Here is a 230686-nt window from a genome sequence, read left to right as displayed (position 1 = left end):
TTGGTCCGTCTTGTTTGTCAAGAGCTAAATTTGTTGCTTTAACATCATCTTCTAAAGAACTTAACGGGTTTTGAACAATCGTTACATTATATCCTTTTTTAGTTAAAATTTGGTATAAACCTTTCCATCCAGAACCATCGGCAAAAGCACCGTGTACCAATACTACGTTTTTAATTTGAGGAGCAGTTTGTGCGTTTACGTTTGCAGTTGTAAATACCAAACTAAAAATTATTACTGCGAATGCTAAAAAGCTTTTAAATATTGTTTTCATTTTTATAAAATTTTAGATTGTTGATTTTAATTGTTGTGTTGTTTTATTTTATTTTATTGAAATTCCAATTACACGCAATCTTTGTCATTCTGAGGAACGAAGAATCTTCGTTTGTAACTCTACAAAGATTGGTAACATTCTGTACGGAGCAACTTACGAAGATTCTTCGTTCCTCAGAATGACAAGATTGCGTTGAAATTTTATTATTTAGAAATTAGTTTAACGTTACCGCCAAAGTAATTTCAGTATTCAATAATTTTGAAATCGGACAAATTTCTTTTGCTTTTTGAGCAGTTTGTTGAAAAACTTCTTCAGAAATTCCAGGAACTTTTCCAGTCAATTCTAACTGAATTAAAGTAATTGTACCGTCTTCAAAAGTTACTTTAGCAGTTGTGTCTAAATCTTCTGGTACAAATCCTTGTTCAGAAAGTAAAAAGCTTAACTGCATTGTAAAACATCCTGAGTGTGCCGCTGCGATTAATTCTTCTGGGTTTGTTCCAACACCTTGTTCGAAACGAGTTTTAAAAGATAATTGTGCATTATCTAAAGTTGTGCTTTGAGTACTAATAGTTCCTTTTCCTTCCATTCCAGTACCTTTCCAGTTTGCGTTTGCTCTTCTTGTAAATTTCATGATTTCTATTTTTTAAAGTTATTTTTTAAGATGATCAAATCATTTCTTTGATTTTGATGAGACAAATTTATGGCGACTATGTTTATTAATCAAATTAATAATTTTTAGTACTTATAAAAATAATTTATAACTATAGATTTTAAAGGGCTGAATTGAAACTTTAGATTATAATTTTTTTTCTGATAAATTTTAAATCTAAGCAGAAAAGAGATTCTTTACTTGTTTTTTTGGTTTCAAGTTAGAATTTGAAACCAAGTAAATAGCAGAATAATAGTTTTATATGTTTTGTGGATTTAATTTTATGAAAACAATTTTTACAGGAATATCAAAAGAATAAATTTTTAATGCATAATCTAACTTTTAAATTTATGAAAAAAGCTTTTCTAATAATTGTAATTTGTTTGAGTTCAGTTTTGTTCTCCTGCAAAAAAGATAAAGAAACAGATCAATCAAATCCCGAAGCTGTAAAACCTGACGCTGTAGATTCTACATTTGCCGATAATGGCTGGCCTCGCGAAGCTGAAAACAACGGTACAAAACTCGTGTATTATCAGCCTCAGGTTGATGACTGGAAAGATTATAAAGAAATTACCGCCCGACTGGCTTTCTCTCTAACTCCAAAAGATGGCAAACAAGTTTTGGGAGTAGCTTCTTTAAAAGCCGAAACACTGGTAGATAAAGATAACCGAAGTGCTTATATTAAAAATCTTCAGGTAACCGATGTGAGATTTCCGGCTCTCGACGAAAAGAAAGTTCCCGAAATGGAAAAACTGTTTAAAGAAACACTGCCTAAAAGTGGAGATCCTGTTTCGGTAGATCGTATTCTGGCTGATTTAAGTCAAACGAAAGCTCCCGCAAAAGGAATTTCGGCTAAAAATGATCCTCCCGTAATTTTTTACAGTACAAATCCTGCTGTTTTATTGATAGTGCAGGGCGAACCGGTTTTAGTTCCTGTAGAAAAAACAGATATACAATATGTAGTCAATACAAATTGGGATTTGTTTTTTGATAAAACTTCAAAAGATTATTATCTCTTAGCGGAGAATGTCTGGCTGACTTCTAAAAATATAGAAGGAAAATGGACCAAAACCGGGAAACTGCCTTCTGGTATAATTAATCTGCCTTCGGGACAAAATTTCGATGATGTCAAAAAAATGATTCCGCCGCCGTCAACCGGAACCGTACCTGAAGTTTTCTACAGCAATAAACCAGCTGAATTAATTGCTATAAACGGAAGTCCTAAATTCATTAAAATTGACGGAACTAAATTGATGTATATTGATAATACCGAAAATGATATTTTTGCCGACGAAGCCAATGGACAATATTATGTATTATTATCCGGAAGATGGTTTAGTTCTAAAGAATTAACCGGACCCTGGAAATATGCAGGAAATAGTCTTCCTGCTGATTTTGCCAAAATTCCTAAAGATTCTCCGCGTGCCAATGTATTGTCGTCTGTTCCCGGAACGCAGGAAGCCACCGATGCCGTAATGCTATCTCAGGTTCCTACAACGGCTATTTTAAAGAAATCCGATGCTGAAGCCAAAGCCAAAGTAACATATGACGGAGGAACACCTCAGTTTAAACCAATAGAAGGCACAAAAATGCAATATGCAAGCAATACACAGGAGAAAATTATAAAAGTGGGCGATTTGTATTATTTATGTTTTCAGGCCGTTTGGTTTATGTCGACAAACCCTAACGGACCTTGGAAAACATGTGATTCTGTTCCCAAAGAAATTTATACTATTCCGCCGAGTTCTCCGGTTTATAATGTAACATACGTTACACAAACTACAACCGATACAACTGTAGAAAGCAGTACAACAGCAGGTTATTTTGGCGCTTTTATTATTGGTGCTACGGTGGGCGCTATATTAACATATGGTACGGGATGGTATTACCCGCCTTATGTGTATTATGGCGGATTATATCCAATTTACCGTCCGTGGCCGTATGCGTATGGAGGAGGAGCGGTTTATAATCCGTGGACGGGTGGTTATGCTGTCGGAAGACGGGTTTACGGACCTTATGGAGCTGCCGGAACTTCGGCCTGGTATAATCCGGCAACGGGAAGATACGGACGTTCTGCAAGTGTGCAGGGTTGGTATGGCGGTCGTACGGCTGCAAGTACTTACAATCCATGGACGGGAAATTACGCCAGAACCAATCAAGGTCATAATGCCTATGCGCAATGGGGACATTCTGCAGCTACAAATGGCAATCAATGGGCGCGGTCTGGTCATATTACTACGAGACGTGGAACTGCAGTTGCTTATCAAACTTCGGGAGGTAAGGAAGGTGTAATTACGCATCGCAGAGGTGGCGGAACGACCATTCACACCAATAATAATGTATATGCCGGACACGACGGACATGTTTATAAAAGAGATGCTAACGGAAACTGGAGTCATTATAATAACGGAAATGGCGGCTGGACTCAGGCAGGAACTTTAGGCTCATCAAAAAAATCAGGTGATGCGATTCAGAGAAATAAACCTAATCAAGGACTTGGCGCGAATGGAGCAGGAGAGAGGATTCAGCGTGATAAACCTAATCAGGGATTGGGTGCAAACGGTTCGGGTGAAAGAATCCAGCGTGATAATCTGCCGAAACCGGAACAAAACCTAGGCGGTGAAAGTAGATTAGGCGACAGAACCCAACATGATAATTTCCCAAAAGCAGATCAAACGCTCGGACAGCCGAATAAACCGCTTGGCGAAGCCGGACGTCCAGATATTACAAACGATCTCGACCGTTCTGCTTTTTCCAGAGATCGTGGAGAAACCCAAACCCGAAATTTTCAAAACTTCCAGCATCAGGGTGGTTTTGGCGGCGGCGGTTTTAGAGGCGGCGGCGGATTTAGAGGTAGAAGATAAATAAAAGTAAAAGGTTGATTATAAGAGGAAAATCAGGAATGGTAGTGATATTGCCAGACCTGATTTTTTTGTTAGAAATTCCAATATTTAGATTATGGTGTTTATGGCGAAGTAAATTTTGGAAATATTGAGCAAGATGTATTAGGACAATTTGAAAAGGTTGTGATTAGTTTTGATGGTAATTATTTGAGGTTGGAGGATTAGGTACAACTTTTATGAACCAATCAATAATTTCTTCTCCAATTTTATGATTTAAAACATCTTTATCCTTTTCGAAAATAGAAATTTTACCCAATCCACATTCATGTTGAATAATTTTTTTTTGGTCATGCATAATGTATTCGTGAACATGATGATCTTGAAATTTTATAAAACCTTCAAATTTACTTTCTCTTGATGGATATAACAACATTGCTTTTGTAGATTTCCAATAATCATTATAAGCATACATTTGTCGTAAATCATGTGTTGAAGGTTGATTGTATGAAATGTTTTTCCATTTTGTATCAATAATAAACTTCTCAGTACCATGTTCAATTACAATATCAGGTCTTATCGAGATACCATTCCAAAAATGTGTAGATTGCTGACCATATATTTTTACTTTTTTATCAGATTGTTTTAATCTTGCTAAAATATATTCTTCCCATAATGAATTCATGTCAAATAGTAACGCCAGCATATTTTCTGAACCACTAGAAATATTGGGGGCAAAATTTAAAATAATAAACCTTGAAATCCCTAAAGCAGTTTCATAAGGAGCTGTTTTTCTATTTTTAGGAACTTTAGAAAATGTTGTTTCAGTAACTAAAATATTTTTTACTTCTGGAAAATCTAATTGAACAGTTTTACATTTAGAATATAGATAATTGCCTTTAGTACATTTTTCTATTATTTCCAAAGCTTTAAATAAAATCTGATGGACCAAATGGTTTTTATCGTAAACTTGATGTGTTGTATAAAAACGCTCTTTATGGATTAGATTCTTATTAATATGTCCGGCAAAATCTAATTTTCCTTTTAAAGCTTTTACATTACTTGTTTCTTTATAATATTGTTTTATAAGACCTTGATGAATTAAGGTTTGGATTTCATTTAAAAACCACTCAAAATAAAGGTCCAATAAATGAATATTTTGTCTGCTAACATTTGCTTCGCCAACTTTTTCGATTTTGAGTTTTCGAGTTACTCGAAGCATTTCTATTAAAACATTTTGCCATACATCTTTATCTTCTCTGCATTTGTCTATTTTAGGAAGAATTTCTATTGTTAAATCACCAGCACGAATAACTCCAACAAATTGTTGAAAAGTCACTTTTTTTAAACCGATTGTAAAATATTTATTTTTATGTTGCTCATTTAATTTTACTAAAGCATTAAAGTGTAATTCTGTAAATAATATTCCATTATATTTTACTCCTTGCTGAAGAGAAGAAAATTCGAAAGTTTGTATGAAATTTTTCAACTTATTCATTATCTATTTAATAATAAAGTAATAGAGTTTTCTATGTTTTTAATATCCTTTTTTAATTTGAAACTTCTTGAAATATTTGGAATATCAATAGCTTTAGAAAATTTGGCAAAAACAACTAAATTTTCAGATGTTTCAATACATTCTACAAAACCTTCTCCTAGAATCAAAGCAATTTTTTCATAGTCATGATAAAAATATTCTTGAAGTAAAGGGATAATACAATTTTCGAAAACTTTTTGAAGATTTTCAGTCTCGCCAGATTCTACATTTAAGAAATAAGAATGCCCAATAGTATGATCTCTATCTAATAAAATTTCAATTCTTCCATTAATTGCTTCCAGAACTTCTTGTAGATTAAAGTTGGAAAATGAAATGTCTTTTAATAACTCTGCTTGAGGCATTAATTCTGTAAATGAAAAACGTCTCCTAAGCGCAGAATCTAAGGCTTCAACACTTCTGTCAGCTGTATTCATCGTGCCAATGATATATAAATTTGGTGGAACTCCAAATTGATCTTGACTGTAAGGCAAAATTATATCACTAATTTCATTTTTACTTCCTAATCGTTTGTCTTCTTCTATAATAGTAATTAATTCTCCAAAAACGCCTGAAACATTACATCGATTAATTTCATCTAAAAATAATACATGAATATCCCCCTTTAAACATGCTTCTTCAAAAGCTATTCGCCTTTCTTCTTTTGTCTTATCTAGACAATCTTTTAGATTAATAAAACCTGCTTTTTGAACTGCTTTTTCGCATGCGTTGTAAAAAATACCTTTTCTAATTTCATAGGTTAAATTTTTAGATTCCCCATCTTCAGCTTCCAATTTACTTGAATCGTCAAGATTAGGTTTTATCCCTTCTATAAAGTCTTCATAGCTCAAACTTTGATGACAAGTTGTAAATGTATAATCCTTAGTTTTGATATTATCGCTTGTCTTAAACTCTTCATAATCTTCAATAATAGAGGCAAACTCAGCTTGAAATTCACTTACATTGTCTAATCTCCACTCAGAATTTTTTTCTTTGTAAAAAACTTTATTTCCAATTCGTTTTACTAGCTTTACATTAGCACAATTATCAACTGTGTGATTTTGCAGACTACTCCATAATCTAGTGTTTAAACTTTTAATATTACTAGATCCTAATTTTGCAATAATTAAAGGATGTTTAGCTAATTCTGGCACAATAGTTTTACCTTTTTCAGTCAATACTAAAGCAATTATTTGCCACCAAGTATAGTTTTTAACAAAAGAATTATAATCTTTTTCATTCCCTGCTTTTTCATCTAACCCCCAATCTTTTATAATTTGCTGAAGTTCATAAGTTTTTCCTGTTCCCGGAGGCCCGTAGAGAATTTGATTAAGTGATACGATCTGTTTTTGATCTTCCCTTTTAGTAATTGATTGAATATCATTCTTATCATGGCCTTCCATGATAGCTAATAAAAGTTGATAATAATATGAATATCTTGGGTCGTCAGTAGAGTACCTAGTGATATCGGTCAAAGTTTTTAAAACTAAACTAAAATTTAATTTCCAGTTACCTTTTAAAGACCAATTTACCTTCCTGCAATGTTTATAATTATCTCTTTTTTCATCAAAATAATATTCTGAAGATACAATTCCGTAACCGAGTAATTCACCTCTTCCTTTTTTTACAATGATTACATCTTCTATATCAAGTTTGTTAATAAAATTATCATTTGCCGCAACATCATTTTTTTTGTCTTCATTACCGCCATATTGATTTACTAAGGCGTCATTAATTTCACGCTTGGTCTTATATTGTTCTAAAGTTCCAATATCATCCCATCCAAGTGCCATGATGCCTTCTGTATAAAATTCATCCCATTTAGTTGCATTTTCGCCAGGTGCATATAGCCAGTATTTAGGTTCTGAGTTTTCTTCAATACTCTTATCTTTATAATTGCAAAAAAATGTATCATAAAAACTCCTTAACCCAATTTGTTTATATGTTATTTCTGTTGGAAGGTTATTTACTGCATTAGAAAAAAAATCTAATACATTATCTTTCATTTTTGCTCCTTTACCTTTCTTATCTAGATTATCTATAAAGTCTTTTTTTGTTGATTCCTCAATAAAATTATTATCAACAAGTTGAAGAATCGAGTTTTCATAAATCAATTGAATATCTTCTGAATTTTCAATTACTTCCTCTTGTTTAATAATTCTGATTGATCTGTATAAATCTTGACTCTTATAAAAATCAGAATTTGATAAATCTGCTATAGAAATTTCTTTATTCAATTCTAATTTGAAGAAGGCTTTATTTCTAGCTGACCTAGATGACATTACAGCTAATGATCTCGTAAATTTGAGAAATTTTAATGCTATTAATTGTGAACCATTAATTCCTAAATCAGGATTTATAATTTCAAAAATTAAAGACTCTCTGTCATTTTTAAGTCCCCATTCTTCCGCTTTCCAAAATTGTATTTTTTCGCCTCCAATCATATAAACATAATCACCTAATTCTAGTTCACCAAACCAAGATGAATCTTTTGGTGCAGAGTAGTAACCTTCTTTTAATTGAACTGTATCAAATTTTTGTGAAATTTTGCCAAAAAATATATTCATATTTATTTTATTTATAATATTAATATGTTTGAATGACGGCTAAATCACAATTTATTGCACAAGGAACAACTGTATTATGAGCATCTAAAGTGAATGATATATTTCCATTCACTGTGTCATGTATGTTTTTCCAGTTGTTAAATAAATGTGCGTCTAAAGCGAGAGTTTTAGGATGATTGTAAGTGTTGTTCAAGCCATATGAATATGCTATTTTACCATTTTCAGAGTTTGGCACAGGAGAATTCTGATCATCAAAGTTTGCACCATGATGTGTTGCAACTAAACCATCAAATTTTATTTTTTTTATCCAAGGTATATATTTGTATGCTGCATCACCAGGATGTAAAACATTTTTAATTGAATTATTTGGTGAAGTGATTATCATTGCTAATCCTGAATGATTTTTGTCAGGCCCATTACATTTTATTAATTTACCAAACCAAAAAGACATTGAACCTTTTAGTGACGAAGGCCAAATGATTAGATTGCCAGACGCATTCATTTTTGCTGCGAGTTTAAAGTATGATGCTGTTATAACTTGTTGAGGAACAATCCATGTAATGCCATCTAGCTTTGTGGGATCATTTGTGAAGTATCTTTTTGCTGTTTCAAGATGATCATTATCCCAATGAGAAATTACTATTGTTTTTGTATAACTAAAACACAATCTTAAAGTATTTGGATATGTTGCCTTATTCCAAGCGAAACCACCACCTATATCGAAATAAAGTAGAGGGACATTTTTTTCATCTGTAATTGCGCTTAAATTTCCTTGACCAACATTATATAAGTTTACTTTATGTATATAATTCTCCCCATTTATTGAAGGTTTTATTAATTGATTTTCGATTTGTTCCTTGTTGCTTAATTCAAAAGATTCCCAAGAGAAATAGTTATTGAGTATTTTATTAATACTTGAACTAGAATGTAATTGCGTTATCTTACTAATATATCTTTCTTGTGGATTATTACCATCATTTGTATAATTATCAATTATAAAACTGACTGGCATTTCTGTTTTTCTCTCAGTAATAATTAATTTAAACCATCTACTTTTATATATTGCTTTTTCTAAAAAAAACATTATTCCTTTAAACTGTTCTTCAGTAACGATTATTGAAAATATATAAGGCGTAATTTCATTATAAGAATCTAATAAAGAACTTCCATTGAAGAAGTTTAATTTTTCAGATTGAATTCCGTCAAAAAAAATTTGAAAACTATCTTCTTTTATTTGTTCATAATTTTCGAGAGAAACGTAAAATATTTTTCTATCCCATTTTGAAGATTGTCCATAATTTAAACTTTCCATGATTTATCTATTAATTTTTTATTACTTTTCTGTATTATTTTTTTTGAAGAAACTCTTAATTTATACTTTTTTAGTGTTTCTATTTTTAAATAGAAACACTAAAAAAGTATGCAAATATGTAAAATAGAATTAAAGCTAAATTAAGGAAAACCATAATCCCATAGTTTTTTTATCTCAACAAGTATATCAATAATCCAAACCCAAAACAACGAGTATTTATACGGTATTTTCCAAACCCAATAAAAAAACAAAACCCTCAATCATAAAAAATGATCAAGGGTTTATAAAACTTTAAAAACAAAATAACTTTACTCCAAATCCAAATAAGGATTCAAAATCTCAGCCAATTCATTCAACCAATAAAAACTATTTTCAAGTTTATCGATTTCTTGTTGCAGGGTTTCGTTTTCTCTAATCAAACTTAAAGAAAGAACAAAATTTACCTGCCTTAAGGCTTTTGCGTTAAGATATTAAGCTTCAATAATACTCAAAATTGTCTTTGGAATTTCGGCGAAAGCCTCAAAAGAATACGGTTTTATAAGATAAGCTTTTACGCCCAGAACGTCGCATTTTTCTTTGTATGAGGGATTTATGCTCGTAGAATAAACAAAACACGGAATATCTTTTAAAGCAGAATTGTTTAGAATTTGCTGTAAGGCTTCGATGCCGTCGATTATAGGCATGTTGATATCGGTCAGGATTACGTCGGGATTTTCGTTTGTGGTGTCTTTTAGGTAATTGAGCAGTTCTTCGCCATTGTTTACAAGGCTTACTTTCCCGAAATTGGGATTGTTGTTGAAGGTATCGCAGATTACGTCTGCGTCATCAAAGTCATCTTCGGCGATTATGATATGTAGATTGTTTTTTTGTGGCATTTTATACAATTGGAAAGTAAAGATTAAATGTTGTGCCTTCGTTGAGTTTGCTTTCGACGGTTATGTTTCCGGAATGGTTTTCCATGATTTTTTTGCAAATAGCAAGACCAATTCCGTTTCCTGAATATTCGTTTCGGGCATGAAGGCGCTGAAAAATGGTAAAGATTTTAGACAAATGATTCTCTTCCATTCCTATACCATTGTCTTTTATTTGGATCTTTACGAATTTAGTGTTTTGATTTGGCACTTCGGAATCTCCATCTTCTGCCTGAAAAATTTCTATTATTGGATTAATTCCGGTTTTGCAATATTTAATAGAATTAGAAATAAGATTGGAGAAAAGCTGTCGCATTTGAACTCTGGAAGCTTTTATTATGGGTAAATCTCCTGTTTCAATTTTGGCTTTTTTATCAGAAATTATAATTTCAAAATCCTCAATAACTTCAGAAATGATGGTTTTTAGGTTTATTTTGGTTCGTTCTTCCTGCGCAGTGTGCGATGAATACTGAACTAAATCATCAACAAGCGAATTTAAACGCAAAGCTGACAATTTCATGACATTTATAGCTTTAGTATCAGCTTCTTTTAAATAACTTCCGTCGATTCGGCTTGTGTTCATTACAATTTTTCGGAGAGGTTCTTTTAAATCGTGCGAAATAACGTGAATAAATTCTTCGAGATTGGTATTGATTCGGTTTAATTCCTTGATTTTTTCTTCCAGTTCCTGCTGATGATGGAGCAGGGCTTCTTCGTGTTTTTTCTTTTCGGTTAAATCGGTAATTACGATTCCAATGGCTTCTACCGAAGGTTCGAGATCTGTTAAAGCGATATAAGCCGGAAAAGTTTTTTTATTATTATTTGATTTAAAAAGAATTTCATGCGTCGTAATTCCGTATCGCAAAGCCTGAATAAGCTGAACAAACTGTGTGGGATTATCGAAATATTCGTTTAAATACGTTCCCGTAATCTGTTCTGACGGAATACCAACTAATTCAGAAAAATAGTCGTTGCAGTACAATATGAGCCCGTTTCGCGAAATACTAAGCGCACCTTGTCCAAACTTTTCTATCAAAAGTCTGTACGTATAATCGGCCGTTTCAAGAGAATACAATTGAGGAACTCCATTACTGGTAACTATGAGGGCATCGACATCACCTTGTTTTATGGCATTGACAATACTATTAGCCTCAAAAAGTTCTTCTCTTAATGATTCTATTTCGGATAATAATGATTCTATATTTAATTCTTTGCTCTTCAATTATGTCCCTATGTTTAGTATGTATAAAACCTTTTCTTTATCTGATAAATCACCCAGAATTATTCGTTTTGGTTCCGGATATATTTTGATTAATGTTGGTATCGCTACAATTTGATGAATTACAGCTTGTTCCTTGTCACGGGTAATATCTATAATTTCTAATTCGTAATTATCATTGAGATAAGTGTCGCATATTTTGCGTAAATTTTCGATTGCATGTCCTGATTTAACAGACATACCTGAAACAAAAAGCAGGAACTTATGTTTGGTTGTACTTGTGCCATCAGCTGAATCTTCCATGATTACTTGTTTATAGGTTTAATATTAAGTCCTACAAGTACTCTTTCTTCGTTTGAAAGATCACCAATTATTTTGCGAATTGGTTCTGGAAATTTTCTCACCAGAGTTGGTACAGCCAAGATTTGATCGCCTTCTGCCAATTGCGGATTCTTCAGCAAATCGATAATCTCGATGCTGTATTTTCCTTTAAGATATTCTTCGGCGTACTTTTTTATGTTTTCAAGTGCCTTGATCGATTTTGGCGTTTGGCCAGCTATGTAAAGCAATAACTGCCATTCGGCTGTGACTTCTTTTTTCATGATTTTACTTTTTTTTAGAAGTCAGTTTTGCCTGTAGTTCTTCTGTTGCTTTTAATATGCTCAGTTCTTCTTCTGCCGATTCGAATTCGGTTTTTAATGCTTCTATATTCGCTTCGAGAACTTTACGTTTACGTTCAATTTCACGGTCTTTACGACTGATTTCATTTTGAAGTTTAATATCTGAAATTGTTTTTTTCAATTTTTGTGTTTGTCTCGCAGCTCCTGTCAAAATTCCCTGCGGACCTAATTCTACATCGAGTAATTCGATTCCGTTACTTGTAATCACAAATTCTCTAACTTGGTTAGAATGTCCCATTCCGCGGGCTTTTACAATAAAAATTCCACGGTTTCTTTCGCCAATTCCTTCCATATCGCGCACCGTTATCCAGGTATCAACTAATGATGAAACTGATTCTTCGGCAAGGTCTGGCCTGAAATTTTCGGTTTGTTTATTTAATGATGTAAACAAGGCCGTAATATTATTGGCTTTAAGCATATCGATTAATCGTACAAGCATAGAACGAACTTCGTGCTCGCTTCCCACAGAAATCAGATTACTAATGGGATCTATAACTATTGTAGTTGGACTAAATTCTTTGATTAATTTTCTAAGCGTAAGCAAATGCAGTTCAAGACCATTCAAAGAGGGACGTGAAGAATGAATTTGCAATAAACCCTTTTTGATGTGTTTTTCGAGATCAATTCCGATTGATTTCATGTTACGAACTAATTGATGCGGAGATTCTTCAAAAGCGAAATAAATAGTTCTTTCTTTGTTTTCGCATTGCTGATTGGCAAAATAACTGGCAATAGTCGTTTTTGCCGTTCCAGCTGTTCCGGAAATCAAGATATTGCTTCCGCGGTAAAACCCGCCGCCGAGAAACATTTCATTTAATCCGGGAACTCCGGTTGAAATTACATCTGAAGAAACCTCATTGTCTAATTTTAATGAAGTAATAGGAAGTACCGAAATTCCGTCTTCATCAATTAAAAACGGATATTCATTAGTTCCGTGTGTTGAACCTCTGTATTTTACAATTCGCAATCTTCGGGTTGAAACCTGTTCAATAACACGATGGTCGAGAACAATAACACAGTCAGAAACATATTCTTCTAAACCTTGTCGAGTAAGAGTTGCTTCTCCACGTTCGCCTGTTATAACTGCCGTTACGCCTTTTGATTTAAGCCAATGAAATAATCTTCGTAACTCGGCTCTCAAAATCGCCTGATTATCAAGACCCGAAAATAGAGATTCTATGGTGTCTAATACAACACGGGTTGCTTTTATAGAATCGATAGCGTGTCCTAAACGTATAAATAAACCATCAAGATCGTATTCTCCGGCTTCTTCAATTTCTGATCTTTCGACACGAACATGATCTACTATGAGTTTTTTATTTTTTTTAAGTTGTTCAAGGTCAAAGCCAAGAGATTTTACATTTAGAGTAAGATCATCAGAAGGCTCTTCAAAAGACATGAAAACTCCGGGTTCATCATACTCTGTAATTCCTCTAATAAGGAACTGCATTGACAATAATGTTTTTCCACATCCGGCACCGCCGCAAATTAAAGTAGGGCGTCCTTTTGGGAAACCGCCTTCTGTAATTTCGTCCAGTCCGTCGACTCCGGTTGGAGTTTTTGGAAATATAAAATGATGTGATTTTGTTTTTTCCTGCAACATAAATATAAATTCAGTAATAAATCAAATATACGTTTTCTTACAGGATTTACAACGAATTCTTGTTAAGAATTAACAGCTGTTTAATGAAGTTTTACAAGGAAATTAAGAAAATTGAGCTTCAAATGTGAAATAATCGAATTATTTTAACCAAATAAGTAATAATTTGATTTTATTTTTTAACATTAATTTTTGTGTTTTTCTTCAAATTGATTTTTGAGAACATGTAAATGTTAAAATCGTATTTCTGGTATACTGCATGATACCTTTAAAAAAGTAATGTGCTTTACAATCTAACTTTGTCCCATTAATTTTTAAACATAAAAAAATGGACAATTTAAATGATAAAGTGGCAGTAATAACAGGCGGAAACAGCGGTATTGGTTATGCCACAGCAAAACAATTAAAAGAACAGGGAGCAAAAGTTATTATTACCGGAAGAAGAAAAGAAGCAATTGAAAAAGCTGCATTAGAATTAGGCGTTACGGCAATAACAGCAGACCAGTCTAGTATTTCGGATATTGAAAGTCTGGTTTTAAAAGTTAAACAAGATTTTGGTAAAGTGGATATTCTTTTTATCAACGCTGGAATTGCCGGATTAGGAAATATCGAGCAAGCAACAGAGGAGCAATTTGACAGTATTATGAATGTGAATTTGAAAGGTGCATATTTTACATTAAGCCGTTTTATTCCAATTTTGAATGACGGAGCGTCGGTAGTATTCCTTTCTTCGAATACGGCAAGTATGCCTGGGCCGGGATCTTCGGTTTATTCGGCAAGTAAAACGGCTTTGAATTCGGTTATGAAATCGGCTGCTTTAGAATTAGCGCCTAGAAAAATCAGAGTGAATTCGGTTAGTCCGGGACCAACAGAAACTGAGGTTATGAAAAAAGTAGGTTTAGACGAAGCAACTGTAAATGGTATTATGGATATAGTTGTGGAGAAAGTACCGTTAAAACAAATGGGAAAATCTGAAGACGTTGCCAAAATGGTTGCTTATGTAAGCAGCGGAGCCGCAAAATTCATCACCGGATCTGATTTTATTATGGATGGTGGAATGGTTTTGGCTTAATTGTTAATGGTGAATTGTTAATTATTAATTGTTAATTCTGTTGATAATTTAACCGCAAAGAGCGCTAAGGTTTACGCAAAGATTCTTTTTTTATCTCGCAAAAGCGCAAAGTTTTTTGTCTCACGCAGATTCTACAGATTTAGGCAGATTTTAATAGATTTTTTATTTAAAAATTTAAAAAAATGATCTGCTCAAATCTGCGTGAAAAAATCATTTTAATCTTTATAATCTGTGGCAAAATACCATATAAAAGGTCACAAAGTTATTACCCAAATAGCTTTGCGACCTTTGCACTTTTATAAAACCAAACGAGCCAAAAAAAGCTTAGCTCCTGATAGCTATCGGGATTGCGGTTAAATCACCAGCATTCAAAACTCATAATTCAAAACTCCTAACTCCAAGACTGTCCGTTTCACCTCAAACTTTGCCCGCTTGGGCTTTTTTTTGATTTCGTAAGAAGCGTTACCGTTCTACTTTTGACACAGAAATTAACTGAAAAACAAATAATTCAAATCAAAAGTTATGGAAACTAAAAAACAAAAAACATGGGTAATTATCGTGATAATCATTTTAGGTATTATCGCATTTTTAATTCCGAATCAAATCGCAGCCCAAACCGGAATCAAACGTACTGACTTACAAAAACACGATTTAAGTATTCCGGGAAGAGAAACCGTTCAGGCCAGAATCGATTTTGACGGACATACCGCTTTCGGAAAACATTCACATCCGGGTGAAGAAATCATTTACGTACTCGAAGGTTCACTTGAATATGAAGTTGAAGGTCAGGCGCCAATAACTTTAAAAGCCGGAGAAGTACTTTTTATTCCTGCTGGAGTTATTCACTCCGCTAAAAACAATACCAACACAAAAGCATCTGAACTGGCAACATATATAGTCGAAAAAGGAAAACCGGTTTTGGTTATGGCAAAATAGTTTCAGGTTCAGGTTTCAAGTTCAAACGCAAACATTTTAACCGCAAAGCATACGCAAAGTTTTTTGTCTCTCGCAGATTTAGGAGATTAAGCAGATTTGATTAAATAATTTGCAATGAATAAAAAATAATCTGCAAAATCTGCAGAATCTGCGAGAGGAAATCATTTTAATTCTTTTAATCTGTGGCAAAAGTTTTAACTAAAGATCGCAAAGCTGTGCAAAAAAAACTTATCGAACCTTTGCGGTTAAACTTACTCGTATTTCATTCATAACTCATAACCCATAACTCATAACTAAACGATTGTCCATTTCACCTTTTACTTTGTCCACTTCGGCTTTTTTCTCCTTTTAAAACGGAGATTGCCGGGATACCTTTGACGAAGAAATTAACTGATAATCAAATAATAAAACATCAAAAATTATGAAAACGCTATCAAATATTACAAACAGTATTACATCTAAATTAAGTTTAATTGTCGTTCTTTTTATGAATGCAGCTTTAAGCTTTGCACAAGCTCCAAAAGAAACGATTGAACTAAAAAGTTCATTAGGAACTCTAAAACAAATCAATGCAGGCTTATTAAACGTAGGATATACAGAAGCCGGCCCATCAAACGGAACTCCGGTAATTTTGCTTCACGGATGGCCATATGATATTCACAGTTATAATGAAGTAGTGCCCATTTTAGTTGCAAAAGGTTATCATGTATTTACACCTTATTTAAGAGGTTTCGGAACTACAACTTTCCTTTCAAAAGATACTTTTAGAAACGGACAGCAGGCAGCATTAGCAACAGATATTATTGCTTTTATGGATGCTTTAAAAATCGACAAAGCTGTAATTGGCGGCTTCGATTGGGGTGCAAGAACAGCTGTAGTTACAGCGGCACTTTGGCCGGAACGTGTAAAAGGTCTGGTTTCGGTAAGTGGTTATTTAGTTGTGAATTTGGAAGCTAATTTAAAACCATTACCTCCAAAAGCTGAATTAGGCTGGTGGTACCAATACTACTTCGCAACCGAAAGAGGAAAATTAGGCTACAGCCAAAATACATACGATTTCAATAAACAAATCTGGCAGATCGCTTCTCCGTTATGGAATTTCGACAAAGCAACTTACGACCAAACCGCTCAGTCTTTTGATAATCCGGATCACGTGGCAATTGTAATTCATAATTACAGATGGAGACAATCTCTTGAAGCGGGAGAAGCTAAATACGATAATCTTGAAAAACGTTTAGCAGCAAAACCGGAAATTAAAGTTCCAACGATTACAATAGGAAGTGATTTTGACGGCGCTTTCGCAGATGGAAAAGCATACGCTAACAAATTCACCGGAAAATACGAACACAGAATTTTAAAAGGAATTGGACACAATGTTCCGCAGGAAGATCCAAAAGCGTTTGCGCAAGCGATAATTGACGTAGATGGCTTTAAGAATTAAAAATTGAGAATTAAAAATTAAAAATCAGAAATAATCTAAAATCAACAATCTAAAATTTTTTAAACATGAACACAAAAGTATTATACACAGGAAAAACACACACAACAGGCGGTAGAGAAGGAGCTTCTCAAAGTTCAGACGAACAATTGAATATCAAATTAAGCACACCGGGATCATCACGTCCGGGAACAAATCCGGAACAGTTATTCGCAGCGGGCTGGTCGGCATGTTTTATTGGAGCTTTAGGAATCGCAGCTTCTAAATTAGGAGTTAAACTTCCGGCAGAAACTGCTGTAGACGCAGAAGTTGATTTGTGCGTAACCGAAGGAGAATATTCTTTGCAGGCTCGCTTAAACATCAGTCTTCCGGGAATTGATCGAGAAACTGCAGAAGCTTTGGCTGCTCAGGCACATCAAACTTGTCCTTATTCTAAGGCAACAAGAGGAAATATAAACGTTGAGATTAATATTCTTTAATTATAAATTGCTTAACCTGCAAGGTTTTCAAAACCTTGCAGGTTTAGAATATAGATTTTCTAAATAAGAAACATACCTACAAGGTTTTAAAAAACCTTGCAGGAAACAAAATAGGAATCATGAAAAATATAAAAATAATAAGCGCTTTTGCAATGCTGTTTTTCTTAATTGGAAACACCATTTTCAGTCAAAGCAATCAAGATAAAAAAGGTTTTGCCCTTTTAGAGTTATATACTTCAGAAGGTTGTTCGAGCTGTCCGCCGGCTGATGAATTGCTGGGAAAAATTCAAAATGAATTAAAAGATAAAAATGTTTACGTTCTCTCATATCACGTAGATTACTGGGATAAACAAGGCTGGAAAGATATTTTTAGCAATGCCGATTTCACTAAAAGACAATACGATTATGCAAAATATATGGAGAAAGATCCAATTTACACGCCGCAGGTAATCATTAACGGAAAAATAGATTATGTGGGTTCGCAGGAAACCAGTCTTCGAAACGGAATTAAATCGGCACTTTCTAAACCAGTTTCGGCGAGTTTAAATTTAGAAACCAATCAAAATGCGAATTCTCTTGCTGTAAATTACAGTGTTGAAGGTACTTCAAAAAACAGCCGTTTATTGATTGCTGTGGTTCAAAAAGAAGCCAAAAGCAATGTAAGAAGAGGAGAGAATGCACATAGAGTTTTATCGCATTATCAAATCGTTCGCAATCTGCAGTCGGTAGATTTAAATAAAGCCAAAAAAGGAACAGCATCGGTTCATCTTCCTAAAAATTATAATGCACAGGATTTTGAAATTATTGGATTTATTCAGGATATGAATTCTGGGGCAATTTTAGGTGTAAAACGAGTGTGATTTTTTTGTTTCTCGCAGATTTAAAAAAACTTCGTAATGTTTGTCATTCTGAGGAACGAAGAATCTTCGCAAGCAACTCCATACAGAATGTCGTCAATCTTTGTAGAGCTACTTGCGAAGATTCTTCGTTCCTCAGAATGACAAAAAATGAATAAAAACTCTGCGACTGTGCGAGATTAAAAACAAACTTAAATCTGCGTGAAATCTTTTTTCAAAATAAACCTATCTTTGACCAACAGGATAACAAAAACCACTAGTATTATGGAAAAAGCAAAACGTTTTCAGGTTTCGCTCAAAGTAATTTGGGGAAGTTCGATTGCGCTGGCAGTTATGGCTTCAATACCTAAATTATTTGATGCTGATTCTACTCCTGGAGACCTTCTTATAAATTCTTCGATTACACTGCTGTTTTCCCTTTTTATATGGTATTACAACATTTACAGTTTGCCGAAATTTTCTTCACAACGAACCAATAAAAGTTTGTTTAACTGGAAACTTTTATTGAGTGTTGTTATGGGAATTTTACTGATGGTAATTCTTGTAATTGCGCATCAGGAACTTTTTCAGGTCTCGAAAATGGACGCGCCGATTATGTTTGAACTTCGAGGCGTTTTAATCAACCTGATTGTGTATATGTTTCTGCATTTACTTTTTCAGAATTATCAAACCCAGCAAATGGGAGTTGAACTGGAACGTACAAAAGCGGTACATCTTGGAGCGCAATATGAACTTTTGAAACAACAGGTAAATCCGCATTTTTTATTCAACAGTTTAAATACTTTAAAATCGATGGTCGATATGCAGGATCCGCAGAGTTCTGATTTTATATTGAAATTATCTGATTTTTATAGATTTACTCTTGAAAGCAGAAAAATGGATTTGATTCCGCTAAAAGAAGAATTGCAGATCATAGATTCATTTGTTTATTTGCTAAAAGCCCGTTTTGAAGATGGTTTTGAGTTGATAAAAGAAATTGATGAAAAACAATATGATTGTGCAATTCCGCCATTTTCTCTGCAGTTATTAATCGAAAATAGCATCAAACATAATGTAGTTTCACTAGATAAACCTTTGAGAATTAAATTGTATACCGAAAATGATTTTCTGGTAATTGAAAATCCGATTCAGCTGAAAAGAGGAATAGTATCAACTGGGGTTGGGCTGAATAATATCAATCAGCGATTCCTTCATTTGGTGAACAAGGAAATTGAAATTGACAAAACCGAAACCCATTTTAAAGTTAAAATACCACTAATTTATGACTATCATAATAATTGAAGATGAAGTAAAAACGGCCAAAGCACTTGGTCAGCTTATTTTGAGTATCAGACCCGATGCCCAAATTTTGTCGTATATACAAAGTATAGACGGCGCTGTGAGTTATCTTTTAGAAAACGATCAGCCCGATTTGATTTTTATGGATATTCAGCTGGCGGATGGTTTGAGTTTTGAAATCTTCAAAAATGTAGAGGTTTTGTCGCCTGTAATTTTCTGTACGGCTTTTGATGATTATGCGATTGAAGCTTTTAAATCAAACGGAATCGATTATGTTTTAAAACCTTTTTCAAGAGAAAGCATTTCGCAGGCGATTAAAAAAGCGGGAGAACTGAAAAACTTCTTCCAAAGAAATAAAAAAATGATGCCCGATTTCGATTATCTCTTAACAAGAACGGGAGAAAATAAAGGGAAAAGCAGTTTTTTGGTTTTCAAAAACAATAAATACCAAACGATCCAAACGGAGAATATTGCTTTTTTCTATATCAAAAATGAAACACCAACGATCGTAACTTTCGATAAAACCGAATATCAAATTACACAATCTCTGGATGAGGTTCATAAGCTTTTATCGCCAATTCAATTTTTTAGAATAAATCGACAGTATTTAGTTAATTTTTCTGCCATAAGAGAAGCAGAGCATTATTTTTCAAGAAAACTAATTCTGAAACTTACAATTCCAACAGAAGAGAAGTTATTAGTTGGAAAAGAGAAAGCAACGGCTTTTTTAAGCTGGCTGGAGAACCGCTGAGTTTTTTAACCGCAAAGTACGCTAAGTTTTTTTTTGAAGCAGTGATTCTATAAAAAACAAAGGTCGCAAAGCTATAGTGAATAAAATAGCTTTGCGACTTTTTTTTTGCCACAGATTGCATTGATTTACACAGATTGTAAAATCATTTTAATCCTTTAATCTGTGGCAAAAAAACTTTGTGAACTTTGCGTAAATCCTTACGATCTTTGCGGTTAAATAAAATCAAACCTTAGAAGGCGGCATTCCAAATTGTTTCTTAAAAGCAAATGAAAAATGCGACAAATCTTCAAAACCTACTTCTAAATAAACTTCTGAAGGTGTTTTTCCTTTTTCTTTAATTTGATAATACGCTTCCTGCAATCTTTTCTGAATGAGCCAACGGCTTGGAGATATCTCAAAAATACGTTGAAAATCCCTTTTAAAAGTCGCAAGACTTCTTCCCGTTAAATAAGCAAAACGGTCTAATTGTACGTTAAAATGAAAATTCTTTTTCATAAAAGCTTCCAGATCGATTTTTCCGGGTTCGTTAAAATCGAAAAGAATATCTTTTAATTCCGGATGGCATTGCAGTAAAATAGTAATGGCTTCATTTACTTTTAAAGCCTGAAGTTCTTCGGTTATTAGTTGATCTTCATTTATATACGGAATCAGTGAATTCATAAAGCTTTTTAATAACGGAACTTCTTTTAGCTGAAAAACCATTTCTGTTTCCGGAGTTTTAATTACACTGGTTTTCTGATTGTATTGTATAGAATAATCGCGAAGCGCTTCCTGATTCAGATAAATAGAAATAGACTGAAAAGCAGTATTTGGATCCGGTTGTTTGATGAATTTGATCAGCTGATTTCTTCTAATAAATCGAAAATCACCGGGATTAAAAATATATTCCTTAGTTCCGTTATTAAGAGTCAATACGCCCGAAATTTGAAAACTCAAAACATGCTGAGCCGCAAATTGTTCACCTTCTCTGTTTTGAGTATAATAACAAGAATAGGCAATAGGCGAGGTTTTCTGATTTATTTTAGAATCGTTCATATCACAAATTTATAAAAATTAAAGTTGGAGATTATTTTAAACACATAGAAACATAGATTATATTCTAAATAAAACAAGTTTAAAAAATCTAGATTTTTACACATAGCTTTGTGTTAAATTATTTCACGCAGATTTTAAATGATTTAAGCAGATAAACGCAGATTTTTAATTTAAATCTGCATAAATCTGCCGAATCTGCGTGAAAAAACAATAGGCTATGTTTGTTCAAACAAGTGAAACGCCTTTATAGACAAAGAAAAACTATGTTTCTATGTGTTTAAAAACTACACATTATAATGATCACATTGTCATTGATATTGCACTTTGTAATTGTTATTTTTTTCCTGCAAACCATTTTGCTTTTTCTGAATCAAGAAAACTTTCAGAATCTTCATGGTCTGTAGATAAACTTATATCCATCCATTTTTCCATTTCTTCAGTTCGTGCCTGATCTGCATTTTTTAAAATCCCAATAGCTTCACTTCCTAAAACAAGATGCATAGGAGGATTTGGGTGCGAAGCCAGATCTACCATAACTTTAGCAGCTTTTTCAGGGTCCCCAACCGGAACAAAATTTCCTGCTTTAAAGAAATCAGTACGTTGTTTTACAGCATCGTAACCTTCAATTTCTTCGGCATAAGTCATTGATGCTCCAGCCCAGTCAGTTCTAAATCCTCCTGGTTCAACGCTGGTTACTAAAATTCCAAGTGGAGCTACTTCTTTGGCTAAAGCTTCTGTAAATCCGCCCAAACCAAATTTAGCTGCCTGATACATTGTTAATCCCGGATTTCCAACACGTCCGCCTACAGAACTGATTTGCAAAATACGCCCTGATTTTTGTTTGCGCATAAAAGGCAATACCGCACGTGTAACTTCAATAGGAGCCAGTAAATTGGTTTCTAACTGACTGCGAACTTGTTCTTGCGTATAAGCTTCTGCAGCGCCAATGATTCCGAATCCGGCATTGTTAACCAATACATCAATACGGCCGAAATGGTCAACTGCTTTTTGAACTGCTTCATGAACCTGATCATAATTGTTTACATCTAAAGGTAAAGGCAAAATTTGATCTTGAAATTTTTCTTTTAAATCAGCTAACTGTTTAATGTCTCGGGCAGTTGCGGCTACTTTGTCGCCATTGTTTAATACTGCTTCGGTAAGATTACGTCCTAATCCTCGAGAACTACCTGTGATAAACCATATTTTATTCATAATAATTGTGTGTTTTAAATTCATTACAAAGTTACGTTGAGAGTATATGTTATTGTTTTGTTGAAAAGCTCAAAATTATTTGTTTAAAGGCTCAGGCATGTTTGCCACTAAGGCACAAAGGCGCTAATTTTTTTTTGCCACTGATTAAAAGGATTAATAGGATTTTTTATTTCACGCAGATTTTTAAAAAATTTAAGCAGATGTACACAGATTTTTTTAAATAATCTGTGCAATCTGCTTAATCTGCGTGAAATAAAACTTAGTGCCTTTGTGTCTTTGTGGCAAAAAAAAATTAACGTACTGTATAATTTGCACTATATAATTTTCTAAACATTGCATAAGTAACACTTACCATTACAAAAGCAATAATGGCATCTGTTGTAGCTCCAAAACCCAGAACGGCCAGTTTAGAAAAGAAAGCGAAAATTATATCGAAAAATACTCCGGCAAATACCCATTCTTTTAATCGTAATAACTTATTCGGAATTAATAAGGTTATAACTCCTGAAACTTTAAATACTCCTAAGATGTAAATAAAATGTGCCGGATAACCTAATAGCTGCGTGATTTCCCAAACCAGTTTGTTGGTTGTAAGTTCAAAAAATCCGCTGGCACCAAACCATAAAGAAGTTAAAATAATTCCTGTCCAATAAATAATTTTTGTTGTTTTTGCATTCATGATTTTAAATTTTAAGTTGTTAAACAGGACAAAATTGCGTCAACGGCAGTCTATTTCATATTGGTATTTTGGTGAAACGGACAAATTGAAATGCGAAATAGACAATCGATAAGTTCATTTGATTTTATAACTTTACAGAAGACTTTTCAAACTCAAATAGTCCCCATTTAAAATGGAAGCCAAAACACTTTTACAAGAACATATTGCCAAAACTGCTTCGCTTACACAGGAAGAATTTGATTATTTCTTTTCGCATTTTAAGCCTTTGTCTTTTAAAAAAGGACAAACGATTATCAGTGAAGGCGATAAAGTAGATTGTGAGTATTTTGTGGTTTCAGGCTGTTTAAAAGCTTTCTTTATAAATGATGAAATCAAAATGTACATTCTGCAATTTGCGATGCCAACCTGGTGGACATCTGATTATAATGCACTGTATAACCAAACTCCTGCACAAATCAATGTTGACTGTATTACAGATGCCGAAGTATTGTGTTTATCCAGTTCTGATCGCGAAAAACTCTGTGCCGAGTTTCATCAAATCGAACATTTCTTCCGATGGAGAACGAATAAAGGTTATATCGCTTCTCAAAAGCGTCTTTTATCTTTAATGAATAATAATGTAAAAACTCGTTATGAAGAACTTTTAGCTTTATATCCGCAGTTATATAATTTAGTTCCGAAGCATTTAATTGCGGCTTATTTAGGCGTTTCGAGAGAAACTCTCAGCCGACTTCATAATTCTTAGTTTTTTTTAGCCTATTGATTTTACGGATTGATTTTTTGTTTTGCGTTGGTTTTGTTTCTCGCAGATTTTGCTGATTTGGCAGATTATTCTATTTGATTACTGTATGTAAACATAGCGCGTGGTTTTAACCACGGGGATTTAGATTGTGATAATGCATTGTGTCAATAGATTGTGTCACTACGGTTGAAACCGCAGGCAATGTTTTAAATTCTATATCTATAAAAAAAAAACTTAGAACCTTAGCAGCTTAGTCTCTTAGAGCCTCAAAAAAAAGATTGTGATCTACATCACGTAACCCATTTTCATAACCGCCGTTCCTTTGTATTGTACTTTTAAATACAATAAAAATGGAAACAATAAATTTTGAAATCGTAAGCTCAAATAGCAGCGTAGAATGGACTGGTAGAAAAGTTACCGGTGCACATAATGGTACAATTGGTATCAAAAATGGAAATTTCATCTTTAATGATGGAAAAATAAAAGGAGGAAATATTGTAATCGATACAACCTCTATTAAAATTCTGGATGTAACAGATCCGGCAACGAACACACAATTTGCAGGCCATCTTGCATCTGATGATTTTTTCTCTATTGAAAAATTCCCAACAGCTTCTTTTGATATTTTAAGTGTAAAAGAAATATCAAATACAAAATATTATTTAGAAGGAAACCTGACTATAAAAGATATTACTCATCTTGTAGGTTTTGAAGCTGAAGTAAAAAACAACAACGATATTATTTCACTTTCAGGAAAATTAATTATTGATCGTACCAAATACGATATCAAATTCCGTTCAGGAAATTTCTTCAAAGATTTAGGAGATACTCTAATCTACAACGACTTTGACCTTGATTTTAAAATCACTGCCGAAGCCGTTTTTTCAGGACAATCTAAAAACTAATTATCATGCCTTACGTAAAAATCGAATTGACCCGCGAAGGAGTAACGCGTGGGCAAAAACAAGAATTAATCAGCGGCATTACCAACCTGATTACAGAAGTATTAAATAAAGATCCACATTTAACTCACGTTGTGATTCAGGAAATTGAATTAGACGATTGGGGTTATGCAGGAGAACAAGTATCAGTATTAAGAGAAAAAGGCATTACAGCCGATAAAAAATAAAAATCATGAAAAAACAAACTATAATCGTAACCGGAGCAGCTTCGGGAATTGGAAAAGGAATCGCTAAATATTTTTTAGACAGAGGCGATAATGTAGTCATCAATTCGTTGACAGAATCAGCATTAGAAAAAACATTCAACGAATTTGGAGCAGGAGATAATCTGGCAAAATTTGCAGGAGACGTAAGCGATAAAAAAACTGGAGAACAACTGGTAAAAATTGCTTTAGAAAAATTTGGTTCTGTTGATGTACTAATCAATAATGCTGGAATTTTTGCCAGTAAACCATTCTTAGAAGTAGACGAAGCCTATTTAGATACATTTTTGAAAACTAATCTAAAAGGAACTTATTTCACAACACAATCTGTGGTTCCGCAAATGCTCAAACAAAATAGCGGTGTTGTTATCAACATCGGAACTCCATTAGTAAATCACGGTTTAGGTGGATGGCCGGCTTCAGCTCCAATCTCTAGTAAAGGTGCCATTCATGCCTTGACAATACAATTAGCGGCAGAATTCGGAAAACAAAACATTCGTTTTAACACCGTTGCTCCGGGTGTAATTCGCACGCCAATGCATGGTGACAATGCCGATGCAAGTGCAGTTTTGCATTTATTAAACAGAGTAGGGGAGATCGATGATATTTCTGAAATGGTTTACACCGTTGCCAAAAGTAATTTTATTACCGGTTCTATCATTAATGTAGACGGCGGAAAAGGTGCAGGACACAATTTAAATTAAAATGAAAACTATTTTATTAACTGCTTTTATGCTCTGGAATTTTCAGGGCATAAAAGCTCAAACTAATATTAAAATGGAAAATCAAAAGGAAATTCAGGCTATTACAGATGCTATAGAAAACTATTATTTTAAAGGCATTTATGAAGGTGATGAAATACTGTTAGGGAAAATTTTTCAGCCCGGAACATTGTTATTTGGAGATGTAAAAGGCCAGCCTTATTTTAAAACTTTCGATTTGTATTTAGACGGCGTTAAAAATCGACAAAGCCCAAAAGATTCCGGCAAACCTTTTAAAGGTGAAATTCTGCATATAAGTGTTGTCAATTCTATTGCTGTAGCGGAATTAAATGTTAAAATGTACAACTTTAATTATCGGGATTTTTTATCTTTCCATAAGATTAACGGCCAATGGCTGATCGTGAATAAAATGCTGACAGACACAAGCAAATAACTTAAATTTTGAAGCTATGTGGTACAATACAAAAGCTAAAGAATTATTAGGAATTGAATATCCAATTCTGCAGGGACCTTTTGGAGGCAATCTTTCTACAGTAGAATTGGTTGCTGCGGTTTCTAACCTCGGCGGACTTGGCGGTTACGGTGCCTATACCAATACTCCGCAGGAAATTTATGAAATTGATAAACAAATAAAAGCGGCGACAAATAAACCGTATAATATAAATCTTTGGGTTTCAGATCATGATATTCCCGCGGGTGGTTTAACAGACGAACAGTTTAATAAAGCTATAGCCGTTTATAAGCCGTATTATGATGAAGTGGGAATTGCGCTGCCGGAAAAACCAGCACCATTTCAATCAAGATTTGAAAATCAATTAGAAGTAATTTTAGACATTCGTCCAAAGGTTTTCAGCTTTATGTTTGGCGTTCCTTCAGATGATGTTTTAGAACAATGCCGCCGATTAGGTATTATAACGGTTGGAGCAGCAACAACTCTTGATGAAGCTATTTTTCTGGATAGCAAAGGAGTTGATATGATTATAGCTTCTGGTTTTGAAGCCGGCGGACATCGTCCTTCTTTCCTAAAAGATGCCGAATCATCTGTAACCGGAACTTTTGTATTGCTGCAATTGATGCGTGAAAAAATAAAAACGCCAATTATTGCCGCCGGAGGTATTGCCGATGGAAAAGGAATTGCGGCCGCTTTAACTTTAGGAGCAAGTGCGGCTCAAATTGGTACGGCATTTTTAGCTGTCGACGAATCGAATGCATTACCAATTCACAGGGAAATGCTTTTTTCTGAAGCTTCAAAAAATACTACACTTTCCCGTGCCTATACCGGAAGACTCGGACGCGGAATTACAAGCCGAATTGCAAAAGATATGACAGGAAAAGAAACAGATATACTTCCGTTTCCATTACAGACTACTTTTATTGCACCATTAAGAAAAGCGGCAATTGAACAACAAAAATGGGATATGATTCTATTTTGGGGCGGACAGATTTCTCCAATTTTAAAACATACAAAAGCCAAAGATTTGATGTATTCATTAATTGAAGAAACGACAGCCTATTTTGATGGATTAAAGTTATAATGTATCGTTTTTCATTTCGACTCTTCACGCCAAACCCGACAGGTTTTAAAAACCTGTCGGGTTTAAACTGTGTGCAAATTCGAGGGCATTTACTCTAACTGTATGAATTTCCATTATAAAACAAAGAATTATTTAAATTGGAGTTATATTTTAATTCGTTAAATATCAACAGCTTGTATTGTGTGTAAAAAGTTTTTTTAAATAAAATTCAAAAAAAATAATTCTAAATACTACTAATTAGATAGAATTAATATATATTTGTATCGCAGAAAAATTAAAAATGATACTTATCCAGAAAGACTGAGGGAATAGGCCCATTGACGTCTTAGCAACCTGTTTCCGAATAAGGTGCTAAATCCTTCCGCTGCGTGTGGACAGATAAGAAAGATTCCTCAAAATCTGAATGAGATCATTAATTAAATAACTTTTATTTTTTTAAATGAAAACAGATACAATTTTATACGCCGGTTATGAGCTTATAAATTCAATTTTCGAAGAAAACAGCCTTGTTTATTTCCGAATGCGAAAGCACTAATTTTTCACCCAATTTATTTTTTAAAATATTCCTTAAGGTCAATTTTATATCGGCCTGAAAATTCTATTGTCTAATTATAAACTAAAATCAAAATCAAATGAAAAAAATACTATTAGGAGCGGCTTTGTTTCTGGGCGTAATACAAACTCAGGCGCAGGAAAATAATTTACAGTTAAAAGGAACCGTGGCAGATACAATTGTGCCATACGTTTATCTGCAGAAATTTCATAATAAGATGTTTACCACAATCGATTCGGTAAAAGTAACAGATGGAAATTTTAGTTTCAAAACTAAAGTCAAAACTCCCGAATTATACGGATTAAGCGTAAATACACAAAGTTCTCCACTATATGTTTTCCTTGAGAAAACGCCAATTATAGTAAAATTAAGTCCAAAGAAATATTATAGTACTTCCGTGGTTGAAGGTTCTGTTTCTCAGGATTTATTCGAAAAATACAAAAAATCGAATGATATAGAAATCAGCAAATTCATTACTGAGAATCCAAAATCAATTGTTTCGGCTTATGTTTTATACAGAAACTGGTCATACAGATTGTCTCCGGAACAAATTAGACAAAATATTGCCTTGCTGGATAAAAGTCTTCAAAATACCACTTACGTGAAAGAACTAAAAGATCTGGCGCTTGTTTTAGATGGATTAGCAGTTGGCAAAAAAGCACCTGATTTTACAGCCAATGATCCACAGGGAAAACCAGTTCATTTTTATGAAAATCTGAAAGGATATACTTTGGTTGATTTTTGGGCTTCATGGTGCGGGCCATGCCGAAGAGAAAATCCAAATGTCGTAGCTGCTTACAAAGAATTTCATGATAAAGGATTCAACATTGTTGGGGTTTCTCTGGATAAAAAGAAAGAAAACTGGATTAAAAGAATTCAGGATGATAATTTAAGCTGGACACATGTTTCTGATTTGCTTTTCTGGAATAGCGCTGTTGCCAAATTATATGGCGTAAGAGCTATTCCCGGAAATTATTTAGTGGATTCAAACGGAATAATTGTCGCAAAAAATCTTCAGGGAGAAGAGTTACAAGCAACATTAAAATTGCTTTTAGATAAAAAGATTTAGTTAATTAAAATGATTAGGAAATGAATGCTATTGAATCAACATCAAAACCAACTGAAGCAGAATGTTACTTTTTTAAATTTAGAGAAAACACTGTTGGTATAAACCACACTTTTGAATCGGTATACGGAGAACAAAACTTGGTATATGCTGATTGGGTTGCCAGCGGAAGATTATATACGCCCATTGAAGATATTATGCTCAATAAAATTGGTCCGATGATTGCCAATACGCATTCACTTTCTAGCCAGACAGGAAAAACTTCAACATACGCTTATCAACATGCCAGAGACATCATAAAAAAGGCTGTTAATGCCAATGAATCAGATGTTTTAGTAACTACAGGAACCGGAATGACAGCGGCTTTATCAAAATTACAGCGCTTTTTGGGGTTAAGAAAGTATGATGAAAATGATAAACCTGTCGTTTTTATTACCCACATGGAGCATCATTCGAATCAGGTTTCCTGGTATGAAACGAATGCTGAGGTTGTGATTCTGCCTCCAGATGAAAATAATTTGGTTGATCCCAAAATTCTTTCTGAAGAGATTAAAAAATATGCTCATCGAAGCTTAAAAATAGGTTCGTTTACCGCTTGTTCGAATGTTACAGGAATTATTACGCCTTATTATGAATTGGCCAAAATAATGCATCAAAACGACGGACTTTGTTTTGTTGATTTTGCAGCTTCGGCGCCTTATGTAAAAATTGATATGCATCCAAAAGATCCTGAAGAACAATTAGATGCTATTTTCTTTTCGCCACATAAATTCTTAGGCGGTCCCGGAACTTGCGGCGTTTTGGTTTTTAATGAAAAATTATACCAATCTGATTTTCCGGATAATCCGGGAGGCGGAAATGTAAAATGGACCAATCCTTTAGGAAAATATTGTTACAGCGATGTGATTGAAGTTCGCGAAGATGGCGGAACTCCGGGTTTTCTGCAGGTAATCAGAGCAGCTTTGGCTTTAGAATTAAAAGAGCAGATGGGAGTAGAGAACATCAAAAAAAGAGAAAAAGAACTGCTTAATCTCTGTTTTTCAAGACTTCAAAAAATAAAAGGTTTATCTATTTTAGGAGATTTAACGACTGAAAGAATTGGCTGTGTATCTTTTGTAATCGAAGATATTCATTATAATCTGATCGTAAGGCTTTTAAATGACCGTTTTGGAATTCAGGTTCGCGGCGGCTGGTCGTGTGCGAGTACTTATGCGCATTATCTTTTCAACATAAATGAAAAGAAATCAGCAGAAATTACAAACGAATTATTACAGCGTAATCAAACCAATAAACCGGGCTGGGTTCGTTTATCACTGCATCCAATAATGACAAACGAAGAACTTTTTTACATCTGTAATGCTGTTGAAAAAGTAGCTTTACACTATAAAAAATGGCAGAAAGATTACGAGTATAATTCTGTTTCAAATGAATTTGAAAATCCGGAAATAAAAGATTCAATTGCAAATGAAGTGAACGAATGGTTTAAGTTAAAATAAATATTCGAAGAGTATTAAACCTGACAGGTTTTTAAAACCTGTCAGGTTTCGTTATGAATTACTTTTGTATAATAGAGCAATAAAAATGAAAGCAGTAGTATTACAGCAAAATCTTGAATTTAGATTAGAAAATGTTGAAACGCCACAACCTGAGGATTCTCAAATTCAGGTCAAAATTATAGCATCGGGTTTCAATCCAATTGATTACCAAATGACAGAAAATGGATCGGAAAGAAAGCTTCTACATTCTCCTATCCTGGGACGAGAGTTTTCTGGAATTGTTTCCGCAATTGGCAAAAACGTGACCAATTTTAAAATTGGTGATTTCGTATTCTGCGGATCGGGAAGTATGGGGTCTAACGGAACTTATGCTGAATATATTTGTATTCCTGAAGCCATTGCAGAACACAAACCCGAAAACATTTCTTTTGAAGAAGCTGCAGTAATTCCGTCAGCAGGTTTAACTGCTTTGCAGGCCTTTAACAGAATGAAGGTTTCCGTAACAGATTCGATATTTATTAACGGCGCAGCTGGCGGAGTGGGAAATATTTTAATTAAGATTCTTATCGCTAAAGGTTTTACCAATTTTACGGTAACGGCTGGAAATGTAAATAGTATAAAATCTTTGATTGCAATTGGCGTAAAGCCGAAGCAGATTATCAATTATAAAAGAGAAGAAGTTTACGATACAGCATTTTCTTTAAATAAAAATAAAAAGTTTGATATAGTTGTTGATTTAGTTGGAAATGCTTCTGCTGAAACGGCAGCTAAACTATTGAAAATAAACGGAATTTATATCGATATAACTAATTTCTCAACTTCAGAATCCCGAGATGTTTTATTTTCAAAAGGAGCTACAATTCATAATATTTCCAATTATGCTTACGGACTTGAAAAAAGATATGATTATTATAAAAACGGTTTAAAAGAGTTATCTAATTTATTAGAAAATAAATTTATTACACCGCCGGCAATTGCTGTAATTGGAGATTTAAATGCAGAAACTGTAAAAAATGCGCTTACAATATTGCGGGAAAATAAAACTGAGGGCAAAAAATTAATAATGCAGACAGGCGCCAAAAACTAAGGAATCGTTATAGTAATCTATTATTTTGATAGGATAATAAAAGTTTTGTGTTTTTTGCATGAAAATTAAATTTATCTGTTTAAATTTGCATTCGAAATGAGAAACAGGAACCAGATTTTGAATTATTATTATAACACCAGTATGATGTGCTGTGTTATAGTTATGGAGTTAATTGATCTGGCTTAGATATATAATACGATTTATTTAAAAAGCCTTTCATGAAGATTTGAAAGGTTTTTTTGTTTTTAACTGAATTCGAACAAATGATTGAATTAAAAAATGTTACCAAAACTTTTCACCAGAAAGACAGAATTGTTTCTGCTCTATCTGATGTTTCGCTTACAGTTCCGCCGGGAAAAATCTTTGGTGTAATAGGAACTTCCGGAGCTGGGAAAAGTACACTTATCCGATGTGTGAATCTTTTAGAAAGACCAACTTCGGGAGAAATTATTGTTGATGGAAAAGCCTTAATGCAGCTTTCAAACGCTGAATTAGCAATTGAAAGAAGACAAATAGGAATGATTTTTCAGCATTTTAACCTGCTTTCTTCAAGAACTGTTTTTGATAATGTGGCTTTTCCGCTTGAATTGGCCGGAACGTCTAAAAACGAAATTAAAATACGCGTTTTAGAATTATTGCAATTGGTTGGTTTGTCTGAAAAAGCAAATGATTATCCTGCAAGCCTTTCGGGCGGACAGAAACAAAGAGTTGCCATTGCAAGAACTTTGGCCAATAATCCAAAAGTTTTGTTGTGTGACGAAGCTACAAGTGCGCTTGATCCGGCAACAACACGTTCTATTTTAAATCTGCTTAAAGATATTAACAGTCGTTTAAACATCACTGTTTTATTAATTACACACCAAATGGAAGTCGTAAAATCAATTTGTGATGAAGTTGCGGTTATCAGCCACGGAAAACTAATTGAGCAGGGAAGTGTAGGTGAAATTTTTGCAGACCCCAAACATGAACTAACTAAAGAATTTATTTCTTCGTCGCTTCATCTGGAAATTCCAGCCGTTTACGAAGAGAAATTGCAAAAAGAAGATAACGGGACTTTAAATCCATTATTGAAGCTTGAAATGACCGGAAAATCTGTAAATGAGCCTGTTATTTCAGAAGTATCAAGATTGTTTGATACCAATTTTAAAATCGTAAGCGCACAGATGGATCAGGCTGGAGATGTCAATTTTGGCGTTATGCTGATTGAATTATCAGGGAAACGTGAAAACTATGATGCGGCGATTCAATATTTTATTTCAAAACACATTAAAACAGAAATTATAGGTTATGTCTGATTCTATTATAGACTTATTGTTAAAAGGAACCTGGGAAACAATTGTTATGACATTTGTATCGGGATTTTTCGGTTTCTTAATCGGACTTCCAACGGGAGTTTTGCTTTTTCTAACCCGAAAAAATCAAATATTGGAGCAGCCGGTTTTAAACAAAACATTGTCCGTTTTAGTAAATGTATTTCGTTCAATTCCTTTCATTATTTTAATCGTTTGGATGATTCCGTTTACGCGTGCCATTGTAGGAACTTCGATTGGTGTTAGTGCTGCTTTGGTTCCGTTGAGTATTGGTGCGGCGCCGTTTATTGCCCGTTTAGTAGAAAACAGTTTATTGAGTCTTCCATCAGGATTAATTGAAGCTGCAAGAGCTTTAGGAGCAACACCTTTTCAGATTGTATATAAAGTATTACTTCCGGAAGCTTTGCCATCTTTAATAAATGCCGCTTCGATTACTTTAATTACACTAGTTGGTTATTCTGCAATGGGCGGTGCAGTTGGAGCAGGCGGACTGGGACAGGTTGGTTATCAATATGGTTATATTGGTTATGATGCCGTTACAATGAATTCGGTTTTGTTTTTACTGGTCGTTTTAGTATTTCTGATTCAGTTTGCCGGAGACCGATTATCAAAGCATTTCGACCACAGATAATTATCAATTAAAAATTAGGAATTAAAAATTAAAAATAGATTTGTCATGAAAATAAATTTCTTGAAAACAGCCGGAATTTTAGCTTTATCGTTGGTTTTAGCTAATTGCGGAAAAAGTAAAAATAATGATCCGCATTTTATAAAAGTTGGTGTAGCTTCTGGACCGGAATTAAAAGTGGCTGAAGCTGCCAAAAAAGTTGCCAAAGAGAAATTCGGACTTGAGGTTGAATTAGTTTCTTTTAATGATTATGTTATTCCAAATGAAGCTTTAAGTCAGGGTGATATCGATGCAAATGCTTTTCAGCATAAACCATATTTAGATGAGCAGTCTAAACAGCGTGGTTATAAATTAGCAATTATAGGGAATACATTCGTTTATCCGATTGCGGCTTATTCAAAAAAGATAAAAACACTTTCGGAATTACAAAATGAAAGCACGATTATTATTCCAAATGACCCAACAAACGGCGGACGTTCCTTATTGCTTTTGCAGAAAAATAGTTTGCTAAAATTAAAAGAAGGAGTTGGTTTATTACCTAAAGTAACAGATATTGTAAGTAACCCTAAAAACTTAAAAATATTAGAATTAGAAGCACCTCAATTGCCTCGTGCGTTAGACGACGCAAACGTTTCTATTGCTATTATTAATAATACTTTTGCTTCTGCAGCAGGTTTAGTTCCGTCTAGGGATGCGTTGTTTATTGAGGATAAAGAATCTCCTTATGTAAACTTAGTTGTAAGTAGAGAAGACAATAAAAATGAAGAAAAAGTAAAACAGTTTCTGCAGGCTTTTCAATCTCCGGAAGTAGAACAGGCTGCTATTCGTGAGTTTAAAGGCGGTGCCGTAAAAGGCTGGTAAATTAATTGTAAAATTGTTAATGGTTAATTGTGAATGAACTTTTGTAATTAATAATTAGATATATTTTAAAAGGCAGATGAATTTTTTTTTCATCTGCCTTTTTTATTTTGTGTTTTTTTGTGATTTCAAATTTATCTTTTTGAAGCTTATATAAGGCCTAATTGTCTTGCTTTATTTATAAGCTCTGTATCGCCGCCTTTTTCTAATAACAAATTACTTTTGATATTCGCTTTTCGTTTTTCAACAGAACTCATTGAAAGCGGAATGTGATTTGGAATATTAACTGTTTTTACACCTTGTGAAAGCAAAATTAAAATCTGGCTGTCGTATTCGTCCCAATTCAGGTTACGATGCGTCAGCTTTTTTTGTGATTTGATAATTTCATCGCTATAAATCACTTCGCCTTTTAGAATCTTCTTGCAAATGTCCGGGAATGATTCAAAATTAACTTCGCTTTTAGATATAAAACCATCAGGGTTAATTGATTTTATAATTCTGTTTACTATAAAAGCTTCTGTATGCATGGTTAATAATAAAACCTTACACAAAGGATGAGTTTTTCTAATCGTAAGTGCTAAATCTATACCGTCTGTAATATTTGCTTCTTCATAAGACGGAAGATTAACATCAAAAATTGCAAAATCAATTTTAGAGTTTTGTTTTTCCATCAGCAACATAGTTTTGTATGCTGTTTCGCAATTGTATTTTTTGAGGAAAGTAGGTTCGGTTGTGTCAAAACTATCATCAGACAGCAGGTTAACATAGCTGTCAACTGTCATTGGGTGATCATCAACAATCAATATAGTGAGTGACATTTTTTGTAAAATTTATCCAAATTTTACAATGTTACGGATTTCCCGTAAAATATGCAACTTTTTTAAATGTTTTTTTGCAAAAACATAAAAAAAGGCACCCATGAAAAATAAACTAAACTACATCCTTCTTACAGCAATCCTTTTATTAAATTTAGCTTGTACAAATGACGATTTTGAAAATGAAGAACTTAGTGCAGTAAGTAAAAAAGAAACAGCCGTTAATTTAAGTGAAGCTGATGCAGCCGCAAGCGCAAAAACAGCCGATACAACAAAAGTTAGTATAAATGCTCAATTAGCAGTACCAGACGGTGAACCTTTTAATCCAAAAGTTAAATAAAGTGATATTTAGTTATATTTTTTGAAGGCTATAATACTTATATTTAAATATTATAGTCTTCTTTATTTAATTTATATTTGAACTGAACAAAAAAAGTATAGTTTTGAGGTTGAAGTTTAAAATATATCTTTCAATATTTCTTTTAGCAGTAATTGCGGTTTTGTTGGTTTACAATAAAAAAGTTGAATTAAAAACCGGCAATTTAAATCAAAACATTTTTAACACAGAACGATACAATAGAATCTCAGGAACAGCAAAAGAAAGATATTTAGACTCGCTTGTGAACTTTTTAAAGAACCAAAAAAATGATTCTATGGTTCGAAATTTATACTTAAAGACAGGCGAAGAATATTACTATCTTAATAATTTAAAAAAATCACATTCTTCTAGTTTAAATGCTTTAAAGTTGTCACGAGAAGAAAATGATAGTTCCAGAATTGCAAAATCGCTGTATTTTATTGGAGATTGTTACGAGAACTCTCAAAAAGACAGTGCCTATTTCTACTATCTTCAGGCTCAAAAAATTTACTTAAAAATTCACGATTACAATAAATTAGGGCAAATGCACTTTAATAAAGCCTATGTTCTTTTTTATGACGGGAATTTTGTTGAATGCGAAGTCGAACTTACAAAAGGGCTAAGTTATTTAAAAAACTCCGATAATTTAAAGCTTTTATACTCCTGCAATACCTTAATGGGGAATTGTTTAGAGAAATTGTTTATGTACGATCAGGCTTTAAAATACCATCAGTTGGCATTGTTGAATTTGAAGATGATGAAAAAAAGCAATATTGATAGTGATGAAGTTAATAATTTTAACATCCCATCCGTGATTAATATTTGCAATCTTTATGATTTAAAAGGAGATCATGCCAAAGCTATTAATGAATTAAGGCCTCTGCTTACTAAAAATTTAAGGAAAAATTGGCCTCGCCTTTATGCTATTGTTTTAGCGAATATGGCGTATTCTAAAATGCTGAATAAAGACTATAAAAATGTAGAATCTATGTTTTTGGAATCTTTAAAAATCGTTGACAGTTTGGGATATACTTCTGATGTGATGTATAAAAAAATAAATTTAGGAGAGTTTTATTTAACCCAAAACGATTCCTTAAGATCTTTAAAAACTTTAAAAGAAGCCTATAATTTATCGATTGAATTAAAAAACAGTAAAGAAACTCTCAATACATTAAAATTACTGACGAGAGTTGATGCTAAAAAAAGACTTTTTTATGCCAATCAATATATTGCGATTAGTGACAGTATAAGCAGTGTTCAGAGCCGGACAAATAATAAATATGCCAGAATTGAATATGAAACGGTTAAAGTTGAAGATGAAAACAAAGTTTTAACCAAGAAGAATTTTTATATTCTGATTATTTCGTTTGGAGTTTTTTTAATTCTGTCAGCCATTTCGGTAGCTATTTACTTAAAATATAAAAATAAAGAATTGCGGTTTGTAAAACAACAGCAAAGCGACAGCGATGAAATTTATCAGCTTTTAAGTGAACAGCAAAACAAAATTAACGCCGCAAAAGAAGAAGAAAAAAATAAAATTGCCAGAGAACTTCATGACGGCGTAATGAATAAAGTATATGGCATAAGGATGAATTTGGGATTTTTTAATTCTAAATCAGATGAAAAAGCTGTCGAAAAAAGAAAACAATACATTTTTGAATTACAGAATATAGAAAATGAAATTAGATCGATATCTCACGATCTTAATCAGGATTCATTTTTAGCGAGCAGTGATTTTAATACGCTTTTATCTAATTTAATCAAAAGTCAGAATGATATAAGCAAAACGCATTTTAATTATTTTGTTGATGAAAAATTCGAATGGGAAAAAGTCGAAAATATTTATAAAATAAACTTTTACCGCATTATTCAGGAAGCACTTCTAAATATTCAAAAATATGCCCAGGCATCAAAAGTAGATGTAAAAATTGAACTTATAGATAAAGAGGTTTTACAATTGTCGATTATCGACGATGGTGTAGGCTTCGATATTCATACAGTAAAAAGAGGGATTGGTTTATCTAACATAAAAGAAAGAACCAATTCGTTAAAAGGTCAGTTTGAAGTAAACTCCAAAGTAGGAGCAGGTACAGAAATAATAGTAACTTTTACTATTTAGAATAAAAAATAAGCAGCTAAAAAAAAAGTCTTATTGTTTTGTTTTTCAAACTTTTAAAGGTTTTTTGAGTTTCACAGGCAAAGTAAATTTGTACTATGAATTTCAAAAAACATTTTTATGAAACTTACCACTTTAATTTTACTTTTTACTGTTAGTATTTTTGGTAATCCAAAAGAAAATAAAAACGATAATACCCCAATAAATCCTGAAATGGAAAGATTTAGTAATCAGCTTTTAGAAGTGAAAGCAATGATTGCAAAAAATGGTTCTTATAATAACAAAATTGCTTTTTTTGTTGATATGAGAATAAAATCAGGAAAAAACAGATTTTTTGTTTATGATTTAGAAAATGATACAATTTTAGAAGAAGGACTTGTTGCAAACGGTTTTGGCTCTGAAACAAATGTTAGGGGAGAATTAAAATTCAGCAACGAACCAAATTCTAAATGCACATCTTTAGGAAGATATGCTGTTGGAAAATCCTATAAAGGTATGTTTGGAAAATCTTATAAATTATATGGATTAGACGAAACAAATAGTAACGCTGTAAAAAGAGCGATTGTATTGCATTCGTATTCAGCAGTTCCAAATGAAGAACAAGATTATTATATTTCAACAAGCCACGGCTGCCCAATGGTTAGTGAGACATTTTTTAAAAAAATAGAAAAGATAATTGATGGTTCTAAATCGAATATTATTTTAAATATTTATTACTAATTAAAAGTATATATGGTTGAAAATTAGTTCATAATTGATTATATAATTGACAAAGACAGTCTTATGAGGCTGTCTTTTTTGTTGAATACTTCTTGCTTTTTTAACATTTACGCATTGTGTTTTTGAGTAATAATTGATTTTTAATAAAATATGTTAATTTTTCTGTTTATTTTCGTTTTAGTAATTCTTTTCCGATCATACGATTAAAAGTTATATATTTGTTAGAGAACAAATCCAAAACATACCCATGCAAAACAACTTACTTAGTGGCTTGAAAGAGCACGAAAACAAATTATTAACTATTTGGTCACAAATTCTATTAAACAGCGGATCTGGAGATGGAGCAGTGGAAGAAGAAGAATCTAAAGAATTTGCCTCTCTCTTTCTAAGTGCACTAGCTAAATCTAAAGGAAAATATGAAGATTCGGAAGATTTTGAAAAAGTTCAGGACCTTATCGTCGGAATATCATCTTCAAGAGGAAAACGCGGATTTTCACCCAGAGAAAATGCACAATATTTAATCTCTTTTAAAGAAGCCTCTTCACAAATTCTTTCTGAATTAATAAAAGAACCGGCACAACTTTATGATGCCAACTTACAGCTTAATGCAATTTTAGACAATATGATGATTATGACATTTGAAGCCTTTATGAAAGGCAGAGAAGATGTTATATCAAGACAAGTTGATGAAATCAGCGAAATTTCGACACCAGTAATCACGGTGTGGGATGGTATTGTTGCTTTGCCAATTATTGGAACATTAGACAGCTCAAGAACACAAGTTGTAATGGAAAATTTATTACAGCAAATTGTAGATACAGGAAGCTCAATTGCTATTCTTGATATTTCTGGTGTACCGGCTGTAGACTCTCTTGTTGCTCAGCATCTTATCAAAACTGTTAGTGCAACACGTTTAATGGGAGCAGAATGTATCATTAGCGGAATTCGTCCTGAAATTGCACAAACAGTAGTGCATTTAGGAATTGACCTTACAGGTATTATTACTAAAGCATCTCTGGCAAGTGCGCTTCAAACTGCATTTGATATGTTACAGCTGTCTGTTGTAAAAAGAAGAAAAATTGTAGAATAAGACTTTATTAATAATATGGAAAGAATTCCTATACTTAAAATGGGGGATTTTTTGCTTGTGACGATACAAGTAGATTTATACGATCAGCTGGCAGAAAATCTAGAATCAGATTTGATTAACACAATTAGTAAATATAGTTCAAAAGGTGTATTAATAGATATATCTGCCGTTTCTATTATCGATTCATTTATGGGACGAATATTAGGAAACATTGCTGTTATGTCAAAAATATTAGATGCACAAACTGTTGTTGTAGGTATGCAGCCTGCAGTTGCAATTACGTTAGTTGAATTAGGTTTATCCTTAAATGGAGTCATAAGTGCCCTTAACGTTGAAAAAGGTATGGATCTACTGCGCTCAAAAATGCACAATAGTGATAACGAAGAGCAGGAGTATGACGACGATAACGAACAATAAAGAAGAAGCCTTAATAATAAAAGAACAAGACGTGGTGCCTTTGCGTAACCGCGTGAAGGAGTATGGGGTTAAGATTGGGATGAGTATTTTAAACCAAACCAAATTAATTACTGCCACAAGCGAACTCGTTCGTAATCTTTTAAAATATGGAGGCGGAGGAAAAGTTATTATAGAATCTGTAAGTAACGGACGCGATAATGGTGTACGTGTTACATTTATTGATAATGGCCCCGGAATAGCAGATATAGATTTAGCAATGAAAGACGGATACAGTACAGGAAAAAGTTTAGGCTTAGGTTTGCCCGGAACAAAAAGACTTGTCAATGAATTTGACATTAAATCAGAACTTGGAAACGGCACTACCGTAACTATAACAAAATGGAAAAATGGATAATACATTTTTCACTTATAAGATAGATGATCGAAGCCTAATTGCCTTTATAAAAAGAGAAATACACAATCTTGTACTTCAACTCGGTTTTTCACCGCACAGAGCTGCCGAAACAGACATAATTGTTGCTGAACTTACCTCAAATCTTATTAAATATGCAAAGGGCGGCGAACTTTTGTATCGTGCTCATTTAGACGGAGAATATAATGCAATCGAAATTTACTGCCTTGATAACGGAGTAGGATTTGAAAATGTTGCCAAAATTATGAATGACGGTTATTCGTCTTCAAATACACTTGGCCACGGGTTGGGCTCAATTAAAAGACTCAGCAATGATTTTCAGATTTATTCTATGAAAGACTGGGGCTGCGTGCAATACATTAAAATTTGTGAAAAACCAGATTTTCAGGCTCCGGCTATTCAAACCGGATTAAATTATGCCGCAATAGCTGTAAATTATCCAGGTGAAAAAGATTGCGGAGATGGGTATTATATAAAACAAACCCGAAAAGGTTTTCAGATATTTGTTGGTGATGGATTAGGACATGGCCAAAATGCGCATGAAGCGGTACAAATGGCATTAAAAGCTTTTAGACAGTCTGGTGATGCGGAACCTGCAGATATTTTGAGAGACATTCATACAAAAGTAAAAAAGACCAGAGGACTTGTAGCCACAATTGTTTCAGTCGATTATAAAACAGAAGTTTGGACTATCTGCGGTATTGGCAACATCAATACCCGCATTTATAATGGTTTAGAAAATAAAACCTATACGCCCTATAATGGTATTATCGGTCATAATATTCCACGGACATTAAATAGCACAATTGTTCCTTTTAAAAAGCATCAGATTATTGTTATGCATAGTGACGGATTACGTACAAGATGGAATCTTAATGACTTAACATCTATATTAAAACAAAATCCGGGTATAATTGGAGCATCTATTTTTAAAGATAACATAAGAGGAACTGATGACGCAACAATTCTTGTAGGTAAAATAATATGAGTACCATGAAAGAGATCATAAAAATAAATCTTGACAACGAAATGGACTTGATACTGGCCCACAAACGATGCATGAAAATTGCAGAAATGTGCGGTATGGCATCATCTTTTCAAACAAGGTTTTCTACAGCAGTATCTGAAGTGGCAAGATGCTCTATTGCAAAGGGTAAAGACTCTTTGCTTGTTCTCGGTATTAATATTATTAAAGCCACTCAAAAAGAAATTGTAGCCATTATTACAGACACTATAGATTTAAAAAGCTGCAGTCCCGAAGCTTTTAATTATGCATCGAGAATTTCCGGAAATATTGAATACAGTTACTTTGACAATCAATCTACTACAAAAATAAGTCAGCAGGTTGCTTCTCCGGGACTTCTGTCAGAAACAAAAATAAAAGGTCTTATCGATTATTTTAAATTCGAGCCGCCGTTATCTCCGTATGACGAAATCAGAAAGAAAAATATCGAACTTATTGCTCTTTCTGAAAAACTGGCAGAGAGTGAAAACAAATACAAACAGCTTGCTAATACCATTCCGATTTTAATTTGTGTGGTAAACGAACGTAGTACGATTCTTTTAACCAATGAATCATTAGAAAGTTATTTAGAAGTTCCGCTGCTTGCTTTCGACAAGAAAAACCTCAGTAATTTTATTCATGCAGATGATGTAGACGGAATATTAGAAGGCTGGAAAACAGCAAAAGCAAACCGATCTGAATTTTTAGGCGAAACGAGAATCAAACATGGTTCAAGTTATATCTGGCATTTAGTTTCGATCATGCCAAATAAAGCTGAAGACGGCTCATTTAATAGCTGGTTAGTTTATTTTGTAGACATCAACGCCCAAAAAATGGTTGTTGAAACACTGAAAGATAACACGGAATTAAAAATAATTCAACGTGAATTAGAAAGTGCCAACTCAAAACTGATGTTTAAAAATAAAGAGCTGGAACAGTTTGCTTATATTGCTAGTCATGATTTGCAGGAACCGCTTCGCAAAATTATGATTATGCTGTCGCGTGCCGGAGAGCATTTAAGCGAAGACCAAAGAAAACAATATTATTTTGACCGAATCACGCTGGCGGCAGGAAGATTATCCAATTTAATTACCGATGTTCTTAATTATTCGAGAGTTGACAATAGAAACCAGGAATTAAAAGAAGTTGATCTTAATGAAATTCTTTTAGAAATTTTAGGAGATTTAAGTCTGGTTATTGAAGAAAAGAATGCCATAATTGATATTCAGCCATTGCCGAAAGTTTTAGGACTTGATACACAGCTGCGCCAGTTATTTTACAATTTGGTCAATAATGCACTTAAGTTTAATACTTCACAGCCATCAGTAACAATTTCGGCAACGATTGTTCCCGAAAATAATACCGTAGTTTCGCCAGAAAATTATCATATTATTTCGATTGCTGATAACGGAATCGGAATGGACAGCCAATATTCAGAACGAATTTTTGATATGTTTCAAAGACTGCACGAACGTGATCAATATGGCGGAAATGGTATAGGACTTGCTTTGTGTCGCCGAATTATCGAAAACCACAACGGTATTATCAATTTTACCAGCAAACCCGGAGAAGGTACAATCTTTTGGATTTATCTTCCGAAAAAATAACAGTAATAAAAAAAGGCAATCCGTAGATTGCCTTTTTTTATGAAGAGAAAATAAATTAACCGTGAGCAGCAACAGAAACGTCAGCCCATTCTTCCCATGTTTTTAGTTTTTGCTCGTAAGTTTGTTTAGCAAATGGTAAAGCGACTTTTCCTAAAAATAAACGTAATGGAGGGTTTTCAGCTTCAACCAGTTTAATAATTGCCGGAACAGTTGCTTCAACTTTTCCAAAAGTATCAGGATCGTGTCCATCTGCAATGGCTTTTTTAATTCCGTCATAAGCAGGAATACTTTCGCTATGGAAACCGTTACCCCAAATATCAGTATAATAACCATTTGGCTCAACCAAAGTAACGTTGATTCCAAATTGTTTTACTTCAGAAGCTAAAGTTTCGCTTAAACCTTCAACAGCAAATTTTGAAGCATTATAAATTCCAATAACCGGTAAAGTTGTAATTCCTAAAATAGAAGAAACCTGAATAATATGTCCGCTGTTTTGGTTTCTCATAATTGGTAAAACAGCTTGTGTTAACCATAAAGTTCCAAAGAAGTTTGTTTCAAACTGTGCTCTTGCTTCGGCTTCACTAGCTTCTTCAACTGCACCGTTTAAAGCATAACCTGCGTTATTGATTAAAATATCAATTGTTCCAAAGTGATTTTTCACTTTTTCTACAACTGCTAATGATTCCTCACGCTTGTTAACGTCAAGTTTTAACGTTAAAAGTGCATCCCCATATTTTGCTTTTAAATCATTTAATGTATCGATATTTCTGGCTGTTGCAGCTACCTTATATCCTTTTTCTAAAAATGCTTCTGTCCAGGCTTTTCCAAATCCTTTTGATGCTCCTGAAATTAAAATTGTTTTTGACATGATTTCTTAAATTTTTAATTGTGAATTTTTAATTGTGAATGTTCTTATTTAATTGGTATTGTAATTTTTATTGAAATTGATTTTTGAAATTGAAATTATTATTTATAAATATGACTGATCGGTCATATTTTTGATAAAAAAAATTAGACGCAGTTTTCGTCTATTAAATTTTTGAGGATTCGGCAAATAACTTCCATTTTATCATTATTTCCAGACATTCTCGACATTAAATGACCGCCTTCAAGCATTGCAAAAAGTGCCGTTGCAAAATCAGATGGAACAAATGTTTTTTTGAATTCTCCGTTTGCAATTCCTTTTTCAATAATCCCGGAAAGCAAAACCTGACCCGAACGTATAACTGCATTTACTTTCTCTTTTACGATTGGATTTGTGTCATCAGCTTCAGTTCCAAAATTTAAAAGCGGACATCCTCCATAAACCGGCGGCTGAAGCGGATCACTAAAAAAATCAATGTAAGCAAATAATTGCTCTCTTGAAGTTTTGTATCGACTTAAAGCAGTTTGAATTTTGGTGTTAAGCATTTTGATATTATAATCAACAGCTGCACAGGCCAAAACTTCTTTATTTTCAAAATGAACGTACATGCTTCCTTTAGACAATTTGGTAGCTTCCATAATATCGCTCATAGAAGTTGCTGCAATTCCTTTTGTATTAAAAATAGGAGCGGCTTTTTCTATAATAAATTGTTTGGTTTCTTCACCTTTTGCCATGATAGCTTTTATTTAACGAGACAAAGATATGACCGATTGGTCATATTTGCAAATAAAAGCAGATTTATTTTTCAAAAAATATTAAAATCTCCCTGTTTATGAGGGATTAGTAAGGGCTGTGATTAACTTTTTTTGTTCCGGATATTCAGCAATCAGTGTATTGCGGTCTCCTAAAAAGTAGTCTTTTGGATTAAAAGGCGGTGCCATTGACACACCCATTAAGCTCCATGAATGTTTACTTTTAATTCTGGAACCAATCCAGGTTCCGCCCGGAATTACTTTCATGGGTTTTCCGCCTTTAGTAATATCATTACTAAAAATACATACCTCAGATTTTGGAGTATGACCTTCAGGATATAATAAAAGCATTTCTACAGGTTTTCCCGCATAAAAATGATACAACATATCGCCTGTAACTTTATGCATAATAGAGCAGCGTGAATTATCCAGAAAATAATAAATGGCGCTGCAAGGTGAATTTTCTACGGGCGGAATAGGATAGGTATTTGCAAAATAACCGCCTTCGGTACTGTTTAACTGTAAATTAAGCAGTTTAATTATTTCAGATGCTGGTGACATAATTTAGATATTTAATGGTTTGTTAGAAATAGTAAATCCCCGAAGATTTATTCAAAACTTCGAGGATTTGGGTTAGTAAGTGATTAAACTCGGGTTCGGTTTATAGGACTTATATCAGTAAGTTCTTTTGTTGGATTAAAAGTTGAACCAACACTTTGCTGGAAATTAAAATAATTGTTTGGATCAACTTTCTTTTTAATTTCTAAAAGGCGTTTGTAATTACTTCCATAATATTGTTCAGCCCAATTGTGCTGCAGTGGGTCAATATAGTTTACATAGGCTCCGGTTGAATTTCCGGCATCAGATAATCTTTCGAAGAATTCATACGCCCATTCTACATTTTTCAATGTATCGCCGGGTTTGTCTAAATCCCAGATCGATTTAATTTCCGGAATAAAACGGCTGTTTCTGTGTACATACGCTGTAGCATCAGCAGCAACATTTTCGATTGCACCGCCGGCATGTGTCCAAACGGCAAAACTTTCTGCAGATGGCGCTTTGCTCATTGATTCTATAATAACCTTTGCCACTTTATTATTCATTCCGCCTTTAGGAAGTACCGTCGAACGGATATACGAACTTCTTCCGGCAACTCTTGTCGTGTAACCGTTATAGAATTCCCAATCAGGAAGCGTCATATTAAATAAATCGGCATTGATTGGTTTTAGTTTCAAAAGTCCCTGAAGCAAATCAATTCCTTCGGCACCATCACCATTAAAAACCGGAGTTAAACCCAGCACTTTTACATTCGTAGTTTTATCAATCAAATCTTTTTGATTTCCCATAAAACCATAAACAGCCATTGCATTTGGAACGGTTTCAACCCAGTCGTTGTAATAGCCCAAAACATCTTCGGCCATTTCTAACGGATAACGAATTTGTCCCACTAACATTTTTTTGCTTAATGGTTTACGAACTCGCATTTCCATTTCGACTACAATTCCAAAATTTCCACCACCGCCTCCGGAACACGCCCAGAAAAGATCAATATCTTCTGCAGAAGTACTGTGAACACCAATATGGCGTAATTCTCCGTCAGGAGTAACAATCTTTAAACTTTCAAGATTATCGATACTCATTCCGTACGAGCGTGAAACAAAACTATAGCCGCCGCCAAGCATAAATCCCGGAGGTGCAACAGTTGGGCAGCCGCCGCCAACGGGAATTAACCCCGTGTTTGTTAACTGCATAAATTTGTAAACATCGTACCAGATTACACCCATTTCTGCTGTAACCGTTTCTTTTTTAGGATTGAATGAAATTCTGTTTAAATTTTTCATGGCAATCACAACTCCGCCTTCATTAAGACAATATCCGGCAGCGCTGTGTCCGCCGCCTTTTATTGAAAATTGAAGATTGTTGGTTATGGCAAATTTTAATCCCAGTCTAACATCTTCAACTACTGCCGGAAAAATAATTAATCGCGGTCTGAACTGAATTCGCCCATTATCAATTTTTATAACGTCTTCATATTCTGAATCGCCCGGCTGAAGCACGTAACCGCTCAGTTCACGAACTAATTCCTGAATTGCTGTTTCTATCATGATTTTTAGTTTTTGGGGTTAATTGTATTTATCTGGTAAGCGAATACACTTTTGACTGATATTTTATATAAGAATCAAAAATGTATGTGTTGTCGATCATTCCGGCAGTTGCGGGGAAAAATTCGTCGTGTTTTTTGCTTTTCAGATATTCATCGTACGCCTTTTTACTTTCGTAAATAATAGAAACCGCAACATCAAAATTTCTAACAGAAACATTTCTTTTAATATCGGTCAATCCGCCAGTTGTAAATAGCTGAATTCCCGGATGCCCTGATAAATATTCTACACAGATGTCTGTAAATTTTTTAATATTTTCTGCTGATTTATCTTTTAGCGAGAAATACAGGTCGTGAAACATACTTTGCGGATAATTTCCATCGGCACCTATAGTTTGTGGTTCCGATGAATTTCCTCCAATAATAAGATTTGTAACATAAGCGTCCATAACACGTCTTGTTGTGCCCGGAACCCATCGGTTTACATCAATAACAAACTGATTGTGTGCTGAATCATTTGAATTATAAACATTAAAAGCATCTTCATTTACAAAAAGCTGATGCATCGCAATGTCGTAATTAAGATCGTTTTCAGGGCGGACCATATCGTCAGCCCTTACGCCAATCCAGAAAGAAATCATCCCGACAGATTCAGAAAGATATTGTCTGGCTTCGGCCATGTAAGCTTCTACAATGCCCGGAGTATTACTTGTCCCTAAGTTAAAGTACGTGCTGTGCAGTAACATAGGGGCTTTATTAGTATTTTCCATTTTAATCTCTTTTAAATGTTTTTAAAGACTTTCTTCAGAATTTATGATTCCTGAAGACGAAGTGTTGCTACAGAAATGTGCGGCCATTTAATTTCTACAACGCTTCCATCTGGGGCAAAAACGGGGAAATCAAGAATTACGGTTTGTGTATATTGCAATTGAAGGAAAGTCGAACCATCTGCATTTTCGACAGTTTCTATCCAGAAAATTGCAGAAAGACTATTGGCATTAGCGTTTACGTTTACAAACGGGATATTTGTAATTCCGCCCACCGGAGCTGTTGCGCCCGGAGTTGCCACGCCGTCAATTGGGTTTGCATCTAAAAAGATGACAACCGTTTTAGTAATGTTTTGTCCTTTAATGGCGTTTTCTAAAAGAATATTCGGATTCATGATTACTTCTTTCGGAATTCCCGGAGGCGGAACAGCATTTACCAATTGCGATAAATAAGTTTCGCTTGTATCGTTTACTCTTTTTCCATTTACAATAAAAAACGGAGTAGGATCAGCCACTTCAAATTGCGGCGGCCCATCTACTGTGAAAAAAGTTCCTTGCGCTAAAATTGAATCTCCGTGCGGAATTGAACCTAATCTGGCGATACTTGGCTGTACCGCCGGATCAGTGCCACTTGGAAGATTTAAGAATAATCCCGTTTCTAAATGAATTCCGTTTTGACCGCTCGGAAGATTCACATCGTCTACCTGCTGTAAATAATGAAGCCCCTGAAATGCGATATCAGCCTGTGCATTTCCGCGGTTGATAATGTCACCTCCAATAGAAGAAAATGTAAACGTTTCTGCAGTTGAATTTAAGATGATTTTGAATTTATCAGCCGGAGGCGGACCCGGTTTTGCCTGGTTCATATTTGGAACTTCAATAATATTGAATCCGGGACCAACCCAGGTTCCAACCAGTGTTTCTAATACACCAAGATTAACAGGCTCTGTTTGTACAGCCTCGGCTTTAAATTTTGATTTTAAACCTTTGTTTACTGGTTTTGCTTCTAACTTTTCTAAACCTGACAGGTTCAGGTTTGCTAACGGATTGTTTTGTTCTAATGCCATTTTATTTTTCTTTTATTTGATTGTTTTTGATGGGTTAAATTGTTTTAGGATTTAAAGCGCTTTTCGGCTGAATCCCTGTATCTGAAATAATACTTCAGTGGTCATGAAAACATTTGGCGGAGTACTAAAATCACTTAGAAATAAATCGCCGTAGTTCTTTACAAATTCTGTAAATATGGGTCCGTTTACATGTTTAAAGAATGCATCTTGGTTTTCATAAACTTCCCAGAAAATTACCTGACCTTGCGGCGGAGTTGGAAGACTTTTCTGGTTGAAATCCGGAACATGAACCATATACAATAAAGTTTCCGGTTCATTTTCCTGAACGTCTTTTGCCAGTTGTACTAAAGCTGCTTTTGCTTTGTCTTCATTTCCGGGCAGAATGGTCCATTTTGCTTCGAGTGGGTAATACATAGTTTTTTAGTTGTTAATTGTTAATGGTTTATTGTTAATGGTTTATTGTTAATCGTTAATTATTATGTGCCGTTAGGCACTTTATATCGGTAGAAAAAAAATGCGTTTAAATAATTCAAATGTGCCGTAGGTACTAAACCGCGTAGCTGCGACACGCTAATGAACTTCGGATTTCTTTTTTTTCCGATATTTTGTGTCTATTGACACATTCAAACTTTTAATTCATAACTAATAACTCATAACTCATAACTCTTGACTCTTCATTTAAACTTCAACATATTCAAATGTCGGTCCTGCGCATTCGCCATTATCAAGCGGAATGTTTAATAATTCCAATGCTTTATATTTAAGTTCATACATTACAGTAATTCCTTTGATAAGAAGTTCAGGTTCACCGCTCACCGCATCGTTAATTCCGTTTAGGAGCTGTACGTAAACTTTATTGAAGTCTTTTGCTTTTTCCAATAATTCGGGATTGTTTTCGTAATCTTTCATTTTTGGATTGGCTTTCATATTGTAAACAGAAGACCAGCTTACTGTAAATGGTTTTCCTGTCGGAATACTTTTTACAGGCATTTGAAAATTGGTGTCATTGGCGCTGTACATTCTTCCGTAACAGATTTCCTGAAACTTAAAATAGTGTGCATATTCAATATCTTCTCCAAATAAAACCTGCTCTGTAGCAATAGTTCCGTCGATACCTTCACCTTGACCTACGATTTCGCCAATTGCTTCTTCAGCATCTTCATAGTTTACGACTTTGGTGATTTTTCCACCGCTTCCGTAATAATGTTCAGGTGTAATTTGACGACTTGGGTCTCCAATGAAAATTCCTTTCTTTGTTGTTTTCTTTGCTTCTTCATTTAAACGAAGTAAACCGTAACGAATCGCTTCATAAAACTGACCAATACTATCGAAGTTTTTAGTTATTGGTGCTTTAGGATCTGATGGTCTTTCGATGGTAGAAAATTCATCCAAAGCTTCTCTTGAGAATTTTAAAAGATGAACTTCAAACGGAGGAAAACCTTTTGGAACTTCAGGAACAATGCCCCCAGGAAGCGGAGTAGGATATACCGGAATAATGTCTTTTACATTAAAAAGTTTATCACCTTTTTTGATTGTTTTTGGATCTGTAATCGCATTAAGAATGTTTGATACCAAAACCATGTGCAGCATTTCTTCTACCACAACACTTCTGATAAGAGCTGCTGCTTCGACATTGCTTCCTTCTTTAATTGTATAAAGTCCGCATAAATAAGGAGGAATTGTTGAAAGTTCTAATTTTAAAGCAGTTCTCAAGCAATCCTGAAGATGTTTCAAATCTTTGATGTAATTTTTTACATCTCTTTTTGACATTTTCAATGATGTTTTTAATGTGCTTTTTTTGGCCGCTATTGCAGGCGCATCAATATTGAATTCATTATCAGCAATAAAGGCATTATCTGTAGCAACAGAGTAAACCTCTTCGTTAATATCCAAATCAGCAATTGGTTTAATTAGTTTTTGACGATTTGGATTGTTCTTTTGAAATAATTTATTTTCCATAATAGTTATTGTTCAAGTTGTTGAAGGATGGCTTCTGCCGCTTTAAAAGTCAAAGCAGACATAGTTAGAGTTGGGTTTGAGGTGCCAAGAGTCGGCATATTTCCACAGCCAACCAGGTAAAGATTTTCGTGATCCCACGTACGCATATTAGCATCTACAACAGAATCGTCTTTAGTGAATCCCATTCTGTGAGTTCCTACAATGTGTCCTGCACCTGCAAATGTGTAGCCCTTACCTTTGTAAGTCACATAATCAGGATCAGTAGGATTGTAAGAAGTAAAATCTTCGATACCACACTGACTAAACATTTGCTCAGAAACAATTCCTGTTGCTTCAAAAGCTTTCAGCATATATTCTGTTGCTTTATAATGAATTACAGGTCTGTAATTGCCAATGTTATCTTTGTATTGAGGATCGATAGTAACACGGTTGTCAGGATCTGGAGCCTGCTCGCATTCGAAGTGAGTAAAGAATTGACGTGTTACATTGTTTTCTAATGCAGCACGAAGTTTTTTTCCGATAATACCTTCGTTTACAGCATTGATAACATTAGTTGCAGGTGCACCTGTTGGCCAAGCCCAGCCCCAGTTATCAAGTGGCAAAATCCATGCAGCGTGATCTTTACGGAATTCTCCATCTCTAAAAGTTGGAATGTTTGAAGTCGAACCCGGACCTCGATATGGATAAATAGGATCTTTTGCTAATCCCCATCTCAAAACAGTCATGTGATCCATTAAATTACGACCAACCTGATCGCTGCTGTTTGCTGCACCTGAAGCCAATAATAATTTAGCATTTTCGATAGCACTGCAGGCCATTACATACAAAGTTCCTTTAGCAGTATGTGTTTCATATTCAGAAGAACTTCCATTGATGTAGGTTTTATATTCCACACCGTTAATCCAGTTTGAAGTTTCATTAATTAACAATCGGGAAGCTACGGCTTGTGTTTTTACAACGAGATTTCCCATATCACATTTTTTGAATGTTTTTATAGCGTTGTATTTAGCCTGAACCGGACAAATTGGTACACAGCTGGCATTTCCTTCGCAGCGCTGTCCTGTATACTGATCCCAGTTTGAACCAACCGGATCGTAATTTTCAGCGTCATTTTTTATAATATCTAATGTTTTTGTGGCACGATTCCATTCGACACCGCTGATATTATATTTTAAGTTAGGGATTGAATTTCTTCCCTGTGGCGTACTGATGCAATACAGTTTATATTCTTTGTCATTAAGTATAATTTTACTGTTTTTGTCAATTACCTTTTTCATGACACCATCAAGATAGCTTGTTGGAATTTCTTTCATTGGAAATACATAATCTTTCCCAAAAATGTTTTTTTGTTCAATGGGATAATTTTGATCATCTATATTTCCGGAAACACCAATTTCGTTTTCAGCCATTTGATAATAGCGAGACATGTCTTCATACTTAATTGGCCAGTCTACACCAACTCCGTATTTAGATTTCATCACAAAATCATTTGGCAGCATTCTAAGCGTTGTTCCAAGCCAGTGCAGAGTAGTTCCTCCGGGCGCTCTTGTATTGTCACTCGCGAAAGGAATTGGTCCCATTTGTACCAAATATCCTTTTGTAGCAGGACGATTTTTAGGTATTTTCTCGATATCAAGAACATTGATTGACTGTGCATCTTTAATATTTGGATAAGGCGCATTCGGAACTTTTGCAGAAGCATTATAAAATGTATTAAGATAATCCTGATAGTTTCTATAATTAGCATCCTGATCCATTGCCATACCAGCTGAAAGACCTGCTTCCAGCATTAATACTTTCTTACCAGCATTTGTAAGTACCTTAGCTATTATTGACCCCGCGATTCCAGAACCAACAATTACTACATCATAATTATTTTCCATTTGATTATCTTTTTGATTAAGAATTTTTTACTGTCAGCGGAAGTTCAGCCCATGAGCCATAACCAGGTTGTTTCGCTCCGGGCGGATGAGTATGGGCAGCATTCCACATAAGTCCCTGAATGTATGAAGCAGATGAAATTACCTCGCTTCCCCAGTTTCCGGTATACCAAAGGATAATGATGTTTTTAGCCAGACCATTATAAGCAGAATCAGCCAGATATTGCGAAGCCAGTATATCTTCAATTTGTTCTGGTTTATAAGATTTGTCATTTAAGAGTGCATACACATCAACAAAGAAATAATCGATGTCTTGTTTGTCTGTGTTCTTTTGAATCGTGTTGTAGTAGCTTTCGAGCATTCCGGTGGCTTTGAGTTCGGTTTTAGTGAAACCGGTAAGAATAGCCGAAATCTCTAAAAAGAGCTTTGTTTGGGAAATAGGTTCCATGTTAGTTTTTTGGGAGTTAAAGGGTTAAACATTGTTTTTGTTGATTATTTTTTGATTAATGTTTAAGTCCAATATGCTAACAAGTACGATAAGTATAGATGCAGTTATTTCTCCGATAGTAAAGGCTGGATATACTATTGGCTGTTTTCTGCAAATTTTGAAGTTTAAGCAGTAGCACTTGCTTAACCTCGATACGTTAGTATTAGTTTTTATATTGAGCTTTGTTTTTTCTACTAAAATTACTTGAGATACAAAGCCGAGATTGAGAAATTGACATAAGAGTAAGATTTTATGTCATAAAAGGTTTGTTTTTTGGTACGAAAAGTTTTGAAAATTTATAAGAGGTGTTAAAACTTTGATTTAATGATTTTTATGTTTTTTATGTAAAGTGTTGAAAGTAGGGATATATATTTATTAAGTTTTAAGATATAAAAATACGAGGAGTAAAAAATGCCCCGAAGGGGTAAAATATTTATAGATTTTAATGAAAAACAAATAAAAAAGCTCCAGAGGAGCGACATATATTTATAATCTGATATATGTCGCTCCTCTGGAGCTTTATATTGTAAACGTCATTTTTTGCTATAAATATTCCGCTTCTCCGAAGCTAAAACAAAAGGGCTGTTTCGATGTATGAAACAGCCCTTTTAAAATTTGAAGAAATCCTAAGAAATCTCCATTATAATTTATTTACTTTTTGATCTACAATTTTGCTTACTCTGTAAACTAAAAATATAGTAAGCAGCATAATTCCAGAAGCTACCATTGCGAGAATATCGTAATGTTCAAGTGGTGCATAACTGTCTTTTTGATAAATGATTAATCCCGCGATTACAGCTCCAAAACCTCCGGCCATTTGCTGCAAAGAAGAGTTGATACTCATAAACGCGCCGCGATCCTGCGGATCAGGAATAGCAGATGTTAAAGTTGTCGACGGAACCATTCTGCTCATAATTGTCGCCATCATAAATACATTTATAGTCAATACAACGTAAAATGGTGTTGGGCCAAAATGCGAATAAATATTAATTAAAATCACAGCAGATACAGTAGCAAATGCAAAGATTTTGAATTTATTTACTCTGTCGCTTAATTTACCAATAAACGGCATGGTAATAAGAGTTGCAATTCCGGTAATCATAAACAATAAAGGTAGTTCTTCATTAGTTACTTTAAGATTGTTGATGGCAAACGCACTTCCAAAAGGCATCATCATAAATCCTCCAACAGAAAGCAGGGCAGTAGCTAAAAAACCAACCTGATAATTCTTTTTAGAAACAGTATGAATTAAGTGCATTATAGCAGTTTTCTCTTGTTTTAAGTGTAAATGTTCCGTAACAGGTTTCAATCTGATGTATAAAATTATCGTAATAATGGCCGCCATAGCTGCGATCCATAAAAACGGAACGTGCCAGCCCCAGGCATTGGCAATGTATAAACCAATCGGAATTCCGAGAACCTGACTTACACCAAATCCCATTTGAATAAATCCCATTACTTTTCCTCTTTGCTGTAAACTGAATAAATCTGCCACAATTGCAAGAGAAATAGAGCCAATTACACCGCCAAATAAACCGGTAAATACACGTGCCGCAACTAACAGATAAAAATTAGGCGCCAAAGCACAAAATAAAGTTCCGATTGTAAAACCGATATAAAAGAAAAGTAACAATTTTTTTCTATCAAATTTATCTGCAAATCCTGCTGTTAACAATCCCGAAATTCCGGCACTGAAAGCATAAGCAGAAACGGCTATACCAAATTGAGAAGCCGTAATTTTTAAAGTTTTCATCATAATATCTCCAAGCGGTGACATTACCATAAAATCGAGCACAACCGTAAATTGTGTCATGGCTAAAAGAAATATAACCAGTTTTTGATAGCCATTAAAACCTGGTGTCTGAGTTTGTTTTTCGTTCATAAAATTATTGTAATTCTTTGCAGTCAAAATCGTGAAAATTCAATAAATCGATTATCTGGGCTGCATTTAGTTTTTCGCTTATAACTCTCAATACGCAGTCAATATCTTCCTGATCAATAGTCCATTGCAGAATAGATTTATTGGCGTTTAAGAATGTTGCGATTTTGTTTTTACTGGATTCAGTTTTTATATTAGTTGCAAAAATCAATACATTCATAACATAAAATTTAAGGTGTTAATGCTTTTATCACGAGTCTAAAAGCTTCTTGTTGAATTTCCTTTGTTAATGTAAATGGAGTGGTACCCCCAAGTCCTTTTCCTTTTTCATGAAAACGAAGCAAGTTATATAAAGGCCCGTAGGCAATGCTCCAGAATACTTCTTTAGTTACAGGTACAATTTCCTTTCTTTCAATTGCGCCGTGTAAAAATTGCATCATGATTTCTTTTAATTCCATCAAACTCTCGTTTACGATGTGTTCACCGTAATTCGAATTTTGAAGAATTTCCCAGCAGGCAATCTTATCAGTGTTTTTCAGCATAAACTCTGATCGATTTTCCCATTGCTTGGCCAGACCTACTGCAAAAGGCATATCTGGTGAGAAATCTTTAAGCGAACTTTTAAAAAAGTAAGTTCCCATTTCAGTTCCAATTTTTTTGATCAGATCCTCCTTGTCAGCATAATAAATGTAAAGTGTCGCTACAGAAATGCCGCACTCTTTGGCGAGTTTGTTCATTGTAAAGCCTTCGATACCATACTTTACAATCATTTCTATAGTTTTCTCTTTGACTAATTCTTCTTTATTAATGTCTCGGGTTCTCAAATTGAAAAGGATTTAATAGTGAATTGACTCTGCAAAGATATAATAATAAATGAATGTTTATTTAGTTATGAATATTTTTTTTCATTTTTATTAGAAAAAGTAAGAAACCGAAAATTTAGTATGCTTGTTTATTGCCATATATTTTTACTATTTTACTTCTGACGGTTTTCATAAATAGAGAATACTCTGTAAGGCAAAACTTTAATTATTTAGTAACTTAATTATTGAAAAATGAGAAAAAACAACGATTTTGGTTTGTTAATACTTCGTATTACAATTGGACTTTTAATGCTGCTGCATGGTATTTCAAAATTCAGCGGCGGATTAGAATTTATAAGTGGAATGCTTGTTGAAAAAGGACTTCCGGCCTTTTTCGCTTATGGCGTTATAATAGGAGAGGTTTTGGCTCCCATTTTAATTGTAGTAGGTTTTAGAACCAGAATTGCGGCTTTGATTTATGCATTCAATTGTTTGGTAGCAGTTTTAATGGCGCATAGTCAGGATATTTTCAAAATAAGCGATCACGGAGGATGGGAATTAGAACTTCTGGGGTTATATTTCTTTACAGCTCTTGCTTTATTTTTTACCGGAGGAGGAAAATTTGCCCTTTCAAAAAACAATAATTGGGATTAAAAACAACAATTAAAATTAAAAATATACAGCGGCCATTGTGCCGCTTTTTTTATGATTTTATTAGTAAGAAAGTCAGTAAAATCAAGGATAGTAAATAATTTGAATTCTAATGTTATTCTAATGTTGCGATGAAAATTTAGTTTTAACTTGCACCCCGGAATTTATTTTTTTGCAATGCTCAACAGAATTAAAAATAGCCTTTTATGTAAATGCCTTCAGGCGTTACTAATCGGCTATTTTTTAATGAGCAGTATTAATATCTCCAGTACTTTTAGCCGAATTATAAAAGAGAATACTGAAACTCATTCGGTTAAAGGAATTACCTGTAATTTTTTAAAGAAGATCTTTAAGTGCGACGGAATTCCGGAAGAACTGGACGATTACGAAACAAAAGATACAAAAACTACAAAGCTGGCAAAAGGGATTCCTTTGCTGGAATATCTTGTGCCGCTTGATGCTTCTGTGCCGGGTTTTTATTTTCAAAATGATCTTAAAGGAAAAAACTATATAGACAACCCGATTTTCTCATTTGGGTTTCATGGTAAGATACATTTACCGCCTCCTCGACATGTAATATAAGTATTTAGTTTTGATTGGATTATGAAAATTTTTGTAATCCTGAATGCGATATTTTTCGTATATTAACATCTATTAATCTTGTATTTATATATAAATTCATGACACCTTTAAAACGTTTTTACAACTTACTCGCTTTAGACAAACGCGACGTATACCAAATTATATTTTACGCAGCTTTTGCGGGGTTGGTCAACCTCTCTCTGCCATTAGGAATTCAGGCAATTATTAATTTTATTCAAAGCGGACAGCTTAGTGTTTCGTGGATAGTTCTGGTTTTTCTGGTTACTATTGGAGTTGGTTTTGGCGGAGTATTGGTTATTTTACAATTGCGAATTGTGGAAAACCTGCAGCAGCGAATTTTTGTTCGTTCGTCTTTTGAATTTGCTTACAGAATGCCTTTAATTAAATTTAAAGAGATGTATTCTGAATACGCGCCTGAAAAAGCCAACCGATTTTTTGATACCCTTATGGTTCAAAAAGGGACTGCAAAACTTTTGCTGGACTTTTGTACAGCCTTTCTGCAGGTTGGTTTGGGGATTATTTTACTGGTTTTATACCATTCGTTTTTTACCGTAATCGGTCTTTTGTTTATTGTTATTCTGTATATCATTTTTAAATTTTCTTACAGAGATGGTTTAGAAACGAGTCTTAACGAATCTAAATTCAAATATAAAGTAGCGGCTTGGCTTCAGGAAATTGCTCGTAACCGCGAAAGTTTCCGCAGAAAAGGCGGTTTTGATTATGCATTAGACAGAAACGATGGTTATGTGAGTCAATATGTCAATTACCGTGAAAAGCACTTTCAGGTAATGAAAAAACAATACATTCAGCTTACGATTTTTAAAGTAATTGTTACGGCTGCTCTTTTGTCGATTGGTGGTTTTCTGGTAATTCACCATCAAATGAACATTGGGCAGTTTGTAGCAGCTGAAATTGTGATTGTACTGCTGATTAATTCTGTAGAAAAAATCATCTTTGGGTTAGAATCTTTTTATGATGTATTGACTTCTTTAGAAAAAATAGGTCAGGTTACGGATATGGAAATTTCATGCATTCCAAAAACTTCTGTCATAACTGAAACAGGAATTACAATCGAAACCGAAAGTATTGCTTACAACTATCCGGAACACAATAAAAAATCCCTTAAAAACATTAACCTGAAAATAAATCAGGGAGAAAAAATTATTTTAAGAGGAACAAACGGCGCCGGAAAAAGTACTTTATTACGATTGCTGGCAGGTTTACTTGAACCGGAAAGCGGAGCAATGTACGTGACCGATAATTTTATGAATCGTCTCGATGAAGATAGTTACAGAGCGCAGGCCGGAACTCTTTTACAGGGCGATACACTTTTTGCAGGAACGATCAAAGAAAATATTCTTTTTGGAAATGAAGCCATTAATAACGATGATTTAAAATGGGCGTTAGATAATGTCAATTTAACACCTTATATCAAAACTTTTCCGAACGGACTGGAACATCAGATTCATCCGGGCGGACGTGAACTTTCTGCTTCTGATGTTCAAAAAATCCTTTTGGCAAGAAGCATTGTAAACAAACCTAATATATTATTCCTTGAAGATCCGGTTGATAAAATGGATGAATTGACTTCGGGTAAAATTGTTGATTTTTTACTTTCTGAAGAAAATGACTGGACGGTAATTGTTACTTCGAAAAATGACATCTGGAAAGACAAATGCAGCCGTATGATAACGATCGATGATGGAAAAATTATTAATGACATAAAGCTTTAATCATGCTTAATATTTCTAAAGATAATAACGTACTTATTACGCCGGGTAAATACAAATCGATTACCAGCGTTGCCAAAAGACCTCATTATAAAATTTTAAACAGAGTTATAATTGGATTCCTGATTTTTTTAGTCGCATGTCTTTTTTTGCCATGGACACAAAATATTTCAGGAAGTGGTTCTGTAACCACTTTAAAACCAGATCAGAGACCGCAAACGGTACATAATGCCATTGCCGGACGTATCGAAAAATGGTACGTTCAGGAAGGTGATTATGTAAAAAAAGGAGATACCATTGTTTTTATATCTGAGGTGAAAGAAGATTACCTGGACCCGAATCTGGTGAATAATACAAAGCAACAGGTTGAAGCCAAAAAAATGGCGGTAGAATCGTATGGCGATAAAGTAAATTCTCTTGATGTTCAGGCACAATCTCTTAATACAGAAAGACAATTAAAATTGCAGCAGGCGCAAAATAAAATAAAACAAGCTCAGCTGAAAATTAAAAGCGACAGCATGGATCTTGAAGCGGTTAAAACACAATTAAGAATTGCTAAAACACAATTTGATCGTTCGACGGCGCTTAATAAAGAAGGTTTAAAACCGCTAACAGATGTGGAGCAAAAACGATTAAAACTTCAGGAATCTGAGGCTTATATCATTACTCAGCAAAACAAACTTTTGAGCAGTAAAAACGAGCTGATAAATGCAAGAGTTGAAATAAACCGAATCACGGCTGAATATTCTGAAAAAATATCAAAATCAAGAAGTGATAAATTTACCGCTTTAAGCACACAATATGATACTGAAGCTCAGGTGAATAAATTAGAAAATCAGTATACAAATTACAGATTGAGAAATGGTTTGTATTATATTACTGCACCGCAGAGCGGTTACGTAAACCGTGCCTTGCTGGCGGGTCTTGGAGAAACGATTAAAGAAGGAACTTCAATTGTAAGTATTATGCCGGCAAGCTACGATATTGCTGTAGAAACGTATGTTGATCCTATCGATTTGCCGTTGGTTCATCGTGGTGCAAAAGTTAGAGTTTGGTTTGACGGATGGCCAAGAATTGTTTTCTCAGGCTGGCCGGGATTATCTTATGGAACATACGGAGGAAAAGTCGTAGCAATTGAAAACTTTATTAGTGCGAATGGAAAATACAGAATACTTGTTTCTCCGGACGGTCCTGATAACAAATGGCCAAAAGAACTGAGCATTGGAGCAGGAGCGCAGAGTATTGCTTTACTTGAAACAGTTTCTGTGTGGTATGAAATATGGCGAAACCTGAATGGTTTCCCTCCAAATTATTATAAGTCAGATGAAAAGGAGGCAAAAAATGGAAAAGAGAAAAAATAAATTGAAATGGACTGTACTTTCTCTTTTGTTTTTATTCGGCTTTTCTGCGATTTATAGTCAGGATTTTAATAAAGAAGAACTGAGTTACAGCGAATATTTAGGATATGTAAAAAAATACCATCCGCTGGTAAAACAGGCCAATCTTGAGATTACAAATGCTCAGGCGGCATTGATGCTGGCGCGCGGTGGTTTTGATCCGAAAATTGAAGTGGATTACAATAAAAAAGAGTTCAAAGGAACTGAATATTATTCATTATTAAACAGCAGTTTTAAAATTCCGACCTGGTACGGAATTGAAATTAAAGCAGGTTTTGATGATACCGACGGACAATATTATAATCCGCAGAATCGTACGCCTGATAACGGATTAACTTCTTTGGGAATCAGCGTTGCGCTTGGACAGGGAATGTTCATCAACCAGCGTATGGCCGATGTTAGAGAAGGAAAACTGCAGTTAAAATTAAGCGATGCACAACGAAAACTAAAAGCAATTGAAGTTTTGTATAAAGCAAGTGAAGCTTATTTTGAATGGAGAAAAAGCTACAACGAAGCCGAACTTTATAAAAGATATTTAGGTTTTGCCAGCACACGTTTTCAAGGTGTTAAAAAACTAATTGAACTTGGCGATGCGCCTGCAATTGACAGTGTTGAAGCTGGAATCACTGTTAGAAACAGAGAATTGAACGTAGAAAACGGGAACCTGAAATTAGCAAAAGCCAAATTGTATTTGTCTAATTATTTGTGGATTGAAAATGTTCCGGTTGAATTAGGAGATATGGTTAAACCTGAAGAAAATCTAATTTTAACGCTTGAAGAAACATTAAAAACAGATGCCATGATGGTGAATGTAGAATCACTGGATTCACACCCAAAAATTCAGGCACTGGAAACTAAAATGTCGATGCTGGAAGTTAACCGGCAATTGAAGGCAAATTCACTGCTTCCGAAATTAAATGTTGGTTATAATTATATTTCTGAACCTCAATATTTTGATTCGTTTAATGCTGATGATTACAAGTTTAATATTGATTTCAGTATTCCGATTTTCCTGAGAAAGGAGAGAGGAAGCCTGAAAATGGCAAAACTTAAAATTCAGGATTTAAAGTTTGATATAGAACAGCAAAGACTAGAATTAAAAAACAAAATAAAAGCACAGCAAACTGAAATTGCTTCGCTAAAAAGGCAAAAAAACGTAATTGATAATCTGGTAAAAGATTACGTGACAATGCTGAATTCTGAAGAGAAACTGTTTTCTTTTGGCGAAAGTTCGATTTTCCTGATTAATTCCAGAGAAAATAATTTGGTTAGTGCTAAGCTTTCGCAAATTAGCATTGAAAATCAGTTTTATATTTCGAATGCTGAGTTGTATAAGATTTTGGCCAATCCAGATTAATTTGAAGCCTGTAATGCATTCCGTAGGAATGTTTGGTTGGTAGAAAAAATATTACCCAACGGCATTTACGTTCCGTAGGAACGTTTGAAATATTATGTGTTACAAATAATGAGATAATCAAACATTCCTATGGAACGTATAAATGGGTAACAATATCATTTTCTACCGACGAAATGTTCCTCTGGAACATAAATCCCATAAAATAAAAAAGGGATTGTTTCTACTTTTGAAACAGTCCCTTTTTTATTTTTTAATTAAAATTTGCCTGCAAATTCTTTAGCAAAATCCTCCAATTTTGTTTTTCCATCTATAGAAGAATTACTCGTAATGAAATGTTCAGCAATTTTTCCGGTTTTTAAACCAACTCCCATTTCAGTATAAAGCTTTGCAATTTCTTCAGGAATTCCGGCTTGTGTCATTCCTTCAAACGATTGTTCATCTGTAAATTCTACCCAAGGTAATTCTGGTTTTGCAATTGCCGCTCCAAAAACTTTTGCAGCATCTGCCGGAGTTCGAAGGTCGCTTACAATATAACGAACATTTTTTACTGATGGTGTTTTCTGTAGTTCTTCGGCGACAGCCAAAGCAATATCAGCAGGATGTACTAAAGGAATTTTTACATCAGTTGGATAATTTCCACCCATAATTCCTGCGCCTTTAATCATCGGAACATCATTATAAAAATTAGTATAAAAATAACCCGCTCTTAAAAAAGTAACAGAAGCATTAAGCTCATTATATAATTTCTCAATTTGATAAAGTCCGGCAATCGGACCAGTTCCTGATGGTAAATCGGCTCCAATACTGCTTAACATAACCACTCTTTTTACGTTTGCATTTTCGATCGCTGTTGCAAAAGATTTTCCTGCAGCAACTGTATTGGCAATTACATTAGCACCGCCTAAATTTGGTGGCGTCATCGCAAAAAGGGCATCAGCATTTTTGAATGTTTCAGTCAAAAAATCAGCATCGCTTACAGAGCCAATTGCAGCTTTTGCACCAAGATTTTCTATTTCCGCTTTTCTGTCAGCGCTGCTGCTGATAACCGTTACATCGTGTCCGGCAGCAACTAAATTGACAGTTAAAGGTTTTCCGATGTTCCCTAAAGAACCTGATAGTATAATTTTCATATATATAATTTTTTTTATTACAGTTACAAAGGTATCTTTGTACTTACTTTTATACAAGTACTTACCCTAAAGTATGTATTATGGCAGCAATTAAAGAATCATCGACAATTCAGGAAAATAAGCAATATGCATTGGAAAAATGTCCGGTTACGTTTGTAATGGAAAAAATAGGAGGTTATTGGAAACCCATTATTATTTGGCATTTATCTGGCGGTGATAAACGTTACAGTGAATTAAAAAGAGCTATTCCGGCTGTGACAGAAAAAATGCTTATTCAGCACTTAAAACAATTAGAAGCTGATGGTTTGGTTATTAGAGATGCAAAACCTGTGGTGCCTCCGTTTGTAACTTATCGTTTAAGCAATGCTGGAGAAGGTTTGCTGCCTGTTATTGAGGCAATGGCGGCGTGGGCTTTTAAGGTTAAGGATGGCGTTTTTGTATAATCTTATTTAAAATTCCGATTTCAACCAGATTGAAATCGGACTCTGCAATATGAACTGGATTGAAATCCAGCCCTACAATATAAACCGAGCCGTTGGCTCTTTATTTTGATACCGAAGAATTTAGATTCATATTGTAGGACCGGATTTCAATCCGGTTTAATTTCATCGTAACGCCGGATTTCAATCCGTTTAACTTGCAGCTTTGTCACTTTGTCACTTTGCACCTAAAATTACTTAACCACTGTCGCTTCCAATTCTACTTTAACGGTTTCAAAAAGGCTTTTTACTTCCATTAAAGTTGTGGCTTGTTGAATGTTGTGTTTTGCAATCCATTCCTGCAGAATGTTGAAGTGCGGCCAAAGCTCAGCAGTTGCCGTTGTATAGATTGTTAGTCTTACGATACCGCTGCATTCGTAACCAGCTTCGGTAATTACTTGTTCCAGATTTTGGATCGCCAGTTTTAACTGCGATTCCATGTTTTCGTTACTTGAAATTCCTTCGGCATTTATAGCAGTCTGCCCTGAAACATATAATGTTCCTGCCGGATTTTTTACTTCAACTGCCTGATTGTAGCTGCGTTCATTTTGCCATTTCCACGGATTAATAACTCTTTTTTCCATTTGATTTCCTTTTTTAGTTTGTGCCAATATTGGCATTGCTGTGATTAATAATAATCCTAAAAATTTTGTTGTTTTTTTCACGATTACAGTTTTAAATTTATACTGCAAAATTGAAAATAACTTATGGAAACAGGTCTTGACATTTGTCACGAATATGAAGTGCGAAATGTCACATTTATGAAGATAATCGGCTTAAAGTCTCCCGCGACACGCCTAAATAAGAAGCAATAAGACTTTTAGGAACACGCTGAAAAAGGGTTGGATATTGTTTTAAAAGCTGTTCGTAACGTTCTTTTGGATTAGAAGTCATCCAGGAAATAATACGACGCTGTGAGGCAAGAAAACCAAAGTTGGCTTTTTCCAGTAAAAAACGCAGCATTTTAGGGGAATTATCGCAGAGATTTTTATAATCATCGAGTGTAAAACAAAGCACTTCGGTATCTTCCAGACACTCTAAAGACATTGTCGCTTTTGTTTGAGTGAAAAAAGCATAATAATCGCTTTCCCACCAGTCTTCCATAGCAAATGAAGCAATATGCTGTTTTAGAGATTCATCGGTGTAAACCAATTTTAAAAGTCCGGAAATTATAAAATAAGCATATTTTACATCATCGCCTTCCTGAATTAAAAATTGATGTTTTTTAAATTTTTTGGTGATAAAATGCTGACTGATAAATGAAAATTCTTCATCTGTTAGTTTTATTATTTTTTCGATATGTTCCCGAAGTTTTTCCTGCATGTTAAGATCAAAGATATTTAAATTTTTGATGATCAAAAAGATTAAATATCGACATGACCGAATTCATATTAAACCGGATTGAAATCCGGCCCTACAATATAAATCGTATTAACACCCAGAATGTAAAATTCCGCAGGAATGATTTATATTGTAGGGCTGGATTTCAATCCAGTTCATATATACCGGATTTTAATCCGTTTTCAATTTATTTTTGCGGAATATAAATATTAAACGTCGCGCCTTCCATAGGTTTTGCTGTTGCGCTGATAAAACCATTATGATTTTCGACAATCTTTTTTACAATGGCAAGGCCAATTCCGGTTCCGTCATAAATATCTCTGCTGTGTAATCTTTGAAAAACGCCAAATATTTTTTCGCTGTGTTCCGGTTCAAAACCAATTCCGTTGTCCTTAAAACTTATATGGCAATAATTTTCAGTTGGTGATAATTTATCATTTTGTAATTCTTCACCTTTTACAATTCGGCTTTTAATTTCGATTTGCAGTGGAATTTCCTTCTGAGAAAACTTCAAGGCATTGTTTACCAGATTCTCAACAAGCTGAATAAATAAAAACGGAATAATATTTATTTTGCCATGAAGTTCTGTTGTTATCAAAGCATTTTTCTCCTTGATATTTTCCCGAAGTGCTTCTTTTACATCTTCGATAATGATATTAAGATCGGTATTTTCGTAAATACGATCTGTAATATTGGTTCTTGAAAAAGTCAAAAGATCATTGATTAATTCCCGCATTCGGTTTGTCGAATACAAAATACGCTCAAATTTTGCCTTTCCATCGGGACTTAAATTTGGGTATTCTTTTGCCAGAATAATGTTGGTAAAAGTCTGAATTTTTCGCAGCGGTTCCTGTAAATCATGACTCGAAATATGCGTGAAAGCATCAAGTTCAGTGTTTTTCTTTTTTAATTCAGTGGCGTATTTTTCAATCGCAATATACTGCTCGGCCAGTTCTTCATTGGCTTTTGTAATTCGGGCATTGAGTGCTGCTGTTTCTTCTTCTTTAATAATTAATTCTCTGTTTTTTTTATACAATTCTGTAAAAACCATAACCTTCGCCTGAAGTATTTCGGCAGATAATGGTTTTATCATATAATCTACAGCACCAGATTGATATCCTTTAAAAATATAATCTGAAGTATTCATATTGGCAGTTAAAAAGATGATAGGCACATGTTTGAGTTTATCGCTCTGGCGGATGAGCTCAGCAGTTTCAAAACCATCCATTAAGGGCATCTGCACATCCATAAGGATAATGGCAAAATCCTGATTTTTAAGCAGAATTCGCAATGCATCCTTACCAGAAGTCGCTTCTACAAACTCATAACCTCTATCAGCAAGTATAACCTGAAGAGAAAGCAGATTTTCCTTTTTATCATCGACTATTAGTATTTTAACCGAATGTTCTTCTTTGGGGTTTTGGCTTTTCATAATACAAAATTATTTTAACCATACTCTCATTAAAGAGGACAATTGTTCAACATTTACCGGTTTTGTGATATAATCAGATGCGCCGGATTCGATGCATCTTTGTCTGTCACCTTTCATTGCTTTTGCTGTTACGGCAATGATCGTCAGATCTTTATGTTTTACATTTTTTCTGATGATTTTCATGGTTTCATAACCGTCTAATTCCGGCATCATGATATCCATCAAAACAATATCAATTTTTATGTTTTGACTTAAAATATCGATTGCTTCATGTCCGCTTTCTGCACTAATTACTTCTAATCCAAAGCGTTCCAGAGCTGTAGTCAATGCAAATAAATTTCGGACATCGTCATCGACTAAAAGTACTTTTTTATTAATCAAAACATCTTCTTTTAGATAATATGTTTCAATTCTGTCTTTCATTGTTTCTGGAAGATCTTTATGAACACGATGCATAAAGAGCGCCGTTTGGTCGACTAATTCATCGATTGAAGAGGCACTTTTTGTAATAATGCTGTGCGCAAAACGACCTAATTTACTGCGTTGTTTTTTGTTGACATCTCCGGCCGAATGTATAATAATTGCTGTTTCTCCGCTAATATTGTTTTCTAAATCGCTGATTAAATCAAGTCCGTCAGCATCCGGAAGAACCAAATCTAAAATGATGCAGTCAAAAGATTTTTCTTTGATAAATTCTACCGCTTCTTTGGCTGTTAATGCAGTCGAAATTGAAATATCGTCTCCTTTTACAGCTTCAACGATTCGTTTTAAATCAATTTTATTATCATCGACAACCAGAAGATTTTTTTCTTTTTTGTCTTTGAAATCCTGAATGTCATTAAAAAGAGAAGTCAGTAATTCATTTTTGACCGGTTTAACAAAGAAATTTCGTGCACCGCGCTTTAAGCCTTTATTTCTTTCATCTTCGCCAGAAATGATGTAAACCGGAATATGACGAAGCGTAAAATCGGTTTTTAATCGGTCCAGAATTTTCCATCCGCTGGTATCCGGCATATTCAAATCCATAGTAATAGCGTGAGGCTGAAACTGATTGATATAATCAACAACATCATTTCCACGGGTGGTTACAATGGCCTTTATATCATGCTGATGCGCTCTTTCTAATAAAATTTTGGCAAAAGTTATATTGTCTTCGGCAATTAAAAGAATTTTGTCATCAGGTTTGATATTCGTTCGGTCGTCGCCAACTTCATCTACAAAATATAAATCAATATCTGATTTTTTGAAACTTGCTGATGGAAGCGATTTTAAACGGCTTTTTCCGGCGTGAATAACATTTGTTTCTTCGTTAACACTGATGTTTTCTAATTCCGGAATATGAACAAATTTTAAAGGCAGGAATAAGGTAAATTTACTTCCAATATTGGTGTCACTTTCTAATTCGATGCTTCCGCCTAATAAATCAGAAAGTCCTCGGCTGATGGATAATCCTAAACCGGTTCCGCCATATTTACGGCTTGTAGAACCTTCTGCTTGTTGGAAAGCTTCAAAAATGATGTTTTGTTTTTCTTTAGAAATTCCGATTCCGGTATCTGAAATTTCAAAAGCGACAACGGCTTCGGCATTATCCAGACTGCCGTTTTTGGTTTTCCAGTTGTTTTCTGCTTTGTAAATGTGCAGTTTCACTTCGCCTTTCTCAGTAAATTTAAATGAATTTGAAAGAAGGTTTTTCAAAATCTGATTTAGTCTTTGCGAATCGGTTTCCATTGCATCCGGAAGATTATCATCCATAATAATCTCAAATTGAAGATGTTTTGCCTGAGAAATAGGATTGAAGGTAGACTCAACAAATCGGCTGATTTCGGCAAAAGTAATAGGGTTATAATCAACAGAAATATAACCGGATTCAATTTTAGAAAGGTCAAGAATATCGTTAATAAGCTGAATTAAGTCATCTCCGCAGGCGTTGATCGTTTTGGCAAACTGAATTTGTTTTTCGGATAAATTCCCGTCGCGGTTGGCGATTAATTCGTTGGCTAAAATCTGTAAACTGTTTAGCGGAGTTCTAAGCTCATGCGACATATTGGCCAAAAATTCTGATTTGTATTTTGAAGTAAGTGTAAGCTGATCTGCTTTTTCTTCCAAAGCTTTACGGGCAACTTCGACTTCCTGATTTTTAAGCTCAACTTCTTCTTTTTGATTAGCCAGTAGAATAGCTTTTTCTTCCAGTTCTTCGTTGGTATTTTTTAATACTTCCTGCTGACTTTTCAGCTCGCTTGCCAGCGATTGTGATTGTACCAATAATTCTTCGGTTCTTGAATTTGATTCGATCGTGTTTAATACAATACCAATACTTTCTGTTAATCCTTCAAGGAAATCTAAATGTGTCTGGCTAAAGGTATCAAGTGAAGCTAATTCAATAACTGCTTTAAGTCTTCCTTCAAATAATACCGGAAGAATAATGACATCTTTTGGCTTCGCATCTCCCAAACCAGAATTGATTCTGATGTAATCTTTTGGAACATTACTCAATATAATTCTTTCTTTTTCAATCGCTACCTGACCAATAAGTCCTTCGCCCATAGCATATTGAGTAGGGGAGTTTTTACGTTTGATGTAAGCATACGAAGCAATTAAATTCAATTTAGAATCCATGAATTGTTCGCCTTCTTCCAAAATATAGAAAAGTCCGTGCTGTGCAGTAACCACGGCTGCCAGCTCAGATAAGATTTTCATGGTAACAGATTTTAGCTCTTTTTGTCCCTGAAGCATTTGGGTAAATTTAGCTAAGTTTGATTTCAGCCAGTCTTGTTCCTGATTACGTAAAGTAGTTGCTTTAAGATTTGAAATCATTTGATTTATAGTATCTTTAAGAGCTTCAACTTCACCTTTTGCTTCAACACCAATTGTTCGCGTTAAATCTCCCTGTGTTACCGCTGATGCTACCTCAGAAATCGCACGAACCTGAGTCGTAAGATTCGCTGCCAGCTGATTTACGTTTTCAGTTAAATTTTTCCAGGTTCCAGATGCTCCCGGAACATTTGCTTGTCCTCCCAATTTTCCTTCGGCACCTACTTCACGGGCAACTGTAGTTACCTGATCAGAGAAAGTCGCCAGAGTGTCAATCATCTCATTAATAGTATCAGTAAGCTGTGCTACTTCACCTTTTGCATCAATAGATAATTTTTGTTTTAAATTTCCTTTTGCTACAGATGTTACGACTTTTGCAATTCCACGAACTTGTCCCGTTAAGTTAGACGCCATTACGTTAACCGAGTCTGTTAAATCTTTCCAGGTTCCGGCAACCCCTTTTACTTCAGATTGTCCACCTAGTTTTCCTTCTGTACCCACTTCACGTGCCACACGCGTTACCTCCGATGCGAAAGAGTTTAGCTGTTCCACCATCGTGTTGAAAGTGTTTTTCAAATCGAGGATTTCACCTTTTACGTCAACGGTAATTTGTTTTGAAAGGTCACCATTGGCAACGGCTTTTGTTACATCGGCAATATTACGCACCTGTCCGGTTAAGTTAGAGGCCATTTGGTTCACAGAATCCGTTAAATCTTTCCAGGTTCCGGCAACTCCCGGTACGAATGCTTGTCCGCCCAGTTTTCCGTCAGTTCCCACCTCACGCGCCACACGGGTTACCTCAGAGGCAAAGGCACGAAGCTGATCCACCATTGTATTTACGGTTTCTTTTAATTGCAAAATCTCCCCACGAACGTCGGCCGTAATTTTTTTGGACATATCTCCGTTTGCAACGGCAATCGTAACCTCAGCAATATTACGTACCTGAGTCGTTAAGTTACCCGCCATTTGGTTAACAGAATCGGTCAAATCTTTCCATGTTCCGGCAACTCCTGGAACGTTTGCTTGTCCGCCCAGTTTTCCTTCGGTACCTACTTCACGTGCCACACGAGTTACCTCAGAGGCGAATTCACGAAGCTGATCCACCATCGTATTCAGGGTTTCTTTCAATTGAAGAATCTCTCCGCGAACGTCAACGGTAATTTTTCGGGACATATCTCCATTTGCCACGGCAATCGCCACATCGGCAATATTACGTACCTGAGCGGTAAGGTTTCCTGCCATTTGGTTCACCGAATCTGTTAAATCTTTCCATGTTCCGGCAACTCCGGGAACGTTAGCTTGTCCGCCCAGTTTTCCTTCAGTTCCTACTTCTCGCGAAACCCTTGTAACCTCTGATGCAAAGCCTCGAAGCTGATCCACCATCGTATTAATGGTATTTTTAAGCTCTAAGATTTCTCCTTTTACGTCAACGGTAATCTGGAGAGATAAATCTCCTTTTGCTACGGCTGTTGTAACTTCGGCAATATTACGTACCTGTCCGGTTAGGTTGGATGCCATTTGGTTAACGGAATCTGTTAAATCTTTCCATGTTCCGCCGACACCTTCAACCTGTGCTTGTCCGCCCAGTTTTCCTTCTGTACCAACCTCACGTGCCACACGCGTTACCTCAGAAGCGAAAGAGTTCAGCTGACCCACCATCGTATTAATTGTGTTTTTCAGCTCTAAGATTTCTCCTTTGGTATCAACGGTAATCTGGCGTGATAAATCTCCTTTTGCTACGGCAGTTGTTACTTCGGCAATATTACGTACCTGTCCGGTTAAGTTCGATGCCATTTGGTTAACCGAATCGGTTAAATCTTTCCATGTTCCGCCGACACCTTTTACTTTTGCCTGACCGCCGAGTTTTCCTTCGGTACCAACCTCAAGTGCCACACGCGTAACCTCAGATGAGAAAGAGTTCAGCTGATCTACCATCGTGTTAATGGTTTTCTTTAATTCGAGGATTTCTCCTTCGGCTACAGCCGTAATTTTTTTAGAAAGGTCACCATTTGCTACCGCTGTTGTAACCTCGGCGATATTACGTACTTGTCCTGTCAGGTTAGAAGCCATTTGGTTAACAGAATCGGTTAAATCTTTCCATGTTCCACCAACACCTTTTACTTTGGCCTGACCTCCCAATTTTCCTTCCGAACCAACCTCACGTGCCACACGGGTTACCTCGGCACCAAAAGAGTTCAACTGATCCACCATGGTATTGATGGTATTTTTTAATTCGAGGATTTCTCCCTCAACGTTTACAGTAATTTTTTTGGATAAATCTCCTTTTGCCACGGCTGTCGTTACCTCGGCAATATTACGCACCTGACCTGTTAAGTTGGATGCCATTTGGTTTACAGAATCAGTCAAATCTTTCCAAACTCCACCAACACCTCGTACTCTGGCTTGTCCGCCCAGTTTTCCTTCTGAACCTACCTCACGTGCCACACGCGTAACCTCTGAAGAGAAAGAGTTCAGCTGATCCACCATGGTATTAATGGTATCTTTTAACTCCAGAATTTCTCCTTTTACGTCTACGGTAATTTTTTTCGAAAGATCTCCTTTTGCCACCGCTGTTGTTACATCGGCAATATTACGTACCTGACCGGTTAGGTTAGAGGCCATTTGGTTTACCGAATCCGTTAAATCTTTCCATGTTCCACCAACTCCTTTTACCTGCGCCTGTCCGCCTAGTTTTCCTTCCGTACCTACCTCACGTGCCACACGCGTAACCTCAGAAGAGAAGGAATTCAGCTGATCTACCATGGTGTTGATGGTGTTTTTTAATTCCTGAATTTCACCTTTTACGTCTACGGTAATTTTTTTCGATAAATCTCCTTTTGCCACCGCTGTTGTTACATCGGCAATATTACGTACCTGCCCCGTAAGGTTACTTGCCATTTTATTTACAGAATCGGTCAAATCTTTCCATACACCGCCCACACCACGAACTTTTGCCTGACCGCCCAGTTTTCCGTCTGTACCAACCTCACGCGCCACACGGGTAACCTCCATCGAGAAAAGATTCAGCTGTTTTACCATTCCGTTTACCTCTTTGGCAATTCTGAGGAATTCTCCCTGAAGCGGATTTCCTTCAATAGCTAAAGGCATTTCCTGAGAAAGATTTCCTTTTGCTACTGAGGTAATTACGTGTGCTATTTCAATCGTTGGATGAACCAGGTCAGAAATTAATGTGTTGACAGAATCCACACAGGAACTCCAGGAACCACGTGCGCCATCCAGAACTACACGATTGGTTAATTTACCTTGTTTACCGATGCTTTTTCCAACTTTTTGAAACTCAAAAACCATTCTTTCGTTTAGGTCTATGATTTCATTTAAAGTATCACAAATTGATCTTTTTATTCCGTTTTGATCCGTTGGAAAACGTTGCGAAAAATTTCCATTTTTTACTTTCAGTAAAATTTTTAAAAATTCCGCATCGTTAAGAATAGATTCTTCGGTCTCAATTTTTTTTATTTTCGTTCCAGATTTTTTTTGATCTGTTATGATGGGCATTGCGATTAGTGCCTCATTTTGTGACAGCTTATCGATGTGTTTTGCTTTTTTCATAATTAGGCAGGCGAGGTTGGAAATTTTAGATTTTAGATTTTAGATTTTAGATTTTAGATTTTAGACTTTGGATTTTGGATTTTTAATTTTTAATTGATATTGCCATTGGTTTTTTTAACTGCTTTCATTCAATAAAATTTTCCTTAAATGAAACTGTACAAAGGCATCCATAGAATCAGGTCTTTTGGTATTGTCTGTATAATTCAATGGTTTTATGATATATCCTGAAATACCCAGTCCTTCGGCTGTTGTTCTGTCATTACTTTCTGACGATGTGGTCATGATAAATACCTTTAGATCTTTTAGACTTTTATCTGTCCTAAGAATTTTTAGAAATTCAATTCCATTCATTTTAGGCATGTTTATGTCCAGAAGAATAACATCAGGAACAAGCGGATTGTTTTCATTTCTAAGCAGTTTTAGAGCTTCGAGTCCGTTGTAAGCTGTATGCAGTATGTATTCTATTTCTAACTTTTTTAAAGAACGTTCTACCGAAATAGTATCCAGTTCGTCATCATCGATCAGTAAAATGTTTGGTTTTCTCATAATGCTTTATTGTTTCTCCAGGTAAAAGTAAATTCGGTTCCTTCGCCTAGTTTAGATTGAACGTTTATAGTTTCTCCCTGTTCGTCTATTATTTTTTTTACAATTGCAAGACCAATGCCCGTGCTTTCTACTTCATTTTTCTCTCTCAGGGTTTGAAATATTTCAAATATTTTTTGATGGTATTCAGGATCAATACCAATTCCGTTGTCTTTTACTGAAAATTCATAGACGTTTAATATTTTTTCGCATTTTATTTCAATGCGTGGATTTTGATTTTTAGAATATTTTACGGCATTACTAATTAAGTTAGAAAATACTTGTTCCAGTTTTAAACGTTCGGTAAAAATTTTAGGCAGATTGATTATTTCCAGTTTAAATTTTCTGGGAACAATTGACTGTGTGATTTCATGAACCATTGCGTTTGTATCTACTAATTCGGGATTGGTTTTACGGTTTATTCTTGCGTAATCTAATAGACCGTTAATAAGGTCTTCCATGCGTTGTGTTCTTTTAGGAATTATGCTGAGATAATTTTTCAGGGCAGGAGAGAGCTCATTTGATAAATCTTCTTCGATCCAGCTTATAACATTATATATTCCCCGAAGGGGCGCTTTTAAATCGTGTGAAACTACATAAGCAAATTTGTTCAGCTCAGCATTTTTGTTTTCCAGTTCCTGAATATTTTTCTCCAGTCGACGCGACATTATGTTTAAAGAAGATGACAAAGCACTCAGTTCATCATTTCTGTAATCTTCAACTATGGTAAATTTTCCTTTAGAAATAGTATCGGCAACACGAACCATTGAATTGATTCGGTTTGTAATCATTATTACAATATAGGCTGTGCTTGAAATGCCGACAAAAATGGTAAGCGATAAAAATATTAATGAATATGTTCTGGTTTTACGCAGGGATTCTAACAGCATTTGGCTGTGATGTTTTCGGGTTTTGTACTCGATTTTATCAAAACGCTTAAACTTTTTTGTAATGGCATCATTGATATTTTTCCCCACATGTTTTTTTAGTTTATTGTCTAAAAGATTTTGATAAACAACCGGATTTCCATTTCTTGACTGTATTAATTCCGAAGTATATGCGAGCCATTCATGATGAAGCTGACCGATTGAATCGATAATGGACCGCTGTGTATTATTGATTCCGATAAGTGATCGCTGTTCTTTTAAAAATTCAGGAACTTGTTTTATTCCTCTATAATATTCACCTAAAAAAGTAGTGTCGTTTGTCAGGAAATAACCTCGTACAGCACTTTGCATTTCAAGAATGGCTCTGTGTGTTTTGTTTGAATTCCTGATAACTGATTCGGATTTTGAAAGGAATTGAGAATTTAGATGTACTTTTTGAGATAAGGTATAATTGGTATATGAATCTGCAACAGAGAGTAAAATGATAAGCGTAAATGCCAAAAGTATTTGAGTAGATAATTTCATTGTCTTTCTGTTAAGAATACCAAAGGCACCATGATTTAACAATAAAAAAGCGGAAACCGAAAAAAGGCTTACAATGGTAAAAAACAACAATCATTATGACAGATAATGACCTAATATTTTTTTTAATTCATTTAAGTTGTTTGGCTTTGATATAAAATCGTCTGCACCGTAGTTTTTTGCTTTCTTTTTTATTTCTTCAAATTGTGAAGTTGAAAAAACTATAATGGGAATATTTTTAATGCTTTCCTGCTTTTTAATTTCTATTAGAAATTCAAGACCTGACATAATAGGCATATTAAGATCAAGAAAAATTACATCAGGACTAATTTTTTTATGGATTAATTTATTAAGCGCTTCGACAGGATTTTGTATTGATACATATTCTGCTGTTGAAACGGCTTGTAAAGCTTCCATAAAAAATTCGCAATCGTCAATATCATCGTCAATCTGCAATATATTTTTATAAATCATTTTATAACTTTAAGTTTAAGTAATGATGGTTATATGCTTATAACAAATTGAGTACTATATTTTTTCTACTCAAATGTAAAAAAAATATTATAAAAATAATGAGTTTTTAAGTTATAAGCTAAAAGAAATTAAATAAAACTCTTAAAATTTTAGTTAATCAATGTTGTTGTGTAAAGTGTCGACTTTGTTCAGAAAAGCTTCGTTTTGGTCATGTCTGTCACTTTCATCATCACAGGGAATAGACTCGCAGCTGTAATTCAATATAGAAATTATAAGAGCAAGTATTGAAATACGTAAAATTAGTTTCATGGTGTTTTATGTTTTGCTGGTACTTTATTTACTCGAAAAGTATGATTATGCAATAAAATCTACTTACATAATTTTTGGTTATTGTTGTATAATTCTCATGCTGAAAAAAAATGTATTTTTAAATGCTCAAAAGCCGAATACAAAAACAGAATTTCCAGATTTATGAAACATTCAAAAAAGGGAGAATTTTACGGAGATACGAATACAACTATTTATTTTGACGGCATAACTTTAACAGATACGGTTTATACACATCCAAAAGTAGACTGGCATTATCATGAACATGCTTATTTTACTTTTATTCTTCAGGGCCATGTTATTGAAGGCAATAAAAAGGAGGTTTATAACTGTAATCCCGGAAGTCTTTTGTTTCATAATTGGCAGGATGCACATTATAATATAAAACCTGACGGATTTACGAGAGGTTTTCATCTTGAAATCGAAAAGCACTGGTTTGATAATTTGAGTTTAAACAGCGAAAATCTGGAAGGAAGTTCTAAGATCTTAAATCCGGATATTAAACTTTTGATGTATAAAATTTTCAGAGCTTCAAAAATAGACGAGGCAGATTCTGATCTTTCGACACAAATTTTACTGCTTGAAATTATTTCAAAACTGCAGGATAATTTTAAATCTGCTTTTGATAAAAAGCCCAAATGGGTAACAATGATTGATGAAATTTTGCACGAACAATTTACAGAAAATCTTTCTTTAGAATATTTATCGTCTATTTTAGATATTCATCCGATACATTTATCAAGAGATTTTTCTAAATACTTTAACTGCAATCTTGGCGAATATATTCGGAAACTGAAGGTAGAAAAGGCGCTTTCGCTGATGTCATCCCAACAACAATCTTTTACAGAAATCGCGTATCAATGCGGCTTTGCAGACCAAAGTCATTTTAACAGATGTTTTAGAGAAATGAATGAAATTAATCCTTCGGAACATAAAAAACTTCTTTTCGGGAAATAATGTTCATGTTAATTCTGTACAATTTTTTATTCGTTAAGTGATTTAGCTTTGCCATTCAATCATCATAAAAATTAAAAAAATGACACGTTTATTATTGTTTCTTTTATTGACTTTGTTTGGTAAAATTACGGCTCAAAATGATTTGTATACACCAGATGCAATTGTTTATGATATTCACAAAACAAACATTGGCAGAGTGGTGTTTATGAACGGAAATATTTCACTAGATCAGTTTAAAAAATCAGACATTTTAAATTCATTTGAATTAAAACACAGAAGTGATTTGAATATCAGGGTTTTTATGAATAATTCGGTCTTGAATTATCTGCATCAACTGGCTCCGGATCTGTCGACAGAAATACTTTTAAAAACCGGAAATCTTCAGTTTTCATTTTATGTAGATGGAAAAATGATTTACAAAGAAAATATCCATCATGGCTGTAATTTTGGATCTGGAGGTAACAAAAATACGTCAACTACTTTCAGGGTTCCGCTTACCAGTTCTAAAGGCGAAGACTGGTGGGCAATGTATATGTGGGATAGATTTAAAAATAATGGAGGTGATAAAGCTTTGACTGAAGGAAATCATTTGCTTAAAATTGAAATTAGACCTTATATTAAGCTGAGTGAAAATGATGTAAAAACAGGAAATTTAATTGCGGATGGAGAATTAAAGCTGATTATAAAACCCATTGTGCTGACTAAAAAACAAATTGAAGTTCAGCAGATTCAGCCCGAAAGTGACTGGCAAATTTCGGAACAGCCTTTTGATAAAAAGAAAATAGAGTCGTTAAATACTGCTATTGGAAATTATACTTTAAAAGAGATAACAAGTATTGTGGCTGTTTATGATGGCAAATTACTAATTGAGGAATATTTTAATGATGCTGATAGAAATACGCTGCACGATACACGATCTGCGGGGAAATCTTTTACTTCTACTTTAATGGGAATGGCTATTGCGGATGGTTTTATAAAAAATGAAAATCAGACTTTAAATACGTTTTATGATTTAAAAAAGTTTGCGAATTATGAACCTAAAAAAGACAGCGTTAAAATAAGAGATCTTCTTACGATGAGTTCTGCTTTTGAAGGATCAGATATAAACGGTGATTCTCCGGGAAATGAAGATAATATGTATCCTGCAGAAAATTGGGTAAAATTTGCTCTGGATCTTCCTATGGATAAGGCGAAAACAAATGGCAGACAATGGGATTATTTTACGGCCGGAGTTGTAGTTTTGGGAGATGTTCTGGATAAATCCGTTCCTGAGGGTTTAGAAAAATATGCCGATCAAAAACTTTTTAAGCCTTTACATATTACGAAATACCAATGGCAGTACACGCCGCAAAAAGTTGTCAATACGGCGGGAAGTTTACAAATGACTTCTTTGGATTATGCAAAATATGCTCAGTTGTATAAAAATAAAGGCTCATGGAGCGGAAAACAGCTTTTAAATCCGGAATGGGTTTCTAAAACTTTTACAAAACAAATTCAAATTCCGGAGCGTGACAATGAGTTTTACGGCTTTTTGTTCTGGAACAAAACGATTTCTTTAGAAGGAAAAAATTATGAAACGTTTTATTGTGCGGGAAATGGCGGTAATCAGTTTATTGTTTTTAAAGACCTTCCGTTAGTGATTATTATTACATCAAAAGCATTTAATAAACCTTATGGTCATGCTCAGGCAGATAAAATTGTGAAGGAATATATCCTGCCGGCGATTCTCAATTATAAATCTTAAGTTTAACTAGAAACTCCCCTTTAAATGCAGGGTAAAACCATCAAAAACATATCAATTTTGGTATGTTTTTTTATTTTATAATCATTTTTAATTGTTGATAATATGTAGCTAAATAGTTGATAACTAGTGTTCTGATTTATGATTATTTCGGTTTTTGAATGTTTATATTTGATAAAGAAATAGTTAAGGAATTAATTTAAATATTAATTATATGGAAAGAGCTATCAGACTAAAAGTACGTAAAGAATTAGACGGACGTGAACAGTTTAATGTAATTAAGTTAAAAGGCAGTTTAATTTCCAAAGGGTATACTGAGATAATACACATATTAGATCAGGATGATGAATATCATATTAATTCTTTTGAAACACCTGTCGAAAACAGAAATGAGGTAAAAGATTTTATTACAGCTTTTATTTCCAGTCAAAATCTTACTGACGCTGTTACTGTTTTCAAATAATGAAAATTTAATATCATAAAAAAAGCCATCTGGTTTCAGGTGGCTTATTTCTTTTATGTTGGTTGCAATTTATAATGGTCGGTCCATACTTTCCAGACTGTCATCCTGGTAATAATCATCGTCGTCTTCGTAATCATTATCCTGATACAAACTATCATCAAACTCCTCATCATCCCATGATTTAGCACAGCTTTGACCTCTAAAATAGGGAGTAGTTTCATGTTCGCTGCATACTGTTATCGAATCATACAAAGAAAAATAATTTGATTCTTCATTTCTAAATCTTGTTTCGCCATTTTGAAAATCTTCGCCATATCGAAGGTTGTTTTCTCTTTCTTCAAAATTCATGATAGTATTTTTTTGGGTGTTACTATTCTAATTTTTTTCTTCTCCTGCATGCACCAGATTTCTGTGTTTCTTACAGTTTCATTTTTTGATTATGAGAGGATGGTAAAAATAGGACGTTTATTCTGAACAGATTTACATTTAAAAGTTTTGTAATTATATAATTCACAGGTTTTTAAGAATTAAATATTATTACATCTTCGTAATAATAAACTCGCTTCGTCTGTTTATTTGATGTTGCGCTTCGGTACACGGAACGCCGTTTGAGCAATTATTGATAAGCTCGGTTTCTCCATAACCAATAGCACTTTCGATTCTTTCGGGAGCGATTCCCTGAGAAATTATGTAATCGCGGGTGGCTTTTGCTCTTCGGTCAGAAAGTTCAAGATTATATTGATCGTTGGCACGAGAATCGGTGTGTGATTCGATTTTTATGACAACTTTTGGGTATTGACTCATTAATAAAACTACTTTGTTCAATTCTATTGCGGCATCATATCGTATTTCAGATTTATCAAGATCAAAGAAAATAATTCCGATTTTGATTTTTAATACACCCTCTTTTCGTTCTATAAGCGTTGGGTCCAGTCCAACTGGGACTTCAGTTATTCCTGAATTTTCAGATGTCGTAATAGATTTTGAATTTGTGGTAAAATTATCTTTTACAACTTCAATGGTATAGGGCGTATTGCAGGAAATGTTTTCATCAAAATCAAATTTTCCATCAATTCCTGAAACGGCCTCGTTTAGTTTTTGATTTTCATTGTTTTTAAGCGTTACAATGGCTCCTGCAATTTTATTGTTAGAAATGGCATCAAAAACATATCCGGAAATTGATTGTGTACAGCTTCTTTCAAAAGAATAAATATCATCGTCGCCTTTACCGGTTTTTCGGTTGGAGCATACAAAACCTTTGTTGGTTTCTTCATTTACGATATAACCAAAATCATCTCTATTACTGTTTAAGGGTTCACCGAGATTATTTGGAGAATCAAAAATTCCATCATATAAACGGCTTTCAAAAACATCTAATCCGCCTAAACCCAGAAACCCGTCAGAAGCAAAGTATAAAGCCTTATCAGTAATAAACGGAAACATTTCACGTCCGCTGGTATTGATTTTTTCACCTAAATTTTTGGGAGCAGAATATTGATCTTCGCCTAAAATATCGACTACAAAAATGTCTGTAGCTCCTATAGTTCCGGGCATATCAGAAACGAAATATAGTTTTTTCCCGTCTTTGCTTACAGAAGGCTGCCCAACAGAATAATTATCACTATTGAAAGGAAGTTCTTTTATATTTTCCCAACGCACTGTACCATTGCTGTTTTCTATGGCTTTTGCCGAATATATTTTTAAATTATTAACACCCTTGTCGTCTCTTTTTAGTTTTCCGTTGTAATTATTTCTTGTAAAATAAATTGTTTTTTCGTCTGGAGAAAAAGCGACGCAGGCTTCATGATATTGTGTGGTGATTTCTTTTCCAAAACGTTCTTTAAAAGTAACATTGGTTTGTGTGGGGCTAATTTTACCCAATTGCATGTTTAAATAAGGCTGATTGTTCCATCCGTATTTATTTGTTTTTATATAAGAGGAATCTGAAGTGGTTGAATAAACTAAATCGCCTTTATAAAACATAGGACCAAAATCAGAATAGGCAGAATTTATTTCAAGATTTTCTAATATAAATTGTGGTTTGATTTTTTTAATATCTTCGAGTGTAACTGTTTTAAGTGAGAAATTTTCGGCTCTGGAATCAGATGATTTTTGTTTTTCAGAAAATTTTTTCATCCATTTTTTAGCCAGATCATAATTCTGAATTCCCTGTAAAGATTGCGCGTAACGGAAATAATATTCAGCCGAAACTTCATTTGGATATTCTGCCAGAAGTTTGCCGTACCATTTGCTGGCACTTGTCATTTGAGTATTAAAATAATGTGCATCACCCACACGCTGCAGCATTTCTTTTGAAGCATCGCCGCTTTTTATTGACATTTCATACGACTTTGCGGCTTCTACATAATACATTTTATCAAATAGAGCATCGGCCGTTTTGTTCTTGGTCTGCGAGTAAACCATTTGCACGGTGAGTAATATCAATATGGTAATTCTTTTTTCCATAAAATAAAATTTAAAAGAATCTAGGTGATTTTAATCCTTTTTTGCGGGATACCAATTCAAATCGAAGCATGATTTCGTGTGTGCCGCTGTTGTAAGTCTGCAGATCAGTTGTGGAATAATCATAGGCATAACCCGCCAGAATTTGCGGCGTAATTTGTAAAGTAGCCATGGCACTTACAGAATCTCCTGTTCGATAGGATGCGCCCAGTGTTATAACATTATTAAACATAAAGTTGGCCGAAAAATCTGCAATTAAAGGAGCTCCGGCAACATATTTCACCAAAACAGCTGGTTTGAATTTTGTATGTGCCGAAAGATCAAAAACAATTCCTCCAATCAAATAAACGTGAATTCTTTCGTTTACGAGATCTTCGGCTATATCGTCATAATCATATCGTTCACGTGTCATAAAATTTGGAACAGATAATCCGATATAATCTCTTTCGCCATGCCAGTATAAACCGGCTCCCACAACGGGTAAAAATTTGTTGGTAACGTTTTCACGAAACTGAACATCCGGATCTTTGTAACTTCCTTTTGTCCAGTCTATATTGATAACTCTGCCGCCTCCTTTTATACCAAAGGATAATTTATGGGTTTCTCCGGATTGAATGGTATAAGAGAAATTAGCATCAATATATTGCTCTTCCGATGGTCCGATTTCTTCACTAACTACTGATAAACCTAAACCCACTCGTTTGCCAACAGGAGTGTCTAAAGTAAAAGATTGTGTACTTGGAGCTCCTTCAAGACCTACCCATTGCGTTCTGTATATTCCGGTAATAGTTAAATGTCCCAGCGAGCCGGCATACGCAGAGTTTACACTGAGTGTATTATACATATACTGAGTGTACTGCGGATCTTGCTGTGCCAGTGCGCCAACGACAGAGAGCATTGTAATGATCGTGAAAATCTTTTTTATATTTTGAATCATAGCCAATTGTTATTTTGGTTATTCATTTTATTTTAAATAAAGCCATCCGGAGGTTTTTGCCGAACCATTTCCGAGATCCAGAATGTAGAAATAAGTACCTTCCGGAAGTGTTTTGGCTGATCCGTTTTCTTTACCATCCCAGGTGTTGTTGTATCCTTTTTTATAATAAACCAAATTTCCCCAGCGATTAAATACCTGCAGCTGGTTGTCAGGATATTGTGTTATACAATCGATGTAGAAAGTATCATTTTGTCCGTCGTCATTTGGAGAAAACTCATTATAAATTTTCAGACAGTTTGGAGAAACTGTTGCACTGTCCTGATTGTTTGCACTATTGGTATCTATCTGATCCATTTTTACAAGATGTGCCGTATTTAGGTAATCATTAAAATCGATCACTTTTGCTGTTATGGTAAGAGTTTGTGAACTTCCTGCATTTACAGCTGGAATAGTCCAGTTTCCGGTTGTGCTGTTATACATTCCTGATGTTACCGTAAAACTATCCAGAGTATATCCTTTCGGCAGAATATCCTGAACCTCAACATTTGTAGCGGTAAGATTTCCAATATTTTCGGCAGTTATCGTAAATATTATACTGCTGCCCATCGGAACATCGGTTTTATCAACTTCTTTGGTTATTGCGATATCTGTTGAAGGAATATTGATAAATTCAGAATCTTCGTCGTCTTCGCTCTGATCGCCATTGTCGTTATTGGGTTTACTGTCCGGATCAAATTGATTACTGGCTGTTACCTGAGTAATATTAAGATAATCATCACTGTCAAGTCCATGCGGACTTGCAACTGCTGCCTGATAACTTAAGGTGATCCCTCCAACGGGCACCGTTAAATCAACCCATTTTATTTTATTATTACTGAATATTCCCCCATTGTTTATACTGTTGATGTTATAATATCCCAGAGGAATTATGTCTTCGACAGCAACACCGCTTGCTGCGCTTGGTCCGTCATTGTTAAGTTGTAAAGTGAAATTAATGACTTCTCCAACATTTGCATTTTTATTACTGACCGTTTTTTCTAAACTTAAATCAGCAATAGAAACATTGATTTGAAGGCTGTCGTAATCATCTTCAGTTTTTACGCCATTATTGGGTGTTGAATCCGGATCAGGAAGATTACTGGAAATAATTTCTGTTTCGTTTGTGTATTCGCCGGCTGTTCCCGTAGGCGGATTTACTCTTGTGTAGATATCCAACGACTGATTAGCGCCATTTTGAACAATTCCAACATTCCAAATACCCGTTGCATAATTATATAAACCACTTGTAGGGCTGCTTGTTAAATAGGTGAAACCCGGTGGAAGTAAATCTTTAACAGATACTCCGCTCGCATCTCCCGGACCGTCATTAGTTACGGTTACAGTAAAAATAACCGTTGAACCCACATCCATTGGAGTAGTACCATTTAATACTGTTTTGTTTATAGAAAGATCGGCCATAACAATAACGGGAGTAACAGAAATGCTGTCATAATCGTCTTCAGTTGCAACTCCATTGCCCGGTGTACTATCGGGATCAAACTGATCAGAAGTCATTATTTCGGCAATATTTAGATATTCATCTGCTGTACTGGTTGGTGTTTTTACGTTTGCATTAATTAATAATGTATGACTGTTTCCAGGCAAAATGATTCCAGGATTCCAGATTCCGCTTATATTATTATAACTTCCTGAAGTGGCATTATAAAACACATACTCATAACCAGATGGCAGGACATCTCTAATTGTTACACCTGTCGCAACACTTGGCCCGGAATTGGTCACAGTAATCGAGAACGAAATTTGAGAACCAACGTCGGGAGTAACATTATTGTTGACTACTAATTTTTCTATCGAAAGATCAGCAATTGCTGAAACCGGAGTAAGTGTTACCGAACTAATATCATCTTCGCCATTAACATTGTTATTTGGAGTAGAATCAGGATCTTGTTCATTTGATGCATAAATTTCGGCAGTATTTACATAATTACCTGAATTGTTAACAATGGCAGTAATTAATAACGATTCAGAATCTCCTGATGCTATTGTTCCGATAGTCCAAATTCCGGTTGTGTCAAAGTATTGTCCGGTTGTCGAACTGTAAACAACATATTGAAGACCGCCTGGCAGCTGGTCTATAACCTGAACGCCTGTAGCTGTTTGCGGCCCGCTGTTTTGTACCGTAATTTCAAAAGTAACGGTTGAACCAAAAATTGGACTTAAATTATTTCCAATTAAAGTTTTGGTCAATGATAAATCTGCTAAGGCACTTACTGGAGATGTACTGGCTTCAGCATAATCATTTTCTAAAGGAATACCGTTATTAGGTGTTGAATTTGGATCAGGTAAACTGCTCGCTGTAACTTCTGCAGAATTGGTATAATTTCCTGTTTGATTTACAACAGCTGATATTTGCAAAGTTTCAGATTTTCCATTTACTAAATTTCCAATATTCCATAATCCTGTTGAGGCATTATAAGTTCCTGTGGTAGCCGTAAAGCTATTAAAAGTATAACCCGACGTCAGTAAATCTGTAACCTGAACATTAGTATTGTCTTGCGGGCCATTATTAGTAGCTACAATTTCAAAAGTAACCTGAGAGCCTACTAATGGAGTAGGATTATTAACTGTTTTGGTTAATGATAAATCAGAAGATTGTTGTACAGGTGTTGTTGAAACAGATGCGTAGTCATCTTCTGCAGGCACTCCGTTATTAGGAGTAGAATCAGGATCTGGAAGATTAGCGGAAGATATTTCGGCAATATTCAAATAATCTCCAGCTGAGTTTACTATGGCTATTATTTGTAAAGTTTCGGATTTTCCATTTACTAAATTTCCAATATTCCATAATCCTGTTGAGGCATTATAAGTTCCAGTAGAAACCGTAAAATTATTAAAAGTATAACCTGACGGCAGTAAATCTGTAATCTGAACGTTTGTATTATCCTGCGGGCCATTATTGGTTACTACAATTTCAAAAGTAACCTGAGAACCCACGAGCGGAGTCGGATTGTTAACAGTTTTGGTTAATGATAAATCAGAAGATTGTTGAATAGGTGTCGTTGAAACCGATGCATAGTCATCTTCCGCAGGCACTGTATTATTAGGAGTAGAATCAGGATCTGTAAGATTAGCTGAAGATATTTCTGCAATATTCAAATAATCTCCGGCTGAGTTTACTATGGCTATTATTTGTAAAGTTTCGGATTTTCCATTTACTAAATTTCCAATATTCCATAATCCTGTTGAGGCACTATAAGTTCCTGTAGTAGCCGTAAAATTATTAAAAGTATAACCTGACGGCAGTAAATCTGTAACTTGAACATTTGTATTATCCTGCGGACCATTATTAGTTGCTACAATTTCAAAAGTAACCTGAGAACCCACGAGCGGAGTCGGATTGTTAACAGTTTTGGTTAATGATAAATCTGATGATAACTGAATAGGGGTTGTTGTTATTTCTGAATAATCATCTTCTGTTGTGATTCCATTATCGGGAGTTGAATCAGGATCAGGCTGACTGCTTGAACTAATTTCGGCGCTGTTTGTGTAATTTCCAGCTGCATTAACCACAGCAGTTATTTGCAAAGTATGATATGTTGCAATTGGCATGTTTCCAATTATCCAAAAACCGGTTGATGAATCATAAGTTCCTGCTGTTGTAGTGTATGATACAAATGTATATCCGGAAGGAAGTAAATCAGTTACCACAACAGCATCTGTTTCCTGTGGTCCCATATTGTATATCTGAACATTGAACGTTACTTGAGAACCAACCAGCGGAGTACTATTACTTACACTTTTTGTCAACGATAAATCAGCCGATTGGGGAATAGGTATTGTTGAAACCTCAGCATAATCATCTTCTGTTGTAACGGCATTATTTGGTGTCGAATCAGGATCAGGCTGACTGCTGGCAGTGATTTCGGCATTATTAGTGTAATTTCCAAAAGGATTAACCACAGCGGTTATCTGTAAAGTATACGAGTTGGTTACAGGAATATTTCCAACGTTCCAGATTCCGGTTACCGGATCGTAGCTTCCAGTTGTTGCACTGTATAAAACAAAACTATACCCTGATGGCAGTAAATCTTTGACTGCAACTGTGTTTGCATCTTGTGGACCTGTATTTTCTATCTGAAGACTAAATGTTACCAATGACCCAACAAGCGGAGTAGGATTGTCAACCGTTTTAGTCAATGATAAATCTGCTGATTGCGGAATCGGTGCTGTTGAAACTGCTGCATAGTCATCTTCTGTTGGAATACCGTTGTTTGGAGTAGAATCAGGATCAGGAAGAGCGCTTGATAAAATTTCAGCAATATTGGTATAGTCTCCAGTTGCATTTACTGTAGCTGTTATTTGTAAAATATGCGAATTTAAGAGTCCAATAGAACCTGTATTCCATATTCCTGTTACAGGATCATAAGCTCCCGAAGTGGTGTTATATGAAACGTAAGTGTAGCCATTTGGCAATAAATCATTTACTGTAACACCAGCTGTATTTTGAGGCCCTGCATTACTTACTTCTAAAGTAAAAGTAACTTGAGAACCAACCAGCGGAGTGTTATTATTTACGATTTTAATAAGTGATAAATCTGCTGATTGCGGAACTGGAACTGTAGTAGCTTCTGCATAATCATCTTCTGTTGTTACTCCATTATTTGGAGTCGAATCGGGATCAGGAAGTGAGCTTGCAGTTATTTCAGCAGTATTGGTATAATTTCCAGCTGTATTAACAGTTGCTAATAATTGTAATGTTTCTGAATCTCCATTAACTAAATTACCCACCGTCCAGACACCTGTAACCGAATCATAGGTTCCTGTAGAAATTCTAAACCCGTTGAAAGTATATCCTGATGGAAGTATATCGGTTACTTGTATTCCGTTATTATCCTGAGGGCCATTGTTCGTAACTACGATTTCAAAAACCACTTCAGAACCAACTATAGGTGCAGCGTTATTTACTGTTTTAGTTAATGTTAAATCTGATGATTGGGGGATAGGAATCGTTGATACCTCAGCATAATCATCTTCTATTGTGATTCCATTATTTGGAGTTGAATCAGGGTCAGGAATATCACTGCTGGTTACCTCAACTTTATTAATATAATTGCCCGCTGGGTTTACAGAAGCAATAATTTGTAAAGTTTCGGATTCGCTGCTTTCTAAAATATCCAGTGTCCATAATCCGGTTGTACTGTCATAGGTACCGCTGGTTGCATTAAAACTCACAAAAGTATATCCTGATGGCAGTAAATCTGTAACGGTTACGTGTGCAGTATCTTGCGGACCGCTGTTTGTAGTTATAACCTGAAAAGTAACTAATGATCCCACTAAAGGCGTTGTATTGCTGACTGATTTAGTTAAAGATAAATCTGCTGATTGTTGTATTGGAGTAATGACTGCATTTGCTTCATCATCTTCACTTTGATCTCCGTCATCATTATTTGGAGTACTGTCAGGATCGGGTAAATTACTGGCAGTTACTTGTGTAATATTAAAATAGTCTCCCGCAGGCAGTACTTTTACATCAAGAATAAGCGATTCTGAAACTCCGCTATCAACTGTTCCTACACTCCAAATTCCGGTTGTATTGTTATAAAGACCTGCAGAAGAGCTGTAATTTACGTATTCATAGCCCGATGGAAGTAAATCTGTTATTTGAACTCCGGTAGCATCGTTTGGTCCATCATTAGTAATAACAAGTTCAAACGAAATTACACTGCCTACAACGGGACTTGTATTTCCTGCCACTACATTTTTAACTAATGATAAATCTGCAGATGGGCCGATAAAAGTAATTTCGGCATCGTCCTGGTCATCCTCAGAAGAAATATTATTATTGGGAGTACTGTCCGGATCAGGTAAATCACTGGCTGTAACCTGAGCTGTATTATGGTAATCGCCTAAAGGATTTACAAGGGCTTTAAAACTTAAAACGAGAACCGAATTATTTCCTATAAATAAATTCTTCCATTCAAGGGTTGCTGTTGCTGACTGATAAGTTCCGTTATTCGATACTGAGCCCGGAATTAAAGTATATCCAACAGGTATTATGTCCTGTACACTAACCCCAGTTGCATTTCCGGGACCTCTATTGAATACATTTATAAAGAAATCGACTTGCTCTCCTGCAGCTGCAGCTGTGGGTGTAACTGTTTTTGTAAGTTCTAAATCAGCAAATTTCAAAATGATATTTGCACTTGCCATATCATCTTCAAGAAGTCCGTTACCGGGTGTACTATCAGGATCAAGCTGATGAGCGGTTTGTATTTCGGCAATATTAGAATAATTGGCAGATGTGGCAACATTTACTTTTGCTGTAATTTGCAAAGCTAAAGAGTTTCCGTTGTTCAGGTTGCCCACATTCCAGATACCCGTTGTGCTGTTATATTTGCCTGCACCATTATCACTAACATATGTATATCCGGGTGGAAGTTTGTCTGAAACAGTTATTCCAGTGGCATTATTAGGTCCGCTGTTAGTAACTCTAATCGTAAAAATCACATTATCATTAATACTTACATTAGTTGGCGAAACTGTTTTTTGAAGCGATAAATCGGCTACATCCAGTACTACTGCGGCATCATCCATATCATCTTCAGCGGGATTTTGATTGTTAGGCGTACTATCGGGATCAAACTGATTTGAAGCAATTATTTCGGCAGTATTTACATAAGAACCAGCAGCTATAATTGTTCCTTGAAAAGTTAAGGTCACTTTATTTCCAACCGGAATTGTAAGATTGTTCCAGGTTATGGTATTATCACCAAGATTATATTGTCCGGCGTAATTTGCAGATCCGGGAACTATATTTATTCCTGACGGAATATAATCTCTTACCGATACCCCCGTGGCAGTTACGGTTCCTCCCAATGAATTATTATTAAAAATCTGAATATTAAAAGTGACAATATTTCCGGCACTTCCCGTGGTTGGAGTTACAGTTTTGATTAACTCAAGATCAGCAACCGAAAGTATTATAATTGTTATAGTATCTGATGAAACAGTACAATTTCCGTTACTAACAGTCCATTCAAGTACATAAGTTCCGGAAACGGTTCCGGTTACGGTTGTAGTAGGAGATGTTTCATTTGTAAAACCGACTATTGTAGGACCAGAAATCTGAGTCCAGATTCCGTTACCTACACTTGGTGTTTCCGCATTCATAATTACAGGTGTAAACTGAGGTATTGTCTGATTTGGTCCCGCATCTGCTGTAGAAGGATTTTCATAAATTGTTACAAGAACAGAATCTTCAGAAATACAGCCATTTGAATTTAGTGTTGTAACTGTCCAAAGAAATTCATAAGTTCCGGGTATGAGACCAAGCATTAAAGAATTCCTTAAATTAGGTGAAGCAATATTAGCTGTATTGGGTCCTGATACCTGAGTCCACGTTCCTAGTCCTGAAGTCACCTGAGCAGCGTCCATTGTAGCAAAATTAACCCCGCATAATTCCTGATCAGGCCCAGCATCTGCAACAGAAGGAGGGACGTCATTAAATGTAATTTCTACTGTATCTGAAGAAGGCTGACATAATGATGGACTAGTAAAAGGGCCATTTGTAACAGTCCATGTTAATCGGTAAGTGCCGAGAGTAGTAATATTGGATAAGGTTGTCACGGGACTATTTGGACTGTCAATTACGACAGCTCCTCCCGAGGGATCATCCGCAGGGCTGGCAAAAGACCATGTTCCGATTCCTACTGTGGGTGGCACAGCTGCCGTTTGATACGTTGTTTGGCAGGCAACGGTATCATCAGGACCGGCATTTGCAGCGCTTGGTTCTGCATTCATTTCAATACGTACAATATCTGATAGTGTTCTGCAAGATGTACTTTCAAAAACCCATTCTAAAATATAAAGTCCCGGAACAGTTAATCCGGTAACAGTTGTTAATGGAGCGGATGGAGTAGTAATTACGGCTACACTGCCTGCAGGCTGATCAACAAAACGCCAAACTGAAACAGCAACATCAACTGGAGGTGTGTTTCCCTGCAGGGTAGTAACACCGCTGACATCAGAAATACATAAGGTTTGGTCTGGTCCGGCATCAGGATCGATACTCGCTCCGCTGAAAACCTGTATATTTACAGAATCTGATGACCCCGGACAAGTAGAACTATCGGGAAAAGTTGTTGTACTGGTCGTATACGTAAAAACATAACTATTACCGGGAACTACAGTGGCATTTGCAATATAACTATTAGGCGGAGATTGCGAAATAACCACATCTGCCGGATTTCCTGTCGTACTGGTAAGTGACCACGTTCCTGTTGAATTTTTATTTGCCATGAGGGCAACACTTGTAACATCACAATAACTTTGATCAGCGCCTGCATTAGCAGTTGGCGTAACGACTACTGTTATGTCATCAAATGTACCTGTACATAAAAACACACTTTTGGCTGTAATAGTCCATCTAAAGGTATAAGTACCGGCAACAAGCCCGTTAATTACTGTATTAGGATTTGACGGATCTACAATAGTGGGGTTATTAGGAGCTCCGGTAAGAACTGACCATTGCCCGGTTTCAAAAAAACTATCATAAGCACTTCCGGCCATTGTAACAGTGGTATTGTTACATACATTCTGATCGGGCCCTGCTAAGGCCTGATGAGGTGGAATCCCTATAGTCAAATTAATATCATCAAAAGCAGAACCACAAACAGCGGCATCTACTGTCCATCTAAAAATATAATAACCGCTATAGTTAAAAGTAAACACAGCATTTGGATCATGCTCATCACTAATCGTATAGTTTCCTAGACCTGAAATTCTGGTCCAGGTTCCCGTTGCTCCGCTGCTGCCAGATGCTGCCATAGTAATTGTTGTTCCACATATTTCCTGATCCGGTCCTGCATTTGCTGCGGGAGGAGTATCTGCAATTGTAACTGAGACACTGCTTTTATTAGGTTCACAAAGACGTGCAAAGGTTTCAATTGCCCAGGTAAAAGTATAAGTTCCGTTTCCGGGAACAGTCACTAAAGTATTAGGATCATTTACATCTGCAAAAATGACTCCACTGGCAGGAATTACAGTCCATGTTCCGGTTTCAAAATTTCCAGGGGTATTTCCGCTGAGGTTAAAAGTTGTTGTTCCCGTAGGATAACAAGCATCAGGCCCGGCATCAGAATTAGAAGCTGCACTAGAATTATTAGTTAGTATTGTAACCGTATCCGAAGCAGCCGCATTACATAATGGGCCGGGGTGCAGGTAAGAAACAGTCCATTGTAATTGATAAGATGACAAATTTGTTGCAAATCCGGTAGCTACAGCATTTGGATCATTGAGATCAGAAAAGATAATTGTATTTGGACCTGAGATTTGGCTCCATTCGCCAATTTCTCCTTCATCTACAGGAGTAGCAGCCAGATTTACCTGAGAGTTAGCGCAAACCACCTGATTAGTACCGGCTTCAACATTATTTAAATCACTGTCAGATACATATATGGTTACCGTAGCAATAGAAAAACCACAGGTTGCACCGCCGCCTTTTGTTATATATTGAAATACATAAGTTCCCGGAACAAGACCTGTTACTTGTGTATTTACAGCAAAATTATCTGCTATTGTTGCTTGATTAGGACCGCTTAGCTGGCTCCAGAAATGCATTCCGTCATCGGTTACGACTCCTGATAATGTTGTGGAAGTATCTCCACAAGGTAAACTCACATCAGATCCGGCATTTGACGGAGTAGGTGCACCTGAAACTAAAATACTCAATGTGTCAAATCCATAGTCACAGCCAACAGGTAGAGTTCCGTTTTGACTTCTGATAAATTCAACATTATAATTTCCAGATGCAGTAAGGGTTAATGTTAATGAGTTACCTACACTTTGTATTGCCGTTGGAAATGGTGCTAGAGGAGAACTGGCAGGACCGCTCACAATTCTATATTGATTAACACCAGTACCCGTTACCGTAAGCGGAATTGTAAATACAGTAGCATTACAACTCCCCACAATATCGTTGCCGTTATTAGCAGCTATAGTTCTTACAGCGCCATTATACTGAACATTATAATCTTTTGTAAAAATACAGCCAGTATTAGTATTCGTAAGTGTATATCTAAATTTATAAGGATCGCCAGAATCTGAAATATTAGTAACTAATGTGGTAGGGTTTGCAGGCGAAACAATGACAGCTCCGGTATCTCCTGAAATTTGAGTCCACTGTACCGTTTCTCCTGCATATAAAGGCGTTTGAGCTACAAGCGTAACTTCTGTAATGGTGTTGTCGCAAAAGAAAATATCTTCATCACCGCCCGGAAGAGTTGTTACATCCTGCGTTGCTGGCGGAACTGTAATTACAACCAAATCATTTCCGGAAGCACATGGACCGTTTACTGTCCATCTAAATGTATATGTTCCTTCAACAAGATTAGAAACGGGTGTAGTATTAGAACCCGGATTGCTTATCGTGGGCGTATTAGGACCGCTTACAAAAGTCCATTGACCGCTTTGACCATTTAGTCCGCAACCACCGTAAGTTCCCGTAAGATTTGTAGTTTGCGTTGTAGTATAACAATTACTCAAATTTTGATCAGGACCTGCTGAAACGGGTTTTGCGCCGCCATAATTGGTCACGGTTATTTGTGATGTTGTTCTGCATCGCTGTCCCGGAGCATACTCTTCACCTTCAATAACCCATTGCAGAGTAGTAACACCGCAGCTTTCGGCCGGTAAAGTTATAGTTGAGGTAGGCAAATCAGGAAAATTAATAATTACTCCGGCATTATTATCGCCTACAATTTCCCAATATCCGGTTTCTCCGGCATTTTGGGGAGTATTAGCCGTAATACTCAAAGTTCCTAAATTATTAGGACAGCTGGCAATGTTTCCTCCGGCATTGGCAATCGTAATAGGTTGTACGTTTACCACTTTATCCTGATGAGCAGAAACCCCGTCACCGCAGGTGGCACTGTATCTAAAAATATAAGTATTTCCTCCCGTATATCCTGAAATGGTGGTGCTTGAACTAGTAGGGGAATTAATTACAACAGCAGGTCCTGAAATTTGAGTCCATAGAACAGTTCCTATAATCGGAGAAGGATTATTTCCCGTTAAAACTAAAGCATCGTTTTCGCAAATAGTTATGTTTAAAACTCCTGCATTTACAGTACAATTTTGCCCATATAAACTTATAGAAGAAACTATAAGCAGAATGAAAATTATCTTTTTTGTAAAATTTTTTAATAGTACAGATTGTTTCATAGACATTCGGGGATTGAAAGGTGGATATGAACAATTTACCTGATCTCGTCTGGCAATAAATCAATTGGGTATAATTTAAAAAAGCAGGTGCTGAATTGTAGAATGGGAGATTATCAAAATTAAGGAATAATAATTTCGGCAGGTGAAATTATTAGGTTTCAAGTTATAATATGAAACTTCAAATTTTAAAATGAAACAAGATTCTGGCTCATTTTTTTTAAGAGATTTACAGGAAATTGTATTAATAAAACCTATTGAATTAGATTTTTATATAATTGAAGTAAAACAACTTAAAAATAGTTTTGTAAATTGGTTTTGTAAAATCGATATTTCCCTAATCTATGCCCCACAATCCATCTCCGGAAAATGTAAAGAAGATTTTTGATTCCTACTATGTTTCAGATACCAATATCTGGGATGCCTTTTCAGAAAAAATTGAAATCAGAAAATTCAAAAAATCACAAATAATTAAAGAATACAACGAGGTCGAGAAATATCTTAATATTATAATTAAAGGTTCGGCGGGATTATTTGTCTGGGACGGAAGCCGTGATATCTGTATAAATCTGCTTTACGAAAAATCATTCATAAGTGATTATTTGTCTTTTCTAAATCAGCAGCCTACTGTTATAAAAGTAGAAGCTCTGGAAGACATTACTTTATGGTCTATTACCCATAAAGATTTGAAAGAACTTTACAGTCGTTCAGAATCTGGTTTGAGAATTGGAAAAGCAGTTTCAGAAATGCTTTATATTCGAAAACAACAGCAGCAAATAGATCTTTTAACACTTTCTCCTCAGGAACGTTATATAAAACTTATAGAATCAAGTCCTGAAATATTTCAGCGTACACCTTTAAAAGTTATTGCCTCTTATTTAGGATTGACAGCAGAGAGTTTAAGCCGAATTCGAAAAAGAATTACAGAGAAGTGATTTCTTACCCAAAGTCAATTTTTTTGTTGTATTTGATTTCTAAGTTTGTCTTACTAATCAAACAAACAACTTATGAAACGTAACATTAATTATGGGGCAATTGCAGTTTATTATATCATTGCCATTATTTGCAGATTTATTGCCGTTAAAACAAATTTACTGTCTGGTGTTAGTAACGAATACCTAACAATTCTGCTTCGCGGAGTTGGTCCGGCTTTAGGCGCTTTAGTTGCAATAAAAGTTTTTTCTCTTGATACGCCTCTTTCTTTAAAAGGAATCTATAAAACATCGGCTTTGCCATTTGCTGTTTACTGGCTGCTTCCGGCATTTTTAATTTCGGGAGTTTATTATGTCTTTACAGGAAAATTTCCTTTGTTATTAATGTTTACAGTTTTGGTATATGGTCTTTTAGAAGAAATAGGGTGGCGAGGATTTTTACAAGACCAGCTAAAAAGTCTTCCAAAGTTAACTTCAATCATAATTATTGCTCTGCTTTGGTTTATCTGGCACGTAAATATTGGATTAGACACTTCTGGATTGATTTTCTTAGGAATTATCTTTTTTGGTACCTGGGGAATTGGAAAAGTATATTCAAAAACAAGTTCGCTGCTTGCTGTTGCTGGAGTGCATTCACTAAATAATTTCTTTCGCGAAGGTTTACATGAAACAGAATTGATACTAATTGCTGCTCTTTTAGTGATCTGGATTGGATTTATAATTTTGTATAACCGAAGACTTAAAACAAAATTAGCTTTAGAGAGTTAAATCGTATTTATTTTGAGATATTAAAAATGCCAATGAAAATTATCATTGGCATTTTTTGTTCAATTTATTAAACAATCATAAACAAGTAATTGAAGAATGCTGGTAAATTGATAGTAAAAAAATCTATTGAATGTAGATTTTATACTTCTGCAATTCAGATTATTTTTTGAAGTTTTAATTAAATAACTTTGCATTAGTCTTTTTATTAATGATAGTAAGGCTTCCAAAAATTTTCTATAAGCAAATGAGTTACGAAGATCAGCCAATACCACACAATGAGCTAGAGCGTTTAGCAGCATTAAAGCGTTACAATATATTAGATACACTTCCGGATCATGCTTTTGATGATGCAACAAAATTAGTTTCTTATATATGCGGGGTTCCCATTGCCCATATTTCTTTTATTGATGAAAACCGACAATGGTTTAAATCTGAAATTGGCATAGGAGTATCTGAGGTTCCAAGAGAAATTTCTTTTTGCAGATATACGATAATGGAATCAGAAATGGTCGAAATAAACGATACATTTTTGAACGAACGTTTTAAAGATGACCCTAATGTTACCGGAGGTTTTAAGGTTCGGTTTTATGCCGGAATTCCGCTTACAACACCGGATGGATTTAATATTGGTACTATCTGCGCTATTGATCATGTTGCTAAAGAACTAAATGAAAATCAGCGTAATGCACTTTCTATTGTTTCCAGACACGTGATAAACCAGCTGGAACTGAGCAATAAAAACATGCAGCTGGATGCACAGAAAAAAATTGCCGAAAGGGCAGTACTGGCAAAAGATAGTTTTCTGGCCAATATGAGCCATGAAATTCGTACGCCTTTAAATGCCATAATTGGTTTTACAGATCTTCTGGCTCAAACCAAACTAGATGTTGTTCAGCGTGATTATATTGACAGCGTACAAATTGCGGGCGAAAATTTACTGCTTATTATTAATGATATTTTGGATCTTTCTAAAATTGAATCGGGAAATTTAACAATCGAAACAGAACCATTCAATTTAAAAAATACACTTAAACATGTTTATGCTTTACTAAAAGTAAAAGTACCTAAAGATGTTGAATTCAATCTTTTTCTGGATGCCGATATGCCGGAAATGGTAATTGGAGATCAGGGAAGGTTAAATCAAATATTGGTAAACTTAATTGGAAATTCGCTAAAATTCACAAATGAAGGTGATGTTACTGTTTCTGTAAAAAAAATAGACGAAACAGAAAATCATTATTCGCTTCGATTCTCGGTTAAAGATACCGGTATTGGTATTCCTGAGAAAAAACTTAAAACTATTTTTGATCGATTTACTCAGGCGGAAGACAGTACAACAAGAAGATTTGGCGGTACAGGACTTGGTCTTAATATTGTAAAACAATTAGTTGAATTACAAAATGCCGAAATTCATGTAAAAAGTAAAGAAAACAGAGGATCTGAGTTTTATTTTGATATTAATTATAGAAAAGCAGATTATAGTGAAGAAAATGAGAAAGCGATAGTATCTGAAAATTTAGGAAAACTTAAAATATTGCTTTGCGAAGACAATGTTTTAAATCAAAAGCTGGCAAAAAATGTGATTCAGAATTTTGGTTTTGAATTGGATATTGCCGAAAATGGAGAAGAAGGAATCGAGTTTTTATCTAAAAATGAATATGACCTCGTTTTGATGGATCTTCAAATGCCTGTTAAAGATGGTTACCAAACCACAGAATATATCAGGAATGAAATGAAATCGACTATTCCGATTATTGCCATGACGGCTCATTCTTTAGTGGGAGAGCAAGAACGATGCTACAATGCCGGAATGGACGGTTATGTTCCTAAACCATTTAAACAGTCTGCTCTTTTAGAAGCTATAAAAACGGTATTAAATCCAGATAATAAACTACACCGAAAAAGAAGAGTAGACTTATCATTTATTGATGAAATGTCAGGAGGAGATCTAAACTTCAGACAGGAAATGGTAAATCTTTTTATAGAAAAAATCCCGGGAGAAGAAGCTCTGCTCGAAGAATCATTCAAAAAAAAGGATTACGACACAGTAAAAAAAATGGCTCATAATATGAGATCCAGTTTAGATATGTTTCTGCTTGATGATTTAAGTAACTGCCTTGCTGTTATTGAAGAAGAAGCCAGACATGAAAAATTTACATCTGAAACCGCTGACAGAATCCATATATTCCATTGCGGCATAATTGAAGTAGTTAAATATCTAAAGGAGCTATGATAAAAGAGAAATAAGCTTTAGCTTTACATTAAGTTCGAATATTCTATGGCATAATAGAATTTGCCCCAAAGACAAATATTATATAAAATGAGAATAGTTTTAGCCGAAGATAATGATATCCTACGCAAATCGTTATCTTTTTTCTTAGAGTCTAAAGGATTTACAGTTGACCAGTTTTCAGATGGTAAAGATGCATTAGAAGCTATTGAAAAAAATAGTTATGATCTAATCCTTACAGACATAAATATGCCGGGGATCAGCGGAATGCAGATTACGCAGCATGTTAGGCAGACCATTAATTCTGATATTCCAATAATTATACTTACCTCTTCTGGTGTAGAGCAGACAGAGCTGGATTCGTTTGACATTGGCGCAAATGAATTTATTGCAAAGCCAATAAGTCCGGCTGTGCTTTTAGTAAGAATTAATAAATTATTAAATACCCGTGTTTAATGAAATTTATATATTATTCAATCCTTCTGTTATTTATTTCTTCAGCAGCAATTGGTCAGGAAATTAATGTTGATGAAGCTATGGCAAATGCTAAGCGCGAAGTTGAGAAAGGCAATTACGATAAAGCATTGTCAATTCTGAACCCTGTGCGGGCAAAATTTCCAGAGGATGAAGATATAAAAACGTATGCTGGACGTATTTACAGCTGGAAAAAGGACTATAAAACCGCCATTGAAGTATTATCACCAATGGCAGACAGAGTAAATCCATCGCCAGATGCATTACTCGCTATCATTAATGTTTATTATTGGTCTGAGCAATTTGAGAAATGTATATTTTATTGCGATAAATATCTGGCTTTAGATCCAAATTCAATAGACGTATTAAAAATAAAAGTAACCTGTCTCGAAAAACTCGATCGCGATCAGGAAGCATTAGAAATAATTGATAAAGCCTCTGTAACAGAAAACAGTACGCAGGCCTTTAAAGGAATACGAACACTTATTGGCCATAAAACAAAAAATGCCATTTCTGCATCATACTTAAACGTATCGACCTCAAATCCCGGACAGTCGCCGCTGCATTACGGATATGTGGAATATACACATAAATTTACAAAGTCGGCACTTGTAGGCCGTGCCAATATTGGTCACGTAAACGACGATACGCAAATGCTTTTTGAAGCAGATTATTATCAAACTTTTGCCAAAAAAGATTATTTATACGTAAACGCCGGAGTTTCTACAGGCGAAACAATTTTTCCGGTTGCAAAGGTGGGTGTCGAATATTATTTTAGACCCGGAAAAAGATTTGATTACGCATTAGGAGTTCGATACATGCATTTTGAAACCGATGATGTAACCTTGCTTACGGGACAGCTTTCATATAAAACAGGAAGCAATACAATTGCATACCGACCTTATTATGACACAGGAAACGCTTTGTTCTCTCATGTTTTAAGCTTTCAGCATACCAATGAAGAAAACGAAAACCTTATTCGATTTGAGCTGCAATACGGAAACGTTCCTTATCTCTATTTATACAACAATTATACACAGCCTTTAAAAGCTTACAGAGCAGGAATACAGTATCAGCATCGTATTGGCGATTCATTTTTTGTCCGCCCGATTTTTCTTTATGAATATGAAGAATATCTGCCTGGCGAATACAGAAACAGATTTAATGCACAGATAATTATAACTAAACGTTTTTAAGATGAAGAATCTTTGGGAACTTTACAGAAGTGGTACCTGGGTCGAGCCTTTTCTTATGATCTCAATTTATCTATTTATTGGATTATCGCTTCTATTGTACCTTTTAATTGTCTGGAGCAGAAACCATAATATCAAAAAAGAAAAACTCAGAATTGAGTATACGGCTTATATTGATAAACTCCTGTTTTCGGTAGTTTTTGAAGAAACCTTGTTTTCGACCATTAATGAAAATAATGAATATAAAGTTATTTCAGATCTTGTTTTTTTTAGAGAAGTAATGACAGCATCTATTATCAATCTTCACAAAAATTATGACGGTATTTATGCAAAAAAACTAGAGCAGTTTTATAAAGATTCCGGATTAATGAAAGATTCATTAAAGAAACTCAAAAACATAAAATGGGATGTAAAGTGCAAAGGAATTACAGAACTTGCCGAAATGAACATAAACGAAGCATTTGATACTCTGGTAACTCTTTCTAAAGCCCGAAAAAAAACACTGCAGATTACAGCTATAAATGCCTGTATTAAACTGGAAGGAACAAAAGGTATTGTACATTTAACAGAACACACAAATCCTATCGACGAGTGGACTCAGGTTAATATCATACATGCTTTTAAAAAACACGATGTAGGAGATACTAAAGGCATCGAGCTTTTACTTGAATCAGAAAATAGTACAGTCGTAACACTTGGTTTAAAGCTAATAAAAGAACTTAAACTTACACAAAAACTTCGTTACGTAGAACAACTGGCTGCACGTACTCCAAACATGATAATAAAATATAAAGCACAAAATCTGTTACAGACATTAACAGTTTAACAAGAACAGAAGATGACATTTTTTAATACTGAAATAACCCTATTTACCCATATATACTTAATACTCATACTTGCTTATGCAATTTTGATTATGTCTTCGTATTTGGGTTTAGCTTATTTATCAGTAAAAGAACTTAGAAGTTATCTTAAAAAAAATAGTTTTGTAGATTACGAAGTACTCTTAACAAGCGAATTTGCACCAAAACTGTCTTTAATCGCACCCGCTTACAATGAAGGTTTTACCATTGAAGAAAATGTAAAATCTTTACTTTCATTAAATTATAACGATTATCAGGTAATTGTTGTAAACGACGGAAGTAAAGACAACTCAATGGAAATTTTAATTAAAACGTATGATCTGGTTCTCACAGAAATTGATTTTCACGCCCAGATTAAAACAAAAGAAATTAAAGGATTGTACACCTCAAAAAACGCTGCTTTTAAAAAACTTATTGTAGTTGACAAAGAAAACGGAGGTAAAGCAGATGCGCTTAATGCAGGACTAAACATTGCGCAAAATCCTTATGTGGTATGCATCGATGTAGATTGCATTCTGGATAAAGATTCATTACTAAAATTAGCAAAACCATTTCTTGAATCACACGGAGAACGCATTATTGCGACGGGTGGCGTCGTTAGAATCGCAAACCAGTGTATAATTAAAAACGGACGTTTGGTTGAAATTAATGTACCCGATGTATTACTGCCAAGAATACAGGTATTAGAATATTTAAGAGCTTTTCTGTTAGGAAGAATGGCTTGGGGAAGACTCGACGGATTGTTATTAATCAGCGGTGCTTTTGGTGCTTTTGATAAAGAAATTGCATTATTGGCGGGCGGTTACGATACCAAAACCGTTGGAGAAGATATGGAACTCGTGGTAAGAATGCGCCGTTATATGCTCGAAAACAAACTGCCCTATACAGTTCGTTATATACCAGATCCGTTATGTTGGACAGAAGCTCCGGAAGATTTTAAAATATTCAAAAAGCAGCGCAGCCGCTGGATGCGAGGAACAATTGAAACACTGAAATTTCATAAAAAAATGTTCCTTAATCCAAAGTATAAATTATTAGGAATGTTGAGTATTCCATATTGGACTTTGTTTGAATTTCTGGCTCCCGGAATAGAATTTATAGGTCTGGTTATTACAATCGTATTTCTGATTATAGGACTTCTTAACTGGCATTTCTTTCTTTTACTGCTGTTGTTTGTGTATACATTTGCCGTTTTCTTTTCGGTTATTGCTTTGTTTAGCGAAGAACGTACTTTTCATAAATATCCAAAACAAGCCGATTTTTTCAAACTGCTTTTAGCCGCTTTTATTGAGCCTTTCTATTTTCATCCGCTAACCGTTTACTCGGCTTTAATTGGTTACAAAGAAAAAATAATGGGAACCAAGGGATGGGGTGAAATGACCAGAAAAGGGTTTACGAAAAAATAACCAACCATTTTTTAATTCCATTGTTTTTACACCAAGTTTATCATTCCGTAGGAATGTTTCGTCGGTAGAAAAGAATATCATTCCGTCACATTTACGTTCCGTAGGAACGTTTGATTTTGATGTCAATTTTAACGATCACGTATATCAAACGTTCCTATGGAACGTAAAACCACAATAATTGTAATAATTTTCTACCGACGAAACATTCCTATGGAATGATAAACGATTAATTTAACCGCTCAGAACTCTCTATTCTCAAACAATGCTCGGTTCCTAAATAAAGCGGATTCCCGTGTTTTTCAGACCAAAAACCATCCAGCACATCTTTAGTAATGCATCTGTAAACGGCAACTCCTTTATAAGTTTTGTTATCGTCTCCTTTGTAGCTAAAATTGATAACCAAAATATTATCCTTAAAAAAACCGTGTCCCTTTTGCACTTGTGAGTTATTTATAATCCATTTGGCAATAATTCGGTTATTCAAATCTAAAGTTAGACTCAAAATCCCTTTATAAGTTATTTGATTGCTTTCATCCTGATTACTTCCTGAAATGGCATAATCGCCAACTAAATCTTGTATTATCATTTTGCAAATTTAAAACTGAAATAATAATTGATTCAATAAAAGCGGCATTATTTTATCTCCACCAAAAAGTTTTCAATTCTTATGTTAACCGTATGGCGAATTTCAAAACGAAATGTTAATACAATGTTTCATAATCCTATGGTTTTATTAATGTAAAGGTAACCTAAACGACCTACCCTCATTTCTAATTTTGAAGACATATTATAAAACAAACTATTGTAGTATATGTCATTTTTCAAACTAAGAATACTTCACGAAATAAATGATTTCACAACGCTCATTGATTTGACTAATAATAAGGTGAAGTATTATGTATAAAGGTTACACTGATGAACAGCTTGTCGAATTATTGAGACAGGGAAAAGATAAAGCTTTTGATGAATTGTATTTCAGATACCGTGATCCGCTTGTACGTTTTGTATATATAAGAATGAAATCGATTTCCGTTTCTGAAGAAATTGTGCAGGAAGTTTTTACCTCAATCTGGGAACGAAGAAAAAAGATTTTACTCCAAAAAAGTTTTGCGGCTTACATATACACCTCTGTGCGTTATACAACGCTGGATTATATTAAATCCCACACAATTTCAGATCAGTACATTCAGGAAGTTTTAGATAGAAATACGGTTTCTTTAAATAGCTATAATGGAACAGAAGATTCCATTTATTACGAAGAACTCCAGATTGCAGTTGACAAGGCAGCATCATTACTTCCTAAAAAATCAAAAGAAGTTTTTATTCTCAGCCGGATCAAACATTACTCCAATAAAGAAATTGCCGATGAACTAAATGTTTCTATCGAAACAGTAAAGTATCACATTACGTATGCACTGAAATTTATGCGTACCTATTTAGGCGAGTTTAACTGATAATGCAGTTTCTAAAATTAAGGCTGATGCTTTTTCTTAACAAAAGCGTAACCTTTCATGCCTACCTGAATTTTCAATTCCCAAGACATACTATTAAAGACATAAAGAAATTATAATGCCTGAAAAATTAAAACAAGAAATAAAACATTTTTTAGAAGGAAAATATTCTCCAAAAGGACAAGAAATGTGGAATAAATGGTATGACAATACCGATGAAATTTTTGAGAATACTGAAACGATTAAATCAAATCGGCTGAAACTAAAAAAAGAATTAAGACAAATTAAAAAAACAGATAAAGTTATTTTTCTTCAAACTAAATATTGGGCTGCAGCGGCTTCAATAGTATTAGTCTTGGGATTGTCATTTTTCATTTATCAAAAATCAATTGCAATTGAAACCAAACAATATACAGTAAAATTAGGCGAACACGCAAAAATTACCTTAAGCGACGGAACGCAGATTTGGCTCAATGCCGGCAGTTTTTTAAAATATCCAAAAGAATTTAAAGGAGATACGCGCGAAGTTTACCTTACCGGAGAAGCTTTTTTTGATGTGGCCAAAGACAAAAAACATCCATTTATAATTCACACTGATAAAATGGACACAAAAGTTCTGGGAACCAGCTTTAATGTTCAGGCTTATCCGGATCAAACCACACAGGAAGTTTCGGTTTTAACCGGAAGAGTAAATGTGAAATCGACTGTTACTGAAGAAAATGTGTATGTAACGCCGGGGCAAAAAGTCATTTTTAAATCTAAAAACAACAAACTGCAGGCCTTTAAAGATGTTCCTGTAAATACCATTTCGCTGTGGCGTAAAAATATAATTGTTTTTGAAGATACACCGCTTCCGGAAGTGATTTCAACTTTAAACCGAAATTTTAATGTCGCAATTGAAATTAAAAACAAAAATCTAAACTCTTTAAAAATAAACGGCTATTTCAAAGAACTCACAGCAGATCAGGTTATAGGACTGGTGTGCAATATTATAAATGCCGAATATAAAATTGAAGAAGGGGTTTATAAAATACAGTAAGAGTTATGAGTTATGAGTTATGAGTTATGAGTTATGAGTTATGAGTTATGAGTTATGAGTTATGAGTTATGAGTTATGAGTTATGAGTTATGAGTTACAATTAAATACCCAAAGTAAAAATCTAAAATCTGATTTCTAAAATCTAAAATTAAAAGCCAATCTAAAATCTAAAAACTATGAATGAAAAACAAAAGCGGTACGTCGTAAAGTTTCAAAGCATTAAAAAAGCTGTATGGGCAAAAGCAATCCTGTTTATTGCTTTGTTTTTTACCGGTTTAATAAACGCAAAAAACATTGATTTTGACAAAAAAGTAACTTTAAAAGTTGAAAATGAAAGCCTGAAAAATGTTTTTCAGAAAATTGAAAATCAGGCTAATGTACATTTTATGTACGAATCAAATCAGGTAAATACCACTCAGAAAATTAGTTTAAAACTCACTAATGTTACGCTAGAGCAGGCATTAGATAAAATATGCGGTAACTTTTTATTACGATATGAAATCATCAATAATAATGTTGTGATTAAGAAAAGTTTAAAAGTTTCTGCAGTCGATCAAAATAAAATTATAGTTTCCGGAATCGTTTACAGCAGTGATGATAATATGCCATTGCCGGGCGTTGGAATTAAAGATAAAAATTCAAACGCCACTACAGCAACAGATTTCGACGGAACTTTTAAAATGGAAATCAATGCTTCAGAAGCTGTTCTTGTTTTTTCATACGTAGGTTACGCAACGCAAGAAGTAAAAGTAACCCAATCAGGAAACATTACTGTAAAATTAGCTGCCGATATGAAACAGCTTCAGGAAGTGGTAGTTATGGGGTATGGAAGCGTAAAAAAGAATGAAGTTTTAGGAGCTGTAGGTTCTGTTTCTATGAAAGAAACTTCAAGCAGAACCTATAACAATGCCGGCGAATTATTGCAGGGAACGGTTGCAGGTGTTACGGTTATTAATGATGGAGGAGACCCAACAGCTTCACCAACAATCAATATTCGTGGAATTGGATCTTTAAATGCCGAAACGCCTTTAATTGTTTTAGACGGAATTATTTACAGTGGTTCATTAAATACCATAAATCCAAATGACATTGCTTCGATAAGTGTTTTAAAAGATGCGGCTTCGGCGGCGATTTATGGAGCGAGAGCTTCAGGAGGGGTAATTTTAATTACTTCTAAAAAAGGAATCTCAGATAAAATTAATGTAAATGTAAATTATCAGGGAGGTTTTCAAAATGTAGCAAAAAAGTTGGACGTTTTAAACGCTGCTGAATATGCTGACGCCATGAATACAGCCAGAGATAATGCAGGTTTACCAAGAATTCCGGCTTTTGATACGGCATTTGAACCAACAGCCCGAACAACAAAAACAAACTGGATGGACGAAATTTTCCGTACAGGAGAAATTCAGGATTTATCCCTTTCTATCAACGGAAAAACAGAAAAATCAAATTTCTTTCTTTCAGGAAGTTATAGAAGAAACGAAGGAATTTTGTTAAACACTTTCAGCAACCGTTATACGGTAAGAGCCAATTCTTCTTTTAAACTGGCAGATAATTTTACAATTGGAGAAAACTTATCATATTCTTTAACAGACGGGCAGACTGCTAATACAGCAAGTGCGTATACAGGAGCCATTTTAGGAGCGATTTTCTATCCGCCAAATGCTACAATTTACAGAGAAGATGGTTCGGGACAATTTGGAGGAGTTCCTGAAAAATACATCGGTTCTTATGGAGACGTAATTAATCCGGTTGCGTATTTAAAAAGATTAGACAACAGAAACCCAATTTCGACCGTTTTAATTAATCCTTATGCAGAATGGGAAATTGTTCCGGGTTTAAAAGTTAAATCAAACTGGGGTTACACAAGAATTCAGGATAATGCAACTGATTTTACAGTAAAAATTACAGAACCGGGAAAAATATTCGACTTTAACCGTTTGACTAAAAAGTCGATGACCATTACTGATTTATTGAGTGAACAGACAGTTTCTTACGAAAAGTCATTCGGAAAACACAATTTCAAAGCTTTAGCCGGATATACGTATCAGGAAACGAAAAGAGATTATTATACCATTGAAGGAACTGGTTTTGACAACGAAGATCCGTCTCAGCGTTATTTATTAAATGCAAAATTAATTCAGCAGACTGGAGCAGGTTTATCTGATGAGATTATTTCATCTTATGTTGGAAGGTTAAATTACGATTTCAATCAGAAATATTTATTATCAGGAATTGTACGTCGCGACGGAACATCAAAACTTTTACAAAATAATCGTTGGAAAGTCTATCCATCAGTTTCGGCAGGATGGTTAATTTCTGAAGAAGAATTCATGAAAAGCATCAACCCGATTGTAAGCACTTTAAAACTTCGTGCAAGCTGGGGACAAATAGGAAACTTAGGAAATCTTGGACCATATCAGTTTAGTGTGCCTCTTACTCAGACTCAGGCTTTAATTGGTGCTACTCCGGTAATCAATTACGGTTATGCCGAAAGCGAATTATCAAATCCAAATTTAAAATGGGAAAGTTCTGAGCAGACTAACATAGGTTTAGATTTTGCCATGTTCAACAATACTTTGTTAGGTTCTGTTGATGCTTATGTAAAAACAAACAAAGACATGTTAGTTCGTGACCAGTTACCGGGAGTTTCAGGAACGCCTCTTGGCCGAATTGTAAACTCTGGAGATGTTGAAAATAAAGGGATCGAAGTAAGTTTAACATACCAAAAAACTCGTGGCGAATTTAAGTTTGATGTAACAGCAAACGCAGGATTTTTGAGCAACAAAATTGTTTCTATTAAAGATGATTTAACTTCATTAGAACCATTAAACCTTAGCAGAGTTCGTAGTTTGCCTTTAGCGAATATTTATCAGGTTGGAAGTCCGGTTGGTGCTTTCTACGGATACAGAACAGACGGTTTATTTCAAAGTAATGAAGAAGCAAAAGCCTATGTAAACTCAAATGGAGTAGCATATCAGCCAAATGCTGTTGCCGGAGATTTTAAATTTAGAGATGAAAACGGAGACGGTGTAATCAACAACAGCGACAGAGTAGTATTAGGAAGTCCTTTTCCAAAAACAACTTACAGCTTAAACGCCAACTTCAAATGGAAAGGTTTTGATATGAATATCTTTTTTAACGGAGCAGCAGGAAATAGTGTTTTCAATGCCGTTAAACACACAGGTTTAAATGCTTCTTTCCCAGGATATAATTTATTGGCAGAATCTAAAAATGCATGGTCGCCAACAAACAGAGATACCGATATTCCGGTATTGTCATCAACAGACAACAATAATAATTTCGGAAGAATCTCAGACTTTTATGTTGAAGACGCTTCTTTCTTAAGATTAAAAAACCTTTCTCTAGGCTATATAGTTAAAGAAAACTGGTTAAACGGAAAAGCAAAATTAAGATTCTTTGTTTCTGGACAAAACTTGTTTACCATCACCAAATACTCAGGAATGGATCCGGAAGTTGGTCTTAAAAACTTCGGAATGGATTTAGGTAAATATCCACTTTCCCGTATTTATATGACGGGTGTAAACGCAACATTTTAAAAAAATAAAACTAACAAAATGAAAAAAATAAGCTTTTTAGTATTGAGTTTTGTGCTTTTAATAAGCACTTCGGCTTGCGAAAGTGAACTTGACGTTATTCCGCAGGGAGCACCGTCAAGCGGAAATTTCTGGAAAACTCCGGCAGATGCACAGGCGGGAGTAAATGCCATTTATGCTTTGTATTCTGATGATAATATGTACGGACGTGGTTTCTTTTGGTTAAATAATGCCAGCGATGACATCGGAACAAAACCAAGACAAAATGCAGAACGTATCAAAAATTTTATTGTCGACGGGTCAGAATCGGATACAAAAGATATCTGGAGAATACATTATGAAATTATGAAACGTTGCAACGATGTAATTCGCAATATTCCGAATATTCCTTTAGACGAAAAAACAAGAAACGGAATGTTGGGAGAAGCCTATTTTAACCACGCTGTAATGCACTTAGAATTAGCTTATCGTTATGGAGATGATCGTGCAGGAATTCCAATTCAGGACAGAGCAAACTTCACAAATGTTTACGTACCGCGTGCTAAAAATGTTGCCGAAAATTATGCGTACATCGCCGCCGATTTAATTAAAGCTGCTGATTTACTGCCTTATTTTAATGAAATGACACCAGATAATTACGGACGTGCACATAAAACGGCTGCCTGGGCTTATTTAGTACGTACGTATTTGTATGCAAAAGACTGGGACAATGCCATTAAATATGCTAATATGATTGTAGCCAGCGGAAAACACAAATTGCTTGACAATTTTGAGGATGTTTTTAAAATTAAAAACAACTGGTCATCAGAATATATCTGGTCTGTTACTTCAAGTGCTGAAAATACAGGTTTGGGTTCTATTTTTCCGGGAGTTTGTTTAGAAGATAAAGGCTGGGGAGCTTACAACGGCTGGGGAAATTTTTATCCAACAAAAGAATTGTTTGACACCTATGATCCAACAGATAAAAGGAGAAGCGCTACGATACTTCAAAAAGGAGACAAATTCGTTTATTTTGGACAGGAAGTAACTTTTAATGAAGGAAATTATATTGTAAGTTCAAGTAACAGAACAGGTTATCAGTTTAAAAAATATATGGAACCGTTTAGTTATCCAAAAACAAATTCGGGAGCAGTAGATATTCGTTATGTAAATGCTAACGGAGACAAACCTTCTACAGCTTTAAATGTTCCGCTTTTACGTTATGCTGATGTTATTTTAATGCTGGCAGAAGCTAAATTAATGAAAGGTCAAAATGCTGATACCGAAATTAATATGATTCGTCGTCGTGCTGGTCTTACCGATATTTCAGGAGCTACTTTAACTGATTTAAAAAGAGAAAGACGCTGCGAATTAGCAGGCGAATGGACAGATCGTCATTTTGATTTAGTTCGCTGGGGCGATGCAAAAGATACTTACGCAAAACCGCTTCACCATTATAACGGAACTGTAATTTATCCGGGTCGTAATTTTAATCCGGCAATTCACCACGTATGGCCAATTCCGCCAGATGAAATCGCAGTTAGCAAAGGTGCTCTAACTCAAAACCAAGGATGGTAATTATTAATTATTAATTGTTAATTATAAATTATGAGTTATGAGTTATGAGTGAACCATCAACCATTAACCATTAACAATTAATGTAGTTTGTTTGTTTTTTTACGCTGCAGGCTTGTTGTGGAGTCTGCAGGCAGTAAAAAAATAGCAGTTTAAATATTATAAAACCAGTCTTTTTTTGAAGGACTGGTTATTATTGTTTTTTTAGCCACAGATTTAAAGGATTAAAAAAGATTTTTTTTGTCACGAATTGCACAAATTTCCACAAATTTTATTCGCAGGAATTAAAAATAATTCGTAAAAATTCGTGCAATTCGTAGCAAAGCCTTCTACACAAAGTAATTCAAAAATCATTTTAATCCTTTTAATCTGTGGCAAAAAACAAACAGCATTAATAAAAAAACATTTTCTATGAAAAAAATATTTACCCTTTTTTGCCTTCAGTTTTTCCTGTTTGTGCAGGCACAGGAATACAGTTCTTCAAACATCCATTCGCATAACGATTATGCTAGTCCGCTTCCTTTTTATGGAGCTTATTCAAATGAAGCCGGTGTTATAGAAGCCGATGTTTTTCTGGTAAATAATGAGTTGTTTGTAGCGCATAATTTTAAAGATATTTCGCCAGACAACACCTTAAAAAATATGTATCTGGAACCGCTTTCTTCAAAATTAAAAAATTTAGGAAGTAAAGCTTATCCAAGTAATAAACCGCTGATTTTAATGATCGATATTAAGTCAGAAGCAAATTCGACATTAAAAGTAATTGCCGATCAGTTAAAAAACTATCTGCAAATTATATCCAATCAAAATATAAAAGTGGTCATTTCCGGAAACAGACCAAATCCAGCAGAATGGAAAAATTATCCGTTGTTTATTTATTTTGACGGAAGACTGAATGAAGAATATTCACCAGAGCAATTGGCACGCGTAGAAATGATCAGCGAAGATTTAAAAGAAATTACGGTTTGGAACGGTAAAGGAGTTTTAACTCAAACCGATCTGGAAAAAATCCAGTCTATTATTAAAAAAGTTCACAATCAAAACAAAAAAATACGATTTTGGGCAACGCAGGATAATGTAAATACATGGATGACGTTGATGAATTTAAAAGTTGATTTTATAGGAACAGATAACGTTTCGGAATTGACGCATTTTATCAAAAATATCAAATCAACATTCTATCAAAACACAGAATTTCATCAGGCGTATGTTCCTAAAAATGTTTCGGCTTTCGCCAAAAAGAAACCCAAAAATGTTATTCTGTTAATTGGTGACGGAATGGGATTAACACAGATTTATTCGGGTTATACGGTTAATAAAGGGCAGTTAAGTCTTTTCAACATTCCAACTCAGGGATTATCTATAACCAAAGCATCTGACAGTTATATTACAGATTCGGCAGCCGGTGCAACAGCAATGGCAACGGGACATAAAACCAATAACCGGTTTATAAGTGTTGACGAAAACGGAAAACCTCTGGAATTAATCACACAGCAATTAGCTAAGAAAAATTACAAAACGGCTATTATTTCTGCAGGAAATATTACAGATGCCACTCCGGCCGCTTTTTATGCACATCAACTGGAAAGAAGTTTAAGTGAACCTATTGCCAATGATTTTTTAAGCAATCTGTCGGATATTTTAATAGGAGGTGGAACTAAAGAATTTAATGCCAGAAAAGATGGAAAAGATTTATCTCAAGCATTAGTTGAAAAAGGATATACGTTTGCAGATAAATTTAGCTCTTTGGATACTATTAAAAACAACAGATTTGTAGTTTTAGATGATGCTGCGGTAGTTTCTATGAAAAATGGAAGAGGAGATTTTCTAACCAAATCTTTTATAAAAACGGTTAACACTTTTTCAAAATCTAAAAATCCGTTTTTTATTATGGCCGAAGGAGCACAAATCGATTACGGCGGACATAGTAATAATGTAGAATACGTAGTGCGAGAAATGCTTGATTTTGACAAATTAGTGGGGCAGGCAATGGAATTTGTGGATAATAATCCGGAAACCCTTTTGATTGTAACAGCCGATCACGAAACGGGCGGACTTTCATTAATTGACGGAAGTATTACAAAAGGATACGTTCAGGGAAGTTTCAGTACAAATGATCATACAGCGGTTCCAGTTCCGGTTTTTGCGTATGGAGCAGGGGCACAAAACTTTTCAGGAGTTTATCAAAATACTGAAATTTATAAAAAAATTCTGGAAGCGATTTCTAAATAGAATTTGCATCATTTTTATAAATGGCCTCTACAATATTGTAGAGGCTTTTTTTTATGAATTCACTTTTCAATTGAATTTTTTTTCTATTTGATTAAAAAAGATGGGAAACAGAGAGCCAAATGAATGAATGTAAATTATGAATAGTATAGTAAAAAAAAAGAATCCTGCTTTTTTTTACTAAAAAAAATGAAAATATTGAGATAAAAAGCCAAAACAGTATTATTATGTAGAATAAATAAAAATAATTTGGTTTAATTTAACACAACACATACATTTGCGTTATTAAAACTAATTCTAAATAACATGAAAGTAAAAATACTATTACCGTTTTTAAGCTGCTGTTTTATGCTGCTTACGGCTGCAGCTTCATTTGCACAAACAACAGGTACTATAAAAGGAACTATTACTTTGTCTAATGATGAAGCAGCAGATAATATTTCTGTAACGCTGAAAGGAACAAAAGTTGGAACTCTTACAGATGCTCAGGGAAATTATGAGATTAAAAACATTAAACCGGGTAATTATACATTAAGAACATCGGTAGTAGGATTTTCACCTAAAGAAAAATATATTACAGTTACTGCCGGACAGGATCTGGTAGAAAATTTTACATTAATTACTACCTCTGAAGCGCTTACAGAAGTATTTGTTAAAGGAAACGCTAATAAGTATACTAAGGCAGAAAGCCAGTATGTATCTAGAATGTCAATTAAAAACCTTGAAAATTCTCAGGTATATAATGTGGTAACTAAAGAATTAATTAAAGACCAGCTAGTTACAAATCAGGATGAAGCGTTGAAAAACGTTCCGGGTTTATATCAACTTTGGGCAGCTACAAACCGTGCGGGTGATGGAGCTTCCTGGTATTCTCTACGTGGATTTACAACTCAAAGTTTGGTAAGAAATGGTCTTGCAGGAAAAGTAAACAGTAATACTGATGCTGTAAACCTTGAAAGAATTGAGGTTATAAAAGGGCCATCCGCTACACTTTTTGGTAATGTGGTTTCTTCATACGGAGGATTAATCAACCGTGTGACTAAAAAACCTTATGAAACTTTTGGTGGAGAAATTTCATATCAAAACGGAAGTTATGGTTTTAACCGTTTAACTGCTGACGTTAATACGGCAGTTAACGATGACAATACAGCTTTATTTAGACTAAATGCTGCTTTTGGTAACGCAAATACTTTTCAGGATTTCGGTTCTTCAAAAAGCTTTTTCTTAGCACCGTCTTTCTCTTATAAAGTAAACGATAAACTTACTATTTCTATTGATGCCGAAATTGGAAATCAGGACAACTCTGGTATGCCTTTAATTTATCTTCCTTACGGAGTTTCAATTGCCCAGTTAGGAGTTAATAATGCTAAGGATCTTGATATCAACTTCAAAAGATCATTTTTAGGAGATGAATTCATTATGAATACTAAAACATTAAATGTTTTTGCACAGGCTTTATACCAAATGTCTGAACAATGGACTTCTCAAACTGTATTTAGCAGTGGTTCTAATAAAGCTACGGGTTTACAAACATGGTTTTACCTTTTACCAAACCAACAATTATCAAGAAATGCATGGGATGCAAACGGTAGAGATAATGCTATCGAATTCCAGCAGAACTTCAATGGTGATTTCAACATAGGATCTATGAGAAACCGTTTATTAATTGGTGGTGATATCTATTATGGTACAAATAACTTAGTATTCAAAAACATGCTAAATTATGCTGCCTATGATGTAGTAAATTACACTGGAACGGCTGCAAATTATTATGATTTTAATCCAACCAATGTAAAGGATGCACTTGCCGGAAATGGTAATAATCCATACACTAGTACAAGTTCTGTATCAACTTACAGCGCTTATGTTTCTGATGCACTTAATGTTACAGAAAGATTAATTCTTTCAGCAGGGGTACGTTTTGATCATTTTGAAAATCAAGGATCATTTGATCCTGCTTCAAATGCTCAGGCTGGTAAATTTTCTCAAAATGCATTTTCTCCAAAATTTGGTGCAGTTTTTCAAATCTTAAAAGATCAGTTATCTGTATTTGGTAACTACCAAAACAGTTTTAAAAACGTAGGATATGCAAGTGCAAATGTTGGAGGTAACCTTGAATTGAAACAATTTGATCCAGAAAGAGCAAATCAGTATGAATTTGGTATTAAAGCGAATGCTTTCCAAAACAAATTGAGTGCTACAGTGAGTTACTATAACATCAAAGTAAAAGATATCGTAACTGCTGATCCAAATTTCCCAAATGCAAGCATACAAAATGGTACTCAATTTAGCAGAGGTTTTGAATTAGAAGTTACAGCAAACCCAATCCCGGGATTAAATTTATTAGTAGGTTATGCTAAAAATGATTCTGATTTAAACGGATCACGACCTGTAACTGCAGGACCTGAAAATTTAATTAACTATTGGTTCAGCTATAACCTTCAAACAACAAAATTGAAAGGTTTAGGTTTAGGTTTTGGAGGTAATTACGGAGATGCTACTTATATTTACAATGCAGGACCGGGAGAAACTTTCGAATTACCATCTTATTCTGTGGTAAATGCGGCTTTATACTACGATCAGCCGAAATACAGAATTTCATTAAAAGCAAATAACTTAACAAACGAATTGTATTTCAACGGTTATACAACAATAAACGTTCAGGCTCCACGTACTTTTATGGGAAGTGTTGCATATAAATTCTAAGTTAGTTTAGATACTTCTTTAAAAGGCCCTAACATTCCGTTCGGGCCTTTTTTGTTTTGATAAAGTTCATCAATAAAAGCTCTTTATTCATCAATATTAACAAATCATTAAATGACCAAATCGTAAAAAATATCAATAAAGGTTTATCATACTTTTGTAAGGGTCTTCTTTAAACATTTAAAATTGCATTATGAGTTCTAATTTAATATTAAGATTACGTGCAGGAGATGATTCTTGTTTTAAGGAAATTTATGATTTGTATCATTTTAAAGTTTTTTGCTTTGTAAAAAAATATACAGCTCAGCTTGCTGACTCAGAAGATGTAACGCAGAATGTATTTATTCATCTTTGGAAATACAGAGCTAAACTTGATCCTAATGTGAGCTTAGAAGCCATTTTGTTTAAAAGCTCGAAACAGGAAATATCAAAATGGTATAAAAAGCAAAACCGAATTTTTTCTGTAGAAGATGAAAAGCTGATCAAAGAACTCGACACCGCATCTGAGCAAGAAGAAGATATTAGTTTACAGTTAGAACGAATTGAATATCTGCTGAACAAAATTCCCGAAAAAAGAAGAAAAATATTCAGTCTGCATAAATTCGAAGACCGCAGCTACAAAGAAATTGCCGACGAAATGAATATGTCTCCAAGTGCTGTTGCTAATCAAATTTCTAAGACGTTGCAATTTTTAAAGAAAAATTCGGTAAAGAACCATGAACTTTATTGGTTTGCTTTATTTTTTATAAGCCAGACGGAATTTATTTTTTAAAATTCGAACCTTAATTATTTTATGCTTTTTGACTGGATTAAAATCCAGCCCTACAATATGGGGCGAGCCTTTGGCTCTTTTTTTGTATTTGTTTAGCCTTTGGCTTTTTTTTGTTTCATTTTAATGCTGCCAAATCTTCTCTCAGATTAAGAAAACGTTAATAGTGGCAGTACCCCGTGATATTTAAAACATTGAAAATCTAATGTAGTTGAATCGGGGAGATTCGCGCACAAATTTTCGATTCTAAATAAATCTAAATGGGAAATAAAAAATTAAAAGAAGAATGGAATGCAATACCAAACAGAGGTATTCTTCCTTATGAAACTGAAGCCAGAATGTGGAATACTATTCGTAGAGCAACTATTCATAAATATAAAAACGTTTACAATTGGACAGCTGTGGCCTGTGCCGTGATTATTATTTCAATTGGCAGTTATTATTCTTTTAATCAATACAATTTATCTCAGCCTAAAATTACTTCAACCATAACATATAAAAATGACATTCGATTGATATCACTTCCGGATGGTACAAGAGTATGGTTAAATCAAAATACAGAAATCGATTATCCGGCCAGATTTTCAAAAAATGAAAGAAACGTAACCTTAAAAGGCGAGGCTTTTTTTGAAGTGAAAAGAGATCCATCGCGTCCGTTTATTATTACGTCGGGCGCCGTAAAAACAACTGTTTTAGGAACTTCTTTTAATGTGAGAGCTTATAATGACAATGATGCACAGGTAAGCGTAAGAACCGGAAAAGTAAAAGTAGAAACCACACAAAATACGGTTTTTCTTGAAAGAGGTTTCAGAGCGGTTTATGCTGATAAAACTTCAACAGTAAACAAAGAGAAAACATCTGATTTTGAGCCAGAATGGAAAAATGTTCTGCTGTATGTTGATGGTTTAACTTTAGAAGAAGTGATAACGATATTAAAGCGTGATCATAAGTTTTCTGTTCAATATTTGAATGAAGATTTAAAGAATCTTAAAATTCAGGGAACTTTAGATACCAGACAAGGTTTTTATGAAACTCTGCAGACTATTGCTTTTGCGCTAGAAATTAATATCAGTCCGGCAGGAAACAGCACTTATATAATCAGCAGATAGTTTTCAAACTTCGTTTTTTTGATTAGCAGAAATTATTTTGAAATGATAAAATAATTAACCCAAAATATCTCATTAAAATTTAATCTATATAACTAACAATTTCAATTATGAACAATGATTTTTCCAGGCCGTATTTTGCTGCCATCTGGATTTTGCTTTTGGGATTTTTTCTCGGAACAAACACAATTTATTCGCAAACCGGAACCGTATCGGTTGATTTTAAAAACTCTTCGCCTCAAAAAATCATTGATAATTTAAAATCGCAGACACCATATCAATTTGTATATCAAAAAGATCTGGATTTGAGTTTTCCTCTTGTTACTTTAAAAAAAGAAAATGTAACCATTGATGAAGTCTTAAATGATCTGCAAAGTCTGACCAATTTAGATTTTAGAAGAACGGATAATAATATCGCAGTCAAGAGAAATGAAACTGCGAAAAAAAAAAGGAAAGGGAAGATAACCGGAAAGGTGGTTGACAATAACGGACTTTCGCTCCCAGGCGCTAATATAAAAGTAGTTCAAACAGGTTTTGGCACACAATCAGATATTGATGGAAACTATGTTTTAGAATTAGAAGCCGGAGAATATACAATTGAAATCAGCGTCATTTCTTTTCAGACTCAAAAAATTACCAATGTAAAAGTGGCTGAAGGTGAAGATACACCGCTGGTAGTTTCTTTGCAGGAAGATGCACAATCGCTTAACGAAGTAATCATTGTACAAAACTATAAACAAGCCACAGCTTCGGTAGAAGGAATGCTGTTGCAGCAAAAAAAAGCGGCTCAGTTTTCTGATGGTATTTCGGCAGAACAAATTGCCAGAACACCAGACAGAGATGTAGCGGCTTCACTAAAACGCATTACCGGAGTTACTACTGTAAACGATAAATATGTGGTGGTGCGTTCGATGGGAGAAAGATGGAATCAGGCTGTTATGGACGGAATCGCCCTGCCAAGTACAGACGCTTATCAGCAAAATTTTTCTTTTGATATTATTCCAACGGCAATGGTAGAAAGCATTGTAGTAAGCAAATCTGCCACTCCGGATATGTACGCCAATTTTGCCGGAGGATATGTAGAAATAAAAACAAAAGACATTCCGAAAGAAAACTTTACTAATTTTTCTATCAGTAATTCATACAACAGTAAAAGTACTTTTAAGTACAGACTTACCAGACAGGAAGGAGATTATGATTATTGGGGATTTGATGATGGCAGACGTGACTATCCAACAAATCATACCACAATTGACCCACCTAAAACAGAAGCTGAATCAGGGCCGTTTATCGCATATTCTAAATTATTTACTCAGGACAATTTCAGTACTTATAAAACGTATGGTGCGCCGGGAACTACGCTTCAGTTTGGCATAGGTCGTACCTATAAATTAAAAGACAATAATAAATGGGGGTTTGTAGGTTCTTTTATTTTTAAAAACACACAGGAAACGTTAGAAATTGAGCACACAGAAAGAGGAAGTTACCAAAAGAATACTGAGTTTACTCCGGAAGACGATAAAACGGCCTATTCAACTTTTACCAAATATGGATTTAGAAATTCAGGAAATAACTTCAATTACAATTCTACTTTAGGCGGAATGTTTAATGCTGCGATTCAGCTTGACAATCATAAAATTTCGGTGCGTAATACGGTTATGCATATTTATAATAATCAGCTAACGCAAATTACGGGCTGGGCTGATGGAGCCGTTTCAATTTCAGAAATTTTAAACGGAAACAGTCTTCCTTTTACTTCAGAATCTAATTATCCGGTTTACACCACTTTTATTCAAAACAAAGTTGAAGGAAATCACAAGTTTGATAAACTCGAAGTAAACTGGTACGGCGCTTACGGAAACGTTACTAAAGATACAAAAGACGCCACTTTTGTAAACATTGGAAGAGCAAAAGTAGGCGATGATATAGTAACTGCATATAGTGTAAATAACAATGGAAACCGATTTCCGTTTAGCAGAAGTTATTTTACAAATGATGAAGTAGACTATAACTGGGCTGTAAACTTTAAGTATACTTTTAATTTTAATGATTCTTTTACAAATGATATTAAAGCAGGTTATTTTGGTACTTATAAAAAAGCAACCAATCAGCAGGAATCGGCAAAATTAATTACTGTTGGACAAACTACAGAACTGGCTACCATTTATGAACCGCTTCCGGAATTCTTAGACGGATCAAATTATTATTACGGAGGTTTTGGCTGGCAGAAATACGGTATTTATGGAAATAAATATGTAGGAGATGTAAAAGTACATTCGCCATATTTAATGCTTGATGATAAAATAGGACAGTACATACGTTTGGTTTGGGGAGCAAGAGCAGAAAGTTATGTTTATACACAAATAGAAAGTCAGTCTGAAACTCCGGATGGTTTTTCTGAAGAACAGGGAGATGATAAAAAATGGCAGTTTCTGCCTTCAGCAAGTTTAATTATCAGCCCAACCAATAAAACGAACATAAGACTCGGGTACAATAAATCGGTTTTGCGTCCGCAATTTGCAGAACGTCTGGGAATTCCGTATTACGATCCGCTTCGTGCCGCAAAGATTTACAATTATACAAGCGGATTGGTTTCGAGTGTTTCCAATAATTATGATGTAAAATTTGAATGGTTTCCTTCCGGAGGTGAAATTTTATCTTTTGGCGTATATCATAAAGATATCGACAATCCAATTGAATCTGTTGGTTTTCTTAATCCATCAGGCGTAAGGGATATTTACAATGTCAATTCGAATAAAGCCAAACTTTGGGGAGTTGAATTAGAATTTTATAAAAGCCTGTCATTTTTGGGTGAAGGTGATCTTTTAAAACATTTGTTTGCTTACGGAAATGCCTCTGTAAACGATACAAAAGTTACTTCTTATGTTAATCTTGACGGAACCGGCGGACTTTATGAAGCTAACAGACCGCTTTATGGCCAGTCTCCTTATACTTATAATTTGGGCTTAGATTATATAGGCGAACGCTTTGGATTCAGCCTTAGACATAATGCAATTGGTGATCAATATATTTTGGTAGGTTTTGATTATTCTGCAGAAGAAATACGTATGCCTTATGCACAGACCGATGCACAGTTAAGTTATAAATTCTTTGAAAAGAAAGATTTACAGGTAAAATTCAGCATTAAAAATATGTTCGATGCCGGAATACTAACTTATAATAATACAAATAGTTACAGTAAGATAGAAGATGTTCCGGTAGGTTCTAACCCAAGATCAAGATACAGTCTGGGAGCAAATGCCACAAATAAATATGATCCGGATATCGATCAGGTTGTATTCAAATCATTTGCCGGAAGAACGATTAGTTTTTCTATGACGTATGACTTTTAATATTAGCTATAGTTAATACTAACTTCATAAACATAAGTATTTTCCTGCTGAATATTAAGAAAAAGTTAACAATAAAAAAGACCCATGATATTTTGTCTTTTTGAAATCTAATACTAATAAGCAAAGCGCGAAAGGCTGGAAACCATATGCTTTTGTTTACTAGTTGTAAAACGTTCTTAGAAAATTTGAATAAATAAAAGAATAAAAACTGCAGATATACGGAATCTTCAATATGAGCCAAAAAAAGACAAAAAAATTAAAGAAGGCATCAGGTTCATCATATCCAAAGAAATTTATCTTTTGAATATTGAAATTTAAAAAGAAACGAACCCTTTCATTAAAATGCCAGTTAATGAAAGATCGAAAATCAGGCACCCCCGAACGGTAAAACGGATAGTTTGAAAAAACAAATTTACCAAAAACGAGAAAGACCTAAGGAAAGATTTTTTGCTGCTCTCTCCAAAGGCCTAGTTTATTAGCGGCAAATATAGCAATAATTAAATTATTATGAAAAAATTTTTTATGTTCGCAATTGTAGCTCTGCTTGTGAGTTCTTGCCAAAATGATGATTCTTCTGCTGATTCTTCTTTTTCTATTAAAGCTGCCGGGGCTGACTACAGCGGATATCCTGCAACAGTACAAACTGTAAGTGGAGATATTACTGCTAACACAACCTGGACAAACGACAAAGTTTGGGAAATTAACGGAGTTGTACGTGTAAAATCCGGAGCTACATTAACAATTCAGGCTGGAACTTATATTAAAGCAAAACCACTTGCTGCTGGTGTTGCTACAGGAGTTTTGGTTATTACTAAAACTGGTAAAATCAATGCACAAGGAACTGTAAACTCGCCAATTATCTTTACAAGTTATAACTTGTTAGACGGAAATGCTTCTACAAAAGCAACTCCTGGAGATTTTGGTGGTCTTGTAATTTTAGGTGACGATCAGGTAAACAACGGATCTACTACAAACATTATCGAAGGATTAGGAGATCAGCCAAACGTTTCTGATTTTTACTATGGAGGTTCTAACGCTTCTCACAATGCAGGAACAATTTCTTATGTTCGTGTTGAATTTGCTGGTAGAATCTTAGATGCTGCAACTGGTGTTGAAATCAATGGTGTAACTTTTGGTGGAGTTGGTTCTCTTACAACTGTTAACCACGTTCAGGTTTCTTACGGAAGAGACGATTCATTCGAATTTTTCGGAGGTAGAGTAAACGCTACACATTTAGTTTCTTTTGCTCCGGATGATGATAACTTCGATTTCGATTTAGGTTACACAGGAACAATCACAAAAGCTATCGCACTTGCTGATATCAATTCTACTCATAGTACAAGCGGTACAGCACCAAACTTAAGCCCTGATTCTAACGGTATCGAGTTAGATAACAATGCTGGAGGTACTTCTACAACTATTATTACTCGTCCTGTTATTTCTCAATTATCTATCATTGGTGTAAGCTCTGCAACTAATGCTAATTCATACGAAAACGGAATCCACGTTCGTAGATTAGGACAAATCAGTTTAACTGACGCTACAGTTACTGGATACAACAGAGGAATCAACTGGGAGTCTCCATCTTTACCATCTGCATCTTCTTGGTCAGGTTTATCAATCCACGGATATGTAAACCCAGTATTGCCAACAGGTACATCTTTAGGTCTTGGAAACACTACATCAACTGTTGCTCCAGGAACAAAATGGTCATTAACTCAGCCATTCTTTAATGATGGAGCATTAGACTTTACAGGTGCTACAGGTGCATTTAAAACAGAAGCACTTTGGACAGCTACCTGGACTAAGTTTACTAGTTTCTAATTACAAGAGGTTAAGCAATATTTAATTCAGCATGGGCAGTATTCCTGTCCATGCTTTTATAAATTAAACATGAAAAAAACAATACTATTATTTTTATTATTAATTATTACTACTGCATCATCAGCACAGTTTACTATTTGGGAAGATGATTTTGAAGATGGCGACGTTTCAGACTGGGTTTTATTAGACAAAGACGGAAACAATAGTAACTGGAAAGCCGGAAAAAATATTCAGCTTGATGAAAACGGAGCAATTGTTGGCGGAAATGTAAACATTTTAGGAACTTACAATATCGACTTCACTACAGGCGCACCACTTGAAAATATAGAACAAAACTGGGCAGTAACAGCACCAATCGATTTATCTTATTATGATGGAAAAATCGAATTGAATATTACGGCTCAAACCTCAATTTATGACGGAACCCGAAACCTTTTAGTTTACGGATCTACTTCACCAGACCCTGAATCGGCAACACTTTTAGGAACTTTAAATTTAGTAAGACAAACTATGCTCGATGCAGAATTTAAAGATTATACAGTAGATATTGCCTCACTTGTAGGCAATCAAACGGTATACATTTCATTGGTAAACGAAAATACCGGCTTCGTAGGATATGAAGTTGACAAAATATGGATCACTGCCGAAGCACTTTTAGGCGTTGATGATTTCGAAAAAAGCAATTCAATTCAGTTGAAACAAAATCCAGTTGCCGAAAATTTAGAATTGCAAATAAACGAACAGCTTATAAACGAAGATTTTTCAATGAAAATTTATAATTCGGCAGGATTATTAGTGAAAACCAATGCCGTTTTAGAAAAAAATATTTCAGTAAATGCACTTCCGCAGGGAATCTATTTTCTGGTCGTATCGGATGGTACTGTTTTAAAAAAAATAAAATTTCTAAAAAAATAAATAATTATTTCCAGCAAAACTTCAAAATAATTAGCAAGACAAAACCATAAACATGAAAACTAAGATTTCAAAAATACTTTTATTTTCAATTGTACTTATTCTCTTTCAGGCCTGTGTAAATGAAGATATGGTACCTTATTACGAAAAACAACAACCGGGAAAAGTAGTTATACGAGGATACAATGCCCAAAAAGATTCCATTCAGATTGCTGTAGACGGGAAGATTTTAAAAGATGGAAAAATCGACGCCTATATAAAGAAAATTTCAAAAGATCATGAATTTGTATTTTATGGAGATAAAACAAAAGTGGTCGAAATAACGAATAAAATTAGCAAAAAGCTTATCTCTTCTTATACACTCACAACCGAAAAACCTATTGACACCATTTCTTTTTATACAAAAGAAGAATTGCTGATCGAAAATGTTTTAGCCACAAAACCCGGCAAAATAACAAAAACAGGTAATGCAGGTTTCAAATTTATATTTCCAACACTAAATAAATATTCTGCAAGTGGTTATACCGGAAAACTAGACGGAATAATGCGTAAAGTAAATGGCGAAGTTGTGGGAACGGTTAAAAATATTGGAAAAGATACTTACAGTGATTTTATAGAATTTCCGGCAAGTCTTCCGCCAATTATTAGAATGGAACTGGTAAAACACAATACAACTGAATCATACATAAACGGAAAACAAGTAATTACCATTATGCTGATGACTGCCAATAAATCAAGATTAGTGGTTTTAGACGAAAGAAAAGATGAAAACGGAAAGTTTTTAAACGTTGATGCAAGTTTGAATCTGGTTGATTATTTTGATTTTTAATTCTAAAAAAGATTTTCTGTTACCACATATCTATAAAAGAATTCCATGAAAAACCATTTACAAATCAGGCTGATTTTACTCTTGCTTTTTGCTCAGTTTTTTATTTCCTGCGAAAACAATGATGAACCGATGGTGTCTGATGAAAATTCGAATGAATATGTAAATGACTGGATGTATCAGCAAATGAAAAGGTATTATTTATGGAACGATGTTATAAAAAATGAAGGCAGTTTAGCATTAAACCCCAAAGATTATTTTAAAACATTATTGAAATCTGAAGATATTTACTCTTATGCGCTTCATCCTGAATTATCAGAAACGGCTCCCAAAAGTCTGAGAAGTAAATTTGGATTTGATATGTCTTTTGTTGAATTTGAAGGAAAATATTATGGCGTAATATTATATGTTTTAGAAGATTCACCAGCAAAAAATAATGGTTTACAAAGAGGACAATTTATCACACATATTGACGGGAAGGAATTGAAATTAGATAATTATAATGCGCTGTACAGCAGTTTAGTTTCTCAAAATCAAATTAATATTACAACCGTAACCTATTCAGTTCAGGAAGGGTTTTCAAATTCTAAAGAAGTTTCAATATTACAGGGTTTTACATTTTCGCAGCCCATTCATTATAAAATTATCGAAGAGAAAAATACAAAAATTGGCTATGTAGAAATTCCGCATTTTGATGTTGGACAAGCGCAGACATATCAGCAGATTTTTCAGGAATTAAAAAATAAAGCCATAACAGAACTGGTTTTAGATTTAAGATATAATGGAGGAGGAGATATCTCATCGGCAGCGGCACTCAGTATAATTTTGGCATCTAACATAAAATCGAGTGATTTATTTGTAAAATTTGAAGGAAATGCAAATGGCGGAAAAGTCGATCAGTCCTTTTTAGAAGCATTAAAAAGCAATGAATCAACAGTAACATTTGAAGCGCTTCGTAATGTGCATCCTTCAATTAATAAAGTTTATATTTTATGCGGCAATCGTACTGCATCAGCATCAGAATTAATTATTAATAATCTTAAACCGTATCTGGAAGTAATTACGATTGGAGAAAAAACATTTGGCAAAGACGTTGCAGGATTTCCAATAGAGGATGACCGAATCGCTTCAAAAAGAGGCTGGATATTATATCCGGCAATTTACAAGTTGTTTAATTCTAGGCACGAAGGCAATTATTCAAAAGGAATCGAACCGGTTATTTATAAAGTAGAATTTAATGGACCTGAAATTTTTCTGTTAGGAAATCCTTCAGAAGTTTTATTAGAAAAAGCCCTAAATCAGATAACCGGAAATACAAATAAGAAAATTGTAAAATCTCTGCAAACTTTACCAGTTTCAGTACTACACGGAGACGTCGATCCACTATTGCAGTTTAAACCCTAATAAAATTTTGATTGTTATTTATGAGAGGAATTGATAACATAGAACACCGTAAATTAATTCAAATATTTGAAAAATATAAATACGAATCTGTTGCCGTAAAAACAGCATCAGAAGATGATTTGAAGATTTATGAAAACATGGAAGAGCTGGATGTGCTTTATACCTGTTTTAAAACTTTACTGCTGGAACTTCAAAGATGTGTTAAGGATTATGAAGTCAAAAAAAGATCAACTCAAAGTATCATTCATAAAAAATTAAGAAGAATAAAAAACGATGGCGATAAAAAGTAAACCTTCTTACATTTGAGAATTTACATAAGGAATAATAATAGAATTTATTTGTCGGGCTTTTATATTGCGAAGCGGTCTTTTAAGTTTATTATTTCTGGGTTTTAATTTTTTAATCTGCTGAAGACAATCGCTGATTACTGCTTTTATTTCTGCGTAAGAATTATTGTGAAGCAAACTGATATTTTGTTTTAATCTTTCGATATGATTTCCGGCAGTAATCAAATCCGTTTCGAGTTTTTTTAATAAACGGTTTTCAATGTTTTTGTTCTTTTTATAATAATGAATACAATTATGAAGATCCTCGATTTGTCCGGTAAAATCATAAATAGCTTTTTTAGAAACCGCGCGGCTGTAGTAATAAGAAAATTCCAAAGGATTCAGTTCTATAACTTTATCAAAATCTTCGATGGCTTTGTAATGATAATCTAATTTTTGAAAACAACTGGCTCTTAATTCATAAACAGTCGAATCAAATTCAGAATTAACAGCATTATCCAGATGCACAATAGCTTCCTGAAACCTGCTGGTTAAGTAAAGTTCTTTTCCTTTTTCTAAATTAACTAAGCTTTCTGTAAGAGGCTTTTTAGAAAATTTACTCGTAAATCCCGTAATTAAAGTCGTAAACCATTTCATAAATTTAAAATTTAGGAGGTCAGATTATTAACTGTATGTATTTCGAGTTGGGGATGTTAAAGTTAAATTAAAATTTTGAAATACAGCTATTTAAAACAAAATTTCTCGTCATTGAATAAATCAAATAAGCTCCGGAGGAGTGACATATTTTTTTAGAATCTTACTATATGCCGCTCCTCTGGAGTTTTACGTTGTAAAATTTATGCTTTCTATAAATATTTGGCTTCTCTGAAGCATACAAAAAGAGCAGCCCTTTTGAGACTGTCTCTTATAAAATATTCAGTAGATTTTATTTATAAAAAATCAACCTTTCCGGTTTGCATATTATAATAGGCACCTACAATTTTAATTTGACCTTTATCTTCCATTTCTTTTAAAATCGGGCTTTTCTCTCTAATCGTTTTTATCGTATTAATCACATTATTTTTTGAAACATAGGCCACAAATTCTTTATTGCTTGAAGTTTTGTCTCCGGAAAAGTCCTGTGAATTTAGTACAGCAGGTCTTATATTGGCAAGCATTGCAGGAAGATTACCTATTGTTACATTATTATTGATAGCAGATGTTATGGCACCGCACGATTCGTGTCCTAACACAAGAATCACTTTTGCTCCCATAACTTTACAGCCAAATTCCATACTGCCTAATAAGTCAGTATTGGCAAAATTACCCGCAACACGACCTACAAAAAGATCGCCGATACCATTATTAAAAACATCTTCAACAGGTATTCTGCTGTCCAGGCAAGAAAGAATTACGGCTTTTGGAAACTGTCCCTGAACCGCATTTCTCACCATTGCCGAATGATCTCTGGCTGTAACATTATTAGCAACAAAATGCTTATTGCCATCTTTAAGACGTTTAAGAACTATATCTGGTGTTAAAGAAGCCTGCTCTTCGGCAGTTATAATTCGTTCTCTCAATGGAGGAGGAGCATCAGGACAGTCTTTTTTATTGCCTGAATCATTACAAGAAAATAGCGTTAATACTGCGCTGGCACAGATTGTTAGAATTTTTGTTTTCATTTTTTTTTGGATTAAATATTAAATAATGAATTAATGAACACGGATTTTTGGGAGTGATTTGCGTGTACGATTCTTAAATAAATAACCATCTGATTTTCAATCAGGTTATATTAGGCAGAGAGTCTCAAAAAATCTGATTTAAAATTATAAACTCATTAAAAATAATAAGAAAAAACGTTACAAAACGGCTTTTTTTTGTTATGAAAGATATGTATTCGTGCAGGGAATTTTTAATTTACATCTAAACTTATGGTAAATTAAAAAACAGCAATCTTACCAGTTTGGGTTTCTCCGGAACCAGAAACTATTTTATATAAGTAAATGCCTGATGCTGTATTTTTTAGATCAATTGTATTGGTTTTAGATAATAGAGGAGAAGTGATTGTATTTTGTCCGCCAATAGTATATAAAAAGAAAGTAGCGTTGCCTTCATTTTTGGCTTCAATACTTAATTCCTGATTTCTTTTTAATAAAGTAGGATGCACCAAAAACAATGTATCACCCAAATAGGTAGCATTAAATATAGAAGAACTAATTACGTTATTGTTTTCTAAAATTAGGTTTATCTTATAACTATTACTGCCTTTTTCGGGAGCCGTATCTAAAAATGAGAATGTTTTAGAGCCGATATCATTTATAGTGCTAATAACGGTTTCTTCGTTATTATGTATTTTTAATAACTCAATTTTTTTAATGTTGTACAAACTGAAAAGACTCGAGCTGACTTTTATTTTGTCTTCTTCATAAACCTCAGCCAAAGCCAATTCAAAATAACAATTAGAGTTTTGGGCATATTGTAAAGTCGATTCACTTTTTATACCTTCATTAGTATCAAACACAGGAACAACCGTGTAAATTTTTCCATCGGTATAAGTATAATGGGGATTTGTGGTTTGTTCTTTAAATTCTAAATGATCTGTTGTCATTTGATAAATATTAAAAGAATCAACATCAGCAGGTTTGTCCCAATTAATTTCTGTAGTGCCATCGCAAACTAAGCTGCTCGTAATGTTTAAATCATACGAAATCGTAAAACTATCCGAGATATAATCAACATTCCCAATCGACATTTTTAATCTAGCTTTTGAAAATTTTTTCTCAGGAGGCGTATAACTAAATTGCTCATTATTAAGATTGATATTATTTGCGATAATTTCCCAGGTTTGTCCATTATCGTAACTAATAGATAATTTTCCGGAAGTACCTGAAAACGAAGAATTCCATTTAAAAGGTGAAATCGTTTTGCCATCATAAGGAAAATTATCATTGTTTACAGGATAGTTCCATTCAAACTGATTTTCTAATTCGTATTCATAAGCGATGCCATATTCCTGAGAAGACTCTGAAATGTATGAACCCGTAACCTTAATAGTATAAGAACCAGATATTGGGTTTTCAACCGTAATTTGTTCAATATTATTAATGTGGTCTTTTCCTCTTACGGCTAAATCTTGTGGAATATCAGGATTAAGAATCCACGGTAAAAAAGCAGTGTTGTTTGCAGAAACAAGTTCCAGATCTAAATCGTTTATCAAACTTATATTGCTGTTAATTGCGGCAGGCAAATCATTCCACACTAATGTGATTTTTAGATTTTTTGCATTTGACGGAATTGTAATAGTATGTGAATTTGTTTGACCCGATACCACATTTCCGGATATAATTCTGTTATCGCTGATCGTTTTTAAACTTTTATCCGCATTGATATTGCCATAACCGTAAGTAAAATCCGGACCTGTGCTGCCCAAATCTTTTGCGCTATTAATTAAAACGGCCTTTGTCAGGGCATTCGTCAAAGAAGCATTGTGTATTGTTTTATAATGCTGTTTAAGAAGCGTAATAATTCCTGTAGCCAAAGCTGTAGAATTTGAAGTTCCTTGTGTGCTAAAAGCTACTAACTCCGGTTTTATCCGGCCATCATAAGCCGGACCTTTTGACGAAAACGGCATAATTACTTCATTCTGATCAATACATCCCAGAACAATACTATTTTTAGATTGCTTGAAATTTCCGGTAATAGATTTATATCCCTGAAAGCCAATATTTCCAGAAGAAAAACAATGAGTCAAATTTGTATTTAAAAATAATTGCGAATCATAAGCATTGGCGAGCGAGCCATAAAAATTCTCAATTTCAGTACCATAAGAATGATTTTGAGTAACAGCACCTTGTAAATCGGCAGTATCATCAGGATAAATATTAGAAAAGTCAGACGAGAGTATTTTAGCTTTTTGAGCAACTCCCTTCCCTAATGCAGAACTGTTTCCTAATCCCGAAACGATAGTTGCCATTGCGGTTGCATGACTTGATATTGTAGAAGATTGTAATGACGACGCAATGAGTTTATTCGATAAATCAATATCGTTTACATCAAAAAGATCATCTTTAATAGATACGATTTCATTTTCGCCTGTTAGTTGAGGGAAGTCAATATTGGCTTTGTTTATATTGTTAATGCTAAAATTTTGATCGATTATTTTTGATTCGCTTTTTGGCTGCAGTGATTCTCGGGAAATTGCAGTCACAGTATTTAAAGCAATAATCTCATTACTAATTTTTTCAGAATCAGTTTTTATGACCAGAAGGTTGTCATTTAAAATTTTGATTTCAGAAATGTTTATGGACTGTAAATCAGTAAGAAACTTTTTTATACTATCAGTAACTATTATATATTGTTTTGGAGTAGTATGACTGGAAAAATCAGCAGGTAATTTCCATAAATTGTTTACAGGAAAAGTTTTTTGAAGCTGTTTACCGGATTTTGAGTTTCTATTTTCAACAATACAAAAATGGCTATCCAGCTTTTTTACAATGGTAAATTTATTTTGCCGGGCATTTTCTAAAGATGTAAAATAATATTTCTCAAATTTTATATTGTTCTCTTTTTTTAGGTAGTGTTTCCATTTTTCTGAATCCTGAGAGAAACAGACAGCTGTTACCATAAAAAGTAGAAAAGTAATTCGCTTCTTCATTTATTTTTAGATCTTAAGGGGGCAGTTATAATCGTATTATCAATGGTGCAAACAAGGCAAGGCAAGATGTATTACTTTCTAATTCATATACAAGAATGATGAAATGGATTTTTAATGATTTCTTTTTGAAATATTTATCTGATGAGATGAAATCAAAGTTAAGAATTTATTAGTAATAATTTTATGATTTTTTTACAGTAACTATTTTGCGTCAATTCTCCCTTTTTTAAAAATCAGATTGAATCTTAAATTTTACGAAAATGTCATCATTTTTTTCTTTTAGGCACTTTTTTCGAAATAAAATATTAGAATACAATTTGTTAGCTGCAAAAAAATAATTTTTTCGTTGATCACTTATCCTGCTTGGGATGAAGAAGAAAAATAAGATAATTAATACTAAAAAAATCACAGTAATAATTTTAAATAAAAGTGTTAAAAATGTTAAAATTGTTATTTATAAGTATTTTAATATTAAAAAATTACTAATTTAGGTTAAAATATTATTAATATTTTGTAAAGACCCCTATTTATCAACTTAATTTAAAACCCCCTAAAAAAGCTTATTTATGAAAAAACTAAAATCAATTTTGGTCTTCTCATTTGCAGCGCTTGTACTAGTGTCATGTAATAAAGAAGATGAAACTGTAGATCAATCAAGTAATGGATCTCTAAAAGTAACACAAGACGTGTTAGATAAAATCAGCTCACTTTCATTAAATAATAAAGATGTACAAGTGATCAAAAATACCAGGTTGGATGGTACCACTGAGGATGCCTACTTGATTGAAGGATGCATCGTCATGACAAAAGATCAATTAAGCAAAATGGATCTTCATGGAGGTATTACAACCGAACAATACCGTACAACAAATTTAGTATCAGCGCCAAGAACTATAAAAGTTGTTGGATTATCAGGAACTGGTACTACAGCCTTGACTACCAATATGCGTGCAGGATTGCAGGCAGCAATTAATAGATATAACAATTTAGGATTATCTATCAACTTTACATTAACATTTAGTTCTAGTACTTCTGGCGCAAATATTGTGGTAAGAAGACAAACCGGATCTGCCGGTGGTGTAGCCGGATTCCCTTCTGGTGGTGCACCTTATAATTCAGTTACTTTATATTCTGGATTAGATTCTTATTCAACAGGAGTAAATGCTCACGTTGCAGCACACGAAATCGGACACTGTATTGGTTTACGTCATACAGACTGGTTCAGCCGTCAAAGCTGTGGACAAAACTCAAATGAAGGAACAGCTGGCGTTGGAGCGGTTCATATTCCGGGAACACCTACAGGATATGATTCTACGTCTTACATGAGAGCTTGCTTTAGCTCAAGTGAGACAGGAGCTTTTAACTCAAACGACGTTACTGCTCTTAACTATTTATACTAGAAACTATTAACTTATTTTAAAAGTTGATTTAGGGCATCTTTGCAAAATATAAAGAGGCTGTTTCATAATCTATGAAACAGCCTCTCTTTTTTTAATTACTTTTCTAATAAAAAGTTAGTCTGGCAAAAAACACATAAATGTTTTCAATAAACTCATTTATTGAGCATCCCAAGACGCGCTAGGATAGTAGATAGAGCTTGTAACAGGAGCTGTCCAGTAACTTTGGCTTCCTCCACGGAATGTGTGTAAACTTACTGCATTTACATTACGCTTTGCATCGTTAGTTACCCAGCGAATTTTTTGATTTAAGATTTCAGTACCGTTTACATAATATTTCACATATCCGTCAGTATTAGATCCTGTGTTTAGCTTAACAGATATCTGGCAGTTGTAAGTAACATTTTCCTGAATATAATATTTTTTTCCGAAATCATTTCCATATTGTCCAGGCTGATCTCTGTAGTAAACGTAAGGCTGTAAATAAGCCCCGCTTCCTTTAGCAGTGTTTGATCCATTTGGACAGTACCACATAAATCTTGCACTACCGCCATTTCCGTCCCATCCTGGGTCACCTCCTGTGTTTTGGTCACCAATTAAGATACCGTACCCACATTTACCGCCACGGCTCCAATAAAATCCAGAATTAAATCTCATTTGAAACCAAACTGTGTAAACGCCCGTAGACCAAACACCATACGATGTACATAAACCTCCAGGGCATGATAATGTATTGGTTTGCAAAGTAATAGTTCTCGCTCCGGCACTTCCCAATGCAGCAACAGCACCATCTGCAGCAGCGGCAGCGGCCTCTTTGTTAGCATTTTGCTGAGCAGCTCCTTTGCTCACGCTTTGCGTTTCACTGATTTCTTGTTCCTTTTCGCAGGAACTAAACACTAATACTGCAATAAATAACAAACTTGTTAATTTTAATAATTTTCTCATTTTGTAAAAAATTAAAGGTTAGTAAATAATTAAGGGATTGGTAATAATTAATAGTTAGTGTGTTTTTACCTGACACATTTACAATAGGTTATGTGGCAAGTAAATAACATTACAAAGGTGATTAATAAGAATTTACCTAAGGTGGAATAAAGTACGTTTTTGGGTACAAAAAAATCTGTACTATGTATTTTTTATAATTTTTTCAGGCTAAAAAAATCATATTATTAAAAAAACAGCAAAAAAATATATGTAATTCAAAAGAATAGAATTGTGCACAAACACTAGTATTTCCTGTTCCACCTGAAAGTTTTGGTTTTAATCTTTTATAACTTTTATATAATTTTACAGTATATGTATGAAATATTCCAAAAATATCTAGACGATAAGGTAACACTGACACAATCAGAGTCTGATTATATTCAATCTTTTGCCATTATTAAAAAACTGCGCAAAAGACAATATCTGCTTCAGGAAGGCGATATCTGGAAATACGATGCCTTTATAACCAAAGGCTGTCTGCGAACTTATACTGTTGATGAAAAAGGAGGCGAACATGTAAATAGTTTCAGTATAGAGAACTGGTGGACAGGCGACAGAGAAAGTTTATTATTACAGCAGCCGTCACGTTTTAATATTGATGCGATTGAAGACAGTGAACTTGTATTGTTTACGCATGAAAACTTTGAAATGCTTTGCAACGAGATTCCGGCTTTTAATAATATGGTAAATGTCATTCTGCAAAAAAGTTTTATCGCAGCTCAAAACCGAATTCAGGCTTCGCTGAGTTTTACGGCAGAAGAAAAGTATCTGAACTTTATCACTAAATATCCGGGATTTGCGTCACGAATTCCGCAAACTATGATTGCCTCATATTTGGGCATGACACCCGAAACATTAAGCCGTATACGAAAACAAACCGCAAAAAAATAATTAAGGAGCTTTTAAGGCTCCTTTTTTTATGCCTTTTCAAAACACTTGATCTATATCAAGTTTTTACTTATTTCTAATCAATGTACAGGATTTGCACTTGACGCAACTTTGTAATGTTCAAAAAGAACAAATTTTATAACATTTAAAAATTAGAAATCATGTCAAAAACAATTTTCATTACAGGTACAAGTTCAGGATTCGGAAAACTTACAGCTATAACATTGGCAAATGCCGGTCATTCAGTAATTGCAGGAATGCGTAATACAAAAGACAAAAATGCAGAAGCAGCTAATGAGCTTTCGGCACTTTCAAACATTGAAGTAGTAGATATTGATATTACAGATGATGCATCTGTAAATAAAGCTTTTGAAAAAGTACTTATCAAATACGGAAAAATAGATGTCCTTATTAATAATGCAGCAGTAAGCGGTTTTGGTTTGCTTGAAGGTTATTCAATCGATCAGGTGCGTAAAATGATGGATGTAAATGCTTACAGTGTTCTTCGTACTTATCAGGCGGTTCTTCCTTCTATGAGAAAAGAAAAAAACGGACTTATTATCAACATTACAACCGGAGCAAGCGGGCACACGCTTCCTTTTATGATTCCGTATATCGCTTCAAAATTAGTAGTAGAAAGTTTTACAGAAGGTCTGCAGGATGAACTTTCCGAATACGGAATTGAAAATGTGAGCATCCAGCCGGGAGTATATCCTACTGAAATGAACAACGGTTCAAAAGCAGGTATCAATGCAGATAAACAAGAGATTGTAGACGAATACGGAAGTGGTGCAACAAATAAATTCAATGCGTTAGGCGCTGCATTATTTGGTAAAATGGCTCAATTCGATATGAATCCGCAGACAATTGCCGATGGAATTTTAGAATTGGTAAATATGAAAAAAGGAGAGAGACCGCTTCGTTTTCCGCTTGATGCTATTGCGCAGGGAACCGATAAAGAATTTATAGAAGCACGTGCCTCTATTAAAGCTAAATGGTTAGCAGCTTATAGTAATTAATTTAAAATCAATTGTATAAATTTAAAAATATATCATGAAAACATATTCTAAATCAAATCAAAAAATACAAACTTCAGCAATAGCTTTATTGAATTTGTTTTTTTTCTTTTCAGCTTCAGAGAAAACAGGCGCTCAAAATAATGCAGGAATACTAGGAATCGATCACGTTGGGATTAATGTCCCTGATTTAAATCAGGCAGTTGCATTTTTTGATACGGTATTAGGTTTTACACCCGTAACACAAATTGGTCCAATACCGCTTGATGCGGGCTGGAAAGAAGCAAATCATATAAATCAGCAAACGGGAGCAGTAACCATAAAAATGATAAATGCCGGAACAGGTGCAAGCATCGAAGTATTTAGTTATGCTGATAACAAAGGAAGTAAAGTTCATCCCAATTCTGATGATATTGGGGCTTCGCATGTTGCTTTTTATACCTCGGATATTAATGAATCAGTAAAATATCTAAAAAGTAAAGGGGTAAAAATATTAGGTGAACCGTTTTTAACACCATCAGGTGATACTGCTGGTGAATCATGGGTGTATTTTGAAACACCATGGGGATCTAAAATGGAACTGGTTTCGTACCCAAACGGAAAAGCATACGAAAAAGCCAATCCAAAAACAGTGTTATGGTCGCCAAAAAATGCTTCTGTTAAAAGAACTTCAGCTGATGATTTTGACGAAAAAAAGAATACCCAGATAATCGAAAATCATCTTAAAATCTGGAATGAAAAAGATCCGGTTAAAAGATCTTCTTTATTAAAAGAATTTTATGCGAATGATATTGAAATGGTTGATCACAATTTTATTGCTGCAGGGCAGGAGGAGATCAGCAAGTTTATTGTAGAGCTTCATAAAAAAAATCCTGATTTCAGTTTTAGTGCAAAATCAATAGAAACCAATCATAATATAGTGCGTTTGTACTGGCAGTTTGGTTCAAAAGCAAAACCCGCTGTAGTTTCGGGTATGGATTTATTCGTAATAGAAAATGGAAAAATACAGAAGTTATATGTATTTCTTGACGACAAAAAATAAATTTTAAAGACCATAATTCCTTTTTTAAATAGGTGCTAAACAAAATACTCTGATGTAAATCACATTTAGATTACATCAGAGTATTTGTTATTAAAGTTATCATTAAAATAATGTATCTTAACTTTATATTTAACTGATTCTTAACGATTCTATTTTTTCATTTTGAAATTTAAAATCATAAGTAAGTATCAAAGGGCTTCCGGGAAAATTTCCGGAAATTTCTGCTTTTAAAATCCCTTTTTCAGCATCTCCTTCAAAATCTACAGGTTTCATGGAAGCACTATATTCTTTCATTGCTTTTTCTATCCAGTTTTTTATGTCTGCTTTACCTGTATGGGTTTTGCCTTCGTCAAATGCAATTGCCGTTTCAGAAAAACAGTCTGCAAAAGCTGTACTGTCAAAATCGTTATTAGCGTTTACTAAATCTTTTATTACTTGTGGAAAGTTCATAATTTGTCTTTTTTATAGTTCATACTTTTTTAAACTGTCGGAATTGTACCGCCATCAATTATATATTCTGTTCCGGTTAAATAACTGGCTCTGGACGAAACAAGAAAACCAACAAGTTCAGCAACTTCTTCCGGTAAAGCAGCTCTTCCAAAAGGAATTCCGCCTAAAGCATCTATTACGCTTTTTTCAGCTTCTTTTACAGAAATTTTATTGCTTTCAGAAATTCGTTCCATCATTCTTTTAGAAGCTTCCGTCATAATCCATCCCGGAGAAACGGTTAACACGCGAACACCTTTTGAAGATACTTCTTTAGCCAAACCTTTGCTGTAATTAATCAATCCCGCTTTTGCAGCTGCATAGGGCAGCGTAGAATCGTATAAAGGCAATTTTCCCTGAATAGATGCAATATGAATAATTACACCGCTTTTGTTTTCAAGCATTTGCGGAAGAAAAGCTTTGTCTAATCGAACAGGTGCAAGTAAATTAGTCTGAATAGTTTCTTCCCAATCTGTATTTGATAATGCAGCGAAACCACCTCCGGGAGTTTCAGAGCCTCCAAGATTGTTTACGAGAATATCTATTTTGCCAAATTTTTCAAATATTTCATGAGCCGTTTTGGCAGCACCTTCGGGTTTACTTAAGTCTGCCGAAATAAAATAAAAATCTTCGTTTGGTATTTCAGGGGAGTTTCTGGCGCTGATAATTACTTTTGCGCCAGCATTTTTTAAACGTTCCGCAATGGCTTTTCCGGCTCCTTTTGTTCCGCCGGTTACTAAGGCAATTTTGCCTGATAATTCGTTCTGATAATCTAACATTTGTTCCATTTTTATTTGTTTTGTACAAATTTCAGAAGTATGCAACTTTCTCACAAGTACGGAATTACGATTCAGATAGGGATAAATTTTTCCCCTATTGTACAAATCGTAACATAGGCTTATTTTTGTTATATGTATGAAAGAAAAATAATCCCGAACCTAAACTGCGGACTTGACCTGATAGGTGAAGTGCTGTATGGAAAATGGAAAATACGTTTGCTTTGGTTTATTAATGAAGGTCATAAAAGGCCAAGCGAATTACAGCGTAAAATACCGGATGCTTCACGAAGAGTTTTGAATATCCAACTGAAAGAATTGGAAGATCACGAACTTGTTGTGAGGAAAATATATCCTGTTGTACCGCCAAAGGTTGAATACAGTCTTACAGAATTTGGAGAAAGTTTGATTCCTGTAATTGGTACTTTAGGACGCTGGGGAGATGAAAACCAGGATCGGTTACGAAATTTAATTATTAAAAAGTTTTCCGGAACAACTGATTCAGAAAATATATAAAGAGATATTTGATAATAGAAAAACGCGTCATTAAAAAAGTATTAGTGACGCGCTTTTTTTGAAGAAATATTTGAAATTATAAAGAAGGAGCCAGAGGAAAATCTACAGGAATTTTAGTATTTACAAAAACATAATTGGTAAAACTTCTTAAAGCAATTAAGGCATTAAGCTCAATTAAAGCTTTTTCGTCGTAACCCGCTTCAAAAAAACGTTCCAAATCATATTGATTCGCTTCTCCTTTGTTTGAAGCAATAGATTTTGCCAGTAAAATAACGGCATTAAGTTTTGCGTCATTGTATTGCGCTTTACGAATCGCAATAGTATCTTCTTCGCTGTAACCTCTCATTTTTGCCATCATCGTATGCGCTGCAAGACAGTAATCACAATTGTTTATTTGCGAAGTAATTAAGTTTATGGCTTCTCTTTCTTTTGCTGTGAAAGAAGAATCAGTTGCAAGCGTTGCTTCTGTATCTAATAATGCTTTTAAAGCTGATGATGAATAACCGATGGTCGCATACAGATTTGGAATTTTTCCCATTTTTGACTGTACAGCTTCTAAAATAGATTGTGAAACTGGATTTAATTGTTCTTTAACTGGTACTTGTATTGTTTTCATGATATGTATTGTATAAAGTTGATATTGAGTTTTTTAATTATTTAATTGAAAGTATTCTTCTGGCAGAATCAGAAGCGGCAACCAGACCGCCGGCCATCATTATTATATCTTTAATTACCAGTCTGCCGGCAGCAGAAAGAAAAGGAAAACCGAAATGTTCAGTAGGGAAGTCGCCGCCTAAATTGGGCACATATACCTCGGGAGTAGTAATTAAAAATGAAAGCGTTACCAATGCCATTCCAAAAGTTAAAAGCCCTCCAGCCAAACCAATTTTAGCATAAAAAATACCCAATAAGTTCATAAATCCGATTAATGCAATGACCAAACCCAGACCTATTGAAAACGCATAAGTGCCATTTTCCTGATTCCAGGCAATATTTTTAGCTATTTCCTGACCTTCGAGATTTTTATATTGTTTGTATTCCGGAGCTTCTTTAGTATAGAAAAAACTCATTAACGGACTATTGGCAACAAAAGGAACAATTCCGTCAGCTTCATAATGAAAAGCTTTGAGTCCGCCAATCCAGATCATTACAATCGCAATAGAGATTCTGATGAAATTGATAAACTGAAATTGGGCATTTGCTAAAAATTCTAACATTCGTTTCATAATAAATGGTTTTAATTATTTGATGAAACAAAGTTATAGCGGATATAACAGCCCTAAAATGGACGAAAAAGGATATTACTTGGACAAATATGCCACTTTAGAAATGCCGCCCTTATTTCTGAAGGTTTGAGGTGAAATCTGTGTATATTTTTTAAAGAAACGGCTAAAATAATATTCGTCATTAAATTGCAGCTGATAAGCAATTTCCTTAATGCTGAATGTCGTAAGATGAAGCAGTTTTTTAGCTTCCAGTATCAGCCTGTCCTGAATTAACTGAGTGGGTGTTTTTCCAAAATATTTAACGCTCTTTTTGGTAAGCGTATTTGGAGAAATAGCAAGTATTTCGGCGTAATCATTTGGTTTATGCAGAACCAGAAATTTTTCATCGAGTAAAAGTCTAAACTGCTCCATTTTTTCATCTTTGGCTAAAACTACAGTTTCCTTTTCCATGGTTCGTAATTTTGCAGTGCTGCATTTGGCTAAAATTACCTGCAAATAGGATTTTAAAATCATTTCAGAAGAATCAGGATCGGAGAGTTCATCTTCTAAATTTTGTACCAGTTTACAAAAATCATTATGCTGCTGTTCTGAAATAAGCAAAGAAGGTTCTAAATAAATGTTGTTAAAAAGAAGTCCGTTGCAAGCCACTTCTTCGCGATGTGCCTCTATACAATAAAAATCTCCGTGAAAATGTATTATGGTATATTCCAGATCCTTAGACTGATCTATAAATATAGTTTGCAATGGAGTAGAAAACAAGATTGTAGGCCCGGAGAAATTAAACGATGCAAAATCAGCATGATAGATTCCTTCTCCTTTATGAACTAAAATGATCGAATATTGAGATAACTGAACCGGAGATTCTAAAGAATAATTTTCGCTTTTGTTAATGCTAATGAGATGCTCACCGTTTTCACTCAAAATATTTTTCATAGCAGGAATACTTGTTGTAGCAAAACTATTTAAAATTTATTAAATAAGGATATTGATCGTGATTTTTAAATAATGATTTGAATTAAACAGTTTCTGAAAAGGTACTAGATTCACTCAATAATGATGCGTATATTTGGGATTAATAAATTATCTATAATATGAAGAAAATAGGATTTTTATCGTTTGGACATTGGGCCAATCATCCATCCTATAAAGCTCGTACAGCTGCTGATACACTCCTTCAGTCTATAGATTTGGCAGTTGCTGCCGAGGAAATTGGTATAGATGGCGCTTATTTCAGAGTGCATCATTTTGCCCAACAGCTTGCATCACCATTTCCGCTGCTTTCCGCAATTGGTGCCAAAACGCAAAAAATAGAAATAGGAACAGGAGTTATCGATATGCGATACGAAAATCCGCTTTACATGGTAGAGGATGCCGGTGCCGCTGATATAATTTCAGAAGGACGTTTGCAATTAGGTATAAGCAGAGGATCACCGGAACAGGTTATAGATGGCTGGAGCTATTTTGGTTACGAACCCGATCAGGGTGAAACAGATGCCGATATGGGGCGTAAAAAAGCTTTAGAGTTTTTGGAAAGATTAAAAGGTGAAGGATTTGCAGAACCCAATCCATATCCGATGTTTCCAAATCCGCCGGGTTTATTACGACTTGAACCACATTCTGAAGGCTTACGCGAGCGTATTTGGTGGGGAGCTGCCTCAAATGCAACTGCTGTATGGGCAGCCGAAAACGGAATGCATCTGCAGAGTTCTACATTGAAGTTTGACGAAAATGGTAAGCCTTTCCATATTCAGCAGGCAGAACAAATCAGGTTGTATAAAGAAGCCTGGAAAAAAGCCGGACATGATCGCGAACCGCGAGTTTCTGTAAGCCGTTCGATTTTTGCATTGGTCAACGATCAGGATAAGTTTTACTTTGGAAATCAGGGTAAAGAAGCTGATAGTTTTGGTTATATCGAAAGTGATAAACGAGCCATTTTTGGAAAAAGTTATGCTGCAGAACCGGAAAAACTTATAAAAGAATTAGCTCAGGATGAAGCCATTCAGGAAGCGGATACGTTATTGCTAACCATCCCGAACACTTTGGGAGTTGAGTACAATGTGCATGTACTTTCATCAATATTAAAATACGTTGCTCCTGAATTGGGCTGGCGTTAATCTCTTTTAGCACTTAATAAAAGGGCTGTTTCGAATTATGAAACAGCCCTTTTTTATTTAGATTTTATTTTTCAGAAAGCATATTTGACTGAAAGAAATTATATGTTTTCATTCATAACATAAAATTTCTCTTTCATAACACTTTTAGGTCTGTTTGAACCATCTTTTTTATTTTCTCTAAAATCAAAAAGTAGTTTTATCAAAAAATAGTAGACTATGTATGATATTAAATTAAACTTCATCAATAAATCAGAAGTTCTTAATAATAAAAGTGTAGTAATTTTTCAAAAAAATGCCGCAGAGAATTTTGAAGAGAATACTGTTGCATGGAAAGTGATTAAAAATTTAGCTAGATTTGAGAGCCATCCTTTTGTTTTACCGTTAAATTTTGAAGTTGCAGGACAAGATTCTTATGGAAATTATTCCACTAGATTGACTACCCGTATAGGCGAAGCTTATGAAATAGTGCCGGATTATTCATTAAGTTTACATACACGATACTCAGGCCTTTCAGTAAATAACACTCAAGTTGAAATAAGCAATAAATTACCTCATGGGGTATTGAATGTTTACTGCTATAAAGGAGGCAAAATAGTAGCGACTAAAAATAATTTAGCTTCTGGCCAAAAGGCTGCATTTAAGTTTCATCCTCGTATTTATATAGGTGTAGTTTCTCAGGTTATGGAAGGAGGAATAATGAATTCTGCTATTCTCTCGCAAGTTAATACCGAAATTAATTTATTAGGTATAAGTGAAGCTGATATTATAATGACAGGCGGCGGGCTAGGTGAAGATGCTGAGCCATTCAATTTTACTTTAGAAAATGTCGTAAAAATTTGATAATATTAATTAAAGAATAAACTTCCATAATGGTTTAATTATGGAAGTTCATTATGTTTAAAGTAAGAACGAATAATTTTTTATGTTAAGGAGTTTCTGCCATACGTTTAGATACTATCGAAGCTATTCTTTTATTTTCATTGTTAAAAGAAACTTTTTTTAAAGGATGGCCCACATACAATTCATATTTAGGAATTGAATCTCCTGTAAATGCTACTTTTTCTACACTAATTATTTTATCCGGAATATTAGCGCCATACCATAGCGAATCTGGTTTTTGTTTCCAGTTAACTTCATATAAAACAGATCCTTGAGGATAAGAACTGTCTACTCTCGTTTTTGCATACTGAAATGCAGTAGTATTTCCGTATAAAGTCGACATAGTGCCTTTTTTTGGATTAATAGAAAATGTAATGGGAGACAATAATAAAGGATTTTCAGGCAGTACATCTAATGCTGATACAGAAGCTTTTTCGTTAATGTTGTGTTTACTATTTTCATTACAACTTAAAAGTGTAATAAAAAGTACAATTGTGATAAAGTGAAATGGTCTCATATTTTTTTGTTTTGATTGTAGATATTAAATTTATTGATATCGAGATGAAGCGGAGTTGTAAAAACATAATCGTTATTCTTTACAGGATTATGGCACGAAATACATTCCTGATCAAAACTGGCATTATCTCCGTAAGGTTTTAAATCATTTCCTTTCCATCTTGCCCATCCCCAGCCTTTAGTCGATTTATATTTCTCAGCATCTTTTATCATAAATTCGACCTGAATAAATTCTCCGGCAGATATGGTTCCATCGGCTTCAGTTTTTTGTTTCCAGGCTGTTTTGGCAAAAATTGCACCGTCGGGCCAGGGGTTGGTTTGATGTTCAGCAATAGCTTTTACGGCAATTTTGTTTCCGTAAATAATGCGCATACTGCCGTTATCAAAACGGTCAGATGTACTAACAGCTTTCCAGTTTCTAAAGTCGGGTATGTATGAAATATTATTTAGAGTAGGTTTTACTTTCGTATAATCAGTTAATTTTTTATTTGGCAGTTTTTTTCCATCAGTCTGAGAAATAGGAGTAAACGAAATATTCTGATTTGGTTTACGGACTGCCCTTGTAGTTATATAATTTTTTAAAACAGCGATGGCGTTATCATTCAATTTTGCAGAAGGATGTAAAGCAGTATAACTCTTAAGAGGCATTTCGCCGGATAATATTTTATTGAAAGCGTAAAAGAGTAAAGCATTTTGTTTGGGTTTCTCCAGAGAATCCCAATTAGAGAAATTAAGCGCTTTTCGTCCATCTTTAATATGAGAAGCTACCAGAAAATTAGCAGGCGTAATTTTGTCAAACCAGGCAAGATTGGCTGTATTTGAATGACAGTCAAAACAGGAATTTCTTAAAATAGTATTCACATCTGCCGGAACATTAGTTAAGTTCTTTGTTGGCGTGGTGTATTTAATTTCTTCAGGTTTCCAAAATTGTAAAGCAATAAATGCGAGCAGTAAAATTGCGATGATTTTAAGTCCTTTTCTCATTTGTTTTATTTTTAAGTTGAAATAAATAATGAAATCAAAATTAGTGTTAACCCCAGTGTTTAAAAGATTTAATTACTCCAAAGGGAATTTTTAACCCGTAAAGCCGAATAGTGTAAGCTAAATAAATTGCTTATTTTAGCCTAAGCAAAATTTTCTAAACTGATTTCGTTTTAAGGCTTACCAAAATTTATGAAAAAAGCAAAGCTCTATACTTTGACACTAATAAGCATTAGTATTGTTGTGCTGATTATTAGTATAATTTCCAGTACTTATTTGTATCAGTCAGCCAAAGAAAAATTATGCAATAGTAAATTAGAATCTGGGGAAAGGGAAGTTAGGGAAATTTCCCGACTTTTAGAACAACAGCTTCGCAGTGGTTTATCTCAGGAACAGGTAATTCGCAATCTTCAGGTAAGCATCGAAAATACAGATATAAAAAGTGATTTTATCTGTATGTATAATCAAAAAGGAATTGAACTCTGTCATCCTAATCCGGCATTAATTGGACTTAAAATTCAACAAGACAATTCTCAGGTAAACAAAATAGGAAATAAAGAGTTTAAACCATTAAGCACGGTTCTGGAACAAGGAGAAAAAGCAGGAGGTTTGCGTACATTTCCGAATAATCCGGAAAGAAAATCAGAAATAATAAATATAAATCCTGTTGCCGGAACAGACTGGATGGTGGCTTCGCACGCTAATTTAGCTGTTTTAGATGAGGAACTATCAGATTTATATCTGCAGTTTATAGTAAGCCTTTTTTTAAGCACAATATTTATAAGCGTTTGCTGCTATATAATCATACGACTTATTTACAGAAAATACGAAAGAGTTTTCGATCTTGAAAAAGAAGACCTGAATTCAAGAGTAAATGAGTTGCGAATACTGAATCTGCAATTAAATTCAAATCAGCAAAAACTACAAAATCTGGCAGATGTAAGTGTTCAAAATGATGCAGTGAAAGATTCTGAAATACCAAAGAAAAGAATTCTCACTTATCATAAAGATGAATTGATAAAGCTGAATATAGAAGATATTGCCTATATTTTACTCGACACCGGAATTACATATATCTATACTTTTGATAACCGTCAATACAACAGTAACAACAGTCTTGATGAAGTTATGAAATGGCTGGATCAAACTACTTTTTACAGAGCAAACAGACAAATTATTGTAAATATAAGTTCTATTAGCAGTATATTGCTTTATGGCAAAAATCAGTTGAAACTCATTATAAAACCAGACCCGAAAATAGATATTATTATCAGTAAAAATAAAGTGGCAGAATTTAAAAACTGGCTGGATCAGTAAATAAAAACTTTCTGTTGTAAAGGCTTTAAATAATTGATTTATGTACTAACAGTTTGTACTTTTGCCTTTATGAATGATAATTTTGTAAATGAATATTTCGGGATAGGAATACAGAATGGTAAAACTCCTGAAAACCTTGGTGTTTTATGGCGATCGGCTCAAAATTTAGGCGCTACTTTTATATTTACCATAGGTAATCGATATGCCAAACAAGCTTGTGATACTCACGATGCAGTAAAATCAATTCCATATTTTCATTATGAAACCTTTGAAGCTTTTTTTGAAAACTTACCAAAAGGAGCAAGATTGGTTGGAGTTGAATTAACAGATAAAGCCTCTGATTTAGAAACATTCGAACATCCAAGACGCTGTGTTTACTTATTAGGTGCCGAAGATCACGGCTTATCTAAAAAAGCAATGGATAAATGTCATCATCTGGTAAAATTCAAATCAGAAAAAAGCTTAAACGTAGCCGTGGCAGGAGCCATTATTATGTACGACAGAAATTTGTCTAAACGACGATCTTAAGAAAAGAAATACAGCAATATACAGTACTGCATTATATCTTAGTAATCATCTGGTTTTCTTTTTTCAGATTCATTTTGAATTAACTAATTGGTATTTTTATAGTAAAGACTGCTCCTTGTGGAAGATTATCTGTTACGGTTATTTCGCCATTATGACTTTTAACAATTCCATGAACAACACTCAGTCCTAAGCCGGAGCCGGTGTTTATTTTTTTAGTTGTAAAAAAAGGTTCAAATATTTTATCCTTAATTTCGTCGGCTATTCCGTGACCTTCATCTTGCACAATTATGTATAAGTAATCAGAATCATTATCGATAATTGTTTTTATGATGCTTTTTGGCGGTGATGCATAAATTGCATTTATTAATAAATTGAAAAAAACCTGTGTAATTTGAACCGAATCAACTTTTGCGGTCAAGTAATCATCTTTAATAATTAACTCGCTTTTGATATCTTTTTTTTGAAAGTTTTGTTTTAAGAAAGATAAAGCAAATGTTGCGATGGGTTTAATTTCTTCAAGCTTAGCCTGATGCGGCATTTCAGAAGCAAAAAACATTAATTTTTTTACTACTTCACGAGTATATATAGTGCTTTTTATAATTGTAGATATATCAGAATCTATTTCGGGATCAGTGTTACTTAATTTAATCAGTTCGGCATATCCTAAAATGTTTCCAAGCGGATTATTGAGCTCATGTGCAATTCCGGCAGTCATTTCGCCGAGAGTGGATAAACGGTCCATTCGTTCAATTGTTCTGCGTAAAGACTGTTTTCTTTCTAATATTTGAAACTTTTCAATATAATTGCCAATTTCGACAGCAGCGGTATTCAGAAGTTTTTGTTCGTCTTCAAGAAATTCATCCTGAGAGTATTTCTCTTGTGGATAATGTACCTTAATATATTCAGAATTGCTGTATGCAGTATTTATTGTACAGATTTGAAAAACGGTTTTTCTGGGTACTTTTGATGTCGTTAAATAATAACCTGCAATATGAAGTTCTACAATAGCATCATTATTAAATTTCCATGCATTTTTAATGGATAAAATGATTTTTTTCAAAACCTTTTTTTCAATAGAATGTGACTGCGATATTGTTTTAGAAATTTCGTAAAGACAAGTTAATTCTTTAATGCGTTCTTTCAATTTTTCTTCGGTTTCCTGAAATTTCATTTGTAAGAAATGTTTTAAAATCAGGCAAAAATAATTAAATAATCGAGTTATATCTCTTAAAGATTAGTTATTAATTAACTATTTGAAAACAAAATAAATAGTGTTTGTTTTTATGTCTTATTATGATATTTTTTTAATTTATTAAGGCTGTTTTTTAATGATAATTATTGGATAAAATTTGCTGTTTTTTGAAAAATCTATTTACACAATTTTATTTTCGATTTTAAAATTAGAAAATGTCTTATTGTGGTAATATTTTGACTTAAATAGTATATTCGAAATCTTAATGTTGAAATAATTTTGTAATTGTAAAGTGCAAAAACAAGATTTTAATACATTAAAAAAATGAATACTACTAATTTTTCATTGGAGTTTGGATTAAGTGTACCAGAAATTCAAAAACTAAATAAGATGTATTTTAAACATCTTTTTAAAGAAAGGGTTTCAGCCCTGCTTGGCGTTTTTTTATTCCTGTTGATTTTTATCAATTTAAAAAGTGATAATGATTTAATAGACTGGGTTATAAAAAGCTTAGCACTCATAATACTTTTTTTAATGATTCAATATTCGATTGTAAATTCAATTTGCAAAGCCATATTTTATCTAACAAACAAATTATTAAAATCAGGAAATTTCATCAATAGATACCGGTTTAATTTTACAAACTCTTTTCTTTATGTTTATTCTCCTTTAGGAGGTTTTAAACACAAATTAAGTAAGATTGAAAAAGTGATTTTAACTAAAGACCTGCTTTTGCTTTACATTAAAGAAAGAAATGGATATATTATTTCGATTTCAAATAAAGATGCTGAAAGTAGAAATATAAAGGAGTTAATTGTATTTTTGGAAAATAATGTTATTCCTGTTTCAAAAGTATAATCATGTAGCTTTCAGAACCAACAGGGAATCTATTTTAAAATATTTTTTGAACTTATTATTGTTCTAAAATAATTTACAATGGCGAACCAATTAATAAATTACTTAGAGTCTTTTGCGTCGATTGAAATAAAGGATCAATTACTTATAACTGATTTACTGGAAACACGCCAATACAAAGAAGGAGATTATCTTTTTTATCCAAATAATATTTGCAGAGAGCTTTTTTTTATTTGTGAAGGAGTTTCAAAAATTACTGTTCTCAAAGAAAATGGAAATATTGTAACTAACTTTTTTTTTAAAGAAAACCAGTTTTGTACAATTTTAAAAAGTTTTACAAATCAAGTAGAGGCTATAGAAGCTATACAAGCGGCTTCTTCTCTAAAAACCATAGTGATCAGTAAAGAGAATTTATTGTTTTTATACGATAATTTACCGCATATAGGAAAGCTCATAGATCAAATTATACAAAAAGCAGTCCTTGACAAGGTAGAATTAAGAAACAGTTATTTAGGTCTTGATTCGTTATCTCGATATCAATTATTTCTTAAGCAGCAGCCACATGTTGCTAAACTTGTTTCCTTAAGCAGTATTGCTTCTTATCTTGGTGTTACTCAGCAGTCATTAAGTAGAATTCGCAGGAATATTCACTAATTATTTACTTTACATTTACCACTCAGCGTGTAATGAATTTTATCCTTGCTGGATTCTCATTACGCATTATTCATTTTTAATAAAAAATCTATTCCGTACAAAAAAGAATTTTTTTTTGGACTATTCGTTTTTACCAATTGGTAAATGCAATAATCAATACGCCCAATAAATTTGTGATATAATTTTAAAAAATATATCATGGAAAATGAGTTAAAAACAAAAGAACCGTTAAGCAGCAAAAAGATTGTTATTTTAGGTGGAAGTTCCGGCCTTGGATTGGCAGCAGCAAAAGCGGCAGTAAAAGAAGGTGCAAGTGTTGTTATAGTTTCGAGTAATCCCAATAGATTGTCTGCAGCTTTAGAATTACTTTCTGATAAAAGCACAGGATTTTCCGTTGATTTAAGCAATGAAGAAAATATAAAAAATCTTTTTAATCAAATAGGAAATTTTGATCACTTAATTTACACTGCCGGTGAAAACATAAACATGAGTATGATTGACAATATGGATATTGAAGAGTCTAAAAACTTTTTTATGATTCGCTTTTGGGGTGTAATTGCGGCAATTAAATATGGAAAAAAATACCTTAATAAAGGTGGTTCGATAACATTAATGAGTGGTAGTTTTGGTGAGCGTCCTGCTACGGGCTACAGTATGGGAGCCAGTATTTGCGGTGCGATGAATGCTCTTACAAGAGCTATGGCGGTTGAACTTGCGCCAATAAGAGTAAATAATATTGCAGCCGGCGTTATTAAAACAAATTTATGGGACAATCTAAGTGAGGAAGATCGCCTTGGATTCTATAAATATATTGAAGATAGTTCTTTATTAAAAAGAGTAGGCGAACCTGAGGATATTGCGCAGGCTTTTCTTTATCTAATAAAACAGCCTCATGTAACAGGGCAATCTCTTGTTATAGATGGTGGAGCTGTATTAGTATAAAAAAGATACATTTAAAGTCCCGGGAAAATAAGAATTGCCTTTAGATTTTACCATTAAAATAAAAAACCTGCAGATCTTTTGATTTGCAGGTTTATTCTTTTGTAGAAATAACTTATAGTATTAAAGCGGTCTTTTGTAAACCGTTACATCATCTACCCACATCATTACAGTCGAAAATAAGTTGATTTTATTAGGGTCAATAAAATTAGAATCTTTTGATCCAACATTCAGATTAAATATAATAGAGTGTGGTCCAAAATTGTTTAAGTTAAGATTGCCTGCACTGCTGTTTGTGTATGTTGAAACCGTTACATTGTCAACTTTTATAGTTACGGTTACTACATTGTTTTGCATTTTCCAAAATGATTCATACAAGTGCCATCCGCCGTTTCCGTTAATATTAAAATTCCCAGGATAGTTTCTTTCAGCAGCGTTTCCTAATAAATTTGTTCCCGAAGAAGTTCCATAAAAAAGATTTGAAGTAAAACGACTTGCATTTGGGGCAAATGAATAACCTTCCATAATATCTATTTCTCCTTTGGTTGGCCAGCCATTTTGCTGTACGGACCAAAAAGCAGGCCACGCACCGTAAGTTTCCGTGAAAGACTTGTAAGTTCCGCCATCCATTGCTATTAATTTAATATTGGCGGAAAGCATATACTCTGTATTGTTTTCAGGCTTGTATTGATAATGAGAAGAAATGAACCCTGATTGATACTTATATGTGCTCAATTTTGTAGTCTTGATTTCCAAACATTGTTTTCCGTCTCTCCATTGTGTAGTAGGCACTGAACTGGCATAGTCGCAATACCATGAATTATAATCTGCACGCTGTTCTTTTGTCCATTGTGACAAATTGGAGCCTACATCAAATGTATCTTCAAATTGTTTAACCCAAGGTGAGCCGGCTACTTTGCTTGTACTGTTTTTTGTACTTACACTTGCCGATTGATCTTTGACAGTTGGATTTGTGTCTTCTGCACAAGATGCAAACCCTAAACCTAATACACATGTCACTGTTAACGCTAACAAATTTAATTTTTTCATAATTTAATTTTTTGGTTATTAATAGTTGAGTAAAGTATTATAGTTTTAAAAAATTTAATCTAAACCTTCCAGAAAGCCTGTATGCGAACTTTTAACTGCAAAATTTGAATCGTACAATAAAGGCCAGTCATTTCCGGGATGATTTAATTCTGCATTAAACGGAATCCAGGATTCATTATCCTTCATTCCCCAAATGGTTAAGGCGTATTTATTTGCTGCCGGAAGCGCATTATAAATTTTCACCATTTCTTTGTATTTTTCTTTTTGGGCTAACCTTCTTTCGTTTGTAAAACTCGAGATATCATTAGATGGATTTACTTGAATATCCAATTCAGAAACATGGATTTTTAAGCCTTTTGATACCGCTCTGTTAAGATCAGTTTCTATTTGAGCTTTTGTCGGACTTAAATAAGTGTTGTGCATTTGGAAACCAATTCCATCAATCACATTAGCTGCTTTTAAATCATCGGCAATACTAAAAACTTTATCTTGTTTGGCAATATTAGTTGAAGTTGCATAATCATTGTAGAATAATAATAATGATGTATCGCCAGCAGCAGTTGCGGCAGCTCTTGCCCATTGAAAACAGTCTTTTACATAATTAGGTCCCATTCGCTGCAAGAAAATAGTATTTCGCATTGCACCGCCATTGTCATCTACAGCTTCGTTAACCACATCCCATGATTTTACTTTTCCTGCGTAATGCGTAACAACATCTGTAATGTATTTTTTAACTTCTGCAGCAAATTCCGCATCCGTACCAGAAAAATCTTTTAACCATTGTGGTACCGAATTATGCCAAACTAAAGCATGTCCATGAACATTGATATTATTGGCATTTCCGTAAGCCACAATTTTGTCGGCAACCGTCCAGTTGTAAACACCGCTTGCCGTCGAAATTTGATCCATTTTCATTTCGTATTCGGCAGAAATACTGCTGAATTCATTTTTCAAAATAATATCATACGGACTTCCGTTTGTCAATTGTGACGCTTTTATCGCCATACCTACAAAAAACGGATTGGCTAGCTTATTTACTTTTACTTTTAAAAAAGTAGGATCTTCAGGAATACCGCTTGAACCTGTTGTTACAACACTAATTACATTCGAATAACCTGAAATTTCTGTTTCATTTTTAGCTCTTACCCGGTAATAATATTGAGTTCCTCCGGTTAAGCCTACGACAACTTCATTTAAATCAGTAACTTCTTTTGCATTGTAATTTGGGACAAAAGTGGTAAAGTCTGCTGTGGTTGAAACATCCAGAAGATAGCTTTTTGAATAGGAAACATAATTCCATTTTGCTTTAAAACCATTATCATTTACATCTTTTGGAGCGTTTGCAACTGGCGTTTCTAAAGTTTCAGCAGCTTCATTGTCGTCTTTTGAGCAGGCATTTAAAAAGAAGACGACGCTGGTCAGCATTAGTAAAAATTTAATTTTCATACTGTTTTTTATTATAGGATATTCTTTTAGAGAAAATGTCCTTATTTATAGTTATTTATTTGGTTTACTTTTAAAAGAGGCTGTAATTGAAACAGCCTCTTTTTTTAGTTAAAGACCAATCAATTATTGGTAACGTATCTTGATATTATCAAATTTAATGGCACTTGGATTAGGCGAATCTCCCTGAGCAACTCCAACTTTAATTTCATTAATTTTAGAAGGATTTAAATTGACAGCAGTGTTAGAACCAAAACCGTAATTATCTTTAAAATCAGCTATTGATATGGTTTTGGTTGTCCAGTTTACATCGGTGATTTTAAAATTATAACCATAGTTTACACCGTCGATAGTATTTAACTGAATGGCAAAATTAGCCCCAACAACATTTGCACTTACATCAATATCAATATAAGCTTTTGTTGCATCTGTATTAGAAGCACTTAAGAAACTTGCTCCACCGCCGGCACTGCTTCCGTTATAACCATTTGCAGTTGAACCGCCCCAAACTAATGTGGTGTAATTTCCTGTTGGCCCACCTGTAGTACTCGCATTAAAACTTTCAATATCGCCATAAGAAGTCCATTCGGTTCTTACGCCATTTCCATCAAAATCAGATACTAAAACAATGGTTGCAAAATTTATTGTTTGTTTGGCAGCACCTCCCGGTGTAGTAATTACCAGTTCAGATCCTGAAACGGCATTGGCAGGTAAACCGATAATAACAGAAGTAGATGATTTTAGTGTATAACTTACTGTTTTTCCTCCTAAGGTTATCGATGAAATATTATAAAACCAAGTTCCTTCAATTTCTAACGGAAATCCCGGAGTTGCTACTGCCGGAATTGTTTTTGTAATGGTTGGAACAGGCTGTAAAATTTCAATTTCTTTAGTTACAGACCCCGTTCCGGTTATAAATGTAATGGGCTGTTTTCCAAATCGGCTTCCTAGTTTTTCATCAAAAGGAATAGTGAAAATAAACGATTTATCTGAATTGTAATTGGGATTGAAACTGATGTCAATTTTATTATCCAGCGTAATTTTTTTTAATCCTTCTAAACCTTTTCCTTCCACTCTCACTTTGTTTAATGGAAAAGCCTGATTAAGTAAATCTCCCGGTTCTGCAACCATAGCATCTACATTTGCAGTAACTGCATCGTCGTTATCGCAGGCTGTAAAAGCAGTCAATGCGAAAAGAATTAGAATTGTATATTTTATTTTATTGATCATGATAAGTTAGTTAAAGTTAAAAGGAACTGGAGGCTCTAATAATGACGGGTTAGTATCAATAGCAGACTGCGGTAACGGCAGTTCAAAATAATTGCTTCCCGGAGTTATCTTTCTGGAAATCAATTCTGTTCGTGCGTCATCAGAATAAAAACCAACTTCTTGCTGTGAAATGATTGCTGTTGCTTCGGCCAGACCGCGGCGTTTCAAATCGAAGAAATATTGTCCTTCCAATGCAAATTCAATTCTTCTTTCATTAAACAAATCGTCTCTTGTTAAGACTGTTTTAGCTGGCAATCCGGCTCTTGCTCTTACTTCATTAAAAGAACTTAAAGCAGATGCAGAAGCAGTGGAAGGTGCTCCGGCCAAAATCGCTTCAGAATTCATCAATAAAATATCAGAATATCTTAAAATGATCGTGTTCTGAGAAGTTCTCATAAAAAACACATCGTTTCTTTCGGCTGCAGAACCTACAATGTATTTTCTGAAATTAGCTGCTGTAGAAGAGTATATTTTTTTATACGTAAATCCACCTTGGTTTTTTAATAATTCAGGATAAAAGTCACCATCTGTCATGATTGTACTCTTTTTTCTGGTATCTTTTGGTTCAAATCCATTTTGTAAAGAGATAGAAGGAAGGTAAACTCCCCATCCGTCACCTCCGCCAGTAATTCCTGTACCTCCCGGAACTATATATGCCTGATTGGTATTTTGTGTTCCCCATTCTGTAGCAATCGCTTTCCATTGTAAAGCGAACATACTTTCGGAGCTGTTGTTATTTTCAGGACTGCTGAATAAGTTCCCGTAATCCTGAATTAAAATGTATTGGTTACCCATAATTTTTTGGGTTAAAGCGGCGCATTCTGCATATTCATTTAAAGTCAAATGCACTTTTGCCAAAATACCCATAGCCACATATTTAGTAACGTAGCCTTTTTTGGCAGCTCTTTCCGGTAAATTTGCCACAGCGTATTCTAAATCCTGTTTGATGAATTTATAAACGTCTGAAACAAGGTTTCTTTTTGGCTGCGCTGCAGAACCTGCTTTATTGATAATTGGCACGGCTCCAAAAGTTCTCACCAAATAGAAATAAGCATTTGCTCTCATAAAACGAGATATTGCAATGGCATTTTTATACGATGCTTCCGGAAGTTCACTTTTTCTCTCTTCCACTAAACTCATTAAATTATTCGATTGATCGACAACCGAAAACAACGAAACATATCCTTCTGTCAAAATTGGGTTTTGTGATGTTACCTGAGCATCTTTAAACTGAGCATAAGCGCCGTCAAAAGTAAAAGCGTTTCCGGCGTACATATCACCAACAGCAATCAGGAATTTATCATTAAAAGTAAACCACGGTTTAAAGTACAAACTCTCTGCGATTCCGTCAAAAGCGGTAACTCCTTCGGGTAAATCAGCTGGTGTTAATTGATTTTCAGATGGTGCATCCAAAAAATCATCTGAACAAGAAAATAAAGACAGCAATGGTATCAGCATTCCCATCATAAAAAGTTTAAAAAGTTTTTTCATAACTATATTTTTATGTTAATGAGTATGAATCATTAAGTTAAATGTGTTTTTTTATCAATCTTAGAATTCTAAATTCACCCCAACAGAAGTTGTTCTTGGTACAGGATAACGTCCTAAATCAATTCCGCTTAATGTTATATTCTGATCTAAATTTCCAAGGGCAGGGTCAAAGCCCGTGTATTTTGTAAACGTGTATAAATTTTGAACGTTTACATACAATCTTACTTTAGAGATAAAAGAATTATCGAATATTTTGTTTGGTAAATCGTAGCTCAACGAAACATTCTGAATTCTTAAATAAGAACCATCTTCCACAAATCGGTTTGAGATTCTTCCGTTTCCATTTGGATCGGTAAGCGTAATTCTCGGCACATCTGTATTTTCGTTTACGCCCGGTTCAAAAGCGCGCATGGACTGTGTGCTGACATTTCCGAATCTATCTCCAAATCCTGGATAAATTCCATCTGTATAATGACGAGTAAAGTTGTAAATCTGGTTGCCCTGACTTCCGGTTAAAACAACTCCAAGATTGAAGTTTTTGTATCTGAAATTATTAGTAAAAGCATACGTAAAATCAGGAATTGCACTTCCTATAGCGGTTTGATCTTTGCTGTCAATTTTTCCATCTCCGTTAAGATCTTTAAAACGAATATCTCCAATTCCTGTTCCTGTTTCCTGAACTGGCCCTGCAGCTAATTCAGCAGCATTTTTAAACAAACCATCGGTTACATATCCATAAAATTGTCCAACTGGTTCACCTTCTGTAGTTCTGGTAACGGTATATAAATCAAATTGTACTTTTCCTAACAGAGATTTTCCTTCACCCTGAAAACGAGTCAGTTCATTATTATATTTTGAAAAAATAAGCGTAGTGTCCCAGGTAAAATTTTCGGTTGAAATATTTCTCGTATTCAGCGTAAGTTCAACCCCTTTTGTTACAATTTCGCCCGTATTCAGGTAATAATTAAGAGCACTTTGATTCGATTCGTCATTGATTTGTTTGGTAAGGAAATCAGATGAGTTTTTAATATAATAATCAAAATCTAATTTTACTCTGTTATTTAGCATTGCCAGTTCAAAACCAGCATTGAAAGATTTAAGAGATTCCCATTTGATATCCGGATTTCCTAAATTGTCAATTGTTGGAGAAACACCTCCAAATGGCGATGCCAGAAGTGATAAAATAGTCTGATATCGGTTGGCCGGAATATTTTGATTTCCTACCAAACCATAACCAGCTCTAAATTTCAGGTAATTGATGGTGTTTGATAAAGGCTCAAAGAATTTTTCGTTACTTACAGTCCATCCTCCTGAAAATGAAGGGAAATAACCCCATTTGTTGTTAGGGCCAAAGTTTGACGAAGCATCGGCTCTTAAAGAAGCTGAGAAAGAATATCTATCAGAAAAACTGTAATTTAATCTTGAGATATAAGAGGTCATAGCCCATCTTCCAGAACCATTTCCGTTTAACGCTGTATCAATGTCACCAATGTTTAAGTTTGTAAAATCTTTGTTCAGGAATTCACCGGTTCTGTATCCGCTTATATATTCATAATAACTTTCCTGCGCTTCCTGACCTAATAAGAAAGTAAAATTATGTTTCTCGTTTAATGTTTTATTATAAGTTAAATAATTTTTGATGTTCCAATAATAACTTTGATCCTGCTGTTTAAACGATTTGTTTAAAAGTTCAGATACATTTCCTAAAGTATATTTTGGGGCAAAAGTGCTGCTTTTTGAAAAGTTTAAATCGTATCCTAACTCGGTTCTAAAAACCAAACCTTTGATCAGCGTAAAATCGGCAAATAAATTTCCGTTGATTTTAAATCTTTCTGTAGTCGAATTGTTGTATTCAGACAATGCGATTGGATTTGTTGCCTCATTTGCAGAAGATCCTAAACCTGTTGTGGGTCCTGCATACGAACCATCCGGAGTTCTAACTGGTAATTCTGGAGATTGTCTTAAAGCGTTCATGACTAATCCGCCTCGGTCATCATTTCTAACTACTTGCTGAGACGATTTGCTTACCGATAAACTGTTACCAATTTTCAGCCATGATTTTACATTAGAATCAACATTTAAACGCATTGATAATCTGTTGAAATCTGAATTTAAAACAATTCCTTCCTGATCAAAATAATTTAAAGAAGTATAATAACGTGTTCCTTCTTTTTCTCCAGAAAATGACAACTGATGATTGTACATCGTAGCCGTTCTAAAAAGTTCGTTCTGCCAGTTTGTTCCGTTTCCTAATAGATCTGGTTTTTGATATTGATAAGGAACAGGCTCACCGTTTAATTGGTAAATTTTTGCCTGATATTTAGCATACTGCGGTAAGTTTAAAACGTCAACGGTATTGGTTATTTGCTGAGTTCCTAAATAAGTTTCGTAAGCAAATTTTGATTTTCCTTTTTTTCCTTTTTTAGTTGTAATCAAAACCACACCGTTTGCACCATTCGCACCATAAATTGCTGTTGCCGATGCATCTTTTAAAATGTCAATAGTTTCAATATCCGAAATATTCAAACCAGACAAAGCCGAGTTTTTAGTTTGTCCGTTTCCTCCGCCTAATGCGCTGAATGAGAATGTCTCGTTGTTTTTATCAGCAAAAACCGGAGTTCCGTCAATAACATACAAAGGTTCATTTCCGTTAATAGAAGTAATTCCTCTAATCTGTACCGAAATTCCCCCTCCAGGCGTTCCTGAATTTTGAGTAACGTTTACACCCGCAGCTTTACCCACAAGCGCCTGATCGATAGAAATAAAAGGTTTGTCCTGAATTTCTGAAGCTTTGATAGAAGAAACAGCTCCATTAATATCTTTTCTTTTCGAAGTTCCGTACCCAATAACCACAACTTCGTTTAATTTCTCGAGGTCACTTACCATCGTAACCTGCATAACTCCTTTTGTGTCTGCGGGTAATGATAAATTTTTATATCCTACATAACTAAAAAGCAGCAACGCTTTTGGTTCTACATTGTTTAAAACGAAGCTTCCGTCAAAATCGGTAACGGTTCCGTTTTTTGTTCCTTGTACTATTACACTAACACCCGGTAGGTTGGCTCCGCCAGATGTTACTTTACCTTTAACAGTTTGTGCGAAGAAAAAATTCCCCCACATACATACTATTAAACACAATAGTTTTTTTAATGTTCTTTTCTGCATAAAAATTTGGTTGTTAGTTTACTTGAAATAATTAGTTAATCGTTAAGTTTTAGAAAAACATTCAAAATTTTGATTCTCTGTTGGGTAAATTGTTTTGAGTTTTGACAAGAGAATTTTTTCTTAAATATTTCTTAACGAAAGTATATTGTAGAGGTGTTGTATTGTAGAACAGATGATGCATATTGTGCAACAGATGATGCAAAAAAAACACGCGAACCCTTATTTTAAGCTAAATACATCGTTTGAGTAGAAAAATAACTACTGAGATATTGCTAAAATTTTCACTTAAAAAATATTGTTTGTTTAAAAAAGAATGATAATATTTTTGATATGTTGATTTTTAACTGAGGTTAAAAGCTGCCATTTTTGAAAAAATTGACTGACAAAAAAAAGAGCTTCAGTTTTATACCGAAGCTCTTTACGAATTCATTTTTGTCTTTTTGAATTAATTGGTTTGAATAGTTTTTGTATAGTTTATTCTTTTGCCTTTTTTTCCTGATTGGGTAAATGACCGTATTTAACTTTATAACATTTCGCAAAATAGGAGGGAGAAGTAAACCCAACTTTATAACTTATTTCATTAATATTATTATTGCCTTGTTCTATAAGTTGTTTTGCTTTTTCTAAACGTACATTTCGAATAAATTCGTTAACAGAAACTCCAGTTAGTGTTTTTATTTTTCGATACAGCTGACTTCTGCTTAAATAAATTTTAGTAGATAAAAGTTCTACCGTCAATTCTGGTTCGCTGATATTTTCATTGATGAAATGCAGGATTTTTTGAATGAAATCATTATCCAGCGATGTTGTTTTATCTTTTCCTTGTTTTGTAATACCGCTGTAAAATTTCTTAAACATAATTTGTCTGCTTGTAATAAGCTGTGCGAGACTTGATTTTAAAATATCCAGTTCAAATGGTTTGCTCAAATACATATCTGCACCAGAATCGATACCTTCTAATCTGTCTTTTACCATGGCTTTTGCCGACAGCATTAAAAGCGGAATATGACTTGTTTTTAAATCTCCTTTTATGTTTTTACACAATTGCAGTCCGTCCATAACAGGCATAATAACATCGGTAATAATTAAATCCGGTAGTTTTTGTACCGCAAGTTCGTAACCTTTTTTACCGTTTTCGGCAGTAATCACTTTGTATGATTTGCTTAGTTCTTCTTTTAGATAATTTCGCAATTCAGGATTATCTTCAACAATTAAAACGGTATATGATTTTGTAGTTTCTTCTGCAGAATTATCTGGGATTTCTTCTGTAAAATCATCTTGATCTGTTTGATTATTAATAGTTTCAGCTAGAAATTGATTTTTAGTTTTTTCAGGTTTGAAAACTTCATTAACGATTTCATTTTTCTTATAAAGAGAATTGCCTAAAGGAAATGTTACTTTAAATTTTGTGCCTTCGCCAACTTCACTTTCAACTTCAATTTTTCCTTTATGAAGTTCAATAAATTGTTTTACGACTTCTAAACCAATTCCCGTGCTGCCGTAATAATCTTTGTTGATATTATTAACCTGGTAAAAACGATCAAAAATTCTGTTTAAATCTTTTTTGCGAATTCCAGATCCTGTGTCTGTAATAGTTATAGAGAATGAAGGTACTTTTTCGCCATGAATTATTAAAGCATTTTCAGTTTCTGAAGTATCTATTGCAATAGTTATTGAACCACTATCAGGAGTAAATTTAAATGCGTTTGAAATAATATTAAAAAGTATTTTTTCCAGCATTTTAGGATCAAGCCAGTCTTCGAGTTCTTCTTCTGAAGATTCAAAATTAACTTTAATATTTCGGGCAGCCGCTTCTTCATCAAAATAGCCAATAATTCCTTCTGTAAAAGATACGACTTCAATTTTCTTCGCCTGAAGCGAAATTTTATTGAATTCTAATTTATTAAAATCCATAAGCTCATTAATCAGCCTCGAAAGCCTGTCAGAGCTTTTGTGTACGATTTTTAATTTGTTATGTATTTCCGGTGATATTTTTTTACTCTTTAAAATATCTTCCAGTGGATTAATAATCAGCGTTAAAGGCGTTCTGAATTCATGCGAAATATTGGTAAAGAACTGTAACTTTTTATTGTTTAATTTCTCCAGCTGAATCATTTTTTCTTTTTCTAAAATAATGGCCTGTTTCGCTTTAAAACGATTTTGATAAATAGTATTAAAATATCGAATCAGAAAAATTAAAATAGCGGCATATATTAAATAAGCCCAGATTGTTTTCCACCACGGCGGCAGTATTTTTATTTTTAATTCTAATTGATTATTGCTCCAGGAACCATCTGCATTGGCTGATTTTACTTTAAAAGTATAATTGCCCGGCGCAAGGTTTGTATAGGTTGCCGTTCTGTTATTTCCGGCATAATTCCAGTCTTTTTCAAAACCTTCGAGATAATAAGCGTATTGATTTTTTTTAGAATAATTATAGTTAATTCCCACGTATTCAATCGTAAAAACCGATTGTGTGTAGTTAAGCGTAATTTCTTTAGTCTGTGAAATTACTTTGGTCAATGGCGAACCTTCTTCATTTGGTTTTACAGATTTATTGAATAATTTAAAATCACTGAAATACAATCTTGGCGCTTTTTCTGCTTTTTTGATTTCGTTTGGATTAAAATAATTTACGCCTTCATAACCGCCAAAATACAATTCTCCATTTCCATCTTTAAAAACGGCATTATTATTAAAATCGTTGTCAATAAGACCATCATCTTTATTAAAATTGGTGCTTTTTTTATTTTTAAAATCGAGTTTGGTTAAACCGGATCCGCCGCTTATCCATAAAGAGCCATTATTATCTGAAATTATGGCGCGAACAGACTTTTCTTTAAAACCCGGAAAATCATCATAATTAGAAAAGGTTTTATTCTTTTTATTATAACTAAACAATCCCTGACCGTCAGTTCCTAACCAGATCGTTTTATCGTTAGATTCGTAAATAGATAAAATAGTCTGAATGCTGTTGTGTTTATTAATGCCGCTGAACATGGCATCGCGCATTTTTGTGACTTTAAAACCCGATTCGTCTTTTATATTTACCTGATACAACCCTAAAATTGTTCCAACCCAAAGCACATTATCTGAGTCTACAAAAACTTTACGAATGAACGCATTGTCTAAAGCATTTTCGGTAAAAGGTTTAGAGTCGCAATGCACAAATGTGTTGGTTTTATTGTCAAAATAATGAAGTCCTTTAATGAAAGTTCCAATCCAGATTCGGCCTTTTGAATCTTCTGAAAAACTAAAAATGCGATTTGATTTTAATCCTGTATTTGAAGTGTTATAATTTACAAATCGGGTAGTGCCATTTTTTAAAAAATAGATGCCGCGGTCCCAGCTTCCAATCCAGATATTTTGTTTACTGTCTATAAATATCGTTTGAATATCAATAGCATCTAAACCAGAGTAATAGCTTTGATTATTTTGATTAACGTGAATATAACTTTTGTCGGTAAGGTTGTAAATGTCAAGCCCGCCGCCTTCGTTGCTGATTAATAAATTTCCTTTTTTATCTTTTATTACAGAAGTTACATGGCTGGTTTGTAAAGAATTATCATTATTTACAAGTGATTCAAGCGAATTGAATTTGTTGTTGGGTTTATCAAAAACTCCAAGACCTTTATTGAAATAGCCCAGCCAAAGTCGTTTCTCTTTGTCTTCGTATAATGACCAGACTGAATTAGATTTTAAACTAAAATTATTGTATTTGCTGTGCAGGTATTTTTTGAGTACTTGTCCTTTGTAATTTACAACCAGCAATCCGTCATTTTCTGTGCCGCAGACGATATAATCCAGACTGCTTTGTACGATGGATAAGATTTTGTTTTTGGTAACAGCGTACTTTTCAAATTGATAATTATCTGTTTCGGGTTTAATTTTGATCAGGCCGTTTTCTGTTGTTCCCAGCCAGATATATCCAAATTTATCGGTAACAAGACTTTCTATATCGTCCAGCAAAGGCTCTCTTTTAAATTTATCTTTATAAACCTGTTTTACTTTTCCGTTTAAATCAATTTCTAAAAGGCCGTAACTGGTTCCTAAATAAATAATTCCCTGTTTATTTTTTACCGAAGATTTGATTAAAAAATTAGGCTTGTCCAGCACTTTTGACTGTACTAAAGAAACTTTTAAAGTCTTCAAATTAAGTTTAAATAATCCGAAACCATACGCGCCCAGGAATAAATTGCCGTTATTATCTTCAATAATTGTTTTTACGGTTATGGGTTCGCTGTATCCTTTTCGTATTACATCTTCAATATTGATTCTCGTAAAATTGTCTAAATCTCTGTTGTACAAACACAAACCTTCATCTGTACCTACCCAAAGGTTATTTTTAGAATCTATAAAAGTGGTGTAAATAAAGTTACTGTTTACAGATCCGGGTTTTTTATCATATTTATATCCAAAATAATTTACCCCGTCGTATCGGTATAAACCCGCGCCGTTTGTACCTATCCAGATAAAACCATTGTTGTCCTGAATAATTGAAGTAACAGCTCTTTTTGAAGTAGTTTCCTGTATGCTTCTAAATTGATAGCTGTCAAATTTACCTTGTGAAAACAGGCAGTTTGCAAAACTAAAAAAGCATAAAAGAATATATTTGATGTTTTTCATTTAGATGTAACAGTATATTTTGCTGTTTAATTTTGAATTAAATTTTTTAGGAAAGGATTCTTTTTAAGGCTTATAGGAAACAATATTAATAAAACTAAACAGAACACTTAATTTTTTTTATTCAAATTTGTCATATTGCCAAAATCCTGAGTCCGAATAATAACCTTTTAAGGAATTATCGTACTCAGGATATAGAATTATTAATCTGCTGGAGTAGTTTTTAACAAATAGAAACATAGCTTTTGATTGCTTAAAAAAAAGGCGTTTCACTTATTTCAATACACATAGCTATGTGTTAAGAAACGAGTTTCTTTTTTAACTTCTTTCTTTCACAATAATAAACCTATGTTTCTATGTGTTTAATTTTTTATTTTAGTTCAAACTTAGTTGTAAGCCCTTCATTTGAATTCCAGCCTACCATAATATTGAATAAACCTGGTTCTACTAAAAATTTGCCATCATTGTCGTAAAAACCAAGTTCCTTATCTGTTAGAGTAAACTGAATTGTTTTGGTTTCTCCTTTTTTTAATTCGATAAGTTCAAAACCTTTTAATTCTTTTACAGGTCTAACAATACTGGCAACTGGATCATTTAGGTACAATTGAACGACTTCTTTTCCGTCAAAATTTCCGGTATTGGTAACGTCAACCGAAACTTCGATTTTTTGTCCTTTTTGAAAAGAAGGTTTTGCTATTTTTAAATTTTTATACGCGAAAGAAGTATAGCTTAATCCATAACCAAAAGGGTATAAAGGTGTTTTCTCCACATCTGAATAATGCGACCAAAAAACATTTTGATCTTTATCTGTAGGTCTTCCTGTATTATATAAGTTGTAGTAAATAGGACATTGGCCTACATTTCTTGGGAAAGACATTGGCAGTTTTCCACTTGGGTTATAATCTCCGTATAAAACCTGTGCAACTGCATTTCCGGTTTGAGTTCCTAAATGCCACGCTTCAACAATTGCAGGAATATGTTCTGCAGCCCACGGAATACTCAATGGACGCCCATTGTTTAAAACCAAAACAATATTTGGATTTACTTTGTAAATTTCTTCCAATAATTGTTGTTGATTTCCCGGTAAACCTAATTCGGTTCTGCTGCGTCCTTCACCGCTTTGGAAACCAATTTCACCCAAAACCATTACCACAACTTCAGCTTCTTTTGCGACTTTTTTTGCCGCTTCAAATCCAGAAAAATCAGTTGTATTTAGTTTTACTTCGTCTAAAAAGGATTGTTTATTTAAAGCGACATCTGTTCCTTTTTCATAAACTAATGAGTTGTTTTTGTATTGCTGCATTCCTTCCAAAACTGATACTGCAGTATTATCATCGGCAGCAATTCTCCAGCTTCCCATTGGGCTGTTTTTATCATTGGCCAAAGCACCGATTAAAGCAATATTAGCGCCTGATTTTTTCAATGGCAAAAGGTTTTTATCATTCTTCAATAAAACGATCGATTTTTTGGCCATGTCCAGAACGCCGTCATTATTAGCTTTACTGCCAATATTTGCTTTTTCACGGGCTTCATCACAATATTTATACGGATTGTCAAACAAACCTAATTCAAATTTTACACGAAGAATTCTGCGGACAGCATCGTCAATCACACTTTCTTTAACCGATCCGTTTTTTACGAGTTTAGCCAATTCTGTCACATAAACATTAGATTCCATATCCATATCCGAACCTGCAATCGCTGCTTTTTTAGCTGCATCGGCGCCATCAGCGGCATAACCGTGCGTAATCATTTCTCCAATAGAAGCCCAGTCAGAAACTACAAAACCTTTAAAACCCCAGGCTCCTTTTAAAATATCTCTTTGTAAAAAGCTGTTTCCGGTTGCAGGAACTCCATTTAGTGTATTAAAGGAATTCATAAAAGTGCGGATTCCAGCATCGACACTTGCTTTAAAAGGTGGCAAAACAGTATTGTATAACTTTGAATTACTCATGTCAACGCTGTTGTATTCTCTTCCGGCTTCGACAAAACCATAAGCGGCAAAATGCTTCGCACAGGCAATAATTGAAGTATTATCGAAACTTTCACCCTGAAAACCTTTAACTCTTGCCGTTGCAATTTTACTTCCTAAATAAGGATCTTCGCCAGCGCCTTCCATAACTCGTCCCCAGCGTGCATCATTGGCTACATCAACATTTGGTGCAAAAGTCCAGTTTAATCCCGAAGCCGAAGCTTCAAGAGCAGCCACACGAGCCGAATTTTTAATGGCTTCTAAATCCCAGCTTGCAGATTCTGCAAGTGGAATAGGGCTGAGGGTTTTATAACCGTGAATTACATCAAAACCAAAAAGTAACGGAATCCCAAGACGGGTTTCTTCAACCGCTATTTTTTGTACAGCTCGAACTTCTTTTACACCGCGAACGGTAAGCATAGAACCCACCCATCCTTTTTTAATATTATTGTATTTTTCTTCATTAGATCCAGATTCCGGTTTTGGTCCGGTAACATCCCATGAACCGTTATATTGATTCATTTGTCCAACTTTTTCTTCTAATGTCATTTCTTTCATTAAAAGTGTAATGCGTTCTTCAATAGGTTTATTAGCATCCATATGTTTTTTGGTTTGAGCGTAACTGTTTCCATAAACGATTAGCACTAAAAATGCATATCTTTTAAATTGTTTTTTCATCATTGTTTTTTTGGTTTTATACTAGATAGTTTTTGAATACAAGTCTGTAAATGTAGTTTTACAGTAATAATTACAATAGTAGATTTGAAGCATTATATAATAGAAATGATGTATTTGTAGTGCTTGAAAGTGGTAAGAACAAAAAATAACTGCATTTGAAGCCCTTTTAGAATTGTTGTTTTTTTATTTGCTGTATGAAGTGAATCAACTGAAAGAAGAAATTAAAGTCGAATTAATAAGTAGGGTATTTGAACAGATTAATTGATGTTTTTCTTTTTACAACAACCGATTGTTTTAAAATGATCGTTTTAAGCATTGCTGCTGTTTATTCTTTTTGAAAAGGCATAATTTTTTGTTCTGTACTATTAAAAGGCTTTTTTAATGTAGATTTTCATTGACTTTTCCTCAATTTTATATTCTAAACGTGTTTTACGGTTTTTGAATATAGTTTATTTATCTCGGTATAAAATTTAATTAACTATTTTATTTCATAATATTTTTTGAACATAATCAATTAAATTAACACACAACCGATTGTGTAATTGAATTTTTTATTATATTTGTTTAAAATACACTTATAAGTAACCAAACTCAGAATATTATTTAATGCATAGAACAAATTTAATTATGGTAATGAGTGTTAATCTTACAGTTACCTTATACTGGTTTTAAGTTTGTTTGTTGAAGCCGGGAGGCATTCTCTCGGCTTTTTTAATTTTTCTAACCAAATAAAGATTATACAAAATGATTAAAAGAAATATCTTTTTTCTTATAGCAGTAATGTCTTTGTGTTTTTTTAAAGGAACTGCTCAAAACCCGATTCAGAAAAAAAAGCAGACCAAACAAACTGCTGTTTTTTCTACTGTTAGTTATGTTGGTGATGATCAGATTTATCGCGATGCCCCATTAAAACCAGACGAATTTTATACACCAATTTTACAAGGATGTTATCCTGATCCTGCCATTACAAAAAAAGGGGATGATTATTACATGGTATGTTCTTCATTTGCCATGTTTCCCGGTGTACCTATTTTTCATTCTAAAGATTTAGTAAACTGGACGGATTTGGGCGGGGTTTTAAATAATGTTTCAGAATTTAATCCGCATGATACCGGAATTAGTGAAGGCGTTTATGCTCCGGGAATTACTTATAATCCGCATAATGATACTTTTTACATGATTGTAACTGCGTTTTCTGGAGGACTTGGAAATATCATCGTGAAGACAAAAGATCCGATGAAAGGCTGGGGAAGTCCAATTAAACTAGATTTTGGCGGCATTGATCCTTCTATATTTTTTGATGACAACGGCAAAGGGTATATTGTTCATAATGACGCACCCAATAAAGGAAAAGAACTATACGAAGGACATCGTGTGATAAAAGTTTGGGAATATGACCTCAATACAGATAAAGTAATTCCCGGCAGCGATAAAATTATTGTAGACGGAGGTGTAGATCTTTCTAAAAAACCTATCTGGATTGAAGCGCCGCATTTATACAAAAAAAACGGAAAATATTATTTAATGTGTGCTGAAGGAGGAACAGGAGACAATCACAGTGAAGTTATTTTTATAAGTGATAATCCGAAAGGGCCATTCAAACCGGCATCAAATAATCCAATACTCACACAGCGTTATTTTCAAAATGAGAGAATCAACAAGGTAGACTGGACGGGTCATGCAGATTTAATTCAGGGACCGAATAATAAATATTACGGCGTTTTCTTAGGCATTCGTCCTAATAATCAAAACAGGGTAAATACCGGAAGAGAAACTTTTATACTGCCTGTAGACTGGTCGGGTGATTTTCCTGTTTTTGAAAACGGATTGATTCCCTTGCAGCCAAAATTAAAAATGCCGGAGGGAGTTACCAATAAAACCGGAAAAGACGGTTTTTTTCCAAATGGTAATTTCACTTTTACCGAAAATTTCACTTCAAAAAAATTGGATTATCGATGGATTGGATTGCGCGGCCCTCGCGAAAATTTTATTTCACTAAATAAAAAAGGTTTAGAAATAACGCCATTTGAAGTAAATATTAAAGAGATAAAACCAACTTCTACACTTTTTTACAGACAACAGCACAACACGTTTTCATTTACAGCCACAGTTGATTACAAACCGCAGTCAGAAAAAGATTTAGCAGGTATTGTCTGCCTTCAGAATGAACGTTCTAATTATGTGTTTGGAATCACAAAAAAAGGAAACGATACTTTTATTGTATTAGAAAGAACAGAAAAAGGAAAGTCAAAAATCATAGCAAATTCAAAAATCAAAATAACAAACGCAATACATCTGCAGGTAAAAGCTAATGGAGACAGTTATGAATTTAGTTATGCTGAAAACAGCGTTGATTTTAAAAACTTAGGCGGAATAGTTTCGGGAGATATTCTTTCAACCAATATTGCCGGAGGTTTTACCGGTGCATTGATAGGTTTATATGCTACTGCTGCCAATGATGCACATCCAGAATAGTCATTCATTTTAAATTTTCAAACCAAAACAAATTTGTAAATAATGAAATCAATAACCAGGTTTTTAAAATTCGTAATTCTTTTTTTAATAATACAAAAAGGATATGCACAAGATTCAGATTTTCATGTTTATTTGAGTTTAGGGCAGTCTAATATGGAAGGTTATGCCAAAATTGAACAGCAGGATAAAGTAAATGTGAATCCGCGTTTTCAGGTTTTAGCCGCTGTCAACTGTCCGCAAACAGGACGTGAAATGGGAAAATGGTACACAGCAGTTCCGCCTTTATGCAGATGTACAACAGGACTTACTCCTGTGGATTATTTTGGGAGAACAATGGTATCAAATCTTCCTCAGAAAATAAAAGTAGGTGTTATAAATGTTGCTGTTGGAGGCTGTAAAATAGAACTTTTTGATAAAAATAATTTTGAAACATATGTCGCAGGTTCTCCGGACTGGCTAAAAAACATAGTAAAAGAATACGACGGAAATCCATATGCAAGATTAGTCGCAATGGCAAAAATTGCACAGCAAAAAGGCGTCATAAAAGGTATTTTATTGCATCAGGGAGAATCGAATACAGGCGATACGCTTTGGCCTCAAAAAGTAAAAATTGTATATGATAATTTAATAAAAGATTTAAATCTTGATCCTAAAAAAGTACCGCTGCTTTCTGGAGAAACTGTAAACGAAGATCAAAACGGGAAATGCGGCAGTATGAATTCTATAATTGCAAAACTGCCTCAGGTTATACCAAACGCTTATGTTATTTCTTCAAAAGGATGTAAGGCTGAACCTGATTTTTTACATTTTAATGCAGATGGTTACAGAGAATTAGGAAGACGTTATGCTGAAAAAATGTTATCGTTATCCGGTTATGCATTAGCTGAGGGAAAAGAGCCTTTTATAGTTCAGGCGCCGCTTGGATTTGATGTAGCTGATCCGAATGCAAAACAAGGAAAAATCGAAACCATAACTTACGAATCTAAAACGGTAGGTTCAGTTAGAAAAGCGACTATTTATACGCCGCCGGGATTCAGCAAAAAGAAAAAATATCCTGTTCTGTATCTTTTGCACGGAATAGGAGGTGATGAAAAAGAATGGCTGAACGGAGGAAATCCGCAGGTTATATTAGACAATCTTTACGCCGAAGGAAAAATTGAGCCCATGATTGTGGTTATGCCAAACGGTAGAGCAATGAAAGATGACAGCGCTGCAGGAAATATAATGGATCCGGAAAAAGTAAAAGCTTTCAGCGTTTTTGAACAGGATCTTCTACAGGACTTAATTCCATTTATTGAAAAAAAATATCCGGTTTTAAAAGACAGGGAACATCGTGCCATTGCCGGATTATCTATGGGAGGCGGACAATCTTTGAATTTCGGATTAGGAAATTTAGATAAATTTGCCTGGGTGGGAGCATTTTCGGCAGCGCCAAATACTAAAGCGCCGGAAGCATTACTTCCTCATCCCGAAGAAGCAAAAAAGAAACTCAAACTGCTTTGGATTTCCTGCGGAGATAAAGACTGGCTTATAGAAAACAGCAAACGCACACACGATTACTTGTTCAAAAATGATGTGCCTCATATTTATTACATAGAACCCGGAATACACGATTTTAAAGTGTGGAAGAATGGTTTATATATGTTTTCGCAGTTTTTATTTAAGCCTGTAGATCAGTCAAAATTTGCTGCCTATACTATTTTAGGCAATCCCGCCCAGACCAATATTCGTAATGCAGAATACCCTCAAGTTTTACCAGATAACAGGGTTATTTTTAAAATGAAAGCTTCTGAAGCTTCAAAACTGCAGATTGATTTAGGCAAAAAATACGATATGATAAGGGATTCCGAAGGAAATTGGACTGTGACAACCGATGTTATAAATCCGGGATTTAATTACTATTCTTTATTTATTGATGGTGTCGCTGTTGCAGATCCGTTGAGTAAAACATTTTATGGTATGGGACGCATGGCAAGCGGTATTGAAATTCCCAATAAAGAAGGAGAATTTTATGCTTTAAAAAACGTTCCGCATGGTGAGGTCAGAATTAAACAATACTTTTCAAAAGTAACAAACTCCTGGCGCGAAATGTATGTGTACACACCGCCCGGTTATGAAAATGCGAGCGAAAAATATCCTGTTTTATACTTATTGCACGGAGGCGGCGAAGATCAGACAGGATGGGCTTCTCAAGGTAAAGCAAATTTAATCCTAGACAATTTAATAGCTCAAAATAAAGCAAAACCAATGCTTATTGTTATGCTTGATGGAAACATGTCAGGAAATGCAAGCTTCAATGAAAATGCACTTAAAGCTTTTGAAAACGAATTAAAAACAGAAGCGATACCCTTTGTAGAAAGTAATTTTAAAGCAGTAAAGGATTCCAAAAACAGAGCTTTGGCAGGTTTGTCAATGGGAGGACTGCAGACTCTTTATGCTGGAGTTAAAAATTCAGACCTGTTTGCTGCTATTGGCGTATTTAGTTCTGGATGGTGGGCAAATAAACCCGCTTTATCAGAGCCTCAGTATGAATTTATGAAAAACAATGCAGCAGTAATTAATTCAAATATCAAACAATTTTGGATTTCTATGGGCGGTAAAGAAGACATCGCTTATGAAAATTGTAAAATAATGATGAAGAAATTCGATCAGATGGGAATTAAATACCAATACAGTGAATATCCGGGCGGGCATACCTGGCCTGTATGGAGACACGATTTATTTATGTTCGCCCCATTGTTATTCAATTAAAATAGAAAGATGAAAATCAATTATTTATATTTTTTAGGTTTAGTGTGTTTTTTCAATTTAAATGCACAGCAATATCCTTATAAAGATCCGTCGCTTAGTTCTAAAAAACGTGCAGAAGATTTAATTTCGAGATTAACGCTCGAAGAAAAAGCAGCATTAATGTGCGATCAAAGTGACGCTGTACCAAGATTGGGAATCAAAAAGTTTAACTGGTGGAGCGAAGCCCTGCACGGTTATGCTAATAATGATAATGTTACTGTTTTTCCAGAACCTATAGGAATGGCAGCTTCATTTGACGACCAATTGGTTTTTCGTGTATTTAATGCCGTTTCTGATGAAGCACGTGCCAAATACAACCAATGGATCAAAAACGGAAATGAAAACAAACGTTTCTTAAGCCTTTCTGTCTGGACGCCCAATGTCAATATTTTTAGAGACCCGCGCTGGGGACGCGGACAGGAAACTTATGGTGAAGATCCGTATCTTACTTCACGAATGGGAGTTTCGGTTGTAAAAGGACTTCAGGGACCAGCAGATGCAAAATATCGCAAACTTTTGGCCTGCGCTAAACATTTCGCTGTTCATTCCGGTCCAGAATGGAGCAGACATGAATTGAATCTGAATAATGTAAATCCGCGGGAATTATACGAAACGTATCTTCCGGCATTTAAAGCATTGGTTCAGGAAGCAGATGTTCGTCAGGTAATGTGTGCGTATCAGCGTTTAGACGACGAACCTTGCTGTAGTAATAAACGGCTTTTGCAGCGTATTCTTCGCGATGAATGGGGATTTCAATATCTGGTAGTTTCAGACTGCGGTGCCGTTACTGATTTTTATACCACTCATAAAGTTTCATCAGATGATATTCACGCCGCATCAAAAGCTGTATTGGCAGGAACTGATGTAGAATGTGTCTGGGATAAATATCCGTTTAAAAAACTACCAGAAGCCGTTGAAAAAGATTTAATAAAAGAGGAAGAAATCAATAAAAGTCTGCTTCGCGTTTTAACCGGGCGTTTTGATTTGGGCGAAATGGATGATGATTCGATCGTGTCCTGGGCACAAATTCCGGCTACGGTGCTTAACAGTAAAGAACATCAGCAGCTAGCCCTCGAAATGGCACAAAAGTCAATGACACTTTTGCAAAATAAAAACAATATTCTACCTCTAAACAAAACCATAAATAAAGTGGCTGTGATTGGACCAAATGCAGATAATGAACCTATGTTATGGGGAAATTATAATGGAACACCCAATAAAACGATTACGATTAAAGAAGGAATCGAAGGAAAACTAACCGAAAATAGAGTTCTTTACGATAAATCTTGTGATTTAGTCGAAGACAAAGTAACGGATACTTATTTTGATCAATTTTCTTTTGAAGGAAAAAAAGGAATGAAAGCTACTTATTGGAACAATCCTAATAGAGAAGGAAATAGTGTGTTTTCTCAGCAAATCTTAAATCCTATAAAAATGACCACAGCAGGCCAGCATGAATTTGCTTCGGGAGTAAAACTGAAAGGATTTTCGGTAAAATATGAAACGGAATTTACAGCTAAAGAAAACGAAACACTTGTTTTTAAAACAGGAGCAACCGGAGCTTTTGAATTATTTGTTGATGGAAAATCGATAGCAAAGTATACCAACTGGCGAACTGTTCCCGGAAAAATTCCTTTTGAAGCAGAAGCCGGAAAAAAATATAAAATTGAAATTCATTTTGCCCAGTCCAACAATTGGCAGGCTAATATTGAATTTGATTTTGGAAAAGAATTCGATATTGATTTTAAAACCTTAATTCAAAAATTAAAAGGAATTGATACTGTCGTTTTCGCAGGCGGACTTTCGACACTGCTTGAAGGAGAAGAAATGCCCGTTTCGTATCCTGGTTTCAAAGGCGGCGATCGTACTAATATTGAACTTCCGGCTGTACAAAGAAAATGTTTAAAAGAATTGAAAGCAGCAGGTAAAAAAGTAATTTTTGTAAACTGTTCAGGATCTGCTATTGCTTTAACGCCCGAAACAGAAAGCTGCGATGCCATTCTGCAGGCTTGGTATCCGGGAGAATCTGGAGGACAGGCGGTTGCTGATGTTCTTTTTGGAGATTATAACCCAGCGGGAAAACTGCCGGTTTCATTTTATAAAAATTCAGACAAGCTGGGTGATTTCGAAGATTATTCGCTTAAAGGCCGTACATATCGTTATACAACCGATGTTTTATTTCCGTTTGGATTTGGTTTGAGTTATTCAAAATTCGATATCGGAACTGCAAACCTGACAAAGAACAGAATAAAATCTAATGAAGATACACAGTTAAATTTTTCAATAAAAAACAGCAGCAAACGTGACGGAACAGAGATTGTTCAGGTGTATGTTCGAAAATTAAATGATACAGATGGCCCTTTAAAAACATTAAAAGCTTTTAAACGAATTGAACTAAAAGCTGGCGAAAAGCAAAATGTAACCATCAGTTTACCCGCTTCTTCATTTGAGTTTTATGATGCCAAAATGAGAGGAATGAATGTCGCTTCCGGAGAATACGAAGTGTATTGTGGTAATAGTTCGGATAATAAAGATTTAAAAACAGTCAAAATATTTATTCAGTAACTTGATCATATTATTTTAAGTTTACTTACAAATAAAAAGAATTGATATGCAGCAAATTAAGGGTTTTAAACATGTTCTATGTTTGTGTCTGTTTAGTTTTTTAAACTTACAAGCACAATCAGTTGTAAAAAGTCCCGACGGAAAACTAAAAGTGTCTCTTTTTTTGTCTGATGGTCAGCCTTTTTACAGCCTTTCTTATAATGAAAAAACATTTTTAGAAAAATCTCCGCTTGGTTTAAAAACTAATGTTGGGGATTTTACAACAGGATTAGTTTTAAAAACAAACGTTGTTCAAAATAAAATTGACGAAAAATACCAGCTGCCCAATATAAAAAACAGTAATGTGCATTATGAAGCTAACGAAGTCATTTTTTCTTTCAGTAAAGAAAATAAAGCAGTTATCGATATCATATTTAGAGTAAGCAATAACAATGCAGCTTTCAAATATAAAATATATCCACAAAGTGAAAGTCGCTCCTGTGTGGTACTGGAAGAAGCTTCAGGATATCATCTGCCGGAAGGCACAACTACATTTCTTTGTCCGCAAAGTAAACCAATGACCGGATTTGCCAGAACTGCTCCAAGTTATGAAACATCTTATACATTAGATGATCAGATGGGGAAAAACGGAATTGGCGAAGGTTATACATTTCCATGTCTTTTTAAAGTAAATGATAAAGGATGGGTTTTGTTATCAGAAACTGGTGTAGACAGCGGGTATTGTGCCAGCAGATTGCTTGGACACGAAAAAGGATTATATAATATTGGTTTTCCAATGGCGGGAGAAAATAACGGAAACGGAACAACAACTCCGGGAATACCACTCATGGGCGAAACACCCTGGAGAACTATTACTGTTGGCGAAACTTTGGCTCCAATTGTAGAAACTACTATTCCATTTGATTTGGTAAAGCCAAAATATGGAGCTTCAAAAGTATATAAATATACCAAAGGTTCATGGAGCTGGATCATGAAAATGGATGATAATACGACTTTTCCGGTACAAAAACAGTATATCGATTTTAGTGCCGCAATGGGATATGAAACCATTTTAGTTGATGCACTTTGGGATACTCAAATAGGAAAAGATAAAATTGCCGGACTGTCCCGATATGGCGGCGAAAAAGGTGTCGGCTTGTATTTATGGTACAATTCAAACGGATATTGGAACGATGCTCCACAGGGACCAAGAGGAATGATGGATAACAGTATCATCCGCCGACGTGAAATGGCATGGCTAAAAAGCATTGATGTAAAAGGCATTAAAGTAGATTTTTTTGGAGGTGACAAACAGGTAACCATGAAACTCTATGAAGATATTTTGAGTGATGCGAATGATTTTGGGCTAATGGTTATTTTTCACGGATGTACTCTGCCAAGAGGATGGGAGCGTATGTATCCTAATTATGCCTCAAGTGAAGCTGTTTTCGCTAGCGAAAATCTGCATTTTGGACAGTCAAGCTGCGACAATGAAGCTATGAATGCTGCGATACATCCCTTTATTAGAAATACGGCAGGAAGCATGGATTTTGGTGGAAGCGCCTTAAACAAATTTTACAATAGCGAAAATACTCCTAACAAAGGTTCAAAAAGAATGACTTCGGATGTATTTGCATTGGCAGCAGCTGTACTTTTTCAGAGCGGTGTACAGCATTTTGCATTGGCACCAAATAACTTGAAAGATGCTCCAGACTGGGCAATGAATTTTATGAAAGAAGTTCCCACAACCTGGGATGAAGTTCGTTTTTTAGATGGCTATCCCGGAAAATACGTAATCCTTGCCCGCCGAAAAGAAACCAAATGGTATATCGCCGGAATAAATGCCCAAAAAGAAACATTGAGTTTAAAATTGAAACTTCCAATGCTAGCTTCTAATTCAGTATTGACCAGTTATTTTGATGATGAAAAATTAAACGGAAAAGTAAAAACAATCAGACTTAAAAATAATCAGGAAGCTGAAATTAAAATTCCTTTTAATGGAGGAATACTGCTCGTAAATGAATAAAAATAATGCGAATTTTTTCAAAATCATCTGAAAAGAGATAAATATTGAAATTGGCTTAAGCTTAAAGTTCCAAAATTGTGATTAATTAAACAATAAACATTGAATTTTAATTTAACACTTATTTTATAATGTCCCCAAAGAAATGTTTTGCCATTTTGTTTTTTATCATAAACAGCTTGTTTTCTCAAAATGCATTTGAGAATTATCGATTTCGTCTGGTAGATAGTGAAACTTCAAAAAGCGGTATTTATACTATTGCACAGGATCAGTTTGGCGTTATGTGGATGGGAACAAATGGTGCAGGTTTATATAAATATGACGGAATAAATTATGTGGGTTACGAGCAGGATTCAAAACGCGGTAATTCTATAAACAGTAATTTAATTTATACGGTTTATGTAGATAAACAAAACCGCTTGTGGGCTGGTACAGATGAAGGATTGTGTTTGTATAATCGAAATTTGGATACTTTTGAAAATATAGACCTTCGAAAACCAAGCCAAAAAGAAACTGTAATTTCTGTAAGAAGTATTATTGAAGACAATAATGGCAATCTTTTTTTAGGGACGTTTAATAATGGTCTGCTAAAACTAAATGTGAAATCACGGAAAATTACAAGCCTAAAATTAGACACGCCCAATGCAGTAAATTATTTGATACATTCTTTGGTAAAAGATAAAAAAGGAACTATTTATTTAGGAACGAATTCTGGTTTAAAAGTAGTTGATCCCATAAGAAATGAGGTAAAAAAAGTAAAAATTGCCAGGAATAATGAATTACTATCCGGTACTATTATCTCTATGTTTTTTGACAGTAAACAAAACTTATGGATTGGTAACGGATACAAAGGTTTGGTTAAGGCCGATTTATATTCTAAAGAGAAACAGGCTTTTACTTATCCTATTACCAGAAAAAGAATTATGTCAATTCTGGGTGTAGATGACGAAACTATTCTTTGTGCCACTGAAAATGATGGATTAATCATTGTAAACAGTCAGGGTGTTGTTCAAAAAAAATACGAAAACAGTAAATTTAATAATCGCAGTTTAGGTTCTAATTCTGTCTGGTCGTTATACATGGACAAAGAAAAAAGAATCTGGCTGGGATATTATAATAAAGGTTTAGGAGTTTTTGACAGAATAAACACTAAGGTTAAAGGTATTGAAAGTTTAGCCGGAAATCCGCAGTCATTGCAAACCAATTGCGTTACCGGAATTGCCAAAGATCATGAAGGCCAGTTGTGGATTTCTATGGAAGGCGGCGGTGTTGATGTTTATAATCCTGAAACCAAAAACTTTAAACATATTACCAAATCAGATACTCAATTTTATTCAGGATTAACCAATAATAATATTACTAAAGTTTTTGTAGATAAAAAACAAAATGTCTGGCTGGCAAGCTGGAATGAGGGAATCTTTTTTTTGAAAAAAGGAAGCAGGAACTTTATTAATTACAACACAAAAAATACTCCTGATTTGGCCTCAGATAATATTATGAGTATTACCGAAGATTCAAGAGGTGTCATATGGATTGGAACTTTTGCAAAAGGACTGCACTATTATAATCCGTCAGACGGTCGTTTTCATCATTGCGATACAAAACCATTTTACGCCAACGGAATGGTAAATTTAGACATTAGAAAAGTAATGGTCGATTCTGATGATGCTGTTTGGGTGGGTTCTACAACAGGTTTGTATAAAGTCAGCACTAAGGATTTTGTTACTTTTTCCGTGACTTCTTTACGCAATAAAATGTCAGAAAAGCTCAAAAATCATAAAAGCATACACACGATTAATACTTTGTATCAGGCGAAAAATAAAGAAATATGGATTGGTACAGACGGAGCAGGATTATTCAGCTATAATAAAAAAATGGACAATCTAAAATGGTACATAAATTTTAACGGACTTAAAGAAAAATCAATTTCCTCTATTGTTGAATCAAACGACGGAGATATTTGGATAAGCGGAAAAAAAGGAATCAGCAGACTGGATTTAAAAAGCAAAACGGCAGTTAATTATTCTACATACGACGGTTTGCTGGGAAATGATTTTAATAACAATTCCGTATTAAAAGACGAGAAAGGAATCCTGTATTTTGGAGGTTACGAAGGCTTAAACTATTTTAATCCTTCGAGTCTGGAAAAAAGTAAAAAACAGCTTCCTATTTATTTTACCGATCTGAAACTCTTCAATAAATCAGTCGGGCCGCTCGAAAAAAATTCACCATTAATAAAAGTAATATCCGAAACAAAAAAGATCATACTCAAACATGATCAGTCTGTATTTACAATTGATTTTATTGGAATAAATTATTCTTTTCCGGCAAGAAATGAATTTGCTTATTATCTGGAAGGTTTTGAAGATTCGTGGAATTATGTGGGTAGTAAGCGATCTGCAACGTATACCAACTTAGCTCCTGGAAAGTACACTTTTAAAGTCAAAGTATCTGAAAAAAATGGGGTCTGGAGCCAGAAACCATTAGAATTAAAAATTGAAATTTTACCGCCCTGGTGGAAAACATCATTTGCATATCTCTTCTATTCACTCTTAGTACTGGCGGCAATTTATTTTGGAAATCAATATTATCAAAATAGGTTCAAACAAAAACAATTAATACAATTTGAACAGAAAAAAGCAATTCAGATCGAAAAATTAAATGATAAAAAATTACAGTTTTTCACCAATATTTCGCATGAGTTTAGAACGCCGCTTACTTTAATTTTAAATCCATTAGCTGATATACTCAAGAACAATACTATGGAATTATCAGGCGGCGTTTTGAGTAAACTGCAGACTATTCAAAAAAGTTCAGATAGACTTTCCAGATTAATCAATGAGCTGATGGATTTTAATCAGCTTCAGTTTAATAAAATGCCGTTGAAAGTACAGCAGGTAGAAGTCGTAAATTTTACCAAAGAAATCGTAAGTTATTTTGATGAAGAAGCTTTGAGCCGCAGAATTCAGCTTGATTTTGAATCGGATAGAAAGTCATTAAAAGACTGGGTAGATCCTAAAATGTTTGAGAAAATTATTTTTAATGTAATTTCAAATGCTTTTAAGGTAACTCCGGATAACGGAAAAATAACAGTAAAATTAATAGTAAATGATGAGCTGGTTTATTTTCCATCATTAAGTCCGGCTTATACACATTCTTCTTTTTCAGTTATCATTCAGGACACCGGGGCAGGATTAGATAAAAAAGATATTAAGCGAATTTTTGACCGTTTCTATCAGGTAAATAATTTGAATAAAGCCTATTACGGAAGTACAGGAATAGGGTTGGAAGTAGTGCGCGGCTTTGTCGAACTGCACAAAGGAATCATCGAAGTCGAAAGTGTATTAGGAGCGGGAACTACTTTTAAATTGATATTTCCTATTGGAAAAGAGTTTTTTAATGAAAATGAAATACTGCAGGAAGATTTTAAAAAAGACAAAAAAATAAGCTTTACACCTGTTATTGAAAAAGAAACTATTGAAATGGCAGATGATACTGAAAAACAAGATCGGGTTTATACTATTTTAATTGTTGAAGATAACACCGAACTTAGAAATTATCTTAAAAATGAACTCAAAAAAGACTATAAAGTCATAACAGCAGAAAATGGCCAGATTGGTTTAGAAGCTGCTTTGCAGAAACTGCCTGATTTAATTTTAACCGATGTGATTATGCCGGTTATGAACGGTTTAGAATTATGCAAAAACATTAAAGCAGATTTAAAAACTAGTCATATTCCGTTAATGATGCTGTCTGCAAAAGCATTGGTCAAAGATAAATTAGAAGGAATTGATTCTGGCGCCGATATGTATTTAAGTAAACCATTTGATATGGATATTTTGAGATCCAGTTTAGTACAATTGCTAAAAAGCAGGCAGATTATATTTAATAAATTCTATAACGGCATTACGCCAAAAGCAAAAGAAAAAACTACGACACTTGATAATGATTTTATAAAAAATGTCCTGACTTACATCAATGAAAATATCAACGAATATGAATTGAGTGTTGAAGTTCTGGCATCGAAAGTTTTTTTAAGCAGAAGTCAGCTGTATCGAAAAATTAAAACGTTGACTGGCGTTTCTGTAAATGAATTTATACGAAATGTGCGTTTAGAAAAAGCAAGGGAATTAATAGAGCTGGGCAATGACAATATAACCGAAATCAGCATCAAAGTGGGTTTTAGTTCTCCATCTTATTTTACAAAATGTTATAAAGAAAAATACGGACATCTTCCCACACAAAACAAATAATTATTCATTTTTAGATATTTCTAAAAGACGGTTTACACCGTCTTTTTTTGTTTTGATAATTAAAGCTTATTACAGGCATCATCAATACCTTATTTATTAAAAAATAAAACAATTAACATTAAAATTATTTTTTAGATAATTATCAAATAATTGGAAATAACGTCTTTTTTTATTTCATGCTAAAAAAAAGATTGTCATTATTATTAAAATCTTATTTCAGTTTTTTTTCAAAAATCACTTCAAAACCCTTAAATAGCCGATTTCTGTAGTTTTCATGCTACAAAATTGATAGTTTTTGCATCATTTTTAATAGATAAAATATAGGTGAACCTTATATTTTTGGATTATTACAAAACTAAAAAACCATGAAAATAAGTATTAACAATTTTAAAAATTACGCTATGAAATGAAACCGAAATTTTTATTGAATCCTTTTTTAAATCGAAATTAAAGAGGTATAAAAAACCGCTTTTTAAATTTTAAAACAAGAGTTGCAATAATGAAAAACTTTACAACCAAACAGCTATTTAAACTAATCAAAAACCAATTGAAATGATGTTAAAATTAAAATTTGCAATAATCACATTGCTGATAATCAGCAGTCATAATATGATGGCACAGTCAAAGACCATTCAGGGGGTTGTTACAGATCCCTCGGGATTTCCTCTGCCGGGAGCCAGTATTAATGTAGAAGGTTCAAAAAACAGCGCTTCTACAGATTTTGACGGAAAGTATACCTTAAAAGATGTTAGCCCTACAGATAAAATTACATTTTCATTTGTGGGCCTTATATCACAAACTATTACAGTAGGCACCAGAAATACTATTGATGTTACATTAGCATTATCCACACAAAACTTAAATGAAGTTATAGTAGGTTACGGAACTCAAAAGAGAGCTAAAGTAACCGGAGCAATTTCTACAGTAGGTTCAAAAGATATTGCTGCTGTGCCTATTACAAATGCAGAATCGGCCTTGCAGGGTAGAGCAGCTGGTGTTACTGTTGTAAACGGCGCTCCGGGTTCTAATCCTACCGTTACCATTCGTGGTCTGGCTACAATGGGAAACAGTGCGCCTTTGTATGTAATTGATGGTGTTTTGGCTGGAAACTTATCCGGACTAAGCCCAAATGATATCGAATCGATGTCTGTTTTAAAAGATGCTTCAACAACCGCTTTATATGGTTCAAAAGCTTTCAACGGAGTTATTATGGTAACTACGAAAAAAGGTAAAAAAGGACCGGGTCAGCTTACTTTTAGTACATATGCCGGTTTTCAGACTATTACAAAGAGATATGACGTTTTAAATACACAGCAATATCTGCAGTATGCTAAAGATTTAGGAAGTGATCTTACAGCAAGGGCTGCAGAATTTGGAAATATAAACACCAACTGGCAGGATCAAATTTTTCAGAGCGGTGTAATGCAGGATTATAATTTAAGTTTTTCTAATGGTACAGAAAGTTCTACAGCCCGTTATTCTGCAGAATATTTAAAACAAGAAGGAGCCGTTATCAATACAGGTTTTGAGCGTTATTCTTTTAGAGCTAATAATACTCAGGATATTGGCAGACTTAAAATAGGAAGCAACATCGGACTATCTTTTAATACCATCAATCCGGAACGCAGCTCTGGAGGAAGAACACTACTTGAGCATGCAATTAAAATGGCACCTTACTTACCGGTTTACAATGAAAACAGTATTGGAGGTTATCAGGGACCAAGTGCAATTGATGGAAACGATGCAGAAAACCCTGTTCGTGTTGCCAATTTGGGATATCAAAAAATTAATAATTTATCTATAATAGGAAATATCTACGCAGAATTGGAGATTTTAAAAGGACTGAAATTTAAATCACAGGTTTCATTAGATTATTACACAGGTAAAGATCACACATTTGTACCGAGTTATAGTGATGGTTCTTATCACAGACAGGCATTTTCTACAACAAGTGAAACTAACTCTCAGGGACAGACTATTGTGTATGATAACAGTTTGACGTATAAAACTACTTTTGCTTCAAAACATAATTTAGAAGTTTTGGGAGTTATCACAAAAATCGATTCTAAGTCACAAAATGTGGTAGCCGGAAGCCGTTATTATATTTCAGATGAAATTGATCAGCTGCGATACAATGAAGGAAATTTAAGTTCTGCAAATTATGTAGAGAAGAACCTTGGATATATTGCCCGTATCAATTATGATTATGAAGATAAATACCTTCTGGCACTTTCAGGAAGACGTGATGCTTCTTCTCGTTTTGGTGCCAATAACCGCTGGGGTAATTTTTATTCAGTAGCTGTAGGATGGAATATTGCCAAAGAAGCTTTTATGACAAATTCTGTTTTTAGTACATTAAAACTTAGAGCAAGTACAGGAACAACAGGAAACGACAGAATTGATAATTATCAATACAGTGCCACGCTGCTTGCAGATTACAATTACCCAATTGCAGGAGGCAATGCCCCGGGAGTTTCTCTTGGAGTTGCTGCAAATCCTGATTTGAAATGGGAATCTAAAACGGACAGGAACATAGGTATAGATTTTGGTTTATTTGACGAGAAATTTACCGGATCGTTTGAATATTTTAATAATAAAAGCAGTGACATTCTTTTTGCCGTTCCGTTATCTGCTTCAGTAGGATCTGCAGGAGGAGGAACTCAGATTCAAAACGTAGCCGATGTAAAAGTATCAGGATATGAAGTAACATTAGGATACAATGACAGAAAAGGAGATTTTACATGGTCTGCCGTAGCCAATTTAGGAACAAGCAAAAATGAAGTAACAGGCTTAGCACCGGGAGTAACCAGCGTATTAGGTGGCCCAACGGCAAGAGCAGGTTTAGAGAACTTTTCAAGACTTGAAGTAGGACAGCCATTATTCTATTTTTATGGTTATCAAACCAACGGAATTTACCAAAATCAGGCAGAAGTAGATGCCGTTTTTGGGCCAGGTCAAACGAACATCAAACCAGGTGATATCAAAATTGTAGATCGTGACGGAAACAAAATAATCAACTCTAATGATAAAACAAATATTGGTAATCCATATCCGGATTTTACGTATGGTTTAAATCTTACCGCAGCTTATAAAAAGTTTGATTTTAACTGTTTTATTACAGGAGTTCAGGGAAATGATATTTATAACGCAAATAAATTTGATTTAACAGGAATGAATCGTTTGTTTAATGCCAGTACAGAAGTATTAGACAGGGCAATTGTAGTAAACGGAGTTGTAACGAATCCTTCGGCTACACTGCCAAGAGCACAGGGAGCAGACATTAACTGGTCATCAGCTAATCAGCGCTATATTGAAGATGGTTCTTATACCAGATTAAAAAATATCACTTTAGGATATACCTTATCAGGAGAAACATTTGACAGCCATTTTTCAAACATAAGATTCTATTTAAGTGGTCAAAACCTTATTACAATTACAAATTATTCGGGGTTAGATCCTGAAATAGCACGTGCAGATGCTAATGCAAACTCTGCAGGTATCGACTTAGGAAGGTATCCACAGCCTAAATCCGTAATTTTTGGAATTGATGTTAAATTTTAATACATAATGTGATGAAAAAAATAAAATATATAGTTGCTGCATTGCTGGGTGTTTTCACAATGAATTCATGCGACACGTCTGAATTAGAATTAAAAAACCCAAATACACTGTCGCCAGACACTTTCTTTAAAACCGCAGCACAGGTAGAATCATCTGTAAATGCAGCTTATGCTAATTTACAAACCAGAGGACTTTATGCCAGAAACCTTGCTTTTGCAATGGATTTAATGGGGCAGGATGCAGCAGGAAATCCACAGTTAGAAGGAAATAAAAAACCTTTTCAGGATTTTTCTTTTAATGCCGGAAATGATATTATCCAGTACTATTGGGAATCTTGTTTTTTAGGAATATCCAGAGCCAATTTTGTATTAGATAATGCTGATAAGATTAATGCTTTGTCAAATTCAGTTTTATCGCAGGAAAAAAAGAATAAATTTTTAGGAGAAGCCCATTTTTTAAGAGGCTATTATTATTTCTTATTAGTAAATCGTTTTGGAGATGTTCCAATTTATAAAACCGGAACGATAGTAGGTGCGGCAAGAAGCCCTAAAGCAGAAGTTTACAATCTTATTAGAGAAGATTTTGAATTTGCTTCTCAGAACCTGCTTTCAAAAAGTGCAGAACAAGTAGGAAGAGCAACTAAAGAAGCTGCTTATGCTTATTTAGGTAAAGTATTATTATACGAAAAGAAATACGATCAGGCCTTAGCTGCATTGAACAATGTTACAGGAGCCAGCCTTGAGGATAAAGGCAATTTTTACAACAATTTCATGGAAGAAACGGAGCATGGCAAGGAATCTATTTTTGAAATTGAATTTAATGAAAATAACGGAACCGGTAATAAATGGGACGATGCAGGAAACAGCGGCGGAACTGGTTTTGCAGAATCAACTTTGAGAGGACAGGAATATGGTAATTTAAGCTGGTACAATGTATATCCGCCAGATGCACTTTTAAATTCGTATGAGCCGGGAGATTTACGTTTTGGAGATACTTTTTATGTGCCGGGTTCTAAATATTTAAACGGAACACGTACTATGACAGCGCAAAACTTTAATACCTCTGCGGGTCTTAGAAATGCCGGATGGAAAAAGTACCAAAACTATTATAAAAAAGACGATGAGGCTACGCAATCCAGTATTAACTTCAAAGTAATGCGTTATGCAGATGTACTATTAATGAAAGCAGAATGTGAAAACCAAAGAGATGGAGGTTCACAAACAGCAGCCATTGCTTATATTAAAGAAGTTAGAGACCGTGCAGGATTAACAACTACAATCGCACCTACAAAAGATGCTGTATTTGCAGCAATTGTACATGAAAGAAAAGTAGAATTTGCAGGAGAGCAAAGCCGTTTTGATGATATTATAAGATGGGGAATTGCAAGCACAGAATTAGCAGGAACTGGTTTTCAGGCTGGTAAAAGTGAATTATGGCCAATTCCAAACAGAGAAACATCTTCTAATCCAAATATAAAACCAAGCGATAATAATCCTGGATATTAAAAGATTAAACTATTTTAGTTTGAGTTAAGTAAGTTAGTTAGTAGTGATAAACAGTGCATTTTTAATGCGCTGTTTATTTTTTTTAGGTTGAACTGAGGATATTTTAACGCAAGTTCGCAAGGCTTTTTTTATCGTGTGCAACTATTAGATTTAAAAGTTTGCAAGGCTTTTTTTATCGTGTGAAACTATTAGATTTAAAAAGTTCGCAAAGCTTTGCGTTGATCCAGCTTTGCGAACTTTATATTTTTATAAAAACCTTATATCCAGAAAAAACTTTGTGTGCTTTGCGTTGAATAAATAGTTTCAGGTTGAACTGAGGATATTTTAACGCAAAGTTCACAAGGCTTTTTTTTCGTGTGTAATTATTAGATTTAAAAGTTCGCAAAGCTTTGTATTGATCCAGCTTTGCGAACTTTATATTTTTATAAAAACCTTATAGCAGAAAAATCTTTGTGTGCTTTGCGTTAAATAAAAAAGTTTCAGGTTTCAAAACCTACAATCCATAATCTACAATCTGCAATCTGCAATCTAAAATCTAAAATCCATTTCTTCTTTCTTTCAAATCTGTTTCAATTTGAATTTCCATTTTTTTATCTATTACATAAAAGCATAATAAAACGGCACTTATAATAAATATAAAGCCAGGATAAATACTTATTGAAAGTTTAATTCCCTCAACGGCCGCCGGAACCTGATTTACTTCTTCTGCTACATAACCATATTTAGATAAAAAAGCGGCGCCTAATGAACTGCCTATACTAATTCCAATTTTTAATCCAAAAATCATCGCCGAAAAAATGATAGCAGTTGCTCTTCTATGGTTTTTCCATTCGCTGTAATCAGCAACATCGGCAATCATAGTCCATAATAGCGGGATTGTTACGCCATAAATAAATCCATGCAGTAACTGAGTCAAAAAAACAATTGCAATAGCTGATCTGCTGTAAAAATTAAACGCCAGAAGGCTGAGAGCAGACAGAAAAATAAAAATGATATACACATTTCTTTTGCCAAAAGAATCAGCAAGAGGTTTTGAAAACATGATTCCAAATATCATAAAAATAATCCCTCCGCCATTAAAAAGACTAAAAGCTGAGGTTGGAGCATCTTCGGGCCATTGAAAATCCACAAGTCCCATTGCAGTTAAGGAATGATTTACTCTTTCGATAAAAGCTGTGAAACCAATATCGTTGAGAAAAACTGTCTGAGCAGCCGGATCTAAGTAATATTTAAAGTAAAAAACATACATGCCGCCCTTTAAAGACAAAGTTATAAATACCAAAATGGTAACCAGTAACATAACCAGCCATGGACCATTTTTACACAAATCAAAAAAATCATGTTTAATAGAAGATTCCTGATTTTTTGAAGGAATGATTCTTTCTTTGGTAGTAAAAAAAGTAACCAAAAAACAAATTACCCCAATTAAAGCAAATAGCATCATGGTATTTTTAAAACCTACTGTTTTATCACCGTTTCCTAAAATTAAAACAAACGGAAGCAAAAGCGACTGAACTATAAATTGAGCAATCATTACTGCTACAAAGCGATAGGAGGATAGACTGTTTCGTTCCTTCATATCACCAGTTAAAACCCCGCTTAAAGCAACATAAGGTAAATTATTTGCCGAGTAAATAATTACCAGGAAAAAATACGTGAGAAGTGTATAAATAATCTTGCCTGACATTCCAAAATCAGGAGTTAAAAAAGTAAGTACAGCAGCAATTCCAAAAGGCAGGGCAGTCCATAATATCCAAGGTCTGAATTTTCCATATTTTGTCTGGGTGCGATCTGCAATAATTCCCATAATAATATTAAAAAAAGCACCAATAAAACCTCCTGTAAAGATAATTATGCTTGCAGTTCCGGCAGGAATCTTATAAACATCGGTATAAAAGAAAGCCAAAAAAGTCAGCAGAGTCTGAAAAATCAAATTCGCTGCAAAATCACCTAAACCATAACCTGTTTTTTCTAGTATAGAAAGCTTTTGCGATGTATTATTCATAAATATAAACTAATTGGTTCTGTGGGGTTTACTTTCGATTAATTACAAATATTTTGAGGCGTATTTGATTTAAAAACAAAACCTCATTTTCATTCAGTTAAAGAAGAATGCTTACTGTAAAAATAATCTGAAATTTGAAATTATTGTATCATTTTTGAAGCCTATACTAACATATTTGAAGCATGATTTTGTTTCTATAAATCTATTAAATATAAGTAACCAGTTTTAAGTTTCTGTTTTAATATGAAGAATGCATTTTTTTTATTAATTCTGATTTTATGGTCTGAAATTGTTTTGCAACCGGTTGTGTATTGATTATTTTTATGTATATTTATTTGTAGAAAAAAGAAAAAAAATAACAAACTATGAATGCATATCAAACTTTTAAAAATGAATATAGGATGAGAATCCAACTTTATCTTATCATTTTTGCCTTAATTATTCCTGCTTTTATCATTAGTCAAAATAAGAAGAAATCAGAGCTTAAAAGACCTCACTACAGAAATCTTTTTAAGGAAGCAGGTTATAGTCAGACAGAAATAGATAAAAAATTAACCAAAGCCTATTATGATATTTTTGAAGGTCCAAATAAAGTATATTTTACAGAAGGAGACTCTTTAGGATATGTTTCGGATATTAAAAACAAGGATGCGCGTACCGAAGGAATGTCATACGGAATGATGGTTGCTGTACAGCTCGATAAAAAAGAAGTTTTTGATCGTCTCTGGCGATGGTCGCTAAAATATATGCAGCATCAGGATGGACCAAGAGAAGCCTATTTTGCCTGGAGCGTCGATCCGCAGACTAAAAAACAAAACTCACCGGGTTCTGCTTCAGACGGAGAATTGTATTATATAACCAGTCTTCTTTTTGCTTCAAACAGATGGGGCAATACTACCGGAATAAATTACTACAAAGAAGCCAGAAGAATATTAGATGCGATGTGGAAAAAAGATGGAACGGGAAATATCTTCAACATTATAAATACTAATCACAAACAAATTTCTTTCGTACCTGAAGGCGGCGGTTATAACTGGACAGATCCTTCATATCACGTGCCTGCGTTTTACGAAATATGGGCGTTATATGCTAAAGATGGCCATGAGCAGTTTTACAAAGAATGTGCTGATGTTTCACGAAATTTTTTGCATAAAGCTTGTCATCCTGTAACGGGTTTAAATTCGGATTATACGGAGTTTTCGGGAGAACCACATCCAACACCATGGATGCCTCCCGGATTTCGTTATGATTCCTGGCGTGTTCCCATGAATATTGCAATGGATTATACATGGTATGGGAAAGATAAAAAGTGGCAGGAAGATTATGCTTCGAGATTTCAAAATTTCCTGAGATCCAAAGGCATAGATACTTATCTTGATCAATATAATCTCGACGGCTCAACTCCTGAATTTATTCTACAGGCTGGTCCGGTTAAAAAACTCAGACATTCAATTGGGTTAGTGGCGACAGCCGCTACTGCATCTTTAGTAAATAAAGATAAAGCGAGTATAGATTTTGTTCATGCCATTTGGAATGCCAGACTCGAACCTTATGAAGATGGTTATTTTGATCCGTATTATGATGGACTAATGTATCTTTTTAGTCTAATGCATCTTAGTGGAAAATATCAGATTATTGAGCCTGAGGTAAAATAATTTTAAGACTAAAAATTATAAACTCTCTTTTTTAATCTATATAAAACATCGTTTAAAAATCCAAACAAAGAACATAACACAAAATAAAATATTGATTATCAATGTTTTATTTTGTGTTATGTTCTTATTTACCTTTTGAGTTTTTTCTGTAACTTTGGGATTTTTCATACACGATAGGTGCCGATTTAGATATTTTTCTGCGTTTTTTAGAATTTCAAATTTGAAAACGAAATAATATTTATTTCTTACTTTTCATATCTATAAAAATTTATCAAACATTATTTAATCTATAAAAAAGTATAAATATCTAATTTCATTTTAAACAAGTTTTATATTCTCCTGCATCAAAATTAACTCAGCTTTTTGTAATAAATTAACAGACAAAACAAATCTATTTAATTGTATAGTATTAATATTTAGTCTTTTAAAATTTTACGGAAAGAAAATTAATACCCCTTTTTTTTATTTTGTTTTTAAATTCATTTTTTTAATTGTTTGTTTGTTTTTAAACATTTTTTAGTGCCTTTTTCTTTCTTAAATGTTTTTTGAGATTATCTCATTTTTCATTAAACAATTTTCATATATACCTTATTTTATAAATTATACAATTTCATATATACCTTAATCTATAAGTTTAAAAACTTTTACGGGCAAAAATAAATCTATTTTCAGGGGAACTTTGCAGCTTCAAATCTAGGTGTTTGAATTTTAAAGACTTAAGAAAATAATTAACGCATAAGATAAAAGGTTATGAAAAATAGATTACTCCCTTTATTTATGGTTTTAGGAACTATATCTGCTTATTCTCAGGTTGGTATGGGGACAAAAGACCCGCATAAATCACTTTTACGGTGGCAATATTATTGCACAGAATAAACCAAATGTTATTATGATAATGACTGATGATGTTGGTTGGGGAGATTTAGGTAGTTATGGCGGTGGAGTTATGAGAGGAGCTCCAACTCCAAATTTAGATCGTATGGCCTCGGAAGGAATGCGATTTGTAAATTATTATGGACAATCAAGCTGTACAGCAGGGAGAGCATCATTCATAACAGGAAGAATTCCTGTTCGTACTGCACTATCTGCCGTATTGGTTCCCGGAGATCCAAATGGGTTATCAAAAGAAACACCTACTATAGCTGAAGCGTTGAAAAAAGGAGGCTATTCTACTGTTTTTATAGGCAAGTGGCACTTAGGAGATAAAGAAGATAATTATCCTATAGCGCACGGATATGATGAAATGTATAATATGCTGCCCTATTATGCTGGCGTTTATGCTTATGATGATAAAATACTTCATCCAAATTTTCCCTCTGATGATACTGAATTCTTAAAAGTATGGAATTCCATTAATCTTGGTGAATTTGAAGGGAAAGCGGGGCAAAAAGCAAAAGTTGTAAAGCAAAAAGTTGGGTTTGCAGATTTAGCTGTTGTCGATGACGAAATGCGTTCTAAAGCGGTTGATTATATAAAACAACATGCAAAAGACAGTAAACCATTTTTTGCAACTATATGTTTTGAGAAGGTTCATAACCCAAATAATCCGTCACCACGCTGGAAAGGTAAATCGCCAGGAGGGGGTAATTATCTAGATGCTTTAATGGAAATGGATGATAATTCCGGACAAATTCTGCAGGCAGTTCGCGATGCCGGCATTGAAAAAAACACATTAATTATTTGGACAACAGATAATGGAGCCTGGGTAGATGCGTGGCCAGATGCAGGTTATACTCCCTTTAGAGGCATGAAAGGCTCTGTGTATGAAGGAGGCTTCCGTGTTCCGGCTTTAGCCTGGTGGCCGGGTCATATTAAAGCAGGGTCTTTAAATACAGATATGTTTTCACATATGGATTGGTGGCCCACAATTGCTTCTATTATCGGTCAGCCAGTGCCAGCACATGAATGGAAAGATAATGAAGGAAATCCAATTATTTTTGATGGTTTAGACCTTAGTGCTTCTTTATTAGGAACTGGGCCGGGCATACGCCAGGATTTTTATTTTTTTGCAGGACAGGCTTTTGGAGCCGTTCGTGTTAAGAATTTTAAATTCCTTTTTACTGCAAAAGATTCTTGGCTGGGATCGGATAAACCATTAAAAGTAGTGGCTACTTATGATTTATTATGGGATCCGGCAGAACAACGTGATATGACATTTAACGGTGCTGCACCAAACAATGGAAATTCTCCAGGGCATTTTAGCGGATCAGATAATGGGTGGGCTGGAATGTACATGGCTCCCCGTGTCATTAAATTATTTGATGAGATGAAAAAAATACCAAATAAAAAATATATCCCCTTTGGAGAAGGTCTGCCTAAAATAATTCCTGATGAATATAAATAGTAATATTAAAATTTAATAAAATTTGCGGACAAAAGTACACTTTTGGGCCTCTTTACATACAAGCATTTATTATTTTTGTAATAGATACTAAAAAAATAAAAACCTCCAAAATCTAATAATTTTGGAGTTTTTTTTGGTTCAATCTAAAATGTACTTTTTGTGTAATATTTCAGATGTATTGGTGGTTGCTTTGCGTTATTTTGTTTTGCTATTTCCCGATGCAGAAATTAGCAAATATATTCCCCAGTAATTCGTCATTTGAAACCTGACCTGTGATAAGTCCAAACTGATATAAAGCTTCACGGATATCAAGAGCAATTAAATCACTTGAAAGATTAGTTTCCAAACCAAATTTTACTTTTTGTATCTCATCCAAAGCTTTTAGTAACGAATCATAATGTCTTGTATTAGTTACAATTGTTTCATTATTTCTCAAAGCTCCCGTGTTTACAAATGAAAGTAATTCATTTTTCAAATCTTCAACGCCAATTTTCTCTTTTGCTGAGATTAATAAAAGTTTAGCGTTTATATTTTCGAGTTTATTCGTAATATTTAAAACTTCATCTTCAGACAAAATATCTTTTTTATTAACCACAATAATTAGAGGTTTTAAAGGATATTTATTTTTAATCTGTTCGATTTCCGAAACAAATTCAGAACTTGAAGCTTTAAACTTTAAACCGTCAAACAAGTAAATCACAACTTGAGCCTGATCGATTTTTTCAAAAGTTTTTTTAATTCCAATACTTTCTACAACGTCTTTAGTTTCACGAATACCTGCCGTATCAATAAATCGAAAACCAATTCCGGCAATAACCAGCTCATCTTCAATTGTATCTCGCGTTGTTCCGGCAATGTCAGAAACAATAGCGCGTTCTTCATTTAATAAAGCATTCAAAAGAGTTGATTTACCAACATTTGGCTCGCCGACAATAGCAACCGGAATTCCGTTTTTAATGACATTTCCAACTGCAAATGAATCAATTAAACGTTTTAAAACAAATTCAATCCGATTTAATAATTCATGAAACTGTGTTCTGTCTGCAAATTCTACATCTTCTTCGGCAAAGTCAAGTTCGAGTTCAATCAGCGAAGCAAAATTCAAAAGTTCTTCCCTTAATTTAGCAATTTCGTTACTAAATCCGCCTCGCATCTGCTGCATCGCAATTTGATGGGAAGCTTCATTATCAGAAGAAATCAAATCAGCAACTGCTTCTGCCTGAGATAAATCCAATTTACCATTTAGAAAAGCTCTTAGCGTAAATTCACCCGCATCGGCCATTCGACAGCCTTTTCTCAATAATAACTGAATAATCTGCTGTTGTATATAAGTTGAGCCGTGACATGAAATTTCGATTGTATCTTCACCCGTATAAGAATTTGGGCCTTTGAATACCGAAACTAAAACTTCATCAAGCGTTTTTTCATTGTCAATAATATGACCTAAATGCAGTGTATGTGTTTTTTGTTTAGTTAAATCCTTGTTTTTGATAGATTTAAAAACAGAATTACCAATTGAAATTGCTTCAGCACCTGAAATACGGATAATAGCAATAGCCCCGGCTCCGGATGGAGTAGCTAATGCAACTATAGAATCTTGATTTATCATGCTGCAAAGGTAAGAAAAAAGCAGAAAGTTCTAAAAAGCTAAACACATGTGAATTATCCTTTTTTGCACCTTTAAAATACAAATTATTAAGAAATTATTAACTGTTAAATTCCTGATAATTATCAGGTAAACTTGTTTTTAGAATGATTAAATTTGAGTAACAAACCTAAAAATCTCAATAAAATGAAAAAAATACTATTTCCCACAGATTTTTCGGAAGCCGCTACAAATGCATTTGTACATGCTTTAGAATTTGCTAAAATCGTAAAAGCTGAACTTGTTTTACTGCATACTTTTGAGATTCCGGTTTATGACAGTCAGTTTTTTCCTGAGAATTATGCATCTATATATAGTTCTATAGAATTGGCAAAATTTGAAATGTTTAAAGATGAAATTCCAAAACTTCGCACTATTGCTGCCGAACGTAAACTCGATGATATTGTAATTAAACACCGCTTAATGGATGGTGATTTAATTTATAACTTAAAAAATGCGGTTGAAGAAGACGAGATTGACTTTGTTATTATGGGAACGACGGGAGTTTCTGACTGGACAAAATTCTTCACGGGATCAAACACCAATTCGGTAATTTCAGAAGTTAAAGTACCTGTTTTATGTGTTCCGATTGATGCTAAATTTAAGAAAATTAAAACAATCGGATTTACAACGCGATATAGAGAAAAGGATAAAATTGTACTGAAAAAAGTACTTAAAATTGCTAAAAAAACCGATGCAAAAGTGAAATGCTTATACGTTAAAACCTCAAGTTCTGATGTTTCTCATATGACTATTAAAGAATGGGAAACAGAATTTGCAAATGAAAATGTAGAGTTTCAAATATTGCCAAGTGATGAAGTAAAAGAAACTATTTTAGATTTCATTCTGTATAAAGACATTGATATTTTAACGACGATTACACACAAACGATCTTTTTTTGAATCTATTTTTGATAGCAGTTTCAGTCAAAAAATTACAAAAGAAGTTTCAATACCGGTTTTAATAATGCATGAGAATTAAATCGTTTTAATGAATTATTTTTTTGAAAGTGTAAAACCTATATTTGTATTTCATTACAATTACATGGAAGCATATTCAAATAAGGTCTCGCAGTATTCAGAAATTTTTACCAAAATCAGCAAAAGATATAACAGCATAAGTCTATTAAGGCTTTTGAGCATATTTTTCTGTTTGTTTATGTTATTTTATTATATAAAAACAAAAGAAATAATATATTCAGTACTTGCTTTTCTGTCTTTTGCTGGTTTTCTTTTTTTAATGAGAATTCATTCGAAATTGTCATTCAAAAGAGATTTAACAAAAGCCATTTTAAAAATAAATGAAGACGAAATCTCTTATTTAAAAAGAGAAAAACTTCCTTTTGAAAACGGTGTTGAATTCAACGATTTTCATCATCCGTATGCTTATGATTTGGATATTTTTGGAGAACATTCATTATTTCAGAATTTAAACAGAACGGCTACTTTTATTGGTAAAAAAACTTTAGCCGAGAAATTATTACACCATTTTTCGAACGAAATAATTCTTCTAAACCAGGAAGCCATTGCCGAGCTAAGTAACAAAATAGACTGGCGACAGGATTTTCAGGCCTTGGCAGTTGTCAGTCATGACAGTAAAGCTTCATATGAATCTTTAATTCATTGGATATCATTTAAAAATAATCCTTTACCTAAAGTTTTAATAACACTTTCAATTGTACTTCCGACGGCTTTTTTCGGGCTTTTGATTGGGTATTTTATCACATCCAAAACAATTCTTTTATCGTATCTGACGTATGTTTTTATCGCCAATTTAATTGTTTTAGGAAGATCATTGAAACGCATTCAGTCAGAAATTGCAAAAGCAGATAACATTGATAAAATCATCAAACATTACAGTTTAATTGTAAAGAAAATAGAAACTGAAAAATTTACTTCAAAAAAACTGGTTGACTTACAGGAAAAATTGGTTTCGAAACACGCATCGGCAAGTTCGCATTTAAAACAGTTATCAGAGTTGTTTTCGAGAATGGATACCATCAGCAATTTTGTAACTGCAACCGTGTTCAATGGCTCATTTTTATTTAATCTTCATGTTTTAAGAGCGCTTTTAAAATGGAAAGAAGATTACTCAGAAGAGCTTGAAAACTGGATCAATATAATTGGAGAATTTGAAGCCTTAAATAGTTTGGCAAATCTGTCTTATAATAATCCGGATTTTGTTTTTCCTGAAATTAATTCTGAATATAAAATTGGGTTCGAAAAATTAAGTCATCCGCTATTAAATCCATTGACGAGAGTAGGGAATGATACTCATTTTTATCCTCAGTCGTTTATGATTTTGACCGGATCAAATATGTCTGGTAAAAGTACTTTTTTAAGAAGTTTAGGAATCAATATGGTTTTAGGCGGAATAGGCTCAGTAGTTTGTGCTTCAAAAGCTAATATACATCCACTTCCAGTATTAGTTTCAATGCGATTATCTGATTCTTTAGCCGATAGTGAATCGTATTTCTTCGCCGAAATTAAACGTTTGAAACAAATTATGGATGCGCTTGAAGAAGGTCCGGCTTTTGTTTTACTTGATGAAATTTTAAGAGGAACAAATTCTGATGATAAACGAAACGGTACAATAGAAGTGGTTAAAAAAGTGATTGCTAAAAAAGCGGTTGGCGCTATTGCAACTCACGATATTGAAGTCTGTCTTACTACAAATGAATATCCTGATACCTTAACTAACCAGTGCTTTGAAGTTGAAATTCAGAATAATGAACTTCACTTTGATTATAAACTCCGTGATGGAATCTGCCAAAATAGAAGTGCTACTTTCTTAATGCAGAAAATGGGAGTTATTTAAGGATTGTTAATGGTTAATGGTTGATGGTTGATGGTTGATGGTTCGTAATCTTGTCATTTCTCCTTCCTCGAAATGACATATTTTAGCTAATATTTATAGATTTCGAACTTTGTCAAAGTTTTAAACTTTGACAAAGTTGATTAAACTAAAATATTTTAATGCTCAAAAGAATGACATCATTCTTTGAGCATTTTTTTATGATTTCTTTTCATCAGTTTTTACTTCAATTTTAAAATAACTATAAAAATGAGATGAAATTTTTAGTTTATTTTTTCAAACATTCGCATTAAAAGATCTCAAATCACCACATCAAAAACCTATCAAATTCGCTTAAAATGCATTAAATCAGTATTAAAAGTCAAAATGACAATAACTGACTAAATTCCTTTATTTACTGATTATTTCACTTTATTTTGGCAATAAATTAACGATTTATTAAAAATAAATTTTACTAAAACGTTTTTGTAAGTTTCGTTTGCTATATTTGCGATGTACTAAAATATTACAGAATAAATTATTAACCTGATGAAAAAGATTACAATTAGAGATATTGCTAAACAGGCCGAAGTGTCTATTTCGACAGTGTCTTTTGTAATCAATGGAAAAGGGGAGAAAATGGCGATTAGTCCGGCTGTAATTAAAAAAGTTCAGGATGTTGCGCAAAAACTTCAGTACAAACCAAGCATGATTGCAAGTAGTTTGCGAACTGGTAAAACAAGATCTATTGGGCTTATTGTTGAAGATATTTCCAATCAGTTCTTTGCCGATTTGGCCCGGGTTATTGAAGATGAAGCAAAAAACATCAATTACAGAGTTTTTTATTGCAGTACAGGAGATGATAATGAAAGATCTGAAGAGCTTGTGCAAAGTTTACTGCAGGCAAACGTAGAAGGTTTTATCATTACGCCAACGAGAAATTTAGAAAAAACCATAAGTCAGCTTTTAAAAATGCAAAAACCGGTAGTTTTAATCGACCGATATTTTGCTAATCAAAAAGTAAGTCATGTGCTGATGGATAATTATGAAGGGTCTTATTCTGCTGTAAAATTTTTAATTAGTAAGGGACGAAAAAATATAGCCGTTGTAAATAATAAATCTGGAATGATTCAGATGAAATTACGAGAAAAAGGGTATGTCGAGGCGTTGAAAGAAGAAGGAATTTATAACGAAAATTATACGCTGCATTTAGATTATCATGCAAGCGAACAAGATAGAATTGAAGCAATAATTCGCTTTTTTAAAGAAAATCCTGAGATTGATGCAGTGCTATTTTTGGCCAATTATTTAGGACTTGCAGGACTTCAGGCTTTTAGGAATTTAAAGTACAAAATTCCAGATGATATTTCGGTCATTAGTTTTGATGACCACGATAGTTTTAAACTGCATACACCCACAATTTCGGTTATTGCGCAGCCAATTGAGGATATAGCAGTCAAATCAATAGAATTGTTGATGGACCAAATGACAAATTTTGAAGAGTTTAAAGTAGAGAAAGTCCTCAAAAAAGGAACATTAATCATTAGAGAATCAGTTTAATTCAAACAACATTAGCAGGAAAAATTTAAAGTAACAGAAGAAAAAAGTTGAAGCTTTTTTTTAGGCATTTTACTAAAACGATTTAGTGAAATCAGGGATTTTTTTTGCCAAAAATAAAATCAGTTTTTACGAAGTATTTACATAAGGAGATCAAGGAATAGTTGTGTTTTTGGAAAATCATTTACTATCAGCCAATATTTTATATCGAGAATCAAATTCAAATTTTTATTAATTATTTAAAACAAAAAAACAACAAACAAAAATCAAACCAATAACCAAAAAGAATGCTTATGAAACGAATATTAGCAGTATTAGGAATGGTGTTGTTGAGCAGCTTAGGTGCTGCTGCGCAAAACCGACTAATTACAGGGATTGTGGCAGATGCAGAAAACAAAGGAATTGTTGCCGCATCAGTCGAGGTTCAGGGAAAACCATTTAGTGCCATTACAGATGCCGAAGGGCGATTTAGAATGAATGTTCCGGAAGGTAAAGTTACCCTAAATATATCTTCTATAGGATTTGAATCAAAATCAGTTGTCCTTCAGGAAAATGAAACAAGAGTTTCGGTAGTATTAACTGAAACTACTCAGGAATTAAAAGATGTTGTTGTAACTTCATTTGGAGTTAAAAAACAAAAGAAAAGTTTAGGTTACGCTGTGGGTGAGTTAAAAGGCGAGGATCTGACAAAAAATAAAGAAATTAACTTAGGAAATGCGCTTCAGGGTAAGATTGCAGGGGTTAACGTTTCTGCACCGGTAACAGGACCATCTGGTTCTAGCCGTGTTGTAATTCGTGGAGCAACTTCTGCATCAGGGCTTAACCAGCCGTTGTATGTTGTAGACGGAATTCCGATCGATAACACACAGCAGGGAAATGCCGGAATGTGGGGTGGTGCCGATAAAGGAGATGGTATGTCTTCTTTCAACCCAGATGATATCGCATCTATGTCGGTATTAAAAGGTAGTGCCGCTTCTGCTCTTTATGGGTACAGAGGTTCGAATGGTGTTATCTTAATTACAACTAAAAAAGGTAAAAACGGAACCGGAATTGGAGTAGATTTCAATACAAATTCAACTTTCAATACGCCTGCAAGCCTTTTAAACTGGCAGGATCAATACGGTGCGGGAGCTCCAAACGGAAGCGGTGTTCCAACCAGATTTACTAATTTACAAGAACTTAGAGATTCGTACTATTTTGCATGGGGTGATAAATACGACGGAACTCCTTCTATAGCCCTTGACGGTACTACAAGACCATACAAAGCTTACGGAAAAGATAACGTTGAAAATTTCTACAGAACCGGGTATTCTTTCAGTAATACATTGGCAATTTCTGGTGGAAATGAAACAACAAACTTCAGATTGTCTTTTGGAAATACTAAAGATGAGTCAATCATGCCGGGAACTACTTTCGGAAGAAATAACGTGGCTTTGAGTTTAAACTCTTCTCCAAACAAAAAAATCAATGTGGAGACAAATGCGCAGTACATTTCAGAGAAAAGTCATAACAGACCTTATTTGAATGACTCGCCAAGAAACCCTTCTTTCCCAACTACTTTCATGACACCAAGTTCAGATATCAGATGGTTAAGTAATCCGTACGATGCAAACGGCGGAGAGGAAGACTTTTTAGGAGCAAACGTATATCATACAAACCCATATTTTGCTACAAAATCGCCATTAAACGACGATCTTAGAAAGCGTTTTATTGGTTCTGCAAAAGTAACGTACAACATTACAGATAAAATTTATGCTAAAGGTGTTCTTGGTATTGATGATATTAATTATGAATACACTGAAATAGAACCAACTGGAATTAATTACAATCCTGGTGGATCTATCGAAAACAGAATTGAAACTCGTTCTGAGGTGAATGCTTCCGGATATTTAGGATATAAAGGATATATCGTTAAAAATCTTTCATTAGATGCATTTGTGGGAGCAAACCGTCAGCATAACCGATACAGTGGTATCAAAATGAAAGGAAACAACTTTATTGTTCCATTTGAATATTTCTACGGAAATACACAGCCAGACAAAACAGAAAAATTATTCTCAGAAAGTGAAGTAAACTCTCTTTTCTATTCTGCAGATATTGGATATAAAGATTTCTTATATGTAAGTTTAACAGGTCGTGAAGATTGGTTCTCAACTTTAGATCCTGCAAACAACAGCACTTTTTATCCTTCTGTAAGTTCAAGTTTTATTTATTCTGAAGTGATTAAATTACCAGAATGGATGTCTTATGGTAAATTCAGAGCTGGTTGGGGTAACGTTGGAGGTGCATTGCCAGAAGCTTATGCTTTAGCATTAACTTACACAACTCCAGACGGACAAACAGATTCATTAGGTCAGCCAATTTTAGGTGTTAACGGAGAAACTATTCCTAACAGAACTTTAAAACCTTATAATGTAAGCACAATTGAGTTTGGTTTTGAAAATACTTTCTTCAATAACAGAGTAAGTACAGATTTGACTTTCTACCACAAGAAAACGACAAATGATATTACAGATGCAGACGTTTCTCAGGCTTCTGGTTACAGAACTACAAAAATCAACGTTGGACAAATATTAAATAAAGGAGTGGAGTTTGCATTGAATGTAAAAGCTGTAAAAACGCCAAACTTTTCATGGAATATTGGTTACAATTTTGCCTACAATGACAGTGAAGTAATCAGTTTATCTGATAAAATCACAACTAAATCATTAGAAGGAAACAGAGATGGAAGAGCTAATGTGGTTTTAGAAAAAGGACAGCCTTTTGGAGTGATTAAAGCCTATGACTATTTAAGAGATGCTAATGGGAATATAGTGCTTGGCACTGACGGAAAATTCTTAAGAGGAAATTTAATCATTGCAGGACAAGGTGTAGCGCCAACTTCTATGGGACTTTCAAATGATTTCTCATATAAAAACTTCACACTTTCTGTATTTGTTGATGCTAAATTTGGTGGAGAAATCTATTCTGCAACAAACCAGTTAGGAACTCGTTACGGATTATCTGAAATCACACTTCCGGGTCGTGAAGGTGGTGTAGCTGTAAGCGGAAGAGACGTTAACGGAAATCCGGTTAACACAACAGTTTCGGCATACGATTACTGGAGAAGTTATAGTGATGTAACATCAAACTTTGTATATGATGCTGATTTTGTGAAACTAAGAGCGATTTCATTTGCTTATAATTTTCCAAAATTATTTTTACAAAAAACACCATTCCAATCAGTTAGTTTAGCATTTTCTGCTCATAACTTATGGACAATTTATGACAAAGTGCCAAACATTGATCCAGAGTCAAACTATTCTAATAGTAATGCACAAGGTATGGAGAGAGCTTCTATGCCGTTAACAAGAAACTATGGTTTTTCACTTAATGTCAAATTCTAATATTTAAAAAGATGAAAAATAGATATATAAAAATATTTTGTGTCGCAATTGTTGGTGCTTTGACATTAGCTTCATGCGATAAAGGATTCGAAGAAATGAACAAGAATCCAAATGCTTTAACAGATCCTGCTGTAAAATCAATGTTTACACTGGCAGAGATTTATGTAGACGGACAGGATTTCTCAAACACCAGAGGAAACAATTTATACGCTGCGCAAATCGTACAGCAGTTTTCTTCACTTGGAGGACCGGGTTCAAAATACACCTATTCATCTGAGTATTCTGCAGCGCTTTTCGGCGAAACTTACGGAAAAGGATTAAATCAAATTTTCCAGTTATTATCTGTAGTTGATAATACTCCTGAAAATACAAATATGATTCAGGCATTAAGAATCATGAAAGTTTTCTTGTTCCAAAAACTAACAGACACTTACGGTGAAGTTCCTTATTTTGAAGCTGGAAAAGGGTACAACGGAAACATCTTTTCTCCAAAATACGATACTCAGGAAGCTATCTACAATGATCTTTTAAAAGAATTAGATGAAGCAGGAACTGCTTTAGATGCTTCTAAACCATTCGTAGGCAACGCTGATTTGTATTACCAAAGTGATGTTGCAAGATGGAAAAAACTGGCTAACTCTATGATGTTGAGAGTGGCAATGCGTTTGTCTAAAGTAAACCCTGCAAAAGCAAAAGAATATGTAGAAAAAGCGTATTCAAAAGGTGTATTTACATCAAACGATGACAGTTTAGTTTTAAAACATGATGCAGGTCCTGCGGGAGTAAAAACAAACCCGATTACTTCTTCATGGGTTAGAAATGACTTGAATGGAGGAGAATCTAACATCAAATTCAGTAAAACGTTTATCGATAAGTTGAAAAATACAAACGATCCGCGTTTAAGAATTTATGCAAAATTAGAAGCAACTGGAGACAATAATCCGGCAAATCAGCAAGGTTTGGCAAATGATGCAAAAGAATTTCCGGGTGGAGATAAAAAACTTTTCTCAGATCCAAATACTTCAACAGTATTACGTTTAGATGCTCCAACTTTAATTATGTCTTATGCAGAAGTTCAGTTCATATTAGCTGAAGCTTCAGTAAAAGGATGGAATGTGGGCGGTTCGGCACAAACGTATTATGAAAATGGAGTTAGGGCTGCGATGAACATTTTAACCATTTTTGGAGATAAAGTTCCAGCAGTTACACCAGCAGAATACACTACGTACATCACAACATATCCGTTTTTATCAGCTGGTACAGATGCACAAAAAATTGAGCAGATTATTACTCAAAAATGGATTCTGTTATTATTCAATGGTTTTGAGGCATTTTCTGAATACAGAAGAACAGGATATCCTGTTTTAGTTCCGGTTAATGATCCAACAGGAGATACGCAAGGAACTATTCCAAGAAGATTAATTTACGATCAATCAGAACTTATTACCAACGCTGAAAATTACAAAGCAGCAATTCAGCGTCAAGGACTAGATTTAATGACCACTAGAATCTGGTGGGATAAATAATTTTTAAATTAGGTTGGTTAGTTAAAATAAGTCGGGTACTGAGCATGCCCGGCTTATTTTTAAATTTTCTTGTTGATTATCAAACAGCAGCTTTTACAATTAAATGAGTTTGATTGTTGAATTAAGCACCCTTTTTTTCGTAATAACAATGAGTGTTTTGCTGAAAAAGATGGAATTATTTTCGATTAATTAAAGAATACTTATTGAGGTAAAAAGTACTTTTTAGAAGAATTAATAAGTTGATTTGAAATAAACTGAATCAAATCAAAAAGATAGGCAGTATAAAAGAAAAGTATTTAGTTTTAAGTTGAGTTAATAACAAAAATAGTTTCTGAAGAGAAGGAATAATTAGTAAGCTCTGTTCCTTCTCTAGGCTGCCAAATCATTAAAATGTATTACCTTTTGACAAATTTTAAAAAGGTACTAATTCTATCATTCAGTAAAATGAATTATCAAAAAAAACTTCATTGGTTAATCTGTATTTATATTGCAAATTTTACATCAGTTGCCATTGCGCAAAATGTTGATTTGAAGAAAAATTGGATTTTCCGTGAAGAAAAAAAGCTGCAGTGGTATCCGGCATCAGTTCCGGGAGAAATACACACTGATTTACTCAACAACAAAGAAATACAGGATCCCTTTTTCAGAAACAATGAAAAAGATTTGCAATGGATAGAGCGTAAAAACTGGGAATACAAAACCACTTTTGATGTCGCAGCAGTAATGTTAAAAAAGAAAAACATTGAATTGGTTTTTGACGGACTCGATACGTATGCCTCTGTTTATCTCAATAATCAATTGATTTTAAAAGCAGATAATATGTTTCGTCAATGGCGTGTTGATGTTAAAAACATACTTCAATCTGAAGAAAACGATTTGGTTATCGTATTTGAATCGGTACAAAATGTAGTTGATTCTCTTGCTAAAAAAGATCTGCCATTTGTAATTCCGGACAATCCGCGTGCGTATGTTCGTAAAGCGCAATATCATTTTGGATGGGACTGGGGACCAAAATATACAACCTGCGGTATTTGGAAAACACCAAGGTTAGAAGCTTATGACAAAAAAGCGCCTGAAAAACCATACGTTTTAAATCGTAAAATCGAATTGGTACAAGAACCGGAAATTCTGGGCAGTTCGTTTTATTTTAAGATTGACGGAAAACCGGTTTATATGAAAGGAGCCAATTATATTCCGTCAGATGCTTTTCTTTCGCGTGTCACAAAAAAGGATTATGAAAAGATCATTTTATCTGCTAAAGAGGCAAATATGAATATGCTTCGTGTTTGGGGCGGAGGAATTTATGAAGATGATTATTTCTATGATTTATGCGATAAATACGGAATAAATGTCTGGCAGGATTTTATGTTTGCCGGCACCATGGTTCCAGGGGATAAAGCTTTTTTTGACAATGTAAAAGCAGAAGTTCAGTATCAGGTAAAAAGACTTCGCCATCATCCAAGTATTGTTTTATGGTGTGGAAATAACGAATCAGATGAAGCCTTTAAAAACTGGGGCTGGATGAAAAATTTTAAAATTTCAAAACAAGATTCAACCCGTTTATGGAACGATTACAAGCGATTATTTCACGATAGTATTCCGAAATGGGTAAAAGAAGTCGATGGAAAACGCCCGTACCTGAGTTCATCTCCATTATATCATTGGTCAAAACCAAAGAGCATTATCGAAGGAGACAGCCATTATTGGGGAGTTTGGTGGGGACTTGAAGATATTGAAGCAGTTAGACAAAAAACAGGACGATTTGTTAGTGAATACGGAATGCTGTCAATGCCGAATTATACTTCTCTGGAAGCTTTTACTTTACCAGAAGACCGATATTTATATTCAGATGTATTAAAGGCGCATCTAAAATCCGGAAAAGGATTTGAAAAGTTAGAATCGTATTTGAACCGATATTTTATTGATTCGGAGAAAATAAAGAAAATGAATCTGGAGGATTATACGTATCTCACGCAATGTCTTCAGTATTATGCGATTAAAAATATTGTGGCAATTCATCGTTCAAAAACGCCTTTTAACATGGGAACTTTAGTCTGGCAGCTCAACGACTGCTGGCCTACAGCAAGCTGGAGTATTACGGATTATTATAACCGACAGCCAAAAGCGAGCTGGTATGCTATTAAAGAAGCTTATAGAGATGATAAAATGCCGGAAGCAGATTTTACGCATCCAAAGGATTTATCCCTGGAAGAACCCAATATCAGCTGGCTGATAAAAGGAAATAAAGTAATTGTTAAAGCTGAAAAACAGGCAAAGTATGTGTATGTTTCAATAAAAGGATATACCGGAAAATGGAGCGATAATTATTTTGATCTGGATGCCGGACAAGAAAAAGAAATTTCGTTTGAAGGAATAATTACTAAACCGGAAATTAAGATAGTTTCTTTGTTTGAGGTTTTGGGGAGGTACTAAGGTTCTGAGGTTCTGAGAAGCAAAGGTTCAAAGAGACATAGGTTTTGTTGAGACGCATTACAGTGCGTTTAAACTATAGAAATTAAAAATATTTGTGTAAATCTGTTTAATCCGTTTCACCAACGGACTAACACGAACACAATCAATAAATAAAAATATATGAGAATACTATTTAGCGGCTTCGTGGCTTTAAATTTATTTTTTGCCAATCCGGCAGCTTCGCAGCAGAAAAAGACAAAACAAACAGAGATTAATTACACACAATATGTTAATCCGTATATAGGTTCTGCGGGTCACGGACACGTGTTTGTGGGAGCGAATGTTCCTTTTGGAGCAGTACAATTAGGACCTGTGAATATCTTTGAAGGCTGGGATTGGTGCAGCGGATATAATTATGCCAGCAATACGATTTTAGGTTTTACACATACGCATTTAAGCGGAACCGGAATTGGAGATTTAAACGATATTTTGTTATTGCCTTTTTCAGGTAAAGCAGCTCTTACAAAAGGTACAAAAGAAGATATGACCAATGGTTATGGCTCTTATTTTTCACATGACAATGAAGTTGTAAAGCCGGGATATTACAGCGTTATTTTAGATAAATACAAAATCAAAGCCGAATTAACAGCCAGCGAAAGAGTAGGTTTTCATAAATATACTTTTGACTCCAATGATGCTCATGTTTTACTAGATCTTGCAGATGGAATTGGCTGGGACAGACCTGTAAAAACCTTTATCAAAAAAGTAAGCGAAACCAAAATCGAAGGATATCGTTACTCAGCAGGATGGGCAGCAGACCAGCGTATTTATTTCGCTATGGAATTTTCAGAACCAATTTCGAATATTGCTTTATATGACAGCACTGCAGTTGTAAAAGGAAATGAAGGCGAAGGCTTAAAAATGGAAGCTGTTTTAGATTTTAAAACTTTAAAAAACAAACAGGTTTTCGTAAAAGTTGGAATTTCTCCCGTAAGTTCAGAAAATGCCCAAGCCAATATAAAAGCTGAAATTCCGGATTGGAATTTTGAAAAAGTTGTAAAAGACGCGACTTCTAAATGGAATAAAGAACTCAATAAAATCCAGATAAAAGGAGATGAAAAAAGAATGAAAGTATTTTATACTTCATTGTATCACACCATGTTTGCACCCTCAATTTTTAATGATGCAAATGGAGATTATTTAGGCACAGATAAAAAAGTTTACAAAAAAGCAGATTTTACCAACTACACAACATTCTCGCTTTGGGATACTTACAGAGGTTTACATCCCTTATATACTATTACGCAGCCAGATAAAATAAATGATATTGTAAAATCATTTTTAGCGATTTATCAGCAGCAAGGAAGATTGCCTGTTTGGCATTTAATGGGCAACGAAACCAATACTATGAACGGAAATCATTCTATAGCCGTTATTGTCGATGCCTATTTAAAAGGGTATCGCAATTATGACACAGAGCTGGCTTATGAAGCCATCAAAAAAACGGCAATGCAAACCCGCGACGGAATGGATTATGTTCAGAAACTAGAATATATTCCGGCAGATAAAATGCTTGAAACTGTTGGAAACGCCCTTGAATATGCGATCGATGATTACTGTATTGCTTTGATGGCAAAAGCTTTAAACAAAACAGACGATTATAATTATTTCACTAAAAGAGCCAATTTATATAAAGAGTATTTTGATAAAGAAACCACATTTATGCGTGGCAAATTGACAAATGGAAATTGGAGAACACCATTTAATCCGCTTTCATCAGCACATCGTAAAGATGATTATGTAGAAGGAAATGCCTGGCAGTATACGTGGCTGGTTCCTCAGGATCCTTACGGTTTGATCGAATTATTTGGAAACGAAGAGAAATTTTTAGCCAAACTGGATTCCTTATTTTTAATAACCGATAAAGTCGAAGGTGAAGATGTTTCACCGGATATCAGCGGTTTAATCGGGCAATATGCCCACGGAAATGAACCAAATCACCACATTCCGTATTTATACGCTTATGCGGGACAACAATGGAAAACAGCTAAATTAATTCGCGAAATCGACGAAAAATTCTATTCAACAAAACCAGACGGATTATGCGGAAACGAAGATTTAGGTCAAATGTCGGCTTGGTATGTTTTATCTTCAATGGGATTTTATTCTGTTAATCCGGCAAATGGAGTTTATGTTTTAGGAAGTCCGTTGGTAAATTCAGCCGTTATTCATCCTAAAAAAGACATTTCATTTACAATAAATGCCATTAATAACAGTGCTGTAAATCTCTACATTCAAAAAGCAGAATACAACGGAAAACCGTATACAAAATCATATATCACACACGAAATGATTGAAAAAGGTGGCGAATTGAAATTGTACATGGGAAGTAAACCTTCACCAACATTTGGAGTTAAAAAAGAAGACAGACCTGAATGATTTTAGAGTTTAGATTTTAGAGTTTAGATTTTAGAATATAGATTTTAGTTTAAAGTCTATAGCTTAAAGCTTACAGCAAAAAAAATAAAAATATGAAAATAAAGAGTTTAATTTTTCTTGGATTAATGCAGTATTGCGTTTTTTTAAATGCACAAGTCAAAAACTTAGATCCTGTAGAATATGTAAACCCACTAATGGGAACACAATCGTTGCATAATCTTTCAAACGGAAATACCTATCCCGCAATCTGCAGACCGTGGGGAATGAATTTCTGGACGCCTCAAACGGGTAAAATGGGCGACGGATGGGCGTATACATATACAGCCGACAAAATAAGAGGATTTAAACAAACGCATCAGCCATCGCCGTGGATGAATGATTATGGTCAGTTTTCGATAATGCCTGTTACAGGAAAATTGGCTTACGCCGAAGATGAAAGAGCAAGCTGGTTTAGCCATAAAGCAGAAATTTCAAAACCATATTATTACAGCGTTTATCTGGCTGATCATGATGTTACAACTGAAATTACAACTACAGAACGTGCGACTCATTTTCACATTACCTTTCCTGAAAACGAAAAATCGTCAATCGTCATAGATGCATTCGACAGAGGTTCTTATATCAAAATAATTCCTTCAGAAAATAAAATTGTAGGTTATACAACGCGTAACAGCGGTGGAGTTCCTCAAAATTTTAAAAACTATTTTGTATTAGTATTCGATAAAGCATTTTCTACAAAATCAACATGGGTAGATAAACTGCTCATAAAAGATCAATTAGAATCATCAGGTTTTCATGTGGGAGCCATAGTTGGTTTTAAAACAAAAAAAGGAGAAAAAGTAAATGTTAGAGTGGCTTCTTCATTTATAAGCCCAGAACAGGCAGAATTGAACTTAAAAAATGAATTAGGAAATGCCTCTTTTGAAGAAACTGTAGCGAAATCTAAAGACGAATGGAATAAAGTTTTAGGAAAAATTGCCGTAGAAGATATCAATACAGATCAATTAAAAACCTTTTATTCATGTTTGTATCGTACCGTTTGTTTCCCTCAAAAGCAATATGAAATAAATAAAGACGGAGAGATTGTGCACTACAGTCCGTATAACGGAAAAGTAATGTCTGGCTATATGTATGCCGGAACCGGATTTTGGGACACTTTTAGAGCGTTATATCCTTTGCTAAATCTGGTTTATCCTTCTGTAAACAAAGAAATGCAGGAAGGTTTAATAAACGATTACAAAGAAGGCGGATTTTTACCGGAATGGTCTAGCCCGGGCTTTAGAGATGTGATGGTAGGAAATAATTCTGCTTCAGTTGTTTCTGACGCTTACATGAAAGGATTAAGAGGATATGATATTAATATTTTATACGAAGCTTTACAGCACGGTGCCAATAACGAAGGTCCGCTTGAAGCTGTTGGCAGAAAAGGAGTACAATATTATAATTCGCTTGGATATGTTCCTTATGATGTCAATATAAATGAAAATGCAGCCAGAACGCTGGAATATGCTTATGATGATTTTGCAATCTGGAAATTAGCACAGGCCTTAGATCGTCCGAAGAAAGAAATAAACCTGCTTGAAAAAAGAATGATGAATTATAAAAAACTCTTCAATCCATCAATTGGTTTAATGAGCGGACGAAATAAAGACGGCAGTTTTCCATCCAAATTTAATCCTTTCAAATGGGGAGATGCCTTTACAGAAGGTAACAGCTGGCATTACAGCTGGAGCGTATTTCACGACATTCAAGGGTTGATTGATTTAATGGGCGGAGAGAAAAATTTCACTTCAAAATTAGATGCCGTATTTACAACACCTCCTGTTTTTGATGATAGTTATTATGGAGCAGTTATACACGAAATACGTGAAATGCAAATCATGAACATGGGGCAGTATGCGCACGGAAACCAGCCAATTCAGCACATGATTTATTTATACAATTATGCGGGCGAACCCTGGAAAACGCAATATTGGTCAAGAGAAGTTATGAATCGTTTGTACAAACCAACGCCTGACGGATATTGCGGAGACGAAGACAATGGACAAACTTCTGCCTGGTATATTTTCTCGGCAATGGGATTTTATCCGGTTTGTCCGGCAACAGACGAATATGTTTTGGGAGCGCCTTTATTTAAGAAAACCGTTTTACAGCTTGAAAACGGAAAACAGCTTATCATCAACGCTCCGGATAATTCAGAAACCAACAAATACGTAAATGAATTAAAATGGGACAATTCTTCTTATACAAAAAACTTCATCAATCATTTTGATGTATTAAAAGGAGGTGAATTAAATTTTGATATGACAAGTTCGCCAAATTTAAACAGAGGTACAAACAAAGAATCGTTTCCGTATTCTTATTCAAATTCAAAATAATATTATGCAGTCACGTAGAAAATTTTTAAAAAATACAGGAATTTTTTCCGCAGGATTATTAGCGCTTCAAACGGATGCTTTCGGATTTAGTTCGGATAGTTTTCAGTTTCCTTTAAAAGAATTTGTAAGCAAAAGACCTCCATTAGCCGAAAGAAAATTTACAAGTAAAGCCGTAGAAGCTGCGATTGTAAAAATTAAAAAGCAAATTGCAAATCCTGAACTGGCATGGATATTCGAAAACTGTTTTCCAAATACACTTGATACAACAGTAGATTTTGAAATAATTGATGGAAAACCAGATACTTATGTGATTACCGGAGATATTGATGCCATGTGGCTGAGAGACAGTACGGCGCAAATTTGGCCTTATATTCCGTTTGTAAAAGAAGATCCAAAACTAGCCGAATTGGTAAAAGGAGTAATCAACCGTCAGGCAAAATGTATATTGTTGGATCCGTATGCGAATGCTTTTTATAAAGATTTTACGAAGGAAAGCGAATGGAAAAATGACCTTACTAAAATGCAGCCCGGAATACACGAAAGAAAATGGGAAATAGACAGTTTGTGTTATCCGGTTCGATTAGCGCATGGATATTGGAAAGAAACTGGAGATATCAGCTTATTTGATGCCAAATGGAAAGAAGCGATGTTGTTAGTTCTTCAGACTTTTAAAGAGCAGCAAAGATGGGATGGAAAAGGCGGCCCGTATAGTTTTCAGCGTCAGACTGCCTGGGCAACAGACGGAGTTCCGTTAGGCGGTTACGGCTATCCGGTAAAACCTTGCGGATTAATTGTCTCTACTTTCAGACCAAGTGATGACAGTACTCTGTTTGGATATTTAATTCCGAGTAACATGTTTGCCATTGAAATTTTGGGTTATTTGATCGAAATATTCTCATTACCAGCACTAAAAGATAATGATTTAGTTGCCAAAGCCACAGAATTAAGAGATCAGGTTCAGAAAGCTTTAAACGAACACGGAATAATAGAACATCCAAAATTCGGGAAAATTATAGCATTTGAAGTAAACGGTTACGGCAGTTTCCACATAATGGATGATGCTAATGTTCCGTCATTATTGTCATTACCTTATTTAGGCGCCATTGCTCCAAACGATCCTTTATACTTAAATACCCGTAAAGTGGTATTATCTGAAAATAATCCGTTTTTCTATAAAGGTAAAGCCGGAGAAGGAATTGGAGGACCGCATACAGGAGTTGATACAATTTGGCCAATGAGTATTGTTTTGAGAGCTATTACAAGTGTTGACGAAAATGAAATCAAAGCCTGTATCAGCAACTTAATTAAAACAAATGCCGACACAGGATTTATGCACGAATCGTTTCATAAAGACGATGTAAACAAATTTACCCGTAAATGGTTTGCGTGGGCAAATACCTTATTTGGAGAAATGATTGTACACACGAGCATCAATTATCCTCAAATTTTGAAAGATAAGAATATCTAGTACTAAATAGCTAAATAATTAAAAATGAATACATCATACGCCATTGGGCTAGATATTGGAGGAACACATATTACGGCAGCTGTTATCAATAAAACAGAAATGAAAGTAATTGACTTTTCATTACACAAAGAATCATTCGACTCTAATTTGCCGGTAGATCAGGTAATGAATATTTGGAAAGATGTAATTCATACTTCGATAGAAAATTCAAAAGTTCAGAATATTGAAGGATTGGCGATTTGTATGCCGGGCCCGTTTGATTACGAAAACGGAATCTGCTGGATTAAGGACCAATCAAAATACGAACATTTTTACGGATCCAATGTTAGAGAACTGCTTTTAGAAAGCCTTAAATTTTCTAATGATTTTCCCGTTCTTTTTGAAAATGACGCCGTTTGTTTTGGAAAAGGTGAAGTTTTTAAACAACAGGAAAACCTTTCTAAAAAAGTAATGGCCGTTACGCTGGGAACCGGATTAGGAGCTTGTTTTATTGATAAAGGAGTATCAATCAGTTCAGGAAATACAGTTCCAACAGATGGAGAAATATACAATCTGCCTTATAAAGAAGGAATCGCAGAAGATTATGTTTCTGCCCGTGGTCTTTTATCACATTATAAATCTTTAAGCGGTATTTTGCTTAATAATGGTTTAGAACTTTATCATTTGGCTTTGAGCGGAGATCAATCAGCTATTAAAGTTTTTGAAAAAATGGGTGAGGATTTAGCCGAAGTAACACTTCCGTGGATAAAGAATTTTTCAGCTGATCACATTATTATTGGGGGAAAAATTGCCAATGCAAGTGCGCTGTTTTTGCCATCTTTTAATAAAAAAATACAAGAGTCTGAAAAAGAAATTTTGGTTTCAATTTCAAATGATAATGAAATTGCAGCTTTATTAGGCGCAGTCAGTTTTCTTCAAGATTAAATAAAATAAAATAAAAAACGGATGAGTAATTCATCCGTTTTTTATTTTTAATTATTAAAATGTTATTTCAGTCCTTCCTTAATTGTATTAACAAAAGCCTCGACTGGCTGAGCGCCTGAAACTGCATATTTTCTGTCAAAAACAAAAAAGGGAACACCTTGTACGCCAATTTGCTGAGCTTCGTTAATATCATGCTGAACTTCTTTTAAAAATAAAGTTTCGCTTTCTAAAACTTCCAAAATATCATTTTTATTCAATCCGGCTTTTTCTGCTAATTCAATTAAAGTTGGACCATCGTTTAAATCTCTTCCTTCAGTAAAATAAGCTTTAAAGAAGATTTCTTCAATTTCATCGCCTAACTTTTTGGTTTTAGCCAGCTGAATAATTCTATGCGCTTCTAATGAATTTGAAATAACTGCTTTATCAAAGTTGTAATCTAAACCAACACTTTTAGCGCGTTCTGAGACACCTTTATGCATTTCGCGGGATTGTTCTACAGACATGCCTTTTCTTTCGGCTAAATACGTGTAAACGTCTTTTCCGGGCTGTGGCGTAATAGATGGATCAAGCTGAAAACTTTTCCATTCAATTTCAAATTCATCATTAGGAAACTGTTTTAAAGCAGTTTCCAATTGTCTTTTTCCGATATAACAAAACGGACACATGATGTCCGACCAAATTTCTATTTTCATATTACAAAATTACGGAAAAAATTTGTTTCAGGTTTTAAGTTTCAAGCTGCGCGTATAATTTTAGCGCAAAGCACGCTAAGATTTTTTTAATAAGTTAGGTTTTTATAGAACCGCTAAGTTTGCAAAGCTATGTGCAGATATAGCTTTGCGAACTTATAGTATTGTAAATGCAATCTATATAAAAAAACTTAGCGTGCTTTGCGTTAAAAAATTAACCGCACAGTTTAAATTAAAACAAAAAACGTCTAAAATAAAAAACCGCAAATCTTAAAAAAGAATCGCGGTTTCTAGGTATAAAAAATGGTTGGTTAATAGCGGTATTTTTTTTTACAATGATATGTCTTTAATTTTAAATTAAAAAAAATCCCTGTAACAAAAAGAAGTTTTGATGTTAACTATTTAACATTACGGGCATTACCAACATTGTTACTGTTTCACCTTCTTCTAAGCCGTCAACAGGAGTTAAAATTCCGGCTCTGTTTGGTAATGACATTTCCAGCATAATCATATCAGACTGCAGGTTTGTCAGCATTTCGATTAAGAAACGAGAGTTAAAACCAATTTGTAAATCATCACCTTGATAATCACAAGTTAATCTTTCCTCAGCTTTGTTTGAGTAATCGATATCTTCAGCAGAAACGTTTAATTCAGCTCCTGCAATTTTTAAACGAATTTGATGCGTAGTTTTGTTAGAGAAAATCGCAACACGACGAACAGAACTTAAAAATAAAGAACGATCGATCATTAATTTATTTGGATTTTCTTTCGGAATTACCGCTTCGTAGTTAGGGTATTTTCCGTCGATTAAACGACACATTAAGATATAATTGTCAAATGAGAAAGTCGCATTTGAATCGTTGTATTCAATTTTTACTTCAGCATCAGAACTTCCTAAAATACTTTTTAAAATATTTAAAGGTTTCTTCGGCATAATAAAATCAGCAACCTGAGACGCTTTTACGTCAGCACGTGCATATTTTACTAATTTATGAGCATCAGTAGCAACAAAAGTTAAACCTTCCGGAGAGAACTGAAAGAAAACTCCAGACATTACAGGACGCAAATCGTCGTTTCCGGCAGCAAAAATAGTTTTACTTACAGCAGTTGCCAATACATCAGCAGGAACTAAAGTCACAGACGGATCTTCAAGGCTTACAGATTTAGGAAATTCTTCTCCGGCTGCGTATGCTAATGCATATTTACCTGAGTTAGAGCTAATCTCAACAGTATTGTTATCAGCAACTGTAAATGTTAAAGGCTGTTCTGGAAATGTTTTTAAAATTTCAAGTAAAAGTTTTGCAGGTACAGCAACACTTCCTTTACTTTTAGAATCGATTGATAATGTAGCTGACATTGTGGTTTCAAGATCTGAAGCCGAAACTGTTAACTCATTATTGTTTAGTTCAAATAAAAAGTTGTCTAAAATAGGCAACGTATTATTACTGTTAATAACACTACCTAAAACCTGTAATTGTTTTAATAAGTACGAACTCGATACTATAAATTTCATCGTCTTTTGTTTTATTTTTTGGACTATCTTTAGTCTTTAATTGCTAAAGATACAGATTACAAATATATCGTAAACATTCTAAGTTTCGCAATTTTTTTATTAACATCTATCGGCTGTATTTTCTTTTTCTGATAAAGGTAAATACCAATCCAAAAACCAATAAAATAAGGATTGGAAGTCCGATAGTTATGAACTGTGTCATTGTATAGTTTTCGTAAACTTTTTCTTTATCCAGTAAAGGCAGTTCAACATCTTTACTTCTAATGTTAATAAGTCCGGTATCGTCAAGAAGATAATTAACACAATTCATCATAAAATCTTTGTTGTCGTACAAATTCCCTGTTCTTTGGTCGTAACCCAGTTCAACCGGCATCATGTTTTTATCTAATTGGTTTCTGGCGATGTCTCCATCAGCAACCACAATCATTTTGGTTGGTTTTCCTTTTGACTGAAAAGCACTTTCTTTAAAAGGCAGTACGCGATTCTCAAAAACCGAATGAAAACTTCCTTCCAATAAAACCGAAAGAACCAAATTTCCTTTATTGATATAATCTTCAGGAGAAGTTTTTTCCGTAACCATATTCAGATTAACTTCTGCCGGAGTTCCAATTTTCTTTGAATATTGAGAAGACTGTAGTAAAACCGTTTTCTTGATTCCGTTTTTCAAAGTATCAATCGGGTTTGCAAAATCAAATTTAATTCCGCCAAGGTTTTTTACAATTGGATGCTGGCTTGTCGGGTAAACCTGAGGAGCAAATTTCCAGATAAAATCCTGATATTGAGTAGCGCTTCCTTGTTCACCTGTTGCCAGTTTTATTGGACTTCCTTGTTCATCTTTTACTAAATCAGGATTAATTCTGAATCCATATTTAAAGAACATATCATTTAAATTCAAATCTCTTGGATATGCCAGAGTAGCTCCGACATCATTATACAAACTATCCATATCGGCAGCGACCTGATCGATCATCCATAACGTTTTACCGCCATTCATGATGTATTGATCTAAAACCTCTTTTTCTTCATCTGTAAAAGTTTCAGTAGGTTTCGAAATAATGGCCAGATCATATTTTTTAAGAGCATTTAAAGTTCCGTTTGGATCTTTTGCAACAGAATCTAAAGTAAAAGGTCCAATGTAGTAGCTCTCTTTAATTTGACGTAATAACTTACCAATATGAATTTCAGACAATTCTCCATTTCCTTTTATAATAGCGACTTTCTTTTGTCTGTCTTTGGTAACTTTATTAATGGCATCTGCAATTGAATATTCTAAATGCTGAATCGATCCAATTACTTTTTGAGTAGTCGAAGCTCCCATTATATTTTTCAATAAAGGAATATTAACTTCTTTATTGTTGTAAACTGCAATTGCCCACGGAAAAACCATCGCCTGAGACTGTTTTCCTTTATCATCTACAGTAATATTTATTGGAGTCAGTCCTTTTTGATAAAGAGATTTTACCATTTCCATGCTTTCGTCTTCGTTTTCCATCGGGTTAACAAATTCGAAAACTATATTGCTGTTATAAGCCTGAAATTCTTCTAGTAATTGTTTGGTTTCCTGCTGTAAGCGTCTAAAATCTGCGGGAAGATCGCCTTGCATATAAATCTTAATCGACAACGGATTTTTTACCTGTTTTACAATTTTTAAAGAAGTTTCAGATAAAGTATAACGTTTGTCTTTCGTTAAATCAAAACGGTGAAAGAATATACTTCCGAGTACATTTAGAACAATTAAAACTAAAATTGTAATGCCTAATGCCTTTAAATTTAATTTATTAGATGGTTTCATTACGCTTTAAAAGATTTTAATTGATAAACGGTAATAGATAAAAATAAAACAGAGATACTTAAAAAGTAAATAACATCGCGCGTGTCAATAACGCCTCGGCTCATACTTTTAAAATGATCCTGCATTCCAAATGCTGAAATAATATTGGATTTTCCCGGAACTAATGAAGCCAGTCCTTCAAATCCAAAATAAAACAGAAAACAAATAAATACTGCAATAATAAAAGTAACGATTTGATTTTCTGATAGAGTAGAAGTGAAGATTCCAATTGCTGAATAGGAAGCTATCAGAAATAATAATCCGAAATACGATCCAATTGTACTTCCCATATCAATATTTCCTTCTGGTAAACCTAATCCTGAAATTACGTTTACATAAATAAAGGTTGGAATAATGGCCAGAATAATTAAGAAAAATGAACCTAAAAATTTTCCGTTTACAATCTGCCAGATTGATAATGGTTTAGTTAAAAGCAATTCAAGAGTTCCTTGTTTTCTTTCGTCTGAAAAACTTCTCATCGTAACAGCCGGAATCAGGAAAATTAAAATCCAGGGTGTTAAAGTGAAAAACGGAGTTAAATCTGCATAACCAGTATCTAATATATTGTATTCTCCTTTAAATACCCATAAAAAAAGTCCGTTGCTGATTAAGAAAATCGCAATGACTAAATAGCCGATAGGAGAGCCAAAAAAGGATTTTATTTCTCTTAATATGATTGATTTCATTTGTTTTTGTTTAATCGTTTAATCGATAATTTGTTTAATCGTTTATTTTATTTCAAAACTGAAAACTGTGCCTGTTGACTAATTCAAACTCACCAGTTTGTCAACACTCCACGCTTCTGGTTTTGCGTTGAATAGTTTTTTTGTAAAATCCCAAACTGAATTAAAAAGTTCAGAATTTCTATAATTTTCTAAATCTTCTTCGGTTTCCCAGTAACTATAAGTAAAGAAAATACATTTGTCATTTTTATCCTGATACAATTCTAAAAAACGATTTCCGTCAGCATTTCGTATTTTGTCTTTCACAGATTCAAAATTCTCCAGAAAAGCCGGAATTTTTTCTTCATGAAAACTCATTTTTACTATTCTTACGAACATATATAATTTTAGATTTTAGATTGTTGATTTTAGATTTGTTCGAAACCTAAAAGTCTTTCGGGTGCGCAAAAATACCAAAATTGATTGTTCTTTTTTAGAAAAAATGAAATATTCTAAATATAGTTTCTGCACGGTTTTTTGTCATTCTAAGGAACGAAGAATCTTCGAAAGTAACTCCGCATAGAAAATTGTCAATCTTTGTTGAGTTACCAGTGAAGATTCTTCGTTCCTCAGAATGACAATACGAGAATAAATTGTTTGAAAAAAAATCTAAAATCTAAAGTCTGAAATCTAAAATGATCTTAAGAAAACTTAATCGTAATCACATCACGATAATTTAATCCAAGCAAGCTATTTGCAGAACCTACTTTTGATGGATTACTTCTAAAAATGGCAATTTCAAGGAAACCGGCTTCGTTAAAAATTGCCAGTTTTTCACCTTCGTAGGTTTTAATCGGATACTTTTCTGACGTTGCAATGGCAGAATAATTTGGCAGAATCGTTTTTATGCTTTTCGGTTTCATATCAATTTCATACGGGCGTCCGCGTGAAACTTCTAAGAATTGTTTTTTAGAAATGTTAGTTACAACGTTTCCAAAATGGTCAATATAAATAACGTAACCTTTTATAGAATTTCCGTCAGCAGCCACAACAGCCTGAAGTTCTGTAACTTCTTTAACGGCAGGAATTTCTTTTCCAATAACATTCAGTAAACCGCCTTTTGCAATGTGACAGGCAACCTGAATAAAAATATCCAAATCACTGAATTCAATAGGAAATCGATCATGAATATTGATTTCGACAATTTTCTGCGGAACGATTTTCTGCGTAAGCATGCTTAAAATTCCGTTATCGGCACAAATAAAGAAATGATCGTTCCACTGCATGGCAATATGCTGGTTTTCTTTATTGCGTTCGATATCGACTCCAATTAAGTGAACAGTTCCTTTTGGAAAACTCAAATATGAAGCTCCAATAACGTAACTTGCTTCAACAGTGTTAAATGGATCAATATCATGCGAAATATCAATAATTTTTGCATCTGGAAGTTCAGAAATGATTTTACCCTTCAGCGAACCAACAAAGTGGTCTTTTAAGCCGTAATCAGTAGTAAGGGTAATTATTGACATCATTTTGTTTATAACTATTGATAGTATTTAACTCGAAATTTTATTAAATTTGAGAAATGCAAATCTAGTAATAGTAAATGCAAATTGAAAGAAAGAAAATACAAATTGCGATAAAATTATAGTAACCGTATATAGTAGTCACAGTTAGCAGTTTCAGTTTTCAGTCTTTTAATAAAAAGCTGATTATAAAGAAAAATTTAAGTAATTTTTTGAAAATACTTAAAAGTGTATACTGCCATTGAAAAACTGCGACTTAAAGAACCCGACAACAATAGATTTAAAAACAAATTTATTTTAATTTAAAAACTACTTCATTTGAACGAAAGAATAATCGAGCTAATAGACATCGCTCCTAAAGAGTTTTGGGGCGCTCAGGACAGCCATTTAGAAATAATTAAAAAGTACTACCCAAAGCTTAAAATCGTAGCGCGAGGGACCACTTTAAAAGCATTTGGCGAAAAAGAAGTCTTAGATGAATTCGAAAAAAGATTTCAAAGGCTTATGCTCCATTTTACCCGATATAACAATATTGATGATAATGTAATCGAACGTGTAATTATGAGTGATGGTCAGGATGAAAAAAGAGCATACGATCATGACAAAATTTTAGTTCACGGGGTTGGCGGTAAAATAGTAAAAGCCATGACACCCAATCAGCAATTGCTGGTTGATACAGTCAAAAAAAACGATATGGTGTTTGCAGTAGGACCTGCCGGAACAGGAAAAACGTACACGGGTGTGGCAATGGCTGTAAAAATGCTGAAGGATAAAGAAGTAAAAAGAATCATATTAACACGTCCGGCGGTTGAAGCTGGAGAAAATCTGGGATTTTTACCCGGAGATATGAAAGAAAAACTGGATCCTTACATGCAGCCGCTTTATGACGCATTACGCGACATGATTCCGAACGAAAAACTCGAAGATTATATTCTGAAGGGAATTATTCAGATTGCACCTTTGGCTTTCATGCGCGGACGAACGCTTGACAATGCTTTTGTAATTCTCGACGAAGCTCAAAATACGACACATTCGCAGATGAAAATGTTCCTGACCCGTATGGGGAAAAATGCCAAATTTATGATTACAGGCGATCCTGGACAGGTCGATTTACCACGCAGAACTATTTCGGGTCTTAAAGAAGCGCTTTTGGTTCTAAAAGATATAGAAGGCATCGGAATTATTTATCTGGATGATAAAGATATCGTTCGCCACAGATTAGTGAAAAAAGTGATTGATGCTTATAAGCAGATAGAAAATCACGATTAAGTTTAATTTTTTAGTGAAATGTTAAATGTAAATCGTAAAATGTGTTTTAACATTTATTATATTCGTTTTATTCATATTCTTTTTGAAATGAGTAAAACGAATATTTTTTTGAAATAGAACAAAGTGCATTCAATGAAAATTAGAATCTTGACCTTTTTATTTTTTATTTGTTTCATCTCCTGTAAAAAGGCTGAAAAGCTGCCAAATAAATTTGTTGGTGTTTGGTATGATACAGAATATATAATTCCAAATAAAACCATCTTAAAGATTAACCAAGATAGTACTTTTGATTATCAAAGTGCAGGTTGTCAGTGGCGTGTAATTTCTAACGGAAAATGGAAAATGATTGCTGATACAATTGAATTAAATAATGTAAAAAGCGATACTTGTTACCGAATGTTTCCTTTTGTTGATTGTAATTTTTTTGAAACAATGAATAAAAAAGAAATATTAACTATTTCTAATTGTGATCCTAAAGGAAATACTGACTTTTTAATTTTTGCTAAAGAAAAATTTTATATCAAAAATGATTCTTTGGTATATAAATTTAAACCCAGTTCGAATTGTCCGGATCCTTTGAAAATTATTTTTGCTAAAACTCAAAAAATCAAAAAATGAAAACAATAGATGATTTTTACCTAAACGTTGAAGAATCTATAAAAGGAACATTTCTGGCATTGAAAGATATTATCTTAAAACAAGATAAAGACATTACGCATGTTTTAAAATACGGAATGCCTTTTTTCTGCTATAAAGGAAAAATGTTCTGTTATTTATGGACTGATAAAAAAGATAAACAGCCTTATATCGGAATTGTAGAAGGCAAACATTTTGACGAATCTTTTTTAATTCAGGATAAACGTTCGAGAATGAAAATCATGATGCTGAATTCGAATGAAGATTTACCGCTTGAGCAAATTGAATCGACAATTCATAAAGCGATTAATTTGTATAAATCAGGAATAATAAGGATCAAAAATGCTTAAAAAGCAATATTTAACGAAATAGTTAAATAAATAATAAACTTACTGTTTTTAGGGCTTTTAAGTCATAGAATCTTTGCTCAGCTTGGCTTAAAGCCGTAAATTTGCACATCATAAATATTTGATTCTTAATATGACTAAGCTTAAAAATATAAAAGTTGTTGTAAGTGACCTTGACGGAACTTTACTCAACCCTCAACACAGAATTTCAGATTATACAAAATCCATTTTTCAGGAACTTCACAATCAAAATTATCTTATTGTTGTAGCTACAGGCCGTCATCATCTTGATGCGATGGCAATTATTGAAACACTTGAAGTTCCGGTTTATTTAGTGAGTTCAAACGGAGCCAGGATTCATTCGCCTCAAAAAGAAGAATTATTTTCTTTTAACCTGGATAGTGATGTTGTAAAAGCGGCTTTAAACGTTGAAATTGATCCGGATATTACTGTAGTTTTGTTTAAAGAAGATGTTTGGCAGACCAATAAATGGAACGAAAAATTAAATGCTTTTCAGGCTGATCTAAAATACCGTCCGGAATTAGTTGATTACAAAGCTTTGGAAGATTTTGGTGCTATTAAAATTTTTTTTTCATGCGAAAATCATGAAAAATTAGTAAAACTAAAAGATCAGATTTTAGCCAATTCATCAGAGCATTTACATCATGCTTTCAGTTTACCGACTTGTTTAGAATTTATGGATAAATCTATAGACAAAGCAGTTGCAATTGAAAGAGTATTAGAAAAAGAAGGTTTCACATTATCAGAAGCGGTTGCGTTTGGAGATGGTTTTAACGATGTTCAAATGTTATCAGCAGCTGGAAAAGGTTTAATTATGGGGAATGCTCCTTGGATTTTAAAAGAAACTCTGCCTGATTTAGAAGTTATTAAAACAAACGCCGAAGACGGTGTAGCTAAATACATTGCTTCAAAAATTATAGATAAAGAATTTGCCGCAGGATAAATCTTCATCGATGAAAATAAATGAATCCCTGAACTAATTTTCAGGGATTTTTTTATTTTAAAATTTTTTAAAACAAAATATTTCACATTTCTCAATTTATCTTTTTCCTTTAATATGAAACTCTGTGAAATAATTTTAAATTTGCATTCATAAAAAACAACACAACTAAAAATAATGAGTAATACAATCACAACCACAAATTTTAATTTCCCAAATCAGAAATCGGTTTACCGCGGAAAAGTTAGAGAAGTTTACAATATTAATGATGAACTTTTAGTAATGGTAGCAACCGACAGACTTTCTGCTTTTGATGTGGTTTTGCCAAAAGGAATTCCGTATAAAGGACAAATCTTAAACCAGATTGCCACTAAATTTATGGAATTAACACAAGATATTGTTCCAAATTGGCTGATTGCAACTCCGGATCCAAATGTTGCTGTAGGGCATTTATGCGAGCCTTTTAAAGTAGAAATGGTGATTCGCGGTTATCTTTCAGGGCACGCAGCACGTGAATATGCAGCAGGAAGAAAACAAATCTGCGGTGTAACTATGGCCGGAGGTTTAAAAGAAAATGACAAATTCCCAGAACCAATTATTACGCCAACTACAAAAGCAGATAATGGTTCTCATGATGAAGATATTTCTCGTGAAGATATTCTATCAAAAGGAATTGTTTCTGAGGAAGATTATTTAGTTTTAGAAAAATATACAAGAGCTTTGTTTCAAAGAGGAACTGAAATTGCGGCTGCCCGCGGCTTGATTTTAGTTGATACAAAATATGAATTCGGAAAAACGAAAGACGGTGTTATCGTTTTAATTGACGAAATTCACACTCCGGATTCTTCTCGTTATTTTTATGCTGATGGTTATGCAGAAAGACAAGCAAAAGGAGAGGAGCAAAAACAACTTTCTAAAGAATTTGTTCGCCGCTGGTTAATCGAAAACGGTTTTCAGGGGCAGGAAGGTCAGCAGATTCCGGAAATGACAGATACTTATATTGAATCAGTTTCAGAAAGATATATCGAATTGTATGAGAATATTTTAGGAGAAAAATTCGTAAAAGCTGATATTGACAATATTGACCAACGTATTGAAAAAAACGTATTACAATACCTTGCTTCTAAATAGTAATTTCGGGTTTTAAACTAACTATTTAAAACCATGAAATTTATAACAAATAAAAAAACTGCCTTGTTATCAATATTTATGATAACAGGGCATTTTCTTTTTTCGCAGATTGATAAAAAGGCTACTAAAGAAACCAAATTTTTATATCAAAATTTAAAAACTATTTCTGAGAATCATATTTTATTCGGACATCAGCATGCCTTAGAATATGGACACGGCTGGAAAGACGAACCCAATAAATCTGATGTAAAATTAGTTACAGGTTCGCATCCTGCAGTCGTAGGAATTGATTTTAGTGGATTTTCAGGACATTCTAATGAGGAAATTCAAAAAACGAAAACGGTTTTAAAAAAGAATGTTATTGATACGTATGAACGCGGCGGAATTACAACCGTATCATGGCATCTTAATAATCCGGCTTCCGGAGGCGGGTTTTATTGGAAAGATTCTGTTTCGGTCGCTGCAATGTCCTTAATCAAAAAAGACGGTTCGCATCATGAACAATACAAAGAAATTTTAAAAACCATTGCTGATTTTGCTCATTCTGTAAAAGCTAAAGACGGAAAATTAGTCCCGATGATTTTCAGACCTTTTCATGAATTTGACGGTGATTGGTTTTGGTGGGGGAAAAAATATACTTCACGAGAGGATTTTATAGAAGTCTGGCAGTTTACTGTTTCATATCTGCGAGATACTTTAGGAGTTCATAATTTTATTTATGCTTATTCACCAGATAACAAATTCAGTTCTGAAACTGAATATTTAGAACGTTATCCTGGTGATAAATACGTTGATCTATTTGGAATTGATGATTATGGTGACTTCGGGCGAGATGGAAAATATGATTTGGATGCAGGAGTTAAAAGACTTAAAATAATTTCAGATTTAGCCATTCAAAAGAAAAAATTAGCCGCTTTTACAGAAACGGGTTTAGAGTCGATACCTAATAAAACATGGTGGACAGAGATTCTTTTAAAAACACTCAAAAGAGAAAATATTAAACTTTGTTATGTTTTAGTATGGCGAAATGACGTTTCTAGTGCAACCCATTTTTACGCTCCTTTTCCCGGGCAGGTTAGTGCAGCCGATTTTATTGAATTCTATAATGATCCATTTACATTGTTTGAAAATGATTTAAAGGATATTTATAAGAAGAAAATGAAGTTAAAATAATTTTTTTTTATTAAGATTTTAGTTTTTAATTGCACTTTGGACTACTAAAATCACAAAACTATTTCGTTATAATTTAAGTTATTTCCTACTATTTAAATTATTTAACAAGTAACTTGATTTTAATTGAAAATTCATAAAATCTGGGTATAAATTTTAGCTTTAATGAAAAAAATCTTCCTTTTTTATACATGTAATTATTGTATAGTTAAAACTATGTACTTTTCTTCGCCATTTTTCTTAAATAAATTGGGTTTTATATTGAAAAAAAATGTGATTTCGTGTAACATTTCTACATTTGCAGCGTCTTTTATATAGAATTTCAATTTTAGAAAGACAATATTTCGAATTCATTAATAAAACGTTAAGAATTAGTTAAAACAAAGTACTGTGTAATACATTGTACTGAAAATAGATTACATTTGTCAAGAATTTAAAAATAATTCATTATCAATCAAATATTTATCAATCAATTAAACAAACCCAATCATTATGAAAAATTCAGTTATTTATTTAGGATTAGCTTTAGTAACATTTGTAAATGTAGCAACAGCTTCAAATAACACATCAGTTGTTAAAAATCAAGTTGCAGTATCAGCTGTATACGATGACGGAACACCTCTAGTAGTTGCAGTAAGTAAAGGAGATATCGATACAGTAAAGAAATTTATTGAGTACGGTGCTAATGTAAATGAAAAATCAGATGATATGTCACCATTAATGACAGCTGCTCGTTATAATAAAGTAGAAATTATCAAAGTTTTATTAGCTGCTGGAGCTCGTCCATCAGATAAAAACGAAAAAGGATACACAGCATTAAAATTTGCTCAATTATCAAATGCAACAGAAGCTATTGCACTTTTAAAAGATGCAAAATAATAGTTTAAAAAGTTTGAGTTAGTACAAACAGCCTTCTTTGAGCGGAAGGCTGTTTTTTATTTTAATAGAAAATCAAAAAAGCACCATTAAATTTTAATGATGCTTTTTCTTTTTAAACCAAATTAATCTAACCAAATTAATTTTATCGTAAAGTAAACTATTCTATTGCTTCATGTTTTTTTCGATTGAATATCCAGAACAAAATCGGGAAAACCAATAGTGTCAAAATGGTTGCAGTTACCAAACCTCCAATAATTACAATTGCAAGAGGTTTTTGAGATTCAGACCCAATTCCGGTTGAAATTGCTGCCGGCATTAAACCTATTGATGCCATAAGCGCTGTCATGATTACGGCTCTCGTTCTGGCTTTTACTCCCATTAGGATAGATTCTTCGAGTGAGAATTTTGCCTTGAGATTATGATGGAATTCAGATATTAGAATTACACCGTTCTGAATACAAATCCCAAGCAAAGCAATAAATCCAACTCCGGCTGAAATCCCGAAATTCATTCCGGTAACATGTAAGGCGATAATTCCGCCAATTACAGCAAACGGAACATTCGCCAAAACAAGTAACGAATCTTTAATATTTCCAAACAGAATAAATAACAAAACAAATATTCCAATTAAACTGATTGGTACTACCTGAGTCAGACGTGCACTGGCACGAACCTGATTTTCAAATTCACCTGTCCATCCTGTGGTATATCCCGGAGGCATTTTTACTTCCGCTACTTTTGATTGTGCCTCGGCAATTGTACTTCCTAAATCACGGTCACGAACAGAGAATTTTACACCGATAAAACGTTTTGTATTATCTCGATATATAAATGCAGGACCGGTTATGGTTTTAATATCGCAAATTTCTTTTAATGGAATTTTTGCGCCACTGATTGTTGGAACTTTTAATTCTGCTAAATCTTCTTCGTCTTTACGGTATTCTTTAGAAAAACGAACTCGAACATCAAATTTCTTTTCATCTTCATATTTTTGAGTTGCCGTTTTTCCTCCAAAAGCTAATTCTAAAACCGCTTGGGCATCACTTAAAGTTACGCCGTAAGCTGCCATTTTTTCACGATCAAGAATTACACTTATTTCCGGCTGCCCAACATTTCGAAGAATCCCGACATCTTTGATTCCTGGAATGTTTTTAATTTTTGCCAAAACTTCATTCGATAATTCATCGAGTTTATCTAAATCATCCCCATAAATTTTAACTGCATTTGAAGCTTTAAATCCTGCTACAGATTCAGCAACGTTGTCTATTACAGGCTGAGAATAGTTATAAGTGATTCCCTGATGCACTTTTAACTTTTCATCCATTTCATTAATCAGTTCATCCATTGAGATTTTTCGGTTCCATTCTGCTTTTGGTTTTAAATCTACCTGCAGCTGAATAAACCCAAAACCGTTTGGATCTGTTCCGTCGTTGCTTCGTCCGGTTTGAGAAAGCACATTTTTTACTTCAGGAAAAGTTTCCAGATCTTTTCTGATCATTGCAGCTGTCTGCACACTTTCAGGAAGCGAAGTACTCATTGGTAATTCGGCCGTAACCCATAATGCTCCTTCATTCAACTGCGGTAAAAATTCTGTTCCTAAAAACGAAGCTGAGAAGAAAGTTACAGCAATTATTGACAAAGAGATAACTAACGTTTTTACTTTATGTTTGAATGTCCAGGCAAAACCTTTTGCAACATTTCTGTCCCAAAAATTCACAAACGGATTATTTTTCTCTTTTACATTTTTGTTTAATAAAATATGAGATAAAACCGGAACCAAAGTCAAAGTAAAAATTAAAGCTCCCATTAAAGCAAAACCTAATGTGTAGGCAAGTGGAGAGAACATTTTTCCTTCCACTTTTTGGAATGAAAATATTGGAAGTAAAGCCGTAATAATGATTAATTTAGAAAAGAAAATAGCTTTACCCATTTCTGTTCCAGTTTTCTTGATCAGGCTTCCTTTTGCAATTTTATTAAATTTTTCCATTCCTAATTGATGCGCTCGATGATCGAGAACAACGAATAATCCTTCGACCATAACAACGGCTCCATCGATGATAATACCGAAATCGACCGCACCTAAACTCAGCAGGTTGGCACTCATTCCCATCATTTTCAGACATAAAAATGCAAATAATAATGAAAGCGGAATTACAATAGAAACTGTAAAAGTGGTTCTCCAGTCGGCCATGAAAAGAAATACGACGCAGGTAACGAGAATAATTCCTTCGAATAAATTATGCATTACCGTTTCAGTAGTGAAATTCATTAAATTGTCACGATCGTAAAAGGTCTCAATTTTAATGTCTTTCGGAAGTACATTTTCATTTAAGTCCTTAATTTTATCTTTAATTAAGGCTAATGTTTCCTGCGCATTTTCGCCTTTACGCATTACGACAATACCTTCAACGGCATCGTCATTTTTACCAATTCCGGTTTGCCCCACTCTTGGCATAGAGCTTTCATAAACATTAGCGACATTTTTTACCAAAATCGGATTTCCTCCGGCATCGTCAACAATAATGTTTTCAATATCCTGAATCGATTTTAAAAGACCAACTCCGCGAACGACAAAAGCCTGACCGTTTTTTTCTATAATATCACCGCCAACATTTAAGTTTCCAGCATCAATAGCATTGTAAACCTGAAGCGGCGTAATATTATATTTTGCCAGTTTTACTGGATCAACACCAACTTCATACGTTTTTGTCTGACCTCCAAATACGTTTAAATCTGCAACTCCGGGAACGGCACGTAATTGTTTGTCGATTACCCAGTTTTGATAAGTCAATAATTCACGGCTGTCACGGCTGTTACTTTTTACAATATATCTGAAAATTTCTCCAGTTGGCCCGTATGGTGGCTGAACATCTGGTTCAACATCATCTGGAAGTGTGACATTTTTAAGCAGGTTATTTACCTGAAAACGAGCAAAAGTATCGTCGACACCATCATCAAAAATAATTTTGATTACAGATAAACCAAACATCGTAATACTTCTTACGCTGGTTTTTTTCTGTACAGAGTTCATCGAGATCTCAATGGGTGTAGTAACAAATCGTTCTACTTCTTCGGCACTTTTACCATTCCATTGTGTAATGATAATAATTTGAGTGTTCGTTACGTCAGGAAAAGCGTCAATTGGCATATTCTTGAAGGAAATAAATCCGGCCACGGCCAATATTCCCACCCAAAAAAAGGTAAATGCTTTATTCTTAAGCGAAAAAGCAATTATATTTCGTATGAATTTGTTCATGTCTTAATCGTTTAAAGCGCGATAAATAAATAATTGATTATTGGTAATGACTTTCTCATTTTCCTTTAAACCGCTAGAAATGTAAGTTGTATCGCCCACAACTCGGTAAACTTCAACTTGTCTTGTTTCGATGTTATGACGATCTTTAAAGATCATGACGAAATTTTTGCTTTTATCAAAAACAATAGCATTACTTGGAATTGCAATCATTGATTCATTTTCATCATACGATAATTTGATATTGGCGTTCATATCCGGTTTTAATAAAAATCCTGGATTTTGAAGTTTAATACGCGCCTGCATCGCTTTGGTTTCTGGATCAATTACATTGAAGATTTTATCGACTTTTCCTTTAAAAACTTTATCAGGATAACTTAAAGTTGTAACGCTCGCATCAATTCCGAGTTTTATTTTATTAATATCAATTTCATTAATATTAGCCATTGCCCAAACTTCGCTGATTTCGGCAATGTCAAAAATATTTTCAGAACGGTCAGAACGCAAAAGCATATCCTGATTAATACTTTTTTGAATAATAAAACCGCTTATTGGTGCTGTAACTTCATAAATAGAACCTGCTTTAATATTGTAAATTTTATACGTTTCCTGAATTTTGCTTAATTGAGACTGTGCTTTATTTACTTCAGATTTTGCCTGAAGCACATCACTTTCAGAATTTAATTTTCCGTCAAATAATTCCTGAGCGACCTTTAAATTGTTTTTGGCAACCAGTAAATCGCTTTTGGCATCGATAGACTGCTTTTCAAAATCAGCTACATCGGTACTTTTTATAGTAGCCAGAACTTGTCCTTTCTTTACATAATCTCCAAGTTCAACATTTACTTTAATTACGTTTCCACCAACAAGCGGGTAAACATCGATTAATTTATTGTTGTCAGCTGTGATTTTTCCGTAAAAACTCAGTTCGTTTTTTACAGTTTGTTTTTCTGCGGTTGCAGTAGTAGTAGTTTTTAGCATACTATCGCTCAAGGCGAAAGAAGTATTTGTTTGAGGATTATCTACTTCTTTTTTGCAGCTTGTAAGTGATAAACTCACAATTGCAATTCCTATAATTAGTGTATGTTTCATTATTATTTAATTTTAAAATAAATCCTTGTTGATGGTAGTATTTAATTCTTCGCCAGATAGAGCCAGTTTTTTCTTCAGTTCATTAACCTGAATATTAGCCTGATTATAGCTTTCCATAAAATCGGTAAATTCTAATAAACTGATATTTCGCTTTTGAAAATTGGTTAAGATTCCATTATAAACCGCTTCAAAATCTGCATTTACTGTTGGTTTAATTACCGCATAGTTTTTACGGGATTCGTCCCATTTATTCCATGCCGATGTGATTTCAGTCTGTAATTGAAGTTCAAAATTTTGTTTTTCTACTTTAGATTGTGCTAAAACTGACTGTGCGTTTTTAATATTCCCTTTGTTTTTATTCCAAAGCGGCAAAGGAATTCCAATGGTAACATTTGCTTCTTTATTAAAAGCGCCGCCGCGCTGATCGTAATTGGCGCCTAAAGTAAGATCAGGAACAGATAAAGATTTCTGCCATTTTACATTCAGTTCGTTTGCTTCAATCTCTTTTTGCTTTGCTAAATAATCCGGGCGATTGGCAATAGCATCATCTTCAAAAGATTTTAAATCAAAAGGAATTATTTTAAGGTATTTATTAAAATCATCTTTAGAAACATCCGGAATAATGGTTTCGGTTGAATTTAGTAATAATTTCAAGTTTGCTTGTTCTTCGATACTGCTATTGACAACTTCCATTCGTTCGTTCTTAAAATTAAGATACAGAGACTGTAAACGCACAACATCTCGCAAAGGAATATTACCTTTTTGAGCCTGAATAGAGTAGGAGTTAATTAAGTCTTCAATGTGAGCAAGCTGTTTATCAGTTATTTCAAGACTTTTGGTGTTGTAATAAACTGTATAAAAACTTTGACGCAATTGTAATTTTAATGTCCTTAGTAAATCATTAAATTGAAGTTCCGCCAGCTGTTCATTGGTTTGAGCCAGTTTAATTTCATTACGTTTTTTTCCTCCTAAATAAATTAACTGCTCAACGCCAAATGACTTTTGCCCTTCTTTTCCAATATCAAAGAGTTTATCTCTGTCTGGATTGTAGGCATTTAATTCTGCAGTAATCGTGGGATTGTCCCATATTCGGGCCTGAATGGTCATTGCTTTTGCAGTATCAATATTATAATGAGAGGCCAGCAAAAAAAGATTGTTTTTAAGAAACTGACTCTCACAATCCTGAAGTGTGATTGTTTTTTGAGCCAAAACTGCCTGATTAATTAGCACAAGCAGCAATAATGCATATACTTTTCTCATTGTATCTATTTTATTTTGTACAAATATGCTATCAGCAGACTTTAAGAGGGCTTAAAATCTACCTTAAAAATAGCTTAAAATAAAATATTAATGAAAGAATAGTTGGAATAAATTTTCTTTACTGTTTGGTATGCTGTAAGTTATGGTTGCTTTGTGAAGAGTCAAAATGCGATTTACGATACGTAATCCGAGACCAAAACCTGATGTTCCCTTAGAATTTTTCCCTCGCATAAAAGGCTGAAATAAATTCTTTTGTTCGCTTTCACTTAATGTTTTTCCGGTATTTAGAACAGAAATTATGAGCTGATTTCCCTTAGTACTTATTTTTACCAGTGCTTGGTTATTATCTGAATAAATACAGGCATTTTTTAAAACATTGATTAAAGCGATTTCTAAAAGGTTTTTATTTCCTTTAACTTCTAATGCGGTATCTAAATTATCACTTTCTTCAATTTCAAACAAAATACTAAACTCAGGAAAGCTTTTCTTTAAATTTTCAATTGCCGAGAAAAGAATTTCATCCATTCGTTGAATTTCATTGTCTTCGTTGTTTCTATTATTGTCGATTTTAGACAATATTAATAAAGAGCTAATTAATTCTGTCAAATGATTGACATCAGATAAAATAGTAGTCAGGAAAGTTTTTCCTTTAACAGAAGTTGCCGGATCTGAAATCGTATTTTCTATTTGAGCTGTAATTCTCGATAAAGGCGTTCTAAGTTCGTGAGAAGCGTGAGCTGTAAACTCTTTTTGTTTTTGATATGAAATTTCGATTCTGTCCATCATGAAATTGAATTCATTGGCAATCAAATCAATTTCGTCTTTATTGCTTTTTGACTCAATACGCGTGTCGAGATTATTTTCGTTTATATTTTTTATTTTCTGGTGAAATAAACCAAGCGGATTCATTGCTTTTCTCACCATAAAAGAAGTTAAAATCCAACAAATACAGGTAAAAAGAATATAAGAGATAATAAGCGTATACCTTAAAAAAAGAAGTTTTCTTTTTCCATAGTCATCTGTTGCCGAAATTAAGGCGTAGAAATCTTTGTCTTTTGTATCATAAAAAACACCATAAACTTCATAATCACCTTGCTGTTTAAAAAAGGTTTTATGTTTTTTAAGATATTTTAAATCTTCAACAGACCAGTTTATTTTAGCATCATCAATACTGCTGTAAATAAGTTTAAAATGAGAATCAAAAACCAAAGTCTTTTCATCATACAATTTATTGATAGAATTTTGGTCAATCATTTTCAAAAGCTGATCGTCGACTTCCTTAACATTTACTAAAAGTTTAATGTTCGAAAGCGCTTTAATTTCTAATCGATCGCGAAATTCTTCTTTTCTAAAATTAGAATACAAAACAAATATCACCGTAGAAGCCAACCCAAAAAGGATTGTAAATAGTAAACTTACCAAAAGTGATATTCTGTTTTTTAAAGTCATTTTTTATTCTTCACTGCTTAAATAATAACCGTAACCAATTTTGGTACGAATAAGTTTTGTTTCGTGGTCTTTGTCGATTTTTTTTCGAAGGAAATTAATATAAACTTCAATCGTATTTTGATTTGTTTCGATATGATAATCCCAAAGTTTCTCAGCAATAAACTGTTTAGACAAAACTTTTCCTTTGGCATGAGCCAAAATCAAAATGAGTTTAAACTCTTTTGGAGTAAGTTTTATTTCTTCGCCAGAACGAAAAACTTTCATTTCCTCTTCCAGAATTTCTAAATCCTCAACGAGAATTTTCTTTTCTGTTTGCTGCGGAATTTCTTTTCTCCTTAATAAAGACGAAATTCTGGCAAATAATTCATCAAAATGAAAAGGCTTTACCAAATAATCATCGGCGCCATTATCAAAAGAAGCCAATTTATCTTCAATCTCGCTAAAAGCCGTGAGCATAATTATAGGCGTTTTTTTATCAACTTCTCTAATGCTTTTGCAAACCTCAATTCCGTTTTTTCCCGGAACATTGATGTCCAGAATTATTAGATCATATTCGTGAGGAAAGTATTTTTTTAATAGTAATGAACCATCATAATAAGGTATACACTCGAATTCTTTATTTTTAAAGAACGCAGAGATTTCTTTAGATAAGGTAAAATCATCTTCGAGTAGTAAAATTCTCATGTTTTGTTTATTTATAAATTCGGCTGTTAAAATCAACAGCCGAACTTATGTTTTTAATTTTTTATTTAAAATAAGAGAAAGACTGATTATTTTCAATTTTCAGTAAAGACTCATAAATCAATTGAATCACATTTTCTACATCCTCTTTATGGACCATTTCAACCGTTGTATGCATATATCTTAAAGGAAGAGAAATCAATGCCGATGCCACACCGCCATTACTGTAAGCAAAAGCATCAGTATCAGTTCCTGTTGCTCTTGAAGTAGCATGGCGCTGAAACGGAATTTTATTTTCTTCGGCAGTATCTACAATTAAATCACGAAGTTTATTTTGAATCGCCGGAGAATACGCTATCACAGGACCTTTACCCATTTTTAAATCGCCTTCTACTTTTTTATCAATCATTGGAGTAGTAGTATCATGACAAACGTCTGTAACAATAGCAACATTTGGTTTAATCGTATGTGCAATCATTTCTGCACCACGCAAACCAATTTCTTCCTGAACAGAGTTTACAATATATAAACCAAAAGGTAATTCCTTTTTGTTTTCATGTAATAAACGAGCAACTTCGGCAATCATAAAACCGCCCATTCTGTTATCGATCGCGCGGCACACAAATTTATTTTCGTTCAAAATCATGAATTCATCAGGATAAGTAATTACACATCCCACATGAACACCCATTGCTTCAACTTGTTCTTTGGTTTCACAGCCAAGATCAATAAAAATATTACTAAGCTTCGGAATTTCTTCCTTATCTCTTAAACGAGTATGAATTGCAGGCCATCCAAAAACACCTTTTACAATACCTTTTTTAGTATGAATATTTACTCTTTTAGAAGGTGCAATCTGATGATCAGATCCTCCATTTCTAATTACATATAACAAGCCATCTTCCGTAATATAGTTTACATACCATGAAATTTCATCAGCGTGACCTTCAATTACAACCTTAAAAGGAGCATCCGGATTAATAACCCCAACAGCTGTTCCATAAGTATCAGTGATAAAAGTATCAACATAAGGTTTTAAATAATTCATCCAAAGTTTTTGCCCCTCACTTTCATAACCAGTCGGTGAAGCGTTATTTAGGTAGCTTTCAAGGAAAGCAATAGAAGTATCTTTCAAGATAGATTTTGTATTCATAAAAATATTTTTCGCTAATTTATAAATTTGGTATTAGAGTTGTGTATAAATATATAATTTTACATTTAAATTAAGACTCTATGAAATTTACCAGTATTCTGTTTTTACTATTGATTGCATTTACAAGTCAGGCCCAGGTAACTCCAAAAGAAAATGAGCAAATGGGTTATATATTAACCGAACAAGATTCAATCTTGAATGATACCATTCAACTGCCGGAAATTATTATCTCAAAAGGTGAGAGAATGAGTGCAGAAGAAATGAAGCAGTTCCAGATTTTGCAAAACAGAGTCTATAAAGTATATCCATACGCAAGATTAGCCGCTGATCGTTTAACGGCTCTTAATAATGGAATGGCTCGTTTAAAAACAAATCGGGAGAAAAAGAAATACTTTAAAATAGTAGAAGACTACCTTAATAATGAATTTGAGGACAGACTTAAAAAGCTTTCCAGAAAACAAGGTCAGATTCTTGTAAAATTAGTACATCGTCAAACGGGAAAAACTACTTATGAATTAATAAAGACTTTAAAAAGCGGTTTCAAAGCTTTTGTTTCAAATACAACAGCCAATTTATTTGATATAAGTTTAAAAGAAGAATACAAACCATACGAAGTAAATGAAGATTATTTAATCGAAACTATTCTCGTTCGAGGTTTCGAATCAGGGCGACTCATAAATCAAACACCGGCAAAGCCTGTAAACTACAATGATCTTATGGAGCATTGGGAAGCAAAAGCGAAAGAAGTAAAAAAATAATATACTACAATATATATGAGTATTCCAACCCGACAGGTTTTCAATACCTGTCGGGTTTATTTTTTATACATATATATATAGTATAGTAAAGATTTTTCCGGCTGAGGGGAGTCGAAGCCATTGAAATTTGAAATTTGGAATTTGGAATTTGGTATTTGAGTATTGGAATTTTGATTTTATAAGGAGCTGATCCCGCTATCCGTTTCAATCTTTTGTGCCGAACCCCGGCACAAAAGGATTTTCACTTCTATCGGGGCTATGAAAATCGTTTTCAGCAGAAAATTTAGGGTAAGCAGAGAAGAATTTAGCAAGAAGACGGATAAAAGGGGGAGATGCAGCCGTTTTTTCGGGCAGAAGGTGTATTTAAAAAGATTGTTTATCCTTTAAAAAAGGGCATGAAAGCTTAAAAACTCCGCAAAATGGAAAAACAAAAACGGGAAGAAATTACCAAAAGGTTATCAAAACAAAGAAAACCCTTACATGGGTGTAAAAATTTTTAATTTGTAAAGGAGCTGTTATCAGCGAGTTAAGAAAAAGGATTAAAAAAGAATAAAAAAAGATGAGAAAAAGGCTTGCGTAACT

General features: G+C 34.1%; 171 protein-coding genes and 1 riboswitch (1 of these 172 running past the window's edge). Of the genes, 97 read left to right on the top strand and 74 right to left on the bottom strand.

Features of this window, described 5'->3' with window-relative positions; genetic code table 11:
• Positions 1-271: the start of an alpha/beta hydrolase gene (locus ABDW27_RS02155; RefSeq protein ID WP_343694411.1), read on the bottom strand. The gene continues 503 nt to the left of window position 1, outside the view; only the first 271 of its 774 coding nucleotides appear in the window; the start codon lies at positions 269-271; the stop codon falls past the left edge of the window.
• A gap of 214 nt (positions 272-485) precedes the next feature.
• Positions 486-902, bottom strand: coding sequence for an OsmC family protein (locus ABDW27_RS02150; protein ID WP_343694410.1), 417 nt, complete (start codon positions 900-902; stop codon positions 486-488).
• A 368-nt stretch (positions 903-1270) separates the two neighbouring features.
• Between ABDW27_RS02150 and ABDW27_RS02145 the strand changes: the two genes are divergently transcribed.
• Complete coding sequence (locus tag ABDW27_RS02145; protein WP_343694409.1) at positions 1271-3784, top strand: hypothetical protein; 2514 nt, start codon at positions 1271-1273, stop codon at positions 3782-3784.
• Positions 3785-3950: 166 nt separating this feature from the next.
• Here the strand turns inward: ABDW27_RS02145 and ABDW27_RS02140 are convergent, their stop codons facing one another.
• The 8 genes from ABDW27_RS02140 to kaiC all read right to left on the bottom strand — a co-directional run bounded on the left by ABDW27_RS02140 (position 3951) and on the right by kaiC (position 13586).
• Positions 3951-5258, bottom strand: coding sequence for a restriction endonuclease (locus ABDW27_RS02140; protein WP_343694408.1), 1308 nt, complete (start codon positions 5256-5258; stop codon positions 3951-3953).
• On the bottom strand, positions 5258-7861 hold the full coding sequence (locus ABDW27_RS02135) for an AAA family ATPase (protein ID WP_343694407.1): 2604 nt from the start codon (positions 7859-7861) through the stop codon (positions 5258-5260). Before ABDW27_RS02135 ends, ABDW27_RS02140 begins: the two co-directional genes overlap by 1 nt.
• A 19-nt stretch (positions 7862-7880) precedes the next feature.
• On the bottom strand, positions 7881-9173 hold the full coding sequence (locus ABDW27_RS02130) for a hypothetical protein (RefSeq protein ID WP_343694406.1): 1293 nt from the start codon (positions 9171-9173) through the stop codon (positions 7881-7883).
• A 470-nt stretch (positions 9174-9643) separates the two neighbouring features.
• Positions 9644-10048, bottom strand: a complete 405-nt coding sequence (locus ABDW27_RS02125) for a response regulator (protein WP_343694405.1) — start codon at positions 10046-10048, stop codon at positions 9644-9646.
• 1 nt (position 10049) lies between these two features.
• The gene (locus ABDW27_RS02120) at positions 10050-11306 is read right to left on the bottom strand and encodes an ATP-binding protein (protein WP_343694404.1); all 1257 of its coding nucleotides are present in this window, start codon (positions 11304-11306) and stop codon (positions 10050-10052) included.
• Complete coding sequence (locus tag ABDW27_RS02115) at positions 11307-11606, bottom strand: circadian clock KaiB family protein (RefSeq protein WP_343694403.1); 300 nt, start codon at positions 11604-11606, stop codon at positions 11307-11309.
• Positions 11607-11608: 2 nt separating this feature from the next.
• A complete protein-coding gene (locus ABDW27_RS02110; RefSeq protein WP_343694402.1) occupies positions 11609-11905 on the bottom strand; it encodes a circadian clock KaiB family protein in 297 nt (98 codons plus the stop codon).
• 4 nt (positions 11906-11909) lie between these two features.
• On the bottom strand, positions 11910-13586 hold the full coding sequence (gene kaiC, locus ABDW27_RS02105) for a circadian clock protein KaiC (protein WP_343694401.1): 1677 nt from the start codon (positions 13584-13586) through the stop codon (positions 11910-11912).
• A 325-nt stretch (positions 13587-13911) separates the two neighbouring features.
• Between kaiC and ABDW27_RS02100 the strand changes: the two genes are divergently transcribed.
• From ABDW27_RS02100 to ABDW27_RS02070, 7 genes are all read left to right on the top strand, one after another.
• Positions 13912-14655: an SDR family oxidoreductase gene (locus tag ABDW27_RS02100; protein WP_343694400.1), complete on the top strand. Its 744-nt coding sequence runs from the start codon at positions 13912-13914 to the stop codon at positions 14653-14655.
• Positions 14656-15177: 522 nt separating this feature from the next.
• Positions 15178-15591, top strand: a complete 414-nt coding sequence (locus ABDW27_RS02095; RefSeq protein WP_343694399.1) for a cupin domain-containing protein — start codon at positions 15178-15180, stop codon at positions 15589-15591.
• A gap of 421 nt (positions 15592-16012) precedes the next feature.
• Entirely contained in the window at positions 16013-17032 is a 1020-nt protein-coding gene (locus tag ABDW27_RS02090) for an alpha/beta hydrolase (protein ID WP_343694398.1), read from the top strand.
• Between the two features lie 65 nt (positions 17033-17097).
• Positions 17098-17508 carry an organic hydroperoxide resistance protein gene (locus ABDW27_RS02085; RefSeq protein WP_343694397.1) on the top strand — a complete coding sequence of 137 codons (411 nt, stop codon included), beginning with the start codon at positions 17098-17100 and terminating at the stop codon, positions 17506-17508.
• Positions 17509-17627: 119 nt separating this feature from the next.
• The gene (locus ABDW27_RS02080) at positions 17628-18368 is read left to right on the top strand and encodes a DUF1223 domain-containing protein (protein WP_343694396.1); all 741 of its coding nucleotides are present in this window, start codon (positions 17628-17630) and stop codon (positions 18366-18368) included.
• A gap of 261 nt (positions 18369-18629) precedes the next feature.
• Positions 18630-19646 (top strand): histidine kinase, encoded by a 1017-nt coding sequence (locus ABDW27_RS02075; RefSeq protein WP_343694395.1) that lies wholly within the window; start codon positions 18630-18632, stop codon positions 19644-19646.
• A complete protein-coding gene (locus tag ABDW27_RS02070) occupies positions 19627-20394 on the top strand; it encodes a LytTR family DNA-binding domain-containing protein (protein ID WP_073417541.1) in 768 nt (255 codons plus the stop codon). The genes ABDW27_RS02075 and ABDW27_RS02070 overlap by 20 nt, the downstream gene beginning before the upstream one ends.
• A gap of 222 nt (positions 20395-20616) precedes the next feature.
• On the opposite strand, the gene ABDW27_RS02065 is transcribed toward ABDW27_RS02070, so the two are convergent.
• From ABDW27_RS02065 to ABDW27_RS02055, 3 genes are all read right to left on the bottom strand, one after another.
• Complete coding sequence (locus ABDW27_RS02065; protein ID WP_343694394.1) at positions 20617-21429, bottom strand: AraC family transcriptional regulator; 813 nt, start codon at positions 21427-21429, stop codon at positions 20617-20619.
• Positions 21430-21762: 333 nt separating this feature from the next.
• Positions 21763-22641 carry an oxidoreductase gene (locus ABDW27_RS02060; RefSeq protein ID WP_343694393.1) on the bottom strand — a complete coding sequence of 293 codons (879 nt, stop codon included), beginning with the start codon at positions 22639-22641 and terminating at the stop codon, positions 21763-21765.
• Positions 22642-22933: 292 nt separating this feature from the next.
• Positions 22934-23320, bottom strand: a complete 387-nt coding sequence (locus tag ABDW27_RS02055; RefSeq protein WP_343694392.1) for a DoxX family protein — start codon at positions 23318-23320, stop codon at positions 22934-22936.
• 172 nt (positions 23321-23492) lie between these two features.
• On the opposite strand from ABDW27_RS02055, the gene ABDW27_RS02050 reads away from it, so the two are divergent.
• The 12 genes from ABDW27_RS02050 (at position 23493) to metQ (ending at position 34485) form a co-directional block, all read left to right on the top strand.
• Positions 23493-24065: a Crp/Fnr family transcriptional regulator gene (locus ABDW27_RS02050; RefSeq protein WP_343694391.1), complete on the top strand. Its 573-nt coding sequence runs from the start codon at positions 23493-23495 to the stop codon at positions 24063-24065.
• Between the two features lie 347 nt (positions 24066-24412).
• On the top strand, positions 24413-24967 hold the full coding sequence (locus ABDW27_RS02045; RefSeq protein WP_343694390.1) for a YceI family protein: 555 nt from the start codon (positions 24413-24415) through the stop codon (positions 24965-24967).
• A gap of 5 nt (positions 24968-24972) precedes the next feature.
• A complete protein-coding gene (locus ABDW27_RS02040) occupies positions 24973-25191 on the top strand; it encodes a 4-oxalocrotonate tautomerase family protein (RefSeq protein ID WP_012025971.1) in 219 nt (72 codons plus the stop codon).
• A 5-nt stretch (positions 25192-25196) separates the two neighbouring features.
• Entirely contained in the window at positions 25197-25931 is a 735-nt protein-coding gene (locus ABDW27_RS02035) for an SDR family oxidoreductase (RefSeq protein WP_343694389.1), read from the top strand.
• Between the two features lies 1 nt (position 25932).
• Positions 25933-26382, top strand: coding sequence for a nuclear transport factor 2 family protein (locus tag ABDW27_RS02030; RefSeq protein ID WP_343694388.1), 450 nt, complete (start codon positions 25933-25935; stop codon positions 26380-26382).
• Positions 26383-26398: 16 nt separating this feature from the next.
• Positions 26399-27484, top strand: a complete 1086-nt coding sequence (locus tag ABDW27_RS02025) for a nitronate monooxygenase (RefSeq protein ID WP_343694387.1) — start codon at positions 26399-26401, stop codon at positions 27482-27484.
• Positions 27485-27768: 284 nt separating this feature from the next.
• A riboswitch (SAM riboswitch) is annotated at positions 27769-27869 on the top strand.
• A gap of 247 nt (positions 27870-28116) precedes the next feature.
• Positions 28117-29106 carry a TlpA disulfide reductase family protein gene (locus tag ABDW27_RS02020; protein ID WP_343694386.1) on the top strand — a complete coding sequence of 330 codons (990 nt, stop codon included), beginning with the start codon at positions 28117-28119 and terminating at the stop codon, positions 29104-29106.
• A gap of 20 nt (positions 29107-29126) precedes the next feature.
• Complete coding sequence (locus ABDW27_RS02015) at positions 29127-30599, top strand: aminotransferase class V-fold PLP-dependent enzyme (protein ID WP_343694385.1); 1473 nt, start codon at positions 29127-29129, stop codon at positions 30597-30599.
• Positions 30600-30684: 85 nt separating this feature from the next.
• Entirely contained in the window at positions 30685-31686 is a 1002-nt protein-coding gene (locus ABDW27_RS02010) for an NADP-dependent oxidoreductase (RefSeq protein ID WP_343694384.1), read from the top strand.
• Between the two features lie 263 nt (positions 31687-31949).
• A complete protein-coding gene (gene metN / locus ABDW27_RS02005; RefSeq protein ID WP_343694383.1) occupies positions 31950-32981 on the top strand; it encodes a methionine ABC transporter ATP-binding protein MetN in 1032 nt (343 codons plus the stop codon).
• The gene (locus tag ABDW27_RS02000; protein WP_343694382.1) at positions 32974-33627 is read left to right on the top strand and encodes a methionine ABC transporter permease MetI; all 654 of its coding nucleotides are present in this window, start codon (positions 32974-32976) and stop codon (positions 33625-33627) included. Before metN ends, ABDW27_RS02000 begins: the two co-directional genes overlap by 8 nt.
• A gap of 45 nt (positions 33628-33672) precedes the next feature.
• Complete coding sequence (gene metQ / locus ABDW27_RS01995; RefSeq protein ID WP_343694381.1) at positions 33673-34485, top strand: methionine ABC transporter substrate-binding lipoprotein MetQ; 813 nt, start codon at positions 33673-33675, stop codon at positions 34483-34485.
• A gap of 146 nt (positions 34486-34631) precedes the next feature.
• Here the strand turns inward: metQ and ABDW27_RS01990 are convergent, their stop codons facing one another.
• Entirely contained in the window at positions 34632-35300 is a 669-nt protein-coding gene (locus ABDW27_RS01990) for a response regulator (RefSeq protein ID WP_343694380.1), read from the bottom strand.
• Positions 35301-35400: 100 nt separating this feature from the next.
• Between ABDW27_RS01990 and ABDW27_RS01985 the strand changes: the two genes are divergently transcribed.
• The 8 genes from ABDW27_RS01985 (at position 35401) to ABDW27_RS01950 (ending at position 43020) form a co-directional block, all read left to right on the top strand.
• Positions 35401-35637, top strand: a complete 237-nt coding sequence (locus ABDW27_RS01985; RefSeq protein WP_343694379.1) for a hypothetical protein — start codon at positions 35401-35403, stop codon at positions 35635-35637.
• 313 nt (positions 35638-35950) lie between these two features.
• Positions 35951-37774 carry an ATP-binding protein gene (locus ABDW27_RS01980; protein WP_343694378.1) on the top strand — a complete coding sequence of 608 codons (1824 nt, stop codon included), beginning with the start codon at positions 35951-35953 and terminating at the stop codon, positions 37772-37774.
• Positions 37775-37891: 117 nt separating this feature from the next.
• On the top strand, positions 37892-38491 hold the full coding sequence (locus tag ABDW27_RS01975) for a murein L,D-transpeptidase catalytic domain-containing protein (protein ID WP_343694377.1): 600 nt from the start codon (positions 37892-37894) through the stop codon (positions 38489-38491).
• Positions 38492-38738: 247 nt separating this feature from the next.
• Positions 38739-39581, top strand: coding sequence for an STAS domain-containing protein (locus tag ABDW27_RS01970; RefSeq protein ID WP_343694376.1), 843 nt, complete (start codon positions 38739-38741; stop codon positions 39579-39581).
• A gap of 15 nt (positions 39582-39596) precedes the next feature.
• A complete protein-coding gene (locus tag ABDW27_RS01965) occupies positions 39597-39998 on the top strand; it encodes an STAS domain-containing protein (protein ID WP_343694375.1) in 402 nt (133 codons plus the stop codon).
• The gene (locus ABDW27_RS01960) at positions 39976-40392 is read left to right on the top strand and encodes an anti-sigma regulatory factor (protein WP_343694374.1); all 417 of its coding nucleotides are present in this window, start codon (positions 39976-39978) and stop codon (positions 40390-40392) included. The genes ABDW27_RS01965 and ABDW27_RS01960 overlap by 23 nt, the downstream gene beginning before the upstream one ends.
• The gene (locus ABDW27_RS01955) at positions 40385-41398 is read left to right on the top strand and encodes a SpoIIE family protein phosphatase (protein ID WP_343694373.1); all 1014 of its coding nucleotides are present in this window, start codon (positions 40385-40387) and stop codon (positions 41396-41398) included. The genes ABDW27_RS01960 and ABDW27_RS01955 overlap by 8 nt, the downstream gene beginning before the upstream one ends.
• Positions 41399-41403: 5 nt before the next feature.
• Positions 41404-43020: an ATP-binding protein gene (locus tag ABDW27_RS01950; protein WP_343694372.1), complete on the top strand. Its 1617-nt coding sequence runs from the start codon at positions 41404-41406 to the stop codon at positions 43018-43020.
• Between the two features lie 55 nt (positions 43021-43075).
• On the opposite strand, the gene ABDW27_RS01945 is transcribed toward ABDW27_RS01950, so the two are convergent.
• The 13 genes from ABDW27_RS01945 to ABDW27_RS01885 all read right to left on the bottom strand — a co-directional run bounded on the left by ABDW27_RS01945 (position 43076) and on the right by ABDW27_RS01885 (position 55601).
• Positions 43076-43888 (bottom strand): SDR family NAD(P)-dependent oxidoreductase, encoded by an 813-nt coding sequence (locus tag ABDW27_RS01945; protein WP_343694371.1) that lies wholly within the window; start codon positions 43886-43888, stop codon positions 43076-43078.
• 143 nt (positions 43889-44031) lie between these two features.
• Positions 44032-44619, bottom strand: a complete 588-nt coding sequence (locus tag ABDW27_RS01940; RefSeq protein ID WP_343694370.1) for a TetR/AcrR family transcriptional regulator — start codon at positions 44617-44619, stop codon at positions 44032-44034.
• Between the two features lie 96 nt (positions 44620-44715).
• Positions 44716-45198, bottom strand: a complete 483-nt coding sequence (locus ABDW27_RS01935) for a cupin domain-containing protein (RefSeq protein WP_343694369.1) — start codon at positions 45196-45198, stop codon at positions 44716-44718.
• Positions 45199-45281: 83 nt separating this feature from the next.
• Positions 45282-46742: an FAD-binding oxidoreductase gene (locus ABDW27_RS01930; protein ID WP_343694368.1), complete on the bottom strand. Its 1461-nt coding sequence runs from the start codon at positions 46740-46742 to the stop codon at positions 45282-45284.
• A 28-nt stretch (positions 46743-46770) separates the two neighbouring features.
• Positions 46771-47508, bottom strand: coding sequence for a Dabb family protein (locus ABDW27_RS01925; protein ID WP_343694367.1), 738 nt, complete (start codon positions 47506-47508; stop codon positions 46771-46773).
• Positions 47509-47549: 41 nt separating this feature from the next.
• Positions 47550-48572 carry a heme-binding protein gene (locus tag ABDW27_RS01920; protein ID WP_343694366.1) on the bottom strand — a complete coding sequence of 341 codons (1023 nt, stop codon included), beginning with the start codon at positions 48570-48572 and terminating at the stop codon, positions 47550-47552.
• A 51-nt stretch (positions 48573-48623) separates the two neighbouring features.
• Positions 48624-48986, bottom strand: coding sequence for an antibiotic biosynthesis monooxygenase (locus ABDW27_RS01915; protein ID WP_343694365.1), 363 nt, complete (start codon positions 48984-48986; stop codon positions 48624-48626).
• Between the two features lie 264 nt (positions 48987-49250).
• Positions 49251-50531, bottom strand: coding sequence for a ferritin-like protein (locus ABDW27_RS01910; protein WP_343694364.1), 1281 nt, complete (start codon positions 50529-50531; stop codon positions 49251-49253).
• A 5-nt stretch (positions 50532-50536) separates the two neighbouring features.
• Complete coding sequence (locus ABDW27_RS01905; protein WP_343694363.1) at positions 50537-52414, bottom strand: GMC family oxidoreductase; 1878 nt, start codon at positions 52412-52414, stop codon at positions 50537-50539.
• 16 nt (positions 52415-52430) lie between these two features.
• The gene (locus tag ABDW27_RS01900) at positions 52431-52859 is read right to left on the bottom strand and encodes a hypothetical protein (protein WP_343694362.1); all 429 of its coding nucleotides are present in this window, start codon (positions 52857-52859) and stop codon (positions 52431-52433) included.
• A gap of 679 nt (positions 52860-53538) precedes the next feature.
• Positions 53539-54780: an MFS transporter gene (locus tag ABDW27_RS01895; RefSeq protein ID WP_343694361.1), complete on the bottom strand. Its 1242-nt coding sequence runs from the start codon at positions 54778-54780 to the stop codon at positions 53539-53541.
• Positions 54781-54784: 4 nt separating this feature from the next.
• Positions 54785-54997: a hypothetical protein gene (locus ABDW27_RS01890; RefSeq protein ID WP_343694360.1), complete on the bottom strand. Its 213-nt coding sequence runs from the start codon at positions 54995-54997 to the stop codon at positions 54785-54787.
• Positions 54998-55007: 10 nt separating this feature from the next.
• Positions 55008-55601 carry a TetR/AcrR family transcriptional regulator gene (locus ABDW27_RS01885; protein WP_073417573.1) on the bottom strand — a complete coding sequence of 198 codons (594 nt, stop codon included), beginning with the start codon at positions 55599-55601 and terminating at the stop codon, positions 55008-55010.
• 231 nt (positions 55602-55832) lie between these two features.
• On the opposite strand from ABDW27_RS01885, the gene ABDW27_RS01880 reads away from it, so the two are divergent.
• The 5 genes from ABDW27_RS01880 to ABDW27_RS01860 all read left to right on the top strand — a co-directional run bounded on the left by ABDW27_RS01880 (position 55833) and on the right by ABDW27_RS01860 (position 61318).
• Complete coding sequence (locus ABDW27_RS01880; protein WP_343694359.1) at positions 55833-56234, top strand: DoxX family protein; 402 nt, start codon at positions 55833-55835, stop codon at positions 56232-56234.
• 243 nt (positions 56235-56477) lie between these two features.
• Positions 56478-56813, top strand: a complete 336-nt coding sequence (locus ABDW27_RS01875) for a hypothetical protein (protein ID WP_343694358.1) — start codon at positions 56478-56480, stop codon at positions 56811-56813.
• Between the two features lie 98 nt (positions 56814-56911).
• Positions 56912-58567, top strand: a complete 1656-nt coding sequence (locus ABDW27_RS01870) for an ABC transporter ATP-binding protein (protein WP_343694357.1) — start codon at positions 56912-56914, stop codon at positions 58565-58567.
• 2 nt (positions 58568-58569) lie between these two features.
• Positions 58570-59925 (top strand): biotin/lipoyl-binding protein, encoded by a 1356-nt coding sequence (locus ABDW27_RS01865; protein ID WP_343694356.1) that lies wholly within the window; start codon positions 58570-58572, stop codon positions 59923-59925.
• Positions 59906-61318: a TolC family protein gene (locus ABDW27_RS01860; protein ID WP_343694355.1), complete on the top strand. Its 1413-nt coding sequence runs from the start codon at positions 59906-59908 to the stop codon at positions 61316-61318. The genes ABDW27_RS01865 and ABDW27_RS01860 overlap by 20 nt, the downstream gene beginning before the upstream one ends.
• 254 nt (positions 61319-61572) lie before the next feature.
• On the opposite strand, the gene ABDW27_RS01855 is transcribed toward ABDW27_RS01860, so the two are convergent.
• On the bottom strand, positions 61573-62448 hold the full coding sequence (locus ABDW27_RS01855) for an NAD(P)H-binding protein (RefSeq protein ID WP_343694354.1): 876 nt from the start codon (positions 62446-62448) through the stop codon (positions 61573-61575).
• A gap of 80 nt (positions 62449-62528) precedes the next feature.
• On the opposite strand from ABDW27_RS01855, the gene ABDW27_RS01850 reads away from it, so the two are divergent.
• Positions 62529-62891, top strand: coding sequence for a helix-turn-helix domain-containing protein (locus ABDW27_RS01850; protein ID WP_343694353.1), 363 nt, complete (start codon positions 62529-62531; stop codon positions 62889-62891).
• A gap of 230 nt (positions 62892-63121) precedes the next feature.
• Here the strand turns inward: ABDW27_RS01850 and ABDW27_RS01845 are convergent, their stop codons facing one another.
• The 8 genes from ABDW27_RS01845 to ABDW27_RS01810 all read right to left on the bottom strand — a co-directional run bounded on the left by ABDW27_RS01845 (position 63122) and on the right by ABDW27_RS01810 (position 74855).
• Positions 63122-63511: a RidA family protein gene (locus tag ABDW27_RS01845; RefSeq protein WP_343695268.1), complete on the bottom strand. Its 390-nt coding sequence runs from the start codon at positions 63509-63511 to the stop codon at positions 63122-63124.
• 175 nt (positions 63512-63686) lie between these two features.
• A complete protein-coding gene (locus ABDW27_RS01840) occupies positions 63687-64250 on the bottom strand; it encodes a Crp/Fnr family transcriptional regulator (RefSeq protein ID WP_343694352.1) in 564 nt (187 codons plus the stop codon).
• A 205-nt stretch (positions 64251-64455) separates the two neighbouring features.
• On the bottom strand, positions 64456-65700 hold the full coding sequence (locus ABDW27_RS01835; protein ID WP_343694351.1) for a response regulator: 1245 nt from the start codon (positions 65698-65700) through the stop codon (positions 64456-64458).
• A 9-nt stretch (positions 65701-65709) separates the two neighbouring features.
• Positions 65710-72081 (bottom strand): HAMP domain-containing protein, encoded by a 6372-nt coding sequence (locus tag ABDW27_RS01830; RefSeq protein ID WP_343694350.1) that lies wholly within the window; start codon positions 72079-72081, stop codon positions 65710-65712.
• Between the two features lie 114 nt (positions 72082-72195).
• Entirely contained in the window at positions 72196-72627 is a 432-nt protein-coding gene (locus ABDW27_RS01825; RefSeq protein WP_343694349.1) for a response regulator, read from the bottom strand.
• Positions 72624-74075, bottom strand: a complete 1452-nt coding sequence (locus ABDW27_RS01820; RefSeq protein ID WP_343694348.1) for an ATP-binding protein — start codon at positions 74073-74075, stop codon at positions 72624-72626. The genes ABDW27_RS01825 and ABDW27_RS01820 overlap by 4 nt, the downstream gene beginning before the upstream one ends.
• Positions 74076-74168: 93 nt before the next feature.
• Positions 74169-74546, bottom strand: coding sequence for a response regulator (locus tag ABDW27_RS01815; RefSeq protein WP_343694347.1), 378 nt, complete (start codon positions 74544-74546; stop codon positions 74169-74171).
• A gap of 153 nt (positions 74547-74699) precedes the next feature.
• Positions 74700-74855, bottom strand: coding sequence for a hypothetical protein (locus ABDW27_RS01810; RefSeq protein ID WP_343694346.1), 156 nt, complete (start codon positions 74853-74855; stop codon positions 74700-74702).
• A gap of 162 nt (positions 74856-75017) precedes the next feature.
• Here ABDW27_RS01810 and ABDW27_RS01805 point away from each other — a divergent pair, with 162 nt between their 5' ends.
• From ABDW27_RS01805 to ABDW27_RS01795, 3 genes are all read left to right on the top strand, one after another.
• Positions 75018-75830, top strand: a complete 813-nt coding sequence (locus ABDW27_RS01805; RefSeq protein WP_343694345.1) for a helix-turn-helix transcriptional regulator — start codon at positions 75018-75020, stop codon at positions 75828-75830.
• 79 nt (positions 75831-75909) lie between these two features.
• Entirely contained in the window at positions 75910-77574 is a 1665-nt protein-coding gene (locus tag ABDW27_RS01800; protein WP_343694344.1) for a serine hydrolase, read from the top strand.
• Between the two features lie 211 nt (positions 77575-77785).
• Entirely contained in the window at positions 77786-78034 is a 249-nt protein-coding gene (locus ABDW27_RS01795; protein ID WP_343694343.1) for a hypothetical protein, read from the top strand.
• A gap of 69 nt (positions 78035-78103) precedes the next feature.
• Here the strand turns inward: ABDW27_RS01795 and ABDW27_RS01790 are convergent, their stop codons facing one another.
• The 4 genes from ABDW27_RS01790 to ABDW27_RS01775 all read right to left on the bottom strand — a co-directional run bounded on the left by ABDW27_RS01790 (position 78104) and on the right by ABDW27_RS01775 (position 92654).
• Positions 78104-78382 carry a hypothetical protein gene (locus ABDW27_RS01790; RefSeq protein ID WP_343694342.1) on the bottom strand — a complete coding sequence of 93 codons (279 nt, stop codon included), beginning with the start codon at positions 78380-78382 and terminating at the stop codon, positions 78104-78106.
• 189 nt (positions 78383-78571) lie between these two features.
• Positions 78572-80500 carry an OmpA family protein gene (locus ABDW27_RS01785; protein ID WP_343694341.1) on the bottom strand — a complete coding sequence of 643 codons (1929 nt, stop codon included), beginning with the start codon at positions 80498-80500 and terminating at the stop codon, positions 78572-78574.
• Between the two features lie 10 nt (positions 80501-80510).
• Positions 80511-81434: a type IX secretion system membrane protein PorP/SprF gene (locus ABDW27_RS01780; RefSeq protein ID WP_343694340.1), complete on the bottom strand. Its 924-nt coding sequence runs from the start codon at positions 81432-81434 to the stop codon at positions 80511-80513.
• A 27-nt stretch (positions 81435-81461) separates the two neighbouring features.
• Positions 81462-92654 carry a gliding motility-associated C-terminal domain-containing protein gene (locus ABDW27_RS01775; RefSeq protein ID WP_343694339.1) on the bottom strand — a complete coding sequence of 3731 codons (11193 nt, stop codon included), beginning with the start codon at positions 92652-92654 and terminating at the stop codon, positions 81462-81464.
• Positions 92655-92995: 341 nt separating this feature from the next.
• On the opposite strand from ABDW27_RS01775, the gene ABDW27_RS01770 reads away from it, so the two are divergent.
• From ABDW27_RS01770 to ABDW27_RS01740, 7 genes are all read left to right on the top strand, one after another.
• Positions 92996-93586 (top strand): Crp/Fnr family transcriptional regulator, encoded by a 591-nt coding sequence (locus ABDW27_RS01770; protein WP_343694338.1) that lies wholly within the window; start codon positions 92996-92998, stop codon positions 93584-93586.
• A 72-nt stretch (positions 93587-93658) separates the two neighbouring features.
• Positions 93659-94351 (top strand): CPBP family intramembrane glutamic endopeptidase, encoded by a 693-nt coding sequence (locus ABDW27_RS01765; protein WP_343694337.1) that lies wholly within the window; start codon positions 93659-93661, stop codon positions 94349-94351.
• A gap of 244 nt (positions 94352-94595) precedes the next feature.
• On the top strand, positions 94596-96584 hold the full coding sequence (locus ABDW27_RS01760) for an ATP-binding protein (RefSeq protein ID WP_343694336.1): 1989 nt from the start codon (positions 94596-94598) through the stop codon (positions 96582-96584).
• Between the two features lie 87 nt (positions 96585-96671).
• Entirely contained in the window at positions 96672-97037 is a 366-nt protein-coding gene (locus ABDW27_RS01755; RefSeq protein WP_343694335.1) for a response regulator transcription factor, read from the top strand.
• Positions 97037-98251, top strand: coding sequence for a YaiO family outer membrane beta-barrel protein (locus ABDW27_RS01750; RefSeq protein ID WP_343694334.1), 1215 nt, complete (start codon positions 97037-97039; stop codon positions 98249-98251). The genes ABDW27_RS01755 and ABDW27_RS01750 overlap by 1 nt, the downstream gene beginning before the upstream one ends.
• Position 98252: 1 nt before the next feature.
• Complete coding sequence (locus tag ABDW27_RS01745; protein ID WP_343694333.1) at positions 98253-99074, top strand: hypothetical protein; 822 nt, start codon at positions 98253-98255, stop codon at positions 99072-99074.
• A gap of 90 nt (positions 99075-99164) precedes the next feature.
• Positions 99165-100517 carry a glycosyltransferase gene (locus ABDW27_RS01740; RefSeq protein ID WP_343694332.1) on the top strand — a complete coding sequence of 451 codons (1353 nt, stop codon included), beginning with the start codon at positions 99165-99167 and terminating at the stop codon, positions 100515-100517.
• Positions 100518-100743: 226 nt separating this feature from the next.
• Here ABDW27_RS01740 and ABDW27_RS01735 read toward each other — a convergent pair whose 3' ends face one another.
• Positions 100744-101103 carry a hypothetical protein gene (locus tag ABDW27_RS01735; RefSeq protein WP_343694331.1) on the bottom strand — a complete coding sequence of 120 codons (360 nt, stop codon included), beginning with the start codon at positions 101101-101103 and terminating at the stop codon, positions 100744-100746.
• Positions 101104-101413: 310 nt separating this feature from the next.
• Here ABDW27_RS01735 and ABDW27_RS01730 point away from each other — a divergent pair, with 310 nt between their 5' ends.
• The 14 genes from ABDW27_RS01730 (at position 101414) to ABDW27_RS01665 (ending at position 123534) form a co-directional block, all read left to right on the top strand.
• The gene (locus tag ABDW27_RS01730; RefSeq protein WP_343694330.1) at positions 101414-101971 is read left to right on the top strand and encodes an RNA polymerase sigma-70 factor; all 558 of its coding nucleotides are present in this window, start codon (positions 101414-101416) and stop codon (positions 101969-101971) included.
• Between the two features lie 115 nt (positions 101972-102086).
• Positions 102087-103007, top strand: coding sequence for a FecR domain-containing protein (locus ABDW27_RS01725; RefSeq protein ID WP_343694329.1), 921 nt, complete (start codon positions 102087-102089; stop codon positions 103005-103007).
• Between the two features lie 176 nt (positions 103008-103183).
• Positions 103184-106567, top strand: a complete 3384-nt coding sequence (locus ABDW27_RS01720) for a SusC/RagA family TonB-linked outer membrane protein (protein WP_343694328.1) — start codon at positions 103184-103186, stop codon at positions 106565-106567.
• Positions 106568-106585: 18 nt separating this feature from the next.
• Positions 106586-108121, top strand: a complete 1536-nt coding sequence (locus tag ABDW27_RS01715) for a RagB/SusD family nutrient uptake outer membrane protein (RefSeq protein ID WP_343694327.1) — start codon at positions 106586-106588, stop codon at positions 108119-108121.
• 408 nt (positions 108122-108529) lie between these two features.
• Entirely contained in the window at positions 108530-110350 is a 1821-nt protein-coding gene (locus tag ABDW27_RS01710; protein WP_343694326.1) for an alkaline phosphatase, read from the top strand.
• 303 nt (positions 110351-110653) lie between these two features.
• The gene (locus tag ABDW27_RS01705) at positions 110654-113053 is read left to right on the top strand and encodes a TonB-dependent receptor (RefSeq protein WP_343694325.1); all 2400 of its coding nucleotides are present in this window, start codon (positions 110654-110656) and stop codon (positions 113051-113053) included.
• Between the two features lie 190 nt (positions 113054-113243).
• The gene (locus ABDW27_RS01700) at positions 113244-113822 is read left to right on the top strand and encodes a sigma-70 family RNA polymerase sigma factor (RefSeq protein ID WP_343694324.1); all 579 of its coding nucleotides are present in this window, start codon (positions 113244-113246) and stop codon (positions 113820-113822) included.
• A gap of 257 nt (positions 113823-114079) precedes the next feature.
• On the top strand, positions 114080-114928 hold the full coding sequence (locus ABDW27_RS01695; protein WP_343694323.1) for a FecR domain-containing protein: 849 nt from the start codon (positions 114080-114082) through the stop codon (positions 114926-114928).
• A 107-nt stretch (positions 114929-115035) separates the two neighbouring features.
• The gene (locus tag ABDW27_RS01690) at positions 115036-118278 is read left to right on the top strand and encodes a TonB-dependent receptor (RefSeq protein WP_343694322.1); all 3243 of its coding nucleotides are present in this window, start codon (positions 115036-115038) and stop codon (positions 118276-118278) included.
• A 507-nt stretch (positions 118279-118785) separates the two neighbouring features.
• Complete coding sequence (locus ABDW27_RS01685; protein ID WP_343694321.1) at positions 118786-120102, top strand: hypothetical protein; 1317 nt, start codon at positions 118786-118788, stop codon at positions 120100-120102.
• A 69-nt stretch (positions 120103-120171) separates the two neighbouring features.
• On the top strand, positions 120172-121017 hold the full coding sequence (locus tag ABDW27_RS01680) for a T9SS type A sorting domain-containing protein (RefSeq protein ID WP_343694320.1): 846 nt from the start codon (positions 120172-120174) through the stop codon (positions 121015-121017).
• Between the two features lie 52 nt (positions 121018-121069).
• Entirely contained in the window at positions 121070-121843 is a 774-nt protein-coding gene (locus tag ABDW27_RS01675; RefSeq protein WP_343694319.1) for a hypothetical protein, read from the top strand.
• A 45-nt stretch (positions 121844-121888) separates the two neighbouring features.
• Entirely contained in the window at positions 121889-123244 is a 1356-nt protein-coding gene (locus tag ABDW27_RS01670) for a S41 family peptidase (RefSeq protein ID WP_343694318.1), read from the top strand.
• Between the two features lie 20 nt (positions 123245-123264).
• Positions 123265-123534: a hypothetical protein gene (locus ABDW27_RS01665; protein ID WP_343694317.1), complete on the top strand. Its 270-nt coding sequence runs from the start codon at positions 123265-123267 to the stop codon at positions 123532-123534.
• A gap of 6 nt (positions 123535-123540) precedes the next feature.
• Here the strand turns inward: ABDW27_RS01665 and ABDW27_RS01660 are convergent, their stop codons facing one another.
• From ABDW27_RS01660 to ABDW27_RS01650, 3 genes are all read right to left on the bottom strand, one after another.
• On the bottom strand, positions 123541-124167 hold the full coding sequence (locus ABDW27_RS01660; RefSeq protein ID WP_343694316.1) for a hypothetical protein: 627 nt from the start codon (positions 124165-124167) through the stop codon (positions 123541-123543).
• A gap of 293 nt (positions 124168-124460) precedes the next feature.
• On the bottom strand, positions 124461-125192 hold the full coding sequence (locus ABDW27_RS01655; RefSeq protein ID WP_343694315.1) for a carbonic anhydrase family protein: 732 nt from the start codon (positions 125190-125192) through the stop codon (positions 124461-124463).
• A 257-nt stretch (positions 125193-125449) separates the two neighbouring features.
• Positions 125450-128164: a S8 family serine peptidase gene (locus ABDW27_RS01650; RefSeq protein ID WP_343694314.1), complete on the bottom strand. Its 2715-nt coding sequence runs from the start codon at positions 128162-128164 to the stop codon at positions 125450-125452.
• Between the two features lie 566 nt (positions 128165-128730).
• Here ABDW27_RS01650 and ABDW27_RS01645 point away from each other — a divergent pair.
• Positions 128731-129564 carry a M57 family metalloprotease gene (locus ABDW27_RS01645; RefSeq protein ID WP_343694313.1) on the top strand — a complete coding sequence of 278 codons (834 nt, stop codon included), beginning with the start codon at positions 128731-128733 and terminating at the stop codon, positions 129562-129564.
• Positions 129565-129720: 156 nt separating this feature from the next.
• Here ABDW27_RS01645 and ABDW27_RS01640 read toward each other — a convergent pair whose 3' ends face one another.
• Entirely contained in the window at positions 129721-130506 is a 786-nt protein-coding gene (locus tag ABDW27_RS01640; protein ID WP_343694312.1) for a polysaccharide lyase, read from the bottom strand.
• 351 nt (positions 130507-130857) lie between these two features.
• Between ABDW27_RS01640 and ABDW27_RS01635 the strand changes: the two genes are divergently transcribed.
• The 3 genes from ABDW27_RS01635 to ABDW27_RS01625 all read left to right on the top strand — a co-directional run bounded on the left by ABDW27_RS01635 (position 130858) and on the right by ABDW27_RS01625 (position 133491).
• Entirely contained in the window at positions 130858-131436 is a 579-nt protein-coding gene (locus ABDW27_RS01635; protein WP_343694311.1) for a Crp/Fnr family transcriptional regulator, read from the top strand.
• 158 nt (positions 131437-131594) lie between these two features.
• Entirely contained in the window at positions 131595-132452 is an 858-nt protein-coding gene (locus ABDW27_RS01630; RefSeq protein WP_343694310.1) for an SDR family oxidoreductase, read from the top strand.
• A 34-nt stretch (positions 132453-132486) separates the two neighbouring features.
• Positions 132487-133491 carry a VOC family protein gene (locus tag ABDW27_RS01625; RefSeq protein WP_343694309.1) on the top strand — a complete coding sequence of 335 codons (1005 nt, stop codon included), beginning with the start codon at positions 132487-132489 and terminating at the stop codon, positions 133489-133491.
• Positions 133492-133620: 129 nt separating this feature from the next.
• Here ABDW27_RS01625 and ABDW27_RS01620 read toward each other — a convergent pair whose 3' ends face one another.
• Positions 133621-133941, bottom strand: a complete 321-nt coding sequence (locus tag ABDW27_RS01620; protein WP_343694308.1) for a nuclear transport factor 2 family protein — start codon at positions 133939-133941, stop codon at positions 133621-133623.
• Between the two features lie 29 nt (positions 133942-133970).
• Positions 133971-134765, bottom strand: a complete 795-nt coding sequence (locus ABDW27_RS01615; protein ID WP_343694307.1) for an SDR family oxidoreductase — start codon at positions 134763-134765, stop codon at positions 133971-133973.
• Between the two features lie 123 nt (positions 134766-134888).
• On the opposite strand from ABDW27_RS01615, the gene ABDW27_RS01610 reads away from it, so the two are divergent.
• Positions 134889-135269 carry a winged helix-turn-helix transcriptional regulator gene (locus ABDW27_RS01610; RefSeq protein ID WP_343694306.1) on the top strand — a complete coding sequence of 127 codons (381 nt, stop codon included), beginning with the start codon at positions 134889-134891 and terminating at the stop codon, positions 135267-135269.
• 76 nt (positions 135270-135345) lie between these two features.
• Here the strand turns inward: ABDW27_RS01610 and ABDW27_RS01605 are convergent, their stop codons facing one another.
• The 3 genes from ABDW27_RS01605 to ABDW27_RS01595 all read right to left on the bottom strand — a co-directional run bounded on the left by ABDW27_RS01605 (position 135346) and on the right by ABDW27_RS01595 (position 137428).
• Positions 135346-135885 carry a carboxymuconolactone decarboxylase family protein gene (locus ABDW27_RS01605; protein ID WP_343694305.1) on the bottom strand — a complete coding sequence of 180 codons (540 nt, stop codon included), beginning with the start codon at positions 135883-135885 and terminating at the stop codon, positions 135346-135348.
• 37 nt (positions 135886-135922) lie between these two features.
• Entirely contained in the window at positions 135923-136495 is a 573-nt protein-coding gene (locus tag ABDW27_RS01600; protein ID WP_343694304.1) for a DUF417 family protein, read from the bottom strand.
• A 75-nt stretch (positions 136496-136570) separates the two neighbouring features.
• The gene (locus ABDW27_RS01595; RefSeq protein ID WP_343694303.1) at positions 136571-137428 is read right to left on the bottom strand and encodes an AraC family transcriptional regulator; all 858 of its coding nucleotides are present in this window, start codon (positions 137426-137428) and stop codon (positions 136571-136573) included.
• A gap of 158 nt (positions 137429-137586) precedes the next feature.
• On the opposite strand from ABDW27_RS01595, the gene ABDW27_RS01590 reads away from it, so the two are divergent.
• Both ABDW27_RS01590 and ABDW27_RS01585 read left to right on the top strand, forming a co-directional pair.
• Positions 137587-138609 carry an LLM class flavin-dependent oxidoreductase gene (locus tag ABDW27_RS01590; protein ID WP_343694302.1) on the top strand — a complete coding sequence of 341 codons (1023 nt, stop codon included), beginning with the start codon at positions 137587-137589 and terminating at the stop codon, positions 138607-138609.
• 216 nt (positions 138610-138825) lie between these two features.
• Entirely contained in the window at positions 138826-139449 is a 624-nt protein-coding gene (locus tag ABDW27_RS01585) for a hypothetical protein (RefSeq protein ID WP_343694301.1), read from the top strand.
• Between the two features lie 85 nt (positions 139450-139534).
• On the opposite strand, the gene ABDW27_RS01580 is transcribed toward ABDW27_RS01585, so the two are convergent.
• Both ABDW27_RS01580 and ABDW27_RS01575 read right to left on the bottom strand, forming a co-directional pair.
• Positions 139535-140005: a hypothetical protein gene (locus ABDW27_RS01580; protein WP_343694300.1), complete on the bottom strand. Its 471-nt coding sequence runs from the start codon at positions 140003-140005 to the stop codon at positions 139535-139537.
• Complete coding sequence (locus tag ABDW27_RS01575) at positions 140002-140988, bottom strand: cytochrome P460 family protein (protein WP_343694299.1); 987 nt, start codon at positions 140986-140988, stop codon at positions 140002-140004. The genes ABDW27_RS01580 and ABDW27_RS01575 overlap by 4 nt, the downstream gene beginning before the upstream one ends.
• Positions 140989-141177: 189 nt before the next feature.
• On the opposite strand from ABDW27_RS01575, the gene ABDW27_RS01570 reads away from it, so the two are divergent.
• Both ABDW27_RS01570 and ABDW27_RS01565 read left to right on the top strand, forming a co-directional pair.
• Positions 141178-142302, top strand: a complete 1125-nt coding sequence (locus ABDW27_RS01570; protein ID WP_343694298.1) for a LytTR family transcriptional regulator DNA-binding domain-containing protein — start codon at positions 141178-141180, stop codon at positions 142300-142302.
• A gap of 69 nt (positions 142303-142371) precedes the next feature.
• Positions 142372-142830: an RNA methyltransferase gene (locus ABDW27_RS01565; protein ID WP_343694297.1), complete on the top strand. Its 459-nt coding sequence runs from the start codon at positions 142372-142374 to the stop codon at positions 142828-142830.
• A gap of 79 nt (positions 142831-142909) precedes the next feature.
• Here ABDW27_RS01565 and ABDW27_RS01560 read toward each other — a convergent pair whose 3' ends face one another.
• Entirely contained in the window at positions 142910-144001 is a 1092-nt protein-coding gene (locus tag ABDW27_RS01560; protein ID WP_343694296.1) for an ATP-binding protein, read from the bottom strand.
• A gap of 345 nt (positions 144002-144346) precedes the next feature.
• On the opposite strand from ABDW27_RS01560, the gene ABDW27_RS01555 reads away from it, so the two are divergent.
• The 3 genes from ABDW27_RS01555 (at position 144347) to ABDW27_RS01545 (ending at position 146473) form a co-directional block, all read left to right on the top strand.
• A complete protein-coding gene (locus tag ABDW27_RS01555) occupies positions 144347-144880 on the top strand; it encodes a hypothetical protein (protein WP_343694295.1) in 534 nt (177 codons plus the stop codon).
• Between the two features lie 78 nt (positions 144881-144958).
• The gene (locus tag ABDW27_RS01550) at positions 144959-145531 is read left to right on the top strand and encodes a cyclic nucleotide-binding domain-containing protein (RefSeq protein ID WP_343694294.1); all 573 of its coding nucleotides are present in this window, start codon (positions 144959-144961) and stop codon (positions 145529-145531) included.
• Between the two features lie 198 nt (positions 145532-145729).
• Positions 145730-146473 carry an SDR family oxidoreductase gene (locus tag ABDW27_RS01545; RefSeq protein WP_343694293.1) on the top strand — a complete coding sequence of 248 codons (744 nt, stop codon included), beginning with the start codon at positions 145730-145732 and terminating at the stop codon, positions 146471-146473.
• Between the two features lie 120 nt (positions 146474-146593).
• Here ABDW27_RS01545 and ABDW27_RS01540 read toward each other — a convergent pair whose 3' ends face one another.
• The 7 genes from ABDW27_RS01540 to bglX form a co-directional block, all read right to left on the bottom strand.
• Positions 146594-147520: a glycoside hydrolase gene (locus ABDW27_RS01540; RefSeq protein ID WP_343694292.1), complete on the bottom strand. Its 927-nt coding sequence runs from the start codon at positions 147518-147520 to the stop codon at positions 146594-146596.
• Between the two features lie 54 nt (positions 147521-147574).
• A complete protein-coding gene (locus ABDW27_RS01535) occupies positions 147575-148966 on the bottom strand; it encodes an endo-1,4-beta-xylanase (protein WP_343694291.1) in 1392 nt (463 codons plus the stop codon).
• A gap of 123 nt (positions 148967-149089) precedes the next feature.
• Complete coding sequence (locus tag ABDW27_RS01530) at positions 149090-150193, bottom strand: hypothetical protein (RefSeq protein ID WP_343694290.1); 1104 nt, start codon at positions 150191-150193, stop codon at positions 149090-149092.
• A 6-nt stretch (positions 150194-150199) separates the two neighbouring features.
• On the bottom strand, positions 150200-151723 hold the full coding sequence (locus ABDW27_RS01525) for a RagB/SusD family nutrient uptake outer membrane protein (RefSeq protein WP_343694289.1): 1524 nt from the start codon (positions 151721-151723) through the stop codon (positions 150200-150202).
• 60 nt (positions 151724-151783) lie between these two features.
• The gene (locus ABDW27_RS01520) at positions 151784-154843 is read right to left on the bottom strand and encodes a TonB-dependent receptor (protein WP_343694288.1); all 3060 of its coding nucleotides are present in this window, start codon (positions 154841-154843) and stop codon (positions 151784-151786) included.
• A gap of 519 nt (positions 154844-155362) precedes the next feature.
• Positions 155363-159514: a two-component regulator propeller domain-containing protein gene (locus tag ABDW27_RS01515; RefSeq protein WP_343694287.1), complete on the bottom strand. Its 4152-nt coding sequence runs from the start codon at positions 159512-159514 to the stop codon at positions 155363-155365.
• A gap of 367 nt (positions 159515-159881) precedes the next feature.
• Entirely contained in the window at positions 159882-162161 is a 2280-nt protein-coding gene (bglX, locus tag ABDW27_RS01510; protein ID WP_343695267.1) for a beta-glucosidase BglX, read from the bottom strand.
• Positions 162162-162905: 744 nt separating this feature from the next.
• Here bglX and ABDW27_RS01505 point away from each other — a divergent pair.
• From ABDW27_RS01505 to ABDW27_RS01475, 7 genes are all read left to right on the top strand, one after another.
• Positions 162906-164636, top strand: a complete 1731-nt coding sequence (locus ABDW27_RS01505; RefSeq protein WP_343694286.1) for a glycoside hydrolase family 43 protein — start codon at positions 162906-162908, stop codon at positions 164634-164636.
• A gap of 42 nt (positions 164637-164678) precedes the next feature.
• Positions 164679-167387 carry an alpha/beta hydrolase-fold protein gene (locus ABDW27_RS01500; protein WP_343694285.1) on the top strand — a complete coding sequence of 903 codons (2709 nt, stop codon included), beginning with the start codon at positions 164679-164681 and terminating at the stop codon, positions 167385-167387.
• Between the two features lie 9 nt (positions 167388-167396).
• Positions 167397-169991 (top strand): xylan 1,4-beta-xylosidase, encoded by a 2595-nt coding sequence (xyl3A, locus tag ABDW27_RS01495; protein WP_343694284.1) that lies wholly within the window; start codon positions 167397-167399, stop codon positions 169989-169991.
• Positions 169992-170037: 46 nt separating this feature from the next.
• Complete coding sequence (locus ABDW27_RS01490; protein WP_343694283.1) at positions 170038-171996, top strand: glycoside hydrolase family 97 catalytic domain-containing protein; 1959 nt, start codon at positions 170038-170040, stop codon at positions 171994-171996.
• Between the two features lie 128 nt (positions 171997-172124).
• Positions 172125-176246, top strand: coding sequence for a two-component regulator propeller domain-containing protein (locus tag ABDW27_RS01485; protein ID WP_343694282.1), 4122 nt, complete (start codon positions 172125-172127; stop codon positions 176244-176246).
• Between the two features lie 552 nt (positions 176247-176798).
• A complete protein-coding gene (locus tag ABDW27_RS01480) occupies positions 176799-179807 on the top strand; it encodes a TonB-dependent receptor (protein WP_343694281.1) in 3009 nt (1002 codons plus the stop codon).
• A gap of 11 nt (positions 179808-179818) precedes the next feature.
• Positions 179819-181312 (top strand): RagB/SusD family nutrient uptake outer membrane protein, encoded by a 1494-nt coding sequence (locus ABDW27_RS01475; RefSeq protein WP_343694280.1) that lies wholly within the window; start codon positions 179819-179821, stop codon positions 181310-181312.
• A 535-nt stretch (positions 181313-181847) separates the two neighbouring features.
• Here the strand turns inward: ABDW27_RS01475 and ABDW27_RS01470 are convergent.
• Positions 181848-183317, bottom strand: a complete 1470-nt coding sequence (locus ABDW27_RS01470) for an MFS transporter (RefSeq protein WP_343694279.1) — start codon at positions 183315-183317, stop codon at positions 181848-181850.
• 401 nt (positions 183318-183718) lie between these two features.
• Here ABDW27_RS01470 and ABDW27_RS01465 point away from each other — a divergent pair, with 401 nt between their 5' ends.
• A complete protein-coding gene (locus tag ABDW27_RS01465) occupies positions 183719-184972 on the top strand; it encodes a glycosyl hydrolase family 8 (RefSeq protein WP_343694278.1) in 1254 nt (417 codons plus the stop codon).
• Between the two features lie 889 nt (positions 184973-185861).
• Positions 185862-187316, top strand: a complete 1455-nt coding sequence (locus ABDW27_RS01460) for an arylsulfatase (RefSeq protein ID WP_343694277.1) — start codon at positions 185862-185864, stop codon at positions 187314-187316.
• Between the two features lie 208 nt (positions 187317-187524).
• Here ABDW27_RS01460 and mnmE read toward each other — a convergent pair whose 3' ends face one another.
• Positions 187525-188925, bottom strand: a complete 1401-nt coding sequence (gene mnmE / locus ABDW27_RS01455; RefSeq protein ID WP_343694276.1) for a tRNA uridine-5-carboxymethylaminomethyl(34) synthesis GTPase MnmE — start codon at positions 188923-188925, stop codon at positions 187525-187527.
• A gap of 183 nt (positions 188926-189108) precedes the next feature.
• On the opposite strand from mnmE, the gene ABDW27_RS01450 reads away from it, so the two are divergent.
• From ABDW27_RS01450 to ABDW27_RS01405, 10 genes are all read left to right on the top strand, one after another.
• The gene (locus ABDW27_RS01450; protein WP_343694275.1) at positions 189109-189942 is read left to right on the top strand and encodes a universal stress protein; all 834 of its coding nucleotides are present in this window, start codon (positions 189109-189111) and stop codon (positions 189940-189942) included.
• A 63-nt stretch (positions 189943-190005) separates the two neighbouring features.
• On the top strand, positions 190006-191778 hold the full coding sequence (locus ABDW27_RS01445; RefSeq protein WP_343695266.1) for a DNA mismatch repair protein: 1773 nt from the start codon (positions 190006-190008) through the stop codon (positions 191776-191778).
• Between the two features lie 525 nt (positions 191779-192303).
• Positions 192304-193314 (top strand): LacI family DNA-binding transcriptional regulator, encoded by a 1011-nt coding sequence (locus tag ABDW27_RS01440; RefSeq protein WP_343694274.1) that lies wholly within the window; start codon positions 192304-192306, stop codon positions 193312-193314.
• Positions 193315-193604: 290 nt separating this feature from the next.
• Positions 193605-196697, top strand: coding sequence for a SusC/RagA family TonB-linked outer membrane protein (locus tag ABDW27_RS01435; protein ID WP_343694273.1), 3093 nt, complete (start codon positions 193605-193607; stop codon positions 196695-196697).
• 11 nt (positions 196698-196708) lie between these two features.
• Positions 196709-198223: a SusD/RagB family nutrient-binding outer membrane lipoprotein gene (locus ABDW27_RS01430; RefSeq protein WP_343694272.1), complete on the top strand. Its 1515-nt coding sequence runs from the start codon at positions 196709-196711 to the stop codon at positions 198221-198223.
• Between the two features lie 444 nt (positions 198224-198667).
• The gene (locus tag ABDW27_RS01425; RefSeq protein ID WP_343694271.1) at positions 198668-200656 is read left to right on the top strand and encodes a glycoside hydrolase family 2 protein; all 1989 of its coding nucleotides are present in this window, start codon (positions 198668-198670) and stop codon (positions 200654-200656) included.
• 159 nt (positions 200657-200815) lie between these two features.
• Positions 200816-203074 (top strand): GH92 family glycosyl hydrolase, encoded by a 2259-nt coding sequence (locus ABDW27_RS01420; RefSeq protein ID WP_343694270.1) that lies wholly within the window; start codon positions 200816-200818, stop codon positions 203072-203074.
• 92 nt (positions 203075-203166) lie between these two features.
• On the top strand, positions 203167-205452 hold the full coding sequence (locus ABDW27_RS01415; protein ID WP_343694269.1) for a GH92 family glycosyl hydrolase: 2286 nt from the start codon (positions 203167-203169) through the stop codon (positions 205450-205452).
• A gap of 4 nt (positions 205453-205456) precedes the next feature.
• The gene (locus tag ABDW27_RS01410; RefSeq protein ID WP_343694268.1) at positions 205457-206920 is read left to right on the top strand and encodes a glycoside hydrolase family 125 protein; all 1464 of its coding nucleotides are present in this window, start codon (positions 205457-205459) and stop codon (positions 206918-206920) included.
• Positions 206921-206944: 24 nt separating this feature from the next.
• Entirely contained in the window at positions 206945-207844 is a 900-nt protein-coding gene (locus tag ABDW27_RS01405; RefSeq protein ID WP_343694267.1) for an ROK family protein, read from the top strand.
• Between the two features lie 62 nt (positions 207845-207906).
• Here ABDW27_RS01405 and ABDW27_RS01400 read toward each other — a convergent pair whose 3' ends face one another.
• The 6 genes from ABDW27_RS01400 to ABDW27_RS01375 form a co-directional block, all read right to left on the bottom strand.
• Positions 207907-208536, bottom strand: coding sequence for a DsbA family oxidoreductase (locus tag ABDW27_RS01400; protein ID WP_343694266.1), 630 nt, complete (start codon positions 208534-208536; stop codon positions 207907-207909).
• A gap of 391 nt (positions 208537-208927) precedes the next feature.
• Complete coding sequence (gene dnaN, locus ABDW27_RS01395; RefSeq protein WP_343694265.1) at positions 208928-210046, bottom strand: DNA polymerase III subunit beta; 1119 nt, start codon at positions 210044-210046, stop codon at positions 208928-208930.
• A gap of 106 nt (positions 210047-210152) precedes the next feature.
• Positions 210153-211838, bottom strand: coding sequence for a gliding motility-associated ABC transporter substrate-binding protein GldG (gene gldG / locus ABDW27_RS01390; RefSeq protein ID WP_343694264.1), 1686 nt, complete (start codon positions 211836-211838; stop codon positions 210153-210155).
• On the bottom strand, positions 211838-212563 hold the full coding sequence (gldF, locus tag ABDW27_RS01385; protein ID WP_343694263.1) for a gliding motility-associated ABC transporter permease subunit GldF: 726 nt from the start codon (positions 212561-212563) through the stop codon (positions 211838-211840). The genes gldG and gldF overlap by 1 nt, the downstream gene beginning before the upstream one ends.
• Before the next feature lie 78 nt (positions 212564-212641).
• Positions 212642-212938, bottom strand: a complete 297-nt coding sequence (locus ABDW27_RS01380; RefSeq protein ID WP_343694262.1) for an antibiotic biosynthesis monooxygenase family protein — start codon at positions 212936-212938, stop codon at positions 212642-212644.
• 302 nt (positions 212939-213240) lie between these two features.
• Positions 213241-214068, bottom strand: a complete 828-nt coding sequence (locus ABDW27_RS01375) for an SAM-dependent chlorinase/fluorinase (RefSeq protein ID WP_343695265.1) — start codon at positions 214066-214068, stop codon at positions 213241-213243.
• A 315-nt stretch (positions 214069-214383) separates the two neighbouring features.
• Here ABDW27_RS01375 and ABDW27_RS01370 point away from each other — a divergent pair, with 315 nt between their 5' ends.
• From ABDW27_RS01370 to ABDW27_RS01340, 7 genes are all read left to right on the top strand, one after another.
• Positions 214384-215334 carry a PhoH family protein gene (locus ABDW27_RS01370; protein ID WP_343694261.1) on the top strand — a complete coding sequence of 317 codons (951 nt, stop codon included), beginning with the start codon at positions 214384-214386 and terminating at the stop codon, positions 215332-215334.
• Positions 215335-215466: 132 nt separating this feature from the next.
• Positions 215467-215952, top strand: a complete 486-nt coding sequence (locus ABDW27_RS01365; protein ID WP_343694260.1) for a hypothetical protein — start codon at positions 215467-215469, stop codon at positions 215950-215952.
• Positions 215949-216320 carry a DUF1801 domain-containing protein gene (locus ABDW27_RS01360; RefSeq protein WP_343694259.1) on the top strand — a complete coding sequence of 124 codons (372 nt, stop codon included), beginning with the start codon at positions 215949-215951 and terminating at the stop codon, positions 216318-216320. Before ABDW27_RS01365 ends, ABDW27_RS01360 begins: the two co-directional genes overlap by 4 nt.
• A 130-nt stretch (positions 216321-216450) precedes the next feature.
• Positions 216451-217281, top strand: coding sequence for a Cof-type HAD-IIB family hydrolase (locus ABDW27_RS01355; RefSeq protein ID WP_343694258.1), 831 nt, complete (start codon positions 216451-216453; stop codon positions 217279-217281).
• Between the two features lie 174 nt (positions 217282-217455).
• A complete protein-coding gene (locus ABDW27_RS01350; RefSeq protein ID WP_343694257.1) occupies positions 217456-218409 on the top strand; it encodes a phosphoribosylaminoimidazolesuccinocarboxamide synthase in 954 nt (317 codons plus the stop codon).
• A gap of 33 nt (positions 218410-218442) precedes the next feature.
• Positions 218443-219582, top strand: a complete 1140-nt coding sequence (locus ABDW27_RS01345) for a glycosyl hydrolase (protein ID WP_343694256.1) — start codon at positions 218443-218445, stop codon at positions 219580-219582.
• A 489-nt stretch (positions 219583-220071) separates the two neighbouring features.
• The gene (locus tag ABDW27_RS01340) at positions 220072-220458 is read left to right on the top strand and encodes an ankyrin repeat domain-containing protein (protein ID WP_073417632.1); all 387 of its coding nucleotides are present in this window, start codon (positions 220072-220074) and stop codon (positions 220456-220458) included.
• Positions 220459-220615: 157 nt separating this feature from the next.
• Here ABDW27_RS01340 and ABDW27_RS01335 read toward each other — a convergent pair whose 3' ends face one another.
• From ABDW27_RS01335 to ABDW27_RS01310, 6 genes are all read right to left on the bottom strand, one after another.
• Positions 220616-223714 (bottom strand): CusA/CzcA family heavy metal efflux RND transporter, encoded by a 3099-nt coding sequence (locus tag ABDW27_RS01335; RefSeq protein ID WP_343694255.1) that lies wholly within the window; start codon positions 223712-223714, stop codon positions 220616-220618.
• Between the two features lie 3 nt (positions 223715-223717).
• On the bottom strand, positions 223718-224803 hold the full coding sequence (locus tag ABDW27_RS01330; RefSeq protein WP_343694254.1) for an efflux RND transporter periplasmic adaptor subunit: 1086 nt from the start codon (positions 224801-224803) through the stop codon (positions 223718-223720).
• A gap of 12 nt (positions 224804-224815) precedes the next feature.
• Positions 224816-226063: a TolC family protein gene (locus ABDW27_RS01325; RefSeq protein ID WP_343694253.1), complete on the bottom strand. Its 1248-nt coding sequence runs from the start codon at positions 226061-226063 to the stop codon at positions 224816-224818.
• Between the two features lie 87 nt (positions 226064-226150).
• On the bottom strand, positions 226151-227512 hold the full coding sequence (locus ABDW27_RS01320) for a HAMP domain-containing sensor histidine kinase (protein ID WP_343694252.1): 1362 nt from the start codon (positions 227510-227512) through the stop codon (positions 226151-226153).
• A gap of 3 nt (positions 227513-227515) precedes the next feature.
• Entirely contained in the window at positions 227516-228196 is a 681-nt protein-coding gene (locus ABDW27_RS01315; protein WP_343694251.1) for a response regulator transcription factor, read from the bottom strand.
• Between the two features lie 61 nt (positions 228197-228257).
• On the bottom strand, positions 228258-229346 hold the full coding sequence (locus ABDW27_RS01310) for a M42 family metallopeptidase (protein WP_343694250.1): 1089 nt from the start codon (positions 229344-229346) through the stop codon (positions 228258-228260).
• A gap of 80 nt (positions 229347-229426) precedes the next feature.
• Between ABDW27_RS01310 and ABDW27_RS01305 the strand changes: the two genes are divergently transcribed.
• On the top strand, positions 229427-230104 hold the full coding sequence (locus ABDW27_RS01305; RefSeq protein WP_343694249.1) for a DUF4294 domain-containing protein: 678 nt from the start codon (positions 229427-229429) through the stop codon (positions 230102-230104).
• Positions 230105-230686: the final 582 nt, after the last annotated feature.

It is taken from the genome of Flavobacterium sp. (genome assembly GCF_039595935.1).
Taxonomy (GTDB): Bacteria; Bacteroidota; Bacteroidia; order Flavobacteriales; family Flavobacteriaceae; genus Flavobacterium.
The sequence above is the reverse complement of the archived record's forward strand: the minus strand, read 5'-3'. Positions and strand labels throughout refer to the sequence as shown.

What these genes read in the sequence shown, in the direction of transcription:
- ABDW27_RS01600 (WP_343694304.1), bottom strand. Translation starts at nt 136,495, where the DNA reads ATGAAACGAATGTTAGAATTTTTAGCAAATGCCCAATTTCAGTTTATC.
- ABDW27_RS01940 (WP_343694370.1), bottom strand. Translation starts at nt 44,619, where the DNA reads ATGGCAAAAGGTGAAGAAACCAAACAATTTATTATAGAAAAAGCCGCT.
- ABDW27_RS02035 (WP_343694389.1), top strand. Translation starts at nt 25,197, where the DNA reads ATGAAAAAACAAACTATAATCGTAACCGGAGCAGCTTCGGGAATTGGA.
- ABDW27_RS02075 (WP_343694395.1), top strand. Translation starts at nt 18,630, where the DNA reads ATGGAAAAAGCAAAACGTTTTCAGGTTTCGCTCAAAGTAATTTGGGGA.
- ABDW27_RS01630 (WP_343694310.1), top strand. Translation starts at nt 131,595, where the DNA reads ATGTCAAAAACAATTTTCATTACAGGTACAAGTTCAGGATTCGGAAAA.
- ABDW27_RS01570 (WP_343694298.1), top strand. Translation starts at nt 141,178, where the DNA reads ATGAAAAAAGCAAAGCTCTATACTTTGACACTAATAAGCATTAGTATT.
- mnmE (WP_343694276.1), bottom strand. Translation starts at nt 188,925, where the DNA reads ATGATAAATCAAGATTCTATAGTTGCATTAGCTACTCCATCCGGAGCC.
- ABDW27_RS01640 (WP_343694312.1), bottom strand. Translation starts at nt 130,506, where the DNA reads ATGAGAAAATTATTAAAATTAACAAGTTTGTTATTTATTGCAGTATTA.
- ABDW27_RS01375 (WP_343695265.1), bottom strand. Translation starts at nt 214,068, where the DNA reads ATGTCAATAATTACCCTTACTACTGATTACGGCTTAAAAGACCACTTT.
- ABDW27_RS02060 (WP_343694393.1), bottom strand. Translation starts at nt 22,641, where the DNA reads ATGAATAAAATATGGTTTATCACAGGTAGTTCTCGAGGATTAGGACGT.
- ABDW27_RS01430 (WP_343694272.1), top strand. Translation starts at nt 196,709, where the DNA reads ATGAAAAATAGATATATAAAAATATTTTGTGTCGCAATTGTTGGTGCT.
- ABDW27_RS01945 (WP_343694371.1), bottom strand. Translation starts at nt 43,888, where the DNA reads ATGTCAAAAACAATTTTAATTTCAGGAGCATCAAAAGGATTTGGAAAA.
- ABDW27_RS01795 (WP_343694343.1), top strand. Translation starts at nt 77,786, where the DNA reads ATGGAAAGAGCTATCAGACTAAAAGTACGTAAAGAATTAGACGGACGT.
- ABDW27_RS01715 (WP_343694327.1), top strand. Translation starts at nt 106,586, where the DNA reads ATGAAAAAAATAAGCTTTTTAGTATTGAGTTTTGTGCTTTTAATAAGC.
- ABDW27_RS01870 (WP_343694357.1), top strand. Translation starts at nt 56,912, where the DNA reads ATGACACCTTTAAAACGTTTTTACAACTTACTCGCTTTAGACAAACGC.
- ABDW27_RS01660 (WP_343694316.1), bottom strand. Translation starts at nt 124,167, where the DNA reads ATGAAATGGTTTACGACTTTAATTACGGGATTTACGAGTAAATTTTCT.
- ABDW27_RS01815 (WP_343694347.1), bottom strand. Translation starts at nt 74,546, where the DNA reads ATGATTTATAAAAATATATTGCAGATTGACGATGATATTGACGATTGC.
- ABDW27_RS01745 (WP_343694333.1), top strand. Translation starts at nt 98,253, where the DNA reads ATGAAGAATCTTTGGGAACTTTACAGAAGTGGTACCTGGGTCGAGCCT.
- ABDW27_RS01830 (WP_343694350.1), bottom strand. Translation starts at nt 72,081, where the DNA reads ATGAAAAAAGCAAAACACATCGATAAGCTGTCACAAAATGAGGCACTA.
- ABDW27_RS01440 (WP_343694274.1), top strand. Translation starts at nt 192,304, where the DNA reads ATGAAAAAGATTACAATTAGAGATATTGCTAAACAGGCCGAAGTGTCT.
- ABDW27_RS01955 (WP_343694373.1), top strand. Translation starts at nt 40,385, where the DNA reads ATGGATAATACATTTTTCACTTATAAGATAGATGATCGAAGCCTAATT.
- metN (WP_343694383.1), top strand. Translation starts at nt 31,950, where the DNA reads ATGATTGAATTAAAAAATGTTACCAAAACTTTTCACCAGAAAGACAGA.
- gldG (WP_343694264.1), bottom strand. Translation starts at nt 211,838, where the DNA reads ATGAAACCATCTAATAAATTAAATTTAAAGGCATTAGGCATTACAATT.
- ABDW27_RS01625 (WP_343694309.1), top strand. Translation starts at nt 132,487, where the DNA reads ATGAAAACATATTCTAAATCAAATCAAAAAATACAAACTTCAGCAATA.
- ABDW27_RS02130 (WP_343694406.1), bottom strand. Translation starts at nt 9,173, where the DNA reads ATGGAAAGTTTAAATTATGGACAATCTTCAAAATGGGATAGAAAAATA.
- ABDW27_RS01845 (WP_343695268.1), bottom strand. Translation starts at nt 63,511, where the DNA reads ATGGAAAAAAGAGTTATTAATCCGTGGAAATGGCAAAATGAACGCAGC.
- ABDW27_RS02030 (WP_343694388.1), top strand. Translation starts at nt 25,933, where the DNA reads ATGAAAACTATTTTATTAACTGCTTTTATGCTCTGGAATTTTCAGGGC.
- ABDW27_RS01340 (WP_073417632.1), top strand. Translation starts at nt 220,072, where the DNA reads ATGAAAAATTCAGTTATTTATTTAGGATTAGCTTTAGTAACATTTGTA.
- ABDW27_RS01925 (WP_343694367.1), bottom strand. Translation starts at nt 47,508, where the DNA reads ATGGAAAATACTAATAAAGCCCCTATGTTACTGCACAGCACGTACTTT.
- ABDW27_RS02065 (WP_343694394.1), bottom strand. Translation starts at nt 21,429, where the DNA reads ATGAACGATTCTAAAATAAATCAGAAAACCTCGCCTATTGCCTATTCT.
- ABDW27_RS01850 (WP_343694353.1), top strand. Translation starts at nt 62,529, where the DNA reads ATGGCAGCAATTAAAGAATCATCGACAATTCAGGAAAATAAGCAATAT.
- ABDW27_RS01760 (WP_343694336.1), top strand. Translation starts at nt 94,596, where the DNA reads ATGAGTTACGAAGATCAGCCAATACCACACAATGAGCTAGAGCGTTTA.
- ABDW27_RS01935 (WP_343694369.1), bottom strand. Translation starts at nt 45,198, where the DNA reads ATGTCACCAGCATCTGAAATAATTAAACTGCTTAATTTACAGTTAAAC.
- ABDW27_RS01785 (WP_343694341.1), bottom strand. Translation starts at nt 80,500, where the DNA reads ATGGAAAAAAGAATTACCATATTGATATTACTCACCGTGCAAATGGTT.
- ABDW27_RS01800 (WP_343694344.1), top strand. Translation starts at nt 75,910, where the DNA reads ATGACACGTTTATTATTGTTTCTTTTATTGACTTTGTTTGGTAAAATT.
- ABDW27_RS01565 (WP_343694297.1), top strand. Translation starts at nt 142,372, where the DNA reads ATGAATGATAATTTTGTAAATGAATATTTCGGGATAGGAATACAGAAT.
- ABDW27_RS01380 (WP_343694262.1), bottom strand. Translation starts at nt 212,938, where the DNA reads ATGTTCGTAAGAATAGTAAAAATGAGTTTTCATGAAGAAAAAATTCCG.
- ABDW27_RS02145 (WP_343694409.1), top strand. Translation starts at nt 1,271, where the DNA reads ATGAAAAAAGCTTTTCTAATAATTGTAATTTGTTTGAGTTCAGTTTTG.
- ABDW27_RS01840 (WP_343694352.1), bottom strand. Translation starts at nt 64,250, where the DNA reads ATGCAGGAAAAACTTCGGGAACATATCGAAAAAATAATAAAACTAACA.
- ABDW27_RS01865 (WP_343694356.1), top strand. Translation starts at nt 58,570, where the DNA reads ATGCTTAATATTTCTAAAGATAATAACGTACTTATTACGCCGGGTAAA.
- ABDW27_RS01860 (WP_343694355.1), top strand. Translation starts at nt 59,906, where the DNA reads ATGGAAAAGAGAAAAAATAAATTGAAATGGACTGTACTTTCTCTTTTG.
- ABDW27_RS01655 (WP_343694315.1), bottom strand. Translation starts at nt 125,192, where the DNA reads ATGAAAACAAAAATTCTAACAATCTGTGCCAGCGCAGTATTAACGCTA.
- ABDW27_RS01725 (WP_343694329.1), top strand. Translation starts at nt 102,087, where the DNA reads ATGCCTGAAAAATTAAAACAAGAAATAAAACATTTTTTAGAAGGAAAA.
- ABDW27_RS01425 (WP_343694271.1), top strand. Translation starts at nt 198,668, where the DNA reads ATGAATTATCAAAAAAAACTTCATTGGTTAATCTGTATTTATATTGCA.
- ABDW27_RS02115 (WP_343694403.1), bottom strand. Translation starts at nt 11,606, where the DNA reads ATGGAAGATTCAGCTGATGGCACAAGTACAACCAAACATAAGTTCCTG.
- ABDW27_RS01960 (WP_343694374.1), top strand. Translation starts at nt 39,976, where the DNA reads ATGACGACGATAACGAACAATAAAGAAGAAGCCTTAATAATAAAAGAA.
- ABDW27_RS02090 (WP_343694398.1), top strand. Translation starts at nt 16,013, where the DNA reads ATGAAAACGCTATCAAATATTACAAACAGTATTACATCTAAATTAAGT.
- ABDW27_RS01475 (WP_343694280.1), top strand. Translation starts at nt 179,819, where the DNA reads ATGAAAAAAATAAAATATATAGTTGCTGCATTGCTGGGTGTTTTCACA.
- ABDW27_RS01775 (WP_343694339.1), bottom strand. Translation starts at nt 92,654, where the DNA reads ATGAAACAATCTGTACTATTAAAAAATTTTACAAAAAAGATAATTTTC.
- ABDW27_RS02100 (WP_343694400.1), top strand. Translation starts at nt 13,912, where the DNA reads ATGGACAATTTAAATGATAAAGTGGCAGTAATAACAGGCGGAAACAGC.
- ABDW27_RS02040 (WP_012025971.1), top strand. Translation starts at nt 24,973, where the DNA reads ATGCCTTACGTAAAAATCGAATTGACCCGCGAAGGAGTAACGCGTGGG.
- ABDW27_RS02015 (WP_343694385.1), top strand. Translation starts at nt 29,127, where the DNA reads ATGAATGCTATTGAATCAACATCAAAACCAACTGAAGCAGAATGTTAC.
- ABDW27_RS01615 (WP_343694307.1), bottom strand. Translation starts at nt 134,765, where the DNA reads ATGGAACAAATGTTAGATTATCAGAACGAATTATCAGGCAAAATTGCC.
- ABDW27_RS02025 (WP_343694387.1), top strand. Translation starts at nt 26,399, where the DNA reads ATGTGGTACAATACAAAAGCTAAAGAATTATTAGGAATTGAATATCCA.
- ABDW27_RS01405 (WP_343694267.1), top strand. Translation starts at nt 206,945, where the DNA reads ATGAATACATCATACGCCATTGGGCTAGATATTGGAGGAACACATATT.
- ABDW27_RS01410 (WP_343694268.1), top strand. Translation starts at nt 205,457, where the DNA reads ATGCAGTCACGTAGAAAATTTTTAAAAAATACAGGAATTTTTTCCGCA.
- ABDW27_RS01420 (WP_343694270.1), top strand. Translation starts at nt 200,816, where the DNA reads ATGAGAATACTATTTAGCGGCTTCGTGGCTTTAAATTTATTTTTTGCC.
- ABDW27_RS01535 (WP_343694291.1), bottom strand. Translation starts at nt 148,966, where the DNA reads ATGAAAATTAAATTTTTACTAATGCTGACCAGCGTCGTCTTCTTTTTA.
- ABDW27_RS01365 (WP_343694260.1), top strand. Translation starts at nt 215,467, where the DNA reads ATGAAAATTAGAATCTTGACCTTTTTATTTTTTATTTGTTTCATCTCC.
- ABDW27_RS01750 (WP_343694334.1), top strand. Translation starts at nt 97,037, where the DNA reads ATGAAATTTATATATTATTCAATCCTTCTGTTATTTATTTCTTCAGCA.
- ABDW27_RS01530 (WP_343694290.1), bottom strand. Translation starts at nt 150,193, where the DNA reads ATGATCAATAAAATAAAATATACAATTCTAATTCTTTTCGCATTGACT.
- ABDW27_RS01835 (WP_343694351.1), bottom strand. Translation starts at nt 65,700, where the DNA reads ATGAAAAGCCAAAACCCCAAAGAAGAACATTCGGTTAAAATACTAATA.
- ABDW27_RS02080 (WP_343694396.1), top strand. Translation starts at nt 17,628, where the DNA reads ATGAAAAATATAAAAATAATAAGCGCTTTTGCAATGCTGTTTTTCTTA.
- bglX (WP_343695267.1), bottom strand. Translation starts at nt 162,161, where the DNA reads ATGAAAAAACAATTTAAAAGATATGCATTTTTAGTGCTAATCGTTTAT.
- ABDW27_RS01855 (WP_343694354.1), bottom strand. Translation starts at nt 62,448, where the DNA reads ATGAAAATTATACTATCAGGTTCTTTAGGGAACATCGGAAAACCTTTA.
- ABDW27_RS01360 (WP_343694259.1), top strand. Translation starts at nt 215,949, where the DNA reads ATGAAAACAATAGATGATTTTTACCTAAACGTTGAAGAATCTATAAAA.
- ABDW27_RS01550 (WP_343694294.1), top strand. Translation starts at nt 144,959, where the DNA reads ATGGCGAACCAATTAATAAATTACTTAGAGTCTTTTGCGTCGATTGAA.
- ABDW27_RS01620 (WP_343694308.1), bottom strand. Translation starts at nt 133,941, where the DNA reads ATGAACTTTCCACAAGTAATAAAAGATTTAGTAAACGCTAATAACGAT.
- ABDW27_RS02020 (WP_343694386.1), top strand. Translation starts at nt 28,117, where the DNA reads ATGAAAAAAATACTATTAGGAGCGGCTTTGTTTCTGGGCGTAATACAA.
- ABDW27_RS01890 (WP_343694360.1), bottom strand. Translation starts at nt 54,997, where the DNA reads ATGAATGTATTGATTTTTGCAACTAATATAAAAACTGAATCCAGTAAA.
- ABDW27_RS01465 (WP_343694278.1), top strand. Translation starts at nt 183,719, where the DNA reads ATGAGAATCCAACTTTATCTTATCATTTTTGCCTTAATTATTCCTGCT.
- ABDW27_RS01790 (WP_343694342.1), bottom strand. Translation starts at nt 78,382, where the DNA reads ATGAATTTTGAAGAAAGAGAAAACAACCTTCGATATGGCGAAGATTTT.
- ABDW27_RS01520 (WP_343694288.1), bottom strand. Translation starts at nt 154,843, where the DNA reads ATGTGGGGGAATTTTTTCTTCGCACAAACTGTTAAAGGTAAAGTAACA.
- ABDW27_RS01710 (WP_343694326.1), top strand. Translation starts at nt 108,530, where the DNA reads ATGAAAAAAATATTTACCCTTTTTTGCCTTCAGTTTTTCCTGTTTGTG.
- ABDW27_RS02085 (WP_343694397.1), top strand. Translation starts at nt 17,098, where the DNA reads ATGAACACAAAAGTATTATACACAGGAAAAACACACACAACAGGCGGT.
- ABDW27_RS01525 (WP_343694289.1), bottom strand. Translation starts at nt 151,723, where the DNA reads ATGAAAAAACTTTTTAAACTTTTTATGATGGGAATGCTGATACCATTG.
- ABDW27_RS01650 (WP_343694314.1), bottom strand. Translation starts at nt 128,164, where the DNA reads ATGAAGAAGCGAATTACTTTTCTACTTTTTATGGTAACAGCTGTCTGT.
- ABDW27_RS01910 (WP_343694364.1), bottom strand. Translation starts at nt 50,531, where the DNA reads ATGGAAAATAAATTATTTCAAAAGAACAATCCAAATCGTCAAAAACTA.
- ABDW27_RS01585 (WP_343694301.1), top strand. Translation starts at nt 138,826, where the DNA reads ATGTATGATATTAAATTAAACTTCATCAATAAATCAGAAGTTCTTAAT.
- ABDW27_RS01770 (WP_343694338.1), top strand. Translation starts at nt 92,996, where the DNA reads ATGCCCCACAATCCATCTCCGGAAAATGTAAAGAAGATTTTTGATTCC.
- ABDW27_RS01450 (WP_343694275.1), top strand. Translation starts at nt 189,109, where the DNA reads ATGAAAAAAATACTATTTCCCACAGATTTTTCGGAAGCCGCTACAAAT.
- ABDW27_RS01680 (WP_343694320.1), top strand. Translation starts at nt 120,172, where the DNA reads ATGAAAAAAACAATACTATTATTTTTATTATTAATTATTACTACTGCA.
- ABDW27_RS01985 (WP_343694379.1), top strand. Translation starts at nt 35,401, where the DNA reads ATGAAAAATAAACTAAACTACATCCTTCTTACAGCAATCCTTTTATTA.
- ABDW27_RS01670 (WP_343694318.1), top strand. Translation starts at nt 121,889, where the DNA reads ATGAAAAACCATTTACAAATCAGGCTGATTTTACTCTTGCTTTTTGCT.
- ABDW27_RS01470 (WP_343694279.1), bottom strand. Translation starts at nt 183,317, where the DNA reads ATGAATAATACATCGCAAAAGCTTTCTATACTAGAAAAAACAGGTTAT.
- ABDW27_RS01595 (WP_343694303.1), bottom strand. Translation starts at nt 137,428, where the DNA reads ATGAAAAATATTTTGAGTGAAAACGGTGAGCATCTCATTAGCATTAAC.
- ABDW27_RS02045 (WP_343694390.1), top strand. Translation starts at nt 24,413, where the DNA reads ATGGAAACAATAAATTTTGAAATCGTAAGCTCAAATAGCAGCGTAGAA.
- ABDW27_RS01820 (WP_343694348.1), bottom strand. Translation starts at nt 74,075, where the DNA reads ATGAAATTATCTACTCAAATACTTTTGGCATTTACGCTTATCATTTTA.
- ABDW27_RS01540 (WP_343694292.1), bottom strand. Translation starts at nt 147,520, where the DNA reads ATGAAAAAATTAAATTTGTTAGCGTTAACAGTGACATGTGTATTAGGT.
- ABDW27_RS01965 (WP_343694375.1), top strand. Translation starts at nt 39,597, where the DNA reads ATGGAAAGAATTCCTATACTTAAAATGGGGGATTTTTTGCTTGTGACG.
- ABDW27_RS01990 (WP_343694380.1), bottom strand. Translation starts at nt 35,300, where the DNA reads ATGTCACTCACTATATTGATTGTTGATGATCACCCAATGACAGTTGAC.
- ABDW27_RS02135 (WP_343694407.1), bottom strand. Translation starts at nt 7,861, where the DNA reads ATGAATATATTTTTTGGCAAAATTTCACAAAAATTTGATACAGTTCAA.
- ABDW27_RS01500 (WP_343694285.1), top strand. Translation starts at nt 164,679, where the DNA reads ATGAAATCAATAACCAGGTTTTTAAAATTCGTAATTCTTTTTTTAATA.
- kaiC (WP_343694401.1), bottom strand. Translation starts at nt 13,586, where the DNA reads ATGTTGCAGGAAAAAACAAAATCACATCATTTTATATTTCCAAAAACT.
- ABDW27_RS02055 (WP_343694392.1), bottom strand. Translation starts at nt 23,320, where the DNA reads ATGAATGCAAAAACAACAAAAATTATTTATTGGACAGGAATTATTTTA.
- ABDW27_RS01590 (WP_343694302.1), top strand. Translation starts at nt 137,587, where the DNA reads ATGAAGAAAATAGGATTTTTATCGTTTGGACATTGGGCCAATCATCCA.
- ABDW27_RS01485 (WP_343694282.1), top strand. Translation starts at nt 172,125, where the DNA reads ATGTCCCCAAAGAAATGTTTTGCCATTTTGTTTTTTATCATAAACAGC.
- xyl3A (WP_343694284.1), top strand. Translation starts at nt 167,397, where the DNA reads ATGAAAATCAATTATTTATATTTTTTAGGTTTAGTGTGTTTTTTCAAT.
- ABDW27_RS01880 (WP_343694359.1), top strand. Translation starts at nt 55,833, where the DNA reads ATGAGAAAAAACAACGATTTTGGTTTGTTAATACTTCGTATTACAATT.
- ABDW27_RS01920 (WP_343694366.1), bottom strand. Translation starts at nt 48,572, where the DNA reads ATGGCATTAGAACAAAACAATCCGTTAGCAAACCTGAACCTGTCAGGT.
- ABDW27_RS01755 (WP_343694335.1), top strand. Translation starts at nt 96,672, where the DNA reads ATGAGAATAGTTTTAGCCGAAGATAATGATATCCTACGCAAATCGTTA.
- ABDW27_RS01400 (WP_343694266.1), bottom strand. Translation starts at nt 208,536, where the DNA reads ATGAAAATAGAAATTTGGTCGGACATCATGTGTCCGTTTTGTTATATC.
- ABDW27_RS01345 (WP_343694256.1), top strand. Translation starts at nt 218,443, where the DNA reads ATGAAATTTATAACAAATAAAAAAACTGCCTTGTTATCAATATTTATG.
- ABDW27_RS01505 (WP_343694286.1), top strand. Translation starts at nt 162,906, where the DNA reads ATGATTAAAAGAAATATCTTTTTTCTTATAGCAGTAATGTCTTTGTGT.
- ABDW27_RS01905 (WP_343694363.1), bottom strand. Translation starts at nt 52,414, where the DNA reads ATGGAAAATAATTATGATGTAGTAATTGTTGGTTCTGGAATCGCGGGG.
- ABDW27_RS01330 (WP_343694254.1), bottom strand. Translation starts at nt 224,803, where the DNA reads ATGAAACATACACTAATTATAGGAATTGCAATTGTGAGTTTATCACTT.
- ABDW27_RS01975 (WP_343694377.1), top strand. Translation starts at nt 37,892, where the DNA reads ATGAAACTTACCACTTTAATTTTACTTTTTACTGTTAGTATTTTTGGT.
- ABDW27_RS01740 (WP_343694332.1), top strand. Translation starts at nt 99,165, where the DNA reads ATGTCTTCGTATTTGGGTTTAGCTTATTTATCAGTAAAAGAACTTAGA.
- ABDW27_RS01825 (WP_343694349.1), bottom strand. Translation starts at nt 72,627, where the DNA reads ATGAGAAAACCAAACATTTTACTGATCGATGATGACGAACTGGATACT.
- metQ (WP_343694381.1), top strand. Translation starts at nt 33,673, where the DNA reads ATGAAAATAAATTTCTTGAAAACAGCCGGAATTTTAGCTTTATCGTTG.
- ABDW27_RS01355 (WP_343694258.1), top strand. Translation starts at nt 216,451, where the DNA reads ATGACTAAGCTTAAAAATATAAAAGTTGTTGTAAGTGACCTTGACGGA.
- ABDW27_RS01970 (WP_343694376.1), top strand. Translation starts at nt 38,739, where the DNA reads ATGCAAAACAACTTACTTAGTGGCTTGAAAGAGCACGAAAACAAATTA.
- ABDW27_RS01605 (WP_343694305.1), bottom strand. Translation starts at nt 135,885, where the DNA reads ATGAAAACAATACAAGTACCAGTTAAAGAACAATTAAATCCAGTTTCA.
- ABDW27_RS01950 (WP_343694372.1), top strand. Translation starts at nt 41,404, where the DNA reads ATGAAAGAGATCATAAAAATAAATCTTGACAACGAAATGGACTTGATA.
- dnaN (WP_343694265.1), bottom strand. Translation starts at nt 210,046, where the DNA reads ATGAAATTTATAGTATCGAGTTCGTACTTATTAAAACAATTACAGGTT.
- ABDW27_RS01460 (WP_343694277.1), top strand. Translation starts at nt 185,862, where the DNA reads ATGATAATGACTGATGATGTTGGTTGGGGAGATTTAGGTAGTTATGGC.
- ABDW27_RS01675 (WP_343694319.1), top strand. Translation starts at nt 121,070, where the DNA reads ATGAAAACTAAGATTTCAAAAATACTTTTATTTTCAATTGTACTTATT.
- ABDW27_RS01930 (WP_343694368.1), bottom strand. Translation starts at nt 46,742, where the DNA reads ATGATAGAAACAGCAATTCAGGAATTAGTTCGTGAACTGAGCGGTTAC.
- ABDW27_RS01645 (WP_343694313.1), top strand. Translation starts at nt 128,731, where the DNA reads ATGAAAAAACTAAAATCAATTTTGGTCTTCTCATTTGCAGCGCTTGTA.
- ABDW27_RS01490 (WP_343694283.1), top strand. Translation starts at nt 170,038, where the DNA reads ATGCAGCAAATTAAGGGTTTTAAACATGTTCTATGTTTGTGTCTGTTT.
- ABDW27_RS01560 (WP_343694296.1), bottom strand. Translation starts at nt 144,001, where the DNA reads ATGAAATTTCAGGAAACCGAAGAAAAATTGAAAGAACGCATTAAAGAA.
- ABDW27_RS01325 (WP_343694253.1), bottom strand. Translation starts at nt 226,063, where the DNA reads ATGAGAAAAGTATATGCATTATTGCTGCTTGTGCTAATTAATCAGGCA.
- ABDW27_RS01545 (WP_343694293.1), top strand. Translation starts at nt 145,730, where the DNA reads ATGGAAAATGAGTTAAAAACAAAAGAACCGTTAAGCAGCAAAAAGATT.
- ABDW27_RS01690 (WP_343694322.1), top strand. Translation starts at nt 115,036, where the DNA reads ATGAACAATGATTTTTCCAGGCCGTATTTTGCTGCCATCTGGATTTTG.
- ABDW27_RS01635 (WP_343694311.1), top strand. Translation starts at nt 130,858, where the DNA reads ATGTATGAAATATTCCAAAAATATCTAGACGATAAGGTAACACTGACA.
- ABDW27_RS01580 (WP_343694300.1), bottom strand. Translation starts at nt 140,005, where the DNA reads ATGAGACCATTTCACTTTATCACAATTGTACTTTTTATTACACTTTTA.
- ABDW27_RS01900 (WP_343694362.1), bottom strand. Translation starts at nt 52,859, where the DNA reads ATGGAACCTATTTCCCAAACAAAGCTCTTTTTAGAGATTTCGGCTATT.
- ABDW27_RS01980 (WP_343694378.1), top strand. Translation starts at nt 35,951, where the DNA reads ATGGTTCGAAATTTATACTTAAAGACAGGCGAAGAATATTACTATCTT.
- ABDW27_RS01415 (WP_343694269.1), top strand. Translation starts at nt 203,167, where the DNA reads ATGAAAATAAAGAGTTTAATTTTTCTTGGATTAATGCAGTATTGCGTT.
- ABDW27_RS01575 (WP_343694299.1), bottom strand. Translation starts at nt 140,988, where the DNA reads ATGAGAAAAGGACTTAAAATCATCGCAATTTTACTGCTCGCATTTATT.
- ABDW27_RS01515 (WP_343694287.1), bottom strand. Translation starts at nt 159,514, where the DNA reads ATGAAAAACATCAAATATATTCTTTTATGCTTTTTTAGTTTTGCAAAC.
- ABDW27_RS01445 (WP_343695266.1), top strand. Translation starts at nt 190,006, where the DNA reads ATGGAAGCATATTCAAATAAGGTCTCGCAGTATTCAGAAATTTTTACC.
- ABDW27_RS01435 (WP_343694273.1), top strand. Translation starts at nt 193,605, where the DNA reads ATGAAACGAATATTAGCAGTATTAGGAATGGTGTTGTTGAGCAGCTTA.
- ABDW27_RS01735 (WP_343694331.1), bottom strand. Translation starts at nt 101,103, where the DNA reads ATGATAATACAAGATTTAGTTGGCGATTATGCCATTTCAGGAAGTAAT.
- ABDW27_RS01730 (WP_343694330.1), top strand. Translation starts at nt 101,414, where the DNA reads ATGTATAAAGGTTACACTGATGAACAGCTTGTCGAATTATTGAGACAG.
- ABDW27_RS01780 (WP_343694340.1), bottom strand. Translation starts at nt 81,434, where the DNA reads ATGATTCAAAATATAAAAAAGATTTTCACGATCATTACAATGCTCTCT.
- ABDW27_RS02150 (WP_343694410.1), bottom strand. Translation starts at nt 902, where the DNA reads ATGAAATTTACAAGAAGAGCAAACGCAAACTGGAAAGGTACTGGAATG.
- ABDW27_RS01480 (WP_343694281.1), top strand. Translation starts at nt 176,799, where the DNA reads ATGATGTTAAAATTAAAATTTGCAATAATCACATTGCTGATAATCAGC.
- ABDW27_RS01875 (WP_343694358.1), top strand. Translation starts at nt 56,478, where the DNA reads ATGAGCAGTATTAATATCTCCAGTACTTTTAGCCGAATTATAAAAGAG.
- ABDW27_RS02110 (WP_343694402.1), bottom strand. Translation starts at nt 11,905, where the DNA reads ATGAAAAAAGAAGTCACAGCCGAATGGCAGTTATTGCTTTACATAGCT.
- ABDW27_RS01665 (WP_343694317.1), top strand. Translation starts at nt 123,265, where the DNA reads ATGAGAGGAATTGATAACATAGAACACCGTAAATTAATTCAAATATTT.
- ABDW27_RS02125 (WP_343694405.1), bottom strand. Translation starts at nt 10,048, where the DNA reads ATGCCACAAAAAAACAATCTACATATCATAATCGCCGAAGATGACTTT.
- ABDW27_RS02000 (WP_343694382.1), top strand. Translation starts at nt 32,974, where the DNA reads ATGTCTGATTCTATTATAGACTTATTGTTAAAAGGAACCTGGGAAACA.
- ABDW27_RS01695 (WP_343694323.1), top strand. Translation starts at nt 114,080, where the DNA reads ATGGGAAATAAAAAATTAAAAGAAGAATGGAATGCAATACCAAACAGA.
- ABDW27_RS01915 (WP_343694365.1), bottom strand. Translation starts at nt 48,986, where the DNA reads ATGTATTACCCACTCGAAGCAAAATGGACCATTCTGCCCGGAAATGAA.
- ABDW27_RS01305 (WP_343694249.1), top strand. Translation starts at nt 229,427, where the DNA reads ATGAAATTTACCAGTATTCTGTTTTTACTATTGATTGCATTTACAAGT.
- ABDW27_RS01335 (WP_343694255.1), bottom strand. Translation starts at nt 223,714, where the DNA reads ATGAACAAATTCATACGAAATATAATTGCTTTTTCGCTTAAGAATAAA.
- ABDW27_RS01310 (WP_343694250.1), bottom strand. Translation starts at nt 229,346, where the DNA reads ATGAATACAAAATCTATCTTGAAAGATACTTCTATTGCTTTCCTTGAA.
- ABDW27_RS01315 (WP_343694251.1), bottom strand. Translation starts at nt 228,196, where the DNA reads ATGAGAATTTTACTACTCGAAGATGATTTTACCTTATCTAAAGAAATC.
- ABDW27_RS01700 (WP_343694324.1), top strand. Translation starts at nt 113,244, where the DNA reads ATGAGTTCTAATTTAATATTAAGATTACGTGCAGGAGATGATTCTTGT.
- ABDW27_RS01555 (WP_343694295.1), top strand. Translation starts at nt 144,347, where the DNA reads ATGAATACTACTAATTTTTCATTGGAGTTTGGATTAAGTGTACCAGAA.
- ABDW27_RS01805 (WP_343694345.1), top strand. Translation starts at nt 75,018, where the DNA reads ATGAAACATTCAAAAAAGGGAGAATTTTACGGAGATACGAATACAACT.
- ABDW27_RS01705 (WP_343694325.1), top strand. Translation starts at nt 110,654, where the DNA reads ATGAAAGTAAAAATACTATTACCGTTTTTAAGCTGCTGTTTTATGCTG.
- ABDW27_RS01685 (WP_343694321.1), top strand. Translation starts at nt 118,786, where the DNA reads ATGAAAAAATTTTTTATGTTCGCAATTGTAGCTCTGCTTGTGAGTTCT.
- ABDW27_RS02050 (WP_343694391.1), top strand. Translation starts at nt 23,493, where the DNA reads ATGGAAGCCAAAACACTTTTACAAGAACATATTGCCAAAACTGCTTCG.
- ABDW27_RS01895 (WP_343694361.1), bottom strand. Translation starts at nt 54,780, where the DNA reads ATGAACGAAAAACAAACTCAGACACCAGGTTTTAATGGCTATCAAAAA.
- ABDW27_RS01320 (WP_343694252.1), bottom strand. Translation starts at nt 227,512, where the DNA reads ATGACTTTAAAAAACAGAATATCACTTTTGGTAAGTTTACTATTTACA.
- ABDW27_RS02140 (WP_343694408.1), bottom strand. Translation starts at nt 5,258, where the DNA reads ATGAATAAGTTGAAAAATTTCATACAAACTTTCGAATTTTCTTCTCTT.
- ABDW27_RS01765 (WP_343694337.1), top strand. Translation starts at nt 93,659, where the DNA reads ATGAAACGTAACATTAATTATGGGGCAATTGCAGTTTATTATATCATT.
- ABDW27_RS02095 (WP_343694399.1), top strand. Translation starts at nt 15,178, where the DNA reads ATGGAAACTAAAAAACAAAAAACATGGGTAATTATCGTGATAATCATT.
- ABDW27_RS01350 (WP_343694257.1), top strand. Translation starts at nt 217,456, where the DNA reads ATGAGTAATACAATCACAACCACAAATTTTAATTTCCCAAATCAGAAA.
- ABDW27_RS02070 (WP_073417541.1), top strand. Translation starts at nt 19,627, where the DNA reads ATGACTATCATAATAATTGAAGATGAAGTAAAAACGGCCAAAGCACTT.
- ABDW27_RS02010 (WP_343694384.1), top strand. Translation starts at nt 30,685, where the DNA reads ATGAAAGCAGTAGTATTACAGCAAAATCTTGAATTTAGATTAGAAAAT.
- gldF (WP_343694263.1), bottom strand. Translation starts at nt 212,563, where the DNA reads ATGAAATCAATCATATTAAGAGAAATAAAATCCTTTTTTGGCTCTCCT.
- ABDW27_RS01810 (WP_343694346.1), bottom strand. Translation starts at nt 74,855, where the DNA reads ATGAAACTAATTTTACGTATTTCAATACTTGCTCTTATAATTTCTATA.
- ABDW27_RS01720 (WP_343694328.1), top strand. Translation starts at nt 103,184, where the DNA reads ATGAATGAAAAACAAAAGCGGTACGTCGTAAAGTTTCAAAGCATTAAA.
- ABDW27_RS01610 (WP_343694306.1), top strand. Translation starts at nt 134,889, where the DNA reads ATGTATGAAAGAAAAATAATCCCGAACCTAAACTGCGGACTTGACCTG.